Annotated in this window: 208 protein-coding genes and 7 pseudogenes (2 of these 215 only partly in view); 96 read left to right on the top strand and 119 right to left on the bottom strand. The window is 61.4% G+C overall.

The genetic code is table 11. The features are described 5' to 3' along the window. A protein-coding gene (locus PSH80_RS27105; RefSeq protein WP_152988018.1) for a cation-transporting P-type ATPase crosses the window boundary here: on the top strand, positions 1-1749 show its 3' portion. The gene continues 984 nt to the left of window position 1, outside the view; only the last 1749 of its 2733 coding nucleotides appear in the window; the start codon falls outside the window, past its left edge; the stop codon is at positions 1747-1749. Positions 1750-1816: 67 nt separating this feature from the next. Next, positions 1817-2251, top strand: coding sequence for a universal stress protein (locus PSH80_RS27100; RefSeq protein WP_057961231.1), 435 nt, complete (start codon positions 1817-1819; stop codon positions 2249-2251). A 432-nt stretch (positions 2252-2683) separates the two neighbouring features. Here PSH80_RS27100 and PSH80_RS27095 read toward each other — a convergent pair whose 3' ends face one another. Then, on the bottom strand, positions 2684-3646 hold the full coding sequence (locus tag PSH80_RS27095) for a bifunctional GNAT family N-acetyltransferase/nucleoside diphosphate kinase regulator (RefSeq protein ID WP_169989914.1): 963 nt from the start codon (positions 3644-3646) through the stop codon (positions 2684-2686). Between the two features lie 757 nt (positions 3647-4403). Between PSH80_RS27095 and PSH80_RS27090 the strand changes: the two genes are divergently transcribed. From PSH80_RS27090 to PSH80_RS27055, 8 genes are all read left to right on the top strand, one after another. Further along, entirely contained in the window at positions 4404-5429 is a 1026-nt protein-coding gene (locus PSH80_RS27090) for a glycosyltransferase (RefSeq protein WP_057440597.1), read from the top strand. Further along, positions 5429-6574, top strand: coding sequence for an FAD-binding oxidoreductase (locus tag PSH80_RS27085; RefSeq protein WP_057961229.1), 1146 nt, complete (start codon positions 5429-5431; stop codon positions 6572-6574). The genes PSH80_RS27090 and PSH80_RS27085 overlap by 1 nt, the downstream gene beginning before the upstream one ends. Beyond that, positions 6534-7388, top strand: a complete 855-nt coding sequence (locus tag PSH80_RS27080; RefSeq protein ID WP_318268887.1) for a pyridine nucleotide transhydrogenase — start codon at positions 6534-6536, stop codon at positions 7386-7388. Before PSH80_RS27085 ends, PSH80_RS27080 begins: the two co-directional genes overlap by 41 nt. Continuing rightward, the gene (locus tag PSH80_RS27075; RefSeq protein ID WP_057440594.1) at positions 7385-8218 is read left to right on the top strand and encodes a sugar phosphate isomerase/epimerase; all 834 of its coding nucleotides are present in this window, start codon (positions 7385-7387) and stop codon (positions 8216-8218) included. Before PSH80_RS27080 ends, PSH80_RS27075 begins: the two co-directional genes overlap by 4 nt. A gap of 2 nt (positions 8219-8220) precedes the next feature. Beyond that, entirely contained in the window at positions 8221-8577 is a 357-nt protein-coding gene (locus PSH80_RS27070) for an SMR family transporter (RefSeq protein ID WP_057440644.1), read from the top strand. A gap of 11 nt (positions 8578-8588) precedes the next feature. Then, positions 8589-9395: a glycosyltransferase family 2 protein gene (locus PSH80_RS27065; RefSeq protein WP_057440593.1), complete on the top strand. Its 807-nt coding sequence runs from the start codon at positions 8589-8591 to the stop codon at positions 9393-9395. Positions 9396-9410: 15 nt separating this feature from the next. After that, positions 9411-11387, top strand: a complete 1977-nt coding sequence (locus PSH80_RS27060; RefSeq protein WP_305418695.1) for a hypothetical protein — start codon at positions 9411-9413, stop codon at positions 11385-11387. Between the two features lie 85 nt (positions 11388-11472). Next, entirely contained in the window at positions 11473-12585 is a 1113-nt protein-coding gene (locus tag PSH80_RS27055; RefSeq protein ID WP_305418694.1) for a hypothetical protein, read from the top strand. Positions 12586-12665: 80 nt separating this feature from the next. Here PSH80_RS27055 and PSH80_RS27050 read toward each other — a convergent pair whose 3' ends face one another. From PSH80_RS27050 to PSH80_RS27025, 6 genes are read right to left on the bottom strand one after another with little or no spacing between them, the layout of a single operon-like run. Then, positions 12666-13598, bottom strand: a complete 933-nt coding sequence (locus PSH80_RS27050) for a phosphatidate cytidylyltransferase (RefSeq protein ID WP_120734380.1) — start codon at positions 13596-13598, stop codon at positions 12666-12668. Position 13599: 1 nt separating this feature from the next. After that, positions 13600-14220 (bottom strand): 1-acyl-sn-glycerol-3-phosphate acyltransferase, encoded by a 621-nt coding sequence (locus tag PSH80_RS27045; RefSeq protein WP_057440592.1) that lies wholly within the window; start codon positions 14218-14220, stop codon positions 13600-13602. 9 nt (positions 14221-14229) lie between these two features. Further along, positions 14230-14673, bottom strand: coding sequence for a hypothetical protein (locus tag PSH80_RS27040; protein ID WP_198799720.1), 444 nt, complete (start codon positions 14671-14673; stop codon positions 14230-14232). Beyond that, positions 14663-15961 (bottom strand): phosphatase PAP2/dual specificity phosphatase family protein, encoded by a 1299-nt coding sequence (locus tag PSH80_RS27035; RefSeq protein ID WP_057961224.1) that lies wholly within the window; start codon positions 15959-15961, stop codon positions 14663-14665. The genes PSH80_RS27040 and PSH80_RS27035 overlap by 11 nt, the downstream gene beginning before the upstream one ends. 2 nt (positions 15962-15963) lie before the next feature. Beyond that, positions 15964-17718: a bifunctional alpha/beta hydrolase/class I SAM-dependent methyltransferase gene (locus PSH80_RS27030; RefSeq protein ID WP_305418693.1), complete on the bottom strand. Its 1755-nt coding sequence runs from the start codon at positions 17716-17718 to the stop codon at positions 15964-15966. 10 nt (positions 17719-17728) lie between these two features. Beyond that, positions 17729-18352: a CDP-alcohol phosphatidyltransferase family protein gene (locus tag PSH80_RS27025; RefSeq protein ID WP_057961223.1), complete on the bottom strand. Its 624-nt coding sequence runs from the start codon at positions 18350-18352 to the stop codon at positions 17729-17731. Positions 18353-18568: 216 nt separating this feature from the next. Here PSH80_RS27025 and PSH80_RS27020 point away from each other — a divergent pair, with 216 nt between their 5' ends. The 4 genes from PSH80_RS27020 to cfaB all read left to right on the top strand — a co-directional run bounded on the left by PSH80_RS27020 (position 18569) and on the right by cfaB (position 21774). Further along, positions 18569-18823 carry a hypothetical protein gene (locus PSH80_RS27020; protein ID WP_057440587.1) on the top strand — a complete coding sequence of 85 codons (255 nt, stop codon included), beginning with the start codon at positions 18569-18571 and terminating at the stop codon, positions 18821-18823. 62 nt (positions 18824-18885) lie between these two features. Then, the gene (locus PSH80_RS27015) at positions 18886-19731 is read left to right on the top strand and encodes a DUF692 domain-containing protein (RefSeq protein WP_057961222.1); all 846 of its coding nucleotides are present in this window, start codon (positions 18886-18888) and stop codon (positions 19729-19731) included. After that, positions 19722-20504: a DNA-binding domain-containing protein gene (locus tag PSH80_RS27010; RefSeq protein ID WP_305418692.1), complete on the top strand. Its 783-nt coding sequence runs from the start codon at positions 19722-19724 to the stop codon at positions 20502-20504. Before PSH80_RS27015 ends, PSH80_RS27010 begins: the two co-directional genes overlap by 10 nt. An 85-nt stretch (positions 20505-20589) precedes the next feature. Continuing rightward, the gene (gene cfaB / locus PSH80_RS27005) at positions 20590-21774 is read left to right on the top strand and encodes a C17 cyclopropane fatty acid synthase CfaB (protein ID WP_057961220.1); all 1185 of its coding nucleotides are present in this window, start codon (positions 20590-20592) and stop codon (positions 21772-21774) included. Positions 21775-21835: 61 nt separating this feature from the next. Here the strand turns inward: cfaB and cls are convergent, their stop codons facing one another. After that, a complete protein-coding gene (cls, locus tag PSH80_RS27000) occupies positions 21836-23275 on the bottom strand; it encodes a cardiolipin synthase (RefSeq protein WP_305420670.1) in 1440 nt (479 codons plus the stop codon). Positions 23276-23405: 130 nt separating this feature from the next. Between cls and PSH80_RS26995 the strand changes: the two genes are divergently transcribed. Continuing rightward, positions 23406-23927: a DUF3617 domain-containing protein gene (locus PSH80_RS26995; RefSeq protein WP_057961218.1), complete on the top strand. Its 522-nt coding sequence runs from the start codon at positions 23406-23408 to the stop codon at positions 23925-23927. Between the two features lie 14 nt (positions 23928-23941). Here PSH80_RS26995 and PSH80_RS26990 read toward each other — a convergent pair whose 3' ends face one another. The 5 genes from PSH80_RS26990 to PSH80_RS26970 all read right to left on the bottom strand — a co-directional run bounded on the left by PSH80_RS26990 (position 23942) and on the right by PSH80_RS26970 (position 27613). Continuing rightward, positions 23942-25279, bottom strand: a complete 1338-nt coding sequence (locus PSH80_RS26990) for a dihydroorotase (RefSeq protein WP_115129321.1) — start codon at positions 25277-25279, stop codon at positions 23942-23944. A 2-nt stretch (positions 25280-25281) separates the two neighbouring features. After that, on the bottom strand, positions 25282-25842 hold the full coding sequence (locus PSH80_RS26985) for a DapH/DapD/GlmU-related protein (RefSeq protein ID WP_115129320.1): 561 nt from the start codon (positions 25840-25842) through the stop codon (positions 25282-25284). Then, on the bottom strand, positions 25839-26264 hold the full coding sequence (gene hisI / locus PSH80_RS26980) for a phosphoribosyl-AMP cyclohydrolase (protein WP_057961216.1): 426 nt from the start codon (positions 26262-26264) through the stop codon (positions 25839-25841). The genes PSH80_RS26985 and hisI overlap by 4 nt, the downstream gene beginning before the upstream one ends. Then, positions 26261-27166 carry a GTP cyclohydrolase FolE2 gene (folE2, locus tag PSH80_RS26975; protein ID WP_305418691.1) on the bottom strand — a complete coding sequence of 302 codons (906 nt, stop codon included), beginning with the start codon at positions 27164-27166 and terminating at the stop codon, positions 26261-26263. The genes hisI and folE2 overlap by 4 nt, the downstream gene beginning before the upstream one ends. Before the next feature lie 78 nt (positions 27167-27244). After that, complete coding sequence (locus tag PSH80_RS26970; RefSeq protein WP_057440580.1) at positions 27245-27613, bottom strand: hypothetical protein; 369 nt, start codon at positions 27611-27613, stop codon at positions 27245-27247. 126 nt (positions 27614-27739) lie between these two features. Here PSH80_RS26970 and dksA point away from each other — a divergent pair, with 126 nt between their 5' ends. The 4 genes from dksA to PSH80_RS26950 are packed head-to-tail and all read left to right on the top strand — an operon-like array spanning position 27740 to position 31031. Beyond that, positions 27740-28144, top strand: a complete 405-nt coding sequence (gene dksA / locus PSH80_RS26965) for an RNA polymerase-binding protein DksA (protein ID WP_057961215.1) — start codon at positions 27740-27742, stop codon at positions 28142-28144. A gap of 26 nt (positions 28145-28170) precedes the next feature. Beyond that, positions 28171-29379 (top strand): zinc metallochaperone GTPase ZigA, encoded by a 1209-nt coding sequence (gene zigA / locus PSH80_RS26960; protein WP_057440578.1) that lies wholly within the window; start codon positions 28171-28173, stop codon positions 29377-29379. After that, a complete protein-coding gene (locus PSH80_RS26955; RefSeq protein ID WP_057961213.1) occupies positions 29379-30023 on the top strand; it encodes a DUF1826 domain-containing protein in 645 nt (214 codons plus the stop codon). Before zigA ends, PSH80_RS26955 begins: the two co-directional genes overlap by 1 nt. 45 nt (positions 30024-30068) lie before the next feature. Then, positions 30069-31031 (top strand): GTP-binding protein, encoded by a 963-nt coding sequence (locus PSH80_RS26950; RefSeq protein WP_305420668.1) that lies wholly within the window; start codon positions 30069-30071, stop codon positions 31029-31031. On the opposite strand, the gene PSH80_RS26945 is transcribed toward PSH80_RS26950, so the two are convergent. Further along, a complete protein-coding gene (locus tag PSH80_RS26945; RefSeq protein WP_057440575.1) occupies positions 31025-31417 on the bottom strand; it encodes a DUF3301 domain-containing protein in 393 nt (130 codons plus the stop codon). The two genes, PSH80_RS26950 and PSH80_RS26945, sit on opposite strands and share 7 nt — an antisense overlap. 116 nt (positions 31418-31533) lie before the next feature. On the opposite strand from PSH80_RS26945, the gene pdxY reads away from it, so the two are divergent. Then, positions 31534-32406: a pyridoxal kinase PdxY gene (pdxY, locus tag PSH80_RS26940; RefSeq protein WP_057440574.1), complete on the top strand. Its 873-nt coding sequence runs from the start codon at positions 31534-31536 to the stop codon at positions 32404-32406. A 56-nt stretch (positions 32407-32462) separates the two neighbouring features. Here the strand turns inward: pdxY and PSH80_RS26935 are convergent, their stop codons facing one another. Continuing rightward, a complete protein-coding gene (locus PSH80_RS26935; protein WP_057961210.1) occupies positions 32463-32948 on the bottom strand; it encodes an acyl-CoA thioesterase in 486 nt (161 codons plus the stop codon). Between the two features lie 294 nt (positions 32949-33242). Between PSH80_RS26935 and PSH80_RS26930 the strand changes: the two genes are divergently transcribed. Beyond that, on the top strand, positions 33243-35006 hold the full coding sequence (locus PSH80_RS26930; protein ID WP_057961209.1) for a cation:proton antiporter: 1764 nt from the start codon (positions 33243-33245) through the stop codon (positions 35004-35006). A gap of 52 nt (positions 35007-35058) precedes the next feature. Here PSH80_RS26930 and PSH80_RS26925 read toward each other — a convergent pair whose 3' ends face one another. The 4 genes from PSH80_RS26925 to uvrD form a co-directional block, all read right to left on the bottom strand. Further along, on the bottom strand, positions 35059-35466 hold the full coding sequence (locus PSH80_RS26925; RefSeq protein WP_029290059.1) for an SMI1/KNR4 family protein: 408 nt from the start codon (positions 35464-35466) through the stop codon (positions 35059-35061). 99 nt (positions 35467-35565) lie between these two features. Next, positions 35566-35709: a hypothetical protein gene (locus PSH80_RS26920; RefSeq protein WP_164844818.1), complete on the bottom strand. Its 144-nt coding sequence runs from the start codon at positions 35707-35709 to the stop codon at positions 35566-35568. Between the two features lie 103 nt (positions 35710-35812). Beyond that, positions 35813-36688 carry a Tim44 domain-containing protein gene (locus PSH80_RS26915; RefSeq protein WP_029290048.1) on the bottom strand — a complete coding sequence of 292 codons (876 nt, stop codon included), beginning with the start codon at positions 36686-36688 and terminating at the stop codon, positions 35813-35815. Positions 36689-36912: 224 nt separating this feature from the next. Further along, a complete protein-coding gene (gene uvrD / locus PSH80_RS26910; protein WP_305418690.1) occupies positions 36913-39096 on the bottom strand; it encodes a DNA helicase II in 2184 nt (727 codons plus the stop codon). Positions 39097-39376: 280 nt separating this feature from the next. Between uvrD and PSH80_RS26905 the strand changes: the two genes are divergently transcribed. The 3 genes from PSH80_RS26905 (at position 39377) to PSH80_RS26895 (ending at position 43640) form a co-directional block, all read left to right on the top strand. Then, the gene (locus PSH80_RS26905; RefSeq protein ID WP_057961207.1) at positions 39377-42256 is read left to right on the top strand and encodes a GGDEF domain-containing phosphodiesterase; all 2880 of its coding nucleotides are present in this window, start codon (positions 39377-39379) and stop codon (positions 42254-42256) included. Positions 42257-42412: 156 nt separating this feature from the next. Further along, positions 42413-43279 (top strand): transcriptional regulator HexR, encoded by an 867-nt coding sequence (gene hexR, locus PSH80_RS26900; protein WP_029290040.1) that lies wholly within the window; start codon positions 42413-42415, stop codon positions 43277-43279. 163 nt (positions 43280-43442) lie between these two features. Further along, positions 43443-43640 carry a PA3496 family putative envelope integrity protein gene (locus PSH80_RS26895; protein WP_057444237.1) on the top strand — a complete coding sequence of 66 codons (198 nt, stop codon included), beginning with the start codon at positions 43443-43445 and terminating at the stop codon, positions 43638-43640. On the opposite strand, the gene PSH80_RS26890 is transcribed toward PSH80_RS26895, so the two are convergent. Beyond that, positions 43570-44544: a LysR family transcriptional regulator gene (locus PSH80_RS26890; RefSeq protein ID WP_057961206.1), complete on the bottom strand. Its 975-nt coding sequence runs from the start codon at positions 44542-44544 to the stop codon at positions 43570-43572. The two genes, PSH80_RS26895 and PSH80_RS26890, sit on opposite strands and share 71 nt — an antisense overlap. Positions 44545-44739: 195 nt before the next feature. Here PSH80_RS26890 and PSH80_RS26885 point away from each other — a divergent pair, with 195 nt between their 5' ends. Next, positions 44740-46155, top strand: coding sequence for an acetyl-CoA carboxylase biotin carboxylase subunit (locus tag PSH80_RS26885; RefSeq protein ID WP_029290035.1), 1416 nt, complete (start codon positions 44740-44742; stop codon positions 46153-46155). Positions 46156-46166: 11 nt separating this feature from the next. Beyond that, positions 46167-47975, top strand: coding sequence for a sodium-extruding oxaloacetate decarboxylase subunit alpha (gene oadA, locus PSH80_RS26880; protein ID WP_115129316.1), 1809 nt, complete (start codon positions 46167-46169; stop codon positions 47973-47975). A 16-nt stretch (positions 47976-47991) separates the two neighbouring features. Here the strand turns inward: oadA and PSH80_RS26875 are convergent, their stop codons facing one another. Continuing rightward, positions 47992-49311 carry an autotransporter domain-containing protein gene (locus tag PSH80_RS26875; protein WP_370693711.1) on the bottom strand — a complete coding sequence of 440 codons (1320 nt, stop codon included), beginning with the start codon at positions 49309-49311 and terminating at the stop codon, positions 47992-47994. Positions 49312-49449: 138 nt separating this feature from the next. Here PSH80_RS26875 and PSH80_RS26870 point away from each other — a divergent pair, with 138 nt between their 5' ends. Further along, on the top strand, positions 49450-49728 hold the full coding sequence (locus PSH80_RS26870; protein ID WP_169989921.1) for a helix-turn-helix transcriptional regulator: 279 nt from the start codon (positions 49450-49452) through the stop codon (positions 49726-49728). Between the two features lie 3 nt (positions 49729-49731). Here PSH80_RS26870 and PSH80_RS26865 read toward each other — a convergent pair whose 3' ends face one another. From PSH80_RS26865 to PSH80_RS26855, 3 genes are read right to left on the bottom strand one after another with little or no spacing between them, the layout of a single operon-like run. Continuing rightward, entirely contained in the window at positions 49732-50403 is a 672-nt protein-coding gene (locus PSH80_RS26865; protein WP_057961202.1) for a GNAT family N-acetyltransferase, read from the bottom strand. A gap of 10 nt (positions 50404-50413) precedes the next feature. Continuing rightward, the gene (locus PSH80_RS26860) at positions 50414-50860 is read right to left on the bottom strand and encodes a GNAT family N-acetyltransferase (RefSeq protein WP_186625689.1); all 447 of its coding nucleotides are present in this window, start codon (positions 50858-50860) and stop codon (positions 50414-50416) included. Further along, positions 50857-51492 carry an FMN-binding negative transcriptional regulator gene (locus PSH80_RS26855; RefSeq protein WP_186625686.1) on the bottom strand — a complete coding sequence of 212 codons (636 nt, stop codon included), beginning with the start codon at positions 51490-51492 and terminating at the stop codon, positions 50857-50859. The genes PSH80_RS26860 and PSH80_RS26855 overlap by 4 nt, the downstream gene beginning before the upstream one ends. Before the next feature lie 87 nt (positions 51493-51579). On the opposite strand from PSH80_RS26855, the gene PSH80_RS26850 reads away from it, so the two are divergent. After that, positions 51580-53148 carry a PLP-dependent aminotransferase family protein gene (locus PSH80_RS26850; RefSeq protein ID WP_305418689.1) on the top strand — a complete coding sequence of 523 codons (1569 nt, stop codon included), beginning with the start codon at positions 51580-51582 and terminating at the stop codon, positions 53146-53148. Positions 53149-53191: 43 nt separating this feature from the next. Here the strand turns inward: PSH80_RS26850 and PSH80_RS26845 are convergent. The 25 genes and pseudogenes from PSH80_RS26845 to aspA form a co-directional block, all read right to left on the bottom strand. After that, a pseudogene (locus PSH80_RS26845) lies at positions 53192-54284 on the bottom strand (polyamine ABC transporter substrate-binding protein). Further along, positions 54281-55311 (bottom strand): annotated as a pseudogene (locus PSH80_RS26840) (histone deacetylase family protein). Before PSH80_RS26840 ends, PSH80_RS26845 begins: the two co-directional pseudogenes overlap by 4 nt. 137 nt (positions 55312-55448) lie before the next feature. Then, positions 55449-56441 carry an AraC family transcriptional regulator gene (locus PSH80_RS26835; RefSeq protein ID WP_057440561.1) on the bottom strand — a complete coding sequence of 331 codons (993 nt, stop codon included), beginning with the start codon at positions 56439-56441 and terminating at the stop codon, positions 55449-55451. A gap of 50 nt (positions 56442-56491) precedes the next feature. After that, positions 56492-57469 carry an asparaginase gene (locus PSH80_RS26830; RefSeq protein WP_273872069.1) on the bottom strand — a complete coding sequence of 326 codons (978 nt, stop codon included), beginning with the start codon at positions 57467-57469 and terminating at the stop codon, positions 56492-56494. A 77-nt stretch (positions 57470-57546) separates the two neighbouring features. After that, positions 57547-58998 (bottom strand): sodium:alanine symporter family protein, encoded by a 1452-nt coding sequence (locus PSH80_RS26825; protein WP_169960426.1) that lies wholly within the window; start codon positions 58996-58998, stop codon positions 57547-57549. Positions 58999-60205: 1207 nt separating this feature from the next. Continuing rightward, a complete protein-coding gene (locus tag PSH80_RS26820; protein ID WP_057440559.1) occupies positions 60206-61432 on the bottom strand; it encodes a hypothetical protein in 1227 nt (408 codons plus the stop codon). A gap of 447 nt (positions 61433-61879) precedes the next feature. Continuing rightward, positions 61880-62839 (bottom strand): PDR/VanB family oxidoreductase, encoded by a 960-nt coding sequence (locus PSH80_RS26815; protein WP_057440558.1) that lies wholly within the window; start codon positions 62837-62839, stop codon positions 61880-61882. Continuing rightward, positions 62832-63239, bottom strand: a complete 408-nt coding sequence (locus tag PSH80_RS26810; protein ID WP_057961195.1) for a Rid family hydrolase — start codon at positions 63237-63239, stop codon at positions 62832-62834. The genes PSH80_RS26815 and PSH80_RS26810 overlap by 8 nt, the downstream gene beginning before the upstream one ends. Further along, the gene (locus PSH80_RS26805; RefSeq protein WP_057440556.1) at positions 63236-64270 is read right to left on the bottom strand and encodes an aromatic ring-hydroxylating dioxygenase subunit alpha; all 1035 of its coding nucleotides are present in this window, start codon (positions 64268-64270) and stop codon (positions 63236-63238) included. Before PSH80_RS26805 ends, PSH80_RS26810 begins: the two co-directional genes overlap by 4 nt. Before the next feature lie 21 nt (positions 64271-64291). Then, positions 64292-64519, bottom strand: a complete 228-nt coding sequence (locus PSH80_RS26800) for a recombinase-like helix-turn-helix domain-containing protein (protein WP_034116488.1) — start codon at positions 64517-64519, stop codon at positions 64292-64294. A gap of 1 nt (position 64520) precedes the next feature. After that, entirely contained in the window at positions 64521-64838 is a 318-nt protein-coding gene (locus PSH80_RS26795) for a hypothetical protein (protein ID WP_057440555.1), read from the bottom strand. Positions 64839-64840: 2 nt separating this feature from the next. Further along, positions 64841-65983 (bottom strand): FAD-dependent monooxygenase, encoded by a 1143-nt coding sequence (locus tag PSH80_RS26790; protein ID WP_057440554.1) that lies wholly within the window; start codon positions 65981-65983, stop codon positions 64841-64843. A 13-nt stretch (positions 65984-65996) separates the two neighbouring features. Further along, complete coding sequence (locus PSH80_RS26785) at positions 65997-66962, bottom strand: VOC family protein (protein WP_057440553.1); 966 nt, start codon at positions 66960-66962, stop codon at positions 65997-65999. Continuing rightward, on the bottom strand, positions 66962-68455 hold the full coding sequence (locus PSH80_RS26780) for an aldehyde dehydrogenase (RefSeq protein ID WP_057440552.1): 1494 nt from the start codon (positions 68453-68455) through the stop codon (positions 66962-66964). Before PSH80_RS26780 ends, PSH80_RS26785 begins: the two co-directional genes overlap by 1 nt. Before the next feature lie 10 nt (positions 68456-68465). Next, on the bottom strand, positions 68466-69269 hold the full coding sequence (locus PSH80_RS26775; protein WP_057444232.1) for an aspartate dehydrogenase: 804 nt from the start codon (positions 69267-69269) through the stop codon (positions 68466-68468). Positions 69270-69279: 10 nt separating this feature from the next. Next, a complete protein-coding gene (locus PSH80_RS26770; RefSeq protein ID WP_057440551.1) occupies positions 69280-70962 on the bottom strand; it encodes a thiamine pyrophosphate-binding protein in 1683 nt (560 codons plus the stop codon). Further along, positions 70955-71752, bottom strand: a complete 798-nt coding sequence (locus tag PSH80_RS26765; RefSeq protein ID WP_186626153.1) for an SDR family oxidoreductase — start codon at positions 71750-71752, stop codon at positions 70955-70957. Before PSH80_RS26765 ends, PSH80_RS26770 begins: the two co-directional genes overlap by 8 nt. A gap of 1 nt (position 71753) precedes the next feature. Next, positions 71754-72587, bottom strand: a complete 834-nt coding sequence (locus PSH80_RS26760) for an IclR family transcriptional regulator (RefSeq protein ID WP_057440549.1) — start codon at positions 72585-72587, stop codon at positions 71754-71756. After that, on the bottom strand, positions 72584-73462 hold the full coding sequence (locus PSH80_RS26755; protein ID WP_305418688.1) for an alpha/beta fold hydrolase: 879 nt from the start codon (positions 73460-73462) through the stop codon (positions 72584-72586). Before PSH80_RS26755 ends, PSH80_RS26760 begins: the two co-directional genes overlap by 4 nt. Positions 73463-73466: 4 nt before the next feature. Next, positions 73467-74006 (bottom strand): cupin domain-containing protein, encoded by a 540-nt coding sequence (locus tag PSH80_RS26750; RefSeq protein ID WP_029289969.1) that lies wholly within the window; start codon positions 74004-74006, stop codon positions 73467-73469. A gap of 13 nt (positions 74007-74019) precedes the next feature. Beyond that, a complete protein-coding gene (locus PSH80_RS26745) occupies positions 74020-74784 on the bottom strand; it encodes an SDR family oxidoreductase (protein ID WP_305420666.1) in 765 nt (254 codons plus the stop codon). Next, positions 74784-75557 carry an ABC transporter permease gene (locus tag PSH80_RS26740; protein ID WP_057440547.1) on the bottom strand — a complete coding sequence of 258 codons (774 nt, stop codon included), beginning with the start codon at positions 75555-75557 and terminating at the stop codon, positions 74784-74786. The genes PSH80_RS26745 and PSH80_RS26740 overlap by 1 nt, the downstream gene beginning before the upstream one ends. Positions 75558-75585: 28 nt before the next feature. Then, complete coding sequence (locus PSH80_RS26735) at positions 75586-76578, bottom strand: ABC transporter substrate-binding protein (RefSeq protein ID WP_057961189.1); 993 nt, start codon at positions 76576-76578, stop codon at positions 75586-75588. Between the two features lie 39 nt (positions 76579-76617). Continuing rightward, positions 76618-77454: an ABC transporter ATP-binding protein gene (locus tag PSH80_RS26730; protein WP_057440627.1), complete on the bottom strand. Its 837-nt coding sequence runs from the start codon at positions 77452-77454 to the stop codon at positions 76618-76620. Positions 77455-77911: 457 nt separating this feature from the next. Next, positions 77912-79336: an aspartate ammonia-lyase gene (gene aspA, locus PSH80_RS26725; protein ID WP_038444539.1), complete on the bottom strand. Its 1425-nt coding sequence runs from the start codon at positions 79334-79336 to the stop codon at positions 77912-77914. A gap of 180 nt (positions 79337-79516) precedes the next feature. Between aspA and PSH80_RS26720 the strand changes: the two genes are divergently transcribed. The 5 genes from PSH80_RS26720 to PSH80_RS26700 all read left to right on the top strand — a co-directional run bounded on the left by PSH80_RS26720 (position 79517) and on the right by PSH80_RS26700 (position 83303). After that, positions 79517-80425: a LysR substrate-binding domain-containing protein gene (locus tag PSH80_RS26720; RefSeq protein ID WP_057440625.1), complete on the top strand. Its 909-nt coding sequence runs from the start codon at positions 79517-79519 to the stop codon at positions 80423-80425. Positions 80426-80752: 327 nt separating this feature from the next. Next, positions 80753-81244, top strand: a complete 492-nt coding sequence (gene purE / locus PSH80_RS26715) for a 5-(carboxyamino)imidazole ribonucleotide mutase (RefSeq protein WP_057440545.1) — start codon at positions 80753-80755, stop codon at positions 81242-81244. 12 nt (positions 81245-81256) lie between these two features. Beyond that, positions 81257-82342, top strand: coding sequence for a 5-(carboxyamino)imidazole ribonucleotide synthase (locus PSH80_RS26710; RefSeq protein ID WP_057444228.1), 1086 nt, complete (start codon positions 81257-81259; stop codon positions 82340-82342). A 100-nt stretch (positions 82343-82442) separates the two neighbouring features. Further along, on the top strand, positions 82443-82688 hold the full coding sequence (locus PSH80_RS26705) for a GlsB/YeaQ/YmgE family stress response membrane protein (protein ID WP_029289950.1): 246 nt from the start codon (positions 82443-82445) through the stop codon (positions 82686-82688). Positions 82689-82766: 78 nt separating this feature from the next. Beyond that, positions 82767-83303 (top strand): DUF3299 domain-containing protein, encoded by a 537-nt coding sequence (locus PSH80_RS26700; protein WP_057440544.1) that lies wholly within the window; start codon positions 82767-82769, stop codon positions 83301-83303. Between the two features lie 54 nt (positions 83304-83357). Here the strand turns inward: PSH80_RS26700 and PSH80_RS26695 are convergent, their stop codons facing one another. Together PSH80_RS26695 and PSH80_RS26690 are read right to left on the bottom strand one after the other, a co-directional pair. Next, on the bottom strand, positions 83358-84245 hold the full coding sequence (locus PSH80_RS26695; RefSeq protein WP_128593290.1) for a D-hexose-6-phosphate mutarotase: 888 nt from the start codon (positions 84243-84245) through the stop codon (positions 83358-83360). Positions 84246-84302: 57 nt separating this feature from the next. Continuing rightward, positions 84303-84707 carry an acyl-CoA thioesterase gene (locus PSH80_RS26690; protein ID WP_003176975.1) on the bottom strand — a complete coding sequence of 135 codons (405 nt, stop codon included), beginning with the start codon at positions 84705-84707 and terminating at the stop codon, positions 84303-84305. 562 nt (positions 84708-85269) lie between these two features. Between PSH80_RS26690 and PSH80_RS26685 the strand changes: the two genes are divergently transcribed. Continuing rightward, positions 85270-86550: an MFS transporter gene (locus PSH80_RS26685; RefSeq protein ID WP_169955454.1), complete on the top strand. Its 1281-nt coding sequence runs from the start codon at positions 85270-85272 to the stop codon at positions 86548-86550. 36 nt (positions 86551-86586) lie between these two features. On the opposite strand, the gene PSH80_RS26680 is transcribed toward PSH80_RS26685, so the two are convergent. Together PSH80_RS26680 and PSH80_RS26675 are read right to left on the bottom strand one after the other, a co-directional pair. After that, positions 86587-87090: a DUF3368 domain-containing protein gene (locus PSH80_RS26680; RefSeq protein WP_057961186.1), complete on the bottom strand. Its 504-nt coding sequence runs from the start codon at positions 87088-87090 to the stop codon at positions 86587-86589. Then, the gene (locus tag PSH80_RS26675) at positions 87087-88145 is read right to left on the bottom strand and encodes a helix-turn-helix domain-containing protein (RefSeq protein WP_057961185.1); all 1059 of its coding nucleotides are present in this window, start codon (positions 88143-88145) and stop codon (positions 87087-87089) included. Before PSH80_RS26675 ends, PSH80_RS26680 begins: the two co-directional genes overlap by 4 nt. 273 nt (positions 88146-88418) lie before the next feature. Between PSH80_RS26675 and PSH80_RS26670 the strand changes: the two genes are divergently transcribed. The 7 genes and pseudogenes from PSH80_RS26670 (at position 88419) to PSH80_RS26640 (ending at position 97337) form a co-directional block, all read left to right on the top strand. Continuing rightward, positions 88419-89405, top strand: coding sequence for a phosphate ABC transporter substrate-binding protein PstS (locus PSH80_RS26670; RefSeq protein ID WP_057961184.1), 987 nt, complete (start codon positions 88419-88421; stop codon positions 89403-89405). Positions 89406-89833: 428 nt separating this feature from the next. After that, on the top strand, positions 89834-91867 hold the full coding sequence (locus tag PSH80_RS26665) for an ABC transporter permease subunit (RefSeq protein WP_169989492.1): 2034 nt from the start codon (positions 89834-89836) through the stop codon (positions 91865-91867). Positions 91868-91882: 15 nt separating this feature from the next. After that, entirely contained in the window at positions 91883-93553 is a 1671-nt protein-coding gene (pstA, locus tag PSH80_RS26660; protein WP_057961182.1) for a phosphate ABC transporter permease PstA, read from the top strand. A gap of 204 nt (positions 93554-93757) precedes the next feature. Beyond that, positions 93758-94591 carry a phosphate ABC transporter ATP-binding protein PstB gene (pstB, locus tag PSH80_RS26655; protein ID WP_029289934.1) on the top strand — a complete coding sequence of 278 codons (834 nt, stop codon included), beginning with the start codon at positions 93758-93760 and terminating at the stop codon, positions 94589-94591. 70 nt (positions 94592-94661) lie between these two features. Continuing rightward, entirely contained in the window at positions 94662-95423 is a 762-nt protein-coding gene (phoU, locus tag PSH80_RS26650; protein WP_057961181.1) for a phosphate signaling complex protein PhoU, read from the top strand. 168 nt (positions 95424-95591) lie between these two features. Further along, the gene (locus PSH80_RS26645; protein WP_057961180.1) at positions 95592-96491 is read left to right on the top strand and encodes a response regulator; all 900 of its coding nucleotides are present in this window, start codon (positions 95592-95594) and stop codon (positions 96489-96491) included. A gap of 166 nt (positions 96492-96657) precedes the next feature. Beyond that, positions 96658-97337 (top strand): annotated as a pseudogene (locus PSH80_RS26640) (M23 family metallopeptidase). A 28-nt stretch (positions 97338-97365) separates the two neighbouring features. On the opposite strand, the gene PSH80_RS26635 reads toward PSH80_RS26640, so the two are convergent. The 3 genes from PSH80_RS26635 to phoB all read right to left on the bottom strand — a co-directional run bounded on the left by PSH80_RS26635 (position 97366) and on the right by phoB (position 101022). Further along, on the bottom strand, positions 97366-98706 hold the full coding sequence (locus tag PSH80_RS26635; protein WP_305418687.1) for a hemolysin family protein: 1341 nt from the start codon (positions 98704-98706) through the stop codon (positions 97366-97368). 258 nt (positions 98707-98964) lie between these two features. Then, a complete protein-coding gene (gene phoR, locus PSH80_RS26630; protein WP_178112044.1) occupies positions 98965-100251 on the bottom strand; it encodes a phosphate regulon sensor histidine kinase PhoR in 1287 nt (428 codons plus the stop codon). A gap of 81 nt (positions 100252-100332) precedes the next feature. After that, positions 100333-101022 carry a phosphate regulon transcriptional regulator PhoB gene (gene phoB, locus PSH80_RS26625; RefSeq protein ID WP_003176964.1) on the bottom strand — a complete coding sequence of 230 codons (690 nt, stop codon included), beginning with the start codon at positions 101020-101022 and terminating at the stop codon, positions 100333-100335. A 152-nt stretch (positions 101023-101174) separates the two neighbouring features. Here phoB and PSH80_RS26620 point away from each other — a divergent pair, with 152 nt between their 5' ends. Beyond that, positions 101175-101555: a hypothetical protein gene (locus PSH80_RS26620; RefSeq protein WP_057444223.1), complete on the top strand. Its 381-nt coding sequence runs from the start codon at positions 101175-101177 to the stop codon at positions 101553-101555. Between the two features lie 56 nt (positions 101556-101611). Here PSH80_RS26620 and ubiA read toward each other — a convergent pair whose 3' ends face one another. Continuing rightward, on the bottom strand, positions 101612-102502 hold the full coding sequence (ubiA, locus tag PSH80_RS26615; RefSeq protein ID WP_216312015.1) for a 4-hydroxybenzoate octaprenyltransferase: 891 nt from the start codon (positions 102500-102502) through the stop codon (positions 101612-101614). Further along, positions 102502-103065, bottom strand: a complete 564-nt coding sequence (locus PSH80_RS26610; RefSeq protein ID WP_115129297.1) for a chorismate lyase — start codon at positions 103063-103065, stop codon at positions 102502-102504. The genes ubiA and PSH80_RS26610 overlap by 1 nt, the downstream gene beginning before the upstream one ends. Before the next feature lie 196 nt (positions 103066-103261). Between PSH80_RS26610 and PSH80_RS26605 the strand changes: the two genes are divergently transcribed. From PSH80_RS26605 to PSH80_RS26595, 3 genes are all read left to right on the top strand, one after another. Further along, on the top strand, positions 103262-103429 hold the full coding sequence (locus PSH80_RS26605; RefSeq protein WP_032856748.1) for a rubredoxin: 168 nt from the start codon (positions 103262-103264) through the stop codon (positions 103427-103429). 38 nt (positions 103430-103467) lie between these two features. Further along, positions 103468-104616 carry an NAD(P)/FAD-dependent oxidoreductase gene (locus PSH80_RS26600; RefSeq protein ID WP_057961176.1) on the top strand — a complete coding sequence of 383 codons (1149 nt, stop codon included), beginning with the start codon at positions 103468-103470 and terminating at the stop codon, positions 104614-104616. A gap of 190 nt (positions 104617-104806) precedes the next feature. Continuing rightward, the gene (locus PSH80_RS26595; RefSeq protein ID WP_003213368.1) at positions 104807-105082 is read left to right on the top strand and encodes an HU family DNA-binding protein; all 276 of its coding nucleotides are present in this window, start codon (positions 104807-104809) and stop codon (positions 105080-105082) included. Positions 105083-105462: 380 nt separating this feature from the next. Here PSH80_RS26595 and PSH80_RS26590 read toward each other — a convergent pair whose 3' ends face one another. The 20 genes from PSH80_RS26590 to tssA form a co-directional block, all read right to left on the bottom strand. Then, positions 105463-105726, bottom strand: a complete 264-nt coding sequence (locus PSH80_RS26590) for a hypothetical protein (protein WP_225923827.1) — start codon at positions 105724-105726, stop codon at positions 105463-105465. Between the two features lie 8 nt (positions 105727-105734). Continuing rightward, entirely contained in the window at positions 105735-106049 is a 315-nt protein-coding gene (locus tag PSH80_RS26585) for a hypothetical protein (RefSeq protein ID WP_120734352.1), read from the bottom strand. 207 nt (positions 106050-106256) lie between these two features. Next, positions 106257-106523, bottom strand: coding sequence for a barstar family protein (locus tag PSH80_RS26580; protein WP_162947778.1), 267 nt, complete (start codon positions 106521-106523; stop codon positions 106257-106259). 132 nt (positions 106524-106655) lie between these two features. Beyond that, entirely contained in the window at positions 106656-106943 is a 288-nt protein-coding gene (locus tag PSH80_RS26575) for a hypothetical protein (protein WP_128593294.1), read from the bottom strand. Positions 106944-106946: 3 nt separating this feature from the next. After that, entirely contained in the window at positions 106947-111320 is a 4374-nt protein-coding gene (locus PSH80_RS26570; protein WP_305418686.1) for an RHS repeat-associated core domain-containing protein, read from the bottom strand. 152 nt (positions 111321-111472) lie between these two features. Then, complete coding sequence (locus tag PSH80_RS26565; RefSeq protein ID WP_252117148.1) at positions 111473-112483, bottom strand: hypothetical protein; 1011 nt, start codon at positions 112481-112483, stop codon at positions 111473-111475. A 6-nt stretch (positions 112484-112489) separates the two neighbouring features. After that, positions 112490-112684, bottom strand: coding sequence for a hypothetical protein (locus PSH80_RS26560; protein ID WP_186626333.1), 195 nt, complete (start codon positions 112682-112684; stop codon positions 112490-112492). Between the two features lie 493 nt (positions 112685-113177). Then, the gene (locus tag PSH80_RS26555; RefSeq protein ID WP_305418685.1) at positions 113178-117485 is read right to left on the bottom strand and encodes an RHS repeat-associated core domain-containing protein; all 4308 of its coding nucleotides are present in this window, start codon (positions 117483-117485) and stop codon (positions 113178-113180) included. Between the two features lie 12 nt (positions 117486-117497). Beyond that, positions 117498-117932, bottom strand: a complete 435-nt coding sequence (locus PSH80_RS26550; RefSeq protein ID WP_057961029.1) for a DcrB-related protein — start codon at positions 117930-117932, stop codon at positions 117498-117500. A 15-nt stretch (positions 117933-117947) separates the two neighbouring features. Further along, positions 117948-119888 (bottom strand): type VI secretion system Vgr family protein, encoded by a 1941-nt coding sequence (locus PSH80_RS26545; RefSeq protein ID WP_057961028.1) that lies wholly within the window; start codon positions 119886-119888, stop codon positions 117948-117950. Positions 119889-120044: 156 nt separating this feature from the next. Then, entirely contained in the window at positions 120045-122708 is a 2664-nt protein-coding gene (gene tssH / locus PSH80_RS26540; protein WP_057961027.1) for a type VI secretion system ATPase TssH, read from the bottom strand. After that, complete coding sequence (tssG, locus tag PSH80_RS26535; protein WP_057961026.1) at positions 122701-123744, bottom strand: type VI secretion system baseplate subunit TssG; 1044 nt, start codon at positions 123742-123744, stop codon at positions 122701-122703. The genes tssH and tssG overlap by 8 nt, the downstream gene beginning before the upstream one ends. Next, the gene (tssF, locus tag PSH80_RS26530) at positions 123708-125564 is read right to left on the bottom strand and encodes a type VI secretion system baseplate subunit TssF (protein ID WP_057961025.1); all 1857 of its coding nucleotides are present in this window, start codon (positions 125562-125564) and stop codon (positions 123708-123710) included. The genes tssG and tssF overlap by 37 nt, the downstream gene beginning before the upstream one ends. Continuing rightward, positions 125561-126076 (bottom strand): type VI secretion system baseplate subunit TssE, encoded by a 516-nt coding sequence (tssE, locus tag PSH80_RS26525; RefSeq protein WP_057440531.1) that lies wholly within the window; start codon positions 126074-126076, stop codon positions 125561-125563. The genes tssF and tssE overlap by 4 nt, the downstream gene beginning before the upstream one ends. Next, on the bottom strand, positions 126070-126516 hold the full coding sequence (locus tag PSH80_RS26520) for a hypothetical protein (RefSeq protein WP_057440530.1): 447 nt from the start codon (positions 126514-126516) through the stop codon (positions 126070-126072). Before PSH80_RS26520 ends, tssE begins: the two co-directional genes overlap by 7 nt. After that, positions 126513-126953 (bottom strand): type VI secretion system amidase effector protein Tae4, encoded by a 441-nt coding sequence (locus PSH80_RS26515; RefSeq protein WP_120734345.1) that lies wholly within the window; start codon positions 126951-126953, stop codon positions 126513-126515. The genes PSH80_RS26520 and PSH80_RS26515 overlap by 4 nt, the downstream gene beginning before the upstream one ends. Positions 126954-127034: 81 nt before the next feature. Then, positions 127035-127523 carry a type VI secretion system tube protein Hcp gene (locus PSH80_RS26510; RefSeq protein ID WP_029289879.1) on the bottom strand — a complete coding sequence of 163 codons (489 nt, stop codon included), beginning with the start codon at positions 127521-127523 and terminating at the stop codon, positions 127035-127037. A 147-nt stretch (positions 127524-127670) separates the two neighbouring features. Further along, positions 127671-129167 (bottom strand): type VI secretion system contractile sheath large subunit, encoded by a 1497-nt coding sequence (gene tssC / locus PSH80_RS26505; RefSeq protein WP_057440528.1) that lies wholly within the window; start codon positions 129165-129167, stop codon positions 127671-127673. Between the two features lie 2 nt (positions 129168-129169). Continuing rightward, on the bottom strand, positions 129170-129676 hold the full coding sequence (gene tssB, locus PSH80_RS26500) for a type VI secretion system contractile sheath small subunit (protein WP_010168268.1): 507 nt from the start codon (positions 129674-129676) through the stop codon (positions 129170-129172). 54 nt (positions 129677-129730) lie between these two features. Further along, on the bottom strand, positions 129731-130750 hold the full coding sequence (gene tssA, locus PSH80_RS26495; protein WP_057961042.1) for a type VI secretion system protein TssA: 1020 nt from the start codon (positions 130748-130750) through the stop codon (positions 129731-129733). Positions 130751-131152: 402 nt separating this feature from the next. On the opposite strand from tssA, the gene tagH reads away from it, so the two are divergent. The 13 genes from tagH to PSH80_RS26430 all read left to right on the top strand — a co-directional run bounded on the left by tagH (position 131153) and on the right by PSH80_RS26430 (position 148664). Further along, entirely contained in the window at positions 131153-132493 is a 1341-nt protein-coding gene (tagH, locus tag PSH80_RS26490) for a type VI secretion system-associated FHA domain protein TagH (protein ID WP_128593296.1), read from the top strand. 43 nt (positions 132494-132536) lie between these two features. Further along, positions 132537-133043: a type VI secretion system lipoprotein TssJ gene (tssJ, locus tag PSH80_RS26485; RefSeq protein WP_057961020.1), complete on the top strand. Its 507-nt coding sequence runs from the start codon at positions 132537-132539 to the stop codon at positions 133041-133043. Positions 133044-133061: 18 nt separating this feature from the next. Continuing rightward, the gene (gene tssK / locus PSH80_RS26480; protein WP_057961019.1) at positions 133062-134396 is read left to right on the top strand and encodes a type VI secretion system baseplate subunit TssK; all 1335 of its coding nucleotides are present in this window, start codon (positions 133062-133064) and stop codon (positions 134394-134396) included. 6 nt (positions 134397-134402) lie between these two features. Beyond that, a complete protein-coding gene (locus PSH80_RS26475) occupies positions 134403-135692 on the top strand; it encodes a DotU family type VI secretion system protein (protein ID WP_032856783.1) in 1290 nt (429 codons plus the stop codon). Then, positions 135689-139189: a type VI secretion system membrane subunit TssM gene (tssM, locus tag PSH80_RS26470; protein WP_305418684.1), complete on the top strand. Its 3501-nt coding sequence runs from the start codon at positions 135689-135691 to the stop codon at positions 139187-139189. Before PSH80_RS26475 ends, tssM begins: the two co-directional genes overlap by 4 nt. Beyond that, positions 139186-139839, top strand: a complete 654-nt coding sequence (tagF, locus tag PSH80_RS26465) for a type VI secretion system-associated protein TagF (RefSeq protein ID WP_057961017.1) — start codon at positions 139186-139188, stop codon at positions 139837-139839. The genes tssM and tagF overlap by 4 nt, the downstream gene beginning before the upstream one ends. Next, positions 139840-140559, top strand: coding sequence for a PP2C family serine/threonine-protein phosphatase (locus PSH80_RS26460; protein WP_057440523.1), 720 nt, complete (start codon positions 139840-139842; stop codon positions 140557-140559). It begins immediately after the preceding gene. Beyond that, positions 140556-143549, top strand: a complete 2994-nt coding sequence (locus PSH80_RS26455; protein ID WP_305418683.1) for a serine/threonine-protein kinase — start codon at positions 140556-140558, stop codon at positions 143547-143549. The genes PSH80_RS26460 and PSH80_RS26455 overlap by 4 nt, the downstream gene beginning before the upstream one ends. After that, complete coding sequence (locus tag PSH80_RS26450; protein ID WP_057961015.1) at positions 143549-144253, top strand: ABC transporter ATP-binding protein; 705 nt, start codon at positions 143549-143551, stop codon at positions 144251-144253. Before PSH80_RS26455 ends, PSH80_RS26450 begins: the two co-directional genes overlap by 1 nt. Further along, positions 144253-145437, top strand: coding sequence for an ABC transporter permease (locus tag PSH80_RS26445; protein WP_200656020.1), 1185 nt, complete (start codon positions 144253-144255; stop codon positions 145435-145437). Before PSH80_RS26450 ends, PSH80_RS26445 begins: the two co-directional genes overlap by 1 nt. Next, positions 145430-147142 carry an SUMF1/EgtB/PvdO family nonheme iron enzyme gene (locus tag PSH80_RS26440; protein ID WP_305418682.1) on the top strand — a complete coding sequence of 571 codons (1713 nt, stop codon included), beginning with the start codon at positions 145430-145432 and terminating at the stop codon, positions 147140-147142. The genes PSH80_RS26445 and PSH80_RS26440 overlap by 8 nt, the downstream gene beginning before the upstream one ends. A gap of 83 nt (positions 147143-147225) precedes the next feature. Further along, the gene (gene tagQ, locus PSH80_RS26435) at positions 147226-148161 is read left to right on the top strand and encodes a type VI secretion system-associated lipoprotein TagQ (protein ID WP_305418681.1); all 936 of its coding nucleotides are present in this window, start codon (positions 147226-147228) and stop codon (positions 148159-148161) included. 125 nt (positions 148162-148286) lie between these two features. Beyond that, a complete protein-coding gene (locus tag PSH80_RS26430; protein WP_029289848.1) occupies positions 148287-148664 on the top strand; it encodes a hypothetical protein in 378 nt (125 codons plus the stop codon). Positions 148665-148787: 123 nt separating this feature from the next. Here PSH80_RS26430 and PSH80_RS26425 read toward each other — a convergent pair whose 3' ends face one another. The 6 genes from PSH80_RS26425 to exbB all read right to left on the bottom strand — a co-directional run bounded on the left by PSH80_RS26425 (position 148788) and on the right by exbB (position 155719). After that, entirely contained in the window at positions 148788-150188 is a 1401-nt protein-coding gene (locus tag PSH80_RS26425) for an aminoacyl-tRNA deacylase and HDOD domain-containing protein (RefSeq protein WP_057440518.1), read from the bottom strand. Positions 150189-150289: 101 nt separating this feature from the next. After that, the gene (gene recG, locus PSH80_RS26420; RefSeq protein ID WP_169989477.1) at positions 150290-152365 is read right to left on the bottom strand and encodes an ATP-dependent DNA helicase RecG; all 2076 of its coding nucleotides are present in this window, start codon (positions 152363-152365) and stop codon (positions 150290-150292) included. A gap of 8 nt (positions 152366-152373) precedes the next feature. Further along, positions 152374-153294 carry a hydrogen peroxide-inducible genes activator gene (locus tag PSH80_RS26415; RefSeq protein ID WP_057961009.1) on the bottom strand — a complete coding sequence of 307 codons (921 nt, stop codon included), beginning with the start codon at positions 153292-153294 and terminating at the stop codon, positions 152374-152376. Positions 153295-153530: 236 nt separating this feature from the next. After that, on the bottom strand, positions 153531-154277 hold the full coding sequence (locus PSH80_RS26410; protein ID WP_057440517.1) for an energy transducer TonB: 747 nt from the start codon (positions 154275-154277) through the stop codon (positions 153531-153533). After that, complete coding sequence (exbD, locus tag PSH80_RS26405) at positions 154274-154699, bottom strand: TonB system transport protein ExbD (RefSeq protein ID WP_057961008.1); 426 nt, start codon at positions 154697-154699, stop codon at positions 154274-154276. The genes PSH80_RS26410 and exbD overlap by 4 nt, the downstream gene beginning before the upstream one ends. Positions 154700-154705: 6 nt before the next feature. Beyond that, positions 154706-155719, bottom strand: a complete 1014-nt coding sequence (gene exbB, locus PSH80_RS26400) for a tonB-system energizer ExbB (RefSeq protein ID WP_120734338.1) — start codon at positions 155717-155719, stop codon at positions 154706-154708. 190 nt (positions 155720-155909) lie between these two features. Between exbB and PSH80_RS26395 the strand changes: the two genes are divergently transcribed. Next, entirely contained in the window at positions 155910-156761 is an 852-nt protein-coding gene (locus PSH80_RS26395; RefSeq protein WP_169989476.1) for an SDR family oxidoreductase, read from the top strand. A 141-nt stretch (positions 156762-156902) separates the two neighbouring features. Here PSH80_RS26395 and PSH80_RS26390 read toward each other — a convergent pair whose 3' ends face one another. The 6 genes from PSH80_RS26390 to PSH80_RS26365 all read right to left on the bottom strand — a co-directional run bounded on the left by PSH80_RS26390 (position 156903) and on the right by PSH80_RS26365 (position 162214). Then, positions 156903-157646 (bottom strand): hypothetical protein, encoded by a 744-nt coding sequence (locus PSH80_RS26390; RefSeq protein WP_057961005.1) that lies wholly within the window; start codon positions 157644-157646, stop codon positions 156903-156905. A gap of 55 nt (positions 157647-157701) precedes the next feature. Then, positions 157702-158082, bottom strand: a complete 381-nt coding sequence (locus tag PSH80_RS26385; protein ID WP_025130815.1) for a RidA family protein — start codon at positions 158080-158082, stop codon at positions 157702-157704. Positions 158083-158122: 40 nt separating this feature from the next. Beyond that, complete coding sequence (gene spoT, locus PSH80_RS26380; RefSeq protein ID WP_057961004.1) at positions 158123-160228, bottom strand: bifunctional GTP diphosphokinase/guanosine-3',5'-bis pyrophosphate 3'-pyrophosphohydrolase; 2106 nt, start codon at positions 160226-160228, stop codon at positions 158123-158125. A 60-nt stretch (positions 160229-160288) separates the two neighbouring features. After that, entirely contained in the window at positions 160289-160552 is a 264-nt protein-coding gene (rpoZ, locus tag PSH80_RS26375; protein WP_057440512.1) for a DNA-directed RNA polymerase subunit omega, read from the bottom strand. A 167-nt stretch (positions 160553-160719) separates the two neighbouring features. After that, the gene (gene gmk, locus PSH80_RS26370; protein WP_128593301.1) at positions 160720-161340 is read right to left on the bottom strand and encodes a guanylate kinase; all 621 of its coding nucleotides are present in this window, start codon (positions 161338-161340) and stop codon (positions 160720-160722) included. Between the two features lie 10 nt (positions 161341-161350). After that, positions 161351-162214, bottom strand: a complete 864-nt coding sequence (locus PSH80_RS26365; protein WP_057440510.1) for a YicC/YloC family endoribonuclease — start codon at positions 162212-162214, stop codon at positions 161351-161353. Positions 162215-162447: 233 nt separating this feature from the next. Between PSH80_RS26365 and rph the strand changes: the two genes are divergently transcribed. Then, the gene (gene rph, locus PSH80_RS26360) at positions 162448-163170 is read left to right on the top strand and encodes a ribonuclease PH (RefSeq protein ID WP_057961002.1); all 723 of its coding nucleotides are present in this window, start codon (positions 162448-162450) and stop codon (positions 163168-163170) included. Between the two features lie 23 nt (positions 163171-163193). Continuing rightward, complete coding sequence (locus PSH80_RS26355) at positions 163194-163562, top strand: DUF4870 domain-containing protein (protein ID WP_120734336.1); 369 nt, start codon at positions 163194-163196, stop codon at positions 163560-163562. A gap of 58 nt (positions 163563-163620) precedes the next feature. Here the strand turns inward: PSH80_RS26355 and PSH80_RS26350 are convergent, their stop codons facing one another. Beyond that, positions 163621-164400: an exodeoxyribonuclease III gene (locus tag PSH80_RS26350; RefSeq protein ID WP_029289816.1), complete on the bottom strand. Its 780-nt coding sequence runs from the start codon at positions 164398-164400 to the stop codon at positions 163621-163623. Positions 164401-164482: 82 nt separating this feature from the next. Here PSH80_RS26350 and pyrE point away from each other — a divergent pair, with 82 nt between their 5' ends. Then, the gene (pyrE, locus tag PSH80_RS26345) at positions 164483-165127 is read left to right on the top strand and encodes an orotate phosphoribosyltransferase (protein ID WP_057444213.1); all 645 of its coding nucleotides are present in this window, start codon (positions 164483-164485) and stop codon (positions 165125-165127) included. Positions 165128-165212: 85 nt separating this feature from the next. Here pyrE and argB read toward each other — a convergent pair whose 3' ends face one another. From argB to coaBC, 4 genes and pseudogenes are all read right to left on the bottom strand, one after another. Continuing rightward, positions 165213-166118 carry an acetylglutamate kinase gene (gene argB / locus PSH80_RS26340; RefSeq protein WP_029289812.1) on the bottom strand — a complete coding sequence of 302 codons (906 nt, stop codon included), beginning with the start codon at positions 166116-166118 and terminating at the stop codon, positions 165213-165215. A 21-nt stretch (positions 166119-166139) separates the two neighbouring features. After that, positions 166140-167546: pseudogene (locus tag PSH80_RS26335) on the bottom strand (phosphomannomutase/phosphoglucomutase); the annotation flags it as partial. A 148-nt stretch (positions 167547-167694) separates the two neighbouring features. After that, positions 167695-168150 (bottom strand): dUTP diphosphatase, encoded by a 456-nt coding sequence (gene dut / locus PSH80_RS26330; RefSeq protein WP_057961001.1) that lies wholly within the window; start codon positions 168148-168150, stop codon positions 167695-167697. Between the two features lie 5 nt (positions 168151-168155). Then, positions 168156-169364, bottom strand: coding sequence for a bifunctional phosphopantothenoylcysteine decarboxylase/phosphopantothenate--cysteine ligase CoaBC (gene coaBC / locus PSH80_RS26325; protein WP_029289805.1), 1209 nt, complete (start codon positions 169362-169364; stop codon positions 168156-168158). A 130-nt stretch (positions 169365-169494) separates the two neighbouring features. On the opposite strand from coaBC, the gene radC reads away from it, so the two are divergent. Continuing rightward, on the top strand, positions 169495-170169 hold the full coding sequence (gene radC / locus PSH80_RS26320) for a DNA repair protein RadC (protein WP_057960999.1): 675 nt from the start codon (positions 169495-169497) through the stop codon (positions 170167-170169). 47 nt (positions 170170-170216) lie between these two features. Here the strand turns inward: radC and PSH80_RS26315 are convergent, their stop codons facing one another. Next, complete coding sequence (locus PSH80_RS26315) at positions 170217-171809, bottom strand: ABC transporter substrate-binding protein (protein WP_057960998.1); 1593 nt, start codon at positions 171807-171809, stop codon at positions 170217-170219. A gap of 458 nt (positions 171810-172267) precedes the next feature. On the opposite strand from PSH80_RS26315, the gene rpmB reads away from it, so the two are divergent. Both rpmB and rpmG read left to right on the top strand, forming a co-directional pair. Continuing rightward, entirely contained in the window at positions 172268-172501 is a 234-nt protein-coding gene (rpmB, locus tag PSH80_RS26310) for a 50S ribosomal protein L28 (RefSeq protein ID WP_007920377.1), read from the top strand. Positions 172502-172512: 11 nt separating this feature from the next. Continuing rightward, positions 172513-172668 carry a 50S ribosomal protein L33 gene (gene rpmG / locus PSH80_RS26305; protein ID WP_003176906.1) on the top strand — a complete coding sequence of 52 codons (156 nt, stop codon included), beginning with the start codon at positions 172513-172515 and terminating at the stop codon, positions 172666-172668. 80 nt (positions 172669-172748) lie between these two features. Here rpmG and PSH80_RS26300 read toward each other — a convergent pair whose 3' ends face one another. Beyond that, a complete protein-coding gene (locus tag PSH80_RS26300) occupies positions 172749-173111 on the bottom strand; it encodes a cupin domain-containing protein (protein ID WP_057440505.1) in 363 nt (120 codons plus the stop codon). A 227-nt stretch (positions 173112-173338) separates the two neighbouring features. Between PSH80_RS26300 and PSH80_RS26295 the strand changes: the two are divergent. Together PSH80_RS26295 and PSH80_RS26290 are read left to right on the top strand one after the other, a co-directional pair. Beyond that, positions 173339-174833: pseudogene (locus tag PSH80_RS26295) on the top strand (aldehyde dehydrogenase). Between the two features lie 166 nt (positions 174834-174999). Next, positions 175000-176142: an MFS transporter gene (locus PSH80_RS26290; protein ID WP_057960997.1), complete on the top strand. Its 1143-nt coding sequence runs from the start codon at positions 175000-175002 to the stop codon at positions 176140-176142. 35 nt (positions 176143-176177) lie between these two features. On the opposite strand, the gene PSH80_RS26285 is transcribed toward PSH80_RS26290, so the two are convergent. Continuing rightward, positions 176178-177743, bottom strand: coding sequence for a phospholipase D family protein (locus tag PSH80_RS26285; protein WP_305418680.1), 1566 nt, complete (start codon positions 177741-177743; stop codon positions 176178-176180). 62 nt (positions 177744-177805) lie between these two features. Continuing rightward, the gene (locus tag PSH80_RS26280) at positions 177806-179239 is read right to left on the bottom strand and encodes a PLP-dependent aminotransferase family protein (protein WP_057960995.1); all 1434 of its coding nucleotides are present in this window, start codon (positions 179237-179239) and stop codon (positions 177806-177808) included. Positions 179240-179405: 166 nt separating this feature from the next. Between PSH80_RS26280 and PSH80_RS26275 the strand changes: the two genes are divergently transcribed. Then, positions 179406-179639 (top strand): DUF1127 domain-containing protein, encoded by a 234-nt coding sequence (locus tag PSH80_RS26275; protein WP_057960994.1) that lies wholly within the window; start codon positions 179406-179408, stop codon positions 179637-179639. A 1-nt stretch (position 179640) separates the two neighbouring features. Here the strand turns inward: PSH80_RS26275 and PSH80_RS26270 are convergent, their stop codons facing one another. Further along, on the bottom strand, positions 179641-180933 hold the full coding sequence (locus PSH80_RS26270; protein ID WP_200659876.1) for an FAD-binding oxidoreductase: 1293 nt from the start codon (positions 180931-180933) through the stop codon (positions 179641-179643). 115 nt (positions 180934-181048) lie between these two features. On the opposite strand from PSH80_RS26270, the gene PSH80_RS26265 reads away from it, so the two are divergent. Then, positions 181049-181402 (top strand): YkgJ family cysteine cluster protein, encoded by a 354-nt coding sequence (locus PSH80_RS26265; RefSeq protein WP_029289779.1) that lies wholly within the window; start codon positions 181049-181051, stop codon positions 181400-181402. Between the two features lie 64 nt (positions 181403-181466). Here PSH80_RS26265 and PSH80_RS26260 read toward each other — a convergent pair whose 3' ends face one another. Beyond that, the gene (locus tag PSH80_RS26260; RefSeq protein WP_003206849.1) at positions 181467-181955 is read right to left on the bottom strand and encodes an Lrp/AsnC ligand binding domain-containing protein; all 489 of its coding nucleotides are present in this window, start codon (positions 181953-181955) and stop codon (positions 181467-181469) included. Between the two features lie 156 nt (positions 181956-182111). On the opposite strand from PSH80_RS26260, the gene dadA reads away from it, so the two are divergent. The 6 genes from dadA (at position 182112) to PSH80_RS26230 (ending at position 188201) form a co-directional block, all read left to right on the top strand. Continuing rightward, complete coding sequence (gene dadA / locus PSH80_RS26255; RefSeq protein ID WP_029289774.1) at positions 182112-183413, top strand: D-amino acid dehydrogenase; 1302 nt, start codon at positions 182112-182114, stop codon at positions 183411-183413. After that, positions 183385-183738: a RidA family protein gene (locus tag PSH80_RS26250; protein WP_057960992.1), complete on the top strand. Its 354-nt coding sequence runs from the start codon at positions 183385-183387 to the stop codon at positions 183736-183738. Before dadA ends, PSH80_RS26250 begins: the two co-directional genes overlap by 29 nt. A gap of 77 nt (positions 183739-183815) precedes the next feature. Next, positions 183816-184889, top strand: a complete 1074-nt coding sequence (gene alr, locus PSH80_RS26245) for an alanine racemase (protein WP_057960991.1) — start codon at positions 183816-183818, stop codon at positions 184887-184889. A 116-nt stretch (positions 184890-185005) separates the two neighbouring features. After that, positions 185006-185554 (top strand): cupin domain-containing protein, encoded by a 549-nt coding sequence (locus tag PSH80_RS26240; RefSeq protein WP_029289768.1) that lies wholly within the window; start codon positions 185006-185008, stop codon positions 185552-185554. 181 nt (positions 185555-185735) lie between these two features. After that, the gene (locus PSH80_RS26235) at positions 185736-186146 is read left to right on the top strand and encodes a cytochrome c5 family protein (protein ID WP_057960990.1); all 411 of its coding nucleotides are present in this window, start codon (positions 185736-185738) and stop codon (positions 186144-186146) included. Between the two features lie 132 nt (positions 186147-186278). Further along, the gene (locus tag PSH80_RS26230) at positions 186279-188201 is read left to right on the top strand and encodes an acetyl-CoA hydrolase/transferase C-terminal domain-containing protein (protein ID WP_057960989.1); all 1923 of its coding nucleotides are present in this window, start codon (positions 186279-186281) and stop codon (positions 188199-188201) included. Positions 188202-188331: 130 nt separating this feature from the next. Here the strand turns inward: PSH80_RS26230 and PSH80_RS26225 are convergent, their stop codons facing one another. Together PSH80_RS26225 and rep are read right to left on the bottom strand one after the other, a co-directional pair. Continuing rightward, positions 188332-188904 (bottom strand): xanthine phosphoribosyltransferase, encoded by a 573-nt coding sequence (locus tag PSH80_RS26225; protein WP_029289761.1) that lies wholly within the window; start codon positions 188902-188904, stop codon positions 188332-188334. Between the two features lie 57 nt (positions 188905-188961). After that, positions 188962-190971: a DNA helicase Rep gene (gene rep / locus PSH80_RS26220; protein ID WP_057440498.1), complete on the bottom strand. Its 2010-nt coding sequence runs from the start codon at positions 190969-190971 to the stop codon at positions 188962-188964. A 268-nt stretch (positions 190972-191239) separates the two neighbouring features. On the opposite strand from rep, the gene PSH80_RS26215 reads away from it, so the two are divergent. Continuing rightward, positions 191240-192913, top strand: a complete 1674-nt coding sequence (locus tag PSH80_RS26215) for a bifunctional diguanylate cyclase/phosphodiesterase (protein ID WP_057960988.1) — start codon at positions 191240-191242, stop codon at positions 192911-192913. A 65-nt stretch (positions 192914-192978) separates the two neighbouring features. Here the strand turns inward: PSH80_RS26215 and PSH80_RS26210 are convergent, their stop codons facing one another. Further along, entirely contained in the window at positions 192979-194373 is a 1395-nt protein-coding gene (locus PSH80_RS26210) for a NorM family multidrug efflux MATE transporter (protein WP_057440496.1), read from the bottom strand. A gap of 152 nt (positions 194374-194525) precedes the next feature. Here PSH80_RS26210 and PSH80_RS26205 point away from each other — a divergent pair, with 152 nt between their 5' ends. Both PSH80_RS26205 and PSH80_RS26200 read left to right on the top strand, forming a co-directional pair. Further along, positions 194526-195446, top strand: a complete 921-nt coding sequence (locus tag PSH80_RS26205; protein ID WP_057960987.1) for a LysR substrate-binding domain-containing protein — start codon at positions 194526-194528, stop codon at positions 195444-195446. Between the two features lie 189 nt (positions 195447-195635). Further along, positions 195636-197612, top strand: a complete 1977-nt coding sequence (locus tag PSH80_RS26200) for a methyl-accepting chemotaxis protein (protein WP_305418678.1) — start codon at positions 195636-195638, stop codon at positions 197610-197612. 6 nt (positions 197613-197618) lie between these two features. Here PSH80_RS26200 and PSH80_RS26195 read toward each other — a convergent pair whose 3' ends face one another. Beyond that, positions 197619-198530, bottom strand: coding sequence for an ABC transporter six-transmembrane domain-containing protein (locus tag PSH80_RS26195; protein WP_057960985.1), 912 nt, complete (start codon positions 198528-198530; stop codon positions 197619-197621). Between the two features lie 113 nt (positions 198531-198643). Here PSH80_RS26195 and PSH80_RS26190 point away from each other — a divergent pair, with 113 nt between their 5' ends. Further along, on the top strand, positions 198644-199228 hold the full coding sequence (locus PSH80_RS26190) for a TetR/AcrR family transcriptional regulator (protein WP_057960984.1): 585 nt from the start codon (positions 198644-198646) through the stop codon (positions 199226-199228). On the opposite strand, the gene PSH80_RS26185 is transcribed toward PSH80_RS26190, so the two are convergent. Together PSH80_RS26185 and PSH80_RS26180 are read right to left on the bottom strand one after the other, a co-directional pair. Then, complete coding sequence (locus tag PSH80_RS26185; RefSeq protein WP_115129270.1) at positions 199225-200721, bottom strand: YifB family Mg chelatase-like AAA ATPase; 1497 nt, start codon at positions 200719-200721, stop codon at positions 199225-199227. The genes PSH80_RS26190 and PSH80_RS26185 overlap by 4 nt on opposite strands. Positions 200722-200869: 148 nt before the next feature. Further along, complete coding sequence (locus PSH80_RS26180; protein WP_057444205.1) at positions 200870-201130, bottom strand: accessory factor UbiK family protein; 261 nt, start codon at positions 201128-201130, stop codon at positions 200870-200872. 420 nt (positions 201131-201550) lie between these two features. Here PSH80_RS26180 and glnK point away from each other — a divergent pair, with 420 nt between their 5' ends. From glnK to sutA, 4 genes and pseudogenes are all read left to right on the top strand, one after another. Next, positions 201551-201889 carry a P-II family nitrogen regulator gene (gene glnK / locus PSH80_RS26175; protein WP_002555808.1) on the top strand — a complete coding sequence of 113 codons (339 nt, stop codon included), beginning with the start codon at positions 201551-201553 and terminating at the stop codon, positions 201887-201889. A 34-nt stretch (positions 201890-201923) separates the two neighbouring features. Beyond that, positions 201924-203261 (top strand): ammonium transporter, encoded by a 1338-nt coding sequence (locus PSH80_RS26170; RefSeq protein ID WP_169989468.1) that lies wholly within the window; start codon positions 201924-201926, stop codon positions 203259-203261. Between the two features lie 252 nt (positions 203262-203513). Further along, positions 203514-203674: pseudogene (locus PSH80_RS26165) on the top strand (YjbQ family protein); the annotation flags it as partial. Positions 203675-203777: 103 nt separating this feature from the next. After that, entirely contained in the window at positions 203778-204104 is a 327-nt protein-coding gene (gene sutA / locus PSH80_RS26160; RefSeq protein ID WP_057440491.1) for a transcriptional regulator SutA, read from the top strand. A gap of 110 nt (positions 204105-204214) precedes the next feature. On the opposite strand, the gene PSH80_RS26155 is transcribed toward sutA, so the two are convergent. Genes PSH80_RS26155 through PSH80_RS26130 form a run of 6 tightly spaced genes read right to left on the bottom strand, consistent with a single transcriptional unit; the run spans position 204215 to position 208800 of the window. Beyond that, entirely contained in the window at positions 204215-204910 is a 696-nt protein-coding gene (locus PSH80_RS26155; protein WP_057960982.1) for an HAD family hydrolase, read from the bottom strand. Then, a complete protein-coding gene (gene xerC, locus PSH80_RS26150; RefSeq protein ID WP_057440489.1) occupies positions 204907-205806 on the bottom strand; it encodes a tyrosine recombinase XerC in 900 nt (299 codons plus the stop codon). Before xerC ends, PSH80_RS26155 begins: the two co-directional genes overlap by 4 nt. Positions 205807-205808: 2 nt before the next feature. Further along, the gene (locus tag PSH80_RS26145; RefSeq protein ID WP_057440488.1) at positions 205809-206534 is read right to left on the bottom strand and encodes a DUF484 family protein; all 726 of its coding nucleotides are present in this window, start codon (positions 206532-206534) and stop codon (positions 205809-205811) included. Between the two features lie 13 nt (positions 206535-206547). Continuing rightward, positions 206548-207378, bottom strand: a complete 831-nt coding sequence (gene dapF / locus PSH80_RS26140) for a diaminopimelate epimerase (RefSeq protein ID WP_057440487.1) — start codon at positions 207376-207378, stop codon at positions 206548-206550. Between the two features lie 3 nt (positions 207379-207381). Then, positions 207382-208629: a diaminopimelate decarboxylase gene (gene lysA / locus PSH80_RS26135; RefSeq protein ID WP_057440486.1), complete on the bottom strand. Its 1248-nt coding sequence runs from the start codon at positions 208627-208629 to the stop codon at positions 207382-207384. A gap of 9 nt (positions 208630-208638) precedes the next feature. Next, the gene (locus tag PSH80_RS26130) at positions 208639-208800 is read right to left on the bottom strand and encodes a lipoprotein (RefSeq protein ID WP_038444426.1); all 162 of its coding nucleotides are present in this window, start codon (positions 208798-208800) and stop codon (positions 208639-208641) included. Positions 208801-209039: 239 nt separating this feature from the next. Between PSH80_RS26130 and cyaY the strand changes: the two genes are divergently transcribed. From cyaY to rnk, 3 genes are all read left to right on the top strand, one after another. Continuing rightward, the gene (gene cyaY / locus PSH80_RS26125) at positions 209040-209372 is read left to right on the top strand and encodes an iron donor protein CyaY (protein WP_057440485.1); all 333 of its coding nucleotides are present in this window, start codon (positions 209040-209042) and stop codon (positions 209370-209372) included. A gap of 2 nt (positions 209373-209374) precedes the next feature. Beyond that, positions 209375-209593, top strand: coding sequence for a DUF1289 domain-containing protein (locus tag PSH80_RS26120; RefSeq protein ID WP_057440618.1), 219 nt, complete (start codon positions 209375-209377; stop codon positions 209591-209593). Between the two features lie 143 nt (positions 209594-209736). Beyond that, the gene (rnk, locus tag PSH80_RS26115; protein ID WP_057444204.1) at positions 209737-210147 is read left to right on the top strand and encodes a nucleoside diphosphate kinase regulator; all 411 of its coding nucleotides are present in this window, start codon (positions 209737-209739) and stop codon (positions 210145-210147) included. On the opposite strand, the pseudogene PSH80_RS26110 reads toward rnk, so the two are convergent. From PSH80_RS26110 to PSH80_RS26100, 3 genes and pseudogenes are all read right to left on the bottom strand, one after another. After that, positions 210144-212970, bottom strand: a pseudogene (locus tag PSH80_RS26110) (class I adenylate cyclase). The gene rnk and the pseudogene PSH80_RS26110 sit on opposite strands and share 4 nt — an antisense overlap. A gap of 167 nt (positions 212971-213137) precedes the next feature. Continuing rightward, positions 213138-213392, bottom strand: a complete 255-nt coding sequence (locus tag PSH80_RS26105) for a TIGR02647 family protein (RefSeq protein ID WP_057440483.1) — start codon at positions 213390-213392, stop codon at positions 213138-213140. A 172-nt stretch (positions 213393-213564) separates the two neighbouring features. Beyond that, positions 213565-213849: a hypothetical protein gene (locus PSH80_RS26100; RefSeq protein WP_057440482.1), complete on the bottom strand. Its 285-nt coding sequence runs from the start codon at positions 213847-213849 to the stop codon at positions 213565-213567. A gap of 125 nt (positions 213850-213974) precedes the next feature. On the opposite strand from PSH80_RS26100, the gene PSH80_RS26095 reads away from it, so the two are divergent. After that, complete coding sequence (locus PSH80_RS26095; protein ID WP_057960980.1) at positions 213975-214634, top strand: glutathione S-transferase family protein; 660 nt, start codon at positions 213975-213977, stop codon at positions 214632-214634. 169 nt (positions 214635-214803) lie between these two features. Here PSH80_RS26095 and argH read toward each other — a convergent pair whose 3' ends face one another. After that, on the bottom strand, positions 214804-216198 hold the full coding sequence (gene argH / locus PSH80_RS26090) for an argininosuccinate lyase (protein WP_057440480.1): 1395 nt from the start codon (positions 216196-216198) through the stop codon (positions 214804-214806). Between the two features lie 550 nt (positions 216199-216748). Between argH and PSH80_RS26085 the strand changes: the two genes are divergently transcribed. The 7 genes from PSH80_RS26085 (at position 216749) to PSH80_RS26055 (ending at position 223138) form a co-directional block, all read left to right on the top strand. After that, complete coding sequence (locus PSH80_RS26085; RefSeq protein WP_057440478.1) at positions 216749-217495, top strand: LytTR family DNA-binding domain-containing protein; 747 nt, start codon at positions 216749-216751, stop codon at positions 217493-217495. A gap of 138 nt (positions 217496-217633) precedes the next feature. Further along, on the top strand, positions 217634-218575 hold the full coding sequence (hemC, locus tag PSH80_RS26080; RefSeq protein WP_057440477.1) for a hydroxymethylbilane synthase: 942 nt from the start codon (positions 217634-217636) through the stop codon (positions 218573-218575). Further along, positions 218572-219339 carry a uroporphyrinogen-III synthase gene (locus PSH80_RS26075; protein ID WP_057960979.1) on the top strand — a complete coding sequence of 256 codons (768 nt, stop codon included), beginning with the start codon at positions 218572-218574 and terminating at the stop codon, positions 219337-219339. The genes hemC and PSH80_RS26075 overlap by 4 nt, the downstream gene beginning before the upstream one ends. A gap of 19 nt (positions 219340-219358) precedes the next feature. After that, positions 219359-220471: a uroporphyrinogen-III C-methyltransferase gene (locus PSH80_RS26070; protein ID WP_057960978.1), complete on the top strand. Its 1113-nt coding sequence runs from the start codon at positions 219359-219361 to the stop codon at positions 220469-220471. A 5-nt stretch (positions 220472-220476) separates the two neighbouring features. After that, a complete protein-coding gene (locus PSH80_RS26065; protein ID WP_057440474.1) occupies positions 220477-221718 on the top strand; it encodes a heme biosynthesis protein HemY in 1242 nt (413 codons plus the stop codon). A gap of 235 nt (positions 221719-221953) precedes the next feature. Continuing rightward, positions 221954-222475: a disulfide bond formation protein B gene (locus tag PSH80_RS26060; RefSeq protein ID WP_057440473.1), complete on the top strand. Its 522-nt coding sequence runs from the start codon at positions 221954-221956 to the stop codon at positions 222473-222475. 204 nt (positions 222476-222679) lie between these two features. Then, positions 222680-223138 carry an Rsd/AlgQ family anti-sigma factor gene (locus tag PSH80_RS26055; protein ID WP_057440472.1) on the top strand — a complete coding sequence of 153 codons (459 nt, stop codon included), beginning with the start codon at positions 222680-222682 and terminating at the stop codon, positions 223136-223138. Positions 223139-223193: 55 nt separating this feature from the next. Here the strand turns inward: PSH80_RS26055 and PSH80_RS26050 are convergent, their stop codons facing one another. Beyond that, complete coding sequence (locus PSH80_RS26050; RefSeq protein ID WP_305418663.1) at positions 223194-223859, bottom strand: FKBP-type peptidyl-prolyl cis-trans isomerase; 666 nt, start codon at positions 223857-223859, stop codon at positions 223194-223196. 192 nt (positions 223860-224051) lie between these two features. On the opposite strand from PSH80_RS26050, the gene PSH80_RS26045 reads away from it, so the two are divergent. Continuing rightward, entirely contained in the window at positions 224052-225260 is a 1209-nt protein-coding gene (locus tag PSH80_RS26045; protein WP_305418661.1) for an AlgP family protein, read from the top strand. Here PSH80_RS26045 and PSH80_RS26040 read toward each other — a convergent pair. Beyond that, a complete protein-coding gene (locus PSH80_RS26040) occupies positions 225257-225721 on the bottom strand; it encodes a TIGR02444 family protein (RefSeq protein ID WP_198791877.1) in 465 nt (154 codons plus the stop codon). The genes PSH80_RS26045 and PSH80_RS26040 overlap by 4 nt on opposite strands. Positions 225722-225771: 50 nt before the next feature. Between PSH80_RS26040 and PSH80_RS26035 the strand changes: the two genes are divergently transcribed. Beyond that, positions 225772-226832, top strand: the 5' portion of a protein-coding gene (locus PSH80_RS26035; RefSeq protein WP_057960966.1) for an ATP-binding cassette domain-containing protein. The gene runs 850 nt beyond the window's last position; the window shows 1061 of its 1911 coding nt (coding positions 1-1061); its start codon is at positions 225772-225774; its stop codon lies off the right edge, out of view.

Raw genomic sequence — 226832 nt, 5'->3', positions numbered from 1 at the left:
CTGCCGGCCATCGAAACACTCGGCTCGGTATCCGTTATCTGCACTGACAAAACCGGCACACTGACCCGCAACGAAATGATGGTCGCAACGGTCGTCACGAGCGATCTGCTCTTCACGGTTGATGGTGCAGGTTATCAGCCAGCGGGAAGCATCAGTCTTGCCGATCAGTTAATCGACATATCATCTCACCCCGCGCTCTCAGAATTGGGGCGAGCAGCAGGTCTTTGCAACGATGCCTCGCTGCGCCTGCATGAGGATGTATGGACGGTGGAGGGGGATCCGATGGAGGGGGCCTTGCTGGCGTTTTCCGGAAAAGCTGGAATCGATAGCGATGAAGATCATCGTACCTGGCCACGAACCGATGCCATTCCGTTTGACGCGAAACACCGCTTTATGGCGACCCTCCATCACAATCATGATCGCCATGCCTCTATCTATGTAAAAGGCGCGCCGGAGCAAATACTGGCCATGAGCACGCAGCAGTTCGTAACCGCCGGCGTGACGGAGCCCCTCAACGCGGACTACTGGTACGAACAGGCGAACACTATCGCCGCAAAAGGGCAGCGTGTATTGGCGTTTGCCGCTAGATCAGTTCAGCCAGAGCACACCGTGTTGGAGTTTGGGGACGTGCAAGGGAAGCTAACCTTGTTGGGTATGGTCGGGCTAATTGATCCGCCGAGACCCGAGACGATAGAGGCCGTTCAACAATGCCAGGCGGCGGGCATTGTCGTAAAAATGATCACTGGCGATCATGGCGGCACCGCCGCCGCAATCGGTCGGCAGATTGGCTTGCAAAATCCCGACAATGTGCTGACTGGTATAGACCTGGACTCCATGAACGATGCAGCGCTCAAGGAGGCGGTGAAGAACGTCAATATCTTTGCACGTACCAGCCCTGAACATAAACTCAGGTTGGTCATGCTGCTGCAATCGAATGGCATGACCGTGGCAATGACCGGCGATGGCGTCAACGACGCACCCGCGTTGAAGCGTGCCGATGCGGGTATTGCCATGGGGGGGAAGGGCAGTGAAGCCGCCAAGGAAGCTGCAGACCTGGTGCTGGCCGACGACAACTTCGCATCCATCGTGGCGGCAGTGCGCGAAGGGCGGACAGTCTACGACAACATCAAAAAAGTGTTGAGCTGGACGCTGCCTACCAACGCGGGCGAGACCATGACCATCATCGTGGCCCTGCTGCTCGGCCTTACACTGCCGGTCACGGCGATACAGATTCTGTGGATCAATCTGATTACCGCCGTGACACTTGGCATCGCACTGGCGTTCGAGCCTACCGAAGAAAACACAATGCGCAGACCGCCCCGTTCGCGCAAAGAGCCTCTGATAAGCGGTGCATTGGTTTGGCATATGGTACTTGTTTCAATTCTGTTCCTCTGCGGCGTTTACGGCATTTTTTCTTATGCGCTCGACCGTGGCTACTCCGTGGAGTTGGCCCGTACCATGGCGGTGAATACGTTAGTCGTGATGGAAATATTCCATCTGTTCTTCATTCGTAATCTCTACAGCACATCGCTTACCTGGAGGGGCATTCGTGGCACCAAGGTCGTGTGGATGACCGTCGCAGTGGTGACCTTGGCTCAGTTCGGCATCACCTACGCGCCACCGCTGCAAAAGGTGTTTGCCACAGAAGCGATCCCCTTCCTGGATGGCCTACTTATCATCGGGGTTGGTGTTGCGCTCTTTGCGATCATCGAGATTGAAAAACAGATTCGAATCCGCCTGTCCGAGTAGAACTGATTGCAAGCTGGCAATCCCCAAACGACAAGCATCTTCATGCCACTGAAAGAGGATTTAGAAAATGCATAAAATACTTGTAGCTGTCGATGGTTCCGAGCATTCGGAGCGCGCGGTGCGTTACCTTATTGGGTTGATCCAAGAGGGCGGATTGCTGGGCGGAAGTGTTGAGGTGCATCTGCTGAATGTGCAGCCACTTTTACCAACGCGAATTGCACACGACATGAGTGCGGATGAGATTGATCGTTACTACGGTGATAAAAGTGCTGAGGACTCACAAAACGCTGGGGTGCTTCTGAAGCAGGAAGGGATTGCATTTACACTTCATACCCTACAAGGCGATGCAGCAAGCCAAATCGTGGGGTGCTCCCACTCTTTAGGATGTGACAGCATCATCCTAGGCTCACATGGCAACGGCTTTCTTGCAGGGATTTTTCTGGGCTCTGTTGCGGCAAAGGTGATTCAGCTCTCAGATATACCAATCACCTTAGTCAAATAGGAGATCGTCAAATGCTTGATAGCGCGACCCCATAAGTGGGTGATCCAAGGTGGATGTTCTGGAAAGGCTTTGATTGAGTTGAGTCGTGCGCAACATAAGCCATCGACTTTTCCATGCGTGTGGTTCCCTCGACATTTGATGTTCCGAGCGACTGAGAAGCAAATCACGTGCTCCTCAGTTCCTACTCCCGGCTGATGAATTCAATCTGGAGTGAAACCTGGTTGGGGGTATACGCAGCTACTGACTTGCGAATTTCTTCCCGCGCCTCATCTGCGCTTCCCCACAGGCCGCAAAAAACGAGGGCCTCCTGCGACAGTTTGAATTCTCTAATTTCAAGGGCATGGTTTCAGGATTGAAAACTGTCCCGCTTGGGGCCCCTCGGGGCTCCAAACGACGTCCTTCTCTCCTTACAGCTCCTAGCAAAAGGTGCAATTACAGGTGGAAGTGGCCCGCCGCCTCGGGCTGGTAAAGCACTTTCCTGATTTCAATCCGACGGGTCCGATCAGAAATTCGCCAGTCGATGGCGTCCCCCTCCTGATAGCCCAGGATGGCGGCGCCGATGTCAGAATACACGGAGTGCTTCCCTGCGGTGCTGTCCGCGTCTTCAGGGTAGACCAAGGCCACTTCGATCTCTTCTTCGTCCAGTTGCAGCAAGGCTCTAGAGTTCATCGTGACGACATTGCACGCCACCTGCTGCGGCTTGACGACAATGGCTCGTTCAAGCTCATGTTCGAGTTCAACAACGGTCGGGCCTTGCTCGAGCGCGATTAGGCTTTCGAGCCTGGCCTTGTCGATTTCCGTAATGTAGATCCTGGTGGCGTCGCCAGCGGCACCTTCGCGCAAGAACTGGAGATAGCGCCCCGCCGTCATGGAAAATGACTTCAATGTCGGCGTTTCGCCTTCAAGCAGAAAGCCGCTGCGTAGAAAGGCGTTCAGCGAGCGCGCGTTGTCCGGGTGGATCTTGGCGATGAGCTTCTTGGCCCGCATGTCGAGGAAGGCCAGTTTCATGCCTTCGCGAATCGTGCGGGCGCCAAGGTTCTGGCCCCATTTATCGCTGTCTCCGATGACCAGGACTATCTCGCAATCTGAGCCGGTCTTGATCAGACGGACAAAGCCCACCGGGGCGTCATGTCGGTCATAGGCCATGAAGAATCGGCCGCCCTGGTTGAATAGATGGGTCAGGATCGGCGATTGAGTCCGATCGATGACTTGCTCGATGGAGCGGGAGACATGACGCGAATCGCTCAGATAGCAGGTGACGCGTTCATCCTCCAACCAATCCATCAGCGTCAGCGCGTGCGCCCGAGTAATTTCAGGGCACAGCGAAATGAAAGGCTTGTTCATCTTCATCACACTTACTTGTAAAGGATGGAAGCCCGTCATGGCTTTGGCCATGACGGCTCTTTGGGCAACCGACCATGTTAAGACATAACGCGGGTAATGCCGAACCCTGCCCCAGCCAAGCACTCTATGAAGCCGACAGCGCTGCTCCTTCTGGCCCTGGGTCCGACCCAGAGGAAATGTACGTGGATGTCGTATCATTACTGGGTGCAACAGTTTTAACTCTCTAAATTCATAGGATAAACTTCAAGTCCTCCAAAAGTCTCGATGAGTTGATCTATGCCTTAGCCGGATATTTTATTTGCGCTGGTCATCCCGATAAGTCCTAGTACTTGATCTGAGATTAACTACTTGCAGCCTAGCCTGACAGAATACTATTGACCGACTTGAACAATAGAAATGAATAAGATTTTTAATTAATTAACTCTTTTGAAACGATGATTTAGTAGACGGATCAAGGTGTTTGTTATCCCGGTCTCAAGGCTGGCATAACGCCATTTCGGCGTCGTTGGGGCGCCTTTTTTTGTGTTATGATCCTGCGCAACTTTGGGCTGGCACCAGGTTCGATAGCGTTTGTCTATTTTGCCGCGCCCCCGGTTTTTCTGGCTTGGCCGCTGTTTCGGGCGTGCTTTGAGCCAACTGCTTCAAGGAAGAGCGATTTGAACGTTTGGCAATGGCTACCCCTTCTCGGCAGTGATGACCCTGCGGTTCTGAAACTCTCGGTCAGTGGTGTGAGGCATTCCGGCTATCTATGGCGATCTCGGATAAACGACTCATCCAGTCTTTTAATTAATTTTTGCGAGAGTTGGTGATGGCTTATTTTCCCTGTTTTTTATCTGTCGTTTTTGTCGTTCGTAATCAGGGCGATAAAATAGAAAAAATACTGTCCGAAGCTGCCGAAGTCATTGCGAAAACAGTCAGTGACTATGAGCTGATCGTTGTTGATAACGCGTCCGATGATGACAGTGTCATGGTCTTGAAGGGCCTGACGAGCGAGAAAGGCCTAGCCAACTTGCAGGTCTATGCATTGACCAAGGAAGTGGACACCGACACCGCATCCTGGGTCGGTCTGGAAAATGCCTTGGGTGACTATGTTGCGGTCATCGACCCGCTGGTGGACGACATCAACTTCGTTCCACAGATGCTTGATCAAGCGGTGAGCGGCGCCGATGTCGTCTTTGCCCACAACGAACAAAAGAGCACCCAGAGCCTGGCTTATCGTTGGGCGAATGCGGTGTTCCACAGCATGTACAACCGCTTCAACGGGGTCCATCTCGCCAAGGAAGCACCTCAGTACCGCATCCTGAGCAAGCGCGTAATCAACTTCATCCTGCAACACCCCCAGCCTTCGATGACGTACCGCCACCTGCCGGCCACCGGTGGTTTTGCCCGGGCCTATCTCAAGTACAGCGCCGTGCCCCAGGCTTCCAGCCCCAAGCGCCTGGGCGACAGTATTGATCGCGGCGTGCGTTTGCTGGTTTCCACCACGCGAGCGCCCATGCGTCTGGTGACCTACCTTTCGCTGTTTGGTGCGGTTGCCAACCTGGTGTACTGCGTCTATGTGATCTCGGTGGGTATCTTCAAGGCTGATGTAGCACCTGGCTGGATCAGTTTCTCGTTGCAACAGTCGGGCATGTTTTTCCTGATCTCACTGGTGTTGCTGGTACTGGGTGAGTACATCCTCAATATGGCCAGCCTGTCGAATGAAGGGCCGCTCTACCATGTAGGCCAGGAGTTCACCAGTGCACGCATGACCCGGCGCGAGAAGCTGAACATTGAAGAGGTAGCGTCGGGTTCGGTCGTGCCCAAGGCTCAGCCCTCCGAACGAGTTTCCTGATGTCGAGCGCCCAAGCCAGCCAGCCTGAGCAGGATGCCGTCATCATCGGTGGGGGGTTTTACGGTGCAGCCATTGCGGTTTACCTGGCCAAGCAACGGGGCTTCAAACGGATCCTGTTGATAGAGCGCGAGCCGGCACTGATGATGCGCGCCAGTTACAACAACCAGGCGCGTGTGCATAACGGCTACCACTACCCGCGCAGCTTCACCACGGCCTATCGCAGCCGGGTCAACTTGCCCAAGTTTGTCCAGGACTGGCCACAGGTGGTCAAGCAGGACTTTACCAAGCTGTATGCCATTGCCCGGCGCAACTCCAAGGTCACGGCCAAGCAGTTCGAGCGTTTTTGCCGGGACATCGGTGCGGACCTGAAACCTGCCGATCCAGCGCTGCGCGACTTGTTCGAACCACGCTTGATCGAAGAAGTATTCCTGGTCGAAGAATATGCGTTCGACACTACTCGCCTGGCAGCCTGGGCAGCTCGCGAGCTGGCAGAAAGCGGTGTGCAGATCCGCTACCGGACACGAGTCACTTCGATTTCCAGGGGCACCGAGGCGCCTTTGCAAGTGGTCACCCAAACCTCCCAGGGCGAGGAAGCGCTGACGACTTGTCGGTACGTCTTCAACTGTACGTACAGTGGCCTCAATCAGTTTGCAGGTGATTTCGCGGGGGTCAGTACCGGCCTCAAGCAAGAGATCACGGAAATGGCCTTGATGCAGATGCCCGAATCCCTCGAAGGGTTGGGGGTCACGGTGATGGATGGGCCGTTCTTTTCACTGATGCCGTTCCCGGCCCGTGGGCTGCATACCTTGTCCCATGTACGCTATACGCCGCATTTGCACTGGAACGATGAAAAAGGCCTCGATCCCTATGAGAAGCTGCGGCTATATGAGCGCGATACACGGGTCGATCGGATGGTCAGGGACGTCGGCCGGTATATCCCTGAAGTGCTCAAGGCCCAACACAAGGATTCGCTGTTCGAGGTCAAGACCATCCTGGTGAAGAACGAAGGGGATGATGGACGCCCGATTCTTTTCGAGAAGCATGCCGAGTTGCCAGGTTGCTTCTCCGTGCTGGGTGGCAAGATAGACAACATTTACGATGTGCTTGAAAAACTCGATACCGAGAGTTTTTCCCATCAAGGTTAATAAAACTTCAGGTTTGGAGCGGAAAAAGATGAATTCGCTTATTGGTTTCTCCGGGTTTGTCGGGGGCACGCTTCTTAAACAGGCTTCATTCGAGGACTTGTACCGGTCCACCAACATCGGTGAGATAGAAGGAAAATCCTTTGAACTTGTGGTCTGTGCCGGCGCCCCGGCGCAAAAATGGATTGCCAACCGCGAGCCTGAGGCCGACCGCGAGAAGATCGAAGCACTGATCGCCCACCTGAAAACCATCCAATGCAAGACCTTCGTGCTGATCAGTACGGTGGACGTGTTCAAGAGCCCCATCGGCGTCGATGAAGACACTCCCGTCGATGAGTCCGGCCTACATGCTTACGGCCTGCACCGTCGGCTGCTGGAAACCTTCGTTGAAAGTCATTTTCCGAATCACTTGATCGTTCGCCTGCCGGGGCTCGTCGGGCCTGGATTGCGTAAGAACGTGATTTTTGACTTCCTCAATGACAACAACCTGCAGGCGATCGATAGCCGGGGCGTGTTCCAGTTCTACCCGATGATCAACCTGTGGTATGACATTCAGACCGCACTCGATGCGGGGCTCAAGCTGGTCCACCTGACTGCTCAGGCAGTGAGTGTCGCCGACATTTCGCAGAAGGGCTTTGGCAAGCCTTTCACCAATACCCTGGCCAATGCTGCTGCTACCTATGACATGCAGACCAAGCATGCGCAGCTATTTGGTGGCACTGGGCGCTATCAGTACAGTGCTCGTGAAACCGTGCAGGCCGTACGGGCCTATGCGCAATCGGAGCCGCTTAAGGCCGCATCGGGAGCACAGGCATGAGGCTGGCGATTTCCAATATCGCGTGGGAGACCACCGAGGACGAAGTCATCGCTGAACTGCTTGCGCGTTTTGCCGTGGATGCGATTGATATTGCACCGGGCAAATACTTCCCGGAGCCTGCCAAGGCCACGGACGCAGAGATTGCGCAGGTCAAGGATTGGTGGGCGCAGCGTGGGATTGCGTTGACCGGCATGCAGGCACTGCTGTTCGGCACCACGGGCCTGAATGTATTCGGCTCCGAGCAAAGTCAGGCGGCCTTGCTGCAACACCTGGCGGGCGTGTGCCGCATTGGCGCAGGCCTGGGTGCAGCACGGATTGTGTTTGGCTCGCCAAAGAACCGTGATCGCAGTGGTTTGACTGATCAACAGGCGCTGGACGCTGCTGTATTGTTCTTCCGGAAACTGGGCGATATCGCCCAGGCGTGTGGTGTCACGATCTGCCTGGAGCCCAACCCCACCTGTTACGGGGCGAACTTCATGACCACCAGTGCTGAAACCGCAGTGGTGGTACGGGCCATTGATCACCCGGCTATCCGCATGCAACTGGATACCGGCGCGTTGGCGATCAACGGTGAAGACCCATTTACTGTGCTTGAGGACTGTGCCGAGTTGATCGGGCATATCCACGCCAGTGAACCGGACCTGCTCCCGCTGGGTGACGGCGGTACTGACCATGAAAAAATGGCACGTGCCGTGGCCCACTACTTGCCCGAGCATGTGGTCACCATTGAGATGGTGGCGACCAAGACCGAACCCCATGCGCAATCGATCGAGCGTGCGCTGCAGGTTGCTCGCCAGCATTACCGCACCTGCGACGAGGTGACGGCATGAGCATCAAATGGATCATCTTGATCCTGGGTATCCTGTCGAACGCCTCCGCCAGCGTCCTGGTGAAGATGGCGATGATGCCCCCGCGCAAATTCCCTTCCTTGAGCGACCCGATGGCGGCACTCAGCAACTGGCCGTTCTGGGTCGGGCTGGTCCTGTATGGTGCTGCGTTCCTGCTCTATGCCGCAGCATTGGCCCGTTTGCCGCTGAACGTGGCACACCCGGTCCTGACGGCTGGGGCTATTGCGACGGTCGCCCTGTTTTCCCTGCTGTTTTTCCGTGAGTCCTTCCATTGGACCACGGGAGTCGGCATCGCCCTGGTTATTGCTGGCGTAGGGCTGATCACAGCTCGCGTCGTTTGATGGAAATTAAAATGAATTCTTCTGATATTACTCCCGATGTACGTGCCGGTTGGCAGGTACCGTCCTTTGACACACCACTCTGGTTGGGCCGCCAGCACCCCTGGTGCGTGGTCATTCCGGTCATCAACGAAGGCGAGCGGATCAAGAACCTGCTCGCCCGTATGGCGGCATTCAACATTGCGGACATGGCCGACATCATCATCGTCGATGGTGGCAGTTCTGATGGCTCGCTTGAGTTGCAATCACTGCAACAGGTGGGTGTGCGCGGCCTGCTGGTCAAGACTGCCCCTGGCAAGTTGAGCGCGCAGTTACGTTGCGCCTATGCTTTTGCCCTGGACCAGGGTTACGAAGGTATCGTGACCATTGATGGCAATGACAAGGATGATCCAGAGGCCATCCCGCGCTTTATCGAAGCGCTGCAGCAGGGTGTGGATTTTGTTCAGGCTTCGCGTTTTGTCGAGGGCGGTGTCGCGGAGAACACCCCCAAGTCCCGCGATTTTGCGATCCGTTTTATCCATGCGCCGATGCTGAGCCTGTTTTCCGGCTTCAAGTGGACAGATACCACCCAGGGCTTTCGTGCCTATAGCCGCAAGATGCTGATTGATCCGAAGATGGCAATCTTCCGTGATGTGTTCAATACCTATGAGCTGCTTGCCTACCTGTCGTACCGCGCGCCGAAACTGGGCTATCGCTGCGTAGAACTGGCGACGGTGCGCCGCTACCCCCAAGGCGAAGTACCTACCAAGATCAGCAGCGTGAAAGGCAACCTTTCGGTGCTGGCTGTATTGTTTCGAGCCTGTTTTGGCAAGTACAACTAAAGATCTGGTAGTTAAATGTTCAAGCATCTGGAAATGAATGAAAGGGTTTCTTCAGTACTGGCGACCGTGGTTATTACGGCGTTTGCACTGTTGCTATGTCTGGGTATCTCGACCGCACCCAAGTATGCCGACTTCATCGTGGGCTACATCAGTTGGACCGCAGATACCAAGTTTCAGGACCAGGTGGTTGCTCCGGTATTCATCGCTGTTCTTTTCTGCGCGTTGCTGTTTTTTACGTCCTTGATGGGGCGTCAGAAGAAACAATTCGGTAGCGACAGCGCGCTGGTTTTTTCCAACCAGCTGTTGTGGTGGTCGCTTCCGGCGATTACCGCTATAGCATGCATGGTGCTTGGGACGGACTTCGAGCCGAAAGTCCTCTACTGCTCGGTGTTTGGCGTCTCGTTTATTGCTTTGGCGGTTACAGTTGGCGCGGTCAAAAAAGTTAATGTCGACCCTCGGGTATTCGGCCTGGGGGCACTCGGCATCCTGTTGCTGGCGCTGGTACAGCTGGAGGTAGTGTTGGCTCTGGGCCGTGCGCCAGCTGCCTGGACCAATGGGGTTGAGCTGTCCAGATACGCCAAGCCTACCTATGGGATAGCCATCGTCGGATGGATCCTGGGTATGGCGTACATCGTGTGGAGCCCCAAGGGTTTTGCACGAATTGCCTCGTGGCTGGTGATGGCCGGTCAATTGGGATTGTCGACCTTTTACCTGGCGCTGTACCCCGCTCGAATACAGGAGCCAGATGGCAGTATTTCCAAGTACGAGACCACGGTCTGGTTGAAGGTACTGGTTATCGCAATGCTGGTCTGGGGCGTGGTGGATGTACTGCGGCGTTTCCGTCGGTATACATCAACTAGCGACATTGCCACGTTGCTGTCGCCTATCGCATTCTTCGGCTTGTTGGTGGGCTTGAAAATGGGCACGACCATTTTCCCCAACATCAGCGCTGACGACTATCACTTCGGTGAAAGCCTGTTGGGCTGGTGGTCCTACCTGCAAGGTGCCATTCCCTACATTGACTATATTCCTGCCCACGGCGTCATCGGTGATGACCTGACCCAGTTCTTGTCATTTGTGTTTTATGACGGTTCTGCCGGCAGCATTATTCATGTCGGTAACCTCAGCATCGCGCTGTTATCGTTTGCTGCATTCCTGTCGCTCTATTATTTTTCGCGAAGTATTGGGCTGGCGTTCGCCGCCATCTTCTTCCTGACGGCCAACATTATCTGGCTGTTTCTGATCCCGTTTCTCTGCCTGTGGCTGAGCCCGTCGTTGCGCCAGCGTCCCGAGCGCTGGCTGTTGGTCTGGATGGTCACGGCACCGCTGGTAGTCCTCGGAATTCCGCCACAAGGGCTGCTGCTTGCGGCGGCATCTGGGGTGATGGCTGCTTATTACGCCTGGCACCTCTGGAAAGCGCCACGCCCTCGGAAACTGAAGGGCATTTTGATCGCAAGCGTGGTGCTTCTGGTGTTGGCGGTGGTTACGCCAGCGGGGATCATGCTGTTGGGGGCCATCCGTTATGTCTTGGAAAACGGGCCTATCAATCAGGTGGCTTACGGCGTGCCATGGGCGTTGAGCTGGGAGGGCGCGCGCAAAGGCTTTGTGTTTGAAGCGTTGCGTATGTCCTGGATTGCTATTCCGCTGGCGTGCCTGCTGTTGGTCCATCGCTGGTTCCAAACGCCCGAGCGTCGTCTCGACGCCTTGCTGCCGCTGTTGGTCGTGTTCCTGTTTGCGTTGTTGCTGATCCCTTACTCGATGGGGCGCGTCGATCCAGGCGGTATGTCTCGTCCGGGGCTGGCGGCAAGCTTTGGCTGGGCGATCCTACTGCCTATCGCGTGTTGGGGCATGCTCAGTGCGCGCAATAAAGTGGTGATGGTTGTTCTGGCCGCGAGCATGAGCGCATCCTTGGGGTTCACGCAGGTGTCGATCAATAACCCTGGTCAAATCCACCACGGCCGTTATCAGCACGCAAGGGTTGGGAATCAGTGATGGCGTGGCGGCAGGCCTGCCGAATATCGGCCGGTCCTTTGTACAGCCTCCTCACTGGGACAGGCTGACCCGACTGTCGCGAGTATTGGCAGACAATGTTCCGGCCGGCGAAACCTATCTGGACCTGACCTCCCGCAACGCCCAGTACTTCTACCTGGGCTATCGACCACTGCTGCCGGTCACGGCGGCGTACAACATGGTGTCGCCAGCCCAGCAATTGCGTGCTATCGAGACCCTCAAACAAGACCTGCCGACCATCGCCTTGCTGGAAGGAATGAACATCATCCACGACGGCGGCGGGCTGGCGTTGCGTAACCCGTACCTGTACCGGTTCATTGTCGATCATTACGAGCCGTTCTATGTGGATGGCTTCATTCTCGGGCGCAAAAAGGGCAGCGCCTCAGCGCCAGTCACCAGCATCGAGATCCCTTTGATGGACTTCACCGATGCGAACTGGAGCCACGGCATCAATCGCGCTGTCGCAGCGCTCTATGTGTCCGATCCGGGTATGTTGGCGGCGTTGAAGGTGGGTGATCATATTCAGGTCAACCAGAGCGAAATTCGCCGGATTCGCGAGATACGTGTCGCGGGTCAAAGCGTATGGCTGGAGGGCTCGGCGTTGCAGGTTTCGGATGCCGACCCGATAAGCCACCCACGCCTGATCGAGCCTCGCCCCGAAGCGATCGCCGAATACCAGGCAGCCTTGCTGCAGCGCGCTTTTGCATCACCGGACCTGAAGAAAATTCCGGTTGCCTGGGGCCGTTCCCAAGTCTCCCTGAGCAACAAGATGGTCCTGATCAACAATCTGGATAACGTAAAGCCAAGCCTCAATCAGTTGGTGGCACAAGAAAACAGCTACCGAGTGGATGGCGGTGATCCGTCGATGAGTTTCGATTTGTCTGCGTTGAATCTGTCTGGCCACGACGCTGGCCTGCTCAAGTTCGAGTTCCGCTGCTCAGGCCGCGCCGCCGAGCCGCGTATGCAGGTGTTCTGGTGGGGTGATGGGCAGCAGGGGCCGCTCGAAGCCTCCAGTGTTCGTTTCAATGCAGAGGACGGGACGTTGATCGTGCCATTGGATGCGTCACCGCGCTGGTTGACGTTGCAGCACGTGAAGGGCATCCGGATTGATCTGGACAATGCTGGCGCCTGCAGCAGTTTCAAGGTCGATAACCTGGGGCTGTATCAGCGACAGCACTGATGTAAGTTGCGCTAAATCCACAAGACCCGATGTCCGTGGCGGACATCGGGTCTTGTCGTTTCAGTACTGTGGGGTACTGCTCAGGTCCACCAATACCGCACCAAATGAAAGAAAATCGGCGCCGCAAAACACACCGAATCCAACCGATCCAGCATCCCGCCGTGTCCTTCGATCATATGCCCCCAGTCCTTCACCCCTCGGTCGCGCTTGATCGCCGACATCACAATCCCGCCGGCAAAGCCCAGCAGGTTGATCAGCAGGGCAATCAGGAATGACTGCCAGGGGTTGAACGGGGTGGTCCACCACAGTGCGGCGCCGATCAGGGAGGACAGCAGGATCCCGCCGACAAAGCCTTCCACGGTCTTCGACGGTGACAGGTTGGGCGCGATTTTGTGTTTGCCGAACAGTTTGCCGCACACGTACTGCAACACGTCCGAGAGCTGCACCACGATCACCAGGTAGGCGATCAGCAGCAGGTTGCGGCCCTCGTAGCCGACGATGTCGAGGGTCAGCAGGGCGGGTACGAAGGAGACGCAGAACACCGCGATCATCAGCCCCCACTGTACTTTCGATGCGCGCTCCAGGAAGTGCGTGCTGTCGCCGCCCAGCGAGGCAAGGATGGGCAGCAGGAGGAACACGTAGACCGGAATAAAGATCGAGAACAGGCCGTACCAGTCAAAGTAGATCAGCAGGTATTGCAGGGGCAGCGCCAGGTAGAACGCGGCGACCAGTGCGGGGTAGTCGCTGCGGCGGGTGGGCGTGAGGGTGAGGAATTCGCGCAGGGCGTAGAACGACACGGCGTAGAACAGCAGGATTACCGCACCGGTGCCGAGCCAGAAGGCGACGCCGATCACCACCACCATCACCCACCAGGCATTGATGCGGGCGTTGAGGTTGTCGATCACCGCACTGGGTGTGCCACGGGTGCGCAGCTTGAGAATCAGGCCGATCAGCGAGGCGAGCACCAGGATCATGCCGATGCCGCCGAACAACATCAGGGTTTGGCTATCCATGTCAGGAATGCTCCGGGGCGAGGGCGAGCAGGGCGTCGCGGCTGCGGGCAAGAAACAGGGCCTTGTCTTCACCGTCTGCAAGCTGCAGCGGTGCGCCAAAGCTGGTGGTGCACAACAGCGGCAGTGGCAGCACACGGCCCTTGGGCATCACGCGGTTGAGGTTGGCGATCCACACGGGGATCAGTTGCGCCTGTGGGTAACTTTTTGCCAGGTGATACAGGCCGCTCTTGAAGGGCAGCAGGCCATCCTCCAGGTTGCGCGTGCCTTCGGGGAAAATGATCAGCGAATCGCCGTGTTCCAGGGCTTCGAGCATCGGTTGCAACGGGTTATCCACAGGGTCTTTGCGTTCGCGGTCGATCAGCACGCCGTTGAATACCCGGTTGATGATGTAGCGGCGCAGTGCGCTCTTGTTCCAGTAGTCGGTGCCGGCCACCGGGCGCGTGGCCTTGCGCAGGTTCTGCGGCAACGACGCCCACAGCAGCACGAAGTCGCCGTGGCTGCTGTGGTTGGCAAAGTAGATGCGCTGCACGGGTTCTGGGGCGCAGCCCAGCCACAGGCTGCGGGCGCCGGTCACTGTGCGGGCCATGGAGGTAATCAGGGTCGCGACCAGGGGTTCGAACATAAGGATTCCTTATCCGGCGAAGGGCAGCCACGGGCTGGCCAGGATGACGGCCAATGTCAGTAACACTTGCGCACCCAGCAGGTAGGCCTGTTTGCGCAGCAATTTGAGGGCGCCACGCCGGCGTTCGGTCCAGGGCCGGCTTGCGCGGTTGGCGGGTTGCAGGCCCAGGGTTTGCAGAGTCTGGTCCAGCTCGCCGGTGCGTTCTATGTCCTTGGCCATCAGCGCAAACAGGTCGGCATCGAAGGCCACCCGTAGCGCCCAGTACTTTTGCAGCAGCCCGAGGATAATCATCCACAGGCTGAGCAACAGGCAGATCGGTGTGATACTGACCATCAACAATTGCGCCAGGCCAAACAGTACCCCGAGCAGGGTCAGGCCTGTGGATAACTGATCCAGCGAACGGCCGCGGCGCAGCAGGCTGGCGACTACCTGGAGTTGCATATCAGCGGGCATAGGGCAGTGCTCCCAAGGCTTGGCGGTGATCGGCATGCAGGACCACATCCGATCGTGCTGTACGAATAATAGCCAGTGCCTCGTCCACCGTGGCCGCCCGTCCACTGTGCAGCAGCCAGGCGGCCACGGCGCTGGCGCTGCGGGAATAGCCGAGGGCACAGCACACCAGCAACGGGCCGTGCTCGCGCAAGCGCTCGATGGCTTGGGCCGCCTCCAGGCACTGTGCCGGTGTGGGTGCGGTCAGGTCGAGGACGGGCAGGGCATGGTAAGCGCGGCCCTGTGGATAAACAGGCAATTCGGCACACAGATCGACCACCGCATTGAAAGAACTCAGCTGCGCTGGCGTCGGAATTCGCCCCAACCATACGTTATCCACAACCCGGTCAGGCTGCGGATGCTTGCGCGTCCACAGCCGCGAGTTGAGCCACGCCGCCGCGAGATAAGGCGCATACAGCCAGCGTGCTGCCGGGCTGAGGCGGCCATCGGCGCGTTTCTGAAAGCCTGCGGCGCCCAGCAGCCAGTAGTTGAGCGCCACCAGCAACACCGCGACGGCAGGCCACAGCAGCCATAGCCAGGCACCGCCCCCGGTAAAGGCCACTATTGTCAGCACCAGGGCGCCCATGGCGTAGCGCAACCCCAGGCGCCAACGTTTCGGGTCTTTGGCCGGCCGCGCATGCAACAGCGGGCTGGGTTGATCCACCGGCCATAGCCACACACACAGCCAGCCGGCCAGGGCGCCTGTGGGTAAGTCTATAAAGTGGTGTTGGTAAGTGGTCAGCACCGAAATGCCAATCAGCGCGAACCAGCCATGCACCAGCCAGCGCCACAGGCCTTGGCTATGCCGCTGGTACATCACCCACAGGATCACCAGCAAAGCGATATGCAGCGAGGGTGCCTGGTTGAACGGTTTGTCGAACCCGGCCAGTACCGCAAACAGCCAGCCGAACACGCCGTCCATTTCCGGGCGCTCAAAGGTGAAGCGCAGCGGCCATAGCAGGAAGCAGCTCACGGCAATCACCTGCGCACTGAGCAGACGCAGGGCATGTTGCTTGAGCTCATGGCGGCTGTTAGGCAGCAGCAGGGAGAAGCCGTAGAGCAGGTCGATCGACCAGTAGGGCACGATGGTCCAGGCCCAGAACGGCATATGGGTTTCCCAGCCGAATACCAGGGTGCCCACGTCGCTGCGCTGGCTGGTGACCCAGGTGGCTAAGCCGTATGTGCTGAAAAACAGCGGCGCCAACAGCAGCAGCCAGAGCAGGGCTGGTTTGAAGAGACCTGGTTCGCGCATGGTCAGATCTTCTGCGCCAGCGACACGCTGAAGATGCCCCACTCATCCACACGCTGGGTGATCTTGCGAAAGCCCGCGGCTTCCACCAGTTGATCCATTTCCGCCTGGCTGCGACGGCGCATCACCCAGGCCTGGCCCTGGCGATGGCTGGTCAGGGCGCGGGCGATCAGTTCCAGTTGCGGGTGCCACGGTTGGCCGGTGTACACCAGGTATCCGCCGGGCTCCACGGCTTCGGCCAGCCCTGCCAGGGAACCACCGACCATGGCGTTATCGGCAAACAGTTCGTACAGCCCGGACACCACTGCCAGTGTCGGCGTGGGCGCCAGTGCGGCGAGGTCGGCCCGGTCAAAGGCATCGCCTTTGACGAACTGCGCAATCTCCCCCAGGCCTTTCTCGCGGATCAGCGCGCCACCGTCGCGCACGTTGATATCGCTGTAGTCGCGCAACAGGATTGACTCAGGCAGCGGCGAAACGCCCTGCAAGGCTTCCAGAATGTACCGACCATGCCCTGCGGCAATGTCGACGATACGCACTTCGCGCCCGTCGTCGCGCAGCTTGGCCATGGCCAGGCGCAACAACTCTTCAACATGCAGTTTGCGCTGGCGAATCCCGCGCCAGCCGATGGAGTTCAGGTAGTTGGTATCAATCATCCGCCCCAGCGCGCCCTTGCCGGTGGGGGTATTGCGGTACACGTAGTCCAGGGTACTGCCCGAGTCGAAGCCGGTGTCGAAGCCCAGCTTCACGCCTTCGGACAGCTTGCGGCCCAGGCCCATGCTGGCGCGGGTCATGCGCCAGTACAGGTCGCGCAGGGAGTTGTGCGGCAGCGGCGCGGCGAGGGATTCGGATTCGGCGCAGGTCGCGCCGATCTTGTCGGCGTCCAGCAGGCTGGCGCGGTCCAGCGGGTGCGCGAAGTTTTGCAGGATAAAACGCCTGGCGCTGGCCAGTGCCACGGCGCGGTCACGTTCGCCGAGGGTATCGTGGAAAAAGCCGGGCAGGATGTGCAGTTCCTTTTTCAGGCTGCCAAGCCGCTCGAAGAACTGTTGCTGGGGTTTGCGGTGCACCACAAAGTCCGAGCCGGAGATCAGCAGTTGGGTCGGCACCTGGATCGCCTGGGCATCGGCGACCACGCGGTCGGCCGCTTCGTACAGGCCCAACAGCACATTTACCGAGATCGCCTTGGTGATCAGTGGGTCAGTGTCATAGGACGCGACGCGCTCGGGGTCATGGCTGAGGAACTTGGCCTTGACGTAGCTGTTGACGAAAAAATTGCCGCGAAAGCGCCGCATCAGCGCCAGGCCCGGGCGGGCGAAGGGCACGTAGAGCTTGACCTTGAACGCCGGGGAGGCGAGCACCAGGGCCCTGATACTCGGGGCGTAGTCGTGGACCCAGGTGGCGGCAATCACTGCGCCTACGCTCTGGGCGATCACTGCAAGGTTTTCTGGCGCGATGCCATAGGTGGCGCCGATATGGTCGCAGAAGGTCTGCACGTCCCGCGCGCTGGTGGCGAAGCTCGGGCTGTCGCCACGCTCGCCGGGGGACTGGCCATGGCCACGGGCGTCCCAGGCGAAGAAATCGAACTGTGGCAGGTCCAACTCGTCCACCAGGTGCGCAATGCGCCCGGAATGCTCGTGGCCACGATGGAACAGCAGGATCGCCTGGCGTGGCTCAGGCCCGGTGGCACTGGTCGCGGGCCAATGCCGATAGAAAAGCTCTACGCCGTCATGGGTACTGAAGGTGTGCTGTTGCTGTTCGCGCATCGCAAGATCCTTATGCCGTCGGAGAGATGTCGGATTGTTCTTTGAGGCCCTGGCGCACACGGTTGACCAGGGTGTAGGCGAGCAATGCCGCCACCAGCCACATCACCCCGTCGACCCAGCCGGCGCCGAGCCAGCCCAGGGCCACGCCGGTGGCGAGTACGCCAAGGACAAACGCCCGATCACTCTTGCCCATGGGCCCGTCGTAGCGGCGCGAGGCACCGACCATCGGCCCGAGTACGCCGGCGTATTCGCTGAACACCGCCAGCAGCGTCACCAGCAACACCGGCGCCAGGCTGACCCCGGGGAGCAGGGCAAATGGCAGGATCAGCGCGCTGTCGGCGATCACGTCGCACAGTTCATTGAGGTAGGCGCCCAGGCGTGATTGCTGGCCGAATTCCCGGGCGAGCATGCCGTCGATGGCATTGAGGGCCATGCGCAGGATCATCCACAGCGGGATCAGTACGAACACCCAGGCGTGCTGGGCGAACCCCGCGATCAGCAGGCCGACGAGCAACGACACGATCCCGGCCAGCACGGTGATCTGGTTGGCGGTGGTGCCGTTGTCATACAGGCGCTGCACCAGGGGCCGCAGCAGGTTTTGAAAACGCGGTTTGAGCTGATAGATCGAAATCATGAGGGTGACGCTTCCTTGTCCGTGATCCCACGAAAAATCTGCTGTGAGTGTGACGATAAATCGCGGTGCGCACTAGTGATGGCTCCTACAACGGTTCAGGAAACCAGGAAAATTTTCACGGCGCTGTAACGCCCCTGCGGCACCTCACTCTAGTGCTGTGTCGGGACTGGACAAACCGTTCAGCCGACCCCCTACAGACCCATGAGGAATACCACAATGAACTTCAAGAACGCTGTTTCCGGTGCTGCCCTGGCCATTGCTGCCGCCACGATGTTTGCCGGTGTCGCGACCCAGGCGCAGGCCGCCGATGAGGCAAACGTGCATTGCTACGGCGTGACCTCCTGCAAAGGCATGAACGACTGCAAGACCGCTGAAAACGCCTGCAAAGGCCAGGCTGTCTGCAAGGGCCATGGCTTCAAGGCAATGACCAAGGCCGCTTGCGATGCGGCTGGCGGCAAAGTCGGCGAGTAACCGCGAATACGTGATCCCGCAGCGGTGTGCACGTCGCTGCGGACACTTTCCAGGAGTTCGTCATGTCGGTATCGGTTCCTTGCCTGGGCTACGGCCTGGGGCTACGCAGTCATTACTATCAACACATCATCGAGCAGTCGCCGGAGGTGGACTGGTTCGAAATCGTCTCCGAGAATTATCTGGTCCAGGGCGGCAAGGCCCTGTACTACCTGGACGCCATCGCCGAGCGTTATCCGCTGGTGATGCATGGGGTGTCCCTGTCCATTGGCGGCCCCCATGCCCTCGATAGGGACTACCTCAAGCAACTCAAGCAATTGGCCGACCGGGTCAAGCCGGCATGGGTCTCCGATCACCTGTGCTGGAGCAGGGGCAACGCCCATCAACTGCATGACTTGTTGCCGCTGCCCTACACCGAAGAAAGTCTCTACCACGTCGCCACCCGTGTGCGGCAGGTACAGGCGGTGCTGGAGCGGCCGCTGGTATTGGAAAATGTCTCCAGCTATGTGCGATCCAAGGCCGATGAATTCACCGAGTGGGAATTTCTCAGCGCCTTGAGCCACCTCAGCGGTTGCGAGCTGCTGTTGGACGTCAACAACGTGTATGTCAGCTCGCGCAACCATGGCTTCGACGCCTGGACCTTTATCCGCAACCTGCCGCCGCAGAGCATCCGCCAACTGCATTTGGCCGGGCATATGGACTACGGCGACTACGTGGTCGATACCCATGACCATCCGGTGTGTGATCCGGTGTGGCAGCTGTTTCAACAGACACTGGAACACCTGGGGCCAGTGGCGACGTTGCTGGAGCGCGATGACCATTTCCCGCCGTTTGCCGAGCTGCTCGACGAGTTGGGCAAGGCCCGTGAGTTGGGGGCGGATGCCTTGGCCCGGAGGTCGCTATGCGCCTGACCGACTGGCAACTGGCGTTTGAACGGCATTTATTGGCAGACGCCGACGACACTGGCTTTGCCGGCACCTTGATCGGTGGCCCGACACTGGATGTCGACACCGGCCTGGCGATCTACCACAACGCCTATCGGGCCCGTTTGCTGGAAGTGATGCAGGGGGATTTCCCTGCGGTGTGGCATTGGCTGGGGGACGACGAGTTTGCCGGGCTGGTGGCGGCCTATGTGCAGTGCTATCCATCCACGCATTTCAGCCTGCGCTGGCTGGGGCAACGGTTTGCAGACTTTATCGACGAGCATCTGGTCGCCGAACAAGCCGCCCCCCTGGTGGAGCTGGCGCGCCTGGAATGGGCCTTTACCCTGGCGTTTGATGCGCCTGCGGGCCAACCCCTGACTCTTGAAGACATGGCCCGGCTGGCGCCCGAGGCCTGGCCGTTATTGCAGGTTGAGTGGGCGCCGGCGGTGCAGCAAGTGCTGTGTCGCTTCAACAGCCTGCAGATCTGGCGTGCGGTCAAGGCGCAGGCTGGGTTTCCCGGTAGCCAGGCGTTGCCGCTGGCCGAGGTGTGCCTGATCTGGCGTCACCAACAGGTGTGCCGTTACCGGAGCCTGGAGCCTGCCGAGGCGTACGCCCTGGCCGGGATGGCCGACAGCGGGTGGAGTTTTTCAGAACTGTGCGCGGAATTGGCAGTCACTTATCAAGAGGGCGCGCCGCTGCAAGCTGTCACGTGGTTGAAACAGTGGGTTGAGGACGGTTTGCTGCAACGTCGGGCACCATAAAAGGGCGTTATCGAACCGATAGCCTGCTACTTTTTGTGGATGGTCTACCCTCATTTCGGACGTCTGAAACAAGGGGGGACTACTCATGCTCGCGCAACTTCCACCGGCCTTACAGAATCTTCAGCTACCGCTGCGTCTGCGACTCTGGGATGGCCATGAATTCAACCTGGGCCCGGAGCCCAGCGTTACCATCGTGGTCAAGGACCCGGTGATGGTGACGCAACTGACCCACCCCACGCTCGATTCCCTGGGCGCTGCTTTCGTTGAAGGCAAACTGGAGCTGGAAGGCTCGATCAGCGATGTGATCCGGGTGTGTGACGAATTGAGCCACGCCCTGCTCGAGGAGGACGAGCACGCCGGCCCGGTGCGTTCGATTCACGACAAGGCTACGGATGCGGCCGCGATTTCCTACCACTATGACCTGTCGAACGAGTTCTACCAGCTCTGGCTGGACCGCGACATGGCCTATTCCTGCGGTTACTTCGAGACCGGCAGCGAATCCCTCGACCAAGCCCAACAAGACAAATTCCGCCACCTGTGCCGCAAGCTGCGCCTGCAGCCTGGGGAGTACCTGCTGGATGTCGGTTGTGGCTGGGGCGGGTTGGCGCGGTATGCGGCCCGCGAGTTCGGGGTCAAGGTGTTCGGCATCACCCTGAGCAAGGAACAATTGGCACTGGCCAAGGAGCGGGTAATCGCTGAGGGCCTGGAAGACCTGGTTGAGTTGAAATTGCTCGACTACCGCGACCTGCCCCAGGACGGGCGGTTCGACAAAGTCGTCAGCGTCGGCATGTTCGAGCACGTCGGCCACGCCAACCTGGCGCAGTACTGCCAGACCCTGTTCGGCGCCGTGCGTGAAGGGGGGCTGGTGCTCAACCACGGCATCACCGCCAAACATACCGATGGCCGCCCGGTGGGGCGCGGTGCTGGCGAGTTTATCGAGCGTTACGTGTTCCCCAATGGTGAGCTGCCGCACTTGGTGATGATCAGCGCCGAAATCAGCGAAGTCGGCCTGGAAGTGGTCGACGTGGAAAGCCTGCGCCTTCATTACGCACGCACCCTCGACCACTGGAGCGAACGCCTGGAAGACAACCTGGAGGCGGCGGCAAAAATGGTCCCGGCCCAGGTACTGCGCATCTGGCGCCTGTACCTGGCGGGTTGCGCCTATGCGTTTGCGCGTGGGTGGATCAACCTGCACCAGATCCTGGCGGTCAAGCCCCTTGCCGATGGCAGCCATGAGTTGCCGTGGACGCGGGAAGATCTCTACCGCTGAGCCAACCGATGGCTGAGTGTGGGAGCTGGCAAGCCAGCTCCCACATTCTGTCCGGCGCAATTTATAAGATAGGGGAAATCAGCCGCGCCACGCGCATGCCCAGTTGCTGCAGGCGGCGGGTCTGCTGGCTTTCTTCCTGGCTGGTTTCGTGGGCCTGGGCGAAGTCATCCAACAGCATGTGTTCCACCTCGCTGGCGAAGGCTTCGTCGACGGTCAGCAGCATCACTTCGAAGTTGAGGCGGAACGAGCGGTTGTCCAGGTTCGCACTGCCGATGGCGCTGATTTCGCGGTCTACCAGCACCACTTTCTGATGCAAAAAACCCGGTTTGTAGCGGAACACCCGGACCCCGGCGCGCACCGCTTCAATCGCGTACAGGCTGGAGGCGGCGTACACAATGCGATGGTCGGGGCGTGACGGCAGCAGTAAGCGCACGTCCACGCCACGCAACACCGCCAGGCGCAGCGCGGCAAATACCGCTTCATCGGGGATGAAATACGGGCTGGTGATCCACACACGCTCAGTCGCCGCATGAATGGCTTCGACGAAAAACAGCGAACAGGTTTCATACGGGTCCGCCGGACCGCTGGCCAGTAATTGGCAGAGCACGCCGTCATCGGCATAGGTATCGGGCAGGATCAGCGGCGGCAGTTCGCGCGCGGCCCAGAACCAGTCTTCGGCAAACGATTCTTGCAGGCACGCCACCACGGGGCCGCTGACTTGCACATGGGTGTCGCGCCAGGGGGCGAGCGGCGGCTTCTTGCCCATGTATTCGTCGCCGACGTTATGCCCGCCGACAAAACCGGTCAGGCCATCGACCACGACAATCTTGCGGTGGTTACGGAAATTCACCTGAAAGCGATTGAGCCAGCCGCTGCGGGTGGCAAACGCCTTGATCTGCACCCCGGCATCGCGCAGCGATTGCACATAGCGGTGGGGCAGGGAGTGGCTGCCGATGCGGTCATACAGCACGTAGATGGCTACACCTTCGGCGGCTTTGGCCTTGAGCAGTGCATGCAGTTGGCGCCCCAGTTCATCGTCATGAATGATGAAGAACTGCACCAACACGGCAGTCTTGGCGGCGCGGATGGCGTCGAAGATGGCGCTGAAGGTGGCATCGCCATTGACCAGCAAACGCACCTGGTTGTTCGCCAGACACGGCATGCGTCCCAGCTTGGGCATGGCGCGCAGGGAGGCGTAGGCCAGGGAGTTACGCGCAGCCAGGGCTTCTTCGACCCAAGGGCGCCAGTTCAACTCAGTGATTGCCTTGTGCATTTCCTGGTTGGCCTGGCGCCGCGCCTGGATATAGGCGTCGAAGCTGCTGCGGCCAAAGATCAGGTAGGGGATCAGCGTCAGGTACGGCATGAACATCAGCGACAGTGCCCAGGCGATTGAGCCTTGGGCGGTACGCACGGTGAGCACCGCGTGCAGGGCAGCCAGCGAGCCGAGAAAATGCAGGGTTGCGATGAAGTAGCCAAGCAAGTGCGGGCCGAAGAAATCCATGGGCAACGGTACTCCTGACAATCCAATGCGTAACAGACCATGTTCGGCGGCGATTGTCGCTATTTTATTGAGCATGCAACGCCGACCACTTTACGACGTCTAACGCCGACAATTACCCAGGAGTTACCCGATGAATGCTCGTCTGCTTGGTTTGGCCATGGTTGTTGGTTTGACGCTGCCGGTGGCAGCGCAGGCGCAGATGTTGGCGCCGGGCTTGTGGGAATTGACCACCAGCAATATGAAAGTCGATAACCAGAATCTGCCGGACTTGTCGTTGATCCTCGGTCAACTGAAGCAACAGATGACCCCGGAACAACGCGCAATGCTGGAAAAACAAGGCATCACCATGGCTGGCAAGGGCGTGCAGGTCTGCCTGACCCCGGCCCAGGTGGCCTCTGACTCCATCCCGCTGACCGACCCGCAATCGGGTTGCAAGCAAGAGGTCACAGACAAGACCGGCAACCAGTGGAAATTCCGCTTCAGTTGCCCGAAAGCCCAGGGCACTGGCGTGGCCACGTTCCAGAGCCAGAAGGCGTTCACCACCACGGTCAACGGTACTTTCAATGCCACCGGCGTGCAGCAGAACGGCAGCCTCGACACCCATGCGCAGTGGCTGGGCAACGACTGTGGCACGGTCAAACCCCGGGCCTGAACGGCTCCTGGGGTTTAGCGCAGAAAATGCAGGGGCAGCCCCTGGCAACTGTCGATCACCTGCCCCTGGTGCCAGGCCACATGGCCTGACACCAGAGTAGTGCTGACGCTATGGCGAAAACTGCGCTCGGCAAAGGGTGTCCAGCCGCAGCGGGCGAGGATCGGTTGGCTGCTCACCGGTTTGCCTTCGGGCTCGGGTTTGATCAGCACCAGGTCGGCCCAGTAGCCCTCGCGCAGGTACCCCCGGTCGGGAATGGCGAACAGGTCGGCAACGCGATGACTGGTTTTCGCCACCAATGTGGTCAGGGGCAACAGGCCGTCCGCCACCAACTCCATCAATGCCGGTAGCGCATGTTGCACCAGGGGTAACCCCGCTGGCGCCTCGCGGTACGGCCGCTGTTTTTGCTCCCATGTATGAGGCGCGTGGTCGGTGCCGATCACATCCAGGCGATTGCTCAGCAGTGCCAGGCGCAGGGCATTGCGGTCGGCCCGGGTTTTGATCGCCGGGTTGCATTTGATCTGGTGGCCGAGGCGGGCGTAGTCGCGGTCGTCGAACAGTAAGTGGTGCACACACACTTCTGCCGTGATGCGTTTTTCTGCCAGCGGTTTATCTTCAAACAACGACAGTTCCCGGGCGCTGGTCAGGTGCAGCACATGCAAGCGCGTGCCGTGGCGGCGCGCCAGTTCCACGGCCAGGGACGAGGAGCGATAGCAGGCTTCGGCGTCGCGGATCAGCGGGTGGGCGACGGCGGGGATCGCCTCACCAAACCGGTTTCGCAAGCGTTGTTCATTGGCCTGGATGCTCGGCGTGTGCTCGCAATGGGCGAGGAGAATGGTCGGCACCTCAGCAAATAAACGCTCCAGGACGCGTGGATCATCCACCAGCATATTGCCGGTGGAGGCGCCCATAAACACTTTGACCCCGGCGACCTGCCGCGGATCAAGGGCAGCCACGGTGTCGAGGTTGTCGTTGCTGACACCAAAGTGAAACCCGTAATTGGCTACCGAGTGCAGTGCGGCGCGGCGCTTTTTGTCGGCCAGAGCTTCCAGGGTCAAGGTCGCGGGCTGGGTGTTGGGCATATCCATGAAACTGGTAATGCCCCCGGCCACTGCGGCGCGGGACTCGCTGTAAAAACTGCCTTTGTCCGGCGCGCCAGGTTCGCGGAAATGTACCTGGTCGTCGATCATGCCCGGCAGCAGCCATTGGCCTTGGGCATCAATCTCAATCTCGGCCGTTTGCCCCTGGATGCTGCTGGCGATTTTTTCGATACGGCCGTTGGCGACCAGCACGTCGGCATCGAATTCCTGGCCTTCATTCACCAGGCGGGCGTTGCGGATCAGCAAGCGGCTCATGTTTAGAACTCGTTTTGCAGGGCTTTGTAGCCGCGCACCAGGTCGACATTGGTACGCGCCACGTCTTCGGAAAACTCCGATGCGCTGACGCTCACGGGCGGGAACTGCGACAGGTCGGTGTTGGGGCCGATGCGCGTGGTGGACGGCACGTAGAACGCGGCGGGCAAGTCGCGGCCATCGACCACCGAGTTATGCCGCACCACGCAGCCATCACCGACCACACAGTTGAACAGCACACTGTTGAAGCCGATAAACACCCGGTCGCCGACAGTGCAGGGGCCGTGGACAATCGAGCGATGGGCGATGGAGCTGAACTCGCCGATAGTCACCGCCGCACCGGATTTGGAGTGGATCACCACGCCGTCCTGGATATTGGAATTGGCGCCGATGGTGATCGGGTCCATGTCGCCGGTGGCATCGACTTCGTCGGCGCGGATCACCGCATAGGGGCCGACAAATACATTCTCGCCGATGATCACCTTGCCGCAGATGATCGCGGTTTTATCGACGTAGGCCGACTCGGCAATGACCGGCAGATCGCCGGAAGGGTTCTTGCGGATCATGCTGTAGGTTCCTTGAGAGGCGCGGTGATGATGTGCACTTGATCGTTTTCGATAGCGTTGTAAAAACAGGTGGGTCGGCCGGTGTGACAGGCAGGGCCTTGTTGGTCGACGATCAGCAACACGGCATCGCCGTCGCAATCCAGGCGTGCTTCGATCAACTGCTGCTGGTGGCCAGAGCTTTCGCCTTTGCGCCACAACTGCTGGCGCGAGCGTGACCAGTAGCAGACCTGGCCGCTGGCGAGGGTCTCGTCGAGGGCCTGGCGGTTCATCCAGGCCAGCATCAACACTGCGCCGCTGCCGTGTTGCTGGGCGATGGCGGCGATCAGGCCGTCACTGTTCCACGGCAGGGCATCCAATACGGGGGCCAGGGGAAAACGGCTACCCACGGCTGCCGCTTCCAGGTCGAGCATCGTCAGTTTCATGGGGTGCCCGAGGCGCCTCTCGTCCAATGGCTTTCGGCCACGGCGTCATGGGCGTGCAGGCTTTCGGCGTGGATGACTTTGAGTTGAATGGCTTGCACCGCATCCGAGCGTTTCAGTGCCAGGTTCAAGCGGCGCGCGGCGTCTTCGCAAAACATCAGGTTCTGGCCGTTGGCGAGGGCGAACGCCTGTTCATCAGCGCGCTTTACAGCGGTTTGCACGGCGGTGCCGAGGGCTGCTTCGGCCTGGTCGATCAAGGCTGTCAGGGGCAAGACTTGGACGTCGGGTTGCAGATGGACCTGCAACAGCGCACTGCTGCGTTGGCTATGGGGCGTGGCGACGATGCCATTGGCGCTGCCAAGCCAGGCCAGTACATCTTCGTGTTGCAACGACTTGTTGCCGAAGTGATCAACAAATTGCTGTTGAATCAACTGCCTGGCGAGGGCCGCAGAGCATGGGCAGGTGGAAGAGTAGGTCACGTCAATTTTTAGTTCCACGTGGAACATCTGTTTTTCCAGACGCGCTTCGATGGTCACCGGGTAAGTCTTCCAGCCCGATAGCGGGCTGACCAACGCCGGGCGTTTGAGCAGCAAATCGGTGTGAATCCGCAGGTAGGCGCTGCTCGATAACCCTTCATGGCTATCGAGAAATCGCTGCAACACCTGACGCAGCAGCGCCGGTTGCAGGTCTTGTTGCTCGAGCATTTCCAACGCCAGGTACAGGCGCGACATATGAATTCCCCGCGCCTCGCCGTCATCCAGGCTCACGCCGGCATCGGCCTTGGCACTCAAACGTTGGCCGTCGATCAGGATGGGAAGAGCAATGCCGCACATACCCACCCAGTCGAGGGGCAAGGCTTGGCGAGAAGCCTGCGCGGCGATATCGGGCAGAGTCAGCGCATTCATGAGCAGGTCCATCGTTGGAGATAATCTGACATGTTATAGTATAACAATTAGATCGACGATGATTTTTCTACGACCGCTCTAGCACCCGCTGATACGGCTGCAGGTGAACTTGGCGCTGGAGCCTCCGGAACTGGAGAACCGGTTGATCGTGGTCCAGCCCACACGCCGTGTGTAGCCGACCCACGCCTCACCGTCTGAGGCCAGACCGGTAAAGAACGTCAATTGGCCGTAGCGGCTATTGGTCTGCGCCCAGTAACGCTTGCCGATCACCTCGAATCCGCGCAAATACGTGGTGTTGCCTGCGGTCGCGACACTGTAGGCATTGCCCTGGGCATCGACACAGGCCAGCAGGGTGGCGCTGCGGGTGCATGTGGCCAGGGGGCTGGCTACTTGGGCGCCGGCCTGGGTCGCTACCAGCAGCAACACACCGCATAACAGGGATTTCATCGCGTTTCTCGGGGCCTGGAGGCGTTCAAGGATTGTGCCCTTCGTCGTGACGGGCAAGAGGGGATTAGCTTATTTGTATTGTTATACTATAACATCAAAATACAGCCTGACCCGTGAACCGACCTGATGACTGAACAAGACCTGCTCGCTCAACCACCTGCTGATTATATGAATGAGGCCCAGCAGGCCTTTTTCCGCGAGCTGTTGTTGGCTCAGCGCTATGACCTGCAAGCGCGCATCGAAGCCGAGTTCATCGTGCTGCGCGAGCAGGAACCCCATAGCGATCCCGCCGATGTCGGCAGCGCCGAAGAACAGCGCCAATGGCAACTGCGTCTGCTGGAGCGGGAAAAGAAGCTGCTGGACAAGATCGACGAGGCCCTTGAGCACCTCGCCCGTGGTGAGTACGGCTGGTGCCGTGAGACAGGCGAGCCGATTGGCCTCAAGCGCCTGTTGCTGCGGCCCACGGCCACCCTGTGTATTGAAGCCAAAGAACGTGAAGAGCTGCGCGAACGCCATCAACGGGCGATTTGACCGGCCAACCTGATGAGGAACACCCGATGACCGACCGTCTACCCGTAACCGTGCTGTCCGGCTTTCTCGGCGCCGGTAAAAGCACGCTGCTCAATTACGTCCTGCGCAACCGCGAAAATCTGCGAGTGGCGGTGATCGTCAACGATATGAGCGAAATCAACATTGATGGCGCTGCGGTACAGCGCGACGTCAGCCTCAATCGCGCCGAAGAAAAACTGGTGGAAATGAGCAACGGCTGCATCTGCTGCACTTTGCGCGAAGACTTGCTCGTTGAGGTCGGAAAGCTCGCCAGGGAGGGTCGGTTCGATTACCTGCTAATCGAATCCACTGGCATTTCCGAACCGCTGCCCGTGGCAGAAACCTTCACTTTTCGCGATGAAAACGGTCAGAGCCTGGCCGACATTGCGCGTCTGGACACCATGGTCACCGTGGTCGACGGCATGAACTTCCTGCTCGACTACCAGGCCGCCGAAAGCCTGGCGTCACGGGGCGAAACCCTGGGTGAGGACGATGAACGTTCCATCACCGACCTGTTGATCGAGCAGATCGAGTTTGCCGACGTCATCCTTATCAGCAAGATCGACCTGATCAGCAGCCACGAACGTGAAGAACTGGTGGCCATCCTTGAACGCCTGAATGCCCAGGCGCGCATCATTCCCATGGTCATGGGCGAAGTGCCGCTGGCCGAGATCCTCAATACCGGGCGTTTTGACTTCGAGCGCGCGGCCCAGGCGCCGGGCTGGCTGCAGGAACTGCGCGGCGAACATGTGCCGGAGACTGAAGAATATGGCATCGCCTCCACGGCCTATCGGGCGCGCCGGCCCTTCCATCCCCAGCGCTTTTTCGACTTTATCGACCGCCCGTGGGTCAACGGCAGGCTGCTGCGCTCCAAGGGATTTTTCTGGCTGGCCAGCAAACATCGCGACGCCGGCAGTTGGTCCCAGGCCGGTGGCTTGATGCGCCATGGTTTTGCTGGTCGCTGGTGGCGCTTTGTGCCCAAGAGCCAATGGCCCGAGGACCAGCAAAGCGTCGCGGCGATCATGGAGAACTGGCAACCGAGCACCGGCGATTGCCGCCAGGAACTGGTGTTTATCGGGCAGAACATCGACTTCGTGCGCCTGCGCGCGGAGTTGGACGCGTGCCTGCTGACCGACGATGAAATGGCCCAGGGCGTCGAAGGTTGGCGCCTGCTGGTCGATCCTTTTGGCCCTTGGTATGAGGAGGCAGCCGCCTGATGTTGGCCCCTGTGATTCAACTGCGCCCGTTGATTCGCCAGACCCGTGGTGAAACCCCGTTGGCGCTCGCCGATATCCTCGATAACGGGGTGAACCTGGCGCTGTGGCAGCGCCAGTTGCCGCTGCATATCGCCGAGTTTGGTGCGTTGCTGGTCTCGCTGAACGAGCCGCTGGCAGAATCGCTGGTGGTTGAGTTGGACAGTGAAGATGCTGAGCCCAACTTGCAGGGCTTGGCCGCAGGTTGTCGTGACCTTGAAGGCTACGACGGGTTTATCGCCGATGTGGCATGGCTGGTCAGCGCCTTTGCCTGCCTGCTGGGCGCCAAGCGTATTGGCGTGCGGTTAAGGCTGCTGGATAAGGCCATGTGCCCGCGTTTTCACGTCGATCATGTGCCCGTGCGCTTGATCACCACCTATGCCGGTATCGGCAGCCAATGGTTGCGCGAAGGGGTGATGGACCGACGTCAGTTGAGTCAGGCGGACGCGGAGCCCACCGAGCGCATCGAACAAATCCACTGCGGTGAAGTCGCCCTGCTCAAAGGCGAAAAGTGGCGTGGCAATGAAGGCTACGGCTTGATTCATCGTTCGCCGGCGCTGGCCGCCAATGAACGACGGCTGATTCTGACGCTGGATTGGCTGGCATAACCGGGTAGGATCAATCGTCTCTACACGGCCTGAATAATGTCCACGATGCTGCAGAATATTCCCACGCATGTGATTGCCGGCCCCTTGGGGGCTGGCAAGACCAGCTTGATCAAGCACCTGTTCACCCAGCGCCCGGCCAATGAGCGTTGGGCGGTGTTGATCAATGAGTTCGGGCAGATTGGCCTGGATGCTGCGCTGCTGAGCCTGGATGACGACGGTATTGCCATCGGCGAAGTGGCCGGTGGCTGTTTGTGCTGTGTGAATGGTGCTCCGTTCCAGGTAGGGCTAGGCCGCCTGTTGCGTAAGGCCAAGCCGGACCGCCTGTTTATCGAACCCTCAGGGTTGGGGCACCCGGCGCAATTGCTGGCGCAGTTGCGCCAGGCGCCCTGGCAAACCGTGCTGGCCGTCCAGCCTTGTGTGCTGGTCCTGGATGCCCAGGCACTGGCGGCAGGCAGACCGTTGCCCGACGCGCAACGCGAGGCATTGGCCAGTGCCGGGTTGCTGGTGCTGAACAAGGAAGAAGGGCTGGATGCCGCGCAACGCAGCGTTATCGAAAACACATTACCAGCCTGCGAGGTTTACTGGACTCGACAGGCGCAACTGCCATTGGTCCGCCTGCCAGGGTTCGGCGCACAGGCCGGAGCGCCTGTGGATAACGTTGAAGTGCCCAAGGGGTTAACGCAAATCCCGGCAATCTGGAGCGATCCGTGCGTGCCGATTTGCCTGCACCAGGCGCAGGAAGGCGGCTGGAGCATCGGTTGGCGCTGGCACCCGAGCCAGCAGTTCGATCCCGCGTTGCTGCGGCAATGGTTGCAGGGCCTGGACTGGCGCCGTGCCAAATTGGTTATCCACAGCGCCGATGGTTGGGTCTCGGCCAACGCTGTGGATAACACCATGCTCACCTGGCAGCCCAGTGAATGGCGCCGGGACTCACGCATTGAGCTGATCTTCAGCGAAAAGCAGGACGTGGCAGGACTGCAAAAGGCCCTGGCCGCTTGCCGTCAGTGACGGCTCTTGCCGTGCTCCTGACGCCACTGGCTCAGTTCAATCACTTCGGCGCTGGGCGGCGGGGTCTTTATTTCAAACGGGTAGGGCGCCAGTTCGATCTGCGCACTGTGGGCCCCAAACTGGGTGATGGTGCCAGGGTGGCGGGCCTCACCGGTCACGGTGAACTCAAAGTTGTAGACCCGCGCCAAACGCCGGCGGCCGCTGGCGTCCTTGACGAAGCCGATGCGTTTCAAGGCCACGGCGCCGTCGAGCAATTCGATGTCGAGCTTGGCGCAATGCTGTTTGACCCTCTCCAGCGCACGCTCGCGCAAGCCGTGGTTGTGCCACACCCAGGCGGCAGCCGCCGCCACTAGCATCAGCACAAAGATATTTCCCAGGGTCAGCATGCGATTTGCTCCAACAAAGTAAGGCCAGCTTAACTGTGTCTCCGGTCTGTCGTACAGGATGCTTTTAGTCGCATACTGCGCGGCCAGAATTCAACGGTTTTACGGAAGTTTCCTGCATGAAACGCACACCTCATCTGCTTGCGATCCAGTCCCATGTGGTCTTCGGCCATGCCGGCAACAGCGCCGCCGTATTTCCCATGCAGCGAGTGGGGGTGAATGTCTGGCCGCTCAACACCGTGCAGTTCTCCAACCATACCCAGTATGGCCACTGGGCGGGAGAAGTGTTGGCGCCGCAGCAAATTCCGGCGCTGGTGGAGGGGATTGCGGCGATTGGCGAACTGGGCAACTGCGATGCGGTGCTGTCCGGCTACCTGGGCAGCGCCGCCCAGGGGCGGGCGATCCTGAGCGGTGTGGCGCGGATCAAGGCGATCAACCCCAGGGCCCTGTACCTGTGCGACCCAGTGATGGGCCATCCGGAAAAAGGCTGCATCGTACCCCAGGAAGTCAGTGATTTTTTGCTGGACGAAGCGGTGGCCATGGCCGACTTCCTGTGCCCCAACCAACTGGAGCTGGACAGCTTTTGCGGGCGTAAACCGCAGTCGCTGTTCGATTGCCTGGGCATGGCGCGCGCCCTGCTGGCGCGTGGGCCCAAAGCGGTGCTGGTCAAGCACCTGGACTACCCGGGCAAGCTGGCGGACGGTTTCGAAATGCTGCTGGTGACGGCCGAAGGCAGCTGGCACCTGCGCCGGCCGCTGCTGGCATTTGCGCGCCAGCCGGTGGGGGTGGGCGACCTGACATCGGGCCTGTTCCTGGCGCGGGTGCTGCTGGGCGACAGCCTGCTGGCCGCGTTCGAGTTCACGGCGTCGGCTGTGCATGAAGTGCTGCTGGAAACCCAGGCATGCGCCAGTTACGAGTTGGAATTGGTACGGGCCCAGGACCGCATCGCCCATCCGCGCGTGCGCTTTGAAGCCACGCCGATCAGTCTGTAACACCCAAAATCCCCCTGTAGGAACTGGCAAGCCAGCCCCTACAGGGGGATTGTGTTTTACAGCGCGTCGGCTTTGATTTCCTGGTAGCGCTTCTCCAGCTCCTGGCGAATCTGCCGGCGCTGTTTGCCCTGGATAAACCGGCGCTTGTCTTCACTGTTCTGTGGCTGCAACGCTGGCACGGCGGCCGGTTTACGGGCGTCGTCGACGGCAACCATGGTGAAGAAGCAACTGTTGGTATGGCGCACCGAGCGCTCGCGGATGTTCTCGGTGACCACCTTGATCCCCACTTCCATCGACGTGTTGCCGGTGTAGTTGACCGAAGCCAGAAATGTCACCAGTTCGCCCACATGGATCGGCTCACGAAAAATCACCTGGTCCACCGACAGTGTGACGACATAGCGGCCGGCATAACGGCTGGCGCAGGCGTAGGCCACTTCGTCGAGGTACTTGAGCAGGGTACCGCCGTGGACATTGCCTGAGAAATTGGCCATGTCAGGGGTCATCAATACCGTCATCGACAGCTGGGCGTTTCCGGGTTCCATAGCACACTCACGGTTGTAGGCATTGGTTGGGGGGGGCACCTCTGCGGATGCTCGAATCATTACAGCGCCATCCCTAACGGGACGCCGGGACGGGGCTTGCCGTCACGCCCAGGGCGATCTGTTTCCATATATTGCACCGGCTTTCTGCCGCAAGTCGCGGTGTTACCCTTGAAAAGCCCATTTCAAGGGCATTTCTTACGAATAAGGCAGACTTTTCCTTCCGCATATTGCGCGCCGTTGTGGCGGCTGCCTGGAATTCGGGACAGTGCCAGTACCCTCAAGGAGCCCCTCGCCATGCACGCCATCAGTTTTATCCAGGACTTGGCCGTGATCATGCTCGTGGCAGGGGTGGTGACCATCCTGTTCCATCGCTTCAAGCAGCCGGTCGTCCTGGGGTACATCGTCGCCGGCTTTATCATCGGCCCGCACACCCCGCCTTTCGGCCTGATCCACGACGAAGACACCATCAAGACCCTGGCCGAGCTGGGGGTGATTTTCCTGATGTTCTGCCTGGGCCTGGAGTTCAGCCTACGCAAGCTGTTCAAGGTCGGCGCCACGGCGTTTATCGCGGCCTTCCTGGAAATCATCCTGATGATCTGGATTGGCTATGAAATTGGCCAATGGTTCGACTGGAACACCATGGATTCACTGTTCCTCGGTGCGATCCTGGCGATTTCCTCGACCACCATCATCGTCAAGGCGCTCAACGACCTGAAGATGAAAAACCAGCGCTTTGCCCAACTGATCTTTGGCGTGCTGATCGTCGAGGACATCCTGGGCATCGGCATCATCGCCTTGTTATCGAGCATCGCCGTCAGCGGCACGGTCAGCTCCGGCGAGGTATTTTCCACGGTCGGCAAGCTCTCACTGTTCATGATCGTGGCCCTGGTGATTGGCATTTTGCTGGTGCCACGCCTGCTGGCCTACGTGGCCAAGTTTGAAAGCAACGAGATGCTGCTGATCACCGTCCTGGGCCTGTGTTTTGGCTTCTGCCTGCTGGTGGTCAAGCTGGAGTACAGCATGGTGCTGGGCGCCTTCCTGATCGGTGCGATCATGGCCGAGTCCCGGCAATTGCTGAAAATAGAACGCCTGATCGAGCCGGTTCGCGACATGTTCAGTGCCATCTTCTTCGTTGCCATTGGCTTGATGATCGACCCGCAGATCCTGCTGCAATATGCGTGGCCGATTGCGGTGATTACTGTGGCCGTGGTGCTGGGCAAGATGCTGTCCTGTGGCCTTGGCGCGTTTATCGCCGGTAATGACGGCCGCACCTCGTTGCGGGTGGGCATGGGCCTGTCACAGATCGGCGAATTTTCTTTCATCATTGCGGCGCTGGGGATGACCTTGCAGGTCACCAGCGACTTTCTCTACCCGGTGGCGGTGGCCGTTTCCGCCATCACTACGTTGCTCACGCCATACCTTATTCGTGGCGCCGACCCATTGTCCTTGAAGATCGCGGCTGTGATGCCACAGCGTCTGAGCCGGGTGTTTGGCATGTATGGCGAATGGCTGCGCAGCATTTCGCCCCAGGGCGAAGGCGCGATGCTGGCGTCGATGATCCGCAAGATCATCTTGCAGGTAGGGGTAAACCTGGCGCTGGTGGTGGCGATCTTCTTTACCGGCAGCTTCTTCGCCGCGCGCATTGGAGGGTATCTGGAAGGCTGGATCAGTGATCCGAGCTGGCAGAAGGCATTGATCTGGGGTGGTGCGTTGCTACTGTCGCTGCCGTTTCTGATTGCCGCATATCGCAAGCTCAAGGCGCTGTCGATGCTGCTGGCGGAAATGAGCGTGAAGCCGGAAATGGCTGGGCGCCATACCCAACGTGTACGGCGGGTGATTGCCGAACTGATCCCGATTCTCTCGCTGCTGGTGATCTTCCTGCTATTGGCGGCCTTGTCGGCCAGTATTTTGCCGACCAACAAGTTGCTGGTATTGATTGCGGTGGTGACGGCCGCAGTGGCTGCCGTGCTCTGGCGCTGGTTCATCCGCATCCATACGCGCATGCAAGTGGCCTTGCTGGAAACCCTGGATAATCACAAGGACACGCCGGAGCATTGAGCGTATGTGGCGAGGGGGCTTTGCACACCGCCCCCTTGTCACTGGTTTTGGCTCAGCTTTCCAGCCACACGTCCCGCGCCCAGTGCCACACCGATTCCCATGACTCTTCGGTTACCAGTTCTTCTTCGCCGGACCACAAGACCACCGTGCCGTCTTCTTCGACGCAGTAGTAGTCGTCGCCATCCTGGCAAATCGGGATCAGTTCGCGAGGCACGCCGATATCCCAGGCATTGGCGGCGACTTCCGGCAGGTAAGTGTGGGACTGGGGGTCGGTGATGGTCACCGGTTCCAGGCTGCCATACACCACATCGCTGACGGTCAGCAGGAATTCCTTGAACACAAACGGGATGTTGATAAACAGCTGTTCTTCGACTTCCACCAACTGGTCTTCGTCGGGCAGTTCCAGAGGAACCGGTACCGGTTCGTTGGCTTCACGCAATTGTTCGATAACTTCTTCCACGGCCGGGATCCTCATGCTAAATGGCGCGGTTTATAGGGGCGTTTTATACAGTAGCTCGCTATAAGTGCAACCGCGAAATAGAAAACCCGGGGTTATTGGTTAAAACTGCTTTTCCAGCTTTAGGCTGATGCTGTTTTTATCGTAGGAATAAAGCCAGTCGACATTGCTGACGATTTTTGTACTTGCCCCGTCAGACTGGGCACCGCCTCTAGCCAGGCCCTGCGGCTGGGCAATACGCAGCATGCCGACTTTTCCACAGGCAAAAAAACACCCCGGCTGTGCAGGCTTCTTAAAGCACTGCACAAAACCGGGGTGTTCGTTACAGCAGGCTGTAGGCCTTTGCGGATCAGCCGTTCTGGCGGATACCGGCTACCAGCCAAGGCTGGTTTTCGCCCTGTGGACGTTCCATGTTCCAGCTTTCGCTGAACACTTCGCCCTGGTCGAAGCGCGAGGTCTTCGACACACCGCTGAAGGTCAGGGTGGCGATGGTCTTGTCGGCGCGGTCATCCACACCTTCCAGTTGTACGCGCAGGTCGTCGATATAGGTCGACTGGAAAGCGTCGCCCAACTCGGCACGTTCGCGCTTGAGGAACTCCAGCAGTTGCGGGGTCACGAACTCGGCGATCTTGTCCATTTCGTTGGCGTCCCAGTGTTGCTGCAGGGACTGGAAGTGGTTGCGGGCCGCTTCGACGAAACGCTCTTCGTTGAACCAGGCTGGCGCATTGATCACCGGACGGGCGGCAGCAGCCGGTGCCGCCGAGCCGCCGAAGATCGAACCCATGGCAGGCTTTTGCTCGAACACTTCACGCTGCATCGGCGCGCCGGCTGGAGCCAGGTGCTCCTGCTGCTTGCGGCGACGGGCGGCGATAAAGCGGAAGATCACAAAGGCGATGACGGCCATGATCAGGATGTCGAAGATCTGCATGCCCTGGAAGCCGCCGCCCATGAACATGGAAGCGAGCAGGCCACCGGCAGCGATACCGGCCAGAGGGCCCAACCAGCGCGAAGCACCGCCGGCCTTGGCAGCAGCGCCTGCGGCACCGGCTGCACCTGCGGTGGCAGCCGCTCCGCCCATGCCGCCAGCGGCTGGGGCCATTTGGCTGGTCTGGTGGCTCGGCGCTGCGCCGGAGCTTTTACCGCCACCGAAGCGTTTGGCGTTGGCGTCGAGGCTCATCGTCAGGCCGATGCACAACGCCATGGCGATGCTAAGAAAACGTTTCATAAAGGGAATTCCCATTTGTGGATTGCACGCGCGCCATGTTGCACAGGTGTAGAGGCAGTGGCTAGCGGCATAATGTTTCGGGCTTTTGCGTAAGACCTATTCGGAATGGTCTGTAGGACTAATTACAGATATTGGCCCGTACGTGTGAAAAACAAGGGCAAGGCGACCCATTACACCCAGGCAGAGCGTCCGGGCGCTCCCACGCAGAGCGTGGGAACGCTCAGTCAGACCGCTTCGAGCTTGGCGTAACCCATCATTAGCCACTTGCTGCCTTCGGCGAAGTTCACCTGCACTCGGGCCTGGGCCCCGGCGCCTTCGAAGTTGAGGATCACCCCTTCGCCAAAGATCGCATGCCTGACCTGCTGGCCAAGGCTGAACGGGGTCTCGGGAATTTCCGAACCGGCAAACATGCTGCTGGAGTTCTGCTGCTGGCCGCCGCCAAACGGCCGGCTGACGCTATTGGACAAGCGCACTTCCTGAATCAGCCCTTTCGGCACTTCCCGTACGAAGCGCGAGACCTTGTTGTAGGTTTCGCTGCCATACAGGCGCCGTGTCTCGGCGTAGGTCATCACCAGGTTCTGCATCGCCCGGGTGATACCCACGTAGGCCAGGCGGCGTTCTTCCTCAAGGCGGCCGGGCTCTTCCAGGCTCATCTTGTGCGGGAACAGGCCTTCTTCCATGCCCACCAGGAACACGTAGGGGAATTCCAGGCCCTTGGCACTGTGCAGGGTCATCAACTGCACGCTGTCTTCGTGCTCGTCGGCCTGGGTATCGCCCGCTTCCAGGGAGGCATGGCCGAGGAACGCCGCCAATGGCGACAGGTCGGCATCTTCCTCACTGTTCTCGAACGCCCGGGCGGCGCTGACCAGTTCCTCAAGGTTTTCTACCCGGGCCTGGCCTTTCTCGCCTTTTTCCGCTTCGTGATAAGCGATCAGGCCGGACTGTTCGATCACGGTCTGGGTCATCAGGTGCAGCGGCATTTCCAGGCACTTGACGGCGAGGCTGTCGATCAACTCGACAAACCCACCCAAAGCCCCGGCAGCGCGGCCGGTCAGGCCTTTATTGGCGATCAGCAGGCGCATGGCCTCCCACATCGACACATCGCTGTGACGCGCATGCTCGCGGATCGCCTCGACGGTTTTCTCGCCGATGCCCCGTGCCGGTACGTTGATCACCCGCTCCAGCGCTGCATCGTTGCCGCGGCCTTCCAGCAAACGCAGGTAGGCCATGGCGTTCTTGATTTCCGCACGCTCGAAGAAGCGTTGGCCGCCATAGATGCGATACGGGATGCGCTCGCGCAGCAAGGCTTCTTCCAACACCCGCGATTGGGCGTTGGAACGGTACAAAATAGCGATATCGCTGCGGGCCAGCCCGGTTTTCAGGGCGCTTTCAATGGTTTCGACCACATAGCGCGCTTCGTCGTGCTCGTTGAAGGCGGCGTAGAGGTTGATCGCCTCGCCTTCGCCGCCATCGGTCCACAACTCCTTGCCCAGGCGCCCGGTGTTATTGGCGATCAAGGCGTTGGCGGCCTTGAGGATCCCGGCGGTGGAGCGATAGTTCTGCTCCAGGCGAATAGTCTCGGCGTCGGGGAAGTCGTCGGAGTACTGGTAGATGTTCTCGATTTTCGCGCCGCGCCAGCCGTAGATCGACTGGTCGTCGTCGCCCACCACCATCAGGCTGTCGCCGCCCTTGGCCAGCAGGCGCAACCAGGCGTACTGCACGGCGTTGGTGTCCTGGAACTCGTCCACCAGGATGTGCCGGAAGCGCTTCTGGTAGTGCGCGAGCAAACCGGGGTTGTCGCGCCACAGGTCGAGGGCGCGCAGTAGCAGTTCGGAGAAGTCGATGACGCCGGCACGCTGGCAGGCCACTTCATAGGCTTCATAAATGCTGCGCATGGTGGCCAGGAACAGGTCGCCACTGGCCTGGATATGTTGCGGGCGCAGGCCTTCGTCTTTCTGGCCGTTGATAAACCACTGGGCCTGGCGGACCGGCCAGCGTTGTTCATCCAGGCCCAACTCGCGGATTACCCGCTTGACCAGGCGTTGCTGGTCATCGCTGTCGAGAATCTGGAAGGTCTGGGCCAGGCCTGCCTCCTGCCAGTGGGCCCGCAACAGGCGGTGCGCCAGGCCGTGGAAGGTGCCGACCCACATCCCGGCCGGGCTGATGCCCATCAACTGCTCAATGCGGTGGCGCATCTCGGCAGCGGCCTTGTTGGTGAAGGTCACCGACAGGATCGAATGCGGGGATGCGTTCTCGACCTGGATCAACCAGGCGATACGGTGCACCAGCACGCGGGTTTTACCGGAGCCAGCACCGGCCAGGACCAACTGACGGCCAACGGGGGCTGCTACGGCCTGGCGTTGGGCATCGTTGAGGGAGTTCAGCAAAAGGGAGAGATCATCGCGCATCGGCGCATTCTAGGGTGCCGGGGGAAGGGGGGCAAATCCCATTGCCGGGTGGTCGCTACAAAAAAACCGCCGGCGCTGTTCAATCGGTAAATATTCCAGCCACGGTGATGACTGGTAAGTCATCCTCTGCAGCCCGCGCCCTGTCTTGTTCAGCCCCTCTGGGCCAATGGTTTGCGGGGGTTTATTCGCGGATTTTTATGATCCAGAGCAGTTTGGTCTGCCCGTCTGCTTGTGTATGCTCCGTCGACGTTTCGGGCTCACCATTATAAGAACACTGCCTATGACCCTCAGCACTGACTTGCCCGGCCCTTCTGTCGCGCCGGAGCAGGTTATCCGCAAGCATTACGCCATGGAGATGGCGGTCGAGCGCACGCGTCTGTTGTACCAGGGGTCGTTGCTGCCCACGTTGTTGATGCTGATTAACGGTCTGGTCTGCGCCTGGTTGCTCTGGAGCCCGCAGCGTTATGTGCTGGTCGGCAGTTGGCTGGTGTGGTTGCTGGCCCTGGTGGCGATGCGCGTGATCCAGGTGGCGGCCTTCGACAGCGCCTTGCCCAGCCGACAGGCTCAGCCGGTCTGGCGGCGGATGTTCATGCTCGGTTCGGCGGCCAGTGGCCTGACCCTGGCGAGTGCGGCCATTGCCCTGGTGCCCTTGGATAGCTTCGTGCAGCAGGCCTGGGTCTTTGGCCTGATTGGCGCGGCCACTTTATCGGCCAGCGTGGCTTACGCCGTGAGTTTGCCGGCGTTTTTGTCGTTTGCCTTGCCCTGCCTGGTGCCCACCATCCTCTATCTATTCTGCAGCGGCGAACCGCAACTGCAGGGTTGGAGTTACCTGGGCCTGATCCTGCTGGCATCCCTGAGCCTGGTGGCATGGCAGGTCAACCGCCTGATCCAGCGCGGTTTGCTGCGGCGCTTCCAGAACCAGGCCCTGATCGAGCACTTGCAACAGGCGCGTCAGCGTAGCGAGCAGTTGAATCAGGACCTGGTGCGCGAGGTCGAGCAGCGCCGCCAGATCGAGCAGGAACTGCGCGAGGCCCAGGTCGGCCTGCAACAGCGCGTCGAACAGCGTGGCCAGCAATTGGACGCCGCCAGCCTGGCCCTGAGCAAAAGCGAGGCGCGCCTGGCCATGGCGTTGCAGGCCAGTGAGCTGGGATTGTGGGACTGGAACCTGCAAACCGATGAAGTCCACCACACCCAACTCAAGGAGTTGTTCGGCCTGGAGCCGGAATACGTCACGGCGATGCTGCGCGACCTCAAGCCACGCCTGCACCCGGACGACTTGCCGCTGCTCAAGTACGCGCTGGTGGAGCACTTGAAAGGGCGCAGCGAGGACTATCAGGTGGAGTACCGCGTGCGCCATGGCGACGGGCGCTGGGTGTGGATCGAGGACCGCGGGCGCGCCGTAGAGCGCACCGCCAGCGGGCGCGTGACGCGCATGCTCGGTACCCGGCGCGATATCAGCGCCGGCAAGGCGGTGGAAGAGCAGTTACGGCTGGCGTCCACGGTGTTCGAGGCGGCCAGCGAAGGCATCGTGATCCTGGACCCGGAGTACGTGTTGATTGCGATCAACCAAGCCTTCAGCCGTGTCACCGGCTTTGATATCGACGACATGCTGGGGCGCAATGTCGTGGAGTTGCCGTGCAGCCGCGACGCTCGCCGGCACTTCCCGGTGATTCGCCAGGCCCTGTTGAACCACGGCAGTTGGCAGGGTGAACTGGTAGAGGCGCGCAAGAACGGCGAGCTGTACCCGCAATGGCTGCAATTGAGCGTGGTGCGCGATGTTCGGGGAAATGTCAGTCATATCGTGGGCTTCTTCGCCGATTTGTCCGCCCGCCGCGAGTCCGAGGAGCGCATGCGCTACCTCACCCATTACGACGAACTGACGGGCCTGGCCAACCGCTCGCTGTTCCGCGAGCGCCTTCGTGAGGCCCATCAACGGGTGCGTCAAGGCGGCCGCAGCCTGGCGTTGCTGCATATCAACCTGGACCGCTTCAAGCTACTCAATGACAGCCTGGGCCACGAAATTGCCGACCAATTGCTGCAAAAAATGGCCAGGCGCCTGATCAATGCCTTGCCGGAAGCCGACACCATTGCGCGACTGTCTGGCGACGAATTCGCGGTGTTGTTCGACGCCTATGGCAGCCTGTCGAGCCTGGCGCGGGTGGCCACCCGACTCTTGGCCAAACTGCGGGTGCCGGTGGCGGTGGAGGGGCATGAGTTGGTGGTCAGCGCTTCAATCGGTGTCAGCCTGTTACCGGATAACGCGCGGGAAATTTCCGCATTGGTCAGCCAGTCAAACATGGCCATGCAACACGCCAAGCATCTGGGCGGCAATAACTTCCAGTTCTATACCGACAGCTTGCAGGCCAGCACCCTTGAGCGTTTGCAGCTGGAAAACCAGTTGCGCAAAGCCATTGATGAGCGCCAGTTGAAGGTGTTCTACCAACCCAAGCTGTGCCTGGCCACCGGCAAGATGAACGCCGCCGAGGCGCTGGTGCGCTGGGACCATCCGCAGTGGGGCAGCGTGCCGCCGGGTGATTTTATCGGGCTGGCGGAAGAGACCGGGTTGATCGTGCCATTGGGCGAGTTTGTATTGCGCCAGGCCTGCTGGCAGGCCTGTGAATGGCAGCGCCAGGGCCTGGCGCCGATCCGCGTGTCGGTCAACCTGTCGGTGCACCAGTTGCGCCAGGGCAAGTTGGTCAGCCTGGTACGCCAGGTGCTGGACGAAACCGGGTTGGCCCCGCAGTACCTGGAGTTGGAGCTGACTGAAAGTCAGTTGCTCGACAGTGTCGAGCACATCATCGCCACCTTCCAGCAACTGCGCGATCTGGGGGTGAAGCTGGCCATCGACGACTTTGGCACCGGCTATTCGTCCCTCAGTTATCTCAAGCGCATCCCGGTGGATTACGTGAAGATCGACCAGACCTTTATCCGCGGCCTGGGCCAGGGGCGTGAAGACTTGGCGATTACCCGGGCCATCATCGCCATGGCCCATGGGTTGTCGCTCAAGGTGGTGGCCGAGGGTGTGGAAGATCAGCAGCAGCTGGATTTCCTGCGCGCTGAAAACTGCGATGAGGTGCAGGGCTATTTGATCAGCCGGCCGATCGAGGCCGAAGGACTGGCGGATTTGTTACGGAAAAATGCAGATTTTCCTGACGGCTAGCCAGGCGCCATCGGGTGCTACATCGCATTTGCCCGCTGATTCAGGGGGCAGTAGGGCGATTTAGTGATGCATCGAGCGGGCAAATCAGCAATTCTTGTAGTATAACTACAAGCTTGCTACATCCCTGGCGTCTGCCAATAACAAGAGTCCTGCCCTTTGAACCTGTTGCAACATATCGCCCAGTCGCGCCACCTGTTACGCAAATCGGAACTCAAGGTTGCCGATCACGTGCTGCTTGACCCTGCGGCCGTGATGCACAGTTCCATGGCTGACCTTGCCCACAGCGTGGGGATCAGCGAGCCGACCATCGTGCGCTTCTGCCGCGCCATCGGTTGCTCGGGGTTCCAGGACTTGAAGCTGAAACTGGCCCAGAGCCTGGCGGCCGGTGCCAGCTTCGGGCAGTTCGCGATTCATGAAGACGACTCCGTCGCCGACTACAGCCTGAAAATTTTCGACACCACCCTGCACACCCTGATGGAAGTGCGGGAGAAGCTCGACCCGATCGAGCTGCAAAAAGCCGTGACTGCCATGTCCCAGGCCCAGCGCGTGGAGTTCTATGGCTTTGGTGCGTCGGGTGCGGTGGCGGCGGATGCCCAGCACAAGTTCTTCCGTCTGCTGCTGACGGCGGCGGCCTACAGCGACCCGCATATGCAGGCGATGTCGGCGGTGACGTTGAAACCCACCGATGTGGCGATCTGTATTTCCCAGTCGGGCCGCTCCAAGGACTTGCTGATCACCGCCAACCTGGTGCGTGAAAGCGGCGCCTCACTGATCACCTTGTGCCCGAGCCAGACGCCATTGGCGGAGCTGTCCACGGTCAACCTGGCGATTGATGTGCACGAAGACACCGAGATCTACACCCCGCTGACCTCGCGGATTGCCCACCTGGTGGTGATCGACGTGCTGGCGATGGGCGTGGCCATGGCGCGTGGCCCGAGCCTGGTCAACCACCTCAAGAGCGTCAAGCGCAGCTTGCGCAGCCTGCGGCTGTCGCCCAAGTCCGTCAAAGCCCTCGACGACTGACCCAAGGTGGCACTCGGTCAACTGTGAGAGCAGGCAAGCCAGCTCCCACAGTTTTGCTCGGTGTTGCACCGGCAAGATTCATCGTCCTGTAACCCGCGTGCCGCCAAACCGTCATCCCCCGCGCCCATCCTGAACTCCCCGTACTCGCATTGGGAGACTCGAAATGGCCCGGCACTACGAAGACAGCACCAGCACCGTCAAAACCCGTCGTCAGCAGGAAGACCAGCGCCGCATGGCGTTCCGTCGTGCAATTGAAGACCGTTGTGACCAGCGTCAACTGCTGCAGAGCATCAGCGACTATCCGGAGCTGCACTGGCAGGCGCCCGCGGCTGCCCAGCGAAGCGTTCAGCCAGCACGCTGATCTGCACCCGCTCGCTGCGGATAAAGCCCAGGAACGCATGGGCCACCGGTGACAGGCGCTTGGCCTTGGCCTGCACCAGGCACCAGCTGCGGTACAGCGGCAGCTCTTCCACCGGCAACTCCTTGAGCCCGCCGGTGGCCAGCTCCAGGTTCAGGGCGTGGCGCGTCAGCAGGGCCACGCCCAACCCCGCCACGACGCACTCGCGCTGTGCCTCGGCCGAGGCCACTTCCACCGTCTGGGTGAAGTGCACGCGCTTTTCCTTGAAGTACTCCTCGCAGGCCAGGCGCGTCCCGGAGCCCGGCTCGCGCAGCAGCAAGGTGTAGGGTTCCAGATCCTGCAGGCGCAATGGGCCTTGCAGGTTCAGTGGGTGGTCCGGCGGGGCCACCGCGACAATCGGGTTGTTGAGAAAGGGCAAAAATTCCAGGCCCATGTCCTGCGGCACCATGGACATGATCACCAGGTCGTCACGGTTGTCCGACAGCCGGCGGATCACCTGGGCGCGGTTGACCACCGTGAGGTGCAACTGCACCTCGGGATGCTGGCGCTTGAAGGCGGCGAACAAGTGCGGCACGAAGTATTTGGCACTGGACTCCACCGCCAGCTTCAATTGCCCCTGCAGCGAGCCCTGCATGTCCGAGAGCTGCATATCAAGGTTTTCCAGGCGCCCGAAGATGTCCCGGCTGGCCCGCTGCAGGGCTTCGGCGGCTTCGGTCATGTAGAGCTTTTTGCCCACATAGTCGAACAACGGCTGGCCGACCAGCTCTTCGAGCTGGCGAATCTGTAGGCTGACGGCGGGTTGTGTAAGGGACATTTCCTCGGCAGCGCGGCTGTAGGAGCGCAAATCGCAGACTTCATTGAAGATCTGCAGTTGACGTAATGTCATACGCATCAGTGACTTACGCATAATTCAAAGCGGCTCGCAGGGGGCTGTGGGGTCAACTATAAGTCTTTACTTATACACAACCCAATAATTATTGATTTTTGTTAATCCCTAAGTGCGCATAGTGTGTGTCTGGCGACTGACCTGAAACATTTAGTCACGCGCCGACCTGGTCTAGCAGGTCGAAGAACGCAGCAATCGGCTCAAGGGAATTTCCAAGTGATAACAAAGATCCTGATCGCCAACCGTGGTGAGATTGCCGTCCGCATTGTGCGGGCCTGTGCCGAAATGGGTATTCGTTCGGTGGCGGTGTATTCCGACGCTGACCGGCACGCCTTGCACGTCAAGCGCGCCGATGAGGCCCACAGCATTGGTGCCGAGCCCCTGGCCGGTTACCTGAACCCGCGCAAGCTGGTGAACCTGGCTGTGGAAACCGGCTGCGACGCGTTGCACCCTGGCTACGGCTTCCTCTCGGAAAACGCCGAACTGGCGGACATTTGCGCCGAACGTGGAATCAAATTCATTGGTCCATCGGCCGAAGTCATTCGCCGCATGGGCGACAAGACCGAAGCGCGCCGCAGCATGATCAAGGCCGGCGTGCCGGTGACGCCGGGCACTGAAGGCAACGTCGCCGACATCGCCGAGGCGCTGACCGAAGGTGACCGCATTGGTTACCCGGTGATGCTCAAGGCCACCTCCGGTGGTGGCGGTCGCGGCATTCGTCGCTGCAACAGCCGTGAAGAACTCGAACAAGCCTTCCCCCGCGTCATCTCCGAGGCCACCAAAGCGTTTGGTTCGGCGGAAGTGTTCCTGGAAAAATGCATCGTCAATCCCAAGCACATCGAGGCGCAGATCCTCGGCGACAGCTTTGGCAACGTGGTGCATCTGTTCGAACGTGATTGCTCGATCCAGCGCCGTAACCAGAAGCTCATCGAAATCGCCCCCAGCCCCCAACTGACCCCCGAACAGCGTGCCTACATCGGCGACCTGTCGGTGCGTGCGGCCAAGGCCGTGGGCTATGAGAACGCCGGCACCGTGGAGTTCCTGCTCGCCGAGGGCGAGGTGTACTTCATGGAGATGAACACCCGGGTGCAGGTGGAACACACCATCACCGAAGAAATTACCGGCATTGATATCGTTCGCGAGCAGATCCGCATCGCGTCCGGCCTGCCGCTGTCGGTAAAACAGGAAGATATCCAGCACCGTGGCTTTGCGTTGCAGTTCCGTATCAACGCCGAAGACCCGAAGAACAACTTCCTCCCAAGCTTCGGCAAGATCACCCGTTACTACGCCCCCGGCGGCCCCGGCGTGCGTACCGACACGGCCATCTACACCGGCTACACCATCCCACCGTTCTACGACTCCATGTGCCTGAAACTGGTGGTATGGGCGTTGACCTGGGAAGAAGCCATGGACCGCGGCCTGCGTGCCCTGGACGACATGCGCCTGCAAGGCGTGAAGACCACCGCCGCCTACTACCAGGAAATCCTGCGCAACCCGGAATTCCGCAGCGGCCAGTTCAACACCAGTTTTGTGGAAAGCCATCCTGAGCTGACCAACTACTCGATCAAGCGCAAACCCGAAGAGCTGGCCCTGGCCATCGCCGCCGCCATCGCCGCCCACGCAGGCCTGTGAGGAATATAACAATGAGCAAGAAGATCTTCGTTACCGACACCATCCTGCGCGACGCCCACCAATCGTTGCTGGCTACCCGCATGCGCACCGACGACATGCTGCCGATCTGCGACAAGCTCGACAAAGTCGGCTACTGGTCCCTGGAAGTCTGGGGCGGCGCGACCTTCGACGCTTGCGTACGCTTCTTGAAAGAAGACCCGTGGGAGCGCCTGCGCAAACTGCGCGCCGCGTTGCCCAACACGCGCCTGCAAATGCTGCTGCGTGGGCAGAACCTGCTGGGCTACCGCCATTACAGCGACGACGTGGTCAAAGCCTTCGTGGCAAAGGCAGCGGTAAATGGCATCGACGTGTTCCGTATCTTCGACGCCATGAACGACGTGCGTAACCTGCGCGTGGCCATCGAAGCGGTAAAAGCGGCCGGCAAACACGCCCAGGGCACCATCGCCTACACCACCAGCCCGGTGCACACCATCGAGGCGTTCGTGGCCCAGGCCAAGCAGTTGGAGTCCATGGGGTGCGACTCCATTGCGATCAAGGACATGGCCGGCCTGCTGACCCCGTATGCCACCGGCGAACTGGTCAAGGCGCTGAAGGCCGAGCAGAGCCTGCCGATCTTTATCCACTCCCATGACACCGCCGGTTTGGCCGCGATGTGCCAACTCAAGGCTATCGAAAACGGTGCCGACCATATCGACACCGCCATCTCCAGCTTCGCCTGGGGCACCAGCCACCCGGGTACCGAGTCGATGGTCGCCGCCCTCAAAGGCAGCGAATTCGACACCGGCCTCGACCTGGAGCTGTTGCAGGAGATCGGTCTGTACTTCTATGCCGTGCGCAAGAAGTACCACCAGTTCGAAAGTGAATTCACCGCCGTCGACACCCGCGTGCAAGTCAACCAGGTGCCGGGCGGGATGATTTCCAACCTGGCCAACCAGCTCAAAGAGCAGGGCGCCCTCAACCGCATGAGCGAAGTGCTGGCAGAGATCCCACGGGTACGTGAAGACCTCGGCTTCCCGCCGCTGGTCACGCCAACCTCGCAAATCGTCGGCACCCAGGCGTTCTTCAACGTGCTGGCCGGCGAGCGCTACAAGACCATCACCAACGAAGTGAAGCTGTACCTGCAAGGCGGCTACGGCAAGGCGCCGGGCACGGTGAACGAGAAGTTGCGTCGCCAGGCCATCGGCAGCGAAGACGTGATCGACGTGCGCCCAGCCGACCTGCTCAAGCCGGAAATGACCAAGCTGCGTGGCGAAATCGGCGCGTTGGCCAAGTCCGAAGAAGACGTGCTGACCTACGCGATGTTCCCGGACATCGGCCGCAAGTTCCTTGAAGAGCGCGACGCCGGCACCCTGGCCCCAGAAGTATTGCTGCCGATCCCGGAAGCCGGCGGCGTGGCCCGTGCCGGCGGTGAAGGTGTGCCGACCGAGTTCGTGATCGACGTGCACGGCGAAAGCTACCGCGTGGATATCACCGGTGTTGGCGTCAAGGCCGAAGGCAAGCGTCACTTCTACCTGTCCATCGACGGCATGCCGGAAGAAGTGGTGTTCGAACCGCTCAACGAATTCGTCGGCGGCGGCACCAGCAAGCGCAAGCAGGCCAGCGAGCCGGGCCATGTGAGCACGGCGATGCCGGGCAATATCGTGGATGTGCTGGTCAAGGAAGGCGACGTGGTCAAGGCCGGCCAGGCTGTGCTGATCACCGAAGCGATGAAGATGGAGACGGAAGTGCAGGCGGCCATCGCCGGCAAAGTCACCGCCGTTCACGTAGCCAAGGGCGACCGGGTCAACCCGGGTGAAATCCTGATCGAAATCGAAGGCTGATCCCCAGCCTTCGAGACTACCGCTTAATCCTCGGGGGGGCATGTGCCCCCTTTTTTTTCGTCTGCAAACCGTGCGAAATCAGAACGTCAGGGTCCATTGGCCCATCACGGCCTGGTTGCTGCTGCGCGCGCCAAAAATCGCCGGTGTAGGTCAGGCCCACGCTCTGGGTGGTCGATACGCCCAGCCCCAGCCCGGCTTGCAGGGCCATGCTATTGCGGTCCTGGGCAGTGCCCTCGATGGTGAAATCGCTGTTGAACACCGACCTGTCCACCCAGGCCGAGGACTGGCGCACGCGGTTGCCGACATCGCCATACAGGTGTTTCCAGCGGGCGCTGAAATGGGGTTTGAGGGGCATCTGGTTGTCCAGGGTATAGAGGCTGGTCATGCGCAGGCCGAAGGTGCTGCTCAGGTTCTGCTGGGTCTGCTCGCCGACATTCAGGGCGCTAAGGCCGCCTTTTTCCTTGAAGCGCTCGCGCTGGTAGCGCTGATAACCGAGGCCCGCGAACGGTTCGACGGTAAAACTGCCGTGGTCCGCGCGATAGCCCATTTCGCTGAAAACCGTCTGGCTTTGCGCGGTGTACTTGCCCTTGAGTTGTTCGCGATGGTCGATGAAATCAAAATCCACGCTGCGCTTGTTCAACCCGGCGTGGTTGCTGTGGATCGCCCCCAGGCGCAAGGCCAGCGGCCCATCCTGGCGCACCGCGTAAGCCCCCAGGTGCCAGCTGTCGAGCGCGGCCTTGAAGCGTTTGGCGCTCAGGTCACTGGTCGTCTTGGCCCCCATCACACCCATGCGCCAGGCGGGGTCCACGGCCCAATCTGCGCCCAGCACCACGCCCTGGTTACGCTGTCGCAAATCGCCACCGCCGTGCTGGCCGTCCAGGCTGCCGGCGTTGCCCAGGCCCTGTAGCCAGACACGACCGTTGGCATCGCCGCTCACGTCGCTCATGGCCGCCAGCAAACTGCTCTGCAGTGGCTTCAGGCTGTTCTGGGTGGCGCTGCCCAGGTTGGCGTTCTGGCTGGCAGCCAGTTGCTCCAGCACCGCGCCGATTCTTCCAGGGGCCAGGTTGCCCATATAGCGGGCGTCATCTGCAATCAGATACTTTTCTCGCGCGCTCAGGTCGCCCGACTCCAGCAACGCATCCACCGCACGGTCCAGCACCTGGGCCACAGCCCGGCCATTGCCGGTGGTGGCGTAGTCAATGAAATAAAAAGGACTGGCCGGTTCAGGTTCGCTGGGCGGCGACCCCATATCCCCGCGTGCAGCGGCCAGTTGAATGCTCAACGCACTCAGCGCGAAAGTGATGACAAGGGCGAGTCGTTTGGATGTGCAGGGCATAGGTCCGAACCTCTGAGATGTGAGGCGGGAAATTTAGCGAGGCGCTGGAGGGATAACTGTCAGGGTAAGCGTTTGCGGTTTGCGGGAGAGATCTTCAGTGCCAGGTGAATAAAGGCGTAAGGGTTGTGGCCTGGAGGAATGTGTATTTTATTGGATACACGCGCCTTGTTGATCGAGAGTGTGGAGCAGGGCCTGGCCGAAGGCACCCTGCAGCTCGGCGAAGCCGTGCGCCGGCTGCGCGTGGAGGTCACCGGCCTGCACCAGGGCCAGTTCGCCAGGATGTGCAGGATTTCCCTGCGCACCCTGGTGCATATCGAGCACGGCGAGGGCAATCAGATGCTCAAGTCGTTGAACGCGGTGTTCCGGCCGTTCGGCTTGCAGATGGGCTTGGTCAAGGTTCGGCGTCCGTTGAGCTGAACGTCAGCCCCGGCATTCAGTCAGGGTTTTCGCCTGTCCATCGGCCGTCTGGTTAGCCTCGCCAAGCCAGGCCTCAAACCCGGCGCCGACCTTCGGCCATTCTCCATCGAGGATCGAGTACCACGCCGTGTCGCGGTTCTGCCCCTTGACCACCATATGCTGGCGGAACACCCCTTCAAAACTGAACCCCAGGCGCTCGGCTGCGTATTTGGAGCGGGCGTTACCGTTGTTGCACTTCCATTCCAGGCGCCGGTAGCCCAGCTCAAACGCGTGCCGGGCCAGCAGATACACGGCCTCGGTGCTTTTCGGTGAGCGCTGCATTGGGGCGCCGAAGGTGACGTGGCCGATTTCGATGCGGCCCTGGGCCGGGACGATCGACATCAGGCTAAGGATGCCCTGCACGTCGCCGCTGGCGCGGTCGATCACGCTGAAAAAGTACGGATCGCTATTGGCCGCGTGGTTGTTTAGCCACGCATCAAAAGCGGCGCGCTCGGTAAACGGGCCGTAGGGCAAATAGTCCCACAGCTTGGGGTCGGCACCGGGGCCCTGGAGGGCTTGCCACAGGCTATCGGTGTGGCGGGCCGGGTCGAGTTTTTCCAGGCGGATAAAGCGCCCTTCGATCAGTTGGGCGGTGGGCGCCGGGGCGCCTTTCCAGTCTGCGAGTGAGGTCGACATGCTGTGCTCCTTAAAGGCCTTTGCGAAACTGGATAAAGCCGGGACGTTCGGCGATGCGTTCGTATAACGCAATCGCAGTGGCATTGGTCTCATGGGTCAACCAGTGGACCTTGCAGCACCCCTCGGCCTTGGCGGTGGTGTAGACGAATTCGATCAATTTGCGACCAACTCCGGCACCGCGCTGGGTGGCGTCCACGAACAGGTCTTGCAAGTAACAGGAGCTTTCGATGCTCCAGTTGGAGCGGTGATAGATGAAGTTGACCATACCCACCGCCTTGCCGTCCTGCCAGGCCAGGGCCGAATGGGTCGGCTCGTTGCGGTCGAGCAGGCGTTGCCAGGTGCTGGTGCTGACGGCGTCCGGCAACTGCGTGTCGTAGAAGCGCAGGTAGGCCTGCCACAGTGGCAACCAGGCAGCGTGGTCGGCGGCTTGCACCCGGCGGATGTCGATCTGGCTCATGAAGGCTCCTTGGGAATGAATCGGGCGAGGGTTTGGTCACGCACGTCAAAGCTTGCGGCCAGCCCTTCGCGTACGCCGGCGATATCCGCCGCGCTGCGGTTCTGGCTGAGCTTGCGCTTGCCTTGCAGGCGCTGGATCGGCAGGGCGAACCCGACGATGGCCTTGAGCATGCCGTCGATGTAGTCCGCCGGGGCATCGCTGACTTTCCACGGTTGGGCGCGCCCGTTTTCGTGGCGGTCGGTCAGGGCGCTGACCAGTGTGAGCAGGCGCTCGGCATCGGTGAACACCTCGGCCTGGCCATAGGCGTGGACCGCCAGGTAATTCCAGGTGGGCACCACTTTGCCGTGTTCGGCCTTGGCCGGATAAAACCCTGGGCTGACATAGGCCTCGGCACCGGCAAAAATCACCAGGGCCTCGCTGCCGTTCTGCAGGTCTTGCCACTGGCGATTGGCCTTGGCCAGATGGCCGTAGAGGGTGCCATTGGGTCCTTCATCGGGGTTGAGCAGCAGCGGCAAATGGCTGGCCTGCAGGCCGTGCTCGCCAAAGGTCACCAACTGCGCCAGGCGCGTGTGCCGGATCAGTTGCTGCAGTTCGGGCAAATCGTCGAGGGCAAAGGCGCGAGGCGTGTACATAAATATTTTCCTTGGCGAATGCCTGCATCCTAGGCAGGCTAATGGTCTGTTGTAAGAGCCATCTCAGGCCAATTTCATAGGTCCAATATGTCGCCCATGTCATTCAACCCTGCGGGTATTGAGCTGGATCGCCGTCAGGGCCTGACACGCCAGCTGTACGAGGCCCTGCGCCAGCGGGTGCTGGATGGGCGGCTGGCCAGTGGGACCCGGCTGCCCGCCAGCCGGGATCTGGCGGCGGCGTTGTCGATTTCCCGCAACAGCGTGGTGCGGGCCTACGATCAGTTGTATGCCGAAGGCTTTATCGAAGGACGGGTGGGCGATGGGACCTATGTGGCGCAATTGCCCACCACCGACCCGGGCACAAAAAAATTATCCACAAAAGTGTCCACAGGGTTATCAACAGGCTTATCCCCAGCCTTATCCACAAAACCCGCAAATATAACTGGGAATTTATCCAGTGAAGTTATCCACAGTCCCGCTCTGGGTCGTCTGGAAAACAACCATTTACCGCTGCCACCCAGTGGCCCTCCACGGGCTTTTCGTGTCGGTGTACCGGCCTTCGATCTGTTCCCGTTTGACGTCTGGGCCAAGCTGAATGCGGCTTTTTGGCGCAAGCCTGACCTGCAACAACTGTGTTACGGCAACCCGGCGGGGGATGAGCGATTGCGTGGGCTGATCGCGGCTTACTTGCGCAGCTCGCGAGGCATGCAATGCACCGCTGAGCAAATTGTGATCACCAGCGGCGCGCAACAGGCAATCAGCCTTTGTGCACAGCTACTGGTGGGCCCTGGGGATAGCGTGGCAATTGAAAATCCCGGCTACCGGGCGGCAGGGCATGCGTTTGCCAATGCCGGGGCAAAACTCCAGGGCGTGGAGGTGGACGCAGAGGGCATCGACTGCACGGCATTGAACGCGCTCAACGATTGCCGCCTAGCCTATGTCACGCCTTCCCACCAGTACCCGACGGGGGTGGTCATGAGCCTGGCCCGGCGCCTGGAGTTGCTGGCCTGGGCCGAGCGCACGGGCGGCTGGATCATCGAGGATGACTACGACGGTGAGTACCGTTACAGCGGCGCGCCCCTGGCACCGCTGGCGGCCCTGGATCGCAGTGATCGGGTGCTCTATGTGGGGACTTTCGGCAAAGTCGCATTCCCGGCGTTGCGCCTGGGTTATCTGGTGCTGCCGCCGGGCTTGGTGAGCGCCTTCACCCAGCGGCGCGCCGTGGACGTGCGGCATTCGGAGGTCAGTACCCAGGCGGTGATGGCCGAGTTCATGGCAGCGGGGCACTTCCAGCGGCACATCCGGCGCATGCGCCGCGCCGCCTTGAGTCGTCGCAATGTCTTGCTGGCCGGTTGGCCCGACGACGTGCCTGGCGTGGGTAGCCTGCCCGGTGTCGCGGCAGGCTTGCACCTCACGGTACGGGTGCAAAGCCTGGCCCGTGAGGCGCAGTTAGTCGCCCAGGCCCTGGCAGCGGATGTAGAAATCAACGCCCTGAGCAGCTATTGGCTGCCCGACACCCACTCGGCACCGGCCCAGCGCGCCGGCCTGGTGCTGGGGTTTGCCGCCGTGCCCGAAGCGGCTATCGCCCAGGCCCTGGCGCGGCTGCGCAAGGCCTGGCGGGGTGGGATGATCTGGGCGCGCGATCGCTTTCGGTGAGGTGGCGCCGGGGCCGGAGAGGGTGCTCCCCGGCCATGATTGCTCAGGTCCCGGACTTGATCTTGGTCCAGGCGCGGGTCCTGGCGCGCTCGGCGTCACGGGTCAGCGGCTTGAGGGTGTAGAGCGTGGCCATCGCCGCCTCGGTCGGGTACAGGTTAGGGTTGTTGCGGATCGCCGGGTCCACCAGCCCGGTCGCGTCCTTGTTCGGGTTGGGATAGCCGACAAAGTCGCTGATGGGCGCAATGACCTGGGGTTGCAGCAGGTAATTGATAAAGGTGTAGGCGTCCTGCGGGTTTTTCGCGCCCTTGGGAATGGCCAGCATATCGAACCAGATCGGCGCGCCCTCCTTTGGGCAGGCGCATGTCGACAATCACCCCGTTCTTGGCTTCCCTGGCGCGGTTGGCCGCCTGGGAGAAACTGCCGGAGTAGCCGACGGCCACGCAAATGTCACCGTTGGCGATATCGGCCATGTACTTGGAGGAGTGGAAGTAGGTGATGGAGGGGCGGATCTTCATCAGCAACGCTTCGGCTTTTACATAGTCCTTGGGGTTGCTGCTGTTGGGGTCCAGGCCCAGGTGCTGCAAGGCCAGGGGCAGGATTTCCGATGGCGAATCCAGCAGCGCGACCCCGCATTGCTTGAGCTTGCTGATGTTCTCGGGCTTGAAGATCAAGTCCCAGCTGTCCACCGGCGCGTCGGCCCCCAGCACGGCCTTGACCTTGTCCGGGTTAAAGCCAATCAGGATGGTGCCGTACATATAGGGCACGGCGAATTTATTGCCCGGGTCGTTGGCTTCAATCAACTGCATCAGCTTGGGATCGAGGTGGTTCCAGTTCGGCAACTGGCTGCGGTCCAGGGGTTGGAACACCCCGGCCTCGACCTGCTTGGCCAGGAACACGTTGGACGGCACTACCACGTCGTAGCCGGAGTTGCCGGTCAGCAGCTTGGCCTCCAGGGCCTCGTTGGTGTCGAAGATGTCGTAGATCAGTTTGATCGCCGGGTTCTGGGCCTTGAAGTCGTCCAGGGCCTTGGGGGTGATGTAGTCGAACCAGTTATAGACCCGCAGGGTTTTTTCTTCGGCGTGGGCGGCGGTGCTCAGCACGGCGGCACAGAGCACAAGCGACTTGAGCATGTTCATTGGGCAGCCCCCTCAAAACCTTCGAGAACGTTGACGGCATTGATGCCGATTTCTTCCACCGCATAGCCGCCTTCCATCACAAACAGCGTCGGCTTGCCCAGGCGAGCGATACGCGCACCCATGGCCAGGTAGTCCGGGCTGTCGAGCTTGAACTGCGAGATGGGGTCGTCCTTGAATGTGTCGACGCCCAGGGACACGACGATGATGTCCGCGCCATAGCCTTCGATTGCCTGGCAGGCCTGCTCCAGTGCGGCGCTCCAGGTGTCCCAGGCGGAACCGGCCGGCAGTGGGTAGTTGAAGTTGAAGCCTTCACCGGCACCGTCGCCCAGCTCATCGGCGTAGCCGAGGAAAAACGGAAACTCTGCCTCCGGATGCCCGTGGATCGAAGTGAACAGCACGTCACTGCGCTCATAGAAAATCGACTGGGTGCCGTTGCCGTGGTGGTAATCGACATCGAGGATCGCGACCTTTTTGCGGCCCTGATCGAGAAAGGCCTGGGCGGCGATGGCGGCGTTATTGAGGTAGCAATAACCGCCCATCAAGTCACTGGCGGCATGATGCCCCGGCGGGCGGCACAGGGCGAAGGCACTGTGGGCACCGTTTTGGATCGCGTGTTGTGCGGTCAGCGCGACCTGCGCTGCGCTGTAGGCGGCTTGCCAGGTGCCGGCGGTGATCGGCGCACCGCCATCGAAGCTGTAATAGCCCAGTTGGCCATGCAGGCTGGTGGGCAATACGCGGCGCAGGGTGCGGGCGGGCCAGGTGTAGGGCAGCAGGTCACCGTCCTGGCCGAAGGCCGTCCAGCGTTGCCATGCCCCTTTGAAAAACTCCAGGTAGTCGCGGCTGTGAATACGTTGCAGCGGCGCCAGGCCAAAGTCCTGCGGCGCTTGCACCGGGCCCAGTTCACGGTCCTTGACCCGTTGCAGCACATGGTCGGCGCGCGAAGGCATTTCGAAGCAGGGCATCAACTGGCCGTCCATCAATTACGGCCATGGTGCAGGTGGTGATCGTCCGAGTAGATCGTCAGCATTTTTATTGTTCTCCGCAGGCAGGGTTGGGATGCCTTGCAGTGTTGCGGTGTACGCAGGTTTGGAGAACGGCAGGAGCGGCCAAAAGGGGATAAATATGGCCAAATTGTCTGTCCGAAATTCGCCCCTACATGGGGCGTCATGCTCGAAATTGACTCGGCGCTACACCGCTCCAGCGTACAAAGGCATGCCGGAAGCTCGCGGTCTCACTGAAACCCAACTGCTCGGCGATGCGGTAGATCGGCCACTGGTCTTGCGCCAACAGTTGCTTGGCGCGCTCAAAGCGCAGTTCGTCCAGCAGTTCCTGGTAGCTGCAGCCCAGGTCATGCAGGTGCCGGCGCAGGGTGCGGGGTGAACAGTTCATCTGCTGGGCCAGGCCATCCAGCCCGGGGGCGGCGTGCAGTTGCGCCGCGAGCAACTGGCGCACCCGCCCCAGCCAGGCCTCGCGCCCGGTGAATTCGGTGTTCTGTTTGCGGCAGCGCTCGGCCATCGCCCGGTGGGTCACCGTGTCGGCCAGGGGCAACGGTTGGGCGAGCCAGCGTTGGTCAAAGGCGAACGCATTGGCAGTGGCCTGGAATTGCAGCGGGCAGTCGAAACACTCGGCGTAGCGCGCCTGATAATCCGGCGCGGCATGCTCAAAGCGCGCACCCAGCAGCGGCAGCGGGTGGCCGAGCAAGTCGTCACAGATTACCTTCAGCGATCCCAGGCACAGCTCCACATTGAAGGCGGTCAGTGCCGGGCTCTCGCGGTAATCGCTGGCGGTGAACCAGATACGCTCGCCGTCTTGCTCCAGGCTCAGCTCGAACAGTGTTCCCAACAGCGCCGGATAACGCAGGGCCAAGCGTAAAGCGTCACCGAAAGTGGCACTGGTGAGCAGCGCATAGCCGAGCATGCCGTAGGCCGATACGTGCATCCGTCGCCCCACGATCAGCCCGATATCACGCTGCAAGGCCACGGCATTGGCGCACACCTGCATTTCCTGGTGCGTGGCGATGCGTGTGTCGGCGCGGCTCAAGTCCGCCGCACAGATGCCACTGCCGGCCAGCAGCGCTTCGGCGGGCAAGCCTTCGGCCTTGAAGGTGCTGAGCACCAGGGAAACGGCATTGAGGGTGGTGAGGTGGGAGTGCAGCATGGGAACTTCCAGCCAGGGGATGGCTGGAAGTGGAGCAAGTTATATGCCGCTCAGCTCAGTTCACCGCACAGGTCCAGTTCGACCAGACGCCGTACTGCGTCGTTGGGCAGCCCGGCGCCGAGCAGGGCTTGCAGCTTGCCGAACACAGCTTCGCGGGTCATGCCGCCACCGGACAACACGCCGACCCCACGCAAGCGGCTGCCCGCTTCATACACGTCCAGTTCCACGCCACCTTCATGGCATTGGGTGATTGCGACCACCACCACGTCCCGATCCAGCGCGCGCTGCAGGCTGGCAAGGAACGCCGGGTTATCGCTGGGCCCGGTGCCGCTGCCAAAGCATTCGAGCACCAGCGCCTGGATGCCGCTGGCGACCAGGGCGTCCAGTTGCCCGGCATCAATGCCCGGCACCAGCGGCAACACACCGACATTGGCCAGGGCCTTGGGCTGGCGGTAGTCCAGGGCGGCGGGCAGGGCCTGGGCCTTGGCCACGCCACCGTTGCGCTGCAGTGCAGCAAAGGGATGACGGCCAAAACTGCGGATTTTCGCGCAGCGGGTCGGCGCCATCAGTGCGCCGTGGAAGTACAGGTGCACGCCGGGCGCGAGGCCTTCGCCCAACGCTGCCAGGGCGCCGCTGACGTTTTCCCAGGCATCGCTGTCAGGCACGCCGGCCGGCAGCATTGAACCGGTGAACACCACGGGCGCCGGTAGGCCCAGCAGCTGGAAACTCATGGCTGCCGCGCTGTAGGCCAGGGTGTCGGTGCCGTGCAAAATCAGCACGCCATCGCAGCCCTCGTCCACAGCCTCGACCACGGCGCTGCGCAGGCGTTGCCAGTAGGCGGGCGTCATATTGGCGCTGTCGATCAGCGGCGACATTTCCCGAAAGCGCCAGGCTGGCGCAGGCAGGTGGGCAAGCTGTTCGCGCATGCGCGCTTCAAAGCCCGAAGCGGGCGCCAGGCCGTTGGCGCTGGCCTGCATGCCGATGGTGCCGCCGGTGTAGAGCACCATGATGGTGTTAGCTTTGGACATCGAAGAATCTCCTGAACGAAAAACGCCGCCGGGCCCAGAGCATGCCCAAGGCCGGGCGGCGTGTCATCTATCTAGGCTCAGCGTTGCACTTGGGCGTTCAGTTCAGCAGTCGCTTGAACCGTTGGCTCCGGCTGCACCGGGTTGGCCGGCCAGGCCTTGCGGTCCAGGTCCAGGTCAGGGAACTGGCTGGAATCGAACACCGGGGTCTTGATGCCCGCCGCGCGCTGGCTGTCGTAGTCGTTGAGGATGCGCATAGCGATCTTGAACAGGAACGCCAGGGCGAACAGGTTGACGAACGCCAGCATGGTCATGGTGATGTCGGCGAAGGCGAACACGGTGCTCAGGTTCTCGATCGAACCCCAGAAGATCAGCACCAGCACCAGCGCGCGATAACCGATCAGCACCTTGCGGTTGTTGCCCACCAAAAAGCGCAGGTTGCTCTCGCCCAGGTAGTAGTTGTACATGATCGAGGTGAACACGAACAACGCCAGGGCCACCGAGATAAACATCCGGCCCCAGTCACCGACCACCGCCGCCAGGGAGTTCTGGGTCAGGGCAATGCCGTCGCCTTCAAAGCCTGGGGTGTAGAAGCCCGAGAGCAGGATCAGCAGGGCAGTGCAGGTGCAGATGATGAAGGTGTCGAGGAACACGCTGAACGCTTGCACCACACCTTGGGCGACCGGGTGTTCCACCGAGGCCACGGCTGCCACGTTGGGCGCGCTGCCCAGGCCCGCTTCGTTGGCAAACACGCCGCGCTTCACACCCATGATGATCGCGCTGCCCACCAGGCCGCCGAAGGCCTGGTCCAGGCCAAAGGCGCTCTTGACGATGGTCGCGAGCATGGCCGGTACCTGGTCGAATTGCAGCACGATCACGTAGACCGTCACGGCGATATAGACCAGGGTCTTGACCGGTACCAGCAGGTCGGCAATCGAGGCAATGCGCTTGATCCCGCCGATAAACACCAGGCCCAGCAACACCGCCAGCGCCAGGCCGGTGTAGGTGGTGTCGAAGCCAAAGGCGTTGTTCAGCGAGTGGGTCACGGCATGGGCTTGCAGGCCATTGAAGGCGAACCCGAAGGTCACCAGCAGCAGAAACGCCATGACCATCCCCAGCCAGCGTTTTTGCAGGCCGTGCTGGATGTAATAGGCCGGGCCGCCACGGTAGGTGCCTTCGGCGTCGGTACGTTTGTAGAGCTGGCCCAGGGAGCACTCGATAAAGCTCGAAGACATGCCCACCAGCGCGGTGACCCACATCCAGAACACTGCGCCCGGGCCGCCCAGGGTCACGGCAATGCCGACCCCGGCGATGTTACCGGCACCCACCCGTCCGGCCAGGCTGAGCATCAGCGCCTGGAACGAACTGAGTTGGCCGGCACTGCTTTTCAGGCTGTCGCGAAACACCGCGAACATATGAAAGAAGTGACGAAACTGAACGAAACGCGAGCGGATCGTGAAGTAACCACCGAGCCCGACAATGAGCACGATCAGTACTTTTCCTGAGAGGAAGTCGTTGATGACTTCTAGCATGGAGTATTCCTCGCTGTTTTCTGTAAAGGCAAAAGCCGGACGGCTCGACTCCACACCATTTCGCAGACAGCACGATAGGTGGGGCGAGGGCTCGTCCCGGTTCCATGTCGCGGGTTGTTATTAGTTCGGCGTTCGCATGCGGCTGACGATCGTGCATGCGAAGAGGGGCGGCACTATACCTAGGTGTGCGCCAGCCGTCTGCAAGCAGCGCAATTGAGCGAGGAATGGTCGAGCGTCACACTGACCTAATGTGGGAGCTGTTGAGCTTTGGCGAGGTTGCGATAGGCATGAGTCTTTACACAACTCTTTTCTCTGGTGCTTATTGGGTTTGTGTACATATCCGTTGCTGGGGTTACGGCGGCTATTGGTTCCGCTCTTACAGCGGGTCACTTTTGGAAAAGAGCCCCAAAAGTAACCAAAAGGGCTCCTGCCCCACCACTCGGCACCTCGCCTAGGCTCGGTGTGCCCGTCATCCGACATTGATTTGGGGGGCCGCCGCGATGGGCCATCCATGGCCCAGCGCGGCTAACCCGGCGTCCTGCCGGGTTACCCCCCAAATCAATATCGGATGACGGCCAGCGTGGTTTAACGGGGCGCCTAAGATCAAAATCACAAGCAAAGCGAGGCGGCCTGACAGCCGACCTGATCGTCCAGGCGTGCGCGGCCCCCTGTGGGAGCTGGCTTGCCTGCGATGGCGGCAGGTCAGCCAATAGATTTATCGACTGATACACCGTCATCGCGGGCAAGCCAGCTCCCACAGGGAATGCAGCTTCGCGCTCTGGCTCTGCTGTTGCTTTGCTGTTGCTTTGCTGTTGCTCTGCTTTTGATCTGGCTTTTGATCTCAGGCGCCCCGTTAAACCACGATGGCCGCAGGCAGGTATTGCGCAGTGGGCACCCCGGCATGGATGCCGGGGTAGCCGCGACACGGCCATGGATGGCCGATCGCGGCGGGCCCACGGAGCAATGCCTGACTGCGGGCATGCCGAGCCTAGGCGAGGCACCGAGTGGTGGGGCAAGAGCGCTTTGCTTACTTTGGCGCTCTTCCAAAGTGAGCCGCCGTAAGGGCGGAACCCTAAGTGGCCGTGACCGCAGCAATGGATATGTACTCACACCCCACAACCAAAAAAGAGCAAGTCGTGTAGATACTCATGCCTATCGCAACCTCGCCAAGGCTCAACAGCTCCCACCTTTGATTTTTGTTGCCTGGTTAGAAGTAGTAACCAATATTCACGTTGGTGCGGTAATACCACTCGTTGCTGCCCACCGAGCTGGTATTGGTAAAGCCGCTGCCATTCTCGGCCCCGCCATAGGGGTTGGCGTTGCGCGCCCAGGTAAAGTCGACCCAGGCCATCACCGGCATCGCCAGGAACTGCGCGCCCACGGTGAACATCTGCGAATCATCCCAGGCGCTCTTGTCTTTCATCATCCGGCTGTAGTCGGTGTACAACTTGACCTTCTTCAACTGCCCCAGCGTCGGCGTGTAGACGTCATAGCCGAGGTTGATCGAGGCGAGGGTGGCCTTGGATGCGATCAGGTACGCGGGGGTCAGGCCGTTGCCACCCATCAGCACCGAGTCCTTGCTGACGCCGGTGGGGTTTTCAGGGTCGTATTCGTAGCGGATGGCCTGGCTGGTAACGGTCCACAGCCCCTTGTTGATGATGGCGTGTACACCGGCGGCCCAGTAGTCGCCGTCGTCCCGGGTGGTGGCGTTGTACAGCTGGGCGGTGGCCAGCGAGGCGCCGATCTCGGTTTTCCAGCCATCGCTGTTGAAGGTCCGTGCTACGCGGGCGTTGAGTTGGTTGCGCTTCTCGTTGTCCTGGCGCGATTGGATCGCGGCAATCGCATTGTCCTTCAGGTCGGCGTAACGCCCGACTTCAGGCGAATAGCGAAGGTCGCTGGGCAACATGCGCGGGAAGAAGCCAAGCTGCACGTCCCAGTCCTGGTCCTTGTAGCTGTACTTGAGGCCGGTGCCGGCACTTGAGGCATAGCCCATGAAAAACGGCAGGTGGTAGCTCCAGCCAAATTGCGGATACGGCTCCAGGCCAAACGGCTTGAACGGCGCTCCCAGTTGCACGTTGGAGTTGGCATTGAGCCGATAGCCGACGAAACCACGGTCGATGGAGCGCTTGCCGTCGTCCTGGAACCAGTAGCCGATATCGCTATAGAGGCTCTTGTAGGTGGCCTGCACGTCCAGGCGGAACGTGTCGAAGAGGAAGCGGCCATTGTTCTCGGTGGTGTCCCAATGCTCGTCGCGATAGTTGGTACGCAGCGCACCACCGATATCCAGGCTGGCGTCGCCGGCCTCACTGCGCCAGGCAATATGCGGGAATGGTTTATTGGCGGCGTTGGCCCGCACCGGTTCGGAAGGGATGGGTTCTGCGGCGAAACTGCTGAAACTGGCAAACATCAATCCTGCACACAAGACACGCTTCATAGAGACCTCTCTACCGGGTAATCGGCAACACTCGTCCGCTTGCCTTTAAAGGCAACTAAGGAAGGAGCGGGTCTTACCGGGTTTAAGTGTTGGTTATTATTGTTTTATCGGCGAAACGCCGTTTAATCAGTGAATGCATAGGTGTAGAGCAGGAAGTGTGCCAGGCGGCGTATTTACGGTGGTTTTAAAAAAACCTTCTTGAAAACAATTGTTTATATGGGAAACAAAGCGCTTTGTATAACCCATGAAACAACCTGTAAGTGCGGTAACAAAGTTGCTCGTGATAGGTGCGTCTTTATTGCACGCTGCCAATGAAACGGGCAATTTTGTGTTTTACGGGTGAATAATAAGTTGCCTACTTATTTACTCGATAGATCGTCTGCCTGACATCGTGGCGAGGGGACAAGCCCCTTCGCCACAACAGCCCCACCACCGAGCCTATGCAGACTAAAGGTCCAGCACCAAGCGCCGGCTCTTGCAGCCCGAAACGCACACCATCATCGACGTGTTCGCCGCACGCTCGGCCTTGGTCAGTACCCCGTCGCGGTGGTCGATCTCGCCTTCCACCACCCGCGTTTCACAGGAGCCGCACACCCCCTCGCGGCAGCTGTGGTCAATGTCGCAACCGGCTTCGAGCAACACATCCAGCAAACTCAAACCGGGCTCCACCGACAGCGTCTTGCCGGACTTTTTCAGCTCCACGCTATAGCGGCTCTGGGCATCTTCGCTGGGCGGCAGTTCGGCGGCGGTAAAGCGCTCGATATGCGCATGGGGATAACCCAGGCGCTCACAGGTGCCCTCGAACGCATCCAGCATCGGCGTCGGCCCGCAGCAGTAGAAGTGCGTATCTGCCGGCTGGCCAGCGAGGTAGGCGGCGAGGTCCGGCGGCACGCCTTTCTCGTCGTTGAAGTGGTACACCACCCGCGCATCCAGGCCGTTCAAGGCTTCCACCAATGCCGCTTCCTGGCGCGAGCGCGCGCAATAGATCAGCTCGGCGGATTTTCCCTGGGCCAGCAACTGGCGGAACATGCAGTAGATCGGGGTAATGCCGATGCCACCGGCCACCAGCACACTGTGGCTGGCGCTCAGGTCCAGCGCGAAGTTGTTGCGCGGCGCCGAGATCGACAGCGGCATGCCGACCCGCAGTTGGCTGTGCACATATTCCGAGCCGCCGCGGCTGTTGCGGTCACGCAGGATGCCCACGGTGTAGCGCCCCTGGTCGCTGGGGGAGTTGAGCAGCGAGTAGCTGCGCACCAGGCCGTTGGCCAGGTGCAGGTCGATGTGCGAGCCGGCCTCGAACGGCGGGAACACGGTATCGCCCAACGGCCGAAACTCCACGCTGATGATGCCTTCGGCTTCATAGCGCAGGGTATGCACGCGGGCATTGAGCAGGGAGGGCTTAGACATCATTCACCTCTGTGACGGTACGCAGGTCGACATCGAGCTGGGCACTGGCCTCGATCTCGACCCGTAGTTCAGGAAACACCAGTGCGTTGACGGCCACCAGGGTGGACGTGGGAAACACGGCCTGCCCGGCGAAAAAATCCCGTCGGGCGCGGCCCACTTGGTCTTTGTCGGCGATATCAGTGAGGTACACCGTCAGCCGGTAGATATTGCCCACGTGCCCGCCGGCCGCCGTCACCAGCGCCTGGATCTTGCCCAGCACCACCAGGGTCTGGGCGTAGCAATCCAGGGGGGCCTCGCGGCTGGCGGGGTGCGCGGTCATCCCCGACATCACCACTTCGCGGCCGATCAGCAGCGCATTCGACCAACTGGCCCCGGCGGGCGCCACCACGACCGCGTTCATGGCAGTTGCTTCGCGTCGATCAGTTCAAGCTGGGCCTTGGCCGCGTTTTTCAGGTAACGGCGCATGCGCACCACGCCCAGGTCGTGCTGGTAGAGGTTTTCGCGCTGGTTGGCGTCCGGCTCCATGAATTCCAGCAGCACCCGATCCTGCTCCAGCACGGCCCAGTGCCGCGCTTCCAGGCGGTTCTTGTAAAGGAAGCGCCAGGTGTCGCGCTGCCAGCCGGTCAGCGGTCGGCAGCGCCAGTGGAACACCGCCGAGAGCGCGCGGCTGCTCGGCGTGTAGCTGCCGATAATGGTGAAGTTGCCGCCCGGGCCGCCGGTTTTCGGGTAGGGGATTTCCAGGCGCAGCCAATGGCAGCCGTTGTCCATGAACTCGGTCCAGTCGAAGTTCACTCCGCGCTGGCCTTCCTTCTCGAAGAAGAACCCGTTGTCGGTGTCGCGGGTGACGAACTTGGCGGTGGCTTCGCCTTCACTCATCGAGTGCGACATCTTGTGCAGGTAGGTGCCGTGCATCGGGTCCATGACGTTGTCGATCACGTAGCGGTAGTCGCCTTTCCACTCGGTGTAGCAGACGAAGCTGCTCCACTCCGGCGAGGTCAGTTGCTCGGGCAGCACCAGTTCCGGCGGGGTCTCTAAATGCGCGTCGGTGGCATTGAACAAAAAGATCGCGCCTGCCGCTTCGCGGGTATGGAACATGCGGGTCGGGCGGCTGCCTTCGAGTTTGCAGCCGGGGCTGCCGGGCACCTTGGTCACGGTGCCGTCACAGCGCACTTCGACGCCGTGATACGGGCATTGCAGGCGATCACCCAGCACCGGGCCCTGGGACAGCGGCGCGCCGCGATGGGGGCAATGGTCTTCGAGGGCGTGTACGCGGCCATCGTTGTCGCGCCACAGAGCGATCTTGTAGCCGAGGCGGCGCACCGACACCGGCTTCTCCCCCAACAGGTCCGAAGGCAACACCGGGAACCAGAGGTCTTTGAGGCCATTGGCCAGATGGTTTTCAACAGGGTCGACGGTCAATTGCATAGTCATTGTTCTATTCCTTCTGCCGGGTCATTCGCCCAGCCGGGCCATCAGGGTTTGATAGGCATCTGCCGTCCACTCGCCGCTGGTCAGCGGGCAGGGCGGGCCGGCCAGGTTGAGGTGGGCGAGCAGCGCCGGCAGCTCGGTCACGCCGTTGCCGAAGGCGCGTTCGATGGAGTCGCCCAGCAGCTCTTCAAACTGGGTATTGGGCCGTTTGCGCGCCTGATGGGGCTCGAGGAAGCGTTCGGTAGTGCTCATGTCATTGACCTCCGTTGCGTACCCGTTCGCGGATGGTTTCGCGCACGGGGATAAAGTCGTATGTCGGGAAAACTTCAGTGCTGAACACGCCCCACGCCGAGCGCTCAAGCTCGACGTTAAGGGCTGGCAGCAGGCTCGGCGGCAAGCGCAGGGTGACGATCTGGCCCAGGCCCATGGCCACGGTCCAGCTCACCAACTCCACGCCCTGCGGTGGAAAACGCTCCCACCAATCCTGCTGCTTCATATGCCGCTGAATGTCTTCCAGGTTCTTCGATTGGTCGTGCTTGAGCAGCACGGTCACCAGCAAGCTGTCGCTCATGTTCAGGCCGCGCTTTGGGTGGGGATGGTCCAGGCGTCGTAGCCATAGACCCAATCGGCGTTGCCGCCGTCCTTGAGCCACTGGTTGCCCCGCGAGCCGATCTGGATCTGGCTGGTGCGTTCCAGGCGCGCCTGCTGATAGCCCTGCAAGGCCGCGGCGACCTGGGACGGGCTGTCGAGGTCTTGCAGGTAACGGGCGAGCACCACCGCATCCTCGATGGCCTGGCCGGCACCCTGGGCCATGAACGGCATCATCGGGTGGCAGGCATCGCCCAGCAGGGTGATCGGGCCCTTGGACCAGAACGGCAGCGGGTCGCGCTCATACAGCGCGGTCTTGAGCACATCGCTGCACGCATCCAGCAGGGCGCGGGCGTCGGGGTGGAACGCCTGATAGTGGCTGCGCAGCTCGTCGGCATCGCCAGCGCTGGTCCACGACTCTTCGTGCCAGCTGTCCTGGGCGGTGGTGGCGAAGATAAAAATATCTTTGCCCTGGTTGAGCGGGAACGTAACGATCTGGCTCTGCGGGTTGGGGCCCCACCACTTGGTAAAGGCCTGGATATTCGGCACATGGGCCACCAACTCGGCCGGCACCACCGCGCGGTACGCCACCACCCCGGTAAAGCGCGGGTGCTCTTCGCCAAACAGCGCGTTGCGCACCACCGAGTGGATGCCGTCGGCGCCGATCAGCACATCGCAGCGGTGCTGGCTGCCGTCCTTGAAGTGCAGGCAGATGCCGTCGTCAGTGTGCTCAACCCGCTCGGCGCGCTTGGCGAATTGCACCTGCTCCAACGGGAACACTTCGGCCAGGGCCGCCAGCAGGTCGGCGCGGTGGATGGTCAGTTGCGGGGCGCCGTACTTTTGCTCGGCGGCGTCGGACATTTCCAGGCGTGAAGTCTCTTCGCCGCTGTCCCACATCCGGCTGATGCGATGGGTCGGCCGGGCGGCCGGGATGCGCACGGCGGCGCCAATCCCCAGGCCATCCAGCGCACGTACCGCGTTGGGGGTGAGGTTGATGTCGGCGCCGACCCGCAAAAAGGCCTTGGACTGTTCAAACACGGTGACCTGGTGACCGGCGCGGTGCAGGGCGATGGCGGCGGTCAGGCCGCCGATACCGGCACCGGCGATAGCAATATTCAGGGAAGGCATGGGCGACTCCTGCTCAGGATTTGGGTTTGTCGGTGAGGAACTTGCCTTGCGGCGCCTCGACGTGTTGTTGGCGCCGGGTATTGCCGTCGATACCGCCGGCAATCGCCCATTCGGCGAACACCGTGGGCCCCGGCTCAAAGGTGCGTGGCTGCCATTCGCCGGTCAGTTGGTCTTCGTCGGCGTAGTACTCCACCAGCGCGCCGGCGGGGTTCTTGAAGTACCAGAAAAACGCCGAAGACACCGGGTGACGCCCAGGGCCGATCTCGGTCGGCCAGCCGCTGCGGGACACGTGCATGCCACCGCCAAACACCTCGTGCACATCGCGCACGGTAAAGGCCACATGGTTCAGTCCCGCCCGTGGCGCCGGCAGTTGCAGCATGAACAGGTCGTGGTGGCCACCTTCCTCGGCGGTGCGCAAAAAGGCCCCGCGATCCGGATAGCGGTCCGAGGCCTGGAAGCCGAAACGCTCGTGGTAGAAGGCTTCGCAGGCGTTCACGTCCTTGACGAAAAACACCACGTGACCGACTTCAATCGGCGTGGCGCGCTCGTAGATCGGCGCCGCCTTGTTGATCCGGCCCTTGGTCTGCCAGGTGTTGTGGCCGCTGCACTCGATCTCCAGCTCGCGCTTACGCGTGACTTGCAGGCGGATCGCTAGGCCGTTGGGGTCGGTGCAGCCGATGCGCCCGTTACCCTCGATAAACCCCGGGTCGTTGGCGATGCGTTCGGCGTACAGCGCAAGGTCCGTCGCGTCGGCCACGCCCCACACCACTTCGCGCACGGTGGAGCCGGCCTCGATGGCGGGCGGCAGGCCGGGTTTGTTCAGGTCGGCGAGCACTACGCGGCAGCCATTGAGGGTCTCGAAGATCACCTCATCGGGTTGCGTGCTGACCTGGGTCAGGCCCCAGTCGCTGAAAAAACGCACGCAGGTGTCGAGGTCCTCGACGCCATAGGTGACTTCATCAATACCTAAAACGCTCATCACGCTACCTCGTGTGGCACACCGGCCCAGGCCAGTGGCTGTTGGTTCATGCCCCAGTAGAGGCTCTTCTGTTCCATGTATTGCAGGATCCCCAGGCGGCCTTTTTCGCGGCCCAGGCCGCTGTCGCGCCAACCGCCGAACGGCGTGGAAATCGAGAACTGTTTGTAGGTGTTGATCCACACGGTGCCGGCCTGCAAGCGCCGGCCCAGGGCCCAGGCGCGCTTGTAGTCGCGGGTCCAGATGCCTGCCGCGAGGGCGTACAGGCTGTCGTTGGCCTGCTCCAGCAATTGCTCTTCGTCGTCGAAGGGCATGGCCACCAGCACCGGGCCGAAGATTTCTTCCTGGCATACCTGTTGTTGGTTGTGCAGGCCCTCAAGGATGGTCGGCGGGTAGAAGTAGCCCTGGTCATACAGGCCACCGCTGGGGCGCTGCCCGCCCAGGCGCAGGCGCCCGCCTTCGGCCAGGCCGAGGGCGACATAACGTTCCACCGATTCACGATGGCCGGCGCTGATCAGCGGGCCCATCTGCGTGTTTTCGTCGGCCGGGTCGCCCATGCGCAGGTTCGCGGCGGCGGCTACCAGGCGTTGCATAAAGGGCTCGTACAGGGCGCGCGCGACAAACAGCCGCGAGCCGGCAATACAGGCCTCGCCCGAGGAGCTGAAAATGCCGTAGAGCACGCCCGCCACCGCGTGGTCGAGGTCGGCGTCATCAAGGACGATGGTCGGCGACTTGCCCCCCAGCTCCAAAGACACCGGCATCATCTTGTCGGCGGCGATATGGGCGATGTGCTTGCCAGTGCGGGTGCCGCCGGTGAACGACACGCGCTTGACCAGCGGGTGGCGGGTCAGTGCGTCGCCCAGCAGCGAGCCCTTGCCGGGCAGCACGCTGATCAGGCCCTTGGGCAGGCCGGCCTCTTCGCACAGACTGGCCAGGCGCAGGGCCAGCAGCGGGGTGATTTCCGCCGGTTTGATCACCACCGCATTGCCCGCCGCCAGGGCTGGCGCGACCTTCTGCGCCTCGCTGGCAATCGGTGAGTTCCACGGGGTGATCGCGGCGACCACGCCCATCGGCTCATACACGCTCATGCTGACGAAATCACCGCGCGACGGGGTGATGGTTTCTTCCAGGGTTTCGCAGGCGGCGGCGAAGAACTGGAAAGTGCCGGCCGCACTGGCCACCAGCGCACGGGTTTCATTGATCGGCTTGCCGTTGTCCTGGCGTTGCAGCTGCGCCAGTTCCTCACTGTGCAGGCGGATCAGCTCGGCGATGCGGTACAGCACACCGGCCCGCTCATGGGGTTTGCGCTGGGCCCAGCCGCTGTGCAGGAAGGCCTGGTGCGCGCCCTGGATGGCGTCTTCCACATCCTGCAAATCGGCAGCGTTAAGCCAGGCCACGGCCTCGCCAGTGGCCGGGTAGCGGCTGGCGTAGCGCTCGCCACGGCCCAGGCGCCAGTGGCCGGCGATGCAGATCGGTAAAGTCTGTTCGAGGGTCATCGACGGGCTCCTAAATTGAGATGGCATGGGCGTGGTTGCCCAAGGCACGGACCACGCTGTACACGGTCAGCGCCGAGGTCTTGGGGTTGGCCAAAAGCGGCTTGCCGCGCAGGCTCAACTCGAAACGGCCAAAGGCGCCACGGGCTTCGAAGTGGTGGACGTTTTCGTCGCTGTGGGGGTCGGCGATCAGCGTGACGTGGGTGCGATCCAGGCCCAGCCCGGCCAGGGACAGGGTGGCCGCAACGTTGGCGTTTTTCGGGTACAGCCGCGCGGCCTCACGGGCACTGCCCTGGAAGATCACCGTGGCTTCGCGGATGCTGTCCAGGTCGCAAGCCTGCTCGCCGGGAGTGTTCTTCCAGGCGCGGGCTGGCTTGCGCCCGGTGTAGTTGACCGAGTCCAGGCCGCCGACCTTGGCCGCCGACAACGCATCAATACCGCCAATCGCCCCGGGCAGCAGCTCGATGCGGGTCTTGCCGCGCTCGGCGGCGGCCTCCAGGCGTTCCACCAGGCCCACTTCGGACAAGGCGCCGACCGACACAATCAGGCAGGCAATCCCACGCTCCAGGGCCGGCAGCACATGCTCTTCGATGGCGCGGTGGCCGGCGCACTCCACCAGCAAATCCGGGCGCGTATCGGCCGGCAAGGCGGTCAGCACCTGCGGCGGTTGTTTGAAACTGGCCAGGCGCTGGCGCACCAGGGCTTCGGAGCCCTCGGAAGCGATGACGTAATCCACGCACAACTGCGGATCGTTCTCCAGCAGCTCCAGCACGCCGACGCCAATGGCGCCGCAGCCGATCATGGTGATATGCAACATGCGACGATCCTCAGGCGGTGGCCTTCTGGGCTTTGGTTTCGCTGTTGGGCGGGCCGGCGAACTGGGTGGCGAAGTTGCCCACGCTGAGCATGTCCACTTCCAGCAGGAACGGGCCGGGCTGGCTCAAGGCGCTGTCGACCACCTTGCCGAAATCCTTGAGGTCGGTGACCAGGCCATGGCGCAGGCCCATGGATTCGGCGAGCTTGGTGTAGTCCGGGGTGTGCAGGTCGACATAGCAATGCCGGCTGCCGTAGACCGCGTCCTGGATATTGCGGATCACCCCGTAGCGCTGGTCGTTCATCAGCAGAATCACCAGGTTGGCGCGCTCCTGGACCAGGGTCGCCAGCTCACCCAGGTTGAGGATGAAACCGCCATCGCCCGCCAGGGCAAACACCTTGCGCTCGGGCGCGGTTTCAGCGGCTGCCACCGCGGCACCGATGCCCATCGCCAGGCCCTGGCCAATACCGCCGCCCAAGGCGTGAACCCCGGCGCGCGGGTGGTACAGGTTGAGCAGGCGGTTGCCCCAGATGCTGTTGGACAGGGTCACATCGCGCACCCAGGAGAAGTTGCGCCCGGTGCTGGCCTGCAATTGCTCGACCATCGCCGAGTACGGGCCCAGGTCCGCGACCAGTTGGCTGCGCGACTGTTCACGCACGGCCTTGAGTTCGGCGAGGAACTGCGGGTCGGTGTGCAGGCGGCCTTCCAGGCGGTCAGCCAACCCTTCCAGGGCCAGGGCCGCGTCGCCGCAGATAAACAGTTCGCTGGCATAGCTGCGGCCTTCGATGGCCGGGTTGGCGTCGATGCGCAGCGTGTTCTGCGGCAGCTTGAGCGCGTACTTGAAGGTCTCATTGCTGCGCAGGCGCGACCCGGCGATCAGCAGTGCATCGCAGGTTTGCAGGAACTGCTCGACCCGCTTGTTCTGCGAAAAGGCCCCCAGGCAACGTTCGTCGTCTTCGTTAACCACGCCGCGACCCTGGGTCGAGGTGATCACCCCCACGCCCATCGCCAGCAGGCGCTTGACCTGCGCCCCGGCATGCCGCGCGCCGCCGCCGAGCCAGAGCATCGGGCGTTTGGCACTGGCCAGGCGCGCGGCCACCAGGTCGAGGGCTTCCGGTGCCGGCACAGCGACCGGGATCGGCAGTGGCGACAGGTCGGTGGGCATTGGGATAAAGGCCGACTGGATGTCGATCGGGATCTCGACGCTGACCGGTCCGGTGGGCGCGGTCAGTGCGGTCTGCACCGCGAGCTTCAGGGTGCTGATGGCGGTCTCGACGCTGCGCACGCGGAAGGCGGCCTTGGACACGGCCTTGAGCATGTTCAACTGGTCGCGGGCTTCGTGGATATACGCCAGTTCCTGGTCCAGGTACGGCGTCTCGATCTGCCCGGTGATGTGCAGCACCGGGGTGCCGGCAGTCTGCGCTTCAACCATGGCCCCAGCCGCATTGCCGGCGGCAGTGCCGGTGGAGGTCAGACACACGCCCAGGCCACCGGTGGTGCGGGCATAGGCGTCGGCCATGTTGGCGGCGCCGGCTTCACCCCGGGCCATGACAAAGCGGATATTGCCGCGCACGGCGAAGGCATCGAGGATCGGCATGTTGTGGATCGAGATCACGCCAAACGCGGCCTTGACGTCGCATTGTTCGAGAAAGGCGGTGATGGCAGCGCCCACGGTGACAGTGTTTTCATTACGCATGGCGGGACAGGCCTCCAGAGACATCGATATGGCTGCCTGTGGTGTAAGCCGACAGAGGCGAGGCCAGAAACAGGATCGCGCGGGCCGCTTCAATCGGCAGGCCCAGGCGCCCCAGGGGAATATGTTTTTGTTGGGCCAGGCGGGCGGTCCATTGCGCCCAGTCGAGGTCGCGTTCTTCACGCGCTTCGAAGCGGCGGCGCCATTGCCCGGACTCCACCAGGCCAATCAGGATGCCGTTGACGCGGATGCCTTGCGGGGCGAATTCGGTGGCCATCGAGCGCACCAGGTTCTTGATCCCGGCGCGGGCAGCGGAGGTGGCGACCATGTGCGGTTCCGGCTGGCTGGCCAGCAGTGAGTTGACGCAGACAATCGCGGCGTCGGCCTGGCTTTGCAGCTGCGGCGTGAAGGCGCGGACCGGGTTGATCACCGAAAAAAACTTCAGGTGCAGCTCTTCGGTCCAGGCGCTGTCGGTGGTGTCGGCAAAGGTCGAGACCCGGCCTTGCCCGGCGTTGTTGATCAGCACGCTGGCGGCGCCCAGCGCGGCCAGGCTGGCGCTGGCAAAGGCGTTGACCGATTCGCCATCGAGCACATCGCACACCTGGGCCAGCAGTTGGCCTTGCGGGAAACGTTGGCGCAGGTCGCTTTCGGCACGGCGCAGGCGTTCCGCATCGCGGCCGCAAAACGCAACGGCCGCACCGGCTTCCAGCAGCAGTTCGACGCATGCCAGGCCTATGCCCGAGGAGCCTCCGGTGACGATTGCGGTGCGGCCCTGCAATGAATAAAGGCTCATCTCAATCTCTCATCAAGGCAGTGACGCGGGGCTGCCCGCTGTGGGCGCCGCCGTTGTAGTTGAGCAGGCGCGACAGCTCGTCGGCGCTGCGCCGCACTTGGTTCAGCAGCTCTTCAAAATTCACATGACCGATCTGCGTGGTCGGGATGGTCACGCCGAGGGCGGCCACGATGTCGCCGCTCTGGTCGCGCACGGGCGCGGCCACTGTGGAAATCGCCGATTCAAAGAACCCTTCGCCGCTGACAAAGCCGCGCTGGCGGTCGGCCTGGAGCATGTCGAACAGCTCCATCACGGTTTTCGGGGTGCAGTGGGAGTGCTGTTCCAGGTGCTCCTCGGGGTACAGCTCGCGCAGTTCGGCCAGTGACAGGTCTTCGAGGAGAATGCGCCCCAGCACCGTGGCATGGGCCGGCAGGCGGGTGCCGACGTTGACCGCGTTGGAGAACACCGAAGGCGGCGACACCTTGGCCACGTACACGATGGAACGCCCGTCGCGCACCACCAGGTTGCTCGGGTAGTTAACCCGGTCGCACAAACGCGCCAGCAGTGGCTGGCCGAGTTCGGTCAGCTCCAGCGACGCCAGGTACTCGAAGCCCAGGCGCAGCACCGACATGCCCAGGCGGTATTCGTTGCCGCTGCGGGTGACGAAGCCCATGGTTTCCAGGGTGGTCAGCAAGCGGAAAATCGTCGAGCGCGGCAGCGCGAGGCGCCGCGCCAGTTCCGGCGCGGTCAGGGTCCGGTTGCGCCGGCTGAACTCGCAGAGCAGCAACAAGCCGCGCTCCAGGCCCGGCACGATGTATTTGTCCTGAGCATCCTTCAGCAGATCTGAGTCGTTCATAGGGTTCTACCTGTCAGGGATTGTTTGAGGGCGTAGGCCAGGCGACCGGCAACCACTCGCGGTTGTTCGATGGGGCTGGCATGGCCTGCGTCGGCGATCAGGTTGAAGCTGGCACCCAGGGCCTTGGACACGCCCAGGCAGGTGTCGGGTGGGGTGATGCTGTCGGCTTCGCCGCAATGCACCTCGCAGGGCATTGCAGGTTGGCCGTGGCGCAGCAAGTCGTCGCCGCACAGCAATTCGATGGCCTGGCGATAGCCCAGCGGGTTCAGGCGGGCCATGTTCCAGTGCACCCAGGCCAACGCTTGGGGCTGGGCACTGGGCGAGAGCATGTGGGCGCTGCGCTGCTCGGCCAGCCCGGCGATGCCCAGGCGTTGCAGGTTGCCCAGGCGTTGCTGGCGCACTTGCTGGCGCTGCGCGTTGCGCTCGGACGCGCCATAGCCACGAGCGGGGCTGATCAGTACCAGGCGGCTCACGCGTCTGGCCTGGGCACTGCGGGCCAAGGCCAGGGCGGTCAGTGCGCCCAGGGAATGGCCGACCAGTACGCACTCGTCCACCTCCAGCGCATCGAGCATCTGCACCAGGCGCGCGGCGTATTGCTCGGCCTTGGGTACTTGCGACTCCAGGGGGCTGGAGTCGCCATAGCCGGGCGCGTCCCAGGCGATGACCCGCGCCTGGGCCGCCAGATGTTGTGCCACCTGCAGCCAGGACGCCGCGCCGGAGCCGATGCCGTGCAGCAACACCACTGCCGGTCCCGTGCCGCATACCCGCAGGGCCTGCTGGCCTCCTGCTGACGCGACCCGTTGCTGGGGGAAATCGCGCTGCAGTTGGGCTTGCAGGTCGGCCGTCGGCGCGGCGTGCGTGAGTCCTGGCAACATGGGCTTACCCGCGCTTGATCGAGGCCAGAGGGTGCTCTGGCGGATAGGTCGGGGTGATCGGTTTTTTTGCGCCGAGCATCACGCACATCAGCGCGTCTTCATCGCCGATGTTGATTTCTTCGCGGTACACGCCGGGCGGCACGGAAATCACGTCGCGGTCGGTGAGGATGGTCTCGAAGCGCTCGCCGTCCTTTTCCAGCACCACCTTGAGTTTGCCGCGCAGCACGAAGAACACTTCTTCGACGTCAATGTGCAGGTGCGGCGGGCCTTCATGGCCGGCCGGGATGACCATGGTGGAAAAGGTGAAGTGCTCCGACGGGATGGTGTTCATATCGGTGCTGATACCAGTGCCGCCCGTGCCGATGTAGCGCATTTGCGCGCGGCGGAACTTGGGGTCGTAGTCAGCCTGGAACTTCAGGGCATCCCAGTCGTACTTGCGCGTCTCGTAACGGGCGATGCGCGTGCTCATCCAGCTTTCCAGGCTGGCGCCGGCAGGGCGGTCCCAGCTTTTCGGGGTGTCGTTTTGGGCAGATAGATCAGTCATGACAGTCTCCAGATCAAGGCATGACGAACCCGCCGTTGACCGGCAGGGTTTGTCCAGTGATAAAGCGGGCAAGGTCGGACAGCGCGAACAGCACGGCGCCGCTGACGTCTTCGGGCAATTGCGGGCGTTGCAGGGCCCGTTGGTCGTTGTACAAACGGTGGCGCGCCTCGGGCACGTAGGCGGTGGCTTCCACCAGCACCAGGCCGGGGGCGATGGCGTTGACGGTGATGTTGTCGCTGCCCAGCTCCCGCGCCAGGCTGCGGGTCATGGCGATGATCGCGCCCTTGCTGGCGACATAGGCCAACAGGTTCGGCGCGCCCCACAGCGGAGTGTCCGAGGCCAGATTGACGATGGCGCCCTGGCCGCTGGCGCGCAGGGCCGGCAGGCAGGCGGTGGTCATCAGCCAGGTGCCGCGCACGTTGACCTGCATCACCTGGTCCCAGGTGTCGATGCTCAATGCTTCGCAGCCCTTGCCGCCGGAGTTGGTGATCGAGGCGTTGTTCACCAAGCCATCGAGGCCGCCCAGCAGGCTGATCGTCGCGTCGACACAGGCCTGGATCGACGCGGGTTGGGCCAGGTCGACGGTGACGGCCTGCACATCCAGGCCCAGCGCCCGCAATTCACAGGCGGCCTGCTGCACACGTTCGTGCAGCACATCGGCAATCACCACTCGGGCACCGGCCTGGCCGATGGCCTGGGCAAAGGCATAGCCCAGGCCACGGGCGCCACCGGTGACCAGCACGCGACGGCCTGCAAGCAAAAGCTCATGGCGGCTCATCATTGGGTGCTCAACATGGCTTTGGGCATGTAGTGCAGGACGCGTTTTTCCGCCCACACCACTGCGCCGTAGGCGATCACCCCAATCAGGGTCAGCGCGACAATGGCGACGAACACCCCGGCGGTATTGCCCTGGCCCTCGGCGTCCACCAGCAAAAAGCCCAGGCCCTGGTTGCCGCCGACCAGTTCACCGACGGTGACGCCGATCACGGCCAGGGTCGAGGCAATGCGCAGGCCGGAAAACAGTGCGGCCATGGCCGAGGGGAACTCCACCAGGCGGAAGATCTGCCAGCGGTTGGCGTTCATGGTGCGCACCAGGTTGATCATGTCCGGGTCGACGGTGCGGATCGCCGAGAGCACGTTGATCATCACCGGGAAAAACACGATCAGGATCGCGATCAGAATCTTCGGGTAGATGGTGTAGCCCAGCCACATCACGAACAGCGGCGCGAAGGCGACTTTCGGCGCGATCTGCAAGGCCAGGATGTACGGCGACAACATGGCTTCGGCAGCCGGCGACAGGCCCAGCGAGACACCGATCACCACCCCCAGCAGGGCGCCGAGGGCGAAGCCGACAACGATCTCCAGCGCGGTGATCAGGGTGTGTTGCAGCAGGCCGCCGGTCTGCCACATCACCAGGCCTTCCTGGGCCACGCGGCTGAGTTTGGGCATGACGAACTCGGGCATGCCGAGCAGGCCGGGGCCCCATTGCCAGAGGACCAGGAACAGGATCAGCAGCGCGACGCTACCGAGCACGGAGTTATTGTTTTTCATCGTGTACGTACCTCAATGTCCCGGTGGCTCACTGTGCGGCGACCGGGCTGTCGACGAACTGGTTGGTGAAGAGGTCTTCAAGCGGGGTCGCCTGGGTGACGATGCCTTCGCTGACATAGAACTGCAGGACCTTGTCCAGGTGCTGCGGATCGATGTGCCCGAGCACGGCCTGCTTGGCGTAGACGTGTTCGACGTAGAGCTTGAAGATCTTCTCCAGCGAGTCCTCCTTGCCGGCATACGCCGGTACCGCCTTGGCGAAGGTCACGGCAGCGGCGCGCGGGTCCTGGATGATGTCGCGCATGCCTTGCAGGGTGCCCTGGACCACGCCACGCACGAGCTTGGGCTGGTTCTTGATGGCGTCGTCGGAAGCGAGAATCGCCTGGGCCATGCTTTCGAAGATCTGGTCCTGGGGGATCAACTTGATCTGCACCCCGGCTTCCTCGGCATTGATCACCCAGTCCGGCACCCCGGCCATGGCCTGGGCCTTGTTGGCGGAGAACAGCTGCCAGACGCCGGCGGGGCCGGCGGCCTGGATGTTCACGTCGTTCTTGCCCAGCCCGGCTTTGCGCAGCGAAGCGAGCAGGGCGTAGTAGGTGGTGTCGGAGTACGACATCACCGTCATGGTCTTGCCCTTGAGGTCGCTGATGCGGTTGATGTTGTCCTTGGCGTTGGTGGCGATCATCGTCACGCCGCCGTCGCCCAGCACCGCCACGGCGCGTACCGGGATGCCATTGGCCCGCACCACGATAGGCGTGTCACCGATGGCCCCGCCGATCAACGCGTTACCGGCGCCGATCTGCTTGGCCACGTCCACGCCACCTTTGGCGGCGATGAACGTCAGGTCCAGGTCCTGGGCCGTGTAGTAGCCCTTTTCCTTGGCGATGATCCACGGTGCGAACGCGGGCGAGTTGGGCGGCGCCGGCAGCAGGTAGGTGACCTTGGTCGGCTGCGCCTGGGCGGCACAGGCCACACCGAGGCCCAGGCTGAGGGCGCAAAGACGTTGAAACAGAGACTTGAGCATGGGGACTCCGGAATCGGTTGGGGGCCGCAAGGGCGGTGATCAGTGCAGTTCGGTGTCGGCACCGACCTGGAGCAACTCCATCAGGCGGCCTACCAGCGGGCCGATTTCCGGCAGCTTGCGGCGCTCCAGGGGGTTGTCGCGAAACGGCAGGTCGATGCTGATTTCTTCGATGATCGTGCCGGGGCGGGCGCTCATGACCAGCAAGCGGTCGGACATGGCGATGCCTTCGATCAGGTCGTGGGTGATGAACAGCGCGGTTTTCTTCTCGTCGAAGAGCATCCGTGCCATGTCCTGTTGCAGGATCATCTTGGTCTGGGCATCGAGGGCCGAGAACGGCTCGTCGAGGAACAGCACCTGCGGGTCGATGGCCAGGGTGCGGGCCAGGGCGGCGCGCTGGCGCATGCCACCGGAGAGCTGGAACGGGTAGTGATCGGCGTAGCCATTGAGGTGGCAGCGGTCGAGCAGGTCCAGGGCCACCTTCTGCCGGGTGGCGGCAGGCACGCCCTGGATTTCCAGGCCCAGTTCGACGTTGCGGCGGATGCTGCGCCAGGGCATCAGCAGGTCCTTCTGCAGCATGAACGCAACCTGCGGCACCGGCCCGGTGACCGGCTCGCCACCGACGAACACTTCACCTTCGCTGGGGCGGTACAGACCCGAGCCCATGTTCAGGATGGTGCTCTTGCCGCAACCGGAAGGGCCGATGATCGACACCACTTCACCCCGGCGAATCTTGAAGTTCACCTCGCGAATGGCGAAGGGCGCGTCCGCTTTACCCTTGGCCGGGAAACATTTACCGACATTGCGAAATTCAATTTCAGTCGGCTCCAGCTCTTCCCTGAGAGCTTGGTTATTCCATTGGGGCGTCACGGCGTACATCTCTTTCACAGCCATCAGGAAGGTACTCTGGTCTGTTTTATAGGTGATACGCCGTTTAGTGCATGAACAATGCCAGGGGTTTATTTCCTACAGGTTTTTAGTAAATGTCCTTTTATATGAATGACTTGGGGTTAAGTAATTGAAAGTTTGACGTTTCATATATGAAACGTTGGTTCTTATATGGCACGAATTTGCACACTGTTCGGGCATGTAATGGGAAGTTGCGAGAGGTCGGTGCTTTTTCAGGTAACGCGGGGAAGTTAATAAACGGCTTATTTGTTTTATATATAAAACGCAGTTGCGCGCTTCTATATAGGTGTTAGTGGGAGCGAGCCAACTCGCTCAGGGGGCAGGCGTTAAAAAAGCAAAAAAAAGGGCCTGAAGATCGAAATCTTCAAGCCCTCAAAAGGGTGAGAGGTGTCTAGTCCCTCAACCTGGTGAGCGGTGCTACATGCGTTCAGGCCTTCAAAGGCACCAGACGCGGGGCAATCATGTTTTCCGGGCGCAGGATGTCGTCGAGCATGGCGTCGTCGAGCAAGCCTTCTTCGCGCACCAGTTCCAGCACGCCACGGCCGCTTTCAAGGGCGATACGGGCGATGCGGGTGGCGTTTTCATAGCCGATGTACGGGTTCAGCGCGGTGACCAGGCCGATGGAGTGCTCCACCAGTTCGCGGCAGCGTGCTTCGTTGGCGGTGATGCCGACGATGCAGTGTTCGCGCAGCATGTCCATGGCGCGTTGCAGCAGGCGGATCGAGTCGAAGATCTTGAAAGCGATCAGCGGCTCCATCACGTTCAGTTGCAGTTGGCCGCCTTCGGCCGCCATGGTCAGGGCCAGGTCGTTACCGATGACCTGGAAGGCCACCTGGTTCACGGCTTCCGGGATGACCGGGTTGACCTTGCCGGGCATGATCGAGCTGCCTGGCTGACGCGCTGGCAGATTGATCTCGTTGATCCCGGTACGTGGGCCGCTGGACAGCAGGCGCAGGTCGTTGCAGATCTTCGACAGCTTCACCGCGGTACGCTTGAGCATGCCGGAGAACAGCACGAACGCGCCCATGTCGGAGGTGGCTTCGATCAGGTCGGCCGCCGGTACCAGCGGCTGGCCGCTGATGGTGGCCAGGCGTTGCACGGCCAGGGCCTGGTAGCGCGGGTCGGCGTTGATGCCGGTACCGATGGCGGTGCCGCCCAGGTTGACTTCGGTCAGCAGCTCCGGAGCCAGGGTCTTGAGGCGTGCCAGGTCTTCACCCAGGGTCGTGGCGAAGGCGCGGAACTCCTGGCCGAGGGTCATCGGCACGGCGTCTTGCAGTTGGGTGCGGCCCATTTTCAGAACGTGGCCGAACTCGACACCTTTGGCGGCGAACGCCTGGATCAGGCTGTCGAGGCTGGCCAGCAGCGCGTCATGGCCCAACAGCAGACCCAGGCGGATCGCGGTCGGATAGGCGTCGTTGGTCGACTGCGCCATGTTCACGTCGTTGTTGGGGTGCAGGTATTGGTATTCGCCCTTGTTGTGGCCCATGGCCTCCAACGCGATGTTGGCGATGACTTCGTTGGCATTCATGTTGGTTGAAGTGCCAGCGCCGCCTTGAATCATGTCCACCACGAACTCTTCGTGGAAGTCGCCGCGTATCAGGCGGGCACAGGCTTCGCTGATGGCAGCGTGCTTGGCTTCGCTGAGCTGGCCCAACTCGCGGTTGGCATCAGCGGCGGCTTGCTTGACCATTGCCAGACCGACCACCAATTTCGGGTAATGCGAAATCGGAACGCCGGAGAGACGGAAGTTGTTCACCGCTCGCAGGGTCTGGATGCCGTAGTACGCTTGGGCAGGTACTTCGAGTACGCCAAGCAGGTCTTTTTCTGTACGGAATGATGCAGCAGAGGACATGACGGAAATCATCTCGATATGGACCCGGGCTAGGCCGGAACGCTGTGAATGCTAGGCTTGTGGAAATTTTTGGGCCAATGCTATTAAGCGCTGGCCTATGCACAAACGGCATAATGTTGATGTGACCCGGTTATCATGGCGGGCGTGTGTGCCAAAATGGTGCATGCCCTGGAGAATCAGATGAACCTTGAAAGCAAATGGCTGGAAGACTTTAGCGCCCTGGCGGCCACGCGCAGCTTCTCCCAGGCGGCGGAGCGGCGCTTTGTCACCCAGCCGGCCTTCAGTCGACGCATCCGCAGCCTTGAGGCGGCCCTGGGACTGACCCTGGTCAACCGCTCGCGCACGCCCGTCGAGCTGACGGCGGCGGGGCAGTTGTTTTTGGTCACGGCGCGCACGGTGGTCGAGCAACTGGGTGAAGTGCTGCGGCATTTGCATCACCTTGAAGGCGGCCAGGGCGAAGTCATGCAAGTGGCGGCAGCGCACTCCCTGGCGCTGGGTTTTTTCCCACGCTGGATCGCGCAATTGCGCAACGAAGGGCTGAACATCGCCACGCGCCTGGTGGCCACCAACGTCGGCGATGCGGTGCATGCCCTGCGCGAAGGCGGCTGCGACCTGATGTTGGCGTTCTACGACCCGGACGCAGCCATGCAAATGGATCCGGAGATTTTCCCGTCACTGCACTTGGGCAACACTGAAATGCTCCCGGTGTGCGCCGCCGATGCCGATGGCAAGCCGTTGTTCGACCTGGAAGGCGAGGGCAGTGTGCCGCTGCTGGCCTACAGCGCCGGGGCGTTCCTCGGCCGTTCGGTGAACCTGCTGTTGCGCCAGCGCGCGCTGCGCTTTACCACGGTGTATGAAACCGCCATGGCCGACAGCCTGAAAAGCATGGCCCTGGAAGGGTTGGGGATTGCCTGGGTGCCACAGTTGAGCGTGCGCGCCGAACTGGCCCGGGGCGAGCTGGTGGTGTGTGGCGGGCCGCAGTGGCATGTGCCGCTGGAGATTCGCCTGTATCGCTGTGCGTTGGTGCGCAAGGCGAACGTGCGATTGCTGTGGCGCAAGCTGGAAGGTGGGGCGGCGCAGAATAGCTGAGCCCAACACAAACTCAATAAGCACTAGATAGAGAGTTGTGTAGATACCTATGCTGCGATAGCGGTGTATCAGCCGACATTGCAGGCAAGCCAGCTCCCAGAGTATTTCGGGGTGTTTTCGCTGACTCTAAAGTCAATAAAACCGCAGGTTTGAAGCGTAAGACAGATGGTCGGCACAGGGGCTGTTTATCTGCATTATTACGGTATACTGCGCGGCCTTCGGCCGGTCCAACCGGCCTTAATTCGTACAACAAGCCACGCCGGATTTCCCGCGTGGCTTGTTGTTTTTTGACGCGCCTGCGGGCGCCCAGAGAGAAGAGGCACGACGATGAGTGCATTGGTTGGCGTGATCATGGGCTCCAAGTCCGATTGGTCCACCCTTAGCCACACCGCCGATATGCTGGAAAAACTCGGCATTCCGTTTGAAGTGAAGGTGGTTTCCGCCCACCGCACGCCGGACTTGCTGTTCCAGTATGCCGATGAAGCAGAATCCCGTGGCATCGAGGTGATTATCGCCGGTGCCGGTGGCGCAGCCCACCTGCCGGGCATGTGTGCGGCCAAGACCCACTTGCCGGTGCTCGGCGTGCCGGTGCAGTCGTCGATGCTCTCGGGTGTGGATTCGCTGCTGTCCATCGTGCAGATGCCCGCCGGGATTCCGGTGGCCACCCTGGCGATTGGCAAGGCCGGCGCGATCAACGCGGCATTGCTGTCGGCCAGTATCCTGGGCGCCAAGCATCCACAGTTCCACGCGGCCCTGAAGAAATTCCGCGCCGAACAGACTGACAGCGTCCTGGACAATCCAGACCCACGCATCGCCTGAGGTTGTTGATTGATGAAAATCGGTGTAATCGGTGGCGGCCAACTGGGTCGCATGCTGGCCTTGGCGGGTACGCCGCTGGGGATGAACTTCGCGTTTCTTGATCCGGCGCCGGACGCCTGTGCGGCGGCCCTGGGCGAACACCTGCGGGCGGACTACAGCGACCCGGACCACTTGCGCCAATTGGCCGATGAAGTCGATCTGGTGACCTTCGAATTCGAAAGCGTGCCAGCCGAAACCGTGGCGTTTCTGTCGCAATTCGTCCCGGTGTACCCGAGCGCTGAAGCACTGCGCATCGCCCGTGACCGCTGGTTCGAAAAGAGCATGTTCAAGGACCTGGGCATTCCGACTCCGGCCTTCGCCGACATCCAGTCCCAGGCGGACCTGGATGCGGCGGTCGCCAGCATCGGCCTGCCGGCGGTGCTGAAAACCCGCACCCTGGGTTATGACGGCAAGGGCCAGAAAGTCCTGCGTACCGAAGCCGATGTGGTCGGCACGTTCGCCGAACTGGGCAGCGTCGCCTGCCTGCTGGAAGGCTTCGTGCCGTTTACCGGCGAAGTCTCGCTGGTGGCCGTGCGCGCCCGTGATGGCGAAACGCGCTTCTACCCGTTGGTGCACAACACCCACGACAGCGGCATCCTCAAGCTGTCCGTGGCCAGCACCGACCACCCGTTGCAGGCCCTGGCCGAAGACTATTCCAGCCGAGTGCTCAAGCAACTGGATTATGTCGGCGTGATGGCATTCGAGTTCTTTGAAGTCGACGGTGGCCTCAAGGCCAACGAAATTGCCCCGCGCGTGCATAACTCCGGGCACTGGACCACCGAAGGCGCCGAGTGCAGCCAGTTCGAAAACCACCTGCGGGCGGTAGCGGGCTTGCCACTGGGTTCCACGGCCAAGGTGGGCGAGAGCGCGATGCTCAACTTCATTGGCGTGGTGCCGCCGGTAGAGCAGGTCATTGCGATTGATGACTGCCACCTGCATCACTACGGCAAGGCGTTCAAGGCCGGGCGCAAGGTCGGCCACGCCAACCTGCGTTGCAAGGACCGCGCGACACTCGACGCGCAGATCGCCAAGGTCCAGGCGCTGATCGCCGCGCAATAACCCACGGGCTGGCGGGAACCATTGGTGACCGCCATCCTCTGATTGCAGGACGCCAAAGTCTGACTAGGCTTCAGCTAACTTTCATTCAGAGGGAAATGCCATGGGTATCATTGGGACCATCTTTATCGGTTTGATCGTCGGCCTGCTGGCGCGTTTCCTGAAACCAGGCGACGACAGCATGGGCTGGATCATGACCATCCTGCTGGGTATCGCCGGCTCCCTGGCGGCGACCTATGGCGGTCAGGCCCTGGGTATCTACCAGGCAGGTCAGGGTGCAGGTTTCATTGGCGCGCTGGTGGGTGCCATTGTGTTGCTGGTGATCTACGGTCTGCTGAAAAAGAAGTAATTTAGCGACAAGCCCTCTGCGCTGCGCAGGCGCAGAGGGCTAGAATGCCGGCACTGTTCTTATTTGCCGAGCCCCTTCATGCGCCGCCTTCTGTTGACTGTCCTTTTGCTGGGTTCAAGCCTGGCCCACGCCGCTGAGCTTACGGAAACCGACTGGCTGGAACTGATGCCCGAGTCGGACCAGAAGGCTCTCGAACAAATGCCGGATATCGACCACAACTCCCCAGAAGCCCTGGGCACCTTTACCGAAAAGGGTGGCCTGAAACAGAGCAAGGGCTTGCCGGCGGTGATGTATTCGACCAAGACCGTGGCCGCCATGAACGGCAAGCACATCCGTCTTGGCGGTTATCCGGTGCCATTGGAAACCGATGCCAAGGGCCGCAGCACCCTGTTTTTCCTGGTGCCTTACCCGGGCGCCTGCATTCACGTACCGCCGCCGCCGCCCAATCAACTGGTGCTGGTGCGCTATCCCAAAGGCTTGAAGCTGGACGATATCTACACGCCGTTGTGGGTCACTGGCACGTTGAAGGTGGAGACGGTCAACAACGACCTGGCGGATGCAGCGTATGCGCTGGATGCGGGGGTGGTGCGGGTGGTGCAGGAATCGGACCTGTAACCGGCGCCAAAAATCCCCTTGTGGGAGCAAGCCTGCTCCCACATTCGATTGGGTTTACAGGGGCAGGCTGGCGATGCTCACACCCATGGTGTGACTAGCGCCCGGTGCCAATGCCACCACATCGTCCAGCACGTTCGCCGTCTCGATGCACAGCATGCCCTGCCAGCCATCGTCGGCCATATCATCGAAAGCCTTGGCCCGTTCGGTCCATGGGTTCCAGATCACGGTCGATTTGGACCCTTCGCTGGTGAGCTGGATCCGGCGTTGCCAGTCTTGATCGACGATGTTCAATTGAGCTGGAGTATCGAGGTAGATACGATCGGTCTCTGCAGCGAAGTGCAGTGCGCCGGCCTGTTGCTTGGTCACCCAGCCGTCGGCGGTATCGATATAGTCCAATCCGTCCAGGCCTTCGACCTGCACCTTGCGCACGTCGCTGACTGCGAAGTAGCTGTGCAGCGCCTGGCTGATGGTCACGGTGTCGGTGCCACGGTTGTGGCTGGTCAGGCGGATATGCAGTTGCTCGTCGAGCAGGATGCTCATTTTCAGATCGACCTGATGCGGCCAATCCGGGAAGCCGCCAGCAGGTGCCGGCAATACCAGCTCAACCCGATTGTCTTCGACGCCGGCCAAGGTCCAGATGGCCGTGCGCGCGAAACCATGGGCGCCGGCCGGCTGATCACTCTGGCGCATCGCCTTGACGCTTTGCGGGTTGCGGTCAAACACACCAAACCACGGCCAGCACACCGGCACACCCGTACGGATACCTTTGCCAGCCTTGAATACGGCCTGGTCGTTGGGCCAGATCACCGGCTTGGCGCCCGCGGGCTGGTAGCTGAAGATGTGCGCGCCTTGTTGGGCCACCAGCACTTCGGCGCCGTTGTGGCGGATGCGCCAGCAGTCCAGCTCATCCATTTTCACGGTTTCAAGGTGGGGCGTAGGCATACAAGGCTCTCTTAGTGACAGGCAATGGGGCAATGGACCGCCAAACCGCCGCGAGGTTTAACGCGCCCGCGACGGAACCGAGCGAGTGCGACCGCTGCCATCAATGGCGACGAACACAAACACCGCCTCGGTGACTTTGCGCCATTCGCTGGACAGCGGGTCATCGCTCCACACTTCGACCATCATCTGGATCGAGCTGCGGCCGATTTCCAGGGCCTGGGTGTAGAAGGACAGCTGCGCGCCCACTGCCACCGGAACCAGGAAGGCCATGCGGTCAATGGCGACGGTAGCCACGCGACCACCGGCGACCTTGCTGGCCATTGCCGTGCCAGCGAGGTCCATCTGCGCCACCAGCCAGCCGCCGAAAATATCGCCGAAACCGTTGGTTTCACGGGGGAGTGCGGTGATTTGCAGGGCGAGATCGCCTTGCGGGATAGGATCTTCTTGTTCGAGTTCGATCATGCCGGGGGTGCCTCTGACCCGTGACTCTTGGACTATGTAATCGGTGAATAGCCGTCTTGGAAAAACGATTCAGCCCCGAACATACTACGTTCGTCACGTTTTTCGAAAGGCGCCTGAAGGGAAACTCTGCGAAATCGGCTGGCCGGTGCCAACGACGTTTTCGCGCAACTTCCACGGATATGCCGGTGCAAGGTGGGCAGTATATCGGTCGATAGCCTGCGCGACGACCGTCCGGCCCTGATTTTGTACATCTATCTGCACGGCTTCACAGGCGTCAAGGAAATGGCCAAAACAGTCATGCAACTTGAGGGGTTTGACCATTGTGCCTTTTGAACTCTGCGCTCCAGTATTTGCTGGCGTTTTCGGTCCCCGATAATAATTCGAAGAGGGAATAGGCGGGCCTTGCAAGGTGGTGACTTTGCGAGTCGACGCCAGTCGCTGTGCAGGTGTTTAGACTGTGCTTTTGCGGGCAATTTGTTATCTTGCCGGACCTGCCAGGCCAAACCAGCACTGTTGCGGATTCCTGATCTGACCTAATAAGAGAAGCCTTGCCATGACCACAGTGCCTTCAAGCATTGCGCCGCCCGCACGACCGCTGAACCGCAACGACTACAAAACCCTGTCGCTGTCCGCCCTGGGGGGCGCGCTGGAGTTCTACGACTTCATCATCTTCGTGTTCTTCGCCACTGTGGTCGGGAAACTGTTTTTCCCCGCCGACATGCCCGAATGGCTGCGCCTGATGCAGACCTTCGGCATCTTCGCCGCCGGCTACCTGGCGCGGCCGCTGGGCGGGATCATCATGGCGCACTTCGGTGACCTGCTGGGGCGCAAGAAGATGTTCACCCTGAGCATCTTCATGATGGCGGTGCCGACCCTGATCATGGGTCTGTTGCCGACCTACGCGCAGATCGGCCTGTGGGCCCCGATCCTGTTGTTGCTGATGCGCGTGATCCAGGGCGCGGCGATTGGTGGAGAAGTGCCGGGCGCGTGGGTTTTTGTTTCTGAACATGTACCGCCACGCCATATCGGCTATGCCTGCGGCACCCTGACCAGCGGCCTGACCGCCGGTATCCTCCTGGGTTCGCTGGTGGCCACCGCGATCAACACGATCTACACCCCGGAGCAAGTGTCGGACTACGCCTGGCGGATCCCGTTCCTGTTGGGCGGTGTGTTCGGCCTGTTCTCGGTGTACCTGCGCCGCTGGCTGCACGAAACCCCGATCTTCGCCGAAATGCAGCAGCGCAAGACCCTGGCCGCCGAGCTGCCATTGCGTGCGGTCCTGCGTGACCACCGTGGCGCCATCGTGCTGTCGATGCTGCTGACCTGGCTGCTGTCGGCCGGCATTGTCGTTGTGATCCTGATGACCCCGACCGTGCTGCAGACCATCTACCACTTCAGCCCGACAGTCTCGTTGCAGGCCAACAGCCTGGCGATCGTCACCCTGAGCCTGGGCTGCATCCTCTCCGGCGCACTGGCTGACCGCTTCGGCGCCGGGCGCGTGCTGATCGCCGGTTGCGCGTTGCTGCTCGCGACCTCGTGGACGCTGTATCACAGCCTGCTGGATCACCCAAACTGGCTGTTCCCGCTGTACACCCTTACCGGCCTGTTCGTCGGCGTGGTCGGCGTGGTGCCCTACGTGATGGTCAAGGCCTTCCCACCGGTGGTGCGCTTCAGCGGCCTGTCGTTTTCCTACAACGTTGCCTACGCGGTGTTCGGTGGTCTGACGCCGTTGGTGGTGTCGCTGCTGATGAAAGAAAGCCCGATGGGCCCGGCGTACTACGTCGCCGTGATCTGCACGATGGGGATGCTGGTGGGTGCCTACCTGTGGAAACGCGGGCGGTAAACGCCTCGGGCTTACTGATGCACATGGATGTGCTGATCAAAACTCAGGAAGGTTCGGACGCCAGGTAGACAGTCGGGCTTGGCATTCTGATACGGGCAAGCGAGAGCCTCCCGCTAACATGGTGTCTAGCGCCGTCGCTGCGTCGCCAGAGCTGATGACTTGATGCTCGACCATAAGGTCGAGTAGCCACAGTGCACCATGTACTTGCAGCCCGTCCTGGATAGCCTGGCGACGGAGCTTCCCATCTCCTGTGAGCAGTGGTCTTCCGGTTATCTGTGCCAGCAGGTAGCAGGAGACGTCAGCCAAGGCGCTGTTGTTGTGTGCAATTTTGAGCGCCCAGAGTTTTTGTACACCTCGCTCGTCAAATGACTCGACCACCAGCCCTTGGGCGAGCAGTTCATCATGAGCGAAGTCCTCGAGTTCGTGCATGACGAAATCAGTGCAGCAGAGCGTGAAAGGTAGCCTGAACATATGCTCCAGCAATCCCGCGTTTCTGAAATCAATCCAGATATTGGTATCGCTGATATAGATCAGGCTCATGCACTCTCCAGTGAGCCCAGAAAATTAGGGTCTAGAGCCTTCACTGGGCGACGCAGTAACTCAGCTGCCCGTGACTTGGTGATCAAACCCTCCGCCAGGCCCCAGAACACCAGCGATTCGAAACGCTGAGGCGGCTTGCACGGCAACTGCTCGGGTTCTGCCTTGCGCCAGCCATTGCTGCTGAACTGAATAGTCAGGGATTTGTAGCCACTTTCTCCCAGCAGATTGAGGTCCTTCAACCGACGGAGCGCCGCATGCATCGAGAGTCCATACTGGCGTTTGGCAATCAAGAGTTCGCGAGGGTGGACGCGTGAGCGTTGATGGCTCCCGAAATCTCCGGTGACACTTTTGGCTGGATAAAGAAAAGCCCCCGCGAAGCGGTGACAGCAGTGTTCTTTATCGCGTTCGGACATCTCATCGGGTAGTTGCATCACCCAGTGTCCCAACTCATGAGCGGCGGTAAAGCGAATGCGCTCGCCTGGTCGTTGGGCGTTCAGAGCTATCAGCACATGTTCGCCATCATGGGTGGCGGCACAGGCTCCGTCGAAATCATCCGGGCCGTTGAGCATCACCACTTTGATACCGTGCTCCTCAAGTTGCTCAGTCAGATGGGCGATTGGGTCTGCGCCGATGCCCCAATATTTGCGCAGCTCCTCGGCCGCCCATTCGGCCTCCTCTATAGAGGTAACGGACAACATCTGTGGTGGAGTTCTGGCGGTCTGGATATCCAGCGGATCGAAGCACTCCTCTAGGGCTATGTATCGCTCCAGGTGTTCACGAACCTGTTCCTCGACCTGTACCTGGCGGTATTGAGGCATCTTCGCCAGCTTGCGGAACTCCAGCGGCGCAAGTGGCAGGGCTTCAGGGCGGAAAAAATACTCCGGGCTCACCTCCAGCGCCCTGGCCAATTGCAGAAGACGCTGGGAGTTCGGAGTACTCAAGCCTTTTTCATACTTGCTCAGGCCTTGCTTGGTGATGTCGCCGAGACTGAGTGCCAGTGCTTCCAGCGACATACCACGCAACAACCTTGCGCGGCGAATTCGGTCATTGATCATGTGAGGTCTCCTTAGGTTGACAAGACTATGCTTTGCTTGTTTTTTGTCAACCTAAGGGGGGCCTCTGGTTACGTCGTGTCATTGGCAGCGACGTGCGGAGGTTAGTCAGTGCGGTTCCTAGAGGAAACCCTAAAGATCTGTCGGAAAATTCCGGGCGACCTTTCGCTCAATACTGGCCTTTCATCTAATTGTCATATTCCAGACATAGAGTGTTCACACGGCCTACCGATACTTGGCCCCGATCCAACTATCCCTATCTGCTAGGAGTAAGGCATGAAACTGAAGCGTTTGATGGCGGCAATGACTTTTGTCGCTGCTGGCGTTGCGACTGCCCACGCGGTGGCCGCTGGTGTTGACCCGGCAATTCCGGCTTATACCAAAACCACTGGTGTATCGGGCAACTTGTCCAGCGTCGGTTCCGACACCCTGGCTAACCTGATGACCCTGTGGGCCGAGAACTACAAAAAAGAATACCCGAACGTCAACATCCAGATTCAAGCCGCCGGTTCTTCCACCGCGCCGCCTGCACTCACCGAAGGCACCGCTAACCTGGGCCCGATGAGCCGCAAGATGAAGGACAACGAACTGCAGGCTTTCGAGCAGAAGTACGGCTACAAGCCGACTGCTATCCCGGTGGCCGTGGACGCCCTGGCTGTGTTCGTACACAAGGACAACCCGATCAAGCACCTGACCATGGCCCAGGTTGACGCCGTGTTCTCGTCGACTCGTCTGTGCGGTGCCAAGGCTGACGTCAAGACCTGGGGCGACCTGGGTGTGACCGGTGACCTGGCCAACAAGCCGGTGCAACTGTTCGGTCGTAACTCGGTATCCGGCACCTACGGCTACTTCAAGGAAGAAGCCCTGTGCAAAGGTGACTACAAGCCCAATGTCAACGAACAGCCAGGTTCGGCTTCGGTCGTGCAGTCCATCAGCTCCTCGCTGAACGGCATCGGTTACTCGGGCATCGGCTACAAGACCGCCAGCGTGAAAACCGTGGCCCTGGCCAAGAAAGAAGGCGGCGAGTTCGTCGAAGACACCGAAGAGAACACCCTGAACGGCAAGTACCCGCTGTCGCGCTTCCTCTACGTGTACATCAACAAAGCCCCGAACAAGCCTCTGGCCCCGCTGGAAGCCGAGTTCGTGAAACTGGTTCTGTCCAAACAGGGCCAGGAAGTTGTAGTCAAAGACGGCTACATCCCACTGCCAGCCAAAGTTGCCGCCAAGGCATTGGCTGACCTGGGTCTGCAAGAAGGCAAATAAGCCTGTACTACCTGGTGTAGATGCATGCTCTTGTGTGGGAGCGGGCTTGCCCGCTCCCACAACAAGCCGGCCTACACCCCTAATTTTTCGGTCCGCTGCCAGCCCTGCTACGCGGCGGATTTCTTGCGTCACTGCATTGTCATCTTTCTGTCATACAGGATCGCTAGGGTGTGCGCATGAATGATCTGGCCAATTCCACCATGACGACGACTTCTCCTCCCAAGCGCATTGACTTCAATACGCCTGAGCTGCAACGCAAGCGCCGCATCCGCGCGCTCAAGGACCGCCTGACCCGTTGGTACGTGCTGGTCGGCGGTCTCGCCGTCCTCGGCGCTATCACCCTGATTTTCTTCTTCCTGGCCTACGTGGTCGGGCCGCTGTTCCAGGGTGCCAGCCTGACCAAGGACGAGGCCCTGACGCCTGCCTGGATGCAGGATGCCGGCAAGCCGTTGCTGATCTCGCTGGAAGAACAGAACCAGGTCGCCATGCGGGTTTCCGACAAGGGCCAGGCATTGTTCTTCACTGTCGACACTGGCGCTGAGCTCAAACGGGTCGACCTGGCCCTGCCGGCCGGCGCCAGTGTGGTGTCCATCGGTGAAGACCAGCCGGGCAGCCCGCTGGTGATCCTCGGTCTGTCCAACGGCCAGTCCCTGGTGTTCCGCCACACTTATAAAGTGTCCTACCCGGACGGTAAGAAGACCATTTCGCCGGAAATCGAATACCCCTACGGCGAAGCGCCGATGGTGCTCGATGAGGCCGGTCGTCCGCTGGAGCATGTGGCCCTCAACGCCACCGAGACCTCGCTGGTCATTGCCGGCTCCTCTGGCTCGCACCTGAACGTGCTGTCGGTGAGCCGCGAAGAAAACATGATGACCGGCGAAGTGGTCAGCGAGCAGAAGCGCATCGACTTGCCGCAAATGACTGAGCCTGTGAAAGCGATCTTCGTCGATCCGCGCCAGCAATGGCTGTATGTGATCAACGGTCGCGCCCTGGCCGATGTGTTCAGCCTGCGCGACAACAGCCTCAACGGTCGATACAAGTTGTTGGAAGATGGCAGCGCCGAAATCACCGCCAGCACCCAGCTGGTGGGCGGTATCTCGCTGATCGTCGGCGACTCCAAGGGCGGCCTGGCCCAGTGGTTCATGGCCCGCGACCCGGATGGCGAGCAACACCTCAAGCAGATCCGCACGTTCCAGATGGGCAGCACACCGGTGGTGGAAATCACCGCTGAAGAGCGTCGCAAAGGCTTTACCGCCCTGGATGCCTCCGGCAACTTCGGTGTGTTCCACAGCACCGCGCATCGCACCCTGCTGGTGGACCCGGTGGTAGAAGGCCAAGGCATCTTCGGCATGTCGCCACGGGCCAACCGCGTGCTCGTCGAAGCCGGCGGCAAGCTGCAGCCGTTGTCCCTCGACAACCCGCACCCGGAAGTGTCCTGGAGCGCGTTGTGGAGCAAGGTCTGGTACGAAAACTACGACGAACCTAAATACGTCTGGCAATCGACCGCCGCCAACAGCGACTTCGAACCCAAGATGAGCCTCGCGCCGCTGACCTTCGGTACGCTAAAGGCCGCGTTCTACGCCATGTTGCTGGCTGCACCACTGGCCATTGCCGCGGCGATCTACACCGCCTACTTCATGGCCCCGAGCCTGCGCCGCAAGGTCAAGCCGGTGATCGAGCTGATGGAAGCGATGCCGACGGTGATCCTCGGCTTCTTCGCCGGCCTGTTCCTGGCGCCGTATGTCGAAGGGCACCTGCCGGGGATTTTCAGCCTGCTGATGTTGTTGCCGATTGGCATCCTGGTGGCGGGTTTTGCTTTCAGTCGCCTGCCTGAGTCGATCCGCCTGCGTGTTCCCGATGGCTGGGAAAGTGCGATGTTGATCCCGGTGATCCTGTTTGTGGGCTGGCTCTCGTTGTACATGAGCCCGTACCTGGAAACCTGGTTCTTCGGTGGCGACATGCGCATGTGGATCTCCCACGACCTTGGCATCACCTACGACCAGCGCAACGCCCTGGTTGTCGGCCTGGCCATGGGTTTTGCGGTGATCCCGAACATCTACTCCATCGCCGAAGACGCCGTGTTCAGCGTACCGCGCGGCCTGACCCTGGGTTCCCTGGCCCTGGGCGCCACGCCTTGGCAGACCATGACCCGCGTCGTATTGCTGACCGCCAGCCCGGGGATTTTCTCGGCGCTGATGATCGGCATGGGCCGTGCGGTGGGTGAAACCATGATCGTGCTGATGGCCACGGGTAACACCCCGGTCATGGAGATGAACCTGTTCGAAGGCCTGCGAACGCTCGCAGCCAACGTCGCGGTGGAAATGCCCGAGTCGGAAGTGGGCGGCAGTCACTACCGGGTGCTGTTCCTCTCGGCGCTGGTACTGCTGTTGTTTACCTTCGTCATGAACACCCTCGCCGAGCTGATCCGTCAGCGTCTGCGCAAGAAATACTCGTCGCTTTAAGAAAGGTAGAAGTCTGTGAAACAGAACTCCCTGAATGGATGGTTCAAGAGCGGCGCCCCCGGCGTCTGGATCAGCGGTGGCGCGGTGGCCATCGCGGTCATCATGACCATTGGTTTGCTGGCTGTGATTGCCGTGCGCGGCTTGGGTCACTTCTGGCCGGCTGACCTGATCCAGGCCAACTACGGCGTGCCGGGCCAGGCCAACCACATCGTCATCGGCGAAGTGGTACAGAAAGAACAAGTGCCGCGCGAGCGCCTGAAAAGCGCTGGCCTGCCGGTGCCGGACGAAGGTCCGGAGTTCATGACCCGCGAGCTGATCAAGGTCGGCAACCGTGACTTGAACGGCAATGACTTCACCTGGATCGTCGGCGAGTGGCTGACCAACCAGACCACGCCTGCCGAGTTGATGGCCATCGAGCGTCGTGAGTGGGGTAACTTCTACGGCACCCTGGTCAACGTCAAGCAGGATGGCAAAGTCATCGCCGAAGGCGAGGCTGCGTGGCCAGAGCTGCAGGCGCGGGTTGAGCGGGTGAACAAGCTGGCTGCCGATCTCAAGACCCTTGAGAAGAGTGACATCGGCGCGATCAACGCCGGCCTCGAGCGCATCCGCCTGCAAGGTCGCAAGCTGGAACTGAACGGCAAGCTCGACGCCGCCGCCCAGGCCGATATGGATGCCGATCGCGCCGAGCTGAATGCCCGTTACCAGGCTGTTGAAGCGCGCCTGGCCGACCTGCACGCCCAGTTCAACCGCGACAGCCTCACGGCCCGCGATGCCAACGGCAAAGAGCTGGAAATCAATATTGGCCACGTGGTGCACGCCTACCAGCCGAACGCCATGGGCACCCTGACCAAGATGGGTTTCTATGTCAGTAAGGTCTGGGAATTCCTCAGCGATGACCCACGGGAAGCCAACACCGAAGGCGGGATTTTCCCGGCGATCTTCGGCACCGTGATGATGACCCTGATCATGGCGATGATCGTGACCCCATTCGGCGTGCTGGCGGCGGTCTACCTGCGTGAATACGCCAAGCAGAACGCCTTGACCCGCATTATCCGTATCGCGGTGAACAACCTGGCGGGCGTCCCGGCGATTGTCTACGGCGTGTTCGGCCTGGGCTTCTTCGTCTACGTGCTGGGTGGCTCGGTGGACCGCCTGTTCTTCCCCGAAGCCCTGCCGGCACCGACCTTCGGTACGCCGGGCCTGTTGTGGGCTTCGCTGACCCTGGCGCTGCTGGCGGTACCGGTGGTGATCGTGGCCACTGAGGAAGGCCTGGCGCGAATCCCACGCACCGTGCGTGAGGGTTCCCTGGCACTGGGTGCAACCAAGGCGGAGACCCTGTGGAAAATCGTCCTGCCCATGGCCAGCCCGGCGATGATGACCGGCATGATCCTCGCTGTGGCCCGCGCCGCGGGTGAAGTCGCACCGCTGATGTTGGTGGGTGTGGTCAAGCTGGCGCCGTCGCTGCCGCTGGACGGCAATTACCCGTACCTGCACCTGGACCAGAAGATCATGCACCTGGGCTTCCATATCTACGACGTCGGCTTCCAGAGCCCCAACGTCGAAGCGGCCCGCCCGCTGGTGTACGCCACCGCGTTCCTGCTGGTGCTGGTGATCGCCACGCTGAACCTGTCGGCGGTATGGATTCGTAACCACCTGCGCGAAAAATACAAGGCGCTGGATAGCTGATTGAATTGAACGCGGACCTAATGTGGGAGCGGGCTTGCTCGCGAATGCGGTGTCTCAGTAATAGATTGGTTGACTGACCTGACGCTTTCGCGAGTAAGCCCGCTCCCACAGGGAACCGAGTTGGAAACAGATTTGAGGTAAACCGCAAGGCCCACTATGAAGCCGCGGTTCAACGAAACGAATTGGTAGCACAGGGAGCATCCCATGCAACATGAAACCCATTCCCACGGCATCAACATGTCAGCCCTGGGTCGCGACAAGCAGAGCCTGAGCCTGGCCGAAGAAACCGTGGCCATCGAAGTTCCGGGCCTGAGCCTGTACTACGGTGAGAAGCAAGCGCTGTTCGACGTCAGCATGAACATCCCCAAGCAGCGCGTGACCGCCTTTATCGGCCCGTCGGGCTGCGGCAAGTCCACGCTGTTGCGCACCTTCAACCGCATGAACGACCTGGTGGACGGTTGCCGTGTGGAGGGCGCGATCAACCTCTACGGCAGCAACATCTACCGCAAGGGCGAAGATGTGGCCGAGCTGCGTCGCCGGGTGGGCATGGTGTTCCAGAAGCCCAACCCGTTCCCCAAGACCATCTACGAAAACGTGGTCTATGGCCTGCGCATCCAGGGCATCAACAAAAAGCGCATCCTCGACGAAGCAGTGGAGTGGGCCCTCAAGGGCGCGGCGCTGTGGGATGAGGTCAAGGACCGCCTGCACGAATCGGCCCTCGGCCTGTCCGGCGGCCAGCAGCAGCGTCTGGTGATTGCCCGGACCATCGCCGTGGAGCCGGAAGTACTGCTGCTCGACGAACCGTGCTCGGCACTCGATCCGATCTCGACGCTGAAAGTCGAAGAGCTGATCTACGAGCTCAAGTCCAAGTTCACCATCGTCATCGTGACCCACAACATGCAACAGGCGGCACGGGTTTCCGATTACACCGCGTTCATGTACATGGGCAAACTGGTGGAATTCGGCGATACCGATACCCTGTTCACCAATCCGGCGAAGAAGCAGACCGAAGACTACATCACCGGTCGTTACGGCTAGGAAGCTGTGGTTCTGATTGCACTGACGCTGCGGTTCTCCGCACCTTACCGGACGCTCCAAGGACGCCAACATGATTAGCAAAGAAGGCCTTACCCACCACATCTCCGCGCAGTTCAACGCCGAGCTTGAGGAAGTGCGCAGCCACCTCCTGGCCATGGGCGGGCTGGTGGAGAAGCAAGTCAACGACGCGGTCACCGCGCTGATCGAGGCCGACTCGGGCCTGGCCCAGCAAGTGCGCGAGATCGACGACCAGATCAACCAGATGGAGCGCAACATCGACGAGGAATGCCTGCGCATCCTCGCCCGTCGCCAGCCGGCGGCGTCCGACCTGCGTCTGATCATCAGCATTTCCAAGTCGGTGATCGACCTCGAGCGTATCGGCGACGAAGCCACCAAAATCGCCCGTCGCGCTATCCAGTTGTGCGAAGAAGGCGAAGCGCCACGCGGTTACGTCGAAGTGCGCCACATCGGCGACCAGGTGCGCAACATGGTGCGCGACGCGCTGGATGCCTTTGCGCGCTTTGACGCCGACCTGGCATTGTCCGTGGCCCAGTACGACAAGATCATCGACCGCGAGTACAAGACCGCCCTGCGTGAGCTGGCGACCTACATGATGGAAGACCCGCGCTCTATCTCGCGGGTGTTGAGCATCATCTGGGTGCTGCGTTCCCTGGAGCGGATCGGCGACCACGCGCGCAATATCTCGGAATTGGTGATTTATCTGGTGCGCGGCACCGACGTACGGCACATGGGCCTCAAGCGCATGAAAGCCGAAGTTGAAGGCACAGCCGATCAAATCCCTAATGTTCCGGCCGAATCTGACGATAAGTAAGATTGCCCGAGAAATAAACGCCCGACCTCTGGTCGGGCGTTTGCGTTTGTGGCGTATGAGTTTTGCGCTGCGGGCGGCTGTAAAGTCCCGGCGTGACTGACGAGTTTTTGGCAAAATGCCATCAGTTAAGCGTTTTGCTTGCCGGGGTTTTGAGAGGATGAAGGGTCGATGAGTAAAGTCAGTGTATTGGTGGTGGATGACGCCTCGTTTATTCGCGACCTGGTGAAGAAGTGCCTGCGTAACTACTTCCCCGGTATCAAGATTGAAGATGCGGTGAACGGCAAAAAGGCCCAGGCCATCCTGATGCGCGAAACCTTCGACATGGTGCTGTGCGACTGGGAAATGCCGGAAATGTCTGGCCTGGAACTGTTGACCTGGTGCCGTGAGCAGCCTCAGCTCAAGTCCATGCCGTTTGTCATGGTCACCAGCCGCGGCGACAAGGAAAACGTGGTCCAGGCCATCCAGGCCGGCGTCTCCGGTTATGTCAGCAAGCCGTTCACCAACGAGCAATTGCTGAACAAGGTCAAGCAGGCCCTGAACAAGATCGGCCGCCTCGACGCCTTGCTGGCCAGCGCGCCGACCAAGATGAACTCGGCCTTTGGCAACGACTCCCTCAGCGCCCTGACCGGCGGCAAGCCCGAAGCGGTCAAGCCGGCCCCGGTGGCTGCGCCGAGCAAAGGTTTGCTCAACAGCCCGGCAGTGCAGCCCACCGCCGCCCCCTCGGCCGCCAGCGGTCGCGGCCAGGGCCAACTGCGCCTGTCCAGTGGCACCCAGCAATGTGTGATCAAGGGCCTGAGCATCAAGGAGGCGCTGCTGGTGGTACGCCGGGGCGACGTCCTGCCACAAGTGCTGGAAAGCGCGGTGCTCGACCTTGAACAAGGCGAGAACGCCGAAACCGCACGCCTCAACGGCTACCTGCACGCCATCGTCGCCTACGAGCCGCGCCCTGACAGCGACTGGCTGCAACTGACCTTCCGCTTTATCGACCAGGACGCGCAGAAGCTCGACTACATCTCCCGGCTGATTGCCCGGGGCACCGCGCAGAAGCATTTTGTGCCGGGTGCCTGAAGCAAAACCTCGATCACCTGTAGGCGCTGGCTTGCCAGCGATCTCGGTCTGTCTGTCGCTGCATCAGTGACAGGCAAGCCGACTCCTACAGGGGTCGTTAGTCCACACAACATTGTCATGAATCCTTGCTAGCCTGCCGTTCAGTCATACCCGGCAGGTTTATCCGATGCTTGTGCGTTTAATGTTGTTTTGTGGCCTGTGCGCGGTCGCTTCATCGACCCTGGCCATGACCCTCTATCGTTCCACCGATGCCCGTGGCGTGGTGTTTTTCAGCGACCAGAAGACTCCTGGCGCCCAGGCGTTTGTCTTCCAGGAGCGCCGTGTGGCGTCGGTAAAGCGCCAGGCGCTTGATCCCCAGCCGCCACGTCACCTGCGGCCCGCCCAGTTCCAGCGTTACGCCTTGCCCTGGCGTGGCGGTCCGTTCCGCCTGACCCAGGGCCCTGGGGGCACGTTCAGTCACTCTGACGTCAAGAGTCGCTACGCCATGGATATCGCCATGCCTGAGGGCACGCCGATCATCGCTGCGCGGGGCGGCTTGGTGGTGAAGACCGAGAACAACCAAGCCGGGCGCGGCAGTGACCCTTCGGGCAACTTCGTGCGGGTGTTGCACGATGACGGCACCCAGGGCGTGTATCTGCACCTCAAGCAAGGGTCGGTCAGCGTCAGGGACGGGCAGCGCGTGGGGGTGGGCAGCCTGCTGGGGCTATCGGGCAATACCGGCAACAGCAGCGGGCCACACCTGCATTTTTGTGGTGCAGCGCGATACGGGGGGCGGGGTGGGTGTCGATTCCGTATGAGTTCACGCAGCCGGTACAGGCCTTGCCCAACTTTGCGTCGGGGTTGTAGGAGCCGGCAAGCCGACTCCTACAGGGGTTCAGTCGAGCATCAGGACCTTGGCCAGCACGATTTTCGGGCCTTTCATCTTCTTGATGATGATCCGCAGGCCTTCCACTTCCAGCACTTCTTCCTCTTCCGGCACCCGGTTGAGGGTGTCGTAGATCAGGCCGGCGAGGGTTTCGGCTTCGATGTGGTCCAGGTCGATGCCCAGCAGGCGCTCGATCTTGAACAGCGGCGTGTCACCACGCACCAGCAGCTTGCCCGGCTGGTAGGCGAGAATGCCGCGCTCGGCCTTGCGGTGTTCGTCCTGGATATCGCCCACCAGCACTTCCAGCACGTCTTCCATGGTCAGGTAGCCGATGATGTTGCCGTCGGCTTCTTCTACCAGGGCAAAGTGCGCGCCGCCCTTGCGGAACTGCTCGAGCAGTTGCGACAGCGGCATGTGCCGGGATACGCGCTCCAGTGGGCGGGTCAGTTCGGCCAGGTTGAACGACTCGGGAATATGGTCCAGGGCCGCCAGTTCCAGCAGCAGGTCCTTGGTGTGCAGCAGGCCGACAAACTCACCACGCACCGGGTCGTACACCGGGTAGCGGCTGAATTTGTGGCGGCGGAACAGTGCAAGGATTTCCTTGAGCGGCGCGTTGAAGTCCAGGGTCACCAGGTCTTCCCGCGAGTTGGCCCAGTCCACCACTTCCAGCTCGCCCATTTCCACGGCCGAGGCCAGCACGCGCATGCCTTGGTCGCTCGGGTCCTGGCCACGGCTGGAGTGCAGGATCAGCTTGAGCTCTTCACGGCTGTAGTGGTGCTCGTGGTGCGGGCCGGGCTCGCCCTGGCCGGCGATGCGCAGGATCGCGTTGGCGCTGGCGTTGAGCAGGTAGATCGCCGGGTACATGGCCCAGTAGAACAGGTACAGCGGCACCGCCGTCCACAACGACAGCAACTCGGGTTTGCGAATGGCCCAGGACTTGGGCGCCAGCTCACCGACCACGATGTGCAAGTAGGAAATCACGAAGAAGGCAGCGAAGAACGACACACCCTTGATCACTTCGGCCGATTCGACGCCCATGGCGCCCAGCATCGGCTCCAGAATGTGCGCGAAGGCCGGCTCACCGACCCAGCCCAGGCCCAGGGAGGCAAGGGTGATACCCAGCTGGCAGGCCGACAGGTAGGCGTCGAGCTGGCTGTGTACGGTGCGCAGGATCTGCCCGCGCCAGCCATTGGTGTGGGCGATCGCCTCGACACGGGTGGCGCGCAGTTTGACCATGGCAAATTCCGCCGCAACGAAGAAACCGTTGAGCAGTACCAGGATCAGTGCAAAAAGAATCATGCCGAAATCGGCGAAGAGTGTCGCGAGGGTGATACCAGGGGAAGGGTCCATGATGGGGTTTTGCGGGTTCCGTGTATTCAAAAAGGGGTGATGGCTGTGCCTCAAGGGCGGGCACAAGTCAGGCAATGTAGCGGCTGAAGGGGCGCTTGCCTAGTGGCGGCTGCCGGGTGGAACCGTGAATGCCTGCTGCAGCGGGCTTATGCGGGAGCTGGCTTGCCTGCGATGCAGGCGCCTGGCGCTTACAGAAGCACCCAGGAGATGCTATGGCAGGCAAGCCCGGTCCCACAGGCGGTGGGGGGTATTTTCAGATTAATCCTTCACCGCGATTGTTTGCGCATGGGTGACCTGGGTCGGTGCGAAGTGGCAGGTAAAGGTGCTGCCGTGGCCCAGCACACTGCTGATTTCCAGGCGGGCCCGATGACGCAGCAACACATGCTTGACGATCGCCAGGCCCAGCCCGGTGCCGCCGGTGTTGGAGTTACGGCTGGAGTCGACGCGGTAGAAACGCTCGGTCAGGCGTGGCAAGTGCTTGCTGTCGATACCAATCCCCGAATCCTGCACGCTCAGGTGCGCCCCTTGGTGATCGGCCCACCAGCGGATGCGGATCGTGCCTTTGTCCTGGGTGTACTTCACGGCGTTGAACACCAGGTTGGAAAAGGCGCTGCGCAACTCGCCCTCGCTGCCCTTGAGCAGCACCGACGGGTCGGCTTCCAGGGTAATGATCTGGCCGCGCTCGCCGGACAAGGCCTGGGCATCGTTCTTGATGGTCTGCAGCAGGCCCTGTACGGCCACGGGGTGGTTGTCCGAGGGGTAGTCGGTGGCTTCCAGCTTGGCCAGCAGCAGCAGGTCGTTGAGCAGGGTCTGCATGCGTGAGCCTTGTTGCTGCATTTGCTGCAAGGCACGGCTCCAGCGCGGGTTGACCTCTTCGACGTTGTCCAGCAGCGTCTCCAGGTAGCCACAGATCACGGTCAGGGGCGTACGCAATTCGTGGGAGACGTTGGCGACGAAATCCTTGCGCATCTGTTCCAACTGATGGATGCGGGTGACGTCGCGCACCAGCATCAAATGCTCGTTGTTGCCGTAGCGCGTGAGGTACAGCTGGATGCGCACCCGGTCGTTGGTGGGCGAGGGGATTTCCAGGGCTTCCTCATAGTTTTCCTGCTCGAAGTATTCCTTGAAGCGCGGATGGCGTACCAGGTTGGTCACCGGCTGGCCGCTGTCCTGAGGCGTCTTCAGGCCCAGCAGGGTCTCGGCGGCGCGGTTCCACCATTCCAGGTTGCCGTCGCTGTCGAGCATGATCACCGCGTCCTTGAGCGCGGCAGTCGACTCCTGGACCCGGTCGATCACCGCCTGCAGGCGGCCACGTACCCGCTGATCGCGACGTTGCAGGTGATAGATGCTGTCAAACACCTCGCCCCACAGGCCGTAGCCGTCGGGTGGTGCCTCGTCGGGTTTGTGCTGGCGCAGCCATTCGTGCAGGCGCAGCAATTGCTTGAGGGTCCAGCCCAGGTAAAGGCCCAGGCCAATGGCCAGGCTCCAGCCGTAGTAGCCGCTGATCAGGCCCACCAACAGGCAGCCGGTGACCAGCAAGAGCATGTGGCGGATCAGGGTGCCATGCCAGTTTTGATTCACTTGAACATGCGTCCTTGTCGGCTGTTAAGTCTGGGTGGGGTTGGCTCAGCCCTTGGTGGAAAACCGATAACCGGTACCGCGCACGGTTTGTACCAGATTCTCGTAGGCATCGCCCAAGGCTTTGCGCAGGCGGCGGATATGCACGTCCACGGTGCGTTCCTCGACATACACATTGCCGCCCCACACCTGATCGAGCAATTGCCCACGGGTATAGGCGCGCTCCTGGTGGGTCATGAAGAACTGCAACAGGCGGTATTCGGTGGGACCCATCTCGGCAGGTTTGCCGTCGATGGTCACGCGGTGGCTGATCGGGTCCAGCAGCAGGCCACCGACTTCAATCGGTGCCTCGCCATCGGTCGGGCCGGCACGGCGCAGCACGGCCTTCAGGCGGGCAACCAGTTCCCGTGGGGAAAATGGCTTGGTGATGTAGTCGTCGGCGCCGACTTCCAGGCCCTGGATCTTGTTGTCCTCTTCGCCCTTGGCGGTGAGCATGATGATCGGGATATCCCCGGTCAGCTCATCGCGCTTGAGGCGTCGGGCCAATTCGATGCCGGAGGTGCCGGGCAGCATCCAGTCCAGCAGGATCAGGTCCGGCTTGCGGTCGACGATAATGGCGTGGGCCTGCTGGGAGTTCTCTGCCTCCAGGCAGTCATAGCCGGCCATTTCCAACGCAACGGCGATCATTTCGCGAATGGGCGCTTCGTCGTCAACGATCAGAATGCTCCTGCCAACCATGCTAAGTCCTCTTGTCATTTAACTGTCTTGCGCCGCATTAGATAACGGAATTATTGCAGTCGTGTGACAGTATTTTACTGGCCTGCGCAATAGGCGTGGTCCTGAACTACGCTTTGAGTCCGAATCCTGACAACCGCAAAAGGAAGGTTCCGATGAATCAACGTACTTTTTCCTGGAAAGCCCTGCTGGTCACAGCGGCGTTGACCCTGCCAACACTGGCTTTCGCGGCAGAGCCCGCCATGACTAAAGACGGGATGTTGGTGGATCACAAGGAGATGACCCTCTACACCTTCGCCAAGGATGCCGACGGCAAGTCCATGTGCAATGACAAGTGCGCGACCAACTGGCCGCCGTTGAAGGCCGAGTCCACCGATAAACCGATGGGCAAGTGGACCGTGATCACCCGTGACGACAACACCAGCCAGTGGGCCTATGGCGGCAAGCCGCTGTACACCTTCATCATGGACAAAAAAGCTGGCGACGCGACCGGCGACGGCAAAATGGACGGCGCCTGGAAGATCGCCAAACCCTAAGCCATTACTGTGGCATGCGGGCTCCTCGTGATGAGGGTGCGGCCCGCTCGCCACGGTTATCGCAGGGCGTAGTCAGCGACAATCCCGAGGAAGATCGCCAGCCCTGCCCAATGGTTGTGCAAAAACGCCTTGAAGCACTTCATCCGGTCCCGATCCCGGGTGTACCAGAACTCCCAGGCAAAACACCCTGCTGCCGCCAGCAACCCCAGGTGGAACCAACCGCCCAGCTCGAAGCGTGAGCCCGCCAGCAGCAGGCAGAGCAGCGCCAACCCCTGCAGGGTAAGGATGATCATCCTGTCGGCATCGCCAAACAGGATCGCGGTGGATTTGACGCCGATTTTCAAATCATCATCGCGGTCAGTCATCGCGTAATAGGTGTCGTAGGCCACCGTCCACAGCAGGTTGGCGATATACAGCAACCACGCAATGGCCGGCAGGCTGCCGGTCTCGGCGGTAAACGCCATGGGCATGCCCCAGGAAAACGCCGCGCCCAGCACCACTTGCGGGTAATAGGTGTAGCGCTTCATGAACGGGTAGCTGACCGCCAGCGCCAGGCCGCCCAGGGACAGCCAGATGGTCGCGGCGTTGGTCAGCAGCACCAGCACAAAGCTGATGCTCATCAATACGGCAAAAAACACCAGGGCTTCTTTCGAGCTGATCTTGCCGCTCGCCAACGGGCGTTGCGCGGTGCGCTTCACGTGGCCGTCGACCTTGCGGTCAGCCCAGTCATTGATCACGCAACCCCCGGCTCGGGTCAGCGCGACGCCGAGCACGAAGATCACGATATTGCTCAACGAAGGTGAGCCCTTGCCGGCAATCCACAACGCCCAGAGGGTGGGCCACAGCAGCAGATAGATGCCGATGGGCTTGTCCATCCGCGTCAGTTGCACGAAGTCCCAGGCCCGTGGGTTCAGGCGGTTCAGGGATTGGAGCAGGCGCTGGTACATCAGCCATTCTCCGCAGATTGCTGCACCGCTTGCCACAGGCTCGGCAGGAACACTTCCGCCACCAACACGCTCAACGCCCCGCGATCAAAACGCGAGCGCCGCGCCCATAAGCCACTGGCCTGATCTGCCTTCGGCAGCCAGGCCCGTGGGTAATGGCAGACTTCGATGGCCTGGCGGCTGAAGGCCCGGTCACAGAACAGCAGCTCACCCAGGGAGCGGCTGCCCAACTCATCCATATGCAAGCCATCGCCCTGCAAGGCACTGCGCGCTGCAACGCTGCGGGCGAAGACCCAGGCCTGGCCGTGACCGCGTAAATACACCTCGCGCACCCAGCCAATACTGGCGACGGGTAGGTCGAGGGCGGCGCATTCGTCGTCTCGCAGGGGCTGCCAGCCTTCGTACAATGGCGTGACACTGAAGCCGTCGTTGGACAGGTGCGTCAGGCGGCGGGTCAGCGAGCCCTCATCGAACAGCCAGTCGAGGGCAGGAGGCGTGGGCAGGGGGTGCAGAAGGCTCTGGTTCAGCCATTGGCAAGCATCGGGAACGGCAATCGAATGCGGCACGGGGAGTCATTATTGGCAGTTAATGAGGCGCCGAGCTTACCATGCTCACCCGGATTTTTGGCGGGTTGCGCCAGGACATTGGGTCGAACGTGCTTGCATCTGGGCGCCCCGATCAGTACAAAACGCCCTGAGCCGGACAGCAATGCTGGATCTATCGACTGTCGGCCAGTACGCCTGGACCCTGAGGAAGTAAGTAATGAAGAAGTGGCAATGTGTAGTCTGTGGCCTGATCTACAACGAAGCGGACGGATGGCCGGATGACGGGATCGCCCCCGGCACCCTGTGGCAGGACGTCCCGGAAGACTGGCTGTGCCCGGACTGCGGCGTCGGCAAAATGGATTTCGAAATGATCGAAATCGGTTGATTCGCTGAATTTAAGAAACGTACTACAAGGAGAATGGAATGAGCGCACCTGTCGTGATCATCGGTACGGGCTTGGCCGGTTACAACCTGGCTCGGGAGTTTCGTAAACTCGACAGCGAAACTCCGTTGTTGCTGATCACCGCGGATGACGGGCGCTCCTACTCCAAACCCATGCTCTCCACCGGCTTTGGCAAAAACAAGGACGCCGATGGCCTGAGCATGGCGACCCCTGGCGCGATGGCCGAGCAACTCAAGGCCGAAGTGCGCACCCATACCCGCATCAGCGGCATCGACCCTGGCCACAAGCGCCTGTGGATCGGCGAGGAGGCGGTGGTCTACCGCGACCTGATCCTTGCCTGGGGCGCCCAGACGGTACAGGTACCGGTCGAGGGCGATGCCGCTGATCTGATTTTCCCGATCAACGACCTGGAAGACTACGCGCGCTTTCGCCACGCCGCTGCCGGCAAGCGCCGTGTGCTGCTGTTGGGCGCGGGCCTGATCGGCTGTGAGTTTGCCAACGACTTGATCCTGGGCGGCTACACCATCGACCTGGTGGCACCGTGCGAGCAAGTCATGCCGACCCTGCTGCACCCGGCCGCGGCCGCAGCAGTACAGGCCGGGCTGGAAGGCCTGGGCGCACGCTTCCACCTGGGGCCGGTGCTCAACCGCCTGCAACGCACGGTGGACGGCCTGGAAGCCCATCTGTCCGATGGCACGGTGATCGAATGCGACCTGGTGGTCTCCGCCATTGGCTTGCGCCCACGGGTGGACCTGGCGGCTGCGGCCGGCCTGCAAATCAACCGTGGAATCATGGTTGACCGCCACCTCAAGACCTCCCACGCCAATATCTACGCCCTGGGCGACTGCGCCGAGGTCGATGGCCTGAACCTGCTGTACGTCATGCCCCTGATGAGCTGCGCCCGCGCCCTGGCCCAGACCCTGGCGGGCAACGCCACGGCGGTCAACTACGGGCCGATGCCCGTCACGGTGAAAACCCCGGCGTGCCCACTGGTAGTCTCGCCGCCACCACGGGGCCTTGAAGGCGTGTGGAGCGTCGAGGGGCAGGGCGGTGACATCAAGGCCTTGTGCCGCGATGCCAGCGGGCGCCTGCTGGGTTACGCGCTGACGGGCACTGCGGTCATGGAAAAACTGGCCCTAAATAAGGAACTTCCGCCTCTGCTGGCGTAAATGCTGGTCGTTCTGTCGGAATAAGCACCTTTTTCCCCCTAGAAAGGTCGCCGCGAGACTGGCGCAGGCACCAATGGCATGCCATTCTCACTCCCGTCTGCCGCAGAGTAGAGCCTGCGGCGCCTTGGCGCTGCTCCAGCAGAGAGCAGCACGGACATAACAACAAAAAACCGTCAAAGAGGCTTCACCTATGCGTAAACCAGAACTCGCAGCCGCCATTGCAGAAAAAGCAGACCTGACCAAAGAACAGGCCAACCGCGTCCTCAACGCCGTTCTTGAAGAAATCACTGGCGCCTTGCACCGCAAGGACAGCGTCACCCTGGTTGGTTTCGGCACCTTCCTGCAGCGCCACCGCGGCGCCCGCACCGGCAAAAACCCGCAAACCGGCGAGCCGGTGAAAATCAAGGCGAGCAACACCGTAGCGTTCAAACCGGGCAAGTCGCTTAAAGACAGCGTCAACCCGTAAGCACGGCACCGTCTCGAAGGGAGGCGGGGAGGTATGAAAAATGGGCACGCCGACTGGGTTGGGTGCCCATTTTTATTTGCTCTTGAACAGCAACTGCATGCTGTACGCTGCCTTGTTTACACGTTCAAGTCCAATGTTTCTATCAGCTCGCAAGTCTTCCGGTAAATCAAAGTGCCCCATGCATTCGTTTTCCCCGATGGCTTCTCGTAGATGAGTAATTACGCGAAAAACAACATGGTCCCTTCGCCAACAGGGGGAATGCTCTATCCCCGAAAGTTGTTCTGCGGTCGCTGGATGGCTGGTACCACCCATCCAGATTCGCCTTTATAAAGGCAAATTGGATTTTGTCGTAATGGGAGTTGGGTTTTTTATACCCCGGATCACTGAAAAGTATCTTCCAGCTTGGAATGCCCGACGAGCGCAGGCTGCAGAATATCGGCCTGAATAATCGGCGCGACGTGTCTACTATCCTCGATAGAGGCAGGGATCTTTGTACAAAAATGGGCGAACACCTCGATCAAATGGCCGAGCGCTGGTGGTATGAGCTCAATGTAGCGTGCGATCACGAAGCCCGGTTCATCGTTTGCATTGACGGCCGGAAAGTAAAATAAATCGCCGGGCTTAGGTGCTGTCAGATCCGTCATGAATTGGGTTAGTCGCAATAAATAAAAACATTCAGTTTTTTGCTATAAGCACTTTGAAGGAACTTGACTAGATCTTTCAATTCGCTGGAGTTTAAGTTTTTTAACTTTGTCGCTTTTTCGATTTCAGTCACTAAAGGTAGAATTTCGCCGAATAGAATACTTGTGTCGGCGTAATAATCAGAAAATTTGTGCGTCTTTGGGAAATCTTTTCTTGGTGCTGATGCGCCCATAAGAGCGCCATGGGTAGATTCACTCAAGCAAAAAACTGGAGTGTTCTCATTAATGTCTTTCTGATTTTCTGCTGCCATAAAGTCAAGGGGCATAAAAATTTCCGTGTTGGACGGGACGAATATCACAGCACTTTATCAAATGAGGATCGTGATCTGTCAGGTTATCTCTAAATATCTTAAATAAATATTTAAGCTTTTTCCTGTGCCCGGCGGAATAATTGAGAATTTTAAGGGGCAGCGCTCAAGGAGTAAAAAGGTTAATGCGGGAGTTTCTTTGAATTGGCATTTGTAATTTACGAATTAAATGATAAGAATAAGTGATTCTGTCGTTTGTTTTTGAGCGTTCGTGATGTTTTTTGTATGAGTTGTTATTTTTCTGTTAGGTCTGAATTTATTATGGTCATACCTATCCTCGGGATAGCGTAAACCAAATAAGCAGTCAATTACTGTATCGACATTTTTGCCATAGTCCTCAGGGAACCCGATTTTTTCAGCAAGAGCTACGTACAGTTGATCCACGCCTTCTATTTTAGAAAAGTCCAGTTCAATAATCTCTTTTATATTCACAAATTTCACCTGCCAAGGTTGATTTCTATGAATGAAATCATGGGGATTGGAGTGTAATGGACTTTAAATAAAATAGTCCCGTTTTCCCCTTTGGTAAGTTTGCTCGCTTACTATCAGCTGGCCACTTTGCTCTTAAAAAGGCAAGGTGTTTTTGATGGCTGAAAGTTTCTCCACTATGGCACCTCTGCTGATTAAGTGACTCAATGCTTCATCGAGACTCGGAAATGTCAGTATTTCTTCGTTTTCATCATCTTCAATGACTTCCATTTGGGACTCGTCTATTGAGAAAAAATAGGTGTAATACAGATTGTTCTGTTTTTTTATGGCGTATTGAAATAGAAATGAGGCCCCATCTATTTCACGTCTTTCCTCGTAGCCTCGGCGTTTCCCAGCGTTGAGTGCCTCTATGAGATTGTTCATACTCTAACCTGTAATATCAATGCGGACCATTGTGCCATCGGCGCGCTTAATGTTGACGTGCGGTAGTTCACCGTGGCCTGTACCTTTCGGATCGTCGTGGCCATAAACACGACCTGTTTCTTTATTAATGGGATAATCTTTTCTGTATCGTACTTTTCCATCTCTCTTTTTGAATTGGTCCATCTTGTTTTTCTTTCTTATACCTTGGGCGTCTTGCGATCCTATGCCTCTGACTTTTTGGCTGTTTGGAAATGCTTCTTTCAATAACTCGTTCGCTTCTTTTTTAGTTTTCACTTTTACGACGGTTTTTTGAGGGCCGTTACGCAGGGCGTCCACTTTCTTGGCGCAGGCTGCCAGGCCCAAGGGGTCTGACCACATGAATGGGTTGGGTGAGTAGGCATAGGTGTTTAGACCTCCCGCCAACCCAATCGGATCCGGCGTAGTAAACCGCCCCACATCCGGATCATAAAACCTGAACGTATTGAAATGCAGCCCCGTCTCCCGATCCAGGTACTGCCCCTGGAACCTCAGGTTCTGCTCTTCAATAAAGTAAGGCTCCCGCACCTCCTCCACGGTATTGCCCCACACCCGATAAGTCGCCTGCCACAGGGTGTGCCCATCAGCCTCGGTCAGTTGCTCCGGCAAGCCATTGAGGTCGTTGTGGTAATAGCGAATTTTTTGCAGCGCCCCGATGCCATCGACGCGGGCCAGGGGTTGGTAGCCTTCGTCTTCATAGAGGTAAAGGCTGGTCTGGCTGTGCTTTTGCTCCTGTAACAGGCGTAAACCGTCCCACATGAACTGGGTTTCGCCCAGTGGATAGCCATTGCTGTCATGTTCGGTTTTTCCGATGCGTCGGCCCAGCGGGTCGTAGGCCATGCGCACCACGCTGCCGCCTTCATTGCGCACTTCAATCAGCCGGCTTTCGGCGTCGTAGGCAAAGTATTGTACGCCACGGGCGCCGCTGCGTTTTTCGATCATCCGGCCAAAGGCATCGTAGCGGTAGCGTTTGTCCTGATAGGTCAGCAGCTTGTTATGCACCACCAGCCCGGCCCCGGACTGTGGGCCGTCCAACAGGTTGGCGGCCGCGTCGTAGGCGAAGGTTTCGCGCTGGCCGTGCAGGCTGTCCTGGCTGGCGATGACGCGGCCGGTGGCGTCGTAGTGCAGCAGTTGGCGATGCTGCGTAGAGGGTTGCTGGTCGAGCTTGCCGATCAGGTTGTCGGCGGGGTCGTATTCGAAGTGCTTCTGTACCGCCGCCGGCAACAACGCCGGCTGGCTGGTGTGGCGGCGTTGGCGCGCGCGCAGGCGGCCGCTGCGGTCGTACTCGCTGCGGGTGCTGATCTGGCCTTGGGTGCGCAGGACTTCGCGGTGCAGGCGGTCGCGCTCAAAGTCACTGATGAGTTGGCCGTCGAGGTTGATCTGGTGCAGATGGCCGCTGCCGTAGTACAGGCGGTTGAGCCAGCGGCCGTCCGGCAGTTGGCTCTGGATCAGGTTGCCGAGTTCATCGTAGTGGTGCTGCAGTTCGCCGGCCGAGCTGCGTTCGGTGAGCAATTGGCCAACCGCGTCATAGGCAAAGCTCAAGGCTTGGGCATTGCCCTGCAGGTCGGTGAAGGACACGTCCGTAAGCTGGTCCAATGGATCGTAGGTGTAGTCGGTACGGCCATCTTCGGTGGTTTTGGCAATCAATCGGCCAACCGCATCGCGTTCCAGTCGATGCACGATGGGGGCGGGCGGCGTCTCGGGGACCACGGCCATGCCTGTGCCGTAAGGTGCCGCCAGGGCGGTCATGGTGGTGACGTTGTCCAGGCGGTCGTAGCTGTAGCGCTTGGCGCTGCCGTCGAGATCTTGCTGCTCCGTCAACCGATCCCCATCATCCCAGACAAACCGATAACGTTCGCCGTTCTCGTTGATCAGCGCCTGCAGCCGACCAAAGCTGTCATACCCGAACTGCACCTGCCGGCCATGGGCATCGGTGCGTTGGCGCACCTGGCCGCGACGGTTGTGTTGATAGTGTGTGGTGTGGCCGGCCGGGTCGGTGTAAGCGGTCAGTTGGCCGCTGATATCTCGCTGGTACTGCTCGCGACGACCGTCGGGTAATTGGCTGCTGAGCAGGCGGCCTTGGGCGTCATAGTGGAATTGGGTACGTTCGCCGAGGGCGTCGGTGATGACTTGCAAAAAGCCCTGTTCGTTGTAGCTGAACCGTGTCGGGTAACCCGAGCAGTCGACGTGCTCGAGCAGTTGCCCGAGCGGGTTCCAGCGCAGTTTTTTGCTTTTGCCCGTGGCGTCGATGATCTCGACGACTTGGCCATGGGCGTCATAGCGATAACGGGTGACATGGCCCAGCGGGTCAATGGCGACGGTGCAGTTGCCGCGCTGATCATAGCGGTAGCGCCAGCTGTTGCCGGCGGCGTCGGTTTGCACCAACGGCAGGGCCCAGTGCTCGAGCCATAACGTCGAGTCGCTGCGCCCCAGTGGGTCGGTTTCGCCGATGAGGTTGCCGGCCTCGTCGTAGCTGTATTCATAGCGGCCGCCCTGAGGGTCGGTGGCGTTGAGCAATTGACGCTCGTCGTTCCATTCGAACAGCCAGGTCTGGCCGAGGTTGTCACTGTAGCGGGTAATCTGGTGCTGGCTGTTCCAGTGCCGGGTGCTGACACGCTGCAAGCTGTCGGTAATGCGTGTGGTGCCGGCCAGCAGGTCATAGTCGAACCGGTAAGCATCGCCTTCATTGGTCCAGTGCTTGACCACCCGCCATTCCTGGCCATCCATCAGGGCCCACTCGTAGAAGCAGTGCAAGCCGGTGGGCAGTTGGTGTTCCACCATGCGCTGCCCGGTGTTGTAGGCGAAGCGCCGTTGCACCTGGCCGCTGGCATCGCGTACCTCGGCCAGGTTGCCGATGGCGTCGTAACCATAGCTGACGAGCACTTCTCGGCGTTGATCGGGGTACACGCGCTCGATGCGGGTTACGTGGAGCGGGTCGCGGATCAGTTCGACCTGCACCAGGTCGAAGGTGTCGCGCAGCCGCACCAGGCTTCCGGCCTCGTCATAATCAAGGTAGATGCGGTTGTCGTTGCGGTCACCCAGTTGGCTCAGGCGCAATCGCGACGGGTTTGCCGGGGTGGCTTCGAACAGGCGATACACACCATCGTCGCTTTCAATCAGTAACGGCCCATCGCGGTGGCGCCGTACAGCAAGCCCTTCACCGGCACTGAACACCGCGCCGCCCAAGGGGATGGTGCCCATGTCGATGGGCCGGCCCTGTTCGTCGGTGTAGACAAGCGTATCGCCGCCTTCGGGGTGGGGCAGCACGTCGACGCACACTTCGTAGGGCACGCTCCAACCGGCGCCAAACAAGCTGCCTTGGCGTTCGTCGCGGCTGTTGTAGACGCGTTGCCAGTCAATCGGCAACAGGCCGGGCAGGACGAAATCCAGATCATCATCGCCGCCGAGCACCTTGGCCCCGGTGGCCGCATGTACCGGGTTCGACGAGCCCATGGCCGCGTTGGCCGCAGCACCCATGGCACTGCTGACGGCCATCGACACCGCCCCGCCAACCAGCATGCACGGCAATTTGCTGAAGAACTTGCCCTTGCCCCCCTTGAGCATCAGCAGCACCGTCACGGCCAGCCCGACCCCCGGGGTCTTGCCGCTGCGAATTTCGCGTACCACCACCGAACCGCCGCCGATGGTGACGTCGGAGGAGATCAGCCCGGAGGACACCACTTTCGCATCGCAGGTGCTGCGGTCACCGCTGCGTACCGCGGGCTGGCCGTTGATGGTCACCTTGGCCGAGCCTTCGGCCATGAACTGTGGCGGCATCGGTGGGTGCTTCATGCAAAGCACCAGGTCTTCGGGCTTGGTCTCTGTGCCTGGCGCAGGTGAAGCCACGGTGGGGCGCCACATCTGTGAGAAGAACTCGCCTGCCATGTCCAGGTAACTGGCTTCGGCTTCAGGCGCTTCTTCCGGCGCCTGCATTTCCAGCTCGGTGCCGGCCGGTGCCACATGGGACACAACCGCCCCGGCGGCACGGGCCGAGGGGATGTTATTGGTAAACGTGTCGAAGGAACCGGTGAGGATATTGGCCTGCACCGTCGGCGGGAACAGCGCGTTGCCGATGCCCTCGCATAAATTGCTCAGGCCCTTGTCGGCCCCGCTCTTGCTCATCGCAAGCCCCACGACCACGCCCACGACCGCGCCGAGGAGGAAGCACCCCAGCCCGCCCGTGACAACCGTGATCCCGGTGGCGGCGACTACTGCAGCGGTGGCCAGCGCCGTAATCGCGATGTTCGCCGCCACCTCCAGCACGCCGCCGAGAATGTCGGCCATCATCGACGTGTGGTCCATGGCATCGCCCATTCGGGCGGCCCATAACGCGTCAGACATAGACTGCTCTGCTGAGCCAGTCGGTGTTTAGCAGGTTACCTTCCATAGTCACAGGATCCTTGTGTTTTAAGGCATACAGGTCAATGCGGTCCTCAGGCGCTTGATCAGGATAGGATCGCCCAGACAATCCAATGGCTTTGACGGCGTAGCGGCTATAGCGAATATAAAATGTTGTAGAACTCGGTTGGGCTATCGTTTATCGAGGAAAGATCGTGATCTGTCAGGATATTCCTGAAGCATTCTTTTTTGACAGACATTCGGCGAGAGACGATTGCTTGCACCAGTTTTTCGAACACGGCTTTATCACGGGTATGCTTTTTAAGTCTCAGTATTTCTTGAGGTTTGTTTTTAATAATATAAAAGGCGTAATTCATCAGGATGATGTTGGAAACAAAAAGATTATGTGTGGATTGAAGTGGGTTTACCGTATCAACGATAGCGTCAAATAACGTTTTCCTGTCGTTAGCGTAAGCATGCAGAAATACATCGGGATACATGAACTCGCTGTAGCAATCATTAAAGCGGAAACGATAATTCGTATCGTTGGGCTTTGTCAGTAGTGTAACGATACTTTTTTGGTAGTCTTTTAAGACGCTAAAAAGTACATTTTCTTTTCGGTCGTCGGCCTTGATTGCCTGATAAATAAGGTCAATAACATCCAGTAGGGGGGTTGGCCCTAAAATATCTGCATTTATTATCAGTTTATTGTTTTCGATGCTGAAACGCTTATAAATTTCGTCTTCAATGCTCAGCTCGAAAAGCAGGAATTTGAGTATGTGGTTTCTGAATTTTTCATTCGCATCGATCTGATTGTTTTTCAAAGTGATCAATTGAATTGTATAGAAGAAGATAAAGTAGTCTTTATTGGTCCGTTGACGGTTGTCTATTTCAAGTAAATAACCGAAGCGTGACAGGACTGACAGGAGGGCATAACAGTCCGGTTCTGTGAAACCGAGCTTCGACATGGCTTTTTCGAAGGTACTGATGGAAAACAGGTCATGCCAGCGGCTCACATAAAGCGTAGTCCCGTTGAGCTTTCTGGCGGCGACAGAGAGTAGAGAAGGCTCATCTTCTTGGTAAAAAACATCACCGAACGCTGTCGGGCATGGCCGGATGTTCAGGAAATTTTCAAGCTTGTATGAAAGGAGATTGAACAGGTCCATTTTCCGCTATCCGCATGTCTTCCACTTTCCGTTCGGGCCTTTTTTCTCGACTCGAAAGGAGGTAATGGTTTTATTGAATTTGTCGAGCAACCGGTTACCGATTCCTTTTGCCTTGGGTTCATTCGTTTTTGACAGCACGCCATCATTCAGCCCTGTCTCTTTATAGTCAACGTCAGAAATATCCTTATGATTGTTGAGCATGCTGACCCCTTCATTGTTGACTGTGGCCACTACCCGATACTGTAATTTTTCGGGGTTGGCTCTAAATAAATCTGCCCCCTTATTTTTGTCCCCTTATTTTTCACCTAGTATAAGCTGCGCACAAAAAATCTCAGTGAAGACTTCCAAGTGGGAGTGTTGATTTTTTCAAAATAAAGTTTTAGATCGGTTGTGCTTTCCTTTACATAAAAAATATCTGATAGTTGTTGCGTTTGTCGACCTAGATGATCAAATAAATAGAATGTTAAAAATACTGGATTTTTGTGTTTTTGGGTTGTTTATTTTCCAGGTTATCTGGTCGTCACTTGTCTGAAATATATCAGTGGCGCTAACCGGGTTTGATATTTCCCAGCCGGCCTGTTCCAAGGCCTCTTTCAATTCAACCATACGTGCCCGAGTCACTATAAACTCTCCCAGAATCCCTTTTGAGGCGTCACACCGCTACGGCTAAGGCCATGAGTGATATCCGCTTTATTCATACTGGCCCCCCCCTCTTCTGCCAAGTATCTATAGAGAGTATTTGACCCTTTTTATCAGTAATGGTCACGCTATAAGCGTCCTCTCCTGTTTTCCGGACGTGGTATCGCGCATCCGGTGCTTTGCCTCCTCCTTTAAGGGCTTTCCCGTGGGTGATATTTTTTATACCGCGTTTGAGATACTGCGTAGGTGACAGATTGGAGTGGCGACGAGCATGGTCTTTCAGGCCCGAATCATTCTTTTTGAAGGAACGCCTACTCTTCCACGACGCCCCGCAGGATTTTAATCCCAGGGGATCGATCCAACCTAAGGTGTTGGGCGCATATTGATAGCTGTTGATTCCTCCCGCTAGATCAATCGGATCTGGCGTAATAAACCGCCCCACATCCGGATCATAAAACCTGAACGTATTAAAATGCAGCCCCGTCTCCCGGTCCAGATACTGCCCCTGAAACCGCAGGTTCTGCTCTTCAATGTAGTAGGGCTCGCGCACCTCCTCGACTGTGTTGCCCCACACCCGATAAGTCGCTCGCCATACATCATGCCCGTCGGCCTCGGTCAACTGCTCCGGCAAGCCGTTCAGGTCGTTGTGGTAATAACGAATTTTTTGCAGCGGTCCGGCACCGTCGACGCGGGCCAGGGGTTGGTAGCCTTCATCTTCATAGACGTACAGGCTGGACTGGCTGTGTTTATGCTCCTGCAATAAACGCAGCCCGTCCCACATGAACCGGGTTTCGCCCAGTGGATACCCATCACTGCCATGTTCGGTTTTCTCAACCCGCCGTCCCAGCGGGTCATACGCCATCCTGACCACACTGTCGTTTTCATTGCGCACTTCAACCAGTCGACTTTCCGCGTCATACGCAAACCGCTGCACACCACGCTTGGCGCTGCGCTTTTCGATCATCCGCCCAAACGCATCGTAGCGATAACGCTTGTCTTGATAAGTCAGCAGCTTGTTATGCACCACGAGCCCGGCGCCTGCCTGTGGGCCGTCCAGCAGATTGGCGGCGGCGTCGTAGGCGAAGGTTTCGCGCTGGCCGTGCAGGCTGTCTTGGCTTGCGATAATCCGGCCGGTGGCGTCGTAGTGCAGCAACTGGCGATGTTGAGCCGCGGGTTGCTGGTCGAGTTTGCCGACCAGGTTGTCGGCGGGGTCGTACTCGAACTGCTTTTGCGCAGATGCGGGCATCAACGATGGTTGGCTGTTAAGGCGGCGTTGGCGTGAGCGCAATCGACCGCTACGGTCGTATTCGCTTCGGGTGCTGAGCTGGCCTTGGGTGCGCAGTACTTCGCGGTGCAGGCGGTCGCGCTCGAAGTCGCTGATGACCTGGCCGTCGAGGTTGATTTGATGCAGGTGGCCGCTGCCGTAGTACAGGCGGTTGAGCCAGCGGCCGTCCGGCAGTTGGGTCTGGATCAGGTTGCCGAGTTCGTCGTAATGGTGTTGCAGGTTGCCACTGGTACTCTGTTCGCCAAGCAACTGGCCGACAGCGTCGTAGGCGAAAGCCAAGGCTTGGGTTTTGCCCTGCAAGTCGGTGAAGGTGACGGCTGTGAGCTGATCGACTGCATCGTAGCTGTAGTCGGTGCGGCCATCGTCGGTGGTTTTGGCGACCAGTCGGCCGACCGCATCGCGCTCCAGTCGGTGAACGATGGGCGCCGGCAGCGTCTCCGGGACCACCGCCAGGCCATTGCCGTAAGGCGCTGGAATCGCAGTCACCGCCGTGATGTTGTCGAGTAAGTCGTAGTCGTAGCGCTTGGCGCTGCCATCGAGGTCTTGCTGTTCAGTCAGCCGATCCCCTGCGTCCCACGCAAACCGATAGCTTTCACCGTTCTCATTGACCAGCGCTTGCAGCCGCCCGTAGCTGTCATAGCCGAACTGCACCTGCCGGCCATGGGCGTCTGTGCGCTGGCGCACCTGGCCACGCCGGTTGTTTTGATAGAGCGTGGTGTGCCCGGCGGGGTCGGTATAGCCCACCAACTGCCCACTGGCATCGCGCTGGTATTGCTCGGTGCGGCCATCCGGCAATTGGCTGCTGAGCAAGCGCCCCTGTGCGTCATAACTGAACTGCGTGCGTTCACCGAGGGCATCGGTGATGACCTGCAAATAGCCCCGCTCGTCGTAGCTGAAACGCGTCGGGTAGCCCGAGCAGTCGATATGCTCGACTAACTGCCCAAACGGGTTCCAGCGCAGCTTTTTGCTTTTTCCGGTGGCGTCGATGATCTCGACGACTTGGCCGTGTGCGTCATAGCGGTAACGGGTGATATAGCCCAGCGGATCGGTCTCGGCGATGCAGTTGCCGCGCTGATCATAGCGATACTGCCAGCTGTTGTCGGCAGCGTCGGTTTCCACCAGCGGCAGCGCCCAGTGTTCCAGCCACAAGGTGGAATCGCTGCGGCCCAACGGGTCGGTCTCGCCGATCAGGTTGCCGCTCTCGTCGTAGCTGTAGGCATAACGCCCACCCTGTGGATCGGTGGCGTTGAGTAATTGGCGCTCATCGTTCCATTCGAACAGCCAGGTCTGGCCGAGGTTGTCGCTGTACTGAATGATCTGGTGCTGAGTGTTCCAGTGACGGATGCTGACGCGCTGCAAGCCATCGGTGATGCGTGTGGTGCCGGCTTGCAGGTCATAGTCGAATTGGTAGGTGTCGCCCTCATCGGTCCAGTGCCGCACCACTCGCCACTCCAGGCCTTCAATCAACGCCCAGTCATAGAAGCAGCGCAATCCTGTCGGCAACTGGTGCTCGACCATACGGCGCCCGGAATCATAGGCAAAACGCCGTTGTACCTGGCCGGTTGCGTCGCGCACCTGCGTCAGGTTATCCGCAGCGTCATAGTCATAGCTGACCAGCACTTCACGGCGTTGATCCGGGTACAAGCGTTCGATGTGGGTCAGATGGCCTTGATCACGGATCAGCTCAACCTGCACGAGATCAAACGTATCGCGCAGACGAACCAGGCATCCGGCATCGTCGTAGTCGAGATGGATGCGGTTGTCATTGCGATCACCGAGCTGGCTCAGGCGCAATCGCGACGGATTTGCTGGTGCAGGTTCGAACAGGCGGTAAACGCCGTCATCGCTTTCTATCAGCAAATGCCCATTGAGGTGTCGCCGCACCGCCAGCCCTTCACCGGCGCTGAACACCGCGGCGCCCAAGGCAATCGAGCCCATGTCGATAGGCCGGCCCTGTTCATCGGTGTAGACAAGCGTATCGCCGCCTTCGGGGTGGGGCAGCACGTCGACGCACATTTCGTAGGGCACGCTCCAACCGGCGCCAAACAAGCTGCCTTGGCGTTCGTCGCGGCTGTTGTAGATGCGTTGCCAGTCAATCGGCAACAGGCCGGGCAGGACGAAATCCAGATCGTCATCGCCGCCGAGCACCTTGGCCCCGGTGGCCGCATGTACCGGGTTCGACGAGCCCATGGCCGCGTTGGCCGCAGCACCCATGGCACTGCTGACGGCCATCGACACCGCCCCGCCAACCAGCATGCACGGCAATTTGCTGAAGAACTTGCCCTTGCCCCCCTTGAGCATCAGCAGCACCGTCACGGCCAGCCCGACCCCCGGGGTCTTGCCGCTGCGAATCTCGCGCACCACCACCGAACCGCCGCCGATGGTGACGTCGGAGGAGATCAGCCCGGAGGACACCACTTTCGCATCGCAGGTGCTGCGGTCACCACTGCGTACCGCGGGCTGACCGTTGATGGTCACCTTGGCCGAGCCTTCGGCCATGAACTGTGGCGGCATCGGTGGGTGCTTCATGCAAAGCACCAGGTCTTCGGGCTTGGTCTCTGTGCCTGGCGCAGGTGAAGCCACGGTGGGGCGCCACATCTGTGAGAAGAACTCGCCTGCCATGTCCAGGTAACTGGCTTCGGCTTCAGGCGCTTCTTCCGGCGCCTGCATTTCCAGCTCGGTGCCGGCCGGTGCCACATGGGACACAACCGCCCCGGCGGCACGGGCCGAGGGGATGTTGTTGGTAAACGTGTCGAAGGAACCGGTGAGGATATTGGCCTGCACCGTCGGCGGGAACAGCGCGTTGCCGATGCCCTCGCATAAGTTGCTCAGGCCCTTGTCGGCCCCGCTCTTGCTCATCGCAAGCCCCACGACCACGCCCACGACCGCGCCGAGGAGGAAGCACCCCAGCCCGCCCGTGACAACCGTGATCCCGGTGGCGGCGACTACTGCAGCGGTGGCCAGCGCCGTAATCGCGATGTTCGCCGCCACCTCCAGCACGCCGCCGAGAATGTCGGCCATCATCGACGTGTGGTCCATGGCATCGCCCATTCGGGCGGCCCATAACGCGTCAGACATGCAGGATGCCCATCACGCAGGCACGTCGAACGACAACGAGTTTTTGATGATCGCCCAATGCGCCGCCTCGGCATCACCAAGCTTGTCGGCCTTCACATAACTCAAGGCAAGCATCTTGCGCGTCCCCGGCAACACCAGGGCCAACTGGTACTGGAACACCTTGTCGTTGCCCTTGTTGAACTGGCTGCACAGCTCGATCCCTTCGACCTCCTGGGCGGCGCCCAGGCGTACCGGCACGCTGGGCAGGCAGCGCAGGTCCTGCACCTGTTTTTCCAGGCGCTTGAGCTGGTCGTCGAAGTTGCTGTGCAAGGTTTCGCCTTCCGCCAGCAAGCTGCGGCTGACGATCAGCGAAGTCCCCAGTTCCGGGAACTTGAGGATATTGATCGTCGCGTCCTGCAGCTCGCCGGCGGGCAGTTGAAACTGGAATTCGTTGATGCGGTACGTCATGGCAAACAGGTCTCGTCAGGAGCTTTTAGGCGCGGGGAACGCGGCTTTGATATTGGCGTCGATGCTGGTTTTTATGCCTTGGCCATCCGGTGTGGCGCCAGGCCCGCCGCCGTTGTTGAGGTGCAGCACGCCGCCGGTGTTGAATTCGGCGTCGCCGCTGGCGTAGAAGCTGATTTGCACGCCAGTGAGGTTGATCTGCCCGCTGGCGTTCAACTCGAGGATGCTTTCCCCGCACACCAGGCGCAGGTTTTCGCCGACCTCGATGACATAGCTCTGGCTGATGCTGTCGGTCTTCTTCTGGCCAACGGAGAGCACGTCTTCCTGCTTGACGATGCGCAGGCGGTTATTGCCAATAGTCACCGTCTCGTTATGCCCAATGCTCTTGTTGCGGTCATGCCCCACCGAGTGGCTTTCATCCACCTCCACCACGATGTCCTGATTGCGCTCGGCATGGATGTACAGCTGCTCCAGGCCCTTCTTGTCCTCCATGCGGATTTCATTGAAGTTCGCCGGGCTGCCGCCCTTGCTGGAGCGGCTTTTCATCCCGCTCTGGGTGGCGTTTTCCGGCAGGTCGTAGGGCACTGTCTGTTCGGCGTTGTACACCCGCCCGGTAATGATCGGCCGGTCCGGGTCGCCCTCAAGGAAGCTCACAATCACTTCCTGGCCGATGCGCGGGATCTGCATCGAACCCCAGTTTTTGCCGGCCCAGGATTGCGACACGCGAATCCAGCAGGAGCTGTTTTCGTTGGACTGATCGTGGCGGTCCCAATAGAAATGCACCTTTACCCGGCCATACTGGTCGGTCCAGATTTCCTCGCCCTTGGGCCCGACCACCAGTGCGGTCTGCGGGCCTTTGACGATGGGCCGATGGGTGTTGGCCAGCGGACGGAAGCTCTGTTGAGCGTCGATGCAGGTCAGGCTGCTGTCGAACTGCGCCGACGCCGCGCCGCCTCCTGATTCCAGGCGCTCCTGGGTGATGTAGTAGCGTGCGCCGAGGATCAGGTACTCGCGGTTCTGGTCGCGGCGGCTGAAGCCGGTGAGGCTGAACAGATGGCCGGAGCCCAGGCCCCGGGCGTTGCCGCTGAACTCCACTTGTTCGTGCAGGGTTTGCAGGGCTTCGATACGGGTGCGTGCGTAGTGTTCGCCGTCTTCGCTTTTGACGTAGGTGCCGGGGTAGTCGTACAGCGGATAGTCGCCAGCGGTGTGCGGGCGCGGCATGGCCGAGCGCACGTCGATGCTGGCGCTGGGGCGCTGAAAGTCGTAGTCGTTGAGCTCAAGGGAACCGGGCTGGACTTGCTGCACCAGGTGCCAGTTGTGCATATGGTCGCGTTCGCGCTGCTGCTCGTCCTTGGGGTAGTAGGGCACCGAGGTGTAGCCGGGCACCGTGGCGTGGGCGCCATAGGCGTCGGCCAGCACCAGCACGTGGCGGTCCTGCTCGTGACGGAAGAAGTAGTAGATGCCTTCCTGTTCCATCAGGCGGCTGACGAAATCGAAGCTGGTCTCGCGGTACTGCACGCAGTATTCCCACTCGCGATACGGTCGGCTCAGGGCATCTTCGAAGTCGGAAAAGCCCAGGTCGCGGAACACCTGCTTGATGATCTGCGGGATGCTCAGGTTCTGGAAAATCCGGCAGTCGGAGGTGCGGCTCAGCAGCCATAACCACGGGCGCAGGGTCACCTGGTAACTGGCGAACTGGCCCTGGTCGATGTTCTGGCTGCAGCGTGCGACGAGCCCATGGAAATACCGCTCGCCGCCATCCGCCAGTTGCAGGCTGACGCTCATCGGCTTGCCCAGCAACTGGTTGAGATCGATATTGGCGTCCAGCGAGTTCAGTTGCAGCTCGTAGCTGAACAGCCGCCCCAACTCTTCGTCACCGCCCATTTCATTGAGCAGCAGCACATCCGGCCCCAGGGGGCTGGTGATCTTGGCCAGGCGTGAGGCTTGGTTGAAAAGCATCGGTTGTCCCGTAAGTGTCTTAATAACTGAAGAAACCGAATCCGATGTGGGAGCGGGCTTGCTCGCGAATGCGGTGTATCAGTTGATACATCCGGCGACTGACTCACCGTATTCGCGAGCAAGCCCGCTCCCACATTTGGATTGCACTTCGTCAGGTTATTCGGTGTCGCTGAAGGTGTAGTGCAATTCGTTATCCCGCGTGCCGATCCGCACCCCCGCCAGTGCCTTACCTTCGAGCATGCGCGTGAGGAACTCGCGGCTCATGTCCGGCAGCAGGCTGTTGGTGAGGATGGTGTCGATCATCCGCCCGCCGCTTTCGGTTTCGGTGCAGCGCGAGACGATCAGGTCGATCACCGCGTCGTCGTAGTCGAACGCGACTTTGTGGGTGTTCTCTACACGCTTCTTGATGCGGTCCAGTTGCAGGCGGGTGATCGCCTTGAGCATCACGTCGCTGAGTGGGTAATACGGAATCGTCACCAGGCGCCCGAGCAGGGCCGGCGGGAAGATTTCCAGTAGTGGCTGGCGCAGGGCCTTGGCGATGTCCTCCGGGTCGGGCACGTTTGCCGGGTCTTTGCAGACGTGGGAAATCAGCTCGGTGCCGGCGTTGGTGGTCAGCAGGATCAAGGTGTTCTTGAAGTCGATCACCCGGCCTTCGCCGTCCTCCATCACGCCCTTGTCGAAGACCTGGAAGAAAATCTCATGCACGTCCGGGTGAGCCTTTTCCACTTCGTCCAGCAGCACCACGCTGTAGGGTTTGCGCCGCACGGCTTCGGTCAGCACGCCGCCTTCGCCATAACCGATATAGCCCGGTGGCGCACCTTTGAGGGTCGACACGGTATGGGCTTCCTGGAACTCGCTCATGTTGATGGTGATCACGTTCTGCTCGCCGCCGTACATGGCTTCGGCCAGGGCCAGGGCGGTTTCGGTCTTGCCCACGCCGGAGGTGCCGGCCAGCATGAACACGCCAATCGGCTTGCTCGGGTTGTCGAGGCCGGCGCGGGAGGTCTGGATGCGCTTGGCGATCATCTGCAACGCGTGGTCCTGGCCGATGATGCGTTTCTTCAGGTGCTGGTCGAGGTTGAGCACCGTCTCCAGTTCATTGCGCGCCATACGGCCCACCGGGATGCCGGTCCAGTCGGCAACCACCGAGGCCACGGCCTGGTAATCCACGGTCGGCAGGATCAGCGGGGTTTCGCCTTGCAGGGCGCTGAGGCGCTGTTGCAGGTCCACCAGTTGTGCGCGCAACTCGTCGTTGCCGCTGTCGACAGCGCCAGCCTTCTCGCGCAGGGTCGCCCGGGTGGCGAGCAGCTCGTCCACCAGGGTTTTCTCGTCGGCCCAGCGGCTTTCCAGCGTTGCCAGGCGCTCGCGCTCGGCGCTCAGCAAGGCTTCGCTATTGCTCTGGCGTGCACCAATGGCGATGCCGATCGCATGCTCACGGGCGATGATTTGCAGCTCGGTTTCCAGGGCTTCGATACGGCGGCGACTGTCGTCCACCTCGGCCGGCACTGCGTGGAGGCTGATGGCGACGCGGGCGCAGGCGGTGTCCAGCAGGCTCACCGATTTATCCGGCAACTGGCGTGCCGGGATATAGCGGTGGGACAGCTTCACCGAGGCTTCCAGGGCTTCATCGAGGATCTGCACCTGGTGGTGTTTTTCCATGGTCGAGGCCACGCCGCGCATCATCAGCAGCGCCTTGTCTTCCGACGGCTCGGCCACTTGCACTACCTGGAAGCGGCGGGTCAGGGCCGGGTCTTTCTCGATGTGCTTCTTGTACTCGGCCCAGGTGGTGGCCGCCACCGTGCGCAAGGTGCCACGGGCCAGGGCCGGCTTGAGCAGGTTGGCTGCATCACCGGTGCCGGCGGCGCCACCGGCACCGACCAGGGTGTGGGCTTCGTCGATAAACAGGATGATCGGTTTTGGCGAGGCCTGGACGTCTTCGATGACCTGGCGCAGGCGCTGTTCGAATTCGCCTTTCATGCTGGCGCCAGCTTGCAGCAGGCCCACATCCAGGCTGCGCAGTTCTACGTCCTTCAACGCCGGCGGCACGTCGCCGGCGACGATGCGCAGGGCAAAACCTTCGACCACCGCCGTCTTGCCCACCCCGGCCTCACCGGTGAGGATCGGGTTGTTCTGGCGTCGACGCATCAGGATATCCACCAGTTGCCGAATTTCTTCGTCACGCCCCACGATCGGGTCGAGCTTGCCGCTGCGCGCCTGCTCGGTGAGGTCAACGGTGAAACGCTTGAGAGCTTCCTGCTTGCCCATGGCACTCGGCGCCATGGCGCCGCTGGCTTCGCCCGGCACGGCACCGGCGTTGAAACCGTCACTGGCGCTCAGGGCGTTTTCCGGCGAATCACCGACATATTCATCAAAGCGCTCGCTCAGGGCCTCGGCCTTGATCTTGTCGAACTCCCCCGACAAACCCAGCAGCGCATGCCGCAGGCTCGGCGTCTTCAGAATGCCCAGCACCAGGTAGCCGGTACGCACCTGGCTTTCGCCAAACATCAGGCTGCCGTACACCCAGCCGCGCTCTACTGCTTCTTCCACGTGGGACGACAGGTCGGTGATCGAGGTCGAGCCACGGGGCAGGCGGTCCAGGGCTTCGGTGAGGTCGCGGGCCAGGCGCGCCGGCTCGACGTTGAACTGGCGGATGATGCGATGCAGGTCCGAGTCCTGCAGTTGCAGCAACTGGTGAAACCAGTGGGCCAGCTCCACGTAGGGGTTACCGCGCAATTTGCAGAACACCGTGGCGGCTTCGATGGCTTTGTAGGCCACGCTGTTGAGTTTGCCGAACAGTGCGGCGCGACTGATTTCACCCATGCTCTGAATTCCTTGAGGTGGTGGCCTGATCGGCGTAATGCCGGGCCAGGATTAGGTCGTTGGCGTCGTGCCCGGGTTGGCCGAGCCACGTGTTGAAGCCCAGGCGGAACTGGCCGTTGAGTTGCAGTGCCGGGACTTCGGGTTGTTGCAGAACCAGGTTCAAGTCCCAGTCCAGTTCATGGCCCAGGTACTCGGCAACCCAGGCCACAAGTTCGTTGAACGGCTGGCTGCCGGGCAACATGCCCATGTAGTCGTCCAGCATGAGCGGGCCCAGGCGGATGCGAAATTTATGCTGGCGGTCCCACACATGGCTGCCCAGGCAGAAGTCCACGCCCAACTGATTGGCGCTGACGCTGACCCGGCTGCGCTCTGGCAGCTCCAGCCATTGGCCGACGTACTCTTCAATCTCCACCGGCAGGCCGAAATACTCGCCGAGAATCGCCTTCAGGCCGTCCGGGTAGCGGGTTTGTGCCGAGAGGTGGCCGCTGTAATGCAGCTTTGCGGTGTCGGGGATCAGGCCCTGGTCGAGCAGGCTGGGCATGCCCCGGCCACTCAAGGCGGCGAGGCGTGCGGACCAGTAATCATCGTCGGGCCGATCATGGCTGACGGTCGGCCGTGCTTCGGCCCAGGCCCGGTAGAACAGGGTCAGCAGGCGGTGGTGGAACACATCCAGGAAGCGCTTGCTGGTGCTGTCGGCGTTGTTGCGCTGGCGTTCGCGCACGTATTCGGTGATGTGCAGCGGCAGCGGACCATTGGGGCCGCCGAGGCCAAAAAAGAACTGCTCCAGGCGCGCAGGCGTGCCGTCGGCGCCGGGCGCTACCGACGCCAGGGTGGCCGGGGCGAAGGTGCAATCGGCCTGTTGTCCGAGGCGCAACGGGTCATCGGCCAGGCGCAGGGAATGGCCCAGGCGCGGCAAGTCTGGCGATTCGCACTCGATACGGCGCAGCGCCTGGAAGAAGTCATATTCCCAGGGCTCCTGGTGCATCGCCTCCAGGGTACTCACAGGGTCGGACGACGTCCGGGCTTGGCTTTCCATCGCATGATCTCGCCGCGTTCGGTGGTACGGATCACCGTCTCGGTAAAACTGTTGATCGACACATAACGCGCCAGGAACCGTTCCAGTACCGCACCGAGCAGGAACACGCCGGTGCCGCGAAACGCGTTTTCATCAAATTCCAGGGTGATCTCCAGGCCACGACCAAACACGATCGGGCCGGGCATCGGCAGGCGGCGGGTCACCGCTTTGCTGCTGACCTCGCGCAGGCCTTCGATCTGCAGTTGCAGGGCGGCGTCGTTGCTGTCGCCATACAGGCGCAGCAGTTCACGCAACGCGGCGGCGCCCTGGCCCTCGCTGAGGGACAGGTAGTTGAGCGACAACTGGCTGATCAGCCGCCAGGCCTTGGCATCATGGGCGTGGCTGGCGCGCGGACGGCTGGGTCCGGCGACGCAGCGCACGGCCAGCACCGGGGCGCTGTCGGACAGGGTGAAGTCAGTCTTGCCGTTGCCCACACTCATGAACAGCGGCAGGTCGCGGTTGGTGCACAGCGCGGTCACGCCCAGTTGGCGCAGGTCGTGGCGGTAGGGCGCCTGCTGACTGTCGACCAGGCTGACAAAGGTCTCGCTGCCCACATACGTGGAGCGCGGGCCATTGCGCCGCTGGTCGCTGGATAGCACGCGCGGCTCGCGGCGCACGCTGTAATAACTCTGGTCGCGGCCGTAGCGCGACGGATCGCGCACGGCGTAGAACGGCAAAAAGGCTTGTTCCGGCCCGGTGCCATGGCCGGTGATGCCGCTCAGGGAGTGAATCTCGAAGTCCATGGGCCGGGTGCGGTCGGCAATCACATGGTGCTCGTTGACCCGTTCGGACAGGTGAATCCGGTCCACGCGCTTGGGGAACAGGTTGATCGCCGGGGTGCAGAACGGCACGAATTGCGCGGCCCCCACACTGCCTTCCAGGCTCGGGTCGTGGCGGTCGAACAGCACGATCAACTCCAACTCCTGGCCATCGCAGCGTCGTACCGCGCGGCTCAGTTCAGCGAACTCGACGAACAGGTAGCGATGGGGCAGGGCGAAGTATTCCTGCAACAGGCGATAACCCTGGAACGCCCGCGATACCACTGGCATCGCCGCCTCGGCGTCGTCGAACCCGCGCGGACGCAGTGCGTCCTGTGGCAGACGCTCCACCCAGTCACCGCCGGGCTGGCGCGCAAACACCGCGCAAACATTGCCGAGCAACTGCTCGTAGAGGCGGAACGGTTGCTCATCGGCGCCGCTCAGGTACAGCGGCAGGCTGTCCAGGGCCAGGCTGTTGAAGGGCAGCTCGGCGCCGGTACGCAAGGTCAGGCGCAAACCGGCCTTGGCCTTGGGTTCGCTGGCGGCCAGGCGCCCGAGCACGGCGGACGGGTTGCCGAAGTAATCGGCCTGGCTGACCTGCAACGGCCACAGCATCACTGGGTGCGCGGTGCGGTACTCGCAGCAGGTCTGGGTTTCGCGGCCCAGGGCGGCACGCAATACGGTGTCGCGAGGCAGTGGAAAGCCGCTGGCCAGGGAGCCCTCATCGGGATCGGCCTGCAGCTGCACCACGGTCATCGACGGGGTCGGCGCCAGGTAGTGCGGGTAGGCGATTTCCAGCAGATTGTGGGTGAAGGTCGGGTACTCGGCATCGAGCTTGAGCTGCACCCGGGCGGTGAGATAAGCGAAGCCTTCGAGCAAACGCTCGACGTACGGGTCGGCGCAGTCCATGCCGGACAGGGTCAGCCGGCTGGCGATCTTCGGGTATTCCTTGGCGAACTCCGCAGCGCTCTCGCGCACATGGTGCAGTTCCTGGTTGTACAGCTCCAGCAGGCGCGGGTTCATGGGCGTCTCCGCTGGTCGGCATTGACCACGCGTACATGGCCGGACTCCAGGTCCAGGTCGGTCTGCAGCAGCAGGCGCAAGGGCACCGGCTGCGCCCACAGGTCGCCTTCGATCTCGAAACTCAGGGCGTTGTGATTCATCTCGCCATGGGCCACGCGCGCCTTGACCCGCAGGGTGTGGCGCAGGATGCGCGGCTCGAAGGTGGCAATCGCCTGGTAGATCAGGGCTTCCAGAGCATTGATATCGACACTCGATGCGCTGTTGCCCGCCAGCGCCGGCAGGCCGTAATTAATCACCGACGTCCCCGCCGGGGTGTGCAACGTGGCATCGGCGCTGAGCAGCGACGTGGTATTGAGCAGCCACGCCAAGTCCCGCAGCACCGAGGCTTTGAGCTGGGTCAGGGACAGCACGCGCTTGTCCGCGCTTTCCTTGGGATTGCTCGGCTCGTCGTCGGTCAACCGGTCCAACAGGGACGGTTGCAGGCGGTCGCGGGTGGCGATTTCGGTTACCACGTAAAAAATGCCACGAAGTTTTTCTGGTCCATAGCACCAAGCAAACAATGACCGCTTTCGGCAACCATAGACGCCTCCAAGCGACCCTCAATATGTCTGATGGCCTGATACTGAGAGCGACACTCCTGGCTCGGTGCAGGTTCTGGTGCAAAGTGCTGCACAATGATGATCTGTGCATTGTTAAAACTCTCGACCCTTGGTTGGCCATTGCGGTCGATGCTCAGATGGCAAGGCCAAGGCATATCCAGAGTCAACAGGCTCTGGTCGGGCTTACGCAATGCACAGCGTTGTGCATGACTTTCCAAGGTCAGTCGTTGACCTCCAACCACCACCTCGGGGTTGGATTGGGTGGCGTCGATTTGTTCAGCTTGCTCCGCACAGGCATTCAGGCTCAACAGCACGCTCATTGACAGTATGCATTGCAGGGTGCGTGTGATCATTTCAACTCCCAGAACCAGACCTGTCGGGATCGGTGCGCCTGGTCGGCAAAGTCACCCGTTACTGAGCCTCGGTTCCATAGGTCAATATGGTCGCCGGTACGTGCTTCCAGAGATTGTCCCATCCGGGCAAAACAATCTTTGAAGAAAATAATCCCGGTTTTTTGGTAAAGCGTACGACGGTCCTCGGCGCTGCCCGTAAGAATGGTTGGGCGACCGAGATGATGACGCCACAGCCAGTTAGCCAATGACTCCGCGCCTCGGGCGTGGTCATGCGCGCACTTGGGTTCGCTATAGGTCGATTTGTTTACCTTGATGGTTTTTTCGGCGTTAAGCGTGATGCTCATACGGATGGCGCATTGATTGTCCCAAGGGCCGTCGCAGGGTGTTGGCGTTGTGGGGTAGTTTGCCCACAAATTAATAAACGAAGGTTTGGCCATGACTCAGACACCGAAAAGAGGAAGGTCGAAATTCGAGCAAGCACCAAAATCCCCCGGCGTGTGGCGCCGGGGGGCTTCGTATCAACGCTTGGTGTTGGAACGGATATTCCAGCCGAACTTGATCGGGCCGCCGTCCTTGGTGCCGTCGGCTTTCTGCGGCTGGTAGTCGACCATCACCTGGGCAAAGTTCAGGGTGACGTTTTCGGTCAGGCGATCATCGCTGCCCGAACCGCCGGTGCTCAGGGAGGTGATCAGTACTTCTTCGAGGTTGATGATCATGTACTCGACCTGGCTTTCGCCGCCGGCCTTGCGCACGGTCAGCTTGACCTTGTCGATGTGCTTGCCGCTGGCGCAATGCATCATCAGGTTAGGCGAAGCCTTGTCCACGTACTTGGTCAGCGACAGGTCCTGGATATTCACCTTACCCGCACCGCCGCCACTGCCAACGTGCATGTTGCCGGACTGGGCCATGCCCCAGCTCCAGTTCAGCACGTCGATTTCGTCCTTGTGGGCCTTGTCCATGGACTCGCCCTTGATGTCGCCGATCTTGATGAAAATATCAACAGCCATGTTTTCTCCCTGTGTGGCACGGGCCACTTGATTTGGTGATCGTTCCCACGCTCTGCGTGGTAACGCATCCTGTGACGCTCTGCGTCACCGGGACGCCGAGCATCCCGGGCGGCATTCCCACGCGGAGCGTGGGAACGAGCGAATGACTTACGCGCTTTTTGCCGAAGGCAGTTTCGATACCAGGCGCAGCGACACGGTCAGCCCTTCGAGCTGGTAGTGCGGACGCAGGTAGAACTTGGAGTTGTAGTACCCCGGGTTGCCTTCGACGTCTTCCACGATCACTTCCGCCGCAGCCAATGGGTGCTGGGCCTTGGTGGTTTCGGTGGAGTGCGCCGGATCGCCGTCGACGTAGTTGAGGATCCAGTCCTGCAACCAGCGCTGCATCTCGTCCTTCTCTTTGAAGGAACCGATCTTGTCGCGCACGATGCACTTCAGGTAGTGGGCGAAACGGCAGGTGGCGAACAGGTACGGCAGGCGCGCGGCCAGGTTGGCGTTGGCGGTGGCGTCTGGGTCGTCGTATTCGGCCGGTTTCTGCAACGACTGGGCGCCGATGAACGCGGCGAAGTCGGTGTTTTTCTTGTGCAGCAGTGGCATGAAACCGTTCTTCGCCAGCTCTGCTTCACGGCGGTCGCTGATGGCGATTTCGGTCGGGCACTTCATGTCCACACCACCGTCATCGGTGGGGAAGGTGTGGGCCGGCAGGTTTTCCACTTCACCGCCAGATTCCACGCCACGGATGCGCGAGCACCAGCCGTAGTGCTTGAACGAACGGTTGATGTTCACCGCCATCGCGTACGCGGCGTTGGCCCAGGTGTACTTCGAGCTGTCGGCGCCGTCGGTGTTTTCTTCGAAGGCGAAGGCTTCCACCGGGTCAGTCTTGGCGCCATACGGCAGGCGTGCCAGGAAACGCGGCATGGTCAGGCCGATGTAGCGCGAGTCTTCCGATTCGCGCAGCGAGCGCCAGCCGGCGTATTCCGGGGTGGTGAAGATCTTGGTCAGGTCACGCGGGTTCGACAGTTCCTGCCACGAGCCCATGCCCATCACGGTCGGCGATGCAGCTGCGATGAACGGTGAGTGCATCGCGGCGCAGACTTTCGACAGCTCGCCCAACAGTTCCACGTCAGGTGGCGACTGGTCGAAGTAGTAATCGCCCACCAGGCAACCGTAAGGTTCGCCGCCGAACTGGCCGTATTCTTCTTCGTACATCTTCTTGAAGATCGGGCTCTGGTCCCACGCGGTGCCCTTGAATTTCTTCAGGGTCTTGTGCAGGTCAGTCTTGGAGATATTGAGCACGCGAATCTTCAGCTGCTCGTCGCTCTCGGTGTTGTTGACCAGGTAGTGCAGGCCACGCCAGGCGCTTTCCAGCTGCTGGAAATCCGGGTGATGAATCACCTGGTTGACCTGGGCGGTGAGCTTGGCGTCGATGGCGGCGATGATCGACTCGATCGACTTGATCGCGTCGTTGGAGACCAGGTCGGTTTGCGCCAGGGCCTGCTCGGCCAGGGTGCGCACGGCCGTCTCGACGGCTTCGCGGGCACGCTCGGTCTTGGGCTTGAATTCTTGCAGCAACAGCGAGGCGAACTCACTGGTTTCTTCGGTGGCGCCCAGGTTCTGTGCGCCTTCGCGGGCGGTATTCTCGCTCATGATTACTGGTCCCCAGCAGGTTTTGGCGCGCTCGCAAGGGCCTGCAGCAGTGCCGGGTCCTTGATCGCCTTCATGATGATTTCTTCAGCGCCAGTCTTGCCGTCCATGTAGGTCAGCAGGTTGGCCAGCTGGGTACGCGCTTCGAGCAGCTTGTTCAGCGAGTCGACCTTGCGCGCCACGGCAGCCGGGCTGAAGTCGTCCATGCTTTCAAAGGTGATGTCCAGGCTCAGGTTGCCTTCGCCGGTCAGCTCGTTGGGTACGTGGAAGGCTACGCGCGGCTGCATGGCCTTGAGGCGTGAGTCGAAGTTGTCGACGTCCACTTCAAGGAACTTGCGATCAGCGACCGGCGCCAGAGGCTCGGCGGGCTTGCCGGCGAGGTCGGCCATCACACCCATCACGAAGGGCAGTTGGACCTTTTTCTCGGCGCCGTAAAGCTCGACGTCGTACTCGATCTGCACTCGAGGCGCGCGGTTGCGCGCGATGAATTTCTGAGAACTTTGCTTCGCCACGTTGCTGCTCCTGGTCGCTTGAGCGACGGTGTTGTTACTGCTCAGTCGGGCGGCTTACTCGCCGTCCGGGCCGCGCAGGTTTTCAAATTGGGACATGCCGTCGGGAATCAGATTGCGCACGATGGTCGCGAAATCGGCGTGCACCAGATTTTTCGCCCGGTTCAACAGCACCGGCAACGGGCTGGAAGGCTCGTGCCGGGTGTAGTACGCAAGGATTCGGTCCAGGTCGCGCAGCACCTCATCGCGGCTGGCGATGTCGCCAGTATTGCGGGGTGCGGCAGGGGCGGCGGCGTGTTCGACCGAGGCGTGGCTGTCGTCACTGACAACTTCGGGTTCACGGCTGTCGCCGCTCTGCGCAGCGAACTGGCTGAAAATCTGCAGGGCCTGCTTGAGCAGGTGTTTCAGCGCGCCGAGGTCTACGCCCTGGGCGGAACCGACTTGCTCGCTGACGTGTTTTTCAATGGTTTCACAGGCCGCACGGGCCTCGACGAGGGCTGCGTGGGTGGCTTGCAGCTGCTCTGGATCACTGTCGAGGAAGGCTCCGGCCAGTTGCTCGGTACCAAGGGTTTCGCCGGGGAAACTTTGCAGGCCGCTGGCGTTCAGGGCGCCACGCAGGCTCACGGGGCCAAACGCCCGCGAGCGCGTGAGGACACTTTCGCGCAGCAGGCGGATGTTCGTGTCGCAGGTCATTCCCGCGAGGGCGTTGATGCGTACGGTGGGGTCGTTGTGGTCATCGGCATCCAGGCGTGGATGCAGATCGGCCCAGTACTGCTGGAGCAGTTCACTGATCAGGGTCAGGACGCTGGCCAGCCCGCCAACACCTTGCAGGGCGAGGGAGCTTTGCAGCAAAAAATGAGTGATGCGCAGGTCTTTGCTGCGCTGCAGCAAGTCCAGGCACTGTTGCTGGATGCTGCGCCAGTCTGGCGGCTCGGCGGGCAAAATGGCGTCGCCCATGCTGCGCTCAGGTTGACCCTGGGCAGCACGTTCCAAGTGCAGGAAATCCGCGTCATATTCCAAGTCTTCGCCACACGGCGAAGTCGCGGAAACAGCGGTGAGCAGCAGCGGCACATCCACCAAATTCGATCTCCATATCGGCCCTTTAGTCTTGGGCAATTCATGCGTTAGTTGCGCGGCTAGTTGCGCAATTTATCGGCATGTTTTCCTGGTCAGGTCAGCGCACTGATTTCAGTGTGCCACTACTCATCTTCAAGAAGTTGTGCATTTTTGGTGTAGTAGTTATGCGTTGTCAAGGTAAGCTATTCGTCCTGTGTGACAGATGTGCGGTGTTTAACAACCTGTGCGACCTATGAGTCAAAATAGGAATTCCCTGACGCTTTTTGTCACATTGACTGGTTAAAATCGGCGATCATGCTGATAAGCCAGCCTTTTTGGCGTGGTTTAAAGGATTTGCCAGGGCGCGCTTGGGAAGGTATTTCCCTTAGGCCGCCCGCGCGTGAGGTACAGCAAGGAGGCAAGATGTCACTGTGTTTGACTATTACTAGTTATCACAAGATCACCCCAGGTCAATGTCCGGAAAAGTCCATGGATAATGGAGTGATGGCAATTGGCCGCTCCAGTGAAAACGACTGGATATTGCCTGATCCAGAACGTTTGGTCTCCGCGCAACATTGCGTTATTCAATACAAAGATGGTCGTTACTATCTAACCGATAACAGTACTAATGGTGTGGAATTGGTTAACGCCGGCATTCGTTTGCGCCGGGGAAACAGTGAGCCATTACAAGACGGTGAATTGATCCGCATCGGCGACTACGAGATCCAGGCACGGATTGATTCCGGGGTGAAGGTGACCGACAGCCAGCCTTTCGGCACTGACGGCTCCAACAGTTTCGAAGCCCTCATGGGGCGCCAGGGTGCCGGTGTGGTCACGCCGCTGCCGACCCCGGTGATCGCCCCACAGTTCCAGGGTGCGTCGTCAATGGACACGCTACCGGACCTGTTTGATTTCCTCACGCCGACGGCCGTACCGCCGCCCACCCAGCCTGACCATGTACCGGCTGAGCAGCATGATTTCCGCCCGCCCGTGGCGGTTACCGTGCCCGCCCCCGAGCAGCCGTTGCACTCAGGGTCGGTGATTCCAGAAGACTGGGATCTGTTTGGCGAAACACCTACGCCGTCGATCAGCCCGCCACCACCTGTCATCGCGCCGCCTGAGCCGCCCCTCGCGCCCCCTGTGCTCGAGCCTGCGCGCCCTGTGGCAGACGCCAACCAGCCCGATTTGCTGCAAGCCTTCCTGCGTGGTGCCGGTCTCGATCAACTGCGCCTGGACAAGGCCCAGGCCGAGGCGCAGATGGAAAGCATCGGCCGCAGCTACCGGCTGATGGTCGAAGGCTTGATCGACGTACTGCGCGCACGCAGCAGCCTCAAGGGCGAGTTCCGCATGCAGCAGACGACGATCCAGCCGGTGGAAAACAATCCGTTGAAATTCGCCCCGAATGCCGACGAAGCGTTACTGCTGCTGCTACGCCACGGCAACCAAGCGTTTATGGCGCCGGACCTGGCCGTGCGCGACAGTTTCGACGACCTGCGCGCGCACCAACTGGCGGTGATGGCCGGTGTCGAAGCGGCCATCAAGCATCTGTTGACGCGCTTCGAGCCGGCCCAATTGGAAGAGCGCATGGGCAAGCCCGGCGGGCTGTCGAGCCTGTTCAACGGTTCGCGCCAGGCCCAGTACTGGCAACAGTTCACTGAGCTCTACAACAGTATTTCCCGTGAGGCCCAGGAGGATTTCCAGGACCTGTTCGGCCGTGAATTCAGCCGGGCCTATGAAGCACACAGCGCACGACAGCGGCGCTGAAACCGGAACAACGGACAGCCACATACGTCATTGAGGACGCAGGATGATTTTCAGGTTTTTACTCGCAGCCGCCAGCGTGTTGCTGCTGACGGCCTGTGCCAAGGATGCCGCGCCGCCCCAGGCGCCAGAGGCACAAATCGACACCACCCGTGTCGAGTTGCACTTCCATGCCATCGCTGGGCTCAACCCCGGCACCACGGGCCAGCCAGCCCCGGTACGGGTGCGGATTTTCGAGCTGAAAAACGCCGCTGCCTTCAGCCGTGCCGACTATTTCGCCCTGGCAGATCGCGCCCAGCCGACCCTCGGTTTGGACCTGCTGGACCAGGATGAAGTGGTGGTCCAGCCCGGCCAGCAATTGAGCATCCAGCGCGACCTCGATCCGGCCACCCGGCAGATCGGCCTGCTGGTGGGCTATCGCGAGCTGGACCGCGCGCAATGGCGCACGGTGCTCAGCGTGCCACCCCGCCAGGCCAGCGAATACCAGATCAGCCTTGATGTGCGCGCCGTACGTGCGCACCTCAGCGTTTCCCCATCCAGCCCTGCCCAATAAGAAGCAATCGGAGCCCCCATGTCCTGGAACAATCGCGTGGTCTGGTCGGAAGGCATGTTCATCGGAACGCAGCACTTCCAGCAGCATGACCGTTACCTGGAAAACCTGATTGATGCCCGCAGCCGCCCGCTGTCGGCCGGCGCCTGGGGGTTTTCCGAACTGCTGATCGACCAGGGCCTGCTGGCCCAGGGCAAGCTGGCCATTGTCTCGGCCCGTGGCCTGTTGCCCGATGGCACGCCGTTCAATATCCCCCAGGATGACCTGGCGCCGAGCCCGCTGAACATCGACGACAACCTGCGTGACGGCCTGGTGTACCTGGCCTTGCCCCTCAAGCGTGCCGGTGCCCGCGATACGGTCGACGAAGGCGAGCCCCTGGGCGCTGCGCGTTACCTGAGCCAGGTGCGCGAGGTGCGGGATGACAACGCACCCTTCGAGAACCGCGCACCGGTGGCCGTCGGCTCCCGTGCCTTGCGCTTGCTGACCGCCGCCGATGGCATCAGCGACTACGCCGCCATCGGCCTGGTGCGCATCAAGGAAAAACGCGCCGACCGCGCCCTGGTGCTGGATGACAGCTACATCCCGCCGGTGCTCGATGTGGCCGCGAGCAAGCCGCTGACGGCGTTTCGCAGCGAACTGCTGGGCCTGTTGCACCAGCGCGGCGAAGCCCTGGCCGGGCGGGTGGTGGCCTCGGGTGCCGGTGGCGCCTCGGAGATTGCCGACTTCATGCTGCTGCAACTGGTCAATCGCGCCCAGCCGCTGATCCAGCACCTGAGCCAGTCGAGCCCGCTGCACCCAGAGCGTTTGTTCAGTGAACTGGTAAGCCTGGCCGGCGAGTTCTCGACCTTCTCCACCTCGGGGCGGCGCCCCGAGGAATACCCGCGCTACCAGCATGACGACCTGGCCCTCAGCTTCGCCCCGGTGATGCAGGCCCTGCGCGAGGCGCTGTCGATGCTGATCGACAGCAAGGCCACGCCTATCCCGATTGTCGAAAAAGCCTATGGCGTGCATGTGGCGATGCTGGCGGACAAAACCCTGATCGACAGCGCCAGCTTCATCCTTGTGGTGCGTGCCGATGTCCCGGGCGAAACCCTGCGTGCGCGCTTCGGCCAGCAGAGCAAGGTCGGCTCGGTGGAGCACATCCGCGACCTGGTCAACCTGCAACTGCCGGGCATCGGCCTGCTGCCGTTGCCGGTGGCGCCACGGCAAATCCCTTACCACGCGGGCTCCACCTACTACGAGCTGGATCGCGGCAGTGAGCATTGGCAGCAACTGATTCACTCCGGCGGCTTCGCCTTCCATATCGCCGGGCAGTTCCCGGGCTTGAACCTGGCCTTCTGGGCGATCCGAGGATAATCCGCGATGCATCCCAATGATGACGACCGCACCCAGTTCATGCCGCGTCCGGGTGGCCGAGCGCCGGAGCCTGCCCGCGCAGAACCAGCGCCTTTGTCGATGCCGGCGGCGCCGATCCTCACCGGCAAAAGCCAGGGCCTCAACCCGCTGGAAAGCGCCGCCGGCCCCTTGCTGGCACTGCTGACGCGCCTGCGCAATACCATCGCCCATCCCGCACCCTCAAGCCTGCGCGCGCAGTTGCTGGCCTACCTGCGCCAGTTCGAAGAACGCGCCGAGGCGGCCGGCGTGGCCCGCAACGAAGTGCTGTTGGCCCGCTACGCGCTGTGCACCGCCCTCGATGAAGCGGTGCTGAGCACGCCTTGGGGCAGCGCCAGTGACTGGGGCAAGCAGAGCCTGCTGATCACCGTGCACAACGAAGCCTGGGGCGGCGAAAAGGTCTTCCAACTGCTGGACCACTGCCTGCAAAGCCCGCGCGAACGCCTGTATCTGCTGGAGCTGTTGTACCTGTGCATGTGCCTGGGTTTCGAAGGCCGCTACCGGGTAATGAACGACGGCCGCAGCCAGCTCGAAGCCCTGCGCGAACGCACGGCGGCGGCGATTCGCAGTGCCCGTGGCGAGCATGAGCGCGAGCTGTCGCCCCATTGGCGCGGCGTGACCGTGGCCCGCGATCGCCTGGCGCAATTCATGCCGCCGTGGATCGCCGTGGCCATCGGCCTGGCTTTGCTGCTGGCCCTACTGTTTGGCTTGCGCCTGAAACTGGCGTCGGATGCCGAGCCGGTGTTCAAGAACATCCATGCATTGGGGGAAATCCCGGTGCAGGCCATCGACCGCCCGGTGGCGCAGCCGAAAATCATCGAGCGCCCACGCCTGGCGGGCTTTCTGGTGGAGGACATCAAGGCGGGCCGGGTCGCGGTGGAAGATGCCGTCGACCGCTCCGTGGTGACGATCCGTGGCGATGAACTGTTCGCCTCGGCCAGCTCCAGCATTGTCGATGACTACCAACCCCTGATGCTGCGCATCGCCGACGCCATCCGCAAGGTCAAGGGCCAGGTGCGGGTGACCGGGCACAGCGACAATCGGCCGATTGCTACCCTGCGCTTCCCGTCCAACTGGGCCTTGTCCGAGGCGCGGGCCAAGTCGGTGCTGGAAATCCTCGCGGCCAAGACCGGCCAGGGCGAGCGCTTCAGCGCCGAGGGCCGCAGCGACACCGAGCCGGTGGCGACCAACGCCACAGCCGAAGGCCGTGCCCGCAATCGTCGGGTTGAAATCACCGTATTGGCGGAGGGCGTCGAGTGAAGGCGTTTTTCAGTTTCATGATTCGCTGGGTGATCCCCGTGCTGGGCCTGATTGCCCTGGGCCTGATCATCTGGTTTGTCGGGCCGTTGCTCGACGTGCTGGTGCCGGAAGGCCGGCGCTGGGCCTTGATCATCCTGGTCTTCGCGGTGTGGATTGCCTACCGCGTGTTTCGCATCATCCAGACGCGCCGTCAGGCCGCCGAAGTGATGCGCAGCCTGGCCGCCGAAACCCCGGCCGACCCCAACAGTGTCGCCACTGCCGAAGAGTTGGCCACCCTGCGCCAACGCATGGACGAAGCCCTCGCGCTGTTGAAAAAGGCCAAGTTGGGCGGTGACGAACGGCGCAACCTCTATGAGTTGCCGTGGTACGTGATCATCGGCCCGCCGGGCTCAGGCAAGACCACCGCGCTGGTCAACTCCGGGTTGCACTTCCCCCTGGCTGCCCAGTTGGGTGCCGGTGCGGTGCGCGGCGTGGGCGGTACACGTAACTGCGATTGGTGGTTTACCGATCAAGCGGTGCTGCTGGACACCGCCGGGCGCTACACCACCCAGGACAGCAACTCCACGGTGGATAAAGCCGCCTGGCTGGGCTTCCTCGACCTGCTGAAAAAGCAGCGCGCCCGCCGCCCGATTGATGGCGCTTTTATCGCCATCAGCCTGTCGGACCTGCTGCTGGGCACTGACGCCGAGCGTGCCGCCCACGCTGCCGCAATCCGCCTGCGCATCCAGGAGTTGTACACCCAGTTGGGCGTGCGTTTCCCGATTTACCTGATGCTCACCAAGCTCGATCTGGTGCCGGGTTTCATGGAGTTTTTCGACAACCTGAGCAAGGAAGATCGCGCCCAGGTGTGGGGCATGACCTTTGCCCTGGACGACGGCAAGCACAGCGACAGCCCCCTGGCCCATCTGCAAAGCGAATTCGCCGGCCTGGAGCAGCGCCTCAACGAGCGCCTGGTGGAACGCCTGCAACAGGAGCGCGACCCGGCGCGGCGCGACCTGATCTATGGCTTCCCGCAGCAATTCGGTGCGCTGAAGGATTGCCTGCAAAGCTTCCTCGAGGGCGTGTTCAAGCCCAATGCCTTTGAAGAGCGCGTGCTGCTGCGCGGCGTCTATTTCACCAGCGGCACCCAGGAAGGCAGCCCGATTGACCGACTGATCGGCGCCATGGCCCAGAGCATGAACCTCGACCGTCAGCACCTGGCGCGCCAGAGCGGTACTGGGCGCAGCTACTTCATCGAGAAACTGTTCAGCGCCGTGGCCTTTGCCGAGCGTGGCCTGGTGGGGGTCAACCCGAAGGTCGAGCGCCGCCGCAAATGGGTCGCCCGTGGCGTGCTCGCCGCGACGGTTGCGCTGGTGCTGGTGGTCAGCAGCCTGTGGTGGCTGAGTTATCGCGCCAACCAGGCGTATATCGCCCAGGTTGACCACAAGGTCGCGCCACTGGGCCAGGCCGTGCAGAGCCTGAGCCCGGCACAGCGTGATGTGCTGGCGGTGTTGCCGCTGCTCAACGCGGTTAAGAACCTGGCGGGCGATTCGCCAAGCTGGTCCGAGGGCCTGGGCCTGTATCAGGGCGACATGCTCGAAGCCGAATCTGCCAGTGTCTACCGCAAGCTGCTGATCGCGGTGTTCGCCCCGCGCCTGGTGACGCGCATCGAAGAGCAACTGCACGGTGGTGGCAGTTCCGATTTCCTCTACGAAGGCTTGAAGGCCTACCTGATGCTGGCGGACAGCGAGCATTACGACCCGGACTTTATCAAGGCCTGGATCGCCCTGGACTGGGACCGCAACCTGCCGCGCGACCTGCCCGCCGATCAGCGCCAGGCCCTCAGCGCTCACCTGCAGGCGCTGTTCGACCGCCATCCGCCGAATGCGCGCCTCGACCCACGGCTGATCGACGACTTGCGCCGGCAACTGCAACAACTGCCGGTGGCCCAGCGTGTGTACGACCGCGTCAAGCGCCAGAAACTGCCCGACGGCGTGACCGACTTCCGCATCAACGAAGCCGCTGGGCGGGATGCTGCGCTGGTGTTCAGCCGCAAAAGTGGCAAGCCGCTGGGCGAGCCGTTGAGTGGCTTGTTTACCGCCAAGGGCTATCGCCAGGGCTTTTTGCTGACCAGCCTGAATCAGGCCGGGACCCTGGCCGAAGAGCAATGGGTATTTGGCCAGGCGCCGGCAGATCAACAGAATGTGGCGAGCCTTGCCGCCGACGTGCGACGCCTGTACTTCCAGGACTATCAGCGCCAGTGGGACGCCTTGCTGGCGGATATCGACTTTGTGCCCATCACCAGCGTGGCCCAGGCGGCGGACGTGTTGCGGGTGATCTCCGGGCCGACCTCGCCGCTGAAAAAGCTGCTGGTGGCGGTGGCCAAGGAAACCGACCTGCAAGCTGAAGAACGCCAATTGGCGGCCAAGGGCGTGCCGGTGGAAGGTGGTGTCGACAAGCTCAAGGAGCGCCTCGGCAGCCTGCTCGGCGAGGCCCAACCGACGGCCAGTGCACCGGCCCTCACGGAAGACCCGGTGACCGCGCACTTTGCCGAACTCAACAGCATCGTCGCCAAGAACGAAGGCGAGCCGGCGGCCATCGACGGCCTGCTGGCGGATATGAATGCGCTGTATGTGCAGGTCAGCGCCATGGTCGGCGCCAGTGGCGATGCCTTGCTCGGCGAAGCCAAGAACCAGGCCGCAGCGGCCGCCACCCGGGTCAGCCTGAATGCTGAACGCCAGCCGCCGCTGGTACAGGGCATGGTCAAGTCGGTGGTCAACTCCACCACCAACAGCATGATGGGCGGGGTGCGCAATCAACTGAACGCGGCCTGGGTCAGTGAAGTGGTGAATGTGTATCGCCAGTCCCTGGCCGGGCGCTACCCGATGTCCCCCGGCAGTGCTCGGGACGCCACCCTGGACGACTTCGGCCAGTTCTTCGGGGTGGGCGGGGTGATGGACAACTACTTCCGCAAATACCTGCAACCCTACGTCGATACCTCCGCGCAGACCTGGCGCTGGCAGCCGGGTGCGGCGCAGAAGCTCGGTATCGCGCCGGGCGTGCTGCAAACCTTCCAGCGCGCGGCGACTATTCGGGATGCGTTCTTTCGCACGGGGGGCACGCAGCCCATCGTGCGTTTCGAGCTCAAGCCGGTGGCGATGGACGCGACCATCACCCAGTTCCTGCTTGACCTGGACGGCCAGCAACTGAGCTACGACCACGGCCCGAGCCGGCCGGTGGCGATGCAATGGCCGAATCCCGGCAGCAGTGGCGGGGTGCGTATCTCGATCATGCCGCCATCGGCCAGCGGTCGCTCCGGCGTCACCCTGGATGGCCCATGGGCGTGGTTCCGCCTGTTAGAGCAATCGGAGCTTTCTGCCGGCAATTCGCCGGACCGCTTCAACCTGCGTCTGCGGGTCGACGGCGCGAGCATCGCCTATGAATTGCGTGCCAACAGCGCCTTCAACCCGTTCAAGAGCCGGGTGCTCAGTGGCTTCAGCCTGCCGGAGCGGTTATGACCACCCTGGGGTTCTACGGCAAGTTGGCCAGTCGCGGGGACTTTGTCAGCCGTGCCTTGCCCCAGAGCTTTATCGGCCCCTGGGACAGTTGGCTGGCTGCCGGTTTGCTCGCCAGCCAGCACAGCCTGGGCGACAACTGGCTCAACGCGTACCTGGTCAGCCCGCTGTGGCGTTTCGTGCTGGCGCCGGGGGTGTGCGGGCCGGATGCGGCGGCGGGTGTCGTGATGCCGAGCATTGATCGGGTCGGGCGGTATTTCCCGCTGGCGGTGGTCGCCTTGTTGGATCACGACACCAATCCGGCGTCCCTGGTGGGTGGCCCGGATGCCTGGTTCGAACAGATCGAGGAGCTGTTGCTCAGCACCCTGCAGCCCGGCGCCACGTTCGAAGGGTTTAACCACGGCGTTGACCGCCTGGGCTTGCCGGCCAGTGAACCGCGTGCCCTGGACAGTCGCTTCGCCAGCCTGCAACGGGTCGCCGCCACCGTGCCCCATGGGCGTATGACCGCCCTTGCCGAACAGGCCTGCGAAGGCGCCAGCCTGTGGTGGGGGCGTGGTTCGCAACGTATTTCCCCCGGTTTATTACGGTGCCAGGGTTTGCCTGCTGCCGGCGATTTTGCGCAATTTCTGCTCGGACAAGAAGGTGTGGTGTAGATGGGGTCGACGTACAAATCCGCGAGCAAAAGCCATGTGGGCATGGTGCGCCAGGTCAATGAAGACGCGTGCCTGGACCTCCCGGAAAACCGCCTGTGGGTGGTGGCCGACGGCATGGGCGGGCACGCGGCCGGCGACTATGTCAGCAGCCTGATCGTCGACAGCCTGCGCGGCCTGCCCGTGGGGCGGTCCCTGGACGAATATACGGCGGCGCTGCGCACCGAGCTGACCCGGGTCAACGCGGCCGTACGTGAAGAAACCGCCAACCGTGGCGTGACCATGATGGGCAGCACCGTGGTGGTGCTGGCCGCACGCGGCCTGCGCGGTGTGTGCCTGTGGGCCGGCGACAGCCGCTTGTATCGCCTGCGCGATGGCGAGTTGGAGCGCATCTCCCGCGACCACAGCTACGTGCAGGACCTGCAGGACAGCGGCCTGCTCAGCGAAGCCGATGCGCGGGTGCATCCGCGGGCCAATATCGTCACCCGCGCCATTGGTGTGGAGGCGCAATTGGAGCTGTCGGTGGTCGACCTGTTGATCGCCCCCGGTGACAGCTACCTGCTGTGCAGCGATGGCCTGAACAAGACCGTCGAAGACCACGAAATCCGTGACGTGCTGAGCCATGCCGAGCCTGACGAAATCGCCCGCAGCCTGGTGCACCTGGGGCTCAATCGCGGTGCGCCCGACAACATCACCACCCTCGTCGTGAAGGTGTCGCCATGACCCTGATCATCCCCGGCTACGACATCGACGGCGAAATCGGCGAAGGCGCCATGGCCAGCGTGTACCTGGCGACCCAGCGGTCGCTGGAGCGCAAGGTGGCGTTGAAAGTCATGGCCGCCGCGCTGGCTGCCGACCCGAGTTTCTGCGAGCGTTTCCTGCGCGAGGGCAAGACCCTGGCGCGGCTGTCGCACCCGCACACCGTGACCATCCACGACATCGGCAATGTCGGCGAGCTGTATTACATGGCCATGGAATACCTGCCCAATGGCACGCTCAAGGAGCGCATCGCCGCCGGCCTGACGCCGGAGCAGGGGCTGGTGTATATCCGCCAGATTGCCTCGGCCCTGGGTTACGCCCACGCCCAGGGTTTGGTGCACCGCGACGTCAAGCCGGCGAACATCCTGTTTCGTGCCGATGGCACGGCGGTGCTGTCGGACTTCGGGATCGCCAAGTCCCTGGATGACCGCACCCAGTTCACCCAGGCCGGGTTTGCCGTGGGCACCCCCAGCTACATGAGCCCGGAGCAGGCGCGGGGCCAGGAAATCGACGGCCGCGCCGACCTGTACGCCCTCGGGGTGGTGCTCTACGAAATCCTCGTCGGCAAGCTGCCTTACAACGGCACCGATGCACTCTCCACCGCCCTGGCGCACCTGACCGAGCCCTTGCCGGAACTGCCGCTGCACCATGGCCGTTATCAAGAGGTGCTGAAAAAACTCCTGGCCAAGGATCCGGCGCAGCGTTTCCCGGATGCCGCCGCGCTGCTGCTGGCTCTGGATCGGTTGCCCCTGGAGGCGCCGAAAGAGGCCTTGGAGGCGACCTTGATTCGCCCCGCCGTGATGTCGGCCGGTCAGGATCTGGCCGGGTTGACCCCGGTGTCCATCGAAATTCCCAATGCCGCGCCGCAACCGCAACCGCAACCGGTGCGCCAGCCGGTGGTGAGCCCCACGCAGCATCGCGCGGAGTCCGAGCAGCGGCGTGGCCCGGTCCTGGCATTGGCCGCCGTGGCCGTGGCGGTCGCGCTGGCCATCGGTGGCGCCAGTTACTGGTGGCTGAGTGACGACGCCCCTGCGCCGCCGCCTGCTGCGGTCGTGCCCGCTACGCCGGCTGCGGTTAAACCGCTGGCCGCTGATAGCGACGGCGGCCAGCGCCCCTTGCTGATGGCCGGCAAGAAAACCCTGTTCCAGCGCGTCCTGAGCAAGCCCGGCGCCAAGCTCTCCAGCGAGGCGGGCGGCGCACCGGGTAAGGCCTTGCCCGCGTTCTCGGTGCTTTATGTGTACCAGCGCAAAGATGTCGACGGCAGCCCATGGCTGCGCATTGGCGCCGCCACCGACGGGCGCAGTGACGGTTGGTTGCCGGCCGCGCAAGTCAGCGACTGGAAGCAGAGCCTGGTGCTCAAGTTCACTGAGCGTTCGGGGCGGGCACCGGTGATGTTCCTGCGCCAGCCTGGCGAGGTGGAAAAGCTCCTGGCTGACCCGGCCGCCGCGAAAAACCTGCTGCTCAAGGCGCAGAAAAACCCTGAGGACAATCTACAGGTCCTGGCCCTGGAGCCCACAGCCAGTGCCGTGCCGCAGAACCAGTTCTACCTGTTGCCGATCTTCGATGCCAAAGAGAGCTTCGACGAGAATGGCCAGCCGGTGCAGTTGCTCAATGTGGCGTCCATCGACCCCGGCACTGCCGCCGCCAAGCCGGCCACCCCGCTGATCAATGCGAATGCCGATGCATTCCGCACCGCCGTGGTGCTGGTGGTGGATACCACGGTGTCGATGCAGCCGTATATCGACCAGGTGCGCGATGTGGTCCATGAACTGCAAATCCGCATTGCCGAGCGCGGCGAGTTGGACAGCGTCAGCTTTGGCATGGTCGGCTTTCGCAGCAGCGTGAAGAAAACCCCGGGCCTGGAGTACGTGGCCAAGACCCTGATCACCCTCGACCAGGGCCGCGACCCCCAGCGGTTTCTGGATATGGCGCGGCAGGTCAAAGCCTCCACCGTCTCCAGCCACTCGTTTAATGAAGATGCGTTTGCCGGGGTGATGCAGGCGGTGGAAGGCATGGATTGGTCCGGCTATGGCGGGCGCCTGATCCTGCTGGTGACCGATGCCGGGGCCCTGCGCAAGAACGACCCGTTTGCCGCGACCCAGATGAACGAAGCCGAAGTGCGCCAGGCGGCGCTGGGCAAGCAGATCAAGATCTATGCCCTGCACCTGCGCACCGACGCCGGCAAGAAAACCCATGGCGGCGCCGAATCCCAGTACCGCATCCTGACCGCCGACGCCAACCCACGGATCGGCGATCTGTACACGGCAGTGCCGGGCGGTGATGTACGCAAGCTGGGCGAGCGGGTCGATGAGATCGGCACGGTGTTCGCCAACCTGGTGCATCAAGTGCGCAGCAATACCCCGCAGCCGGTGCCGTTGCTCAGCAGCGCGCCGAGCCTGGCGGATAAATCCGCCGCCGTCGGCTATGCCATGCACATGGACTTCCTCGGCCACAAAGGCGCGAGCCAGGCGCCGCAACTGGTCAGCGCCTGGACTGCCGACCGCGACCTGACCAACCCGGCACTGCCGGCGTTCCAGGTCTGCGTGATGCTGACCAAACTGCAGCTCAACGATTTGCAGCAATCGCTGAAATTGATCGTCGATGCGGCACGCAAGACCCAGACTTCGCCCAGGGATTTCTTCCAGGAAATCGCCAGCGCCTCGGCCTACATGAGCCGCGACCCGCAGGCCCTGCGCAAGGGTGGCAACCTCGCCGACGGCGGCATTCTGGGTGAATACCTGGAAGGCCTGCCGTACCGCAGCAAGTCGCTGAACATGACCCAGGACCTGTGGCTGTCATTGAGCGTGGCCGAACAGGAAGACTTTATCGACGAGCTGGATTCGAAGATCCGCCTCTATGAAACCTTCCATAACGACGTGGCCAACTGGGTCCGTTTCGGTGATGCCGAACCGGGCGATGCGTTGTACCGCGTGCCACTGTCGACGCTGCCGTGATGCTGAACCTGAGCGCGGTGCACAAGAACCGGGGCCTCGGTAGCCAGCGCTATAGCCTGGTGATCCCGGCACTGCACCTGGGTGCAGGTGAACAGTTGGCGATTGTCGGGCCGAGCGGTTGCGGCAAAAGCACCTTGCTCGATCTGCTGGCGTTGGTCCTGGCACCTGATCAGGTGGGCCGTTTTGAATTCAACCAGTTGGATATCGGCGGGCTGTGGCGGGCCAATCAGCAATCCACGTTGGCCGGGTTGCGCAGCCGGCATCTTGGTTACGTGCTGCAGACCGGTGGCCTGCTGGGCTTTCTCGATGTGCGCAGCAATATCGCCCTGTCCCGGCAGCTGTTGGGCCTGAAGGACGATGGCAGCGTGGCGCGGCTGGCTGCGCAGTTGCAAATCAGCGACCAGTTGGCCAAGAAGCCTGGCGCGTTGTCGGTGGGTCAGCGCCAGCGCGTCAGTTGCGCCCGTGCCCTGGCCCATGCCCCGCAATTGGTGCTGGCCGATGAGCCGACTGCGTCCCTGGATCCCCTCAATGCCGAGCGCGTGATGCAGGCGCTGCTGACCCAGGCCCGTGAGCACCGCGCCGCCTGCGTGATCGCCACCCATGACGAGCCCCTGGCCCGCGCCAGTGGCTTGCAGGTGCGGCGCATCAGTTGCCAGCGCGACAGCGACGGTGGCGTCACGGCGACTCTCGGGGAGGCGTGTTGATGCGTATCCCTCTGTTGGCTTCCCTCGCTTGGCAGGATTACCGCAACGATGGCTGGCTGTCGGCCTGTTCGGTGTTGGCGCTGGTGGCGGTGATCGCGCCGTTGCTGGTGTTGTTCGGCCTGAAATTCGGACTGGTCAGCAGCTTGACCGAGCGCTTGGAGAATGACCCGGCGACCCGCGAAATCATCCCGTTGGGCGGCGGGCGGTTCAGTCGCGCCTTTGTCGAGCAACTTGGCCAGCGCAGCGATGTGGCGTTTGCCATCCCGCGCACGCGGCAGATTGCGGCCACGGCCCAGGTGGGCACGTTGACCCTGGAGATGCTGCCCACCGCGCCGGGTGATCCGTTGCTGGGCGGTTTGCCTATCCCGGCGGGCCTGGAGCAGATCGTGCTGAGCCACACCGCCGCCGAGAAGCTGGCGGCGCGGCCGGGAGATTGGCTGCAAACCCGCTTTGCGCGGCAAGTGGCCGGGCGCGTCGAGGCCCGGGATGCACGGTTGCAGGTGGTGGCCGTGCTGCCCCTGGAGGCGTTTGCGCGGGACGGTTTGTTTGCCGACTTGAGCCTGCTGGAAGCGGCGGAAGACTACCGCGATGGCCGTGCGGTGTCGGCGCTGGGCTGGGAGGGTGACGCGGTGGGCGTGAGCGAGCAGCGGGTGTATCCGGCGTTTCGTTTATATGCACGCAGCCTTACCGATGTTGAGCCGCTACGGCTGTATTTCGCCGCGCAGAACCTGTTGGTCTCGACCCAGGCGCTGAGCATCGCCCAGGTGCAGTCGCTGAGTCGCAACTTGGCGATTGTGTTCTGGATCATCGCCGGCCTGGCCTTGGCGGGGGCATTTGCGGCGATTTTCGCCGGGGCGTTGGCCGCTGTCGCACGCAAGCGCCGGGAGTTATCGGTGTTGCGCCTGTTGGGGGTTTCCACTGGCGCGCTGTTGTTGTTCGTGACGCTGCAGGCGCTCTACAGCGCGGGGTTGGCCGCTGTGCTCAGCGCCGGGCTGTATGGCCTGGCCGAGGCGGGTTTGAATCAATTATTCGTGCAGGTGCCGGGCGAATACGCCAGCCACCTGTTGGCGCGGCATTACGCCCTGGCCCTGGTCGCGGTGCTCGGCGTCAGCGCCGTGGCGGCCGTGTGTGGGGGGTGGCGGGTCGCGCGTATCCAGGCTTCTGAGGGCATCAGAGATGTATAAGTTATTGGGCGCCGCCGTGGCGCTGAGCCTGGCCACTGTGGCCTGGGCCGACGAGGCAAGCGATAAGCTCGACAACCCCAAGCCGTTGGCCGATGACGTCAGCCTGCCGCTGCCGTGTGAGGGCAACATGGTGTTCCGCTACGCCTATGTCCTGGCCCAGGGCACCCTGGACGACCGAGAGGTCAGCCTCGGCTACCCGTTCAGCGAAGGCGAGGCGGGCTACAAGCAGTCGTTTATCTCGGGTTATCGCCGCGATTTTATCAACGGCCAATTCACCCTCAAGGATTTGCCCAAGGGCTGGAACAAGGTCATTGCGCCGCTGATGCCCAAGACCGACGCCAAGACCCCGCTCAAGCCGATGCTCTACTTTATCGGCAAGTACGAAGTCACCGCGCGCCAGTACGCGCAGGTCATGTCCCAGGCCCAGTCCCTGGCCAGTGGTGAGCCGGCGCCAGCGTGCGAGGTGCCTGAGGGCATGGCCGGGCGCTTGCCCAAGGTCAAGCTGTCGCGCTTTGAAGCCGAGCGTTTCTCGGCGGTCTACAGCGCCTGGTTGATGAAATATCACCGCGACTTGCTGCCGGTCAGTGGCCGCGGTGCTTCGGCGCAAGATGGCGGCCTGGGGTTTGTGCGGCTGCCTACCGAAGTGGAATGGGAGTTCGCCGCGCGCGGCGGCCAGGCAGTGAGCCGCCAGGATCTGGAAGGCCGCTTGTTCCCCCGGCGTATCGAGGGCAGCGACAGCGACGGCCCGCTGGGCGATTGGGCGGTGTTCAACCAGGTCGCCGGCGGCACCGGCCAGGCGGCGCGGCTGATGCCTATCGGTACCAAGTTACCGAACCCCATCGGCATGTTCGATGTGATCGGCAACGCCGCGGAGATGGTCCAGGAGTCGTTCCAGCTGGTTCACGCCGGGCGCCGCCAGGGCACCTACGGCGGCTTTATCGTCAAGGGCGGCAACTACCTGGAGGGCGAGGGCACGCTGTTCAGCGGCATGCGCCGCGAATACCCGCTGTTCGGCGCCGATGGCACGGAGCAAAGCAACGAGACCACGGGCTTCAGGGTGGCGATTGGCGCGCTGTCGGCACCGCGCTCACGCTACAACGAACTGTTCGCGCAGTGGCAGAAAGAGGGGCGCCTGGCCGCGCTGACCGACGCTATCGACGACGCCCAGGACCCGACCAAGCGCCTGGACAGCATCATCGCCGCCAGCGTCGACCCACGGCTGCAGGCCAAGCTGGGGCTGGTCAACGAAGAGCTCAAGCGCAACGTGTCGCTGATCGCCCAGCAGCGCGAGGAGGCGGCTGGCAACCTGATCCAGTCTGCCGCCCTGGTGGCCGAGACCATCAATAACTACAACATCCGCCTGATCAATCTGCAGAAGAGTCGCCAGCAGTCCCTGGACGCCAAGGACGAGGCCAGCGCGCAGTTGTTCGCCACGGCCATCGCCAATGGCCGCAGCGCGCTCGACGGCGCAGTGGCGATCTATATCGACAACCTGGCCACCGGCACGCGCTACACCGATGCGGTGATCCAGGCGCAGTTTCAACGGATCCAGCAAGAGTTGGAGCGCAAGCCGGTACTGGGCAAAAGCCTGGTGACACGCGCGACGTTATTCGTTCGCCATGTCGGCAACTATCGCAAACAACAGCGAGCCGACCCGGCAACGATTTTGAAGGAATTGCTCGCAGCGAGCGGTCAGCGGTCTTGACCGTTGGTTGTATAGCGAGCTTGGAAGGGACTCAGGCGGCATGGGCCGTGCTGGGCAAGACAAACTTAAAAGAGAACACACCTATGCTTTTTTCCCGTAAGGCGGTTTCCAAGCGTTACTTGCTGCTGATCGCGGCTGGCTTCAGCACCGTGCTGACCGGTTGCGCCACGTCGCCGGCCTCCAAGGTCGCGTCGAGCACCAAGGTCGAGTACTACCCCAGCTGCTACGAGCCGGTGCAGCACCTGCGCGCTACTGATTCGGACATGACCAAGTCGGTCGTCACCGGCGCCGCCCTCGGCGCGGCCGGTGGTGCGCTGTTGGGCGCCCTGACCGGCGATTCGGACAAGCGTGGCCGCAATGCCGCCATTGGCGCGGCGGGCGGAGCCCTGGCGGGCGGCGCGGCGGGTTACTACACCGAGCGCCAGAAGCAGATCAGCGATGACAACCAGCGCATCGCGTCCTACGCCACGGACTTCAACAAAAGCGCTTCCGATATCGACCGTAGCACCGCGTACGCCAAGGCGTCCCAACAGTGCTACCAGAGCGCGTTCACCAAGCTGGTGGCTGACCGCAAGGCCAAGACCGTCAATGACATCGAAGGCCGCAAGCGCCTGGCAGAAATCGTCGCCGGTCTGAAGGAATCCAACGACCTGATCGTTGCGGTCAACGGCAAGGCCAGCGAAGACCTGAACAACTACACCCAGGCCTACGAGAAAGACCTGCAACAGGTGGGTGTGCAGCGCAATGACGTGGTGACCGTGGCCACGGCCGATACCGCCCCGGCGGCGGTGCCGGCGAAAAAAGGCAAGTCGACCGGCAAGGTCGTGACCAAGCGTCCGCCACTGCCCAAGGTGCCGACCGAAGCGGTGAGCACCGAGCGAAGCATCCAGACCGCCAAGGTCAAGCAGACTGAAAGCAAGCAAGTGGCCAGCGCCGGTAAAGCACAGATCGAAGGCACCTGCCGCGATCCGAACCTGGCCGACTGGGCACCGGTACCTGTACCTTGCCCTAACGTTTAAGCCAAGTTGTTGCTATAAGCGGTAAACGCCAGCCGATCTCCTGCTAACGCGGGAGATCGGTAGCGTTCCGCGCACAAATCGTTAAACTGCTGCGGCCACCCAATAATTACACTGAGGCCGTGTGCATGAAATTTCGTTTTCTTCTGTGGGTGCTGGGCCTGATGATGGCCAAAGCCAGCCGCAACAACCCTGCGTTCCAGCAGCAGTTGGGTGACAAGGATCTGGCATTCCAGCTGCAGACCCTTGACGGCAAGGTTGCCCGTCACTTCATCGTCAAAGACCAGCGCATCACCAGCCGCTCGGGTGTCCACCCGGAGCCGGCATTTGCCATCGCGTTTAAAGACGCCGCCTACGGCTTCGCCACGATGCAGGCGAAGAACAAGCAACTGGCGTTCATGACGGGGATTCAGGACAAGTCGATCCAGATCAAGGGCAACCCGGCCCTGGTGATGTGGTTCCAGGGCTTGACCAAGTATCTGAAGCCGAAGAAAAAGAAGGCCTGAGAGACCGGGTTGGATTCATCGCAGGCAAGCCAGCTCCCCACATATTGAGTGCATTCCAGCGTTGGAACCCGGTCAACTGTGGGAGCTGGCGTGCCTGCGATAGCGGTACAACAGGCGCCGGCTTCAGCCCTGGCTGAACTGCGACGCCAGTTCGCGCAACAACACCTCGGCATCCAACACCTTGCTCACCACCTCCTCGGCCTTGTCGCGGCTCAGGCCCAGGCGCTCCAGCAGTTCGTCCGGAATCTCGGCCTCAGGCCCGGAGCCAATCCCACGCCCGCGCAGCAAGCGCACGGCCAGGCATACCAGGTTCGGGTATTCGGCATATTGGCCGTCGTAGCTCGGGTCATGCTGGAAGCGCAGGGCCGTGGACAGCTCTTGCGGCATATCCCAGTAACGCATCAGCCAGGCGCCGATCTGCTCGCGGCTGATGCCCAGCAAGTGCTGCTCGACATAGCTGTGGCACAGGTGCGGGTTGACCTCCAGGTGCCTGCAGATCAGCGAGAAGTGCGGCGGGAAGACATGGGCCAGCAACAGGTAGCCAAAGTTGTGCAGCAGGCCCGCCAGGTAGGTCAGGCCGGCTTCCGGGCGCTGGGCGCGGGGCATGGCGCGGGTCAGGCCCTCGATCACTGCGGCGGTGTAGATCGACTGGTGCCAGTAGGGCGTGGCCTGTTGCGGATGGTCCTTGGGCAGGCTCAAGGTCTTGCCCAGCGCCAGGCCCAGGGCCAGGTTGATCACCAGGTCGAAGCCCAGCACACGCACAATTGCGTCCTCTACCGAACGGATCTTGCCCGGTGAGGCGTAGTACGGCGAGGCCGCCCAGCTCACTACTTGCGCGGCCAGGGCCGGGTCGGTCTCGACCACGCCGGTGATGTCGTCGATGGTTGCGTTGGGATCGACCCGCAGCTTGATGATCTTCTGCGCGGTATCGGCCAGCGGTGGAATTTCAATGGTGGCTTCCAGGCGTTGCTGGATGCGGCGCGCGGTAAACGCCTGCATCGCCTGGGTAATTTCGTCGCGGTCGTCGTTGGGACGGTCGAAGTTGGGCAGGATGCGGCTCAGGGGTTCGCCGAAGTTGGCGGCACTGGCTTTGTTCAGCAGGCGCTTGAAGTCGTCGCTGGCGATTTCCAGCAGCACGGTGGCTTCGCCCGAGTGCACCAGCAGGGTCGGCTCGCGCAGGAGGCTTTCTTCGTACAGGCAAGGCGAGCTGGTCAGCGGCGGCAGGCCGGGCAGCAGGCTCAGGCTGTGTTTGCCGAGCATGCGATCCAGGCGCTCCGGCGCGACAGCGGTCAGGTTGCGGCCGGTCAGTTCGGTGAGGCGATTGAGATCCAGCAACTGGCTCTGGGGAAACAGCACCATCAGGGCGCCCACCGCGTCATCGAGCAGTACCGCTTGAACCTTTCGGGCCGGGTTCAGGCCGGGGTGGTCGGTGACTTCCGTGTAGTTGACGGCGAGTTTTGCGAGCAAGTCCCGAATGACCGGGGGTGCGGTCGGCGGGGCTGTGGCGTGGGCAACTTCTGACATGGCCGGATCCAATTTTCTACATTTGCTTGGAGTATAACCAGCTTGGTCCGGCCGGGGGTGTCTAACTGCGGTTTGTGATGGTGTCGGCTATTGGCGGTCTGTCAGACCTGGCCGTATTGCTGGCCGTGGCGCAGCCAGCGATCCAGCAGCGGGCTGACGTGGTGCGGCCAGCGCTCCAGCAGGGCCTGGGCTGCATCGCGCACGGCAGGTAGCAGGTCGGCATCGCGCATCAGGTCGGCCACCTTGAATTGCAGCAGGCCGGTCTGGCGGGTGCCGAGCATTTCGCCGGGGCCGCGCAGTTCCAGGTCTTTTTCGGCGATCACGAAGCCATCGTTGGTCTCGCGCATGATCCCCAGGCGCTGGCGACCAATCTGCGACAGCGGCGGATGGTAGAGCAGCACGCAGTGGCTGGCGGCACTGCCCCGGCCGACTCGGCCGCGCAGCTGGTGTAACTGTGCCAGGCCCAGGCGTTCGGGGTTTTCGATGATCATCAGGCTGGCGTTGGGCACGTCCACGCCGACTTCGATCACCGTGGTGGCCACCAGCAATTGCAGGTTGCCGGCCTTGAACTCGGTCATCACCGCGGCTTTTTCCGCAGGCTTCATGCGCCCGTGGATCAGCCCGACCTTGAGCTCGCCCAAGGCGCTGGTGAGGTCTTCATAGGTGGTTTCAGCGGCCTGGCAGGTCAGCTCTTCGGACTCTTCGATCAGCGTGCATACCCAATACGCCTGGCGCCCTTCGGCACAGGCGCCGCGCACCCGTTCGATCACTTCGACCCGTCGGGTGTCGGTGACCAGGACCGTGTTGACCGGCGTTCGGCCCGGCGGCAGCTCGTCGAGGATCGAGGTGTCGAGGTCGGCGTAGGCACTCATGGCCAGCGTGCGCGGGATCGGCGTGGCGGTCATGATCAACTGGTGCGGGTTCATCCGCCCGCCCACGCCCTTTTCGCGCAGGGCCAGGCGTTGTTGCACGCCGAAACGGTGCTGTTCGTCGATGATCACCAGGGCCAGGTTCTTGAATTTAACTTCGTCCTGGAACAGCGCGTGGGTACCCACCACCATCGGTGCGCCGGCGGCGATCTGTTCCAGGGCGGCCGTGCGGTTCTTGCCCTTGAGCTTGCCCGCCAGCCACGCCACTTCCAGGCCCAGGGGTTCGAGCCAGCGCTTGAAGGTGATGAAGTGCTGCTCGGCGAGGATCTCGGTCGGTGCCATCAGGGCCACCTGATAACCGGCCTCCAGGGCCTGCAGCGCGGCCAGGGCGGCGACCACGGTCTTGCCGGCGCCAACATCGCCCTGGATCAGGCGCAGCATTGGTTCTTTCTGGCTCAGGTCGTAGGCGATTTCATTGCCTACGCGTTGCTGCGCGCCAGTCGGTGCAAAGCCCAGGTTGGCCAGGTACTGCGCGGGCAGGCGCGTGGCCTTGGGCATCGCCGGCGCCCGCAGGGAGCGCATGCTTTCGCGCAGGCGCTGCTGGGACAGTTGGTGGGTCAGCAACTCTTCAAAGGCCAGGCGATGCTGGGCCCAGTGATGACCCAGGGCCAACTCATCGACATCGGCATCGGCCGGCGGGTGATGCAGGTAGCGAATCGCGTCGGCCAGGGGCGCCAACTGGTAGTCGCGGGCCAGCTCTTGCGGCAGCCAGTCGGGCAGGCTTTGGGGGCCGAGCAGGGTCAGGGTCTGCATGCACAGCTGGCGCAGGCGCTGTTGCGTCAGGCCTTCGGTGAGCGGGTAGATGGGGGTGAGAGTGGTGTCTACCGGCGGGGGTTCGTCGCCGGTAATGGCGCGGTATTCCGGGTGGTAGATTTCCAGGCCCGACGCGCCCGGCCGCGCTTCACCGTAGCAGCGCACACGGGTGCCGCGCTTGAGGCCTTCTTTTTGCGCGTTGCTGAAATGGTAGAAGCGCAGGCTCAGGCCGCCGGTACCGTCCTGCAGGCGCACCACCAGGCTGCGGCGCTTGCCCATCACCACATCGGCACCGCTGACGGTGCCTTCGACCACGGCATCCTGCCCAGGGCGCAGATGGCCGATGGGCACTACGCGGGTGCGGTCCTGGTAACGCAGGGGCAGGTGAAACAACACGTCCTGGAGGTTCTCCAGGCCGACCTTGGCCAGTTTCTCGGCCATGGCTTCACCGACACCCTTGAGTGCCGTCACCGACACCTGCGACAGCTCAGTCATACACGTACTTAGTTCGCGGCAGGCGGCTTGGCCACCGAGCACAGGCGGATCGAGTCGGCGAGGATATCAATCGCTTTCGGGCGCGGGAAACTGGCGCGCCAGGCAATCGCCACGGTACGGAACGGCACGGGCGGGGTGAGCGGACGCACTTCAATCACGCCGGCCGCGTAGTGGTGGCTGTCGACGGCCGACAGCGGCAGGATCGAGATGCCCAGGCCGGACGCCACCATATGGCGAATGGTCTCCAGGGAGCTGGACTCCACGGTGGTGTGCTTGGCGCCGTCGTTGCCCTTGGTCAGGGTCGGGCAGGCTTCCAGCACCTGGTCGCGGAAGCAATGGCCTTCACCGAGCAGCAGCAGGCTCTTGTCGTTGAGCAGGCTGGCGTCAATCGTGTCTTTTTGCGTCCACGGGTGCGAGGCCGGCATCAATACATAGAACGGCTCGTCGTAGAGCGGCAATGTCAGCACGTCGGCTTCGTTGAAAGGCAGGGCGATGATGATCGCGTCCAACTCACCGTTGCGCAGTTTGTCGCGCAGCACGTGGGTGAAGTTTTCTTCGATATACAGCGGCATCTGCGGCGCGACGCGGTGCAGTTGCGGGATCAGGTGCGGGAACAGGTACGGGCCGACGGTATAGATCGCGCCGACTTTCAGCGGGGCGGTCAGTTGGTTCTTGCCGGCCTGGGCCAGCTCACGAATGCTCTGGGCCTGCTCCAGCACCTTCTGCGCCTGGGCAACAATGCCTTCGCCAACCGGGGTGAGGCGCACGGCGCTTTTGCTGCGCTCGAAAATCAGCACACCGAGTTCGTCTTCAAGCTTTTTCACGCCCACCGACAGCGTCGGTTGGCTGACATGGCAACGTTCGGCTGCATGGCCGAAGTGTTGCTCTTGGGCGAGGGTCACGATGTAGCGTAATTCTGTAAGAGTCATAGCGGGCGTCCATGAGGTTGCGGGCCAAGCATACCGGCTGCAAACGATAGACGCACGTTATCAGAGCTTGATTGGGGATTGAGCGGTTTGTGCGGGGGATTTTGCTTAATGGCGTTGGCCGTTTTGTGTGGGGGTGGGCTTGTTCGCGATGGCGGTGTGTCAGTCACTGTGGATGTTGACTGTTACACCGTCATCGCGGGCAAGCCCGCTCCCACACAAACCCGCTCCCCCAGGGGTTAGCGGCGGCGCTTCTCGATGTTGTAGACAAACGGCGCAACGATTTCGATGCTGCCGTTGGTCAACATCTCGGCCGGAGGCTTGGGCAGCGGTTGGGCGCGACGGATCATCTCCAGGGTAGCGCGGTCCAGGTCGGCGTTGCCGGAGCGGCCCACCAGCTCATAGGACAGCACCTTGCCTTCGGCATCCACCACGAACCGCAAGCGGTTCAAGCCTTCCTTGCCACGGGCCTGGGCGCCTGGCGGGTACTTCTTGTACTTCGCCAGGTGACCGAGCAGCGTGCTTTGCCAGGTGGCCTTGGCCGCGATCTGTGCCGGCGAAGGGCCGGGTTGCGGCTGCGCGGATTTCTCCGAAGGCGCGTTGTTCTGAGGGGTTTCGCTCGGCGGATCCTCGGAGGGTTTCTCCTTGGGCTGCTCGACCTTTTTCTCAGGCTTGGGCGGCTGCGGCTTAGGCTTTGGCTTGACCGGCTTGGGCACGGAAATCGTGGGCTTGGGTGCCTCGGCCAGTTTCGGCAAGGGCAACTCTTCCACCGGTGCCGGCGGTTGCGGTGGCGTCACCACCTTCGGCGGGGCCGGAGGGGGTGGGGCTGGCATCGGCGCCAGGTCGATGACCATGGCAGCCGGTGGCAACTGCACCATCTGTGGCGCCGACCACTGGAGCGCGAGGATGATCGCGACGGCGTGGACGCCCAGCACGACGGCGAGGCTGGTGCCATAACGCGTCAGTTTGTGGCGCGTCGTGATCATTTCTTGGCTGCCGTCTCAAGTCCGACCAGACCGACCTTGAGGTAGCCGGCTGCCCGCAGGGCATCCATCACGCTCATCAGGTCGCCGTAGTCCACGCCCTTGTCGGCCTGGAAGAAGATCGTCGTGTCTTTCTTGCCCTGGGTCCGGGCGTCGAGCACCGCACCGAGGGTTTCGGGTTTGACTTCGTCTTCGCCCAGGAACAGACGCTGGTCAGCCTTGACGCTGAGGAACACCGGTTTCTCCGGCCGGGGCGCGGGTTTCGCGCTGGAGGCGGGGAGGTCGACCTTGATATCCACCGTGGCCAAGGGGGCTGCCACCATGAAGATGATCAGCAGCACCAGCATCACGTCGATAAACGGCGTGACGTTGATTTCGTGGTTCTCGACGAGCTCGTCGTCGCCTTGATTCAAATGCAGGCCCATGGCCGATTACCCCACTTTCACCATGTGCGGTTGCGAGCTGCGCTCGGTAGGCAGGTGATCGAGGTCGCGGCTGACCAGCAACAGGACTTCTGCCGAAGCGTCCGACACCTGGGCCTTGTAGCCGGCGATCGAACGGGCGAATACGTTGTAGATCACCACCGCCGGAATTGCGGCGACCAGGCCCAGGGCAGTTGCCAGCAGGGCTTCGGCGATGCCGGGGGCAACGACGGCGAGGTTGGTTGTCTGGGTCTTGGCGATGCCGATGAAGCTGTTCATGATGCCCCACACGGTACCGAACAGACCGACGAACGGCGCGGTGGAACCGATGGTCGCCAGCACGCCGGTGCCGTTGCTCATGTTGCGACCGCAGGCTGCCACCAGGCGCTCCAGGCGGAAGCTCACGCGTTCCTTGATGCCTTCCTTTTCGCGGGTGTTGGCCGACAGACGCATTTCTTCCAGTGCGTCGTGTACCAGCAGGTGGGCCAGGGTGCCCTTGATGGCCGCGCTTTCGCTGGCTTCTTTAAGGGTGGTGGCTTTTTTCAGGTTGGCGATTTCAGTGCGCAGGCGGCGTTTGGCGCCCAGCAGCTCGAAGCCTTTGGCAATCCAGATGGTCCAGGTGATGATCGAGGCGATGGCCAGGCCGATCATCACGATCTTCACGATGATGTCAGCGTTCTGATACATGCCCCAAGGCGACAGGTCGTGGGCCATGCCCAGGGTGTTGTCTTCTTCCAGAACCACGCCGGTTTCATCTTGCGGGGCTACGCCTTCGGCAGCAGCCGGGTCGGTGGCCGCAGGAGCGACAGCTGGAGCACCGGGTGCTGCGGCATTTTGCTCAAGTGCGGGGGCCGCGGCCGGGGCTGGCGCAGTAGCGGCAGGCGGAGTGGCCGGTGCCGTGGCATCGGCGAGCGCGGCGGTCGGTGCCAGCAGGACGCTGAACAGCAACGCAGTTATCGCGCGCCAGACGCGGGACGGGCTGTGAGGCTTGGTTGGCGAAGCGGGGAGGTTATTGCGTGTCATGCTGGCCGGACCTGATAGAAAAAATAAGGGCTTGCCCTGCCAGACCGCATAAAGGGTCGAGGACAAATGGGCGGTTATTATTGCAAGTAATTCTTGTTAACAGAAGTAATACAGTATCTTTATTTGTGCTTTTTCTGGCCGCTGGTCACCTGCGAGGGCTAATCTAGACCTTTGAGAACGGAGTTTTGTGATGTCTGCGCCTTCTGTGGTGATCGCCGGTTGTGGTGATGTAGGTAGTCGGCTGGCTAGTCAATTGCTGGCTGCCGGATGGGAGGTGCATGGCCTGCGGCGTAATGTCTCGCGCCTGCCCGAAGGGGTGATCGGGATTGCCGGCGACCTGTTCAAAAAGGATTGTCCCGACACCTGGCCGATCGGCGGTGTGGACTACCTGGTGTACTGCGCAGCCGCCACCGACCATGACGAAGCGGGCTATCGCAAGGCCTATGTCGAAGGCTTGCAGCATGTGCTGGAATGGCTTGACGACTATGGCCAGCAGCCCAAGCAGCTTGTGTTTGTGTCCAGCAGCAGTGTCTATGGGCAGCAAAATGGCGAATGGGTCGATGAGGCGTCGCCTACCCAGGCCCTTGGCTATTCCGGGCAGGTGATGCTGGAAGCCGAGCAAGTGGCATTCGACAGCGGCATCCCGGCCACGACTGTGCGCTTGACCGGTATCTACGGGCCGGGGCGTGAATGGTTGTTGAGCCAGGTGCGCCAGGGCTATCGCGTGGCGGTGGAGCCGCCTTTGTACGGCAACCGGATACATGTTGATGATGCGGCAGGGTTGTTGGCGTTTCTGCTGCAACATGTAGAGCAGGGCGGTTCGTTGGACAAGGTCTATATCGGCGTCGACGACGCGCCGGCGCCGCTGGCTGAGGTTGTGGGCTGGCTGCGTGAGTACCTTGGGGTGACCGAGTGGGCCGAAGACGCCAGCGTGCGGCGCGCGGGCAGCAAGCAGTGCAGCAATGCGCGGGCCAAGGCGCTGGGCTGGACGCCAACCTATCCGAGTTATCGCGAAGGCTACGCCGCTATCCTCAAAGGCTGACTTTTCTTGCTAGGCACCGGCTTGTGTGGGAGCTGGCTTGTCGGATCGCTATGACAGCATCACCTCGGTGTCACTGACACACCGAGGTGCCTGCATCGCGGGCAAGCCCGGCTCCCACGCAAGCCCGCTCCCACATTGAGGTTACTGTTTTTCCAGCAACCACTGGCGTGGCCCGGGGGTAAACGAAGGGACTTCGTCGGCCTGGGAGGTATTGATCGCCTGGAAAATCTCCAACTGCTTGTCATTGCGACTGAAGATCCACGGGTTGCCCTGGCCACCTTGTTGCAGCCAGATGCTGTCGTAGCCACCGCTCATGGAGGCGCAGTCGCCCGCCAGGCACAGTGAGTACTGCTCGGCGCCCGGCAGCCCGCTTACTTGGCCGTTGGCCTGGAACTGCACGGTGGCGCCCAGGCCGCTGCCGCTGGTGATTTTCCAGCTGCCGCCCATATAGGCCGAGTACAGCGCCCGTTCGAAGTTGGCACCCAGGGGCGCGCCTTCGGGGGCAGGGTCCTTGGGGCGGTCAAACAGCTGTTCGGGCTCGTTGTCGTTGGCCACTTGCAGCAGCTGTTTGCCCTTGCGCTTGAGTTCGGTGGTCGAGCTACCGTAGAAATCAACGTTCCAGGTGCCGGACTTTTCCCCGGCCAGGGTGCCTTCGGGGCGTTCAAAGCCATTGAAGTAGCGTGCTTGGTTGGCCTTGGTGTTGACCTCCCATTCGAGGTTCGGACCGTAGGCTTGCAGGGCTTCGCGCAAAGGGCCGCCCTTGGACGCCGCATCAATGGCGACCTGGTTGATCCAGGTGCCGCTCACATCCCGGGTGGCAGGATTGCTGGCACAGCCGCCAAGGAACAGGGCGAGCAGCGTGGAGGCAACGAGCGCTTTGCGCATTATGAAATCCTTTTAAAACGAAGTCGGCGCAACCCTGTGGGTTGCGCCGAATGTATTACTCGATGACCAGAATCGCGTCCATCTCAACCTGGGAGCCCTTGGGAAGGGCTGCAACGCCAATGGCGGCGCGGGCTGGGTAGGGTTGTTCGAAGTACTTGCCCATGATCTCGTTGACCTTGGCGAAGTGGCTCAGGTCGGTGAGGAAGATGTTCAGCTTGACGATGTCCTTGAACGAACCGCCTGCGGCTTCGGCTACCGACTTGAGGTTTTCGAAGACTTGTACGGTCTGGGCTTCGAAGCCTTCAACCAGCTCCATGGTCTTTGGGTCCAGAGGGATCTGGCCGGACATGTAGACGGTGTTGCCCGCCTTGATCGCCTGGGAATAAGTACCGATGGCAGCAGGTGCCTTGTCGCTGGTGATAACAGTCTTGGTCATAAATGACTCCTTGTAATGTCCGGGCTATAGGGGGGAGGCGTTATGCGCGCATGCGAGTGATGCGGATAACCCCAGTCAGGGCACGCAGTTTCTTGATCACGCGGGCCAGGTGTACACGGTCGTGCACGCTGACCACCAGTTGGACCACGCTGATGCGACCATCACGTTCGTCCATGCTGATTTTTTCGATATTGCCGTCGGCGGCGTTGACGCTGCTGGCCAGCAAGGCGATCAGGCCGCGCTGATGCTCCAGCTCGACCCGCAACTCGACGTTGAATTCGCCGGTCACATCCTTGGCCCAGGACAGCTGGATGCATTTTTCCGGGTTGTGGCGTATTTCGCTGATATTGCGGCAGTTGTCCAGGTGCACGACCATGCCTTTGCCGGCGGACAGGTGGCCGACAATCGGGTCGCCCGGGATCGGTGTGCAGCATTTGGCGTAGCTCAGCACCAGGCCTTCGGTGCCGCGAATGGCCAGCGGGCCTTCGGGGCTCGGCAGTTGCTCGCCCTCGCCGAGCAGGCGGCGGGCGACCACGTAGGCCATGCGATTGCCCAGGCCGATGTCTTCGAGCAAGTCCTCGATGGCTTCCTGGCGGTACTCGTGGAGGATCGCCTGCACGCGCTCGGCGGGGATCTTCTCCAAGGAACTGTCGAAACCGTTGAGCACCTTGTTCAGCAGGCGTTCGCCCAGGCTGATGGACTCGGAGCGGCGTTGCAGCTTCAGGGCGTGGCGGATATGGGTGCGGGCCTTGCCGGTGACTACGAAGTTGAGCCAGGCCGGGTTCGGCCGGGCCCCCGGCGCGCTGACGATCTCCACGGTGGAGCCGCTTTGCAGCGGTTCCGACAGCGGGGCCAGGCGGCGGTTGATCCGGCAGGCGATGCAACTGTTGCCGACGTCGGTGTGCACTGCGTAGGCAAAGTCGACCGCCGTGGAGCCCTTGGGCAGCTCCATGATCCGGCCTTTTGGCGTGAACACGTAGACCTCGTCCGGGAACAGGTCGATCTTCACGCTTTCGATGAACTCCAGGGAGTTGCCGGCACGTTGCTGCATTTCCAGCACGCCCTTGACCCACTGACGGGCGCGGGCATGGGTGCCTTTGGGCTGCTCGTCGCCGCTGGATTTGTACAGCCAATGGGCGGCGATGCCGTTGTTGGCCATCTCTTCCATTTCCCGGGTGCGGATCTGGATCTCGATCGGCACCCCATGCATACCGAACAGCGTGGTATGCAGCGACTGATAGCCGTTGGCTTTGGGGATGGCGATGTAGTCCTTGAAGCGGCCTGGCAGGGGTTTGTACAAATTATGTACAGCGCCCAGCACGCGGTAGCAGGTATCGACCTTGTCGACGATGATCCGGAACGCATACACGTCCATGATCTCGTTGAAGGCCCGGCGCTTGCCGCGCATCTTCTTGTAGATGCCGTAGATATGCTTCTGCCGCCCGCTGACTTCGCCTTCAATCTCGTCGATTGCCAGGCAGTGGCTCAGGGACTCTTCGATCTTGTTGACGATTTCCTTGCGATTGCCCCGGGCGCGCTTGACCGCCTGGTAGATGCGCGCCGAGCGCATTGGGTGCATCGCCTTGAAACCCAGGTCTTCGAATTCGATACGAATGGCATGCATGCCCAGCCGGTTGGCGATGGGCGCGTAGATTTCCAGGGTTTCCTTGGCAATGCGCCGGCGTTTCTCACCGGACAGCACTTCCAGCGTGCGCATGTTGTGCAGCCGGTCGGCCAGCTTGACCAGGATCACCCGGATGTCCCGGGCCATGGCCATGGCCATCTTCTGGAAGTTTTCCGCCTGGGCCTCGGCCTTGGTCTCGAAGTTCATCTGGGTCAGCTTGCTGACTCCGTCGACCAGGTCGGCCACGGTTTCGCCAAATTGCGCACTGAGCGCTTCCTTGGCAATGCCGGTGTCTTCGATCACGTCATGCAGCATCGCAGCCATCAGGCTCTGATGGTCCATGTGCATGTCGGCAAGAATATTGGCCACCGCAAGAGGATGGGTGACGTACGCCTCGCCGCTGCGGCGGCGTTGGCCGTCGTGGGCTTGTTCGGCGTAGAAATACGCTCGGCGGACCAGGTTGACCTGGTCGGTGCCGAGGTAGGTCGATAAGCGATCGGCGAGGGCGTCTATGCTCGGCAAAGTGTTAACTCCTGCCGAATGCTGTGACCCCGCGCCGTGCTACGTCGACCAGGCATAGGCTTAGACGGCCTCGTTGGACTCGTCCTCGAACGCTGCAAACAGCGGTTCGTCTTCAACGATTTCAGCGCTGGCAATGTATTCATAGCTCATCACGCCGGCAGCGATTTCGCGCAGGGCCATCACGGTAGGCTTGTCATTTTCCCAATTGAGCAGTGGCTCTTTGCCGCCAGTGGCCAATTGACGGGCACGCTTGGTAGAGAGCATGACCAGCTCAAAGCGGTTATCCACGTGTTCTAGGCAGTCTTCAACGGTTACGCGGGCCATGGTATTCCTCGGAGCGAATGCAAGATGCGCGCTGCCCGGTTGGGCGAGCGGACTCAACAGTTTAAAAAATCACCAGCGTTTAGGGAAGCGCTGATTTTCTGCAGGCCCCGGCAAACACGCTACAAGTGCCAATGTAAGGCCCTTGCAGCGGTTTTGGGAAGAGCCATTCAACCGAGCAGTTCGGCCAACAATTTGCCAAAACGCTGCTGTTGGCGTTTTTGCTGGAGCTGATTGGCGCGGAAAATCGCCTTCAAGTCGTCCAGGGCGTGGGAAAAATCGTCGTTGATGATCAGGTAGTCGTAGTCCACATAGTGGCTCATTTCACTGACGGCTTCGCGCATACGGCCGTCGATGACCTGATCGCTGTCCTGGCCGCGATTGGTCAGGCGCTGTTGCAAGGCCTCCAGGGACGGCGGGAGGATAAAGATCGAGCGCGCCTTGGGCATCAATTGGCGCACCTGTTCGGCGCCCTGCCAGTCGATTTCCAGGATCAGGTCGTGGCCTTCGTCCAGGGTCTGCTGCAAGTGGCTCTGGGACGTGCCATAGAGGTTGCCGAACACCTCGGCGCGCTCCAGGAAGTCACCGTGTTCGATCATCTTCACGAATTCGCTGCGTTCGACGAAGTGATAGTTCACGCCGTTCACTTCACCCGGGCGCATGGCGCGAGTGGTGTGGGAGACCGATACGCGGATCTCCGGGTTGGTGTCGGTCAGGGCCTTGACCAGGCTGCTTTTGCCCGCGCCCGAGGGGGCGGAAATGATGTACAGGGTGCCGGTGCTGTGGGTCATGGGAGTTGCCTTACTCAATATTCTGTACTTGTTCGCGCATTTGCTCGATCAACACTTTGAGGTTGACCGCAGCCGTGGTGCTGCGCGGATCGAAGGCTTTGGAGCCCAGTGTATTGGCTTCGCGGTTGAGTTCCTGCATCAGGAAGTCCAGGCGCCGACCGGCGGCACCGGCCGACTTGAGCACGCGGCGCACTTCCAGGATATGGGTGCTCAGGCGGTCGAGTTCTTCGGCGACGTCGCTTTTTTGTGCGAGCAGGACCATTTCCTGTTCCAGGCGCACCGGGTCGAGGTCGGCCTTCATGTCGGTGAAGCGGTCGAGGACTTTCTGACGCTGGGTGGCCAGCATCTGCGGCACCAGTTCGCGCAGGGTCACGACGTCGGCCTCGATGGCCGTCAGGCGTTCGTTGATCAGGCGGGCCAGCTCGGCGCCTTCACGCTCGCGGCCGGCTTTAAGCTCCTTGAGGCCCTGGTTGAACAGGGCCAGGGCTTCGGCGTTCAGCGCTTGCGGGTCAGTGGCGTCGGCCACCAGCACCCCAGGCCAGGCCAACACTTCCAGGGGGTTCAGGGCCGCTGGCTGTTTGATCAGGCTGGCGATGGTCTCGGCGGCGGCGACCAGTTGCGCGGCGCGCTCGCGGTCAACCTGCAGCGGCTTGCCGGTGGTTTCCTCGGTAAAGCGCAGGGTGCATTCCAGTTTGCCGCGGGAGATGCCGGCACGCAGGGCTTCGCGCACTGCGCCTTCAAGGTCGCGGAAGGATTCGGGCAGGCGCAGGTGCGGCTCCAGGTAGCGGCTGTTGACCGAGCGCAATTCCCAGCTCAGGGTGCCCTGGACGCCGGCTTTTTCGACGCGGGCAAAGGCAGTCATGCTGTGCACCATGGAGGTACCTCGCGATGCAGTCCCGCAAACGGGCGGGCTGGTGGGTAGATTGAAGCCGACTGGCTGCGAAGGCGCAGGATTGTAGCGCAACGGGGCGGGCGCCCCCAAATGCGGGCTGTGACAAAGGGTGCCAGGGGTTGTCCATTCGTTACCGAATTTATTAGCAGTGCCGAGAAGCGGCCTGCGGCTCTATAATGCTCGGCAGTTTTTCGTCCTCTGTACAGGTATCCCCTATGAAACGTCCAAGTGGTCGCGCTGCCGATCAGCTCCGCTCGATCCGCATCACCCGCAACTACACCAAACACGCCGAGGGATCTGTACTGGTCGAGTTTGGCGATACCAAGGTCATCTGCACCGTCAGCGTCGAGAATGGCGTGCCGCGTTTCCTCAAGGGGCAGGGCCAGGGTTGGTTGACCGCAGAGTACGGCATGTTGCCGCGCGCCACCGGCGAGCGTAACCAGCGTGAAGCCAGCCGTGGCAAGCAGGGCGGTCGTACCCTGGAAATCCAGCGTCTGATCGGCCGTTCCCTGCGCGCTGCGCTGGACATGTCTAAACTGGGCGATGTAACCCTGTACGTCGACTGCGACGTGATCCAGGCCGACGGCGGCACCCGCACCGCCTCCATCACTGGCGCCATGGTGGCCCTGGTCGACGCGCTGAAAGTGATCAAGAAGCGCGGCGGCCTGAAAGGCGGCGACCCGCTCAAGCAGATGATTGCCGCCGTATCGGTGGGCATGTACCAGGGCGAGCCGGTGCTGGACCTGGACTACCTGGAAGACTCGGCTGCCGAGACCGACCTGAACGTGGTCATGACCAGCACCGGTGGGTTCATCGAAGTGCAGGGCACCGCCGAAGGCGCGCCATTCCAGCCGGCAGACCTGAACGCCATGCTGGCCCTGGCCCAGAAAGGCATGAGCGAAATCTTCGAACTGCAGAACGCCGCACTGGCTGACTGAAACCGGCCTCAAGGAGCAACGCGATGAGTGACAACCAGCTTCCCGTGTCAGCCCAGAACAAGGAAGTGCGCCAATGGGCGATGCTCTGTCACTTCGCGGCGTTCCTGGGCCTGGTGTTCCCCTTTGGTAGCGTGTTGGGGCCATTGATCCTGTGGCAGGTGAAGAAGGACATGGACCCGCTGATCGACGACCAGGGCAAGGAAGCGCTGAACTTCCAGCTGACCGTGGCCATCGCCTGGCTGGTCTGCTTTGTCCTGGGGTTCGTGGTGATCGGCTTCCTGTTGATGGTGGTGCTGGTAATTGCCGCACTGATCTTGACCATCATTGGCGGGATCAAGGCCAACAAAGGCATTGCCTACCGTTACCCGCTCACCTGGCGATTGATCAAATAATGATCGCCCACAAAAAAACCGACAGCGATGTCGGTTTTTTTGTACCTGGATATTGACCTCAGATGGTCAAGGTCCAGTCGTAGTCCACGATCAACGGCGCATGTTGCGAGAAGCGCGGTTGACGCGGCAGACGTGCGCTGCGGACAAACCGGCGCAGGCCGGGGGTCAGCAACTGGTAGTCAAAGCGCCAGCCCAGATTAAGCATCTCGGCCTGTTCGTTGTCCGGCCACCAGCTGTACTGGTCGCCTTCGCGGCTGACTTCACGCAGGGCATCTACATACCCCATGTTGCCGACAATCTCGTCCATCCAGGCCCGTTCCGGCGCCAGGAAGCCCGGGGATTGCTGGCTGTCGCGCCAGTTCTTGATATCCAGCTTCTGTTGCGCCACGTACAACGAGCCACAATAAATGTACTCGCGGCGTTTGCGTCGCTGTTTATCCAGATAACGGGCGAAATCGTCCATTAGCTTGAACTTCTGGTTCAAGTCTTCATCGCCGTTCATCCCCGAAGGGAGCAGCAAGGTAGCAATACTGACTTTGTCGAAATCGGCTTGCAGGTAGCGCCCGTAGCGATCGGCTGTCTCGAAGCCGAGGCCGCTGATGACCGCCTTGGGTTGCAACCGTGAGTACAGAGCCACGCCACCTTGGGCAGGGACTTCGGCATCACAGGCATAAAGGAAGTAGCCATCCAGTTGGAAGGCTGGGTCGTCCAGTTCAAAGGCGGAGGCGCGGGTGTCCTGCAGGCAGATGACGTCGGCATTCTGGGCTTGCAGCCAACTGAGCAAACCACGCTCGACTGCAGCCTGAATACCATTAACGTTCACACTGATGATCCGCATAAATGGCCCCAAAAATCGCGTGCGTGTATGATACACGCCGTCTACCTATTTAGCTAAATCCGTGGTATCTGAGGCTTTTTTCATGCAGGCGTATCAACGCGATTTCATTCGTTTTGCCATCGATCGCGGGGTTTTGCGCTTCGGTGAGTTCACCCTCAAGTCCGGGCGCACCAGCCCATACTTCTTCAATGCCGGCCTGTTCAACTCGGGTTCTGCCCTGGCGCAACTGGGGCGTTTCTACGCCGCCGCCATCGTTGAAAGCGGTATTGCCTTCGACGTGCTGTTTGGCCCGGCCTACAAAGGTATTCCGTTGGCCGCCGCAACCGCAGTGGCCCTGGCTGAACACCACGACCGCGATCTGCCGTGGTGCTTCAACCGCAAGGAAGCCAAGGCCCACGGTGAGGGCGGCAGCCTGGTCGGCGCGCCGCTGACCGGCGATGTGCTGATCATCGACGACGTGATCACTGCCGGTACCGCGATTCGTGAAGTGATGCAGATCATTGCGTCCCAGGACGGCGCCAAGGCTGCGGGCGTGCTGATCGCGTTGAACCGCCAGGAACGCGGCAACGGTGAGTTGTCGGCGATCCAGGAAGTGGAACGTGACTTCGGGATTCCCGTGGTGAGCATCGTGTCGCTGAACCAGGTATTGCAGTTCCTGGAAGACGACCCGCAGCTCAAGCAGCATCTGCCGGCAGTGCGTGCGTACCGCGAGCAGTTTGGCGTCTGACACAGGGGATACCCACCCTGTTGCAGATTGGCCACAAAAAAGCCCCCGTTCAATCCAGTTGAACGGGGGCTTTTTGTTTCAGCGCTTACGGACGCTTGCGATTGCTGATCAGCGTACCCATGCCCGTATCAGTGAAGATCTCCAGCAGCACCGCATTGGGCACCCGGCCGTCGATGATCAGCGAGCTGCCTACGCCACCCTGCACCGCTTCCAGTGCGCAGCGGATCTTCGGCAGCATGCCGCCGTAGATGGTGCCGTCGGCGATCAGATCGTCGACTTGCTGGGTAGTCAGGCCGGTCAGAACCTTGCCTTCCTTGTCCATCAGGCCGGCGATATTGGTCAGCAGCATCAGCTTCTCGGCCTTGAGTGCCTCGGCCACCTTGCCCGCCACCAGATCGGCGTTGATGTTGTAGGACTCGCCATTGGCCCCCACGCCAATCGGCGCGATGACCGGGATGAAGTCGCCCTTGACCAGCAGGTTGAGCAAATCGGTGTTGATGCCGATCACTTCGCCCACCTGGCCGATGTCGATGATTTCCGGCTGGGTCATCTCCGGAGTCTTGCGGGTCACGGTAAGTTTCTTCGCACGGATCAGCTCGGCGTCCTTGCCGGTCAGGCCGATGGCGCTGCCGCCGTGACGGTTGATCAGGTTGACGATGTCTTTGTTCACCTGGCCGCCCAGGACCATCTCCACCACGTCCATGGTCTGCGCATCGGTAACGCGCATGCCGTCGATGAAATGACTCTCGATGGACAGGCGCTTGAGCAGGTCACCGATTTGCGGGCCGCCGCCGTGCACCACCACCGGGTTGATCCCGACAGCTTTCATCAGCACGATGTCACGGGCAAAGCCGGTTTTCAGCTCGTCGCTTTCCATGGCATTGCCGCCGTACTTGATCACCAGCGTCTTGCCGACGTAGCGTCGAATGTAAGGCAACGCTTCGGAAAGGACCTTGGCGGTGTTGGCGGCGGCTTCGCGTTCGAGGGTCATTCAGGGCTCCGGGGCAAATAATCAGAACGGTAGTTGGAGATCAGGGGCAACACGTTTCAACTGGGCGTGGAACACGTCCTTGATGCGCTGCAACTCGGCCTCGGTATCCGCCTCGAAACGCAGGACCAGCACCGGAGTGGTGTTGGACGCGCGAACCAGGCCCCAGCCTTCGGCATAATCGACTCGCACACCATCAATGGTGGTCAGGTTGGCGCCTGCACCCCATTGCGCATCGTGCAATGCGTCAATGATGCTGAATTTGCTCTCTTCGGTCACATGGATATTGATTTCCGGCGTAGAAATATCGTTCGGGAAGGTCTCGAACAAGTCTTCAGCGCTGGATTTTTCCTTGCTGAGGATCTCCAGCAGGCGGGCGGCGCTGTAGATGCCGTCGTCAAAACCGAACCAGCGCTCCTTGAAGAACACATGGCCGCTCATTTCGCCGGCCAGCAGGGCGCCGGTTTCTTTCATTTTCTTTTTGATCAACGAGTGACCGGTCTTCCACATCAGTGGGCGGCCGCCGTATTCCTTGATCAACGGCGTCAGGCGCCGGGTGCATTTGACGTCGAAGATGATCTCGGCACCGGGGTTGCGCGCCACTACGTCGCGGGCGAACAGCATCAGCAGGCGGTCGGGGAACACGATGCTGCCGGTGTTGGTCACCACGCCTACGCGGTCGCCGTCGCCATCGAAGGCCAGGCCGACATCGGCGCCCACTTCTGCGACCTTGGCGATCAGGTCCACCAGATTTTCAGGCTTGCCCGGGTCCGGGTGATGGTTGGGGAAATTGCCGTCGACTTCGCAGAACAGCGGGATCACTTCGCAGTTCAAGGCTTCGAGCAGTTGCGGGGCGATCACGCCGGCCGCGCCGTTGCCGCAGTCCACCACGACTTTCAGGCGCCGCTCGAGCTTGACGTCACGGGTGATTTCGTCCGAGTAGCGCTGGAGGATATCGACCTTGGTGATGCTGCCCTTACCGCTGGTCAGGTCATTGGTCTTGAGGCGAGTGTGCAGGGCCTGGATCTGTTCGTTGGCAAGGGTATCGCCGGCAATCACGATCTTGAAGCCGTTGTAGTCCGATGGGTTGTGGCTGCCAGTGAGCATCACGCCGGATTTGCCGGCCAGCACGTTGGCGGCGTAGTACAGCGCCGGGGTCGGCACCAGGCCAACGTCGCTGACATGACAGCCGCTGTCGGCCAGGCCCTGGATCAGGCGCTCCACCAGCTCGGGGCCGGACAGGCGACCGTCACGTCCCACAGAGACGTTGGGCTCGCCCTGGGCCAGGCTTTGCGAGCCGATGGCGCGGCCGATCCAGTAGGCGGTTTCGGCGGTCAGGGTTTTCGGGACGACACCACGGATGTCGTAGGCGCGGAAAATGCTGTCGGGAAACGTCGGTGCGACTGGGGCTGCGTTGCTCATCACTGGGGAAACTCCATCGATACGGGGCGGACAGGCCTGAATGTGGCGACCGGCAGGCTCAAACTGAAGGGTAAGACGGCGTTTTTGCCCTAGAGTTCGTGGTGCGAAAATGCCACTGGGGCATGTCGGACGCAGAGTCCGGCATGCCTGAGCGTAGTCAGTGGCTGCCGGAATGCCCGAAACCGCCCGCGCCACGCTGGGTTTCGTCGAACTCGGTGACCAGTTCGAAATGTGCCTGCACCACCGGCACCAGGACCAGTTGAGCAATGCGCTCGCCGACGGCGATGTTGAAGGCAGTCTGGCCACGGTTCCAGCACGAGACCATCAATTCGCCCTGGTAGTCCGAGTCGATCAAGCCCACCAGGTTGCCCAGCACGATCCCGTGTTTGTGACCCAGGCCGGAGCGCGGCAGGATCAAGGCGGCCAGGCCGGGGTCGCCGACGTAGATCGACAGGCCGGTGGGGATCAGCAGGGTCTGGCCCGGCTCAAGGACGGTGTCTTGCTTGAGCATGGCGCGCAGGTCCAGGCCGGCGGAGCCCGGTGTGGCGTAGGCCGGCAGTGGGAAGTCGGTGCCGAGGCGGGGGTCGAGGATCTTGGCTTGCAAAGCGTGCATGGACATTAAACCTGGTTCAGCCGTTGGGCGATAAAAGAGATCAGTTGGCGGGCAATCTTGCCCTTGCTGGTCTGGGCGAAAAGGGTGGCGTGCAGCTCGCGATCAATCACGCTGCAGGCGTTTTCCTCGCTGTTGAAGCCGATGCTCGGGTTGGCGACGTCATTGGCAACGATCAGGTCGAGGTTTTTGTCTTTCAGTTTGCGTGCGGCGTAGTCCAGCAGGTTTTCGGTTTCGGCAGCGAAACCGACGCTGAACGGACGATCCGCGCGGGTGGCGATGGTGGCCAAAATGTCCGGGTTGCGCACCATTTGCAGGAGCAGGCCGTCGCCGCTTGTAGGGTCTTTCTTGAGTTTTTGTGGGGCAACCACTTCCGGGCGGTAGTCTGCGACCGCTGCCGACGCGATAAACACATCGCAGGGAATCGCCGCCTCACAGGCAGCGAGCATGTCGCGGGCGCTGACTACGTCGATGCGGGTGACCCGGTCCGGGGTCGGCAGATGCACCGGGCCGGTGATCAGAGTCACGCGTGCGCCTGCCTCAACCGCCGCTTCTGCCAGGGCAAAGCCCATTTTCCCTGAGCTATGGTTGGTGATGTAGCGCACCGGGTCGATGTTTTCCTGGGTCGGGCCGGCGGTAATCAGTACGTGCTTACCGGTCAGGGCCAGATGCTGGAAGCACTCGGCGGCACACAGCGCCAGGTCCGTGGCTTCGAGCATGCGCCCCAGGCCGACGTCGCCACAGGCCTGGCTGCCGGAGGCCGGGCCGAAGACCTTGAGGCCACGGCTTTGCAGGAGTTGGGTGTTGGCCTGGGTGGCGGGGTCGCGCCACATGGCCTGGTTCATTGCCGGGGCGATGGCGACGGTGGCGTCGGTGGCCAGCACCAGCGTGGTCAGCAGGTCGTCGGCAATGCCTTGGGCGAGGCGCGCGATGAGGTCAGCAGTGGCGGGTGCGATCAGCACCAGGTCGGCCCATTTGGCCAGTTCGATATGGCCCATGGCGGCTTCGGCTGCCGGGTCCAGCAGGTCCAGGTGCACCGGGTGGCCGGACAGGGCCTGCATGGTCAGCGGGGTAATGAACTCACTGCCGCCACGGGTCATGACCACGCGCACTTCGGCGCCCTGGTCCAGGAGCCTGCGAACCAACTCTGCGCTCTTGTAGGCGGCAATACCGCCGCCGACGCCGAGAACGATGCGTTTCCGATACAGACGCTGCATTGGTTTGCCTTTCCAGTTCAGTGATGGCGTTGCGATCCCCCTCCCCAGGTGAAATCGCGCGCAAAAAAGAGCGGCTAAGATAACACAGCGTCCGCCATGCAACAGCGGCGCACATGCACACGGAGGTGCCATGAGTATTCGCAATTGGCCTGCGGCGGAGCGCCCGCGGGAGAAGCTTTTGGAGTTGGGGGCGGCAAGTCTCTCGGATGCCGAGTTGCTGGCGATTTTCCTGCGTACCGGCGTCTCGGGTAAAAGCGCGGTGGACTTGGCGCGCCATCTGCTGGGGCAATTTGGCAGCCTGCGTTCGTTGCTGGAGGCCCGCCAAACCGTCTTCATCCAGCATCTGGGCCTGGGGCCGGCTAAGTTCGCCCAGTTGCAGGCGGTGCTGGAAATGGGCCGGCGCCATCTGGCCGAGCATGTGCGCAATGAGTCGGTACTGGAAAGCCCGGTTGCCGTGCGTGACTACCTCAAGGCGCTGCTGCGCCATGAGCCCCACGAAATATTCGGCTGCCTGTTTCTTGATTCAAGGCACCGGGTGCTGGGCTTCGAAGCGCTGTTCCAGGGCACCATAGACAATGCCATGGTGTACCCGCGACAGGTGGTCAAGCGCGCCCTGGACTACAACGCAGCGGCGTTGATCCTGTGCCACAACCACCCCTCCGGGAATGCCGAGCCCAGCATTGCTGATCGAAAACTGACCAAGCATCTGCAAAAGGCCCTCGATCTGGTGGACGTGCGGGTACTGGATCACATCATTATCGGCGACGGTGACCCGCTGTCGATGGCCGAATACGGTTGGCTGTAACGCAGTTGCTTGTAGGGGCCGGCTTGCCGGCTCCTACAACGGCCGGGTCAGGGCTTTACGCTGACCTTGGAGAAATCCTGGCGCCCAAACGGGCTGACCTGATACCCCTCGACATTTTTACGGGTCAGGGCAAAGGCCGTCGGATGAGCCAGTGGCAACCACAGCGCCTGCTGCTGGATCTGCGCCTGTGCCTGTTGATACAGCTTGCTGCGCACGCCTTGCTCATTGGTGGTCTTGCCGGCACTGATCAGCTTGTCCAGTGCCGGGTCGCAGTAACGGGCAAAGTTGGTGCCGGATTTTACCGCCGCGCAGGAAAATTGCGGGGTCAGGAAGTTATCCGGGTCGCCGTTGTCCCCGGCCCAGCCCATAAACAGCAGGTCGTGCTCGCCAGCCTTGGCGCGGCGGATCAGCTCGCCCCATTCGATCACGCGGATCTCGGCCTGGATGCCGACCTTGGCCAGGTCCGCCTGCAGCAGTTGTGCGCCCAGGCTTGGGTTGGGGTTGAGCAGGCTGCCCGAGGGCCGGGTCCAAAGGGTGGTCTTGAAGCCGTCACTCAGCCCGGCGCGGGCCAGCAGGGCCTTGGCCTTGGCGATGTCCTGTGGATAACCCGGCAATTCCTTGGCAAAACCCCAGGTATTGGGCGGGTAGGGGCCGGTGGCGGCTTCGGCGGTGCCTTCAAACACGGCCTTGAGGTAGCTGGCCTTGTCGAAGGCCAGGTTGATCGCCTGGCGCACTTCTGGCTTGTCCAACGGTGGGTGCTGGCTGTTGATGGCCACAAACGCGGTCATGAAGGCTGCGGTCTTTTCCACCTTGAGCGCCGCATCCTTTTGCGCCTCGCCGATATCCAGGGGCTTGGGTGACAAGGCGATCTGGCACTCATCCCGGCGCAGTTTCTGCAGGCGTACGTTGGCGTCCGGGGTGATGGCAAAGATCAAGTTATCCACAGCAGGCTTGCCGGCGAAGTAATCCGGGTTGGCTTTGTAGCGAATCGCTGCATCTTTCTGGAAACGCCCGAAAACAAAGGGGCCGGTGCCGATGGGTTGGCTATTGAGCTTTTCCGGGGTGCCGGCCTTGAGCAACTTGTCGGCGTATTCGGCCGGGTAGATCGAGGCAAAGCCCATGCTCAGCGCGGCGAGGAACGTGGAGTCGGCGTGATCCAGGGTAAAGCGCACGGTCAGCGGATCCAGGGCGTCGATCTTTTTGATCAGCGCCGGCAGTTGCAAGGACTGGGCGTGGGGGAAGCCGCTCTGGGCGATCTGGTGCCAGGGATTGGCCGGGTCGAGCATGCGCTCGAAGCTGAAACGTACATCTTCGGCGGTAAGGCTGCGGCTTGGGCTGAAATACGCAGTGCGGTGGAATTTGACGCCGGGGTGCAATTTAAAGGTGTAGGTCAGGCCGTCCGGCGAGACTTCCCAGCTGTCGGCCAGGCTCGGCACCAGCTTGCCGCTCGTGGCGTCGTAGTCCACCAGGCGGTTCATCAGCACATCCGCCGAGGCGTTGGTGGTGGTCAGCGAGTTGTACTGCACCACATCGAACCCTTCGGGGCTGGCCTCGGTGCAGACGCTCAACGTGGAGGCCGCCTGGGCCAGCGGGGCGAGGAAGAGCGGGGCGAGTAGAAGTGGCAGGGCAGCGAGGCGCATGGTCGGTTTCCTTTGCAGATCGGAGGCCCATCTGCGAGTGCAGTCTGGAAAAGGCCTACCGTAGTGGCCTGATTCACAAATGACTAGCCCATTTTTGCCTGTGCATTTAGGACAAATACTGTTTTGATGGCGCTTCAGGTCATTTTGCCCGGGGCCTTGGCCTACAAACAGCGGCGATAAATCATTCGGTGCGACGAGCGGTCCGGCGGCACGGCGGCCCACCCTGGCAGCGCTTGAGAGCTGCTTGGGCGAGATTTACAGCGGGAAAAACACACCGGCTGTTGTTGCACTGGGGTCTTTCTGGTATAAAGCAGCGCTCTTTTCTAGGGGCCCGGTTCCTTCACTGTAGGTGTAGCCGGTAAGACCCTTAAAGAAACGCGGCGCCTGGCGCCAAATGACTGAGAGATTAAGCGGCCAACCCATGCCGGGTTGGGCATGTGGTTTTAGAGGGCTGAGGCATGTCGAGAGTCTGTCAAGTTACCGGTAAGGGTCCGGTGACTGGGAATAACATTTCCCACGCAAACAACAAAACCCGTCGTCGTTTCCTGCCAAACCTGCAGCATCACCGCTTCTGGGTTGAAGAAGAGAAACGTTTTGTCCGTCTGCGCGTATCTGCCAAAGGCATGCGCATCATCGACAAGCGTGGCATCACTGTCGTGCTCGCTGAACTGCGCCGCGACGGCAAAATCTAAGGAGCTAAATCATGCGTGAATTGATTCGAATGATCTCTAGCGCCGGTACTGGTCACTTCTACACTACCGACAAGAACAAGCGTACTACCCCGGACAAGCTCGAAAAGAAAATGTTCGACCCGCGCGTTCGCAAGCATGTGATCTACAAAGAAGGCAAAATCAAGTAATTGGTTTTCTTTCTTGTGAAAAAAACCCGCATCTCACGATGCGGGTTTTTTTTGCCTTTTGAAAAGTCGCGGTCGACCGATCAGGCTTTTTCTTCGAACACCACGTAGATCTTGCGGCACGGCTCCAGCACTTCCCAGGTGCCACTGAAACCGGCCGGGATCACGAAGCGGTCACCGGCGCGCAAGGTCTTGGCGTTGCCTTCGGCATCGCGTAGCACCGAAACCCCCTGCACGATCTCGCAGTACTCGTGCTCGGTGTAGTTCACCGTCCATTGCCCGACTTCACCCTCCCAGACCCCGGCGTTCATCTGGCCGCACGGGCTGTTGTAGTGGTTGAAGAGCGTCTGCTCGGGGTCGCCCTTGAGGATTTTTTCTGTGGCGGGGCGGTAGCGTTCGGCGGCGGTGTTCGCCTGGCTGAAATCGACGACATCCTGAATGTTCATGCACGTATCCCGTCTAGGCCTGGGGTTGGAGAGCCAAAGTCTATGTTTATTAAAATGAACATCGCAAGGGCGTTTGCGGCCGTTATGTCAAATATATTGAAACATCCCTTGCGGCTGGTTTAGGGTGGCGGGTGCCTCGGACCGAATAGCTGGCTGGCCGGGCAAGCATTTGGAAGGGAGCGGTTATAACGCCGGGCCCTTATATTTAATAAGAGGAGGACACTCGCATGACCACCCTGACCCGTGCCGACTGGGAACAACGCGCCAAGGATCTGAAGATCGAAGGCCGCGCCTATATCAATGGCGAGTACACCGCCGCAGTTTCCGGCGACACGTTCGAATGCCTCAGCCCAGTCGATGGCCGCCTGCTGACCACGGTTGCCAGTTGTGACGTCGCCGACGCCCAGCGCGCCGTGGAAAACGCCCGCGCCACTTTCAACTCCGGTGCATGGTCTCGCCTGGCCCCGGCCAAGCGCAAAGCCACCATGATCCGTTTCGCCGCGCTGCTCAAGGCCAACGCCGAAGAGCTGGCCCTGCTCGAAACCCTGGACATGGGCAAGCCCATCGGCGATTCCCTGGGCATCGACATCCCTGGCGCGGCGCAAGCCCTGAGCTGGAGTGGCGAGGCCATCGACAAGATTTACGACGAAGTCGCCGCCACCCCCCATGACCAACTGGGCCTGGTGACCCGCGAGCCCGTCGGCGTAGTGGCGGCCATCGTGCCGTGGAACTTCCCGCTGATGATGGCCTGCTGGAAGCTGGGGCCGGCGCTGTCCACCGGCAACTCGGTCGTGCTCAAGCCTTCGGAAAAATCGCCGCTGACCGCCATCCGCATCGCTGCCCTGGCCGTTGAAGCGGGTATCCCCAAGGGTGTGCTCAACGTGCTGCCGGGTTATGGCCACACTGTCGGCAAGGCCCTGGCGCTGCATATGGACGTCGATACCCTGGTGTTCACCGGTTCGACCAAGATCGCCAAGCAACTGATGATCTACTCCGGCGAATCGAACATGAAACGCGTCTGGCTGGAAGCTGGCGGCAAGAGCCCGAACATCGTGTTTGCCGATGCCCCGGGACCTGCAAGCCGCTGCCGAATCCGCGGCTGGCGCCATTGCTTTCAACCAGGGCGAAGTCTGCACTGCCGGCTCGCGCCTGCTGGTGGAGCGTTCGATCAAGGACAAATTCCTGCCAATGGTGATCGAGGCCCTCAAGGGCTGGAAGCCGGGCAACCCGCTGGACCCGGCTACCAACGTCGGCGCGCTGGTGGATACCCAGCAGATGAACACCGTGCTGTCGTACATCGAAGCCGGGCACGCCGATGGCGCCAAGCTGGTGGCCGGTGGCAAGCGCACCCTGCAGGAAACTGGCGGTACCTACGTCGAACCGACGATTTTCGACGGTGTGACCAACGCCATGAAGATTGCCCAGGAAGAGATCTTTGGCCCTGTGCTGTCGGTGCTGACGTTCGACAGCGCGGAAGAAGCCGTGGCGATTGCCAACGACACGCCTTATGGCCTGGCCGCTGCGGTCTGGACTTCGGATATCTCCAAGGCGCACCTGACCGCCAAGGCCCTGCGCGCCGGTAGCGTGTGGGTCAACCAGTACGATGGCGGCGACATGACTGCGCCATTTGGCGGGTTCAAGCAGTCGGGCAACGGTCGCGACAAGTCGCTGCACGCGTTCGACAAGTACACCGAGCTGAAGGCGACCTGGATCAAGCTGTAAACCCGGACTCCGGGCCCCAGCTGCAGTAGATCCACATGTGGGAGCGGGCTTGCCCGCGATAGCGGTATATCAGTCACTCATGAGTTGGCTGGTACTCCCTCATCGCGGGCAAGCCCGCTCCCACAGTATTTTGCGTGATCTGGAAATAACCCACAGGAGCGTGGCAATGCGTTGGGCGACTTACTTCGCCGTCCTGGCCTCGGTACTCAGCGTCGGCCTCGCCCTGGGCGTGAGCATGCCGCTGGTGTCCCTGCGCCTGGAAAGCTGGGGCTATGGCAACTTTGCCATCGGCATCATGGCGGCGATGCCGGCGTTCGGTGTGCTGTTGGGCGCCAAGGTCTCCAGCCGCCTGGCTTCCTGGTTGGGCACGGCGAACCTGATGCGTCTGTGCCTGTGGGCTGGGGCGATTTCCATCGGTTTGCTGGCGGTACTGCCCAGCTATCCGGTGTGGCTGGTGCTGCGGTTGATGATCGGGGTGATCCTGACCATCGTGTTTATCCTCGGCGAAAGCTGGATCAATCAACTGGTGGTGGAGCAGTGGCGTGGCCGGCTGGTGGCGCTGTATGGCTGTACCTACGCCTTGAGCCAGCTGTCGGGGCCGTTGTTGCTCGGCGTACTGGGGACCGATCATGACTATGGCTTCTGGGTCGGCGTCGGCCTGCTGATCATTGCGCCGTTCCTGCTGTTGGGGCGCAGCGGGGCGCCGACGGCGGAGGCCTTCAGCGTGACCTTTGGCGATTTGTGGGGTTTTTGCCGGGGCCTGCCGGCGATTGCCTGGGCGGTGGCGTTGTTTGCCGCGTTCGAGGCGATGATTCTGACGCTGCTGCCGGTGTATTGCCTGCAGCAGGGTTTTACCGCTGAGGTGGCGCTGGCGATGGTCAGCACCGTGGTGGTCGGCGATGCCTTGCTGCAATTGCCGATTGGCGCGCTGGCTGATTACCTGCCCAGGCGTACCCTGTTTCTGGGGTGCGCGGTGTTGTTGCTGCTGTCGAGCCTGGCCATTGCGCCGCTGCTCGATACCTGGCTGATCTGGCCGATCTGGGTGCTGTTCGGTGCCAGCGCCGGGGGCTTGTTCACCTTGTCGTTGATCCTGATCGGCGAGCGCTACCGTGACGATGCGTTGGTGCGGGCCAATGCCCATATTGCGCAGTTGTGGGGGATTGGTTGCCTGATCGGCCCACTGGTGGCGGGCGCGGGCAGCCAGTGGATCAGCGGGCATGCGTTGCCGTTGCTGATGGCGGCGGGGGCCTTGGGGCTGGTGATTCTGTTGTTACGCCAAGGGGCGTTTGGCACCGAGCAGCCGGCCTGACCTGGAAGTGCTCCCAGATTGGATTTTGGTGGTGCTTAGAGCATGCGCTCCAGGCCCACAGTGGTGGCAAACCAGGCATTGAAGCGGCGCCACCAACTGCCCGGCTCGCGGGTCAGGGTGTGCAACTGGCCGTTGTCTTCTGTCACCCATACTACCTGGCCATCCTGCAGCTTCGCCTCATAACTCAAGGCCGGCGCCATCCCTTGCAGGGCCAGGTTGCGTACGTGCTCGGCCAGCTCGGGGCTGTCCACCAGCACGCCAACCTCGGTGTTCCACAGCACCGAACGCGGGTCGAAATTGAATGAGCCGATAAACGACTTCTGCCGATCAAAGATCATCGCCTTGCTGTGCAGGCTGGAGTCCGAGCCATGCAGCGCGCGGCTGCCCAGCAGGTGCGGGCCACTGCCGCCGCCGTCGCCCGGTTGGCGGCGCAGTTCGTACAGTTTCACCCCGTGCTCCAACAGCGCCTTGCGATAGGGCGCATAGCCGCCATGCACTGCCGGTACGTCGGTGGCCTCCAGAGCGTTGGTCAGCAGACGCACGTCGACACCGGCGTCCGCGCGGCCGGTCTGGTACACCAGGCCCGGCTGACCGGGGACGAAGTAGGCCGAAATCATCATCAGTTCACTGTGCACGCCTTCCAGCTCCGGCCCCAGTTGGGTGGTGAGCAACAGTTGCGGGTCAGGATCGGCCTTGGCCAGCACCTTGCTCGGCGCATCCCACAGCGCCTGGTTCCACGCCCAGATCAGCTCCCGGCGCCAGATGTCCATGCGGGGCTGGGTCTGGTAGGTGCGCAGGCGGTTGTACAGGGCATGGTTTTGCTGGCGCGACTCGGCCAGGGAGTTCTCCAGAAGCCCGCGCGCTGTGGCCAGGTCGCGGGAGGACGGGGCGCTGGAGATGAAGTCGGCAATGGGTTTGCTCAGCGCACTGTTCCAGTACTGGTCAAAGCTGTGGCCCAGTTGCTCGGCCACAGGCCCGACGCTGAGCATGTCGATATCGGTGAAGTTCAGGTTGGGCTCGGCATCGAAATACTCATCCCCCAGGTTGCGCCCGCCGACAATCGCCACGCTGTTGTCCGCCAGCCACAGCTTGTTGTGCATGCGCCGGTGCTGCAGCGACAGGTTGAACAGCCGGCCCATGGCCCGTGTCACGCCGGTGCTGCGCCCCAGGTGCAAGGGGTTGAACAGGCGAATCTGGATCTGCGGGTGCGCGGCCAGGGTGGCGATGATCTGGTCCAGGCCGTCGCTGGTGGTGTCATCCAGGAGGATGCGCACCCGCACGCCACGGTCGGCCGCCGTGAGTAACTCGGCCACCAGCATGCGCGTGCTGATGCCGTCATGGACGATGTAGTACTGCAAGTCGAGGCTGGTCTGGGCATTGCGGATCAATTCGGCGCGAGCCATGAACGCTTCGCTGCTGTTGGGCAGCAGGCGGAACCCGGAGCGGCCCTGGTAGGGCGCGGCCTGGGCCTGGATCGAGCGGCCAAAGGCGGACTGCGTCGCCGGCAGCGCCTCGCTGGCCTCCCTGGGCACATCCGGGGTGGCGCAACCGCCCAGGCCCAGGAACCCCAGCAAAAAAAACGCTAACAGCCGTTGGCTCATCAAGGCGACAGGTTCCGAATCAGGGCGTTGGTGGGCATATGACGGTGATTGCTGGCAAAAGGTCAGTCCACCCGCTGTTCGGCTTCGGCGAGCATTTTGATCGCCGTTGCCCCGACCTTGCGCACCGCCTCTTCAATCGGGGGGGTTGGCTTGGCAGCGTAGTTCATCCGCAGGCAGTTACGGTATTTGCCCGAGGCCGAGAAGATGCTGCCCACGGCAATCTGTACGCCTTGCTCGACCAGGGCCCGGTTGAGCTTGAGGGTGTCGAAACCTTCGGGCAACTCCACCCACAGCATAAAGCTGCCCTGTGGCCGGCTGGCGCGGGTGCCGGCCGGGAAATAGCGGCTGACCCAATCGAGCATCAGGTCGCGATTGCGCTGGTATTGGCTGCGCATCCGCCGCAAATGCGGCTCGAAGTGCCCGTTCTTGAGGAACTCGGCAATGGCGATCTGCGGCTGGGTGGCGGTGGAGCCGGTGCTGATGTATTTCATGTGCAGCACCCGCTCCAGATAGCGGCCCGGCGCTACCCAACCGATCCGCAGACCGGGGGCCAGGGTTTTGGAGAAGGAACTGCAGAGTAGGACGCGGCCATCTTCGTCGAAGGATTTGATGGTGCGTGGTCGCGGGTAGCTGTAGGCCAGCTCGCCATACACATCGTCTTCGATAATCGCCACGTCAAAGCGCTGGGCCAGGGTCAGCAGCGCCCGTTTGCGTGCCTCGGGCATGATGTAGCCCAGGGGGTTGTTGCAGTTGGGGGTCAACTGGATGACTTTGATCGGCCATTGCTCCAGGGCCAGTTCCAGGGCTTCCAGGCTGATGCCGGTGAGCGGGTCGGTGGGGATTTCCAGGGCTTTCATGCCCAGGCCCTTGAGGGTCTGCATGGCGCCGTGGAAGCTTGGCGAGTCGACGGCGACGATATCGCCGGGCTCGCAAATGGCACGGATGCTGGAGGACAGTGCCTCATGGCAGCCGGTAGTGATCACGATGTCCTGGGCGTCGAGTTGACAGCCGGAATCCAATGACAGACGGGCTATTTGTTCACGCAGCTCCATACAGCCGTAGATATTGTCGTAGTACAGGCCTGGCAGATCCTGGCGGCGGCTGACCCGGGCCAGGCTGCGCAGCAGGGGTTTGAGGGTCGGTGACAGGACATCCGGCATGCCACGGCCCATCTGTATGACATCTTTGCGCGGCACCGCGCGGATCAGTTCCAGCACCTGGTCCCACTGGGAAATCTCCACCGGGCGCTGGGCCGGCCGACCCACGGCAGGCAGCGCGGGCAGTTCGCGACCGACGGGCACGAAGTAGCCGGATTTCGGCTTTGGCGTCGCCAGGCCGTTGTCTTCGAGCATTCGGTAAGCCTGTTGCACGGTGCTCAGGCTGACCCCGTGTTCCACACTCAAGGCACGCACCGAGGGCAGGCGATCGCCGGGGCGATAGAAGCCCTGTTCGATACGGGTGCCCAGCAGTTCGGCGAGGTTGACGTAGAGGGTCATTGCGGTCACTCCCAGGGGACCAGTACAGATGCAAGGAAAATACAGGATTCAGCCCGTGGTTGGGAGTATCTGTATGGATTTAATAAAAGTTGGTTGAATCTGTAATGGTTTTGCCGTGCCGTCCATTCTAGTCACTCATGGCAACAGGCAAATGAGGGGCAGGACAATGAATGGCTTGAGCGATGTGCGGCTGGCACTACACAGTCAGGAACTGGAAGCAGGGCAGGAGCGCGGGCTGACCGGGCTGGCGCCGGGTAATCCGAGCCGTTGGGAACTGTTCTGGCGCCGTCGCCACACGCGCCAGGCCTTGCTGGACCTGACCCCGGAGCAACTGCGCGATATCGGCTTGAGTACTGAACAAGCGCGCCGGGAAGGCTTGAAGCCGTTCTGGCGCGGTTGAGTCAGAGCAGTTCTTTCAGGCGGTGCCAGAGCATGCCCAGGGCCAGCAGCGGTGAGCGCAAGTGCTTGCCGCCAGGGAAGGTGATGTGTGGCACCTGGGCAAACAGATCGAAGCGCCCACTCTGCTGGCCGCTGATGGCTTCGGCCAACAGTTTGCCGGCCAGGTGGGTGGCGTTCAGGCCATGGCCGGCGTAGGCCTGGGCAAAGTACACATTGGGCTGGTCGGCCAGCCGGCCAATCTGCGGCAGGCGGTTGGCGCCGATGCCGATCATGCCGCCCCATTGATAGTCGATCTTCGCTTCGGCCAATTGCGGGAAGACCTTGAGCATCTTCGGCCGCATATAGGCGCCAATGTCCTGGGGATCGCGTCCGGAATAGTGGCAAGCACCGCCAAACAGCAGGCGCCGGTCGGCCGACAAGCGGAAGTAGTCCACCGTGACCCGCTGATCACACACCGCCATGTTTTGCGGCAGTAACTCGGCGGCCTGGGTTGGGCTCAAGGGTTCGGTGGCAATGATGTAGCTGCCGGCGGGCAGCACCTTGCCGCTCAGGTGAGGGTTGAGGCCATTGAGGTAGGCATTGCAGCCCAGCACCAGGGTCTTGGCGCGCACACTGCCGTGGGCGGTGTGGACTTTGACTTCAGGGCCGTAGTCGATGCGCAGGGCTTCGGACTGCTCGAACAGCCTCACGCCCAGTTGCTGCGCGGCGCTCGCTTCGCCAAGGGCCAGGTTCAGCGGGTGCAGGTGGCCGGAGCCCATGTCGATCATGCCTCCCACGTAACGGTCGGAGCCGATCACGCTGCGCATTTCCCCGGCTTGCAGCAGGCGCAGTTCATGGCGATAGCCCAGGTCGTGCAGCTCTTCGGCGTCGGCGGCCAGGCCCTGCAAGTCGCGGGGCTTGTTGGCCAGGTCGCAGTAGCCCCAGGTCAGGTCACAATCAATCCGGAAGCGCTCGACCCGCTGGCGCACGATTTCCACGGCTTCCAGGCCCATCAGCTTCATCTGCCGCACGCCTTCGCTGCCGACCACATTGGCAAACTGATCGAGGCCATGGCCGACGCCGCGAATCAACTGCCCGCCGTTGCGCCCGCTGGCGCCCCAGGCGATCTTGCGTGCCTCCAGCAGCACCACGCTAAAGCCCCGTTCAGCCAGCTCCAGCGCGGTGTTCAGCCCGGAAAACCCGCCGCCGACCACGCACACATCGGCGACCACTTCGCCCGCCAATGCCGGGTAATCGGGTTGCGCCAGGCTGCTGGCGGCGTAGTAGGAAGCGGTGTGCCGGGCGCTGGCGGTCATGGGGAGCATCCGTGTTTGGAAAATTTGACGCAGGATACAGCGGTCGGGTGAAGCTGTCTCACTCGGGGCTTTTAGGGCAAAATCCACGCCTATTCGCCGTTCGGTATGGGTTTCGATGAGTTGCAACAGCCAGAAAGTCAACGCGCTGCGCCGGCAGATCCCCTCGTTCGAGTGTGTGCCGGGTTGCCATGATTGCTGTGGGCCGGTGACTACATCCACCGAGGAAATGTCGCGCCTGCCGCGCAAGACTGCGGCCGAGCAGGAAGCGGCCATGGATGAGCTGAACTGTGTGCACCTGGGGCCCAACGGTTGCACGGTGTACGACGAGCGCCCGTTGATCTGTAGGTTGTTTGGTACCACGCCCAGCCTGCCATGCCCCAACAATCGAGGCCCGGTGGAGCTGATTCACCCGCGGGTGGAGAAGCAGATTCACGAGTACATGGCGACGACGCGGCAGGTGCTGGTCTGACAGATGTACCCGGTCAAAAGGTGGGAGCTGGCTTGCCTGCGATGACGGTGTAGCGCCCACAGGGTCAATCCGGGATCGGCAGGTTCAGGCTCTCCTTCACCTCTTCCATCACGATATAGCTCTTGGACTCGCGCACATGGGGCAGCTTGAGCAGGATATCGCCCAGCAGTTTGCGGTACGACGCCATCTCGGAAATCCGTGCCTTCACCAGATAGTCGAAATCCCCCGAGACCAGGTGGCACTCCAGCACATGGGGCAGTTTCAGCACGGCACGTCGGAATTCTTCGAAGGTATCGCCGGATTTGTAGTCGAGGCTGATCTCGACAAACACCAGCAGGCTACCCTTCAAGTGCTGCGGATTGAGGCGGGCGTTGTAGCCCATGATGATCCCCTCGCGCTCCAGGCGCCGGACCCGTTCGGTGCACGGCGTGGTCGACAGTCCTACCTTCTCCCCTAGCTCGGTAAACGAAATCCGCCCGTCGGCCTGCAGGATGCGCAGGATGTTGCGGTCGATCTTGTCCAGCTCCCGCTTGGTCTGGGTATTGGTCCGCATAGGGGATGCTCCTCCGTGAAAAGGGTTTTTGCCGAGAATTGTCGCCAAATATAGGCACTTATATAGTGAAATGCACTGGTCATTGCTTTTTATACTGCTCACATCTTTGTGCCGAACAACAAACGTCAGCGGTCAAGCCGTGATGAGGATATAAAAATGCGGGTTTTGGTCTTGGGTAGCGGTGTCATTGGTGTGGCCAGTGCCTACTATTTGGCGCGTGCCGGTTTTGAGGTGGTCGTGGTCGACCGCCAGCCGGCCGTTGCAATGGAGACCAGCTTCGCCAACGCCGGCCAGGTCTCGCCCGGCTATGCATCGCCGTGGGCCGCGCCGGGTGTGCCGCTCAAGGCCATCAAGTGGTTGCTGCAGCGCCATGCGCCGCTGGCGATCAAGGCCACGGCCGATATCGACCAATACCTGTGGATGGCGCAGATGCTGCGCAACTGCACGGCCAACCGTTATGCCGTGAACAAAGAGCGCATGGTGCGCCTGTCCGAGTACAGCCGCGACTGCCTCGATGAGCTGCGCGCCGAAACCGGCATTGCCTACGAAGGGCGCAGCCTGGGGACTACCCAATTGTTCCGCACCCAGGCGCAACTGGATGGCGCGGCCAAGGATATCGCCGTGCTGAAAGAGTCCGGCGTGCCGTTCGAGCTGCTTGACCGCGCCGGCATTGCCCGCGTCGAGCCGGCCCTGGCCAGCGTCACGGATATCCTCGCCGGTGCCTTGCGCCTGCCCAATGACCAGACCGGCGACTGCCAGATGTTCACCACCCGCCTGGCCGACATGTGCAAGCAGTTGGGGGTGGAATTCCGTTTTGAGCAGGACATTCAACGCCTGGACCACGCCGGTGATCGCATCAACGGCGTGTGGATCGACGGCAAGCTGGAAACCGCCGACCGCTACGTGCTGGCCCTGGGCAGTTACTCGCCGCAGTTGCTCAAGCCACTGGGGATCAAGGCGCCGGTGTATCCGCTCAAGGGTTACTCCCTGACCGTGCCGATCACCAACCCGGCGATGGCCCCGACTTCGACTATTCTCGACGAAACCTACAAGGTTGCGATCACCCGTTTCGACAACCGCATCCGCGTCGGTGGCATGGCTGAAATAGCCGGTTTTGACCTGTCGCTGAACCCGCGCCGGCGCGAAACCCTGGAGATGATCGTCAACGACCTTTATCCTCAGGGCGGTGATTTGAGCGAAGCGACGTTCTGGACCGGCCTGCGCCCGACCACCCCGGACGGTACGCCGATCGTCGGCGCCACGCCTTTCAAAAACCTGTTCTTGAATACTGGCCACGGCACCCTCGGCTGGACCATGGCCTGTGGCTCTGGTCGCCTGCTGGCGGACCTGATGGCGAAGAAAACCCCGCAGATCAGTGCCGCTGGCCTTGATATTTCCCGTTACGGCAACCCTCAGGAGTCCACAAAACATGTCAATCCAGCGCCAGCTCACCAATGAGCGCATGAGCCAGATCGTTGTCCACAGCGGTACCGTGTATCTGGCAGGGCAAGTCGGCGACGACATGAGTGCCGGGATTGAACAGCAGACTCGTGAAACCCTGGCCAATATCGAGCGTTTGCTGGATTTGGCCGGTACCGATAAAACCAAGTTGCTGTCGGTGACGATCTACCTCAAAGACATCGACGCCGACTTTGCCGGCATGAACGCGGTTTGGGACAAGTGGCTGCCAAAAGGCGCGGCCCCGGCCCGTGCCACGGTCGAGTCGAAACTGTGTGAGCCAGAAATCCTGGTCGAGCTGTCTGTCGTGGCCGCTCTGCCTTAAACGATCCCTCTTGCGGTGCCGGCGCTATTGGCCGGTACCGGTTTTTTCTTCCCACCGCCGCCTAGAAGCCTGCCGCCATGCGTCCTGCCCGTGCCCTGATCGACCTACAAGCCCTGCGCCACAACTACCAATTGGCCCGCGAACTGACCGGGGCCAAGGCCCTTGCCGTGATCAAGGCCGACGCCTATGGCCATGGTGCCGTGCGCGTGGCCCAGGCCCTGGAAGACCAGGCCGACGGTTTTGCCGTGGCCTGTATCGAGGAGGCGCTGGAGCTGCGCGCCGCCGCAATTCGTGGGCCGATGTTGTTGCTCGAAGGGTTCTTCGAGGCCGACGAACTGCCGCTGATCATTGAGCATGACTTGTGGTGCGTGGTGCATTCGCTGTGGCAACTGGAGGCGATTGAACAGGCGCGCCTGAGCAAGCCGCTGACGGTGTGGTTGAAGCTGGATTCGGGCATGCACCGGGTTGGTTTGCATCCCAAGGATTATCACGACGCCTACCAGCGCCTGCTGGCCAGTGGCAAAGTGGCCAAGATCGTGTTGATGAGCCACTTCGCTCGCGCCGATGAACTGGACTGCACAAGCAGCGATGAGCAGGTCGCGGTATTCGATGCGGCGCGCCAGGGCCTGGCGGCCCAGGTCAGCCTGCGCAACTCGCCGTCGGTAATGGGTTGGCCGGGCGTCTCCAGTGATTGGGTGCGGCCCGGCATCATGCTCTACGGCGCAACGCCCTTTGGCGAAGACCAGGCGGTTGCCGCGCGTTTGCAGCCGGTGATGACCCTGGAATCGAAAGTCATCTGCGTGCGCGAACTGCCGGCGGGCGAGCCCGTGGGTTATGGCGCACGGTTCGTGACGCCCAAGCCGATGCGTATCGGCGTGGTTGCCATGGGCTATGCCGATGGTTATCCGCGCCACGCGCCGACCGGTACGCCGGTGCTGGTCGCCGGCCAGCGCAGCCAGTTGCTGGGGCGGGTGTCGATGGACATGCTGTGTGTCGACCTGACCGATGTGCCCGAGGCCGGCCTGGGCTCGACCGTCGAGTTGTGGGGCAAAAACATCCTCGCCAGCGATGTGGCGACCGCCGCTGACACCATTCCCTACCAGATTTTTTGCAACCTGCGCCGAGTGCCACGGCTCTATTCCGGCGCCTAGCTGCCGGACGCCGAAGACGTCCAGCGGGATTCAGACCAAAGTGTTGTAAATACTGAACGCTGTCGCCATGATAACGCTCAATTACAACAAAGCCTGAATCCTAGGAGGCTCCTGCATTGGACGTCGGCGAACGACTGCAATCCATCCGTAAACTGAAAGGTCTTTCCCAGCGTGAACTCGCCAAACGTGCGGGCGTCACCAACAGCACCATTTCGATGATCGAGAAAAACAGTGTCAGCCCTTCCATCAGCTCCTTGCGCAAGGTGCTGGGCGGCATCCCCATGTCGATGGTCGAATTCTTTTCCGAGGAGATCCTCCAGGAAAAACCGACCCAGATCGTCTATAAAGCCAATGAGCTGATCGACATTTCCGATGGTGCGGTGACCATGAAGCTGGTGGGCCGTGCGCATCCCAGCCGGGCGATTGCGTTTCTCAACGAAATCTACCCGCCAGGCGCCGATACGGGCGAGGAAATGCTGACCCATGATGGCGAGGAAACCGGGATTCTGTTGGAAGGTCGTCTGGAATTGGTCGTGGGCGTCGAAACTTTTGTGCTCGAAGCCGGCGATAGCTACTACTTTGAAAGCACCAAGCCGCACCGTTTTCGCAATCCGTTCGATGTGCCGGCGCGACTAATCAGCGCAGCCACACCCGCGAACTTTTAACCGAAGAGGCGCCCTGCCTACCTTGCAGAGGTGCCCGTAGTTGTATTTCGCCATACTGAATCCCCCCTTGGATAATAGGGTTGTTTCAGTGAGGCGGCCTAACCGTTATACTTTCGCCGCCTGCGAAACCGTGGCCGCAGGCGTGAATAGCCACCATGAGGGTGAACGCGTGAACCTAATTATGAAAATGCTGGCTGTACCAGCAACCGTACTGGCCCTTTGGGCTGCCAGCGCTCAAGCTGCGACCAATGATGATATTGCCAAGCGTCTTGAACCCGTCGGGAAGGTCTGTATTCAGGGCGAAGAATGCAAGGGGATGGAAGTCGCTGTGACAGCAGGCGGCGGCGCGAAAACGCCGGACGAGATCATCGCCAAACACTGTACTGCTTGCCACAGCACTGGCCTGTTGGGCGCACCGAAAATCGGTGACACTGCTGCCTGGAAAGAGCGCGCCGACCACCAGGGCGGCCTTGATGGCATCCTGGCCAAGGCCATCACCGGTATCAACGCCATGCCGCCTAAAGGAACCTGCGCCGATTGCTCGGATGCTGACCTCAAGGGTGCGATCGAGAAGATGTCTGGTTTGAAATAAACCGATCTTCGCCAAAAAGCCGCTGACCAGCGGCTTTTTTGTGGGCGCAATTTGGCGGCCAAGGCTGTTCATTGCAGCAAAGACCCGGCAAGCTCGGTCCAACCCCTAATCATGGAATGTCAGGAGGGTCGGATGGTGCAGTTGTGTTCAATCGAGCAAGCGGTCGATGACGTACTGGAGCGCTTGCCTGCGCATATCCACATGGGTATGCCGCTGGGCCTGGGCAAGGCGAATCTGTTTGCCAATGCCTTGTACCGGCGCATCGCCAAGCTGCCTGAGCGGGCGCTGACGATTTACACCGCGCTGAGCCTGGGTCGCCCGCCGTTGGGCGATGGCTTGCAGAAGCGTTTTCTGGAGCCGTTTATCGAGCGGGTGTTCGGCGATTATCCTGAGCTGGACTTCCTCGCCGCCCTGCGCAAGGACAGCCTGCCGGCCAATATTCACGTGCAGCAGTTTTTTATGCAGCCCGGCAGCCTGCTGCATAGCACCTCGGCCCAGCAGGATTACGTCAGCAGCAACTACAGCCATGCCGCCCGCGATATCAACGCTGCCGGCCTGAACCTGATCGCGCAGTTGGTGGCCAGCAGCAGTGAGCACCCGGATCGCCTGAGCCTGAGCTGCAACCCCGATATCACCCTCGACCTGTTACCGATGATCGCCAAGCGCCGCGCGGCAGGCGAGACCATCCTGGTGGTGGGCCAGGTGCATGATGATTTGCCCTACATGCCCGGTGATGCCGAGCTGGGCATGGATCAGTTCGACTTCCTGATCGACGAAAAAGACCGCACCACGCTGTTTTCCACGCCGAACATGCCAGTGGGTTTGCAGGACCACTTCATTGGTTTGCACGCCAGTACCCTGGTACGCGATGGCGGCACCCTGCAGATCGGTATCGGTTCGATGGGCGACGCCCTGACTGCCGCATTGCTGGCGCGTCAGGCCGATAACGAAGGCTACCGGCAGTTGCTCACCGACCTGGATGTGTACCAATGGGCGCCGCTGATCAGCCGCGAGGGCGGGGTCGAGCCGTTTGCCCGGGGCCTCTATGGCTGCAGCGAAATGTTCGTCAATGGCCTGCTGGTGCTGGCCGACGCCGGCATTGTGCGGCGCAAGGTGTACCCCGATGTGGCGACGCAGCAGCAGGCCAATGCGGGTCTGCTGGACGACGCGGCACAACCGGATGGCGTGTCGATCCACGGTGGCTTCTTCCTCGGCCCCCGCAGTTTTTACCAGCGCTTGCAGGAAATGACCCACGCCAAGCGCCTGGAATTCAACATGACCCGCATCAGCTATATCAACGAGCTGTACGGGCAGGAAGAACTCAAGCGTTTACAGCGCCTGGATGCGCGGTTTATCAACAGCGCCATCATGGTCACGTTGCTGGGCGCCGGTGTTGCCGACCAACTGGAAGACGGCCGCGTGCTCAGTGGCGTGGGTGGGCAATACAACTTTGTGGCCCAGGGCCATGCGCTGGAGGGCGCGCGCTCGATCCTGATCCTGCGCAGCTGGCGTGAAGCGGGCGGTGATGTCAGCTCCAATATCGTCTGGGAATATGGCCATTGCACGATTCCCCGGCACCTGCGCGATATTGTCATCACTGAATACGGCATCGCCGACCTGCGTGGCCAGACCGACGCCAAGGTGATCGAGGCGCTGCTCAATATCACCGACTCACGCTTCCAGGCGGGCTTGATCGAGCAGGCGCAAAAAGCCGGCAAGTTGCCCAAGGACTTTCAGCTCGACCCGCGCTTCGCCGACAACACGCCGGAGCGTTTGCAGGCGGTGCAGGCACGGCATTCAAGGCTGTTCCCGGAGTACCCGCTGGGCAGTGACTTCACCGATGAAGAACGGGATTTGTTGCGCGCGTTGAACTGGCTCAAGAGCAAATTCAAGCTGACGGAGATTCTGGAGTTGGGCAAAGCGGCGCTGGATGCGCCTGAGCCTGAGGCGTTTCCCGAGCACTTGGTGCGGATGCGCCTGGATAACCCGGAGGGGTTTAAAGAGGATTTGTATCAGCGCCTATTGCTTGCTGGCCTTAAGGCCACCGCACACTAACGGCCACCACAAACCAAATGTGGGAGCGGGCGTGCTCGCGATAGCAATGGATCAGCCACTCGTGAGTTGACTGACAGACCGCTATCGCGAGCAAGCCCGCTCCCACATTTTTAAGCGTGCCCGCTCAGGATTAATCGATGAAGGTCACGACGCCACCGGCCAGGGACTTGACCCGCGCCAGCGACTCAACCCGGTAACCCTGGGCATCCAGCTCAGCACGCCCACCCTGGAACGACTTCTCGATCACAATCCCCAGGCCCGCCACGGTGGCGCCGGCCTGTTTGATGATCGAAATCAGCGCCTGGGACGCCTTGCCGTTGGCCAGGAAGTCGTCGATCACCAGCACGCGGTCGCTGCTGGTCAGGTGGCGTGGGGAGATTGCCACGGTGCTTTCGACTTTCTTGGTGAAGGAATACACCGTCGCCGACAGCAGGTTTTCCGTCAGGGTCAGGGACTGCTGCTTGCGGGCGAAGATCACCGGTACGCCCAGGTTCAGGCCGGTCATGATCGCTGGCGCGATGCCTGAGGCTTCGATGGTGACGATCTTGGTGATCCCCGAATCCTTGAACAGCGCGGCGAATTCGTCGCCGATCAGTTTCATCAGCGCCGGGTCGATCTGATGGTTCAGAAAGGCGTCGACCTTGAGTACCTGGTCGGAAAGCACGATGCCTTCTTCGCGAATTTTCTTGTGCAGTGCTTCCACAAAAGCTTCCTCTGGTGGCGCAAGGGGCGCCGAAAGTAGATTAAAAAGTAGTCGATTCTAGCGCTTTAGCATCGCGCGTATATCCGCCAGGGCGGTGTTGCCGCGTACCGCCTTGACTTCAGTTGGGGTGTCGTCGTTGCCTTCCCAGGCCAGGTCGTCCGGTGGTAGCTCATCGAGGAACCGGCTTGGGGCGCAGTCGATGATTTCGCCGTATTGCTTGCGCTTGGCCGCAAAGGTGAAGGCCAGGGTCTGACGTGCGCGGGTAATGCCCACGTAGGCCAGGCGCCGTTCTTCCTCGATGGTGTCGGCTTCGATACTGGAGCGGTGTGGGAGGATTTCCTCTTCCATGCCCATGATGAACACGTAGGGGAATTCCAGGCCCTTGGACGCATGCAAGGTCATCATTTGCACACCTTCGGCGCCGTCTTCCTCTTCCTGCTGGCGCTCGAGCATGTCGCGCAGCACCAGCTTGCCGATGGCGTCTTCGACGGTCATTTCGCCGTCTTCGTCTTTTTCCAGGGTGTTCTTCAGCGCCTCGATCAGAAACCAGACGTTGCCCATGCGGTAGTCCGCGGCCTTGTCGCTGGAGCTGTTGGTGCGCAGCCAGTTTTCATAGTCGATATCCATGACCATGCTGCGCAGGGCGCTGATCGGGTCTTCGCCGGCGCATTGCTCGCGCACCCTGTCCATAAAACGCTTGAAGCGCGACAGGCGATCGGTGAAGCGCGTGTCCAGGTGTTCGCCCAGGCCGATTTCGTCGGTGGCGGCGTACATCGAGATCTTGCGTTCGGTGGCGTAGTTACCGAGTTTTTCCAGGGTGGTGGAGCCGATTTCCCGGCGCGGCACGTTGATCACGCGCAGGAAGGCGTTGTCGTCATCCGGGTTCACGATCAGCCGGAAGTAGGCCATCAGATCCTTTACTTCCTGGCGTCCGAAAAAGCTGTTGCCGCCGGACAGACGATACGGCACCTGATGGTGCTGCAACTTCAGCTCGATCAGCTTGGCCTGGTAGTTGCCGCGATAGAGGATCGCAAAGTCGCTGTAGGGCCGGTCGGTGCGCAGGTGCAGGCTGAGGATTTCCACGGCCACGCGTTCGGCTTCGGCGTCTTCGTTGCGGCAGCGGATCACGCGAATCTCATCGCCGTGGCCCATCTCGCTCCACAGCTGTTTTTCGAATTCGTGGGGGTTGTTCGAGATCAGCACGTTGGCGCAACGCAGGATGCGGCTGGTGGAGCGGTAGTTCTGCTCCAGCATCACCACTTTCAGGGACGGGTAGTCGTCCTTGAGCAGCATCAGGTTTTCCGGGCGCGCACCGCGCCAGGCGTAGATCGACTGGTCATCGTCGCCGACCACGGTGAACTGGTTGCGCGTGCCGATCAGCAGTTTCACCAGCAGGTATTGGCTGGCGTTGGTGTCCTGGTATTCGTCCACCAGCAGGTAGCGCACCTTGTTCTGCCACTTTTCGAGGATATCGGCGTGTTCCTGGAACAGCTTCACTGGCAGCAGGATCAGGTCGTCGAAGTCCACCGCGTTGAACGCCTTGAGCGTGCGTTGGTAGTGGGTGTAGACGATGGCGGCAGTCTGTTCCTTGGGGTTGCGCGCGTTTTCCAGGGCCTCGGGCGGCAGGATCAGGTCGTTTTTCCACGAGCCGATCATGTTCTTGATCTCGTCGACCCCGTCGTCGCCCGCGTATTCCTTCTGCATGATGTCGGTCATCAGGGCCTTGACGTCGGTCTCGTCGAAGATCGAGAAGCCCGGCTTGTAGCCCAGCCGCACATGCTCCTTGCGGATGATGTTCAGCCCCAGGTTGTGGAAGGTACACACAGTGAGGCCACGGCCTTCGCCACCCTTGAGCAGGGTGCCGACGCGCTCTTTCATTTCCCGCGCCGCCTTGTTGGTAAAGGTCATGGCGACGATGTACTGGGCACGGATGCCGCAGTTCTGGATCAGGTGCGCGATCTTGCGGGTGATCACGCTGGTCTTGCCGGAGCCAGCACCGGCGAGCACCAATAGAGGGCCGCCGACGTAGTTCACGGCTTCTTGCTGCCGGGGATTGAGTCGGGACATACAGGGTTTTGGGAGTCTTTGAGCGAAAAGGGCGGGCATTTTAACAGGCTGGCAAGATTCTGCCGCCTCTGAACGACAGTGTGACGTACCACTCGATCTAAATTTGCCGGTTTTGTTACTTTGCCGCAGGATGTGCGGTGTTTTTGGGTCTATTGTTCGATCTAGACCTGCACTGCGCGTATTTGATAACCAATATCATTGGTCATTATCAGGCTGCGCGTCATAATGCCCGCCGCCAACGAATTTTTGCAAAGTCTAGGGAGCTAGCTTGTCTACGCCTGTCGAACCCTTGCGTTTGCTGCTACTGGCCGATGAGCCAGCGTGGGCAGCGTTGTTGCGCGAGTGCCTGGCGCCGATGGGCGATGGGGCTGTGCTGGTCAGTGCGCCAAGCTGGGAGTCGGTGAGCAGCCTGTTCGACGACGACCGCACGGCTGTCTTGCTCACCACCCCGGGTCTGCAACCTGGCCCTGGCCGTTGTAACCTGCCCACCGTAATGCTGCTGGAGCAGGAACCGCTGGTTGCACCGTTGGGCGCCAGCGATTGGTTGATCCGTGGCGCGTTTGATGTGGATACGCTGCGCCGCTGCCTGCGCCATGTGCGCGAACGCGGCTTGCTGGAAAACACCCTGCAACGCCTGGCCGCACAAGACCCCTTGACCGGCATCGCCAACCGCCAGGGTTTCCAGACCCTGCTGGCCGCGCGCCTGGCGGAAAACGACGGGCGTGGCCTGGCCCTCGGCCACCTGGACCTGGACAACTTCCGCCATGCCAACGATGCCCTCGGCCATCAGGCGGGCGACCGGCTGATCCTGCAAGTGGTCTCGCGGCTCAAGAGCCAACTGGAGGTCGGCGACCAACTGGCGCGCCTGGGCAGTGATGAATTTGCCTTGTTGATCGACACCCGCCGTGCGCCGCAACGCGCCGAGTGGATGGCCGAGCGCATCACCGAGGCCATGGCCGAACCTTACTGGGTCGATGGCGAGAGCCTGCTGATCGGTTGCAGCCTCGGTGTGGCCCATGCCCGCGCCAAGGCCGGCGCCGACCCGTTGATGTGGCACGCGCATATCGCCATGCAACAGGCCAAGAGCACCCAGGGCTGCACCTTTCATATCTTCAATGAACGCATCAACCGCAATGCCCGTAGCCTCGCCGACCTGGAAAGCGAACTGCGCCGGGCGCTGCGCCGTGACGAACTGGAACTGCATTACCAGCCGCGGCTGGACCTGGACGATGGGCATATCGTCGGCCTCGAAGCCCTGGTGCGCTGGCGCCACGGTGAACGTGGCTTGCTGCCGCCGAGCGAGTTCGTGCCGCTGGCCGAGCAGAGCGGCCTGATCGTGCCGTTGGGCTACTGGGTGATTTCCCGGGCCCTGCGCGATATGCAGGACCTGCGCGAGCGCGGCCTGCCGCCGTTGCACATGGCGGTCAACCTGTCGTTCCGTCAGTTTCAGGACAGCCAGTTGCTCTCGACCCTGAGCCGTTTGATTGCCGAGCGTGGGGTGGAGGCGCAATGGCTCGAATTCGAGCTTACTGAAACCGCCGTGATGCGCCGCAGCGACCTGGTCAAGCAGACCATGGATGCCTTGGGCCGCCTGGGTGTGCGCTTCTCCCTGGATGACTTTGGCACCGGGTTCTCGTCCTTCGTGCACCTCAACAGCCTGCCGATTGCCTTGCTCAAGATCGACAAGAGCTTTGTCGGCGGTATGGAAGAGCGCGAAGAAAACCGCAAGCTGGTGCACGCCATGATCAACCTGGCCCACAACCTCAACCTGGAAGTGGTGGCCGAAGGCGTGGAAACCCCGGAGCAACTGGCGTTGTTGCGCTTGTTCGGCTGCGACCAGGCCCAGGGTTACCTGATCAGCAAGCCGTTGCCGCTGGCGGAATTGGTGGAATACCTGACGTTTGGCAGCAGCCAGCAGGCGTTGTTGGGCGATGTGATCTAGCCCTGTAAACCAATCAAAAAGGTGGGGGCTGGCAAGCCAGCTCCCACACTGACCGAGTACATCCTTCAGTTAGGCTGTGGGACCGCATCGACTTGCGGCTCCTGGGCAATCATCCGCTTCATCTTCGCCTCAAACGCCCAGGTCAGGGTAATCGCCGCACAGGCAAGCCCCAGCGCCAGACCCCACCACACGCCGGTCGGGCCCCAGTCCAAGGTAAACGCCATCAACCAGGCCGCCGGTGCGCCAATCAACCAGTAACAACCCAGGCCGACGAGGAACGTGGTCTTGGCATCCTTGAGCCCTCGGATGCAACCCATGGCGATGGTCTGCACGCCGTCGAACAGCTCGAACCACGCCGCCACGGCCAACAGGCTGACCGCCAGGCTGATCACTTGGGCGAAGGCCGGGTCGTCATGGTCGAGGAACAGGCCGATCAGCGGGTCTGAAAACAGCCAGAACACCATGGCAAACCCCAGCATCACGCTCGCGCCGAAGGCGATACCCACGCGTCCGGCCAGCCGTGCATCGAGCAGTTGCCCGCCGCCATAGTGCAAGCCGATGCGCATGGTGACGGCATAGGACATGCCCGCCGGCACCATGAACGCCACCGAGACGATTTGCAGGGCAATCTGGTGGGCCGCCAACTGCGTACTGCCCATGGTGCCCATGCACAGCGCCGCAAAGGCGAACAAGCCGACTTCCACCGCATAGGTACCGCCAATCGGCAGGCCCAGGCGCCACAGCTCGCGCAAGTAATGCAGGTTGGGCCGCAGCAGGCCCTTGCCCAGGGGGTAGGCCGCGTAGGCGCGGTTGTATTTGATGTACCACAACAGTGCCAGGGCCATGCAGTTGGCGACAATCGCCGTGACCAGGCCAATGCCCATCAGGCCCAGCTTGGGCAGGCCGAACATGCCTTCGATCAACGCATGGTTGAGCAGGTAGTTGAGCACCGTGCCGCACAGGCTGATCACCATCACCGGCGTGGCTTTGCCGATGGCGCTGGTGAAGCCGCGCAGGGCCATGAACGTCAGGTAGCCGGGCAGGGCGAACGGCAGGATCATCAGGAATTGCCCGGCCGACTGCACGTTGGTTTCGGTCTGGCCGAACATCAGCAGCACCGGCTTGAGGTTCCACAGCAGCAGGCCGGCCACCAGGGCCATCAGCCAGGCCAGCCACAGGCCGGCCTGGGTCAGGCGGGTGGCGCCCTCGATGTCGCCGGCGCCCTGGCGAATGGCGACCAGGGTGCCCACGGCGGCAATCACGCCGATGCAAAAGATCGACACAAACGAATAGCTTGCCGCACCCAGCCCGCCGCCGGCCAGGGCTTCGGGGCTGAGGCGGGCCATCATCAGGGTGTCGGTCAGCACCATCAACATGTGCGCCAACTGCGAGGCAATCAACGGCCCTGACAGCCGCAGAATGGCCCAGAGTTCGGTACGCGCCGGATGCTGCATGATCATCACGCTCAATAATTGCACAAGGGGTAGAAGGGTTGATTCTCGGCGCTCTCAGCGCTTTGCACAAAGGGATAAATGCGATCATTCGCATGATTAAAACTCATGCCAGGATGAATCTGGTAGGGTTTCGGAATCGTGCCGTCGGAGTTTTCCTCATGTCTCGTCGCCTGCCTCCGCTTTATGCCTTGCGTGCATTTGAAGCCGCCTCACGGCATAACTCCTTCACCCGTGCGGCCGAAGAACTGTCCATCACCCAAAGTGCAGTCAGCCGGCATATCCGCACCCTGGAGGAGCATTTCGCCTGCCGCCTGTTCCAGCGCAGCGGGCGCACCTTGCAGTTGACCGAGTCGGCGCGCCTGCTGCTGCCTGGGGTGCGCGAGGGCTTCGCCGCCCTGGAGCGCGCCTGCCATACCTTGAATGCCGAAGATGACATCCTGCGCATGAAGGCCCCGTCGACCCTGACCATGCGCTGGTTGCTGGCGCGCCTGAGCCGGTTCCGGCACTTGCAGCCGGGCAACGAGGTGCAGTTGACCAGCGCCTGGATGAGCATCGACGAAGTGGATTTCAATCAGGAACCGTTCGACTGCGCGGTCTTGCTGAGTGACGGGCACTTTCCGGCGGACTGGGAAGCCAGCTACCTGTTTCCCGAACTGTTGATCCCGGTGGGCGCGCCGAACCTGCTCAATGACGGCCCCTGGGATGTGGAGCGCCTGGCCAGCGCTGAACTGCTGCACCCCACGCCGGATCGGCGTGATTGGCGCCGCTGGTTGCAGCGTACGGGGCTGGCGTCCCGCGTCGCCATCAAGGGCGGGCAGGTGTTCGATACGCTGGAGCTGGGGATGATTGCCGCTGCCCGGGGCTATGGCGTGTCCATGGGCGATCTGCTGATGGTCGCCGAGGATGTGGCCCAGGGGCGCTTGAGTTTGCCATGGCCGACTGCGGTGGCCAGCGGCGAAAGCTATTACCTGGTCTGGCCCAAGACCCGCCCCGGTGGTGAGCGCCTGCGCAGGCTGTCGGACTTCCTGCAAAGTGAAGTCCGGGCCATGGCCTTGCCGGCGGTGGAACAGCTCGAGTGAAACGATGCAGCGTCCTACACACGGTGCCTTTGAGTGATGCCCCTGTAATTTGCTCAAGTATTGATTGGGGCCGCCGAAGTAGGTGTGTCGGAGTCGCCATTAGTTGCGGCTCAGCGTGCCCCCAATCCAAGAAATTTGCCGATTAGCGCTATGAGATCAGGACGATCCGGGCCTCGGCCAGGAGCTGTCATGTCTCAACCCCGCGCCCGCATCGCTTCGCAGCTGGGCATTGCCTTGGCGGTCATATTGGCTATCGTGATCAGCGGCAGCACGGTATTTGCCCTGCGCTCCCTGGACTCGGCCAACCTGCTGACCCGGGAAGAACACCTGGCCAGCGAAGCGCGTTTGCTCGCCGACCAACTCAATACCTTCCACAGCACCCTGCGTGAGAGCACCCAGCGTTTGAGTGGGTTGTTTGAAAAGCGCTTCGGCGCCGGGTTGAGCGTACGTCCCGAGCAGATGGTGAGTGTGGCCGGGGTGCAGACCCCGGGCCTTTACCTGGGCACTGAAGTACTGAACAACAACTTCGACGAGGTCGATGAGTTCAAGCAGATGTCCGGCGGCGTGGCCACGGTGTTCGTGCGCAGCGGCGAAGACTTTGTCCGTATCAGCACCTCCCTGACCAAACAGGACGGCAACCGCGCCATCGGCACCGTGCTGGATCGCCAGGGGCCGGCCTACCAGCGCCTGCTCGCCGGGCAGAGCTACATCGGTCGCGCGGTGCTGTTCGAACGTTCCTACATGACCCAGTACAGCCCGGTACGTGATGCCAGCGGCCAGGTGATTGCGGTGTTGTTCATCGGTTTCGACTACACCGATGCGCAGAACGCCCAATTCGCCAACCTCAAGCGGTTCCGCATTGGCCAGACCGGCTCGCTGGCGCTGCTGGACGAGCAAAAACACTGGCTGGTGCCGCCTGCCGGCGTGCAGGCGTTGGAGCAGGCCGTTCCGGTGATCCTGGAGCTGGCGCAAAAGCCTGGCCAGGGGCGTTTCTGGAGTGACAAGGGCGAAGACTTCTACAGCGTTGCAGTGCCATTTGACGGCGGCCCGTGGTCGGTGGTGGCGAGCATGCCCAAGGCCGAGATCCGCGCGGTGACCTGGGCCGTGGGTATCCGCCTGGTGATCGGCAGCGTGCTGGCGATGCTGTTGGCGGTAGGCGCGGCGGTCTGGTTGCTACGCAGCAAATTGCAGCCCCTGGGCGACCTGGTGCGCCAGGCCGAAGCCCTGGGGGCCGGTGATTTGAGTGCGCGGCTGAATGTGTCCAGCCACGATGAAATCGGACAGCTGGCACGCAGCTTCAACCAGATGGGCGAGGCCTTGTCGACCATGGTCTCCCATATCCGCAAGGCGGCCGAAGAGGTCAACAGCCGCGCCCAGGCGCTGTCAGGTTTGTCGGGAGGCGCTTATGAGGGCATGGAGCAGCAATCCGGCGAGATCACCAGCATGGCCGGCGCGGTGGAAGAGTTCAGCGCCACTTCGCTGAACATTGCCGACAACATGGGCAATACCGAACGCATGGCCCAGGAAAATGCCCAGCAGACCCGCATTGGCCGCAACTCGATGCAGGAGGCGTCGTCGTCCCTGGAGCATATCGCCACGGCACTGAACAGCACGGCCAAGGTGATCAATACCCTGGGCCAACGTTCCCAGGAAATCGGCGGCATCGTCGGCGTGATTACCTCGATCGCCGAACAGACCAACCTGCTGGCACTCAACGCCGCCATCGAGGCGGCGCGGGCCGGGGAGCAGGGGCGTGGATTTGCCGTGGTCGCCGATGAGGTGCGCAACCTGGCCTCGCGTACCCGCCAGGCCACCGATGAGATTTCCGGGATGATCCAGAGCATCCAGCAGGAAACCGGCAATGCCATCAGCACCATGGAACAGGGCAATGTGCTGATGCAGGAAGGCTTGTCGCGCAACGCCGACGTGGCCTCGGCCCTGGCGCGCATCGACGAGCAAAGCCGCTCGGCGGGGCAGCAGTTTGCCGCGATTACCACAGCGACCCAGGAGCAAAGCAGCACCGCGACCTTGCTCAGCAGCAACCTGCAGAGCATTGCCCTGGCCAACAGTGAGCAGCGGGAAGTGGTCTCGAACCTGGCGATTACCGCCAGGGAGCTGGAGACGTTGGCGGCAGGGCTGCGGCAAGAGGTGGATCGGTTTCGGTAAGGCTGATCAATTCCCGAGTCCCGGATCCACCCGTTTGCCGATGTCCTTGAGCCGCGCCAGTTGATCAACCATCCCTGGCGCTTCGTCGAGGCTGCTGGCGAAGGTCCACAGGTACGTCATCACCGCATAGACATGGCCGGCCTTGACCGCTGGCGACAAGGCCAGTTGGCTGATCGCTACGATGAACAGTAGCGCTGCCAGCGCGCCGAGAAACAGGTAGGCGACGGCTTCGCGGTCCGACAGCCAGATACGCAGGCGTGACAGCAGTTGGTAATGGCGTCGCAACGTCTGGGCGCCAACCTTTTCCACCAGGCCAATCTCTTTCTCCAGGCGGTTATTCAACCGTTCGTGCAACTGCTCGTTACGGCGGGCAAAGCGCGGTAGCAGGATGATGCAAAGCAGCAGTGCCGCAAAGCAGGCCAGGCCCACCCAAGGTTCAATCACCAATAACATCGCGGCCGCGCCAACGATGGAGACCAAGGCTGTTGCGATCACCGGCACATGCTTTTCGAAGAAGTCGACAAAGTCCCGCGCCAGCACCACCCGTGCGGCGGCCTTGGACGTGCTGTGATTCTGTAGACGCTGGTTGAGAATCACAGGCACGGCAAGATCGGCGTAGATCCGCGTGAAGGTACGGGTATCCAACGCCCGGCGTGCGGCGCCGACCACCCAGAACGCCATCACCACGGCCGCATAGAACAGCGCACTGCTGGCATCGCCGCGCAGGATCGAGTCCACGGCGAAACCGGCAAACAGGGGATAGGCCAGCAGCAACGCGTTCTCCAGCGCAACCAACGACAGCGTGCAGAACAGCTTGCCGGGATAAGCCTTGGCGATTGCCTTGAGGGTTTGGCTGGCCGATTGCTGGCCGATTTTCTTGCTTTCTTCGATCAGGATCTGTGGCGTTGTGGATGGCATGGGTGCACCAAAGGAGTAATAGGCGCTACTATTGAGCGACTGCTCAAGTATCCTTGAGCAGTCGCTCAAAAAGCAAGCGCCGCTTATCTGACGGCGCCCGTAAGGAATTGCCCATGTCGCGTATCGACCGTAAAGACCAGATCATCGCCGCTGCCCTGGAGCTGTTTCGCAGCAAGGGCTTTGCCGATGTCTCCACCCGCGATCTGGCGGAGCATGCGGGCTTGTCCCGCAGCCACGTGTATCACTACTTCAGCGACTGGAAAGAACTGCGCCGCGAAGCCTTTGTTCGCTTCGCCAATGAGCAGTTGGACGAAGTGCGCGGGCCATTGGCAGATGCGCCGCCGCTTGAGGCCTTGGTGGGTTTCCTCAAGGGTTGCCTGCCGTGTACCGCCGACGCCGGCTGGGCGCTCTGGCTGGATGCCTGGGATGAGGCGATGCATGACGCGGAACTGGCTCAGGCGTATCTGCTGGTCAATGCCCAGTGGCAAGCCATGCTTGCCGATGTGATCGAGCAGGGGATCGCTGCCGGGGTATTCCGCTGTGGCTCATCCAGTCGTGCGGCCCGCCAGATCTTTGCGGTGACGATGGGTTATACCGATGACCTGTTGCTCAAGCCCTCCGTCGAGTCGGCGCAAGTGGTACTGGGTGAGGTGATGGAAGTGGCGGGGCTGCTGCTGGATTTGCCCAGGGATCGCTAAGTCACGGCGGCTGGCCGGTACTGCAACGCTTCGGCCAGATGATGGCGAGCGATGGCGTCTGCCTGTTCCAGGTCGGCCAGGGTGCGCGCGACCTTGAGTAGCCGATGAGCTGCGCGCAACGACAGGGTCAGGCGCTCACAGGCGCTTTCCAGCCAACCCTCATCGGCTTTCGATAGCTCGCAGTGGCGCCGCAAACCCGTCAGGTCGAGGAATGCATTTGCACAGCCCTGGCGTTGTTGTTGGCGATCCCTGGCGCTGGCGACGAGGGTTGAAGCGCTGGCAGTGTCATTGCCGGTTTGTTTGGCTGGGTTCAGCGCGGTGCTTTCCCGGGCAACGGTCAGGTGCAGGTCGATTCGATCCAGCAACGGCCCCGAGAGCTTGTTGCGGTAGCGCTGGATCTGTTCCGGCGTACACCGACAGCGCCCGCTGGGTTCGCCCATATAGCCGCAGGGGCAAGGGTTCATGGCTGCCACCAGTTGAAAACGTGCGGGGAAGCTCACGCGGTCGCGCGCCCGGGAAATCACGATATGCCCGGACTCCAATGGCTCGCGCAGCACCTCCAGCACCTTGCGATCAAATTCCGGCAGTTCATCGAGAAACAACACGCCGTGATGGGCCAGGGTGATTTCCCCAGGTTGTGGCTTCGAGCCGCCGCCCACCAGCGCCGGCCCGGACGCCGAATGGTGCGGCTGACGGAATGGCCGGTGGGGCCAGTGGCTCAACGGTGCGAGGCTGACCACCGACTGAATGGCCGCCACTTCCAGGGCTTCCTGTTCGCTCAAGGGCGGCAGCAGGCCGGGCAGGCGGCTGGCGAGCAAGGTCTTGCCGGTGCCGGGTGGCCCGCTGAACAGCAGGTTGTGGGCACCCGCTGCGGCAATCAGCAACGCGCGCTTGGCGGCAAGTTGGCCCTGCACCTCGCTCAGGTCCGGGTAAGGTTTGTTCAGGTACAGCAGCCCGTCGGACTTGTACGGCTCGATCGGCACCCGTCCATTCAGGTGTGCCACCACTTGCAGCAGATGATCCACTGCAATCACCTTCAATCCGGAGGCCAGGCACGCCTCCTCGGCATTGGCCCTGGGCACGATCACGCTGCGCCCGGCCTTGCGTGCCGCCAGCGCGGCCGGCAACACCCCTTTGACGGCCCGCACTTCGCCAGACAGGGCCAGTTCGCCAAGGCATTCAACGTCATCCAACTCCAGCGCCGGTACCTGCACGCTGGCCGCGAGAATCCCCAGGGCAATCGCCAGATCAAAACGCCCGCCGTCCTTGGGCAGGTCGGCGGGCGCCAGGTTGAGGGTGATACGGCGTGCGGGGTATTGCAGCGCGCTGTTGAGAATGGCGCTGCGCACCCGGTCCTTGCTCTCCTTGACCGCGGTCTCCGGCAGGCCCACCAGGGTCAGGGACGGCAAGCCATTGGCCATATGCACTTCGACAGTGACGGCGGGGGCTTCGACGCCGATCTGGGCGCGGCTGTGGACTATGGCGAGGGACATGCTCGTTCCTTGAAAGGGAGGGCCGCGTGCTGCGGTTTTTCAAGGGTAGACGAGGGAGGGTGAGGCGCTGTGTGCAGGTTTTACAGAACGTATCCAGGCGCTGTCATTGCAGGAGCCGGCAAGCCGGCTCCAAGAGGGGACGCGGTGGTTATTCCTGAGGTGGATTCAGCCGCGCTTCCAACTCCGCCACCTTCGCCTCCAGGCTCTCCAGCCGCGCACGGGTGCGGGCCAGGACTACCATCTGGCTGTCGAACTCCTCACGGCTGACCAGGTCCAGCTTGCTGAACCCGCTTTGCAGCAGCGCCTTGAACTGGCTTTCGATTTCATTGCGGGGCAGCGGGGTTTCGCCGCTGAACAGGCGAGAGGCGTGGCCGCTCAGGGCGTCGAGGAGGTCTTTGGGCGCGAGCATGGGAAACATTCCGGAAAACAGTTGGCCGGCAGTGTATCACGCAGCGCCTATAGTCTTTTCAGCGTGGTCTGCGCACGCTTTTCGCGCACTGGGCTGAATGCGGATGCACTGTTTTTGTGCGTATCCAGGCTGCTGCACCGGCCCATTGGTGGGCGTAGACGGGCAACGGATTGATTTCAGTGAGTTTTACGGAGCTGGCAAGGTTTCTGCTTAGACGATCATGACCCATGCACTGATGCAGTCGCTGTGACGAATGCAGTGCGCTGACGGACCAGGGTACATGTTTCGTCACCAACGGTTAGCTGGCGTCGCAAAGGCATTTGCCGAGGCGACGATGCGTTACAAAGCCAGGCACTGCGCTTAGACTTGAGACGGGTTTGTTTTCCTGGGGCAAGTCCACCAATTCGGGAGAGAGTTTTCATGAAGCTAGTCACTGCCATCATCAAGCCGTTCAAGTTGGACGATGTACGCGAGTCACTGTCCGAGATCGGCGTGCAGGGCATTACCGTCACTGAGGTCAAAGGCTTCGGTCGGCAGAAGGGTCATACCGAGCTGTATCGCGGCGCGGAATACGTAGTCGATTTCCTGCCGAAGGTGAAGATTGATGTCGCCATTGACGACAAGGATCTTGATCGGGTTATCGAGGCGATAACCAAGGCGGCCAACACTGGCAAGATCGGTGACGGCAAGATCTTCGTGGTCAATCTGGAACAGGCTATTCGCATCCGTACCGGCGAAACCGATACCGACGCAATCTAAGCCGCCAAACCCCAACGCCCCAGGAGAAAACAATATGACTCTGCGTAAATTCGCAGGGCTAGGAGCCCTGTTGTCCATCGTAATGCCCAGCCTGGCCATGGCGGCAGACGAAGTGGCGGCTCCAGTCCTCAATTCCGGCGACACTGCCTGGATGCTGACAGCCACCGCACTGGTGCTGTTCATGACCATCCCTGGCCTGGCGCTGTTCTACGGCGGCATGGTCCGCTCCAAAAACATTCTTTCTGTGATGATGCAGTGCTTCGCCATTACTGGTCTGATCAGCATCCTGTGGGTCGTCTACGGCTACAGCATCGCGTTCGACACCACGGGCATGGAACAGGGCGTCGTCAACTTCAACTCGTTCTTCGGCGGCATGGGCAAGGCGTTCCTGGCGGGTGTCACACCGTCCAGCATCACTGGGCCTGCGGCGCTGTTCCCGGAAGCGGTGTTCATCACCTTCCAGATGACCTTCGCGATCATCACCCCGGCGCTGATTGTCGGTGCGTTCGCCGAGCGCATGAAGTTCTCCGCCATGCTGCTGTTCATGGCCATCTGGTTCACCCTGGTCTATGCGCCGATCGCGCACATGGTCTGGAGCGGCAACGGCGGCCTGATGTGGGACTGGGGCGTGCTGGACTTCGCTGGCGGCACCGTGGTGCACATCAACGCCGGTGTGGCTGGCCTGGTGGCGTGCATCGTGCTCGGCAAGCGTAAAGGCTATCCGACCACCCCAATGGCCCCGCACAACCTGGGCTATACCCTGATCGGCGCGGCGATGCTGTGGATCGGCTGGTTCGGCTTCAACGCCGGCTCCGCTGCTGCGGCCAACGGCACGGCCGGCATGGCGATGCTGGTGACTCAGATCGCCACTGCTGCTGCGGCACTGGGCTGGATGTTCGCCGAGTGGATCACCCACGGCAAGCCAAGCGCCCTGGGCATTGCCTCGGGTGTGGTAGCCGGCCTGGTGGCCGTTACCCCGGCCGCCGGTACCGTGGGCCCGATGGGCGCCCTGGTGATCGGCCTGGCGTCTGGCGTGATCTGCTTCTTCTGCGCCACCAGCCTCAAGCGCAAGCTGGGCTACGATGACTCCCTGGATGCCTTCGGTGTGCACGGTGTGGGCGGGATTGTCGGGGCGATTCTCACCGGCGTATTCGCGGCGCCGATCCTGGGTGGCTTCGGCACCGTGACCGACATTGCCGCACAGGTCTGGATCCAGGCCAAGGGCGTAGGCTTTACCGTGATCTACACCGGTATCGTGACCTACGTGATTCTCAAGGTGCTGGACTTGACCATCGGCCTGCGTGTGACCGAAGAGGAAGAGGCCGTTGGCCTGGACCTGGCGGAGCACAACGAACGTGGCTACAACTTGTAAGAACGTATGAAAAAAAACATGCCCGGCTTGCCGGGCATTTTTTTGTCTGGTATTTGCCTGTGGTGAAGGCGCGTGAGCATTTTTGTGCCGAGTTTGTGATTGGATCCACACGGTACTTTTCAGTGTGCGAATGTCTTACAGGCATGTAGGCGTATTCGGCACTTTGTTTTTTCCCAGAGCGCGCTAGAATGCGCGCCGATGGGCGCAGAACTGTATATGGCGACAGACCCTGATTACCCAGCGGGCCAAGCCCCGGGTCATTTCAAGGGCAGCCTATCGGGTCGCCAACTGAGTTTGCCGGTCAAGGCCGGCCACTTGGCAATGGGCACATGGCAACGCGTTTATCTGGACGAGCACCCTGATCATGGCGGTGCTCGTAAAGTCCTCGCCACCTGCACGGTGATGGGGCATAAGCCACTGGTTATCCGGTGGACGTTGATTTTTTTCCGGCAGCCTTCGACAGATGGTGAAGCTGGGCTATAACTAATCTGCTTTTCGCAAGTCATGAGGTAGAACATGAGCGACGATGATCTGGAAAACGACGAACTGGAAGTAGGTGACGAAGACGACACCGAAGAAGGCCTTGAAGCGGTAGCGGAAGACGTTGCTGACGATGACGGTGGCGATGATGCACCTGTTCCGGCCGCCAAAGGCAAGGCCAAGGCTGCTGTTTCGGTAGACGAACTGCCGAGCGTCGAGGCCAAGAACAAAGAGCGCGATGCGCTGGCCCGTGCGATGGAAGAGTTCCTCGCCAAAGGCGGTAAAGTGCAGGAAGTCGAGGCCAACGTGGTGGCAGATCCACCGAAGAAGCCGGATAACAAGTACGGCAGTCGGCCTATCTGAGGCCGGTTACTTGCTTGCTGAAAAAGCCCGCCGTCGCTGCGGGTTTTTTCATGCCTGGAATAAACTCCAGCAGGCTCCCACCTTGGATTTCCAGTGGTATCGCAGCCGCGTTATTTCCAGCTGTGGAGCAGCTCCGGTAGCTCGGTCAGGCTGCGAATCTGCGCATCCGGCAATGCCTCACCTTCCCAAACCTTGCCGGTCGGGTTGAACCACACGGCTCGCAACCCCGCCTGCTGTGCCCCGGCGATGTCATCGCCAGGGTGATCGCCAATATGCACCGCCGCACTGGCATCCACCCCGCCCCGCTGCAACGCCTCTTGAAACAAGCGCGCATCCGGCTTGGCGATGCCGATATCCTCGGCCCTCAGGGCAAAGTGGAAGTAATCCGCCAGGCCTACGCGCTGCACATCGGCATTGCCATTGGTGATCACCCCCAGCAGAAAGTGCTGGCGCAGGGCTTGCAGCATCGGCTCGGCTTCGGGGAAGACGGTGAGCTGGTGCCGCGCATGAATGAACGCTTCAAAACACACATCGGCCATCTCCGTGGCTTGCGGCTGTGGATAACCGGCCTCTTCAAAGGCGTGCATCAGCACCCGCTGGCGCAGCACACTGATCCGGTGTTTGAGCTCGGGATGACGTTGCAGCACCTGCTGGCGCAGGCTGGCGAAATGCTCCAGGGGCAGGTCGCCGACCTTGGACGCATGGGTCGCCAGCCATTGGCGCATCGACGCTTCGGCGCTGATGATGACGGGGACGTTGTCCCACAGGGTGTCGTCCAGGTCGAAGGTGATTAGCTTGATGCTCATGAGTCGCCGCCTTTAACACGTTTGGCCCTGGGATGGGCGCTGTCGTACACCGTTGCCAGGTGCTGGAAGTCCAGGTGGGTGTAGATCTGGGTGGTCTTGATATCCGAGTGGCCGAGCAGTTCCTGCACGGCGCGCAAGTCTTGTGACGATTCCAGCAGGTGGCTGGCAAAGGAGTGCCGGAGCATGTGCGGATGCAGGTTCTGCCCCAGCTCCCGCTCGCCGGCGGCCTTGACCCGCAACTGAATGGCCCGTGGCCCGAGGCGTCGGCCTTGCTGGCTGACAAACACCGCGTCGTCCGGCGGATTGCTCAGGGCTCGCAGGGGCAGCCACACCAGCAGGGCGTCGCGGGCCTTTTTGCCGATGGGCAGCACGCGGGTCTTGCTGCCTTTGCCATGCACTTGCACCAGGCCGTCGGCCAGGTCCAGTTGCTCGAGGTTGAGGCTGGTCAGCTCCGACAGGCGCAGGCCCGAGGAATAGAACAGCTCCAGGATCGCCTGGTCGCGGTGCGCCAGGAAGTCATCTTCGACCGCGCCATCGAGCAATTGCAGGGTGCGGTCGGCATCCAGGGTCTTGGGCAGGCGGCGCTCACCCTTGGGCGGCGCCAGGCCGTTGGCCGGGTCGTGATCGCACAGGCCTTCGCGGTTGAGGTAGTGATACAGACCACGTACCGCCGACAGCAGGCGCGCCAGGCTGCGGGAGGATTGGCCCTGCTGGTGCAGGCGTGCAATCAGGCTGCGCAGGCCCTGGATATCAAGGGCCTTCCAGCTGCTGATCTGGTGTTTCTGGCAGAACGCCAGGACCTTGTTCAAGTCCCGTCGGTAGGCTTCCAGCGTATGGGGAGACACCTGGCGCTCGCTGCGCAGGTGAGCGCAGTAGGCGTCCAGTTGCCGTTCCATGGCTAGCGCACCGCGCGCAGGGCAGTGGTAAAGCGCGGCAGGCTGCGGCTCAACACTTCAGCAATGTAGGTCAAAAACAGCGTGCCTACCGTGCTCTTGTAGTGCTGCGGATCACGGCTGGCAATGGCCAGGACGCCATGCAGGCCTTGATGGTTGAGGGCGACCACGGCAGTCGAGCCGATCTGCACGCGCTGGTCCTCGCCAAACAGGAAGTCCAGTTCATGCTCGCGCAGGGTGCCGCTGATGGTCTTGCCTTCCGACAACAGGCCGCCAATGGCGGTCTGCGCTTCGCTGCCCTTGACCCAGCGCCCGACCGGCATCGGGTTGTCACTGAACAGGATCAGGCTGACAAACGGCACCTGGAAGTCCTGGCGCAGGCTGTCTTCGACGGCAATGGTCAGGTCTTCCAGGCTGGCGGCATCCAGCAGTGCCAGGATCAGGCGGCGGGTCTTGTCGAACAGGCGGTCGTTGTCGCGGGCCACGTCCATCAACTGTGAGAGCCGATGGCGCATTTCGATATTGCGCTCGCGCAGGATCTTCATCTGCCGCTCCACCAGCGACACGGTATCGCCGCGCTGGTGAGGGATGCGCAGGGCCGGCAGCAGTTCGTCGTGTTCGACGAAGAAGTCCGGGTTAGCCTCCAGGTAAGCGGCGACGGCCGCTGCCTCCAGGCTTTCGCAAGGGGATCCTTCGGGCTGCTTGGCGGGTGCCTGGGGCTTATCGGTCATTGGCGAGTCGCTCTCATAGACGGACCTGTCCTTCGTATACACGGGATGCCGGGCCGGTCATCTTCACCGGTTGGCCTGGGCCTGCCCATTCGATGGACAGGCGTCCGCCGGGCAGGTCGATCAACAGGGGCGAATCCATCCAGCCCTGGCTGATCGCAGCCACGGCGGCGGCGCAAGCGCCGGTGCCACAAGCCTGGGTTTCCCCGGCGCCGCGTTCCCACACGCGCAATTGCGCGCGGGAGCGGTCGATGACCTGCAGGAAGCCGACGTTGACCCGCGCCGGAAAGCGCGGGTGATGTTCGATCTTCGGTCCCAGTTCATGCACCGGCGCATTGTTGATGTCGTTGACCCGTAGCACCGCATGGGGGTTGCCCATGGACACAGCGGCCACCTCGACCACAGTGCCGTCGACATCCAGTGGATAACTCAAGGCCTGGGCCTCAGCCTGGAACGGAATATCGGCCGGCACCAGGCGCGGGGCGCCCATGTCGACGCTGATCTGGCCGTCGCTGCGGATATCCAGCTCGATAATGCCGCTTTTGGTCTCGACGCGAATCTGCCGTTTGGCGGTCAGGCGCTTGTCCAGCACGAACCGGGCGAAGCAGCGCGCACCGTTGCCGCACTGTTCCACTTCGGAACCGTCGGAGTTGAAGATCCGGTAACGGAAATCCACCTCCGGATTGCTTGGCGCCTCGACGATCAGCAACTGATCGAAGCCGATGCCGGTATGGCGGTCGCCCCACAGCTTGGCGTGCTTGGGCAGGATATGCGCGTGCTGGCTGACCAGGTCAAGGACCATAAAGTCATTGCCCAGGCCGTGCATCTTGGTAAAACGCAGCAGCATGGCTTACTCCGGCAGCAGGCTTTCGCCAGCAAACAACTCGGCTACCGTCTCGCGGCGACGCACTTCAAACGCTTGATCACCGTCCACCAACACTTCGGCGGTACGCCCGCGGGTGTTGTAGTTGGAGCTCATGACAAACCCGTAGGCACCGGCCGAATGCACGGCCAGCAGATCGCCTTCTGCCAGGGCCAGTTCACGGTCCTTGGCCAGGAAGTCGCTGGTTTCACAAATCGGGCCGACGATGTCATAGGTGCGCGGGGCGCTGTCGCGCGGGCGCACGGCGCTGACATCCATCCAGGCCTGGTACAGCGCCGGGCGGATCAGGTCGTTCATCGCCGCATCGACGATGGCGAAATCCTTGTGTTCGGTGTGCTTGAGGTACTCGACCTGGGTCAGCAGTACGCCTGCATTGGCAACGATGTAGCGGCCCGGCTCGAATATCAGCTTCAGGTCGCGGCCTTCGGTGCGCTCGCGTACGGCCTTGACGTAGTCGGCCACCAGCGGCGGCTCTTCGTCGCGATAACGCACGCCCACGCCACCGCCCAGATCAATGTGGTGCAGGTAGATGCCGCACTCGCCGAGGCGGTCGATCAGCGCCAGTAGGCGGTCGAGGGCATCGAGGAAGGGGGGCAGACTGGTCAGTTGCGAACCGATATGGCAGTCCACACCCAGTACTTCCAGGTTTGGCAGTTGGGCGGCGCGGATATACACGTCTTCGGCGTCGGCAATCGCGATGCCGAACTTGTTCTCTTTGAGACCGGTGGAAATGTACGGGTGGGTACCGGCATCGACATCCGGGTTGACGCGCAGGGAGATCGGCGCACGCACGCCCATCTCGGCGGCCACCACTTGCAGGCGCTCCAGCTCGTCGGTGGACTCGACGTTGAAGCAATGCACGCCGATTTCCAGGGCGCGGCGCATGTCTTCGCGGGTCTTGCCGACCCCGGAGAACACGATTTTGTCAGCCTTGCCGCCTGCGGCCAGTACACGCTCCAGCTCGCCACGGGACACGATGTCAAAACCAGCGCCCAGGCGCGCCAGGACATTGAGTACACCCAGGTTGGAGTTGGCTTTTACTGCATAGCACACCAGGCTTGGCGTGCCCTCCAGTGCATCGGCAAAGGTGCGGTATTGCGCTTCGATATGCGCTCGCGAGTACACATAGGTCGGGGTGCCGAAGCGTTCGGCAATCGCGGACAGCGCCACGCCTTCCGCGAACAGCTCGCCGTTCCGGTAGTTAAAAGCGTCCATGAAATTCCCTTAGTAGGTGTCGTGCTTGTGCGCTTTGGATTGCGACGTTTGCGCCTGTTCATTCGGGTCTTTGCTGTCATCGGGCAGGTACAACGGGCCTTTTTGACCACAGGCACTGACGAGGCAAGCGACCGCGACGAGCGCAGCAAGGGAAGAGATCAGGCGCTTCATGGCTAAATCCTTGAATATGCATTAATTGCGCCCGAGTATACCGACCACCCGCCAGCTTGCCTATGTGCCGGGACACCCGTCCGGCGGGGCTTTGCCGAGTATGTCGTGAAGTGGCCTACATTAATTTGGGATATTTCTCGCGGCTGATGGGAACGAAATCGGTATTCTTTGCAATCATGATGGCGCCTCCGTATCGTGCGGCGCTTGAGCGTGAGTAGACACTTTTTGAGGTTCCCACCATGAGTTTGACCGAAGCCCGCTTTCACGACCTGGTCGATGCGACCCAGCAAGCGCTGGAGGATATTTTCGACGAGAGTGGCCTGGATGTGGATCTGGAAAATTCTGCCGGCGTGCTGACCGTCAAGTTCGAGAACGGCAGCCAATTGATCTTCAGCCGCCAGGAGCCGCTGCGTCAGTTGTGGCTGGCGGCACGTTCCGGAGGTTTTCACTTCGACTATGACGAAGAAGAAAAACGCTGGTCCCACGACACCAGCGATGAGCTGCTGAGCGAAATGCTTGCACGCATCACTCAGGAACAGGCCGGCGTCGAGCTGGATTTCGACGAGATTTGATCGTGACCCAGCCCACACCCGCCCGTCCGCCCAAGCCGCTGTTCAGCAATGTCAGCCCGGCAGTGCCGTCACCTTGTATCAGTTTGTGTCGGCTGGATGAGCAGAAAGTCTGCCTTGGCTGCTTCCGACACGTGGAAGACATCCGGGAATGGCGTTCCGCCGACGATCAGCGGCGCCGCGTGATCGTCGCACAGGCCGAGCAACGCAAGGCCGGTGCCTGACCTTCAGACCAGCCCATCTTGTTTATTTGGTGTGCTGTGGTAGTGTCCGGGTACACCTCAACTCATCGAGGTCCGTGAGAACCCCGCCGTTTATTGGCGGGGTTTTGCTTTTTTGTGCAGAAAAAAAGGAGTCTGCCGCAATCATGACTGCACCTTCCATCATCCTCACCCGTCTCGATGTGCAACGTCTTGAGCAACTGATCGACCGTATGGACGATAAACTGCCAGGCGTCATCGCCCTGCAAGCCGAACTTGACCGCGCTGAAGACGTGGTTGGTCACGATGAAGTGCCTGCCGGTGTCGTGACCATGAACTCCAGCGTGCATTGCCGCGAGCAAAGCAGCGGCAAGGACTATCACCTGACCCTGGTCTACCCCAAGGACGCGAATGCCGACGAAGGCAAGATCTCGATCCTCGCCCCTGTGGGCAGTGCGCTGCTGGGCCTGCAGGTTGGCCAGCACATCGACTGGCCCGCTCCAGGTGGCAAGACCCTCAAGCTTGAGCTGCTGAGTGTCGAAGGCCAGCCTAAAGACGGCGGCGCATTCACGCTCTAGACCTGATTCAAGGCCTGGTTGAGCGCCTGCTCCAACTCGGCCTTGTAGCGCAGGTAGAGATTGCTTGGGCTTTGAACATCACCGAGTAGCCCGGACAGGTCCAGGTCGGTGATGTAGCAACGATAGCGCTCGGTTTCCCGACGCTGCCCGACGATCTCCTGGGCGACCACTGCAAACAGCTGGTCGCCAAATTCCAGTTCACAAAACTCCCGCTGATTGCAGTACAGGGTAATCCCCACCTGGCCTGGCGCGCCCTTGCCGATAATCGCCTGCACGTCGTAGAACGGTTTGTTGGCCGGGACCTGGGGTGCCGGTCGTGGCTCGACCCGACGGGCCCGACCGCTTGCCGATGGCAACAGCTGGTAATACAGCGTTTGCACGGCCCCCAGTGGCTGCTGCGGGTCCAGCGGTGACAGCGCGTCCCGACGATAGATGACCGACTGCAGGAAGCGCTGCAAAGGGGCGAGCAAGCTTTGCTCATCATGAAACGGCAGGCGCTGTTGCCAGAGGGCGTTGAATTCGTCGAGCACGTACAGCTCGGCAAAACCGTCATTGATGCGGTAGAACACCTGCACACAATCCGCCTGGCCCATCGGTAGCAGCGCCGCCAGATCGTGGTCTTCCAGGGCCATGGCATCCAGGTGCAACGGGCTGTAGCTGGCCAGTTCTTCGCTGAGGTATTCCACCAGCGCCTGCTCGCTGGCCAGGGACACATGATTGGCCTGCCCCGGCGCCAGTTCCATGACGTGATAGTGCTGCTGCACCTGGATCAGATAGCGGTGGTTGAGCTGGCTGAGCATCAGGTTTTGCGCGGTATCGAAAATCTCTTCCACACGCTGGGCAATGAACTGCGCACGGTTATGGCAGAAACAGCGCACCCGCAGCCGTGGCAGTTGGTCGTGTGGTAACTGATTCAGGTAATCGCGCAGGCAATCGAGCAGGGCGTGAGGGCCCTCGTAACGGCTGACCATTACCTCGTTCCAGCTGTTGAGTGTCACCTGGTCCAGGGTCAACACCAGGTTTTCCCTGACGCCGGCGTAACTCAGGGAGTCGGTGCGCTCGGTGGTCATCAGGATATTCAAGTCACGGTGGTGCTTGAGCGGGTCGACGCCGACGTTGACCAGCAACAGCACCTCCTCGGGTATCGCCGTACGCAGCAGGCGTTCCTCATCCACCGTGGCCAGGGGCAGGGCGACGGTCTGTTGCAGGCTGCCCAGCAGATTGAACAGCTCGAATTCGCTCAAATCGCTGGTGCCCGGATGCAGGGCCAGGCGCGTGCTGCTGTCGATCACGCCGTTGCGATGGCACCAGGTGAGCATCTCCAGCAGGTCGCGGCTGCGTTTGATCGGCGCAAAGTGCTCCCATTCCAGGGCGGTCAGGCTGCCGTTGTACAGGCCCCAATGGTACTGGCCCGGCTCCTTGCGATTGGGCGAGTGGACCAGGGTGAGGGTGTCTTCGGCCAGGTCCGGGGCAATCCCCGGGTTGATGAACTCGACCTTGCCGGCCTTGCGTTCAAAGGCGGCGTACAGGCGCCGGCCCAGCACATTGAGGTCGCGCTTGTTGATCAGGCTCACGGTCTGTTCGGTGCGGGCGAATTGGGTCAGGAAGCGATAGCTGTAATTGAGCTCATTGACCAGGGCGCGGCGTTCGGACGCGACCTGTCGCACTTTCCACTGGCTGCGGCTGTCGAGCAGGGCCAGTTGCCGCTGGTCCCAGCCCCATTCGTGGGCCAGGCGCTCCAGCAGCGCGCGTTGCCAGCTGGTGGTGCGCTTGCGGTTGACCTTCAGGTACAGGCTGCGCCGCACCAGTTCCAGGCGCTCGGGTTCGTTGCGTCCGCGCAGGTATTCCTCGATGCGACGGTAGACCACGATATACGGGTCCAGCTCATCCAGGTCCAGTTGGTTGGCGAACACCGCGCGTTTGAAACGCAGGCTCAGGCACTGCACCTTGGGGTGCTCGCTGGCATACACCTCGGTGAGCAACAGCTTGAGCACCGACTTGTAGGGTGACTCGATACCCTTGAACAACTGCCACAGGCCGGCGCCGATAAATTCTCCCGGCGGGATATGGGCCAGGTGCCCGAGGTCGAGGGTTTCGTCGGCGCGGATAAAACGTTTGGAAATCAGCGCGTGGGTAAATTCGGCGTAGCGCGCTTCTTCGTAGACTGGCACCAGCCACCAGATTGGCGTGCGCCCGGCCAGCCAGATGGCGGTGCGGTAGAACTCATCGAGCAACAGATAGTGCTGGCTGGTGCCGCAGTCATCTGAGCTGAGCTGGGTATCGCGACCGCCCTGAGCAAAACGGCTGGGTTCGATCAGGAAAAAATGCGCCTCGGCGCCCATGCTCAGGGCCCAGGCCTCCAGCAACTGGCACTTTTTGCGCAATTCGACCAGCTCGGCCTCGTTTACCTCTGCGGCGTGGCAGACCCACACGTCCATATCACTCTGGTCGGCCTGGGCCAGTGTGCCAAGGCTGCCCATCAGGAACAGGCCGTGGATCGGGGTGGGCGGGTTGCCGTGGCGTGGCTTGTAGGAAAACGAGCGGGTCAGGCGCTGGGCTTCGGCCAGGACCTGGGCATCCGGTTCAAAATTCGACAAACCGGCCGGCGTGCTGCCCGAGACATAACCAGGCAACAAGGGGTGATTGACATGGAAAAAACAGCGGCAGCAGTGCCAGCACGCTTTGCTGGCGCGGCGTCAGGCCTTCGACAGCCCGGGCCATGCGGCCGGCATTGAGGGTGAGGAAACGCGAGCGCAGTTGGGCCAGTACCTTGCGGTCAATGCCTTCATCCAAGTCAGGGCGGATTTCATGGGTACTGGTCATGTCGAACTCAACGGCTCGCAGGCCCGGCGTGGGCGGCCGTGTAGGAGTTTACAGACAGAATCGTAGGAGGTTTAAGGGGAATTTGTTTTTGGCGCCAGAATTTTATCGTCGGCGCAGAAGTGCCCGCGGAATCCGTGAACAGAGGATTCCGTGGGCGATACGGTAGGTCAGGCGGCTTCTTTGGTGGTAGCGGTGGTCAGGATCGTCAGCAGTGTTTGCGCTTGTTCTGCTGCGTCGCGGCCCAGACTGGTCAGGTAGCCGCCATCTGGCTGGTCGATCAGTTTTTTCTCGAACAGGCGTTTGGCCGCAGCAATGGCAGTGGGAGCAGCGGTCTGATGGACTTTCAGACCTTCCTGGGAACTGCCCAGGTTGAAAAGTGCAAGGATTTCCAGTTCGGCAACCAACTCAGGGGTATACGACATAAGGACTCCAGACGTTCTAGGAATTGTCAGACGCTAGCAGCCCCTAAGGTGAACGTACTTGGGCGAACTGTCCAGTGTGGAGGAGCGAGCTTGCTCGCGAAAAGCGTTAACGTTGACCCGGGGCAGTTGGAGAAACGCGGCGCGCTCAGGTTTTTCGCGAGCAAGGGCAGGGTTACTGGTTTTCCGGCGGCAGCTCTGGCAGGGCGCGCAGGGCGGTTTCATACCAGTCGGTGTTGAACGGCCGGTCTTCTTCCAGCATCGCGTCGATTTCCACGGCCAGCACATGAGCCATCAGGTTCAGGATGTCTTCGCGCTCGTAGCCCACCAGGGTCAGCTTGTTGAATGTGGCCTTGGCCGCCGGCGGGTTATCGCTTTCGATCTGGTTTTCGATCGCTTGGGTCAAGGTGGATTCGGCGAACTCTTCGTCGTCGTTGTCGATATCGGTTGGCTCGCTCATGGCTGCCTCCTGTCAGGAAAGGGCGCCAGTCTACCTCCATTCAGCCCGGTGATGCTGCTGGTCAGGTGGCGCGTCACGTTCTATAACCTACCCAGCCAACCCCTGCACGGCCTGGAGGCTTTGTGATGCTCAAGCTCTACGGATTTTCGGTCAGTAACTACTACAACATGGTCAAGCTGGCGCTCCTGGAAAAGGGCCTGCCCTTCGAGGAAGTGGCGTTTTATGCCGGGCAAACCCCTGAAGCCCTGGCGGTGAGCCCGCGCGGCAAGGTGCCGGTGCTGAAGGTGGAAAACGGCTTTATCAACGAAACCAGCGTGATTCTCGAGTACCTCGAACAGACGCAATCGGGCCCGGCCCTGCTGCCAGGCGATGCGTTCCAGCGTGCCCAGGTGTTGGCGTTGTGCAGGGAAATCGAGTTGTACATCGAACTGCCGGCCCGGGCTTGCTATGGCGAGGCGTTCTTTGGCATGCCGGTACCGCAGGCGATCAAGGACAAGGCCAAGGCCGAGTTGCTGTTAGGGGTTGCTTCGCTGGGGCGGCACGGCAAGTTTGCGCCGTATGTGGCAGGGGAGCGTTTTACGCTTGCTGATGTGTACTTCATGTACAGCGTGGACTTGGCGTGCGCGGTCGGTGGGAAGCTGTTCAGCCTGGATCTGCTGGCTGAGTTGCCGAAGGCCAAGGCTTTGCTGAAGACGCTGCAAGACCTGCCCAACGCCCAGCGAGTGGCGGCGGACAAGGACGCGGCGATGCCGGCCTTTATGGCGATGATCGCGGCGAAGAAGTAATAAATGTGGGAGCTGGGCTTGCCCGCGATGCAGGCACCTCGGTGTGTCAGTGACACTAAGGTGATGCTATCGCAGGCAAGCTAGCTCCCACACAAGCGGGCTCCCACAGTTGACCGAGGTAGATTGAAGGCCCCGGTCAAAGGTGGGAGCTGGCTTGCCTGCGATGCTTTTAGCGGCTGGCGAGCAGGGCCTGGCCGCGCACTACGGCTGCCTTGACCTGGGCCGGAGCCGTGCCGCCGATATGGTTGCGAGCATTGACCGAGCCTTCCAGGGTCAGTACCGCAAACACGTCTTGCTCGATCTGGTCGCTGAACTGGCGCAGCTCTTCCAGGCTCATTTCCGCCAGATCCTTGCCAGTATCCACGCCGTATTTCACCGCATGGCCAACGATTTCATGGCAGTCACGGAATGGCAGGCCACGGCGCACCAGGTAGTCCGCCAGGTCTGTGGCGGTAGAGAAACCGCGCAGGGCCGCCTCGCGCATGATGGCGTGCTTGGGCTTGATCGCCGGGATCATGTCGGCAAACGCGCGCAGCGAGTCGCGCAGGGTATCGGCGGCGTCGAACAGCGGTTCCTTGTCTTCCTGGTTGTCCTTGTTGTAGGCCAGAGGCTGGCCTTTCATCAGGGTCAGCAGGCCCATCAGCGCGCCGAATACACGGCCGCTCTTGCCCCGCACCAGCTCTGGCACGTCGGGGTTTTTCTTTTGCGGCATGATCGAACTGCCGGTGCAGAAACGATCCGGCAAGTCGATGAACTGGAACTGCGCGCTGGTCCACAACACCAGCTCTTCGGAGAATCGCGACAAGTGCATCATCGCGATGCTGGCGGCGGCGCAGAACTCGATGGCGAAGTCGCGATCCGATACGCCGTCCAGGGAGTTGCCGCCCACGGCGTCGAAACCCAGCAGTTGCGCGGTGTATTCGCGGTCGATCGGGTAGGTGGTGCCGGCCAGCGCGGCGCTGCCCAGGGGCATGCGGTTGGCGCGTTTGCGGCAATCGACCAGGCGCTCGTAGTCGCGGCTGAGCATTTCGAACCAGGCCAGCAGATGGTGGCCAAAGGTCACAGGCTGCGCGGTTTGCAGGTGGGTGAAGCCGGGCATGATGGTGTCCGATTCACGCTCTGCCTGCTCCAGCAGACCTGTTTGCAGGCGGGTGATTTCGGCCAGGATCAAGTCGATTTCATCGCGCAGCCATAGGCGGATATCGGTGGCTACCTGATCGTTGCGGCTACGCCCGGTGTGCAGTTTTTTGCCGGTAACGCCGATGCGATCGGTCAGGCGCGCCTCGATATTCATGTGCACGTCTTCAAGGTCCACGCGCCAGTCGAAGGTACCGGCCTCGATTTCGCCACGGATCGTGGTCAGGCCGTCAATGATGCTGTCGCGCTCGGCATCGGTCAGCACGCCGACCTTGGCCAGCATGGTGGCGTGGGCGATGGAGCCCATGATGTCGTGGCGATAGAGGCGCTGGTCGAAATTGACGGAGGCGGTGAAGCGCGCGACGAAGGCGTCGACGGGCTCACTGAAGCGGCCGCCCCAGGACTGGTTGGTCTTGTCGGTGCTCATGGATTCGCTCGTGATCTGCTTAAAAGAGGCATGAAAGTGTGCCGCCGATAATAACAGGGTTGCTGATGGAGGCGTTGATACGCCGCGTCGGCATTTTTATTTGTTTGCTGGATGGCAAAGTGCCTTGCCGTCTGCCGCGTCCGGGATGAGACTGGAGGTGGGAGTGACGCGGGGGTTTAACCCGGCCGGTTCCTGAGGTAAACAAAGGATGTTTATTGAAACGATATTTGACGATTGAGCAATGTCGTCTTCATGAGCGTCTACAGTTGCACTGACAGGGGTGCACTGCACCAATGCCAGGCAATGAGGTCGAACTCCAGGCTAACCTTAAAGTAGAGGGGGTGTTCATATTGTGTATCAGCAAACCCTATGACGATGCCCTGCGGTATCGGGTTATGGGCGGTATTGAACAGGTCCGGGTAAATATTGGTGTCGCTCTCGGGGCACTTTTTGCCGCTCGCGCTAGTCTTAGCGTGGATCGCCGTGACGGAAGTCACCGCACCTGTCTACGCTATCCTTGTGCGAGACTCACGCAGGAATCCAGCGCAATATGAATGTCCTGATCGTTGATGACGAACCCCAAGCCCGCGAGCGACTGAGCCGTATGGTCAGTGAGCTTGAGGGATACAGTGTCCTTGAACCCAGCGCTTGCAGTGGCGACGAGGCATTGGCCTTGATCGAAAGCCTGAAGCCGGATGTGGTGCTGCTCGATATCGCCATGCCGGGCCTTGATGGCCTGCAGGTAGCTGCCCGCTTGAGCGAGCGCGAGTCGCCGCCGGCATTGGTGCTTTGTGCCAGTGAAGAGGAGTTTCCCTCCCAGGCCCTGGAGGCCAGCGGTGTCAGCTTCCTGGTCAAGCCAGTGGCTGCCGATGCGGTACTCAAGGCCTTGAAGAAGGCTGAGCGACCCAATCGCGCCCAACTCGGCGCCTTGACCCAGCCCGCAGCGCAAAGTGGCAACGGCCCGCGTAGCCATATCAGCGCGCGGACCCGCAAGGGCATCGAGCTGATTCCCGTGGACCAGGTGATTTATTTTATCGCCGACCACAAGTACGTGACCTTGCGCCACGAGGTCGGCGAAGTGCTGCTCGATGAGCCGCTCAAGGCCCTGGAAGACGAATTTGGCGAGCGCTTTGTGCGCATCCATCGCAATGCGCTGGTGGCCCGCGAGCGTATCGAGCGCCTGCAACGCACGCCCCTGGGGCATTTCCAGTTGTTCCTCAAAGGGCTCAACGGCGATGCGTTGATCGTCAGCCGACGCCATGTCGCAGGCGTGCGCAAAATGATGCAGCAGCTTTAGCCCGAGGGCTTGAGCGACATGCATGCCCCGAATCCCGGAGTGACGCGGCCAGGGAGGCCCCGCACTTGCTGATTCAAATCAAGGCGGTTCTGCCTGAGCTGTTATTATCTGCCGTATCTATTCAGTACGGATTGATCCATGTCCTCTCGCGAAATCCGCATCGCCACCCGTAAAAGTGCCCTGGCCTTGTGGCAGGCCGAATACGTCAAAGCCCGCCTTGAGCAAGCCCATCCGGGCCTTACGGTGTCCCTGGTGCCCATGGTCAGTCGCGGCGACAAGCTGCTCGACTCGCCACTGTCGAAAATCGGCGGCAAGGGGTTGTTCGTCAAGGAGCTGGAAACCGCGCTCTTGGAGAATGAAGCCGACATCGCCGTGCACTCGATGAAAGACGTACCGATGGACTTTCCCGAAGGCCTGGGCCTGTATTGCATCTGCGAGCGTGAAGACCCGCGCGATGCCTTCGTGTCCAACACCTACGCTTCCCTTGATGAGCTGCCCCTGGGCAGCATCGTCGGCACATCCAGTCTGCGTCGCCAGGCCCAGTTGCTGACCCGTCGCCCGGACCTGCAGATCCGCTTCCTGCGGGGCAACGTCAATACCCGCCTGGCCAAGCTGGATGCCGGCGAGTACGACGCGATCATCCTGGCGGCGGCGGGCCTGATTCGCCTGGGCTTTGAAGACCGCATCACGTCGGCCATCAGTGTCGAAGACAGCTTGCCGGCCGGTGGGCAGGGGGCCGTCGGTATCGAATGCCGTACCGCAGACCGTGAAATCCAGGCGCTGCTCAAGCCTCTCGATCATCAGCAAACCGAAATTCGCGTCACCGCCGAACGCGCCCTGAACAAGCACCTCAACGGTGGCTGCCAGGTACCGATCGCCTGTTACGCGGTCCTTGAGGGTGACAACCTCTGGCTGCGCGGCCTGGTGGGCGATCCCGACGGTGGTTTACTGCTCACCGCTGAAATCCGCGGGCCACAAGCCGAGGCCGCCAGCCTGGGTGTGAAGGTTGCCGAAGAATTGCTGGCCAAAGGCGCCGGCGCCATTCTGCAAAAAGTCTATGGCGAGGCCGGTCCGCAGTGACCGGTTGGCGTGTGCTGCTGACGCGGCCTGCCGAGGAATCGGCAGCCCTGGCGGCCTCGTTGTCCGAAGCCGGTATCTTCAGCAGCTGCTTGCCGTTGCTGGAAACCGAACCCTTGCCCATCACTCCTGAGCATCAGGCGGTTTTCCAGGGCCTGGATCGCTACTGCGCGGTGATCGTGGTAAGCAAGCCGGCCGCGCGCGTGGCGCTGCAATTGCTCGATCAGTACGCGCCAGCGGTGCCGGCGTTGCCGTGGTTCAGCGTCGGCGCAGCAACGGCCCAGGTTCTGGCTGACCAAGGCCTGGATGTGAGCTACCCCGAGGTTGGGGATGACAGCGAAGCCTTGCTTGAAGTGCCCCGGTTGCGCGAGGCTGTCGCCATTGCCGATGCCCGGGTATTGATCCTGCGCGGGCAGGGTGGGCGAGAGTTGCTGGCTGAGCGTTTACGCGGCCAAGGTGCTAGTGTCGATTATCTGGAGTTGTATCGTCGGTTTCTGCCAGCCTACGACCCGGATGTGCTCGCCCAGCGCATTGCTGTGGAACGCTTGAACGGCCTGGTGGTCAGCAGTGGGCAGGGTTTTTTGCATTTGCAAAGCCTTGCCGGCGCCCATTGGCCACGCGTGGCACAGTTGCCGTTGTTCGTGCCCAGCCCACGCGTCGCCGAAATGGCGCGGGCGGCGGGCGCGGAAAAAGTTGTGGATTGCCGCGGTGCCAGTGCCGCGGCTTTGCTAGTGGCGTTACGGAGCCAGCCCGTTCCCACTCTCTAATAACGCAAAGGATGGACACGTGAGCGAAACAGCCTTGCCTAAAGATGAAGCTCAGCCCGCGCTTGATGCGCCTGTTGAGACCCCGGTCACTGCGCCGCGCCGTGGCAACGGCCTGGCGGTCTTCGCCTTGCTGCTCGGTGCCGCCGGTGTTGCGGCCGGCGGCTGGGGGCTCTGGCAGGTCCGGGCCCTGCAAGCGAGCAGTCAGCAACAGTTGGGGCAGGTGCGTACCCTGGATGAACAATCCCAGGGTATTGAGCAGGCACAACAGCAGTTGGCCGCGCGCCTGGCGCAATTGCCGGGTGCTGATGAGCTGGAAGAACGCCGTCGATTGGTGGCGCAATTGCAGGGCGACCAGCAACGCCTGAATCAGCGTCTGGAAACCGTCCTGGGCGCTAGCCGCAAGGATTGGCGCCTGGCCGAGGCCGAGCATCTGCTGCGTCTGGCCAGCCTGCGCCTGTCGGCCTTGCAGGATATCAACAGTGCCCAGGCGCTGGTGCAGGGCGCCGATGAGATCCTGCGCGAGCAGAGCGATCCCGGTTCCTACGCCGCCCGTGAGCAGTTGGCCAAGAGTTTGGCGGCCTTGCGCAGCGTCGAGCAGCCAGACCGTACCGGGCTGTACCTGCAACTGGCGGCGCTGCGGGACCAGGTGGTGCAACTGGCCGCCGTGTCCCCGGAATATCAGCTGCAAGAGAGCCCACAGGGCCGTCCGAGCACCGACACGGACAGTCGCTGGAGCCAATGGTGGGAACAGATCTCCCGCTACTTCCGGATCGACTTCAACCCCGACGATAACATCCGCCCGCTGCTGGCAGGCCAAGGCTTGAACCAGGTGCGACTGGCCCTGAGCCTGGCGCTGGAGCAGGCGCAATGGGCGGCGCTCAATGGCGAACCGGCGGTGTACGCCCGTGCGTTGGGCGAGGCGCGCAGCGTCTTGCAAGACAACTTCAACCAGGACAACCCGCAAAGCCAGGCCATGCTGGCGCGTATCACCGAGCTGGAGCCCAAGGCCGTCTCGGTGGTGACCCCGGACCTCGCCGCGAGCTTGTCTGCGGTGCAGGCTTACCTTGAACGCCGCCATCTGTCTGCCGATGAAGCCAAGGCTTCCGCCGGTAAGCCGGCGACCCAGGAGTAAAGCCGATGAAGCGTTTCTATGTGATCCTGGTGCTGGCGATTGCCCTCGCCCTGGCGCTGGCGGTAGGCATCTCGAAACACACCGGCTATGTGCTGATCACCTATCCCCATGTGCTGCATTACGAGTCTGGCCTGTGGTCGACCCTGGTGGCGGTGTTTGTCGTCGGCCTGGCGATCTATCTGCTGCGGGTGCTGCTGGGGCTGGTGACAACCTCTGGTGGCGTGGTCAATCCCTGGTCGCGCCGCAATCGCAGCCGACGCGTGCAGGTCGCCATCGAGCAAGGGCAGATGGACCTGGCGGAAGGCCGCTGGGCCAGCGCCGAGCGACACCTGCACCGTGCTGCAGAAGCCGAGCGTCAGCCGCTGCTGTATTACCTTGGCGCGGCCCGGGCCGCCAACGAGCAGGGGCGTTATGAAGAGTCCGACGGCCTGCTTGAGCGCGCCCTGGAGCGTCAGCCCCAGGCCGAATTGGCCATCGCCTTGAGCCACGCGCAGTTGCAGATGGACCGTGGCGACACCGACGCCGCCCTGGTGACTCTGCAGGCCATGCATGAACGCCATCCGCACAACGCCCAGGTATTGCGTCAACTCCAGCGCTTGCACCAGCAGCGCGGTGACTGGTCTTCGGTGATCCGCCTGTTGCCGGAACTGCGCAAGGACAAAGTGCTGCCTGCCGCCGAACTGGCAGATCTGGAGCGCCGGGCCTGGGGTGAAAACCTGAGCCTGGCGGTCCAGCGTGAAGAGCACGGTGAAGCCGGTCTGCAATCCCTTGAGCGGGCCTGGCAGCAGTTGACCTCGGCCCAGCGCCAGGAGCCCCAACTGGTGCTGGCCTATGCCGAGCAGTTGCGTCAGCTGGGCGCCGATGCCAAGGCCGAAGAGGCGTTGCGTGTGGCGCTCAAGCGCGGTTATGACAGCCACCTGATCCGGTTGTATGGCCTGTTGCGCGGTAGCGATCCGGCACGCCAGCTGAAATTCGCCGAAGGTTGGCTCAAGGATCACCCGGGGGATGCCAGCCTGTTGCTGACCTTGGGTCGGCTTTGCCTGCAAAACAGTTTGTGGGGCAAGGCGCGGGACTATCTGGAAAGCAGCCTGCAAGTGCAGCGCAACCCCGAGGCCTGCGCCGAGTTGGCGCGCTTGCTGGCGCAGTTGGGTGATACCGAGCGCAGTAATCAGCTGTTCCAGGAAGGCCTTGGGCTGCTGGATAGCCGTCTGCTGGCTTCACCGCTGCCGGTGCCTGCACGGGTTTGACGTAGGATTTTTTGAAGGGTTGGCTGGGAAACATCTGGCAGCCAGCCCTTCAAATCCCCTTGGTTAGGGGCGTTTCAGGGGCTGAGGTGGTTTCCCACACTGAGCCACGCAAAGTTACCTACCTTCTGACGGTATATCCCTGCAATCTCACGGAAGCGTCTGCTCCAGCGCGTATTGAAAGGGGTAAGGTCTTTCCTCTACCGTAACTACCTATCTCTTGCGTTGCGGATAAACAATGTCTTTGGCCCCCTCACGCTCCTTGTTCTTCCTGGCGTTCATGGCCGGTGTGCTGACGTTGGGCGCGTCTTTTTATCTGGAATATGGGGCATTGCTGCGACCTTGTTTCCTGTGCCTGATCCAGCGCAGCCTGCTGGCGGTGTTCACCCTGATCAACCTGATAGCGACGCTCCATGGCCCCAGGCGTGTGGGCATTTACCTGTATTGGGCGGCGAGCATGGGCTGTGCATTGCTCGGCGCAGTGACAGCGGTGCGCCAGGTGCTGTTGCAGAATATCCCGCCTGACCAGATGCCCAACTGCTGGCCAAGCCTGGAATACATGATCGAAAACCTGACGCTGGGGCAAGCCCTGCAACTGGCATTCAAGGGCACCGTCGACTGTGTGGAAATCAACTGGACGTTGTTCGACTTGAGCATCCCGGAATGGAGCCTGCTGTTCTTCATTGCCATGCTCATCCTGGGAGGGACGCAGTTTTCACGCCTGTTGTCCGGTCAGGGTTTGCGGTTTGTGAAGCACTGATTGGGGTTGTTGGCTCGTAGGATGGGATTAAACACTTGTATGAACTTTCTGGTCTGCGTACCTTGAAGCCATAGTCATGCGGGCATAATCTGGCCCGCACGCGTTATTGAAACAGTTTGTTCGATGCGGCGTTGTCCGGTGCCGCTTTATCCTCGAAGTGTTGCGCGGGCAAAAGCGGCACCGCCCATAAGGGAAGAGATCATCATGTTGGAAAGTTGTCAGAATGCTCAGGAACGCTGGGGTGGTGTGCATAAGCTGATCGACAGCTGGTTGAAGGCACGTCACGAATTGGTTCGAGCCTTTGATGCTCTCGGTGAGAAGCCCGAAGCGCTGGCTGAGAACCGTGGATCTCTGCAGGACTTCTGTGGTGTCTTGGTGGATTACGTCTCGGCAGGTCACTTCGGGGTCTATGAGCAATTGACCAAGGAGGCCGAGGCCTTCGACGACCAGCGTGGCCTGGACTTGGCCGAGACTATCTACCCGCGCATTGATGTCATCACCGAAAAACTCCTGGCCTTTAACGACCTTTGCGACAAAGGCAAGTGCGTTGCCGAAAAATTCAAAGAGCTGGGCGGCCTGCTCCATGAGCGCTTCGAACTGGAGGACTGCCTGATCGAAGTGCTGCACAACGCCCACAAGGAAGAGCCTGCAACCCAGGCTTGAGCCTCAGCGGCAAGACAAAAAAACGGTGCGCATGGCGCACCGTTTTTCGTTGGGTTCAGCTACCGATTGCGAGCAGCTCAATCTCGAAAACCAGTGGCGTGTAAGGCGCGATCAGCTCACCCGCACCGTCTGCGCCATAAGCTTGGGCCGATGGAATGACCAGGCGCCACTTCGCGCCAACCGGCATCTGTTGCAATGCGCTTTGCCAGCCGCTGATCACGCTGTCCAGGCGAAACCATTGGGGCTGGGCACTCTGGTCGAAAATCGTCCCATCGGGCAATCGCCCCACGTACTTCACTTGGACCCTGTCACGGGCGCCCGGCTTTTTCCCGCTGCCGGCGGCCAACTCTGTGAGCAAGATACCGTCGGCCAATTCGCGCACGCCGGCCCGGGCTTTTTCCGTGGCCATGAATTGTTGCTCGGCGGCGAGGGCCTTTTCGCTTTGCGGCACTTGGGCCTCGGCGCTGGCCTGCGCTTCGTGCTGGGCAAGAATTTGTGTGATACGTGCGTCATCCAGGGCCAGGGGCTTGCCTTGATAGGCCTGTTTGAGACCTTCGAGCAAGGCCTGGATCTGCAAGTCGGGGACTTCCTGGCGCAGGCGTTCGCCTAGGCTGGCGCCCAGGCTGTAGGCCAGATCGTGGCTGTCTTTGGACGCCGTCGGCTCAATTGCGTTGGCCACTGAAAGCGACAAACCCAGGATGAAAAAAAGGTAACGCGACATGGGTGTTCTCCAGCCGAAAGTGCGGTGGATTATGCCAGTGTGGATGGGCAAAAACCGGAGCGGTTTTTCGTTATATCAATAAGAATTTTTGTGCGGTGCAACGCAACGCATTCGATACTGTCAACATGCCCTAGCGGCGGTAAGAGCAGAGGGCTAGTATGAGCCGCACCCACGTCAGCCAGGAGGTAAACCATGTCGGCCAAACAGAAGCCTGTTAATACCCCGTTGCACTTGCTCCAACAACTCTCGGGCAGCCTGCTCGAACATTTGGAAAGTGCTTGCTCCCAAGCCTTGGCTGATGCAGAGAAATTGCTCGCCAAGCTGGAAAAACAACGCGGCAAGGCTCAAGAAAAACTGCACAAATCCCGCACTAAACTGCAAGACGCCGCGACCGCCGGCAAAGCCAAGGCGCAAACCAAAGCCAAGGGCGCCGTCAAAGAACTTGAGGACTTGCTCGATGCCCTCAAGGATCGTCAATCCGAAACCCGCACCTACATCCTTCAACTCAAGCGCGATGCCCAAGAGAGCCTGAAACTGGCGCAGGGCGTGGGTCGTGTGAAAGAAGCTGTGGCCAAAGTGTTGAGCACTCGTACACCAGCCAAGGCAGTTGCGGCCAAGGCGCCGGCCAAAGTTGCGGCCAAGCCTGCTGCTAAAAAAGCGCCTGCTAAAGCTGCTGCTGCGAAACCAGCCGCCAAGCCAGTTGCTAAAACTGCTGCTGCGAAACCAGCCGCCAAGCCAGTTGCTAAAACTGCTGCTGCGAAACCAGCCGCCAAGCCAGTTGCTAAAACTGCTGCTGCAAAACCAGCCGCCAAGCCAGCTGCTAAAACTGCTGCTGCGAAACCAGCCGCCAAGCCAGCTGCTAAAACTGCTGCTGCAAAACCAGCCGCCAAGCCAGCTGCTAAAACTGCTGCTGCGAAACCAGCCGCCAAGCCAGCTGCTAAAACTGCTGCTGCGAAACCAGCCGCCAAGCCAGCTGCTAAAGCTGCTGCTGCGAAACCAGCCGCCAAGCCAGCTGCTAAAGCTGCTGCTGCGAAACCAGCCGCCAAGCCAGCTGCTAAAACTGCTGCTGCGAAACCAGCCGCCAAGCCAGCTGCTAAAACTGCTGCTGCGAAACCAGCCGCCAAGCCAGTTGCTAAAACTGCTGCTGCAAAGCCAGCGGCCAAGCCAGCTGCCAAACCTGCTGCTGCAAAACCAGCGGCCAAGCCAGCTGCCAAACCTGCTGCTGCGAAACCAGCAGCCAAGCCGGTTGCCAAACCTGCGGCTGCCAAACCCGCGCCAGCTCCAGCAGCTGCCAAGCCAGCGACTCCTGCCGCACCGGCAGCGCCAGCCGCTACCACTGCACCGGCCAGCAGCACGCCTGCCCCGGTAGCACCAGGCACCACCCCAACCAGCGCTTCCTAAGTGCCGGTGGCCGCGGCGCGCAGCTGAAGCAGCGCGTCGTGGTCAAGGTTGGCGGCTTCGGTCGCCAGTCCTTCAAGCCATGTCTGATGCGTGGCGCGTTCTCCCGTTGGCCAAGCCTGTGCCAGCGCTTCCAGACGTAACAGCAACTGCTGTTCGGCTTCCAGCTCCAGGGCCTTGACCCGCTCGCGCAACGCTCCCAGCCCCACATCCTGCTGCGCCATGGCGCGCCATTGCTTGCGCACCCTGCGCAAGGGCTCCACAACGTCTGCCTGCCAGGGACCGGCGATTGCTCGCAGCGCCTGCACGCGTCCAGGTTCAAGTGCCACCCCGCGCTGTTCCAGCCACAGCCCGCACAACAACAGACACACATCCGCCCCTTGCTCCTGCAAGCGCAGGCAGGCATCTTCAGCGCCCGTACGGGCGTAGGTCGAGAGGGCAAAGCTCCACAGGTCAGCGCACATGTTCACACCCAAACCAGCGGCCAACGAAGCTGGTAGACTCCGCCGCCATTATGATCCGACTTCAAAGCCTAACATTACAGCGTGGCCCGCAACGTCTTCTCGAAGACGCCGAGCTGACCCTGCACGCCGGTCACAAAGCCGGCCTGATCGGTGCCAATGGCGCCGGCAAATCCACGTTGTTCGCCCTGTTGCTCGGTGAGCTGACCCCTGATTCCGGGGACTGCCTGCTGCCAGCCGACTGGCGTATCGCCCACATGCGCCAGGAGATCGACACCCTGGACCGCATCGCGATCGACTACGTGCTCGATGGCGACCTGCGTCTGCGTCAGGTGCAACACGACCTGGCCGAGGCCGAGAAAGCCCAGGACGGTGCCGCCCAGGCCCGCCTGCACTCGGAACTCGACAGTGCCGACGGCTACACCGCCGACGCCCGCGCGCGCAAAATGCTCGCCGGCCTCGGGTTCACCAACGAACAGATGGACCGCCCGGTTGCCGACTTCTCCGGTGGCTGGCGCATGCGCCTGAACCTGGCCCAGGCGCTGATGTGTCCCTCGGACCTGTTGCTGCTCGACGAACCGACCAACCACCTGGATCTGGATGCAATCCTGTGGCTGGAGGATTTCCTCAAGAGTTACCCAGGCACGTTGCTGCTGATCTCCCACGACCGGGATTTCCTCGACGCCGTGGTCGATAACATCGCCCATGTCGAACAGAAGAAAATCACCCTCTATCGCGGCGGCTACACCGCGTTCGAGCGGGCCCGTGCCGAACGCCTGGCCCAGCAACAGCAGGCCTTCGAGAAGCAGCAGGCGCAACGTGCGCATATGGAAAGCTACATCGCCCGGTTCAAGGCCCAGGCCACCAAGGCCCGTCAGGCCCAGAGCCGGATCAAGGCCCTGGAGCGCATGGAAGAGCTGTCGGCGGCCCACGTCGATTCGCCGTTCGACTTTGTGTTCCGCGAGTCAGTGAAAATCTCTAGCCCCTTGCTCGACCTCTCGGATGCCCGCCTGGGTTATGGCGACAAGACCATCCTGGAGAAGGTCAAGCTGCAGCTCACCCCGGGCGCGCGCATCGGCTTGCTCGGCCCCAACGGCGCGGGCAAGTCGACGCT

Source organism: Pseudomonas sp. FP818 (assembly GCF_030687335.1).
In the GTDB taxonomy this organism is placed as follows: Bacteria; Pseudomonadota; Gammaproteobacteria; order Pseudomonadales; family Pseudomonadaceae; genus Aquipseudomonas; species Aquipseudomonas shahriarae.
This window is presented reverse-complemented; position numbering and strand designations above follow the sequence as displayed.

Coding starts and splice junctions, on each gene's coding strand:
- PSH80_RS26455 (WP_305418683.1), top strand. CDS start 140,556: ATGACCCTGATCATCCCCGGCTACGACATCGACGGCGAAATCGGCGAA.
- PSH80_RS26060 (WP_057440473.1), top strand. CDS start 221,954: ATGTCTTTGGCCCCCTCACGCTCCTTGTTCTTCCTGGCGTTCATGGCC.
- PSH80_RS26170 (WP_169989468.1), top strand. CDS start 201,924: ATGACTCTGCGTAAATTCGCAGGGCTAGGAGCCCTGTTGTCCATCGTA.
- PSH80_RS26585 (WP_120734352.1), bottom strand. CDS start 106,049: ATGCCCCTTGACTTTATGGCAGCAGAAAATCAGAAAGACATTAATGAG.
- PSH80_RS26045 (WP_305418661.1), top strand. CDS start 224,052: ATGTCGGCCAAACAGAAGCCTGTTAATACCCCGTTGCACTTGCTCCAA.
- PSH80_RS26815 (WP_057440558.1), bottom strand. CDS start 62,839: ATGTCTAAGCCCTCCCTGCTCAATGCCCGCGTGCATACCCTGCGCTAT.
- PSH80_RS26100 (WP_057440482.1), bottom strand. CDS start 213,849: ATGAGCGAGCCAACCGATATCGACAACGACGACGAAGAGTTCGCCGAA.
- PSH80_RS26600 (WP_057961176.1), top strand. CDS start 103,468: ATGAGCGCACCTGTCGTGATCATCGGTACGGGCTTGGCCGGTTACAAC.
- PSH80_RS26700 (WP_057440544.1), top strand. CDS start 82,767: ATGCGCCGCCTTCTGTTGACTGTCCTTTTGCTGGGTTCAAGCCTGGCC.
- hemC (WP_057440477.1), top strand. CDS start 217,634: ATGTCCTCTCGCGAAATCCGCATCGCCACCCGTAAAAGTGCCCTGGCC.
- PSH80_RS27065 (WP_057440593.1), top strand. CDS start 8,589: ATGAATTCTTCTGATATTACTCCCGATGTACGTGCCGGTTGGCAGGTA.
- cyaY (WP_057440485.1), top strand. CDS start 209,040: ATGAGTTTGACCGAAGCCCGCTTTCACGACCTGGTCGATGCGACCCAG.
- PSH80_RS27075 (WP_057440594.1), top strand. CDS start 7,385: ATGAGGCTGGCGATTTCCAATATCGCGTGGGAGACCACCGAGGACGAA.
- dapF (WP_057440487.1), bottom strand. CDS start 207,378: ATGCTGCTGCGTTTTACCAAGATGCACGGCCTGGGCAATGACTTTATG.
- rnk (WP_057444204.1), top strand. CDS start 209,737: ATGACTGCACCTTCCATCATCCTCACCCGTCTCGATGTGCAACGTCTT.
- cfaB (WP_057961220.1), top strand. CDS start 20,590: ATGCTCGCGCAACTTCCACCGGCCTTACAGAATCTTCAGCTACCGCTG.
- PSH80_RS26430 (WP_029289848.1), top strand. CDS start 148,287: ATGAAATTTCGTTTTCTTCTGTGGGTGCTGGGCCTGATGATGGCCAAA.
- PSH80_RS26795 (WP_057440555.1), bottom strand. CDS start 64,838: ATGAGCGACAGCTTGCTGGTGACCGTGCTGCTCAAGCACGACCAATCG.
- PSH80_RS26765 (WP_186626153.1), bottom strand. CDS start 71,752: ATGAGCCTTTATTCATTGCAGGGCCGCACCGCAATCGTCACCGGAGGC.
- PSH80_RS26065 (WP_057440474.1), top strand. CDS start 220,477: ATGAAGCGTTTCTATGTGATCCTGGTGCTGGCGATTGCCCTCGCCCTG.
- argB (WP_029289812.1), bottom strand. CDS start 166,118: ATGACCCTCGAACGCGAAGCCGCCGCCAACACCGCCAAGGTCCTTTCC.
- dut (WP_057961001.1), bottom strand. CDS start 168,150: ATGCACGCTTTGCAAGCCAAGATCCTCGACCCCCGCCTCGGCACCGAC.
- tagH (WP_128593296.1), top strand. CDS start 131,153: ATGTCACTGTGTTTGACTATTACTAGTTATCACAAGATCACCCCAGGT.
- PSH80_RS26985 (WP_115129320.1), bottom strand. CDS start 25,842: ATGATCCGCAAGAACCCTTCCGGCGATCTGCCGGTCATTGCCGAGTCG.
- PSH80_RS26055 (WP_057440472.1), top strand. CDS start 222,680: ATGTTGGAAAGTTGTCAGAATGCTCAGGAACGCTGGGGTGGTGTGCAT.
- PSH80_RS26460 (WP_057440523.1), top strand. CDS start 139,840: ATGGGGTCGACGTACAAATCCGCGAGCAAAAGCCATGTGGGCATGGTG.
- PSH80_RS26095 (WP_057960980.1), top strand. CDS start 213,975: ATGCTCAAGCTCTACGGATTTTCGGTCAGTAACTACTACAACATGGTC.
- PSH80_RS27020 (WP_057440587.1), top strand. CDS start 18,569: ATGAACTTCAAGAACGCTGTTTCCGGTGCTGCCCTGGCCATTGCTGCC.
- PSH80_RS26085 (WP_057440478.1), top strand. CDS start 216,749: ATGAATGTCCTGATCGTTGATGACGAACCCCAAGCCCGCGAGCGACTG.
- cls (WP_305420670.1), bottom strand. CDS start 23,275: ATGGATTTCTTCGGCCCGCACTTGCTTGGCTACTTCATCGCAACCCTG.
- PSH80_RS26230 (WP_057960989.1), top strand. CDS start 186,279: ATGGTGCAGTTGTGTTCAATCGAGCAAGCGGTCGATGACGTACTGGAG.
- PSH80_RS27035 (WP_057961224.1), bottom strand. CDS start 15,961: ATGCGCGAACCAGGTCTCTTCAAACCAGCCCTGCTCTGGCTGCTGCTG.
- PSH80_RS26235 (WP_057960990.1), top strand. CDS start 185,736: ATGAAAATGCTGGCTGTACCAGCAACCGTACTGGCCCTTTGGGCTGCC.
- PSH80_RS26355 (WP_120734336.1), top strand. CDS start 163,194: ATGAGTGACAACCAGCTTCCCGTGTCAGCCCAGAACAAGGAAGTGCGC.
- tssC (WP_057440528.1), bottom strand. CDS start 129,167: ATGAGCGAGAATACCGCCCGCGAAGGCGCACAGAACCTGGGCGCCACC.
- PSH80_RS26995 (WP_057961218.1), top strand. CDS start 23,406: ATGAATGCTCGTCTGCTTGGTTTGGCCATGGTTGTTGGTTTGACGCTG.
- PSH80_RS26895 (WP_057444237.1), top strand. CDS start 43,443: ATGGCCCGGCACTACGAAGACAGCACCAGCACCGTCAAAACCCGTCGT.
- PSH80_RS26265 (WP_029289779.1), top strand. CDS start 181,049: ATGAGTTGCAACAGCCAGAAAGTCAACGCGCTGCGCCGGCAGATCCCC.
- pdxY (WP_057440574.1), top strand. CDS start 31,534: ATGAAACGCACACCTCATCTGCTTGCGATCCAGTCCCATGTGGTCTTC.
- oadA (WP_115129316.1), top strand. CDS start 46,167: ATGAGCAAGAAGATCTTCGTTACCGACACCATCCTGCGCGACGCCCAC.
- tagF (WP_057961017.1), top strand. CDS start 139,186: ATGACCACCCTGGGGTTCTACGGCAAGTTGGCCAGTCGCGGGGACTTT.
- PSH80_RS26830 (WP_273872069.1), bottom strand. CDS start 57,469: ATGTCCAAAGCTAACACCATCATGGTGCTCTACACCGGCGGCACCATC.
- PSH80_RS26575 (WP_128593294.1), bottom strand. CDS start 106,943: ATGAACAATCTCATAGAGGCACTCAACGCTGGGAAACGCCGAGGCTAC.
- PSH80_RS26595 (WP_003213368.1), top strand. CDS start 104,807: ATGCGTAAACCAGAACTCGCAGCCGCCATTGCAGAAAAAGCAGACCTG.
- PSH80_RS26810 (WP_057961195.1), bottom strand. CDS start 63,239: ATGAACGCGGTCGTGGTGGCGCCCGCCGGGGCCAGTTGGTCGAATGCG.
- PSH80_RS26775 (WP_057444232.1), bottom strand. CDS start 69,269: ATGTTGCATATCACCATGATCGGCTGCGGCGCCATTGGCGTCGGCGTG.
- PSH80_RS26250 (WP_057960992.1), top strand. CDS start 183,385: ATGTCAATCCAGCGCCAGCTCACCAATGAGCGCATGAGCCAGATCGTT.
- PSH80_RS26555 (WP_305418685.1), bottom strand. CDS start 117,485: ATGTCTGACGCGTTATGGGCCGCCCGAATGGGCGATGCCATGGACCAC.
- PSH80_RS26145 (WP_057440488.1), bottom strand. CDS start 206,534: ATGACCGATAAGCCCCAGGCACCCGCCAAGCAGCCCGAAGGATCCCCT.
- radC (WP_057960999.1), top strand. CDS start 169,495: ATGAGTATTCGCAATTGGCCTGCGGCGGAGCGCCCGCGGGAGAAGCTT.
- PSH80_RS27040 (WP_198799720.1), bottom strand. CDS start 14,673: ATGCCCGCTGATATGCAACTCCAGGTAGTCGCCAGCCTGCTGCGCCGC.
- coaBC (WP_029289805.1), bottom strand. CDS start 169,364: ATGCAGCGTCTGTATCGGAAACGCATCGTTCTCGGCGTCGGCGGCGGT.
- rep (WP_057440498.1), bottom strand. CDS start 190,971: ATGTCCCGACTCAATCCCCGGCAGCAAGAAGCCGTGAACTACGTCGGC.
- PSH80_RS26545 (WP_057961028.1), bottom strand. CDS start 119,888: ATGCTTTTCAACCAAGCCTCACGCCTGGCCAAGATCACCAGCCCCCTG.
- phoR (WP_178112044.1), bottom strand. CDS start 100,251: ATGCTCTTGCTGGTCACCGGCTGCCTGTTGGTGGGCCTGATCAGCGGC.
- PSH80_RS26285 (WP_305418680.1), bottom strand. CDS start 177,743: ATGAGCCAACGGCTGTTAGCGTTTTTTTTGCTGGGGTTCCTGGGCCTG.
- PSH80_RS26750 (WP_029289969.1), bottom strand. CDS start 74,006: ATGACTGATCTATCTGCCCAAAACGACACCCCGAAAAGCTGGGACCGC.
- PSH80_RS26185 (WP_115129270.1), bottom strand. CDS start 200,721: ATGTCCCTCGCCATAGTCCACAGCCGCGCCCAGATCGGCGTCGAAGCC.
- PSH80_RS27090 (WP_057440597.1), top strand. CDS start 4,404: ATGGCTTATTTTCCCTGTTTTTTATCTGTCGTTTTTGTCGTTCGTAAT.
- PSH80_RS26190 (WP_057960984.1), top strand. CDS start 198,644: ATGTCGCGTATCGACCGTAAAGACCAGATCATCGCCGCTGCCCTGGAG.
- PSH80_RS26300 (WP_057440505.1), bottom strand. CDS start 173,111: ATGAACATTCAGGATGTCGTCGATTTCAGCCAGGCGAACACCGCCGCC.
- PSH80_RS27030 (WP_305418693.1), bottom strand. CDS start 17,718: ATGCGCGAACAGCAACAGCACACCTTCAGTACCCATGACGGCGTAGAG.
- PSH80_RS26270 (WP_200659876.1), bottom strand. CDS start 180,933: ATGACCGCCAGCGCCCGGCACACCGCTTCCTACTACGCCGCCAGCAGC.
- PSH80_RS26705 (WP_029289950.1), top strand. CDS start 82,443: ATGGGTATCATTGGGACCATCTTTATCGGTTTGATCGTCGGCCTGCTG.
- PSH80_RS26915 (WP_029290048.1), bottom strand. CDS start 36,688: ATGAAACGTTTTCTTAGCATCGCCATGGCGTTGTGCATCGGCCTGACG.
- phoU (WP_057961181.1), top strand. CDS start 94,662: ATGATTAGCAAAGAAGGCCTTACCCACCACATCTCCGCGCAGTTCAAC.
- PSH80_RS26735 (WP_057961189.1), bottom strand. CDS start 76,578: ATGCTCAAGTCTCTGTTTCAACGTCTTTGCGCCCTCAGCCTGGGCCTC.
- PSH80_RS26510 (WP_029289879.1), bottom strand. CDS start 127,523: ATGGCTGTTGATATTTTCATCAAGATCGGCGACATCAAGGGCGAGTCC.
- PSH80_RS26860 (WP_186625689.1), bottom strand. CDS start 50,860: ATGAGCCAGATCGACATCCGCCGGGTGCAAGCCGCCGACCACGCTGCC.
- PSH80_RS26130 (WP_038444426.1), bottom strand. CDS start 208,800: ATGAAGCGCCTGATCTCTTCCCTTGCTGCGCTCGTCGCGGTCGCTTGC.
- PSH80_RS26550 (WP_057961029.1), bottom strand. CDS start 117,932: ATGACGTACCGCATCAACGAATTCCAGTTTCAACTGCCCGCCGGCGAG.
- PSH80_RS26870 (WP_169989921.1), top strand. CDS start 49,450: ATGTGTATTTTATTGGATACACGCGCCTTGTTGATCGAGAGTGTGGAG.
- PSH80_RS27015 (WP_057961222.1), top strand. CDS start 18,886: ATGTCGGTATCGGTTCCTTGCCTGGGCTACGGCCTGGGGCTACGCAGT.
- PSH80_RS27025 (WP_057961223.1), bottom strand. CDS start 18,352: ATGATTTCGATCTATCAGCTCAAACCGCGTTTTCAAAACCTGCTGCGG.
- xerC (WP_057440489.1), bottom strand. CDS start 205,806: ATGGAACGGCAACTGGACGCCTACTGCGCTCACCTGCGCAGCGAGCGC.
- PSH80_RS26425 (WP_057440518.1), bottom strand. CDS start 150,188: ATGTCAGAAGTTGCCCACGCCACAGCCCCGCCGACCGCACCCCCGGTC.
- PSH80_RS26050 (WP_305418663.1), bottom strand. CDS start 223,859: ATGTCGCGTTACCTTTTTTTCATCCTGGGTTTGTCGCTTTCAGTGGCC.
- PSH80_RS26855 (WP_186625686.1), bottom strand. CDS start 51,492: ATGTACACGCCTCGCGCCTTTGCCCTCGACGATTTGCCCGAACTGCAG.
- tssH (WP_057961027.1), bottom strand. CDS start 122,708: ATGGGTGAAATCAGTCGCGCCGCACTGTTCGGCAAACTCAACAGCGTG.
- PSH80_RS26560 (WP_186626333.1), bottom strand. CDS start 112,684: ATGCTCAACAATCATAAGGATATTTCTGACGTTGACTATAAAGAGACA.
- tagQ (WP_305418681.1), top strand. CDS start 147,226: ATGCTTTTTTCCCGTAAGGCGGTTTCCAAGCGTTACTTGCTGCTGATC.
- PSH80_RS26945 (WP_057440575.1), bottom strand. CDS start 31,417: ATGCTGACCCTGGGAAATATCTTTGTGCTGATGCTAGTGGCGGCGGCT.
- PSH80_RS26820 (WP_057440559.1), bottom strand. CDS start 61,432: ATGAAGCGTGTCTTGTGTGCAGGATTGATGTTTGCCAGTTTCAGCAGT.
- PSH80_RS26570 (WP_305418686.1), bottom strand. CDS start 111,320: ATGTCTGACGCGTTATGGGCCGCCCGAATGGGCGATGCCATGGACCAC.
- PSH80_RS26440 (WP_305418682.1), top strand. CDS start 145,430: ATGTATAAGTTATTGGGCGCCGCCGTGGCGCTGAGCCTGGCCACTGTG.
- PSH80_RS26620 (WP_057444223.1), top strand. CDS start 101,175: ATGAATCAACGTACTTTTTCCTGGAAAGCCCTGCTGGTCACAGCGGCG.
- rpmG (WP_003176906.1), top strand. CDS start 172,513: ATGCGTGAATTGATTCGAATGATCTCTAGCGCCGGTACTGGTCACTTC.
- PSH80_RS26695 (WP_128593290.1), bottom strand. CDS start 84,245: ATGCCTACGCCCCACCTTGAAACCGTGAAAATGGATGAGCTGGACTGC.
- PSH80_RS26780 (WP_057440552.1), bottom strand. CDS start 68,455: ATGACCCTCGAACAGACTTTACCGATCTGCATCGCCGGCCACTGGCGC.
- PSH80_RS26645 (WP_057961180.1), top strand. CDS start 95,592: ATGAGTAAAGTCAGTGTATTGGTGGTGGATGACGCCTCGTTTATTCGC.
- rpmB (WP_007920377.1), top strand. CDS start 172,268: ATGTCGAGAGTCTGTCAAGTTACCGGTAAGGGTCCGGTGACTGGGAAT.
- PSH80_RS26315 (WP_057960998.1), bottom strand. CDS start 171,809: ATGCGCCTCGCTGCCCTGCCACTTCTACTCGCCCCGCTCTTCCTCGCC.
- pyrE (WP_057444213.1), top strand. CDS start 164,483: ATGCAGGCGTATCAACGCGATTTCATTCGTTTTGCCATCGATCGCGGG.
- PSH80_RS26720 (WP_057440625.1), top strand. CDS start 79,517: ATGAACCTTGAAAGCAAATGGCTGGAAGACTTTAGCGCCCTGGCGGCC.
- PSH80_RS26730 (WP_057440627.1), bottom strand. CDS start 77,454: ATGTACGCCGTGACGCCCCAATGGAATAACCAAGCTCTCAGGGAAGAG.
- PSH80_RS26350 (WP_029289816.1), bottom strand. CDS start 164,400: ATGCGGATCATCAGTGTGAACGTTAATGGTATTCAGGCTGCAGTCGAG.
- folE2 (WP_305418691.1), bottom strand. CDS start 27,166: ATGAATGCGCTGACTCTGCCCGATATCGCCGCGCAGGCTTCTCGCCAA.
- PSH80_RS26760 (WP_057440549.1), bottom strand. CDS start 72,587: ATGAACGACTCAGATCTGCTGAAGGATGCTCAGGACAAATACATCGTG.
- lysA (WP_057440486.1), bottom strand. CDS start 208,629: ATGGACGCTTTTAACTACCGGAACGGCGAGCTGTTCGCGGAAGGCGTG.
- PSH80_RS26670 (WP_057961184.1), top strand. CDS start 88,419: ATGAAACTGAAGCGTTTGATGGCGGCAATGACTTTTGTCGCTGCTGGC.
- PSH80_RS26475 (WP_032856783.1), top strand. CDS start 134,403: ATGCATCCCAATGATGACGACCGCACCCAGTTCATGCCGCGTCCGGGT.
- PSH80_RS26410 (WP_057440517.1), bottom strand. CDS start 154,277: ATGATCACGACGCGCCACAAACTGACGCGTTATGGCACCAGCCTCGCC.
- alr (WP_057960991.1), top strand. CDS start 183,816: ATGCGTCCTGCCCGTGCCCTGATCGACCTACAAGCCCTGCGCCACAAC.
- PSH80_RS26040 (WP_198791877.1), bottom strand. CDS start 225,721: ATGTGCGCTGACCTGTGGAGCTTTGCCCTCTCGACCTACGCCCGTACG.
- PSH80_RS26155 (WP_057960982.1), bottom strand. CDS start 204,910: ATGAGCATCAAGCTAATCACCTTCGACCTGGACGACACCCTGTGGGAC.
- PSH80_RS27050 (WP_120734380.1), bottom strand. CDS start 13,598: ATGGATAGCCAAACCCTGATGTTGTTCGGCGGCATCGGCATGATCCTG.
- PSH80_RS27100 (WP_057961231.1), top strand. CDS start 1,817: ATGCATAAAATACTTGTAGCTGTCGATGGTTCCGAGCATTCGGAGCGC.
- PSH80_RS26825 (WP_169960426.1), bottom strand. CDS start 58,998: ATGCTAGAAGTCATCAACGACTTCCTCTCAGGAAAAGTACTGATCGTG.
- PSH80_RS26445 (WP_200656020.1), top strand. CDS start 144,253: ATGCGTATCCCTCTGTTGGCTTCCCTCGCTTGGCAGGATTACCGCAAC.
- purE (WP_057440545.1), top strand. CDS start 80,753: ATGAGTGCATTGGTTGGCGTGATCATGGGCTCCAAGTCCGATTGGTCC.
- PSH80_RS26955 (WP_057961213.1), top strand. CDS start 29,379: ATGTTGGCCCCTGTGATTCAACTGCGCCCGTTGATTCGCCAGACCCGT.
- recG (WP_169989477.1), bottom strand. CDS start 152,365: ATGACTGAGCTGTCGCAGGTGTCGGTGACGGCACTCAAGGGTGTCGGT.
- PSH80_RS26415 (WP_057961009.1), bottom strand. CDS start 153,294: ATGACTCTTACAGAATTACGCTACATCGTGACCCTCGCCCAAGAGCAA.
- PSH80_RS26875 (WP_370693711.1), bottom strand. CDS start 49,311: ATGCCCTGCACATCCAAACGACTCGCCCTTGTCATCACTTTCGCGCTG.
- PSH80_RS26205 (WP_057960987.1), top strand. CDS start 194,526: ATGTCTCGTCGCCTGCCTCCGCTTTATGCCTTGCGTGCATTTGAAGCC.
- PSH80_RS26390 (WP_057961005.1), bottom strand. CDS start 157,646: ATGCGCAAAGCGCTCGTTGCCTCCACGCTGCTCGCCCTGTTCCTTGGC.
- dadA (WP_029289774.1), top strand. CDS start 182,112: ATGCGGGTTTTGGTCTTGGGTAGCGGTGTCATTGGTGTGGCCAGTGCC.
- PSH80_RS26635 (WP_305418687.1), bottom strand. CDS start 98,706: ATGGACCCTTCCCCTGGTATCACCCTCGCGACACTCTTCGCCGATTTC.
- PSH80_RS26790 (WP_057440554.1), bottom strand. CDS start 65,983: ATGCCTTCCCTGAATATTGCTATCGCCGGTGCCGGTATCGGCGGCCTG.
- PSH80_RS26785 (WP_057440553.1), bottom strand. CDS start 66,962: ATGAGCGTTTTAGGTATTGATGAAGTCACCTATGGCGTCGAGGACCTC.
- PSH80_RS26590 (WP_225923827.1), bottom strand. CDS start 105,726: ATGACGGATCTGACAGCACCTAAGCCCGGCGATTTATTTTACTTTCCG.
- PSH80_RS26280 (WP_057960995.1), bottom strand. CDS start 179,239: ATGACCCTCTACGTCAACCTCGCCGAACTGCTGGGCACCCGTATCGAA.
- PSH80_RS26180 (WP_057444205.1), bottom strand. CDS start 201,130: ATGCTCGCGCCCAAAGACCTCCTCGACGCCCTGAGCGGCCACGCCTCT.
- PSH80_RS26385 (WP_025130815.1), bottom strand. CDS start 158,082: ATGACCAAGACTGTTATCACCAGCGACAAGGCACCTGCTGCCATCGGT.
- PSH80_RS26740 (WP_057440547.1), bottom strand. CDS start 75,557: ATGAAAAACAATAACTCCGTGCTCGGTAGCGTCGCGCTGCTGATCCTG.
- PSH80_RS26210 (WP_057440496.1), bottom strand. CDS start 194,373: ATGATCATGCAGCATCCGGCGCGTACCGAACTCTGGGCCATTCTGCGG.
- PSH80_RS27010 (WP_305418692.1), top strand. CDS start 19,722: ATGCGCCTGACCGACTGGCAACTGGCGTTTGAACGGCATTTATTGGCA.
- PSH80_RS26680 (WP_057961186.1), bottom strand. CDS start 87,090: ATGAGCCTGATCTATATCAGCGATACCAATATCTGGATTGATTTCAGA.
- PSH80_RS26515 (WP_120734345.1), bottom strand. CDS start 126,953: ATGGCCAAACCTTCGTTTATTAATTTGTGGGCAAACTACCCCACAACG.
- uvrD (WP_305418690.1), bottom strand. CDS start 39,096: ATGCGCGATGATCTCTCCCTTTTGCTGAACTCCCTCAACGATGCCCAA.
- ubiA (WP_216312015.1), bottom strand. CDS start 102,502: ATGTACCAGCGCCTGCTCCAATCCCTGAACCGCCTGAACCCACGGGCC.
- exbD (WP_057961008.1), bottom strand. CDS start 154,699: ATGGGCCTGCATTTGAATCAAGGCGACGACGAGCTCGTCGAGAACCAC.
- tssJ (WP_057961020.1), top strand. CDS start 132,537: ATGATTTTCAGGTTTTTACTCGCAGCCGCCAGCGTGTTGCTGCTGACG.
- tssG (WP_057961026.1), bottom strand. CDS start 123,744: ATGGAAAGCCAAGCCCGGACGTCGTCCGACCCTGTGAGTACCCTGGAG.
- PSH80_RS26770 (WP_057440551.1), bottom strand. CDS start 70,962: ATGCGTAATGAAAACACTGTCACCGTGGGCGCTGCCATCACCGCCTTT.
- PSH80_RS26920 (WP_164844818.1), bottom strand. CDS start 35,709: ATGCTGCGTATTGCCCAGCCGCAGGGCCTGGCTAGAGGCGGTGCCCAG.
- tssF (WP_057961025.1), bottom strand. CDS start 125,564: ATGAACCCGCGCCTGCTGGAGCTGTACAACCAGGAACTGCACCATGTG.
- PSH80_RS26805 (WP_057440556.1), bottom strand. CDS start 64,270: ATGACTATGCAATTGACCGTCGACCCTGTTGAAAACCATCTGGCCAAT.
- PSH80_RS26290 (WP_057960997.1), top strand. CDS start 175,000: ATGCGTTGGGCGACTTACTTCGCCGTCCTGGCCTCGGTACTCAGCGTC.
- pstB (WP_029289934.1), top strand. CDS start 93,758: ATGCAACATGAAACCCATTCCCACGGCATCAACATGTCAGCCCTGGGT.
- PSH80_RS26950 (WP_305420668.1), top strand. CDS start 30,069: ATGCTGCAGAATATTCCCACGCATGTGATTGCCGGCCCCTTGGGGGCT.
- PSH80_RS26665 (WP_169989492.1), top strand. CDS start 89,834: ATGCAGGATGCCGGCAAGCCGTTGCTGATCTCGCTGGAAGAACAGAAC.
- PSH80_RS26930 (WP_057961209.1), top strand. CDS start 33,243: ATGCACGCCATCAGTTTTATCCAGGACTTGGCCGTGATCATGCTCGTG.
- PSH80_RS26365 (WP_057440510.1), bottom strand. CDS start 162,214: ATGGTGCACAGCATGACTGCCTTTGCCCGCGTCGAAAAAGCCGGCGTC.
- PSH80_RS26520 (WP_057440530.1), bottom strand. CDS start 126,516: ATGATCACACGCACCCTGCAATGCATACTGTCAATGAGCGTGCTGTTG.
- aspA (WP_038444539.1), bottom strand. CDS start 79,336: ATGTCCTCTGCTGCATCATTCCGTACAGAAAAAGACCTGCTTGGCGTA.
- PSH80_RS26755 (WP_305418688.1), bottom strand. CDS start 73,462: ATGTTGCCAGGACTCACGCACGCCGCGCCGACGGCCGACCTGCAAGCC.
- PSH80_RS26395 (WP_169989476.1), top strand. CDS start 155,910: ATGTCTGCGCCTTCTGTGGTGATCGCCGGTTGTGGTGATGTAGGTAGT.
- PSH80_RS26275 (WP_057960994.1), top strand. CDS start 179,406: ATGAATGGCTTGAGCGATGTGCGGCTGGCACTACACAGTCAGGAACTG.
- rpoZ (WP_057440512.1), bottom strand. CDS start 160,552: ATGGCCCGCGTAACCGTTGAAGACTGCCTAGAACACGTGGATAACCGC.
- PSH80_RS26800 (WP_034116488.1), bottom strand. CDS start 64,519: ATGAGCACTACCGAACGCTTCCTCGAGCCCCATCAGGCGCGCAAACGG.
- argH (WP_057440480.1), bottom strand. CDS start 216,198: ATGAGCACCGACAAGACCAACCAGTCCTGGGGCGGCCGCTTCAGTGAG.
- rph (WP_057961002.1), top strand. CDS start 162,448: ATGAAACGTCCAAGTGGTCGCGCTGCCGATCAGCTCCGCTCGATCCGC.
- PSH80_RS26970 (WP_057440580.1), bottom strand. CDS start 27,613: ATGAAATCCCTGTTATGCGGTGTGTTGCTGCTGGTAGCGACCCAGGCC.
- PSH80_RS26835 (WP_057440561.1), bottom strand. CDS start 56,441: ATGCTGCACTCCCACCTCACCACCCTCAATGCCGTTTCCCTGGTGCTC.
- PSH80_RS26890 (WP_057961206.1), bottom strand. CDS start 44,544: ATGCGTAAGTCACTGATGCGTATGACATTACGTCAACTGCAGATCTTC.
- zigA (WP_057440578.1), top strand. CDS start 28,171: ATGACCGACCGTCTACCCGTAACCGTGCTGTCCGGCTTTCTCGGCGCC.
- PSH80_RS26990 (WP_115129321.1), bottom strand. CDS start 25,279: ATGAGCCGCTTGCTGATCCGCAACGCCCGCCTGGTGAATGAAGGCCAG.
- PSH80_RS26260 (WP_003206849.1), bottom strand. CDS start 181,955: ATGCGGACCAATACCCAGACCAAGCGGGAGCTGGACAAGATCGACCGC.
- PSH80_RS26605 (WP_032856748.1), top strand. CDS start 103,262: ATGAAGAAGTGGCAATGTGTAGTCTGTGGCCTGATCTACAACGAAGCG.
- PSH80_RS26850 (WP_305418689.1), top strand. CDS start 51,580: ATGTCGCCCATGTCATTCAACCCTGCGGGTATTGAGCTGGATCGCCGT.
- PSH80_RS27045 (WP_057440592.1), bottom strand. CDS start 14,220: ATGTTCGAACCCCTGGTCGCGACCCTGATTACCTCCATGGCCCGCACA.
- PSH80_RS26690 (WP_003176975.1), bottom strand. CDS start 84,707: ATGATCGAACTCGAACAAGAAGATCCTATCCCGCAAGGCGATCTCGCC.
- PSH80_RS26710 (WP_057444228.1), top strand. CDS start 81,257: ATGAAAATCGGTGTAATCGGTGGCGGCCAACTGGGTCGCATGCTGGCC.
- glnK (WP_002555808.1), top strand. CDS start 201,551: ATGAAGCTAGTCACTGCCATCATCAAGCCGTTCAAGTTGGACGATGTA.
- PSH80_RS26865 (WP_057961202.1), bottom strand. CDS start 50,403: ATGTCGACCTCACTCGCAGACTGGAAAGGCGCCCCGGCGCCCACCGCC.
- PSH80_RS26745 (WP_305420666.1), bottom strand. CDS start 74,784: ATGAGCCGCCATGAGCTTTTGCTTGCAGGCCGTCGCGTGCTGGTCACC.
- PSH80_RS26935 (WP_057961210.1), bottom strand. CDS start 32,948: ATGGAACCCGGAAACGCCCAGCTGTCGATGACGGTATTGATGACCCCT.
- PSH80_RS26195 (WP_057960985.1), bottom strand. CDS start 198,530: ATGCCATCCACAACGCCACAGATCCTGATCGAAGAAAGCAAGAAAATC.
- PSH80_RS27095 (WP_169989914.1), bottom strand. CDS start 3,646: ATGGCCAAAGCCATGACGGGCTTCCATCCTTTACAAGTAAGTGTGATG.
- PSH80_RS26105 (WP_057440483.1), bottom strand. CDS start 213,392: ATGTCGTATACCCCTGAGTTGGTTGCCGAACTGGAAATCCTTGCACTT.
- dksA (WP_057961215.1), top strand. CDS start 27,740: ATGACTGAACAAGACCTGCTCGCTCAACCACCTGCTGATTATATGAAT.
- tssK (WP_057961019.1), top strand. CDS start 133,062: ATGTCCTGGAACAATCGCGTGGTCTGGTCGGAAGGCATGTTCATCGGA.
- PSH80_RS27085 (WP_057961229.1), top strand. CDS start 5,429: ATGTCGAGCGCCCAAGCCAGCCAGCCTGAGCAGGATGCCGTCATCATC.
- PSH80_RS26905 (WP_057961207.1), top strand. CDS start 39,377: ATGACCCTCAGCACTGACTTGCCCGGCCCTTCTGTCGCGCCGGAGCAG.
- sutA (WP_057440491.1), top strand. CDS start 203,778: ATGAGCGACGATGATCTGGAAAACGACGAACTGGAAGTAGGTGACGAA.
- gmk (WP_128593301.1), bottom strand. CDS start 161,340: ATGACCCACAGCACCGGCACCCTGTACATCATTTCCGCCCCCTCGGGC.
- PSH80_RS26675 (WP_057961185.1), bottom strand. CDS start 88,145: ATGATCAATGACCGAATTCGCCGCGCAAGGTTGTTGCGTGGTATGTCG.
- hisI (WP_057961216.1), bottom strand. CDS start 26,264: ATGAAACTGACGATGCTCGACCTGGAAGCGGCAGCCGTGGGTAGCCGT.
- PSH80_RS26450 (WP_057961015.1), top strand. CDS start 143,549: ATGCTGAACCTGAGCGCGGTGCACAAGAACCGGGGCCTCGGTAGCCAG.
- PSH80_RS27060 (WP_305418695.1), top strand. CDS start 9,411: ATGTTCAAGCATCTGGAAATGAATGAAAGGGTTTCTTCAGTACTGGCG.
- PSH80_RS26200 (WP_305418678.1), top strand. CDS start 195,636: ATGTCTCAACCCCGCGCCCGCATCGCTTCGCAGCTGGGCATTGCCTTG.
- PSH80_RS26565 (WP_252117148.1), bottom strand. CDS start 112,483: ATGGACCTGTTCAATCTCCTTTCATACAAGCTTGAAAATTTCCTGAAC.
- exbB (WP_120734338.1), bottom strand. CDS start 155,719: ATGACACGCAATAACCTCCCCGCTTCGCCAACCAAGCCTCACAGCCCG.
- phoB (WP_003176964.1), bottom strand. CDS start 101,022: ATGGTTGGCAGGAGCATTCTGATCGTTGACGACGAAGCGCCCATTCGC.